The sequence below is a fragment of the Puia sp. genome (assembly GCF_035546395.1).
Taxonomy (GTDB): domain Bacteria; phylum Bacteroidota; class Bacteroidia; order Chitinophagales; family Chitinophagaceae; genus Puia.
This window is the reverse complement of record NZ_DASZXR010000019.1, coordinates 284,943-515,628: the sequence shown is the minus strand read 5'-3', so window position 1 is coordinate 515,628 and position 230,686 is coordinate 284,943. Positions and strand designations below refer to the sequence as shown.

The following is a 230,686-nucleotide window of genomic DNA, read 5'->3' as shown; positions in this document are numbered from 1 at the left end:
GCAGGAGATCGGGATGGTGCGGGTCATGGACAACCTGGAAACGGGTTACCGGGAAAACATCGATGATTTTTTACCGAATAAAAAATTCGAATTTGCGGAATCGGACATCCGGGACTTCAATGCCTGTCTTAAGGCAATGGAAGGAATAGACGTTGTGCTCCATCAGGCAGCCCTTGGTTCCGTCCCCCGCAGCGTTCAGAACCCGATAAACACGAACGAGTTCAATATTACGGGAACGTTGAATATCTTCACGGCCGCAAAAGAAAGCAGGGTGCGGAAGATCGCTTTTGCCTCGTCTTCTTCTACATACGGCACCAATCAGGATCTTCCCAAACTGGAGGACAAGATTGGCGATCCGTTGTCTCCTTACGCCGTAACGAAGCTGGTCAGCGAGCTATACGCCAAGGTATTCTCGAATCTCTACGATTTCCGGTATATCGGATTCCGCTATTTCAATGTATTCGGGCCGAGGCAAAGTCCGCGAGGGGCATATGCGGCGGTGATCCCGTTATTTTTCAAGGAAATGCTGGAGGGCCGGTCCCCCGTGATCAATGGCGACGGGACGCAGAGCCGGGATTTCACCTATGTAGATAATGTAGTCGATATCAATGTAGGCACTATCTTCAATGATAATCCCGAGAGCTGGAACAACGTCTATAACGTAGCCTGCGGGTACAAGACCTCACTCAACGAACTCTACCAATATATTGCCGAGCTTACGGGTTACACCGGCAAATCCGTTCACGGTCCCGACAGAAAAGGAGATATCCGCGACAGTTTGGCCGACATCTCGAAGTCCGTTCGATTGTTGAATTATCAACCGAGAGTATCGATCCGTGATGGGTTGAAAAAAACCTTTGACTGGTATCGGCAGCATCGTGATTTTCTCGCGAGTGCTCCGGCCGGCAAAACAGCGATGGCGAAATAATTCGCAGGGGAACGTTTAAAAAAATAACAAATAATTATGATAAATTGCGCTTCATAGAAACCCCTGTAATCTGATTGTTTTTATGAAGAAAGCGCTTCAGGCTGGCCGCTGGCTACGTAATATTAATGTTCCGCTGCTTGTCTTTCTTATCCTGTTCCTAAATGTCAAATTTGTCATAAAGGTCTTTGCCATCGTATTTCTGCTTCTGTACGAGCGAAACTTTCATTTTGGACTTTCCTTCAAGCGATCGAGACTACCGTTGTTCTACTTTGGCATCCTTGTCCTCGAAGCGGTGAAATATCTTGTCGTGGTCAGGAACTACAGCCTGAACTATCTTCTGGTGTTTGGGATGGGGATGTTGCAATGGCTGTTTTGTCTTCTGGCCATACATCATCTGAAGCTGTTTGTGGATCGCGATAGCACGGAAAAGATCCACAATACGATAAGGGCCTTCTACCTGGCTAATTTTGCCGTCTCGCTTCTCTTTGTTCTGATCCTGATCCTTCATCCGGCCTGGCTCACGACCTATTGGGGAGCGGGCGCCGATATTTCGATCAATCACCCTTCGGCCGGCGATACGATCCTGGGTATCAGCTTCGACTCGTCGACGGCGAATGCCACGATCAACTGCCTGGGACTTATCTATTTTCTGTATAAGCGGGATCTCCGTTTTTCCATACTCTGCCTGCTGGTGATCATCTCGTGTACGAGCAATACGACCTTTATCTTCATGGAGATCACCCTTTTGCTGATGGTATTGACGGTACGGTCAAAAGCGCTGCGGGTCCGCTCCCTCGTTGCGATGGTTTCCATGGTCGTGCTCTATCTCCTGGCTTCGGCGCATAACCGGGAATATATCCGAAATTATTTCGTCCAGCTCTATATCGTGAACAAGGACACTTCATTGGCGATCCACCAGGATGATTCGGTGCTGGTCAGGAATGGTAACGACAGCCTGGTCAAGGCGCCGGTGAGGATCGGTGCCGACGCATACAAGGTGAATAAGAAGGGGCTGGCAAAGGCGCTCGACAACCTGTTGTCGATCGAAGAACGGCCGCCGGCGAAAGAGCGGTCATCCGAGGTCGATAGTATTGAAAAAGGAAAGCTCGCCGACTCCACCATCTATCCCGTCATCTCGGAAACGGCCTATAAAAGCAAGCCGGGAAAGCTGATCTCCTTTGCACAAACGTATTTTTTTCTGAAGATGAACGCCCGGCATTTGCTGTTCGGCGCGGGCGTCGGCAATTTCTCCTCCAAACTCGCCTTTCGCGTTTCGGGAATCGGAGTATCGGGAACCTATCCGCAGAGATTCGGGTATGTATCCCCCGAATTCCGGTACAATCATCTCAAGACCTATCAATTCTACGCGGGCCAGGATGCCTCCCGCCACTCGGTGCTGAACTTTCCGTTCTCCGTCTATAACCAGATCAGTGGGGAATATGGACTGCTGGGTATCGCGCTTTTTGTCTTTGGCTATCTGTGGTATTTTGTCTCGCGGTTCCGCCGTCTCTCCTATGGCCGGTACATGCTCTGTGCGCTGCTCGCCTTTTCCCTGATGGAATATTGGTTCGAACTTTTTACCCTCGTTATCGTCTTCGAGCTTTTCCTGTTGCTGAACATCAGGGAAGGGAGAGACTTTCCCGCCAGGACCGAAGGATCGTCTCCCGATCGAAATCCTTTACCCGCCGGTAGCCATTTTCGATAAGAGATTGCCGGAGGGCCGCATCGTCCAACACGGTAAAGAGGGCGGTCAGCCATTCCCGGATGATCCCGGGATCGATACCGTCCCGCATCTCCGCGGTCGGCAATGTCGGGCAGAGAACGCCGTAAGGGGTATATTCTGCCTTGGGCGTACTTTTCGCCAGGTCGGAGTCGGGCGCCATGATCTCCCTTGGGCCGGACTGGCAATCCGCGGAGATTACGGGCAAACCGCTCTGCATGGCTTCCAACAGGGTGTTGGGAAAGCCTTCGAATACGGAAGGAAACAACAAGACCTGGCTATGTCGCATGAACTTGTAGGGATTGGGCTGAAAGCCCAGCAGGAAAATATCGTTGTCGAGGGACCGCGGGTGACTCGCCGCCTGATCGTACACTTTAAGACCGAGTTCAGCCGCCCGGGCCAGCAGTTCGTCCTTTAACATCGCGCCTTTTTCCGCCTCCCCGATGATCACGAGCCGGAAGTCCGGATATCGTTCTTTTATCGCCGGCATCATCTCCAGCAGCAGCCATTGACCTTTGGCAGCTGTGATCCTGCCCACATTGAGCAACACAGGCAGCCCGAACAGTTGCTTCAAAAATTGATCATCGAGGCTTTCTACCGCGAATCGGTCGATCCTTTGGGGATCGAGGTAATTATAGATCACCTTTATCTTTTCCGGCGGAACGCTGAAATTGCCGGACAGGTCCTGGCCTGCAACGCGGGAGGGAACGATGATATGATCGCCACGGGTATAAAGGGTCTTTACGAAGTTGCGAAGGACGCGCATATTCGGAGCGGTGCGCATCTCTGTCGAGAGGAGAGTGCGGACACTCAGAACCGTTCTGCCGCCGCTAAGGACGTTGATGATGTTGGCCTGTTCGCCAAAGCTGACGGTCGTATCGATCTTGTGAATGCGTTTGATCTTCCGGAGTCTTCGGACGAGCAGCCAGAGGCGGATGGCCCTTACCGCTTTGTTGTTGGTAGCCGGGTCGCCCGAGAAGGGGACGTTGATCCGGATGAGCTCGCCTTTATGAGGGTATACTTTATCTATCTTATCGAATACCGCGATCCGGATGGTATAATCTTGTTCGAGATCCATGCTGAGATTGGAAACGACCCTTTCAGCGCCGCCGCCATGCAAGCGAAAAATAAAAAAAAGAACATTTTGCCGGTCCATAGATCCTTGCGTTGATATCGGGTAAATGTACTAACTTAACCCCATGACACCAACAAGGTTCAAAGTCCTCAGGCATTTTTTGCGCCATCGTAATGGCGTGACCCTTCGTCAGATGATGCAATTCTTTTTTGGACCTTCCTATGCGAGCAAGGCGGCCGGTTATATCGAGAAAATCGAGAAGGAAGATCCTTACCTGAAAGTGCAAGTCCGGGGAATACCCGATGTGCTGTACTACCCGATGGATATTCCCGAGCATTCGCTGCATATGTCGGTCGTAGAATGTTTCGATCCACAAAACTGGCATTTTTACGAGATCCCCGAGACAAAGGTCCGGCCGGATGATGTCGTGGTCGATTGCGGCGCCGCCGAAGGCATCTTCGGGCTAAAGGTCTACCGGCATTGCAAGGAGCTGTACCTGATCGAACCTTTGCCAAAGTTCGTCCGGTCGCTCGGGAAGACGTTTGGCGCCGGCGAACATGCGCATATCCTGCCCTACGCTATTTCCGATCGCGCCTTTTCCGCAACCATTTCCGATGCAGATATCTCCTCCGCTATCTCGGAGACCGGCCAGGGAGACAAGATCACCGTCACTACCCTCGACGCCTTGTTCATGGAAAAGAACATTCCCGTCAGCTACATAAAGGCGGACCTGGAAGGACATGACGTCAAGGCTCTTATCGGCGGAGAGCAGCTGATCCGGCGGTTTCGTCCGCGTATCGCGATCACGACTTATCATAACAAGGAGCATGCGGATGAGATCAGGGATTTTCTCCAAAGGATCGTCCCGGCGTACAAGATCTACTCCAAGGGAATTTATCAGCACACCGGTTCGCCGGTGATGTTGCATGCCTGGGTGTAATGACTTCCCGCTGTCGTTGGTATGCCGGTCCTCGCGAAAACAAACGATCTGATGTCCCGAATGATAGATCACCGGCACCTGTGAGTGATTGCTTTTCAAGGGATGCAGGATATAGATCACGCTGGTGAATCCGTGCCGGAGATGAACGGTCAGCTTGTCCGCCGACCGGAGATGCGGTATTTCGATATATTCTTTTTTGAGGTTGGTCTGTCCAAAGGACAATACCGGATCGGCCTGCTGGTCGAGGGTCAAGACGGGGACGCCGCCGTAAAATTCCTTGACCTGTACACCTCGAAAGAATAAGAAAAGCGTATTTTTGAAGATGGACACAAAAGGCAAGACGACCTATCTTCATTATCTCTTTTTGCTGTTCTTCCTCTTTCTGCTATTCCCCGGCTGGTTCTACCAGATGCCGCAGCCCGGTCAGTCGGCGTCCGGAGACCTCGCCGTTCATTTGGCGCGCAAATACCACCTTTTTTTTGGAAGTGATGTCCGGCTTCCGTATGGTCCGCTGGGTGTCCTGCATTCCCGGCTGCCGATCGCTGTAAATATCCTGACCTATCTTTTTTTCGACATCTATTTCCTGCTTACTCTGTTCTTTATCCTGCGGAAGATACTGGCCGAGCATTTTCATTATGCGGTGATCGGTTTCGGGGTTCTGGCCATCGGGTTTACCATGCGCCAGGGGATGGACGACTGGTTCTTTTTCTTCGAGCTGTTCTTCCTCTTTACCTTCCTTCGTGAACCTTTTCGGTGGAGATACCTGGGACTGGCTGCTTTTCCCGCCGTGGCAGGACTGTTCTTCCGGGTCGATATCGGTTTGTTCGGCGCCTTCCTCTTCCTGGTCACGCTCTGTTATGCGTGGCTACGACAGCTAATGCCCACCGGTATCTGGGCGTTTGGATCGCTGTTGTTTGTATTGGTGCTCCTGGTGACGGGATGGATGCTGCACGTCGACTGGAAGGGCTATGTCCTGACCCGGCTGCATTCTTCCGGTATCATTGAAAGCCGGTACGTGCCTTCGTCGGTAAAAGACGGGCTTCTTTTTCATTTTGCGCTCGAGATCGCGCTCTGCATGTTCTATTGGACGGCCTGCCTCATGGTGGTGGCGGGTGTCCGTAAGGATTGGCGGAAGCGGTCGGATGAGATCTTTGTTTGCATCATCGCTACCCTGTCGTTGTTCTTCTATTTCAAGACGGGCTTTCTGCGGATGGATGATGCTTTATGGCGGTTCTTCGGGTTCTCGGTCCTGCTTGCGGCCCTGCTCTATTTGTTTGGTCCGACCGATGGCTGGCGAAAAGTACCGGTCCTTTGTTGCTGGATCATTCTTGTACTTTGCGGGTTGGCCGTCTTTCTTGGAAAGAAACCCGAACTGCCCTTCGACGGTATTTCCAATGGTTCTTTTTTCAAGAACCGGGCGAAAGAGATCAAACGTTACCTGGCGGGTATCGGCCGCTATGAGGAGGCTGTCACCGCTCTTGAAACTCAAACCGGCGGATCCAACCCGCTGAAGAAGCTCGCCGGCTCACAACCCGCCGATATCCTTTCCTGGGAGGTATCCACTCTTTATTTTAATGGGCTCAATTATCTGCCCCGGCCGACGGTGCAGTCTTTTTACACCTATAATACCTGGCTGGACAGTATCAACTATAGCCGTTATCTTTCATCGATGGCGCCGGGTAATGTGCTGTTATCTTTCCATGCCGTCGAGAATCACTCGGCCTTCTTCGATGAACCCCGAACCAAGCTTGCGCTGCTGGACAGCTATGAACCAGTAACCGAGGCCGACAATGACCTTCTGCTGAAGAATGTGCGGCGGCGCCGGCTGATCCCGGCCGGTCAGTCCGTTGTAAACGTCCGGCTGGATGAGGATATCAACATCGCGGCGTCCGATACGCTTCAATATTCCCGGTTCTTTATCCGGTATGATCCCAGAGGGAAATGGGGCCGGCTATTCGATCAGCCTCCGGGTTTGCAAATAGTGCTGACGCTTGGAGACGAAAGTACCCGCACCTATCGCATCACGAAGCCGATGCTGGAAGATGGGATCATCGTCAATAAGTTCGTCGATGAAACAGAGGAATTTCAACTGTTGATACAGGGCGAGGGCCGGCTGACTCCGAACGTCCGGAAGATCCGTATCCGAACGGATTCCGCGGGTGTAGGATTCGTCCCGGAGGTAAGGATGGTGAACATCTATTACCGATGGAGAGAACGGACGGCCGGTGAACAAATAGCTGACAGTCTCGGCATTGCCGCATTGTTACAACGCGACCGTCCCGAACCTGCCGATCCGCGTGCCTACGCATCCGACGATGTGCATGCCTGGCTTGAGCAACTCGATACAAGCTCGCAGCTGATCAAGCTGAAGGGATGGGCGTATAAAGATAAAGCCGACAACAGGGGATTGGTGGTCAGCCCGGTCCTCCGGTCGAGGGATCATTTCCTGGCTTTGCCGGCGCGGGTGCTCTCACGAGCGGATCTTGTGGCCGCGATCGGGCGGGGCGATCTTGCCGGTGCGGGCTTCACTTCCATAACCGCCAAAACGCTGGTGCCGCCAGGTGATTATGAGGTGGGCCTGTCCGTTGGCCGGAAAGAAGACCCGGTGAGATCGATCGCCTTTACCGGCCGTCATCTGCTGATCCGAAGCGCATATACGATCAGTGAATCGCGGCCGATCAAACCGTTCTCCAATGGGAATGTCATGTTGAAGCTGAATCTCGAACGAGCGGTAACCTGGAAGGGCCAGGTTTATTTCGACGGATGGACGTATCTTCTCACCCCGGACACCGCCAAAAGAATAACGACGATCATCCTCAGCAGCAAGACCCGGACCTATCGGATCAGTACCGACCCTGTGGCACGTGCAGATGTAGCCGCCAGCCTGAATACCCCATTGGCAAACTATGCGGGCTTTACCGCCTCGATCCCCGAGAATAAGCTGGAGAAAGGAACCTACAGGGTGGGTGTCGAACAACGTACCGCCGATGGAAAGTACTGGTCGGTACTATACAGTGATCTGCTCAATATCGGGAACGACCATGTGATCGAGCCTACACCGGCGCGCTATCTGCCGGGTATGCACGATTTTCTTTCGGGTGTCGACCATTTCGATGATCAAAAAGAATTCTTCACTATATCGGGCTGGGCTATCCGGGACATGAAAGAGGTGGGCAACAGCCAGATCGATCTTGTTCTTTATAAAGACCAGGCAATGTACCTCGCGCGACCGGACCCCGAGAAGCGGGAAGACATAACGGAACACTATCATAATGGGCTGAATCTCGACAACAGCGGCTTTACCGCAAAGGTTTCAAAGACGCCGCTGCCGGCCGGCAAATACCAGGTCGGGGTATGGGTGCATTCAAAAGATAACGAAGGGTCATTCAAGCTGCTTTCCGTATTTTTCGTCAAGTAGTTTTCAACAACCGGCGATAAAGAGAAAGATAGCGTTGGGCGACGACGTTCATGCCGATCTGCCCGGCTGCGCTGATCCAGGCTTTCCGTCCCATCTCTTCGGCTTCCGCGGGATGCGCCAGCATGTAGCTGAGTCCTTTCGCCAGTTCGGCCACATCGGCGGGCGGAACGATCAGCCCGGTCTCCCCTGACAGGATGAGGTCCTGGCTGCCGGAAATATCCGTGACTACACAAGGCAGTGCCTGTGCCATGGCTTCCATCAGCGCGTTGGACATTCCCTCCCGGCGGGAAGGCAGGACGAAGACCGCTGACTGCCTGTAGAAGGCTGGAAGATCGGATCGTTTGCCATGAAACCGGACCGAATGGCCAATGCCAAGCTTCGCCGTATAGTCTTCATAAGCGGGAAGGTCGCCGTCGCCTACGATGTCCAACAGGGCCGCAGGATGGTCGCGGCTTACGGATACCCAGGCCTTCAGCAGGATGTCGATCCCCTTGGCCGGCTGCTGGTAAAGATTCCCGACGAAAAGAACGCGGGACGGGGACGCCGGCCCCCGCTGAGGTTGGTCTTTTGCGATGGACAGTCCATTGGGAATATAATTAATCTTTCCCGCCGGGATGCCGGCCTTTTCCATGTTCTCGCCGATGATCCGCGTCATGGCGACGAACTCTGACTGTTGAATGATCTTCTGCTGCCATCGGATGCCATGGGGGAACCGGGTAAGGCTGGAGAAGCCGTTCATTGTCGAATCCTTTATCAGCACCGGTTTGCGCAGGACCTTACCAAGCCGGGCGGCCACGATCGCAGACCATTCCATCGTATGTGCATGCAGGATATCGAAGGAATGGCGCCGCCGCCAGAGAAAGAAGAGGCTATGATAAAAAAAGATATTGTAGTAGATGATGGTGGGCCAGCCGACCCGCGAATTGATCCGGTTGGTCGTTTCGGTGGTGTCGTCGTATTCGATGCGGGTGGCGGCAATCGCCGTCTTCTTTTTCTTCCAGCCCGAGAGACGGCCAAAGAGCCGGTTGGCGAGGGAGTTCAGGCGATAGACCGGCATGCCGTTTATCGTGGTCTCCCCGCCGATATCGCCTTTTCCGGGAGTGATGAACCGAATGACAACGCCATCGGCGGTCAGCGCCTCGCCGAGGCGAAGAGCCTGGGTCTCTGCTCCGCCGGCGGGCAACGGCGGAAGCGAGGCAGCGATCATCACCACGCTCAGTGGCCGGTTATTTTCGGAAGACGTCATAGAGCTTGCTTAGTGCGATCCCCTGGATACCTTCTGTATTGCAAAATTCAAAAAAGGTCCGGAGCTGTTGAAGATAGAGCCGGCAGTCCTCTTCCGTCGCCGTATAAGGGCTGAGGCCAGGCAATACTTCCACGTTGTGAAACATCATATTGAGGACGACGGTGTCTTTATGGGAATAGGTCTGCAGATACTGCCGGGCGATACCGATCAGCTGTTCGGCCGGGCTATACCAGGGGCGGAGCCAGATCGCTTTGTTCCGGCGAATGGGATGGCGGAGGCCCGCGCCCGAAACGAGCCACTCTTTCCAGGGATTTCGTTTTTTCAGGGCGATGGAGATCGGCACCTGGAGCAGGTCGCCGGCGGGATATTCCCGGGTGATTGCGTCTTTCGACATGAAATAAGGCTGCTCCGGTGCATCGGTAAAGTCGACGGCCTGCTGACGCGACCGATCGGCCCAGCAGACGTGCGGTGTTACACTGGTGTCGACGAGATAGCCGTTGTTCCGCAGACTTTCCATTGTATTGAGCCCGGCGCTGTACCGGCCTGCTCTGAAGGAAACAGGCCGGTAGCCAAAGTCCTTTTCGAACAGCGCGGTAATATTCCTGATCTTTTCCGCCTCGATTGCGGGAGGATAGAAGCAACAGTTGGCTTCGCCTTTCTTACCCGCATATTCGGTGAACTGCTTATCGGGTTCAATGAACTCCGGGTGAAGATGGGTGCCCAGCTCGAAGGGGCCGGGAAGTCCGCGCAAAACATCCACGCTGGCGGGATCTTCGAGCACAACGTTGTTGAGCAGATAAGTAGGGACTATGCCGGATTCACAGAACAGCGGGTGAAGCCGTTGTGCGATCCCGATATCCACTCCACGAAAGGTCAGGGGATTGGAATAATGCCAGTCAGGGGTGCAGTCCGGTTCGACATCGATCGTTATCGTCAGGTATTTGTTCATGCCGGTTGCTGCGGGATTATGTCCTTGTATTTGCGGTACCAGAGCGCGAGGTTGAGCAGGTACCAAACGGGGATGCAGTTGTTTTTATCGCCGGCGTAATAGCGCTTAACGATATCCAGGTAGGGTTTTGCTTCCAACCCCAGGGCGGTCAGCGTGTCTTTATCGATCAGCTGCCGGGTCTTGTCACACCAATGGTTGCGAAGCCAGCTATCCAGGGGGAAATTGAACCCTTTTTTCGGCCGGTCGACCGGGTAATGGGGAGCAAGCCGGGTGAGCAATTTCTTGAGGATGGCCTTATGCCGGTAGACAGCATCCGACTTTTCGGACAGGGGGAGGGAAAGCGAATAGTCGATAACGGTATTATCGAGATAGGGTACCCGTACTTCCAGGCTTGCTGCCATGCTGGCCCGGTCCACTTTATGCAGCATCGCATCGGCAAGGTAGGTTTTGACGTCAAGCAGGGATACCAGGTCGTCCCGGTGACGGATGCGGTCGATGCCGGCGAGGGCCCAGATGGGATATTGCCAAACCGCCTTTTCCTCCAGTTGGGTCATCACAGGGGATGCGAACAGGTTGAAATGTCTTTTGACGGGGTCCTTTTCCAACTGAAGGGCGGCGCTTGACCGCCAGTAGCCGGAGGGAAGGAAGGGTCTCAGGAAAGAGCCCATCTGCCGGCTCACCGAGCGGTTTCCGGGGAGTGTCAGGGAGGCATCCCGCCATTGGCCGTAGCGGCCGTATCCCCAAAACAGCTCGTCGGCGCCGTCGCCGGAAAGAGCCACGGTGACGAATTCTTTTGCCTTTATGGAAATGACCCAGTTGAGCAGCGAGGTTTGATCGCCGAAGGGTTCGTCGAAATAGTCATACATCCGGTCGAGATGACCGCCGATCACGCTGGGGTCGATAACGAGCCGGTGGGGGTGGAGATGGGGGTTGTTGAAGCCTTTGATAAATTCCCCCGCATCCCTGCTTTCATCGGAAACGGTATCCTCGGTGAAGGCGACCGTAAACAGGTTGACATCCCCGGAAGCGGCAAAGTGTTTGTTCACCAGCGCGGTCAGCAGGGAGGAGTCGACACCCGAGCTGAGAAAGAGTCCCAGGGGAACATCGGCTACCATTTGCCGGGAGAGCGTATCGACGAGGATGCGTTCGAGATCGGCCGGATCGCTCCTGGAGCCTGGATCGGGCGGGATGATTGCCTGGTCATAGGCGTCCCAGTAGGCCTGGGGCGCGAGAGGCTTTGCCTGTTCCAACTGGTCCCAGGAACCTTGCAGGTAATGACCGGGAGGCAGCTTGAAAACGCCGCGGATGATCGTGAATGGCGTTGGGATGAACTGGGTTTGCAGAAACTGGTGGATGGCGGCAGGCTGGATTCCCGGCCGGTCGGGCGAAAGGCGGAGGACAGAATCCAGCTCCGATGAAAAGATCAGCGACTTTCCGTGCTGGCGATAATACAGGGGTTTGATACCGACCCGGTCCCTGCTCAGGATGAACCGCCGTTCAGTCCTGTCCAGCCAGCAAAAGGCAAACATGCCATTGATACGTTTCAGCGCGTCGGCGCCCCAGCGCTGCAAGGCATAGAACAATACCTCCGTATCCGAAGTGGTTCGGAACGAAAAGCCCTGCGCTTTAAGCTCGTCCTTCAATGAACGGTAGTTGTAGATCTCACCGTTGAAGACGAGGGTATACCGATCGTCCTCGAAGGGTTGGTTCGACCGCGCGTCGAGATCGATAATGGCAAGCCGGTTGAAAAAGACGGCGGTGTTGCCCCGGTCGGCCGGATGAAGCCCTTTATCATACAGCCGTTGCCGGCTGCTGTCCGGTCCGCGGAAAGACACTTTCCGGCAGATGGCGGCCAACTGACCCGCTTCTACAGGAAACTCATTATTCAGGACACCCGCTAAGCCACACATATTTTATCTGTTTATGATCCATATCCGGCGATCCCGCTCATAGGTCCCCAGGTCACTTACCGTAGCGCCAAGGCCTTCGGTGAGATATCCGATATCGTGATTGTATTTATATTCCGGATCGCCTACGGTATCGATGATGATACAGCCGCCGGCGGTAAGCGCGTCCGAAAAATATTCCCTGATCTTTGCTTTTAAGACCTCCGGTGGAACATGATGGATCCAATTGACCATCAGCAGGACATCATACTGCCCGGGCAACGGCGATTCGGGAAAATGAAAAGTGGCGAACCGCACATGGCGCCGGCCACGTATCCCTGACAGGAGCCGGGCCGCTTTCAGCACCCGTTCGTCCAGGTCATATCCTTCGCGTACACGATAATGCACCTTTCGCACGATGTCTCCCATGCCACAGCCAATCTCCGCGAACGCATTCCGCTGCTGCCGCCGGTTACACCAAACGATGATATCCTTTGCATATTGTTTTTCCGTGAGCGTATAGACATGCCACCGGTCGAAGCCGAAGACGGTGCGCAGAAAGAGCTTTACGATCTTCCCGCTGTAGACCCTGGCCTTCCAGATGACCTTGCTCATGACGGTTGCCCTTTTTCGGCGACACAGATGATATAGGGAGAAAAGGCCTTTGAAGGAAGGTTGATCCGAAACAGCCTGAACAGCTTCGAACAAACCTTGTCGATCAGGGAGAACAGGGCCATTCCGGTCCGGCCCAGCCGGGTGTCCTGCCGTAGCAGCCAGTGTTTGCTGTGCACAAGCGGCATTACAGCAAGGGTAAAGGTGCCGGCATACCCGGCTTTCAACGTCTTCAGGGAGTTCACCTCGTGGAACTGCCGGAGCTGCTCACGGGTCATCACTTTGTGGATCTTATAGATATCCGGGATATAGCGCCGGGACATCCTTCCCATAAGACCGTTGAGATTCGGGACCAGGGTGATCATCAATCCTCCGGGGTTCAGAAAGGAGGAGAAGATGCGGATAATATCTTCGGGATGATCGAAGTGTTCGATCACACCGTAGCTGAAGACGATATCATAGGTCCTGCCGCCGGTGCAATTCTTTTCAAAAAGGTCTTTACAAATGATCTCGTCATGGGGGATGTTCAGAATGCGCAGGTTCTCCTCTGCCAGGCGGCAACCCACCTCGGAATAATCGATGCCGGATACGGTAAGCCCGTAGGTGTGCGCGAAGTAGGGCAGCCAGCCGGAAGAGCCGCAGCCCACCTCGAAAAAGGTGGAATATTTCTTTCGGCGGATCTCCGCATCCACATAGGACATCGTTACGCTGTAGTGGTAGGATGCAGGTGTATTCACCCTTGGCAGTTGGGCTTTTTCCAGCACCTGATCCCAATAGAGCTGGGAAGAAAGTTTTTCATCGGTTTTTAACTCTTCCATAAAGACTTGTTCCTTTTTTCCAGGAGTTATGAATAAAAGAATTGAAGTAATCGTTGAGCCCAAACCTGAGCCCGATGACGGCGATCAGTCCGCAATACAGCGCACCGCCGGCGGCCAGGTTGAGTATCGGGGAAGAAAAATGAGCGTACCGGATCAGGTAGTAGACGCCGGTCCCTATCGCCGCGTTGATCATCGCCAGCAGAAAGAACTGTTTCGAAACGCTGCCGTAGTCGATCATCTTAAAATACCATTTCGCCAGGAGATGACAGCCCAGCACATTGAGAACGTGTACGGATGCCAGGGTGATGGGGTAGGCCATGAAGCCGTAGCGGTGAACGGTGAAGTATAATACACCGATCAATATTACATTAAAACAGATCTGGTACCAGAAGGACTCCATGATCTTATGGCTGGCCATGAACAGGCGCGAGATGAGTGTGTTGATCACCATCATCGGCAACAGCAGTCCGAGGTATTGCAGGAACCCGGAGGTATAGACGACGCCCGTATGGCCGAATGCGCCCCGTTCCAGCAGCACGGAGACGATATCCCGTGAGAAAAAGAAAAAGATGCCGGAGACCGGCAGCAGGATGAACAGCAGGAATTCCGCCGTGGACCGGAAGGTCTCGTTGATCGCGCGGTCGTCGCGGGCGGAATAGGATTCGTTGAACTTGATGCCGGCCACGGCCGAGAACTGGTTGGTTACGAGGGCTGTCGGGAGCGTTGATATCTGCTGGGCGAAATTGAGCGAGGTGATGATCCCATTGCCAAAGCTGCTGAGCAGGTAGAGCGGGGCATAGGAGCTGAGAGAGCTGGTGATATTTCCCGCCTGGGCAAAGATGATATTGCGCCAGACCCGTCGTCCGGCACGGAAGAGACGGGGCCGGAAATTCCATTTCAGTCGCCGGCGCATCAGCGACACGAGCAGAACGAAATTGAGGCTGTAGGACAGGAGGAGCCCGGTGAGAAGGCTCAGCACGTCGAGCATCTTGTGAAATAACGCGACAAAGAGGATCGAGAAAAGACCGTTCACGATACCCGCGATCATCGGGACGGTAAAGAACTTATAGGAGGTGAGGATATCCGTTAGCAGGTTGATCACGGGCATCAGGAAGATCAGCGGGATCGAGAGGGTTAGTATCTGCGCCTGTTGCTGCAGGGCTTCTTTGTTGAAGCCGGACACCATATTGAACGTCTTTACGGGATCCATCAGAAAGACCAGGCAGATCAGCGCCGTCAGACCCATGTACAGGTACATGAAGAAATTGAGGAAACGGATCGCGCTCTCTTCGCCCTCCTGCGTCCGGAGACGCATGGACTCGGGGATCAGGACGGAGGCGTTGAGGCTGGTAATAAAGGTGGAAAGGATGACGATGGTGTTATACGCGTAAAAGTATATGTCCATTTTTAACTGTGCCCCAAAAAAATATGCGATGAGAAGACTATTGCAGAAGACCAACCCCTTATTGACTATGTTGAAAACCGTGGATAGAACAATACCTCTTTTATAGGACTCGGCCTTTATAAACATATATGATTTTGGGCGCATTGACGTGCGGCAATCCGCAAAAATAAGGAAATCAGTTATATTTGCGGATTCAAGACATTATTCAATTGAATATGAGACCTGTCAGTCCCCTCCGGTTGTTTGTCGACGCCCACGTGTTTGATGGAAAGTTCCAGGGGACCAGGCCCTTTATCCAGGGTATTTATACGAGGCTCGCCACGATGCCGGAGCTGGAGCTGTACCTGGGGGCGGTAGACGTAGAGAACCTGAAGAAATATTTCCCAAACGATAGCGGCAGGGTACATTATGTACCCTACAGGAGTCATCGGGCGGCGTCCCGGCTCTTATATGAGATCCCCAGGATCATTCGCCGGCACGGCATACACTGGGCTCATTTTCAATACATATGCCCGCCTATCAAGAATTGCCGCCACGTCGTGACCACCCATGATATCCTTTTCAAGGATTTTCCGCAGGACTTCCCTTTTATGTACCGGGTGGTAAAAGGCTTCCTCTTCCGGGTATCTGCGAGGCGCTCGGACCTTGTAACGACGGTATCGCGCTATTCCAAGCACGCGCTGGAAAAGCATTTCCATCTGCCCCCCGAGAAGGTACGGGTGATCCCTTCGGGAGTGATCGATCCTTTCTTTCGGCCTTATGACCGGGATGCGGTGAGGAAAAGCGTTGCCGACCGGTTCGGGATGCGTAAGTATATTCTTTATGTCAGCCGGATCGAGCCGAGAAAGAATCATGCCCTGCTGCTGAAGGCCTTCCTGGACCTTGAGCTATACCGGAAAGGGCACTCGCTTGTCCTTTTGGGCCATAAGGATATCGCGGCGCCGGAGTTTGATGGGTATATCGCACAGATGCCGGAAGAAGCCCGGCCATTCGTCATTCAGCGTTCGGGGATCGCCGATGCGGATATGCAGGATATCTTTCGGGCTGCCGAGCTCTTTGTCTATCCTTCGCGGGCCGAAGGCTTTGGGCTGCCGCCGCTGGAAGCTGCCGCGGCGAGGGTACCCGTGCTTTGCTCGAATGCGACTGCGATGAGCGACTATACTTTTTTTGGCGACGCAAGCATCGATCCGTCGAACTATGATCAGTTCCGGAACAAGCTGGCGGAGATGCTGGAACATCCTGCGGATGCCGCGGAGCTGAACCGGATCGCCGAAGCCGTCCGTGAACGTTACAGTTGGCCGGGTACTGCCCGTAAATTTTATGAAATCCTGACTCAATGAAGATCGCGATCATTGGAACAAGAGGTATCCCCAACCGGTATGGCGGATTTGAGCAACTGGCGGAATATCTTTCCATCGGGCTTGCGGACCGTGGCCATGAAGTCTATGTGTATAATTCACATGATCATGACTGGCAGGAGAAGATGTGGAAGAACGTACATATTGTCCATTGTTATGACCCGGAAGAGAAGATGGGGACGGCGGGACAGTTCATCTATGATCTCAACTGTGTAAGAGACGCCCGCAGGCGTTCATTCGACGTCATCCTGATGTTGGGTTATACCAGCATCAGCGTCTGGGGCCGCTGGTTTGACCGGAAGCCGGTCACCGTCATCAATATGGATGGGCTGGAGTGGAAGCGGACCAAGTATTCGAAGCCGGTGCGGCGGTTCCTGCAGTATGCCGAACGGCTGGCCGTCCGGTTCTGCGATTTCTTTATAGCGGATTCCCCGGCCATTCAAAAATACCTGAAGGACAAATACGATATCCCCAGCGAATATATCGCCTATGGCGCCGAGGTCTTTGACTACGAGGATGAGCGGCTGCTGGAGCCTTTTGGGATCAGGCCGGACGGGTATTATATGCTCATGGCGCGGATGGAACCCGAGAATAATATTGAGACCGTGCTGAATGGGTTCCATGCTAGCGCGTCTTCCAAAAAGCTGCTCATTGTCGGCAACACGAGCAACCGCTTCGGTCAATACCTCGTAAAGAAGTTCGAGGGGGATGAGCGGATCCGGTTCGTGGGGGCTATCTATGATGCAAAAGTAGTACATACGCTAAAGGTCTATTCGGCGTTATACTTTCACGGTCATAGTGTCGGGGGGACGAATCCTTCGCTGTTGGAAGCCATGGCGAGCCGGGCGTTGATCGCTGCACACGACAATATGTTCAACCGCGCGATCCTGGGTGAGGATGCCTTCTATTTCGGGAATGCCGTGGAGGTGTGCGAGCTGGTGGATGGAGTGGTCGAAGCGGAAACGAAACGGACCATGGTAGCCCGCAATCTCCGAAAGATCAGGGAGGACTTCACATGGGAAAAGATAACGGACCGGTATGAGCGATTCCTGAAAGCCTGTTTTGTATCATCCAAAAATTCGGCTGAAATATATGAGAGATAGCAGCGGAGAGTCTGCGACCCGCACGTTTCTGCACCGTCCATTTAATTTCCTGGTCACGCTTGCGGTGATCGGGACGACGGTGTTCTCCCAATACCAGGAGAACAGCTGGTGTATCATCCTGTTCGTTCTTTGTCGGATGGTGGATGGCGGACCGGTAAAGGCGATCCGCGCAGCCTTCCGGAATCCCTTCTTTCTCGCCATCCTTGCTCTGGTGGTGCTGGACACTATCGGGTTGCTGTTTACTCATAACCGGGATGCCGGGAGCCGGCTTGTCGAGAAAGAGGCCACGCTGGTGGCGATCGCCCTGGTCCTCTGCGGAGGGAAGTTTGCCGACGGGGGGGACTACCGGCGGCTGATGACCGGCTTCTGCGTGATCCTGCTGGCGGCCTGCTTCTATTGCTTCACGATGGCCTGGAACCATTATCACCGGATGCCGGACAAGGATATCTCAGTCTTTTTTTATCATTCGCTGACCCGCTATATCGGTCAGAATGCGGTCTTCTTCACCGTTTATATGATCTTCGGTCTACTGTACCTGCTGTATCATCCATTGGCGACCGGTCCATTTCCCCGCTGGTTGCGTCAGTCGTTGCAGGTGCTGATGGTGATCCTTTTTGTTGTCTTTATCCTGCTGCTGTCGTCCAAGCTGCTGCTGGTGGTAACGGCCCTGCTGTTGGCCAATTTTATTCTCCAGCGGTATATCCGGCTGCAGCGATATGTCAATATCGCGCTGATGGGTCTGCTGGGCATGATGCTTTGTTTGTGGCTGGTGGTCTCGGATAATCCTATCCGCGACCGGTATCTTGACCTGGAACGGGGTGAGATCAGCATAGTCAGGCAGAGCACCTTCGATAACAACACGATGTTCAACGGTGCTTCCATCCGGCTGCTGCAATGGAAATATGCCAATGAGATCCTTCGGGAGCATCATGCCTGGGTTTTTGGCGTTACGGGCGGTGACAGCCAGGACCTGCTGAACGATAAGTACCGGCAGGCGAAGCTGTTCATGGGCGTCCCGCATACCCGGCAACGGGGCTTCACGGATTATAACTTTCACAACCAGTACATAGAGACGACGGTACGTTCGGGCCTGCTCGGCCTGGCCATCTTCCTGTACTGTTGCTGGCTGATGATCGTGCTGGCGGAACGGCGGCGGACGGCGGAAGCCGCCTTCACGGTCCTGACCCTTCTGTCCATCTGTACGACCCAGTCCTTTCTTACCCTTCAGCACGGAGTCTTTGCTTTTGCATTTATGCCGCTCATCCTGCTGTACAGTCCACGGGGGCGGCAGTAATTTTGGCGTTTTTTGTACGTTTTATCGAACTTGTCCGTTGTTATTTCTGTTTTCATCGCTATGAGAATTTTACTATTTTATCTCAAGCCATATAAATGGCTGATAATGTTGGCGTTGTTCCTGGCGGCCATAAACCAGAGCTTCTCGATGCTGGACCCCTATTTCTTTGGAAAGCTGGGTCTCGACACGCTGGCGAATCACCCCTTCGAAAAAGGCTTTTTCGACAAGCATAAAGTATTTCATGCGACAGGCGTCCGCACCCAATCGGAGTTTGTCTGGAGTGTGATCGGGTTTCTCGGTATCCTGATCGGTGTCGCTATGGTTTCGAGGATCGCGAAGGCCTTCCAGGATTATTTTGGGCAGATCATTGTCCAGAAATTCGGAGCAACCATCTTCACCGACGGGTTACGGCATTCCATGGGGCTTCCCTTCAGTGATTTCGAGGATCAGCGGAGTGGCGAGACCCTGTCGGTGCTGACCAAGGTGCGAACCGATACGGAAAAATTCATCATCTCATTTATCAACGTCCTCTTTGGTATTTTGGTGGGGGTCATCTTCGTAGCCATTTATTCATTTTCGCTGCACTGGTCGATCATGCCCATCTATGTACTGGGGATGATCCTGCTGTCCGTGCTAACCAGTCTGCTCAGCCGGAAGATCAAGCGGATCCAGAAGACCATTGTCGCCGAGACGAACTCCCTGGCGGGCAGTACGACGGAATCATTGCGGAATATCGAGCTGGTGAAGAGCCTGGGTCTGAAGGACCAGGAGGTAGAACGGCTGAACAAGAACACGTTCAAGATACTCGGTCTCGAGCTTCGAAAGGTCAAGAGCATCCGGGCGCTGAGCTTTGTGCAAGGCACGTTCGTCAACTTCCTCCGCCAGTGTATCATGTTCCTGCTGCTCTGGCTGGTCTTCCGGCAACGGCTGACGGCAGGTGAAGTAACGACGATGCTGTTCTACTCCTTCTTTATCTTCGGCCCTTTGCAGGAGCTGGGAAATATCATCCTGTCCTATCGCGAAGCCGAAGCGTCCCTGATCAATTTCGACAAGCTGATGAAGAAGACGCCGGAGATGCCGCCTGCACTTCCGAGCCCGCTGGGTCCCGTGCAGCGGCTGGCATTTCAGGAAGTATTGTTCAAGCACCAGACGGCGCAACATAATGCCATCGATCATATCAGCTTCACGGCGGAGCGGGGCGAGACCATCGCCTTCGTGGGCCCTTCGGGCAGCGGCAAGACGACGTTGATGAAGCTGCTGGTGGGGCTTTACCGCCCGCAGGAAGGCAGCATCCTCTACAATGGGCTGGATGAGAACTCCATCAATTTCGACGATCTGCGCCGCCAGATCGGATTTGTGACGCAGGACACGCAGCTGTTCGCCGGTACGATCCGCGAAAACCTTTTGTTCGTAAATCCGGGAGCAAGCGAGCCCGATTTGAATGAGGCGTTGAGAAAAGCTTCCTGCATGAGCATCATCGCGCGGGCCGAAAAGGGTATCGACACGATGATCGGAGAAGGGGGGCTGAAATTATCGGGAGGTGAAAAACAGCGGCTATCCATTGCCAGGGCTTTGTTGCGCAGGCCGACGCTGCTGATATTCGACGAGGCGACCTCGGCTCTGGATTCGCTGACGGAGGAGGATATTACCCGGACGATCCGCGAGATCTCTGCCGACGGCGAGCAGATCACGATCCTGATCGCTCACCGGCTGTCGACGATAATGCACGCGGACCGGATCTATGTGCTGGAAAAAGGGGTTGTCGCGGAGATGGGTACGCATGATGCGCTGCTGGCTGAAAAAGGACTATACTACGCCATGTGGCGGCAGCAGATCGGGGAGCGGAAATATGCCGATCTCATCCCGCCGGCTGCCCGGGCTTCGGCCTGATCATCCCGGACCTTTCACCCTAAAGCATCCCTATAACAATGAACTGGCTATCCAATATTTTCGGCGGAAGCAGTATTATCCGGCAGGCTCTGCTGGACGGGGCGATTGTGATCGATCTGCGTACCGCATATGAGTACGATCAGGGCCATGTTCCGCGCAGCCTGAACATTCCCATCGACCGGATCAAGGCCGACATCGACCGGATCAGGGATTTGAAGAAGCCGGTGATCCTCTGCTGCGCCACGGGCAGCCATTGCTGGGAAGCCGCCGAGATCCTCCGGGGGGTAGGTATTTCCCGGGTGGTCAATGGCGGCGGCTGGCAGTCTTTGCTCAGAAAGATGGGAAGGTAAAGACACCGGCTCTCCTTATATTTGCAGCCATGAATGAAAAGATAAAAGAGATCATCAGCGAGTCACTTGCAGTAAAAACCAAGGTGTTGCAGGATGAGCGCCTCATCGGGATCGTGGGCGGTATCGTCTCCCTGATCGTCGACCGGTTCCGCGAGGGGAAACACTTATACTTCTGCGGCAACGGGGGCAGCGCCGCCGATGCGCAACACCTGGCTGCCGAATTCTCGGGTCGTTTCTATATCAACCGGGATGCTCTGCCATCGGAAGCTTTGCATTGCAACACTTCCTATCTGACTGCGGTGGCCAACGACTTCAGCTATGATCTTATCTATTCACGGCTGATCAAGGGCATCGGCAAACCACGGGATATCCTTGTCGGCATGTCCACCTCCGGCAATTCGGTCAATATCATCAAAGCCCTGGAGACCGCGAAGGAGAAGGGGATCACGACGATCGGGATGACGGGAGAAGGCGGCGGAAAGATGAAAGAGCTGTGTGATTACCTGATCGATATCCCCTCGCGGAACACTCCGCGCATCCAGGAGGGGCATATGCTGCTGGGGCATATCATCTGCCAGTTGGTGGAAGCCAAATATTTTGGTGCATGATGATCCGGGAAGCCATCATCCTGGCCGGCGGCCTAGGCACCCGGTTACGTTCGGCGGTACCCGATCTGCCCAAATGCATGGCGCCGGTGGGTGACCGGCCTTTTATCGCTTATCTTACCGATCACTTCCGGCGGATGGGCATTCAGCGCTTCATCTTTGCGCTGGGTTACAAACACGATGCTTTTGAGGAATTCTTGCGGAACCAATTCCCAGATGGCGGTTACACCATATCGCTTGAGGAGGAGCCGCTGGGAACCGGCGGAGCGATCCGGCAAGCCTGCTTGCTTGCCATGGAAGAGACAGTATTGATCCTCAACGGGGACACTTTTTATGATGTGGAGCTCGACGCGCTTTCGGCCTTTCATCGGGAAAAAAATGCCGACTGCAGTCTCTGTCTTAAGTATATGAAAGACTTCGACCGGTTTGGCGTCGTCGAGCTTGACGACGATCAGCGGGTGCGGCTTTTCCGGGAGAAGCAATATTATCCAGAAGGGCTGATCAATGGCGGCGTGTATGCCCTGGATCGCAACCGTTTTATGCGGGAGGATCTGCCGGTAAAGTTCTCCTTCGAGAAAGACTATCTCGAGAAGGTGCTGGAAAAGCGGCGGATCTTTGGGATCCGGCAGGATCATTATTTTATCGATATCGGCATCCCGCAGGATTACCGGCGGATACAAAACGAGATCAACCATTTACTATGATATATCGAAGCAAAGCGCCGTTGCGGATCGGATTGGCGGGAGGCGGAACGGATGTGAGCCCCTATTGCGATCTGTATGGAGGGGCGATCCTCAATGCGACCCTTTCCCTCTATGCTCATGCGACGATCGAACCGCTGGAAGGCAAGACCATCGTCCTGCAGGGGATGGATCGCAAGGAGGAGCAGCGATGGGAGGATGGGACTGACCTCGGGTCGTTGCCGATCGATGGCAAGCTCGATCTGCTGAAGGGGGTGTATAACCGCATCCGGAAGGACTATGGCTGGCGGGGAGGAGGGTTTCGGTTGTCCACCTTCGTGGATGCGCCTGCGGGTTCGGGTCTGGGCACCTCTTCCACGCTGGTGGTAGCCATCATCGGAGCATTTGCCGAGATGTTGCGACTTCCTCTTGGTGAATACGATATGGCCCACCTGGCCTACGATATCGAGCGGCAGGACCTGAAAATGGCCGGCGGCAGGCAGGACCAGTATGCGGCGACATTCGGCGGGGTGAATTACATGGAATTCTACAGGGATGACAAGGTCATTGTCAACCCGCTTCGGGTAAAGCAACAATACCTCTTCGAGCTGGAGAACAATCTCGTGCTTTATTATACCGCCACCAGCCGCGAGTCGGCGCGGATCATCGAGGTCCAGAGCCGCAACGTCACCGATAAGAAAGAGAAGTCCATTGAAGCCATGCATCAGCTGAAGCACCAGGCGCAGCTGATGAAGGAAGCGCTGTTGATGGGGAGGATCCATGAGATCGGTGAGATCCTGGATTTTGGTTTCCGTCAAAAGCAAAAAATGGCCGAGGGCATTTCGAATGCGCTTATCGACGAGATCTATGAGCGGGCCCGGAGCGCGGGCGCCACCGGCGGGAAGATCTCGGGTGCAGGCGGCGGCGGATTCATGACCTTTTATTGTCCGGGCATCGCGAAGTACCGGGTAATGGAAGTCCTGGCCGGGCTTGGCGGTCATTGTCAGCCCTACCAGTTCACGGGTCATGGATTGACGACGTGGACCGTTTAGGCCCCGCGAGGCATATGCCGCGGGTTGCCGCGAAAGTCGGTACCTTTGCCTATGCCTACGTTGGAAAAACCCAATTATCTCTGGAGCCTTCTCACCCTGAAATGCCCGCGTTGCCGCCGGGGCCCTATGTTCAGCCAGCCGAACCCGTGGAAGTTGAAAGAGACCCTCAAAATGCCGCCGAAATGTCCCGAATGTGGCCAGCGATTTGAATTGGAGGTGGGTTTCTGGTATGGTACGGGCTATGTGAGCTACGCGCTGTCCTTTGCTTTGTCGGTGGCCAGTTTTATCGCGTGGTGGGTATTGATCGGCATCTCCACGGAAGACTCCCGCTTCTTTTACTGGTTGGGGCTCAACGCCATCTTCCTGGTCATCCTTCAGCCCTGGCTGATGCGGTTGAGCCGGGTGGTGTACCTGTATTTCTTCGTGCATTACGATCCCAATTACCGGAATACACAGGGGAAAGAGTTCGACTACGAGACGGGAAGCTATTATATGAAAGATGAGGAGGAGTCGCCTCAAAAGTGAAAGCCATCCTTATTGAATTGAGGATGGCTTTCGGGCTATGTGATTGGGTTAGTACTTATACTAACGAACAATTCATCCTATTATTATCAATCGGCGTCCTTCTTATCTCACTTGAGGCTGACATCGAGGGGAAAATCCGGTGATCATAGCAGGCGACGTCGAAGACGTTATTCCCCATGAGGTAGACGTTTACGGCGGAACTTGCTATACAGACGTTATTTTTTCAAGACCACGGTAAAAACGGAGCCTATTCCAGGCGCGCTTTCGCAGGATATCTGACCGTTCAGCTCCTCGCAGATGCGCTTTACGATGGCCAGCCCGAGGCCGGTGGACGATTCTCCGCCGGTGGGCCGGGAGGATATCTTACTGTACTTTGAGAAGAGGTGGGGTAGTTCCTCCGGCTGGATACCGACCCCTTCGTCCCGCACCTTGATGCTGACTGCGTCTTTTTCTTCGCTGACGCTAAGGAATACGTTCCTTCCCCTGGAAGTGTACTTGATGGCGTTAGACAGGAGGTTGTCGAGCATCCGTCCCAACAGCCGCCGGTCGCTGAGAAAATAAACGGCACGGTCGGGGCAGTCGAGGTGCAAGCCGATCTCTTTTTTTGCGGCTGCCGCTCCGAACTCATCGACGATGTTCTCCGCGAAGATGCGCAGGTCGACGTTCTCCAGCTGCATCTTATGCTGGTTGGTCTGCGCCTTCTCGACGTCGAGGATGTGCCGGATCAGGTTCTCGCCATATTTTGTCGCCTGCCCAATGCGGTCAAGCGCTTTTTTCTGGCTGACGCTGAGGTTATCCTGCTCGTTCTGCAGCAGCTGCTGCCACATGCTGATACTTGCAAAAGGCGTACTGAGGTCGTGTGAAACGATGCTGATGAGCGAATTCTTTTCATGGTTGAGCTCCGAGAGGCGCTCGTTCTGACGGACGATCAGCTCGTTGGTTGCCTTCAACTGCCTGTTCGCCCGGCGTTTGACGACGAACAGGATTGCAGCCGCGATGGCGATCATCAGCAGGAAGCCGGCCAGGATAGTCATGATCTGATTGTGAAATTTCTGCTGATCGAGGTCGGCCTTCAGAAGCAGCTTCTCGTTCTCCTTTTTGCGGGCTTCGTATTTCTGTTCCAGCTCGGCGATGGATTTATAGGTCTCGGCATTCACCAGGGCGGTGTCGAGCGTGTACCAGCTGCGTTGATATTCCCAGGCCTTCTTGTAATCCCCGCGGCGTTGAGCGAGGGCGGCGAGGATCTGGTAGCTGTCGGACTGTTTACTGCGGGATTCCTGCTGGCGGGCGAGTTGCAGAGATAGTTCCGCATACTTGGCGGCGGAGTCGAAGCTGGCCTTTTGTGTGTAGGAATCGGCCATGTTCAGTGCATCGAACCAGAGATTGACCAGCCGGTCGGGGCCCCGGTTTTTCAGATCGTTTTCGTAATTGGTGCGGAACCAGACGATGGACTCATCGTATTGCTTCAGGAAGTAGTAGCTGTTACCCAGGTTATTATATATCTCGAAGAGATTTTCCTTGCCCTGCTCTTCGAGCGGCTTACCGATGCGAAGACCTTCCTTTAAAAAGTAAAGGGCGCTGTCATAGAGTTTTAGATTGTTATAGATGGCGCCGAGATTGGCATAGTTGGCGATCAGGGAGTGAGCATCGCCCAACTGGGTATTCAGGCGGACGCATTCCTGGTAGATCTCTTTTGCTTTATAAGGCTGCTTCATGTCCGAAGTATAGACCGCGGCGAGATCGGTCAGTAGTTCGGTCTGGCGGCTTACGAGACCATGTTTGCGGGCGGAGTCCAATGCTCGGTAGTAGTAGTTGAGCGCATTCGTGAAATCCCCTTTATTCTCATAGTGCCAGCCATATAGCCGCAAAACCATGATATTGACATCGTCGTTGCCACCATGGGGGTAGCAATTTTTGATGGAGTCGGCGTAATATTTTACCGAATCGGCATCGCTCAGGTGAGCGGCGCGATAGTAAGTCCGGGTGAGTGCGGCAGTATCAATCTGTGCGGACAGGGCCGGGCCGATTAACAGCAGGAACAGGAAGGATAGAAGCTTCACGTAATGAGATCATTCATTCGATGACAAGATACTTATCTTTCTGTGGTAGTGCAACGACCGGCGTTTCTGCCGATCAGGCGGGTAAGCGTTAGTCGATCAGGTTGTTCCGGAGGGCGAACTTTACCAGGCCGACGGTATTGTTGACCCCCAGCTTGGCGATAAGGTTCTTGCGATGGGTCTCCACCGTGCTGACGCTGAGGAAAAGCTTGTCGGCGATCTCCGCGTTGCTGTATTCCTTGCAGATGAGTCGAAGGACCTCGAGTTCCCGGCGGGAGAGGATCTCATCGATCTGTTTGTCTTCGATGGTTATGGTGTTGCGAAAATCTTCATCGCGGTCGCCGATGTGGATGTCTTTGCTGAAATAACTCCCGCCGTCCTGCACGGTCTTCATCGCCAGCAGCAGTTCATCCAGGGAGGCGTTCTTGAGCACATAGCCCTGGATATTGTATTTCGACAGTTTGTGGATATAACGCGTGCCGCGGAGCAGGGTGAGATAGATGATCCGAAGCTCAGGCCGGGAAGCCCTTATCTGCTGAAGGATCTCTTCTTCTCCCAGGTCGGGTAAATACACGTCCAGCAAAAGGACGTCAGCCTGCAGATCGCGTACCTGATCAAGGAGTTCTTTACCCGATGTTGCGGTGCCAATCACTTCGATGCCTTCTTGCTTACCCAATAACAGGGCTAATCCTTCCAGGTAGATTTCATGATCATCGGTAATAAAAACTCGAATCATTGTATTTTAGTAGATTCCGTAAGTATTTCAACTACAAAGCAAGTTAAAACTATTTATGATATGAGTAAATTAAAAAGCCTTCTGTTCGAAGGCTTTCCAAAAAATGAGTGGGTTTACGACCCCTAAATCGGTGTTTTAACCCGGATTCGATCGGTTTTTGTCGGGTTTTTTGTCGTTACCCGGCTATTAATTAAGATTTTCTATAATACCTGCAATCCCCTGGCCACCCCCGACGCAAGCCGTCACAATACCGTATTTCTTGTTTAGTCTTTTCATTTCATAGATGAGCTGGACCGTGAGCTTGCACCCCGTGCAGCCCAGCGGATGACCGAGGGCGATGGCTCCGCCGTTGATGTTGACAATTTTCGGGTCGATACCCAATTCCCTGATGACTGCAATCGATTGGGACGCGAATGCTTCATTCAGTTCGACCAGGTCGATCTTGCTGAGAGACATTCCGGCCTGGCGAAGTACTTTAGGTACGGCTTCGACCGGTCCGATGCCCATGATGCGGGGATGTACGCCGGCGCTGGCGCAGGCGACCAGCCGGGCAAGGGGTTTCAGGCCCAGTTCGGTCATCATCTTTTCTCCCATTACGACGACGAATGCTGCGCCGTCGCTGGTCTGCGAGGAGTTGCCGGCAGTAATACAGCCGCCGGCGGCGAAGACGGGCTTCAACTTTGCCAGCGCGTCCAGGGAGGTGTCTGCGCGGGGGCCTTCGTCGGTGTCGACGGTGAAGCTGCGTTTCTGGCGTTTGCCTTTTTCGTCGACGTATATTTCTTCGACCGTCATCGGGAGAATGCCGGGTTTGAAGTAGCCCTTTTCGATGGCGTTTATTGCTTTTTGATGGGATTCATAAGAGAATTTATCCTGGTCTTCCCGGCTGACCTTGAATTCCTTTGCGACGGCTTCTGCAGTGAGGCCCATATTCAGGTAATAGTCGGGTTCTTCGGAGGCGATGGAATAGGCGGGTACCGTTTTCCAACCGGCCTGTGGGACCATGGTCATGCTTTCGGTGCCGCCAGCGATGATGCAGTCGGCCATGCCGGAGCGGATCTTGGCGGTGGCCATGGCGATGGTCTCGAGGCCGCTGGCGCAGTAGCGGTTGACGGTGACGCCCGGGGCGTGGATCCCTACGGCGCGGGCGGCGATGATGCGGCCCACCTGGAGTCCCTGTTCCGCCTCGGGGACGGCGTTGCCGACGATAACGTCGTCGACGCGTTTGGGATCGAGGGCCGGTACGGAGGCCAGGAGGCCTTTGATGACGTCGATGGCGAGGTCATCGGGGCGATAGAAGCGGAATTTCCCTCTTTTCGATTTGCCGACTGCGGTACGGTAGCCGGCGACGATATAGGCGTCCTGCATACGATGGATTTTTTTGCGGCCGGTTGTTGCTGGCTTTTCCGGGTAGCTTTCTGGCATTTGCCGGCTGGCCGGGCCGCTGGTTTAGTTGTTTATGCAACTTTCTTGTTCAAAGATAAGAAATTTTTGCGGATGCGTATCTTCGCGGGCATGTATAAGATGCTGCGCACATTGTTGTTCTTTTTTCCTGCGGAGGGGGTCCATCATTTTTCGATGAAAGCGCTCAAGGTATTGTGTAGTTGGGGGGTGATGCGGAGGTTGGTGGCGTGGAGTTGCCGGCCGGAGGGGGTGGGGGCGGCACCCGTCGGGGGTAGTGTGGCGGCTGTGGAGACCGGCGTCCTGGCGAGAACGGTTTGGGGTCTACCCTTCTGCAACCCGGTCGGCCTGGGGGCGGGCTTTGACAAAAATGCACTCTACCTGCGGGAGTTGGAGGCGTTGGGGTTTGGTTTTGTGGAGATCGGGACGGTGACGCCGAAGCCTCAGGCGGGCAATGAAAAGCCCAGGTTGTTCCGGTTGCCGCAGGACCAGGCGTTGATCAACAGGATGGGTTTTAATAATGAGGGGGTGGAGGTGATTGCCGGGCGGCTTCGCGCCTGGCGTAGCGCCTCCGGTGGCGCCGGCAGGACGGGTGCGAGGTTGATCATCGGCGGCAATATCGGGAAGAATAAGGTGACGCCGAATGAGGAGGCCTGGAAGGATTATGACATCTGTTTTCGCGCATTATATGACTATGTCGATTATTTCGTGGTGAATGTGAGCTCGCCGAATACTCCCGGGCTTCGGGCCTTGCAGGAAAAAGAGGCGCTGAGGCGAATCCTGACGCAGCTGCAGGGGGTAAGGGCGGAGTTGGTTGCGGCTGGCGCGCCGCGGCGGCCCTTGCTGTTGAAGATCGCCCCGGACCTGAATGACGCGCAGCTGGACGATGTGGTTGCGCTGGCGCTGGAGATCGGGCTGGACGGGCTGGTGGCTACCAATACCACCGTCAACCGCGAAGGGTTGCTGACGCCGGCCGACCGGCTGGAGGCCATTGGCGCCGGCGGACTCAGCGGCGCGCCGCTGCGCGAGCGGGCGACGGAGGTGTTACAGTATGTGGCCGAACGGTCCGGCGGGCGGATTCCGGTGATTGCTTCGGGGGGTATTTTTACGGCGGCGGATGCGCGGGAGAAGCTAATGGCCGGGGCGGTGCTGGTGCAGGTGTGGACGGGTTTTATTTATGAGGGGCCGTTTATTGTGAATAGGATTTGCCGGGGGTTGTAAATATGCCCAAACGAAAAGACTTCAAAGCCAAATCGATATCGTGCTCAAAATAAAAGCTGAAAAGAAACAATTTTTGAAAAGCAATAATATCGTTCGGATGAAGCTCTACCTATTTCGTTAACCATCGATGCATTTCGTTTATAACTGTTTCATCGGTCGACTGAGACCTAGGCAGGTTGAGAAATCCGTTCAATTTTTGCTCGAAATCCATAGACTTACTTTTGAAGCGATAAAATATTCTGAACATTCCCCTGAAGCAACCTATTTGAAATGCCACCCCAAATATCACCACCTACGACCGTTCCGTTGTGAACAAAGGCGGTTATCGTTACAGTCGGGCTGTTGGGCACGGGAATCCTGTCCCCAGAGGGGTATCTCTCATAATAGCGATAGTGATTAATGGTTAGGGAAAATCGAAACAGGCAGGATTAAAATGACGCATGAAGTAAACAAGAAACGCGTAAAAGAAAAATAGGGGTTACTCTTTATCAAAGAAAATAAAACACGAATAGCGCCTGAGTATGAGTTCGCGGTCGTGCAGAAGCGCAACTTTGCATCACATTCGTTTCAAATCCCTATTTTCGTGGCCTCATAACCGACCTTGAATGCATGCTCTATTCAGTTTCGACTCGCTGATCAGTCTTTTCACCCTATGCCTGCTGGAAATTGTACTGGGCATTGACAATGTGATCTTCGTATCTATTCTGATCGGCCGGCTGCCGGCCAACCGGCACCTGGCCGCGCGACGGATCTGGATGATCGCCGGTATCCTTGTGCGGAGCGGACTCCTGCTGGGCCTGGGCTGGCTGGTGACCAATGGGAACAAAGTGCTGTTTTCCATCGGGCATTGGGGTTTCAGCATCCGGCACCTGATCCTGATCGCCGGCGGTCTTTTCCTGCTGTTCAAGACCGTGCAGGAGATCCATGAGAAGCTGGAGGGCGGTCATGAAGAGGCTGCGGTCAAAGAAGGCGCGGGGCAGAGCTTTGGCGCGATCATGACCCAGCTGATCCTTGTGGATACGGTGTTCTCCTTTGATAGCGTCATCACGGCCGTAGGGCTGGCGCAGCAGGTGATCGTGATGATCACGGCGGTGATCCTGGCGATGATCATCATGTTCTTTTTCTCCCAGACCATCGCCAATTTCATCAACCGCCGCCCTACGCTGAAGATACTGGCGTTGTCTTTTTTGATCATGGTGGGCTTCAGCCTGCTGTTCGAAGGACTGGAGCCTATCCACCACTCCCATATCGACAAGGGATACATCTATTTTTCGATGGTCTTTGCTTTTGGGGTCGAGCTGCTGAATACGCGGGCCCGTAAGAAGGCGCAATCGAAAAAGTCCGGGAAATAAGATATATTAGGAGGAAATAACTCCTTTATGCCCGCCACCGACAAGCGCATCGATGCCTATATCGCGAAATCAGCCGATTTCGCCAAACCCATCCTGAGCCATTTACGCGAGCTGGTGCACAAAGCCTGCCCGGACGCGACCGAAACGATAAAGTGGGGGATGCCCTTCTTCGAATACAACGCTAAACCGCTTTGCAATATGGCCGCCTTCAAGGCCCATTGCAGCTTTGGATTCTGGAATGCGTCGCAGATGAAGGATGCGAACGACAAGCTGCAGGTGAAAGAACGGGGTGCTATGGGAAATTTCGACCGGATCACTACCCTTAAGGACCTCCCCGCCGACAAGGCCATGACCGCGTACATCAAGGAGGCGGCCGCGCTTATCGAGAAGGGGGTCAGGAAGCCGGTCGCAAAAAAGGCGCCGAAGCCGGAGCTGCCGGTGCCGCCGGAACTGGCGGCGGCCCTAAAGAAGAATAAGAAGGCGCAGGCCACATTCGAGGGCTTCTCCCCTTCCCATCGCCGGGAATATATCGAGTGGATCACGGAGGCGAAAACGGACGCCACACGGGAGAAGCGCATAGCCACCACCGTGGAATGGCTGTTGGAAGGGAAGTCGAGGATGTGGAAATATCAAAAATAGTCCTACATTTACGGCGCTATATACAATTTAGTAAGCCCAGACGGCCAACAGACTGGTCATGCAGTCTGTTGCCGCCTGGCACTAGATGAGTACCGCAGGCTATCAGCCGATGCAAAGCAAGGTGGCCGCCACTACTCCGGCGGTTTCAGTCCGCAGCCTGTTGGTTCCCAGGGTTACCGGTATAAATCCTTCGGCAAGTGCTAATTCCACTTCTTTTTGAGAGAAATCCCCTTCCGGTCCGATGAGGATCAATGTGGATGTCGCCGGCTGCGTCCGCACGAGTTCTGCAAGGCTTTGGGTTGGCCGGGGCGCTTCGAGGCAATGGGCGATCAGGCGCTGCTGCGCGCTTGCCGAGGCGATAAGGGAGGGGAAAGAAACGGGTTCCGGCAGATCGGGTAGCCAGGTCTGTTGGGATTGGAGAAGGGCGCTGACGAGGATATTCTGCCAGCGGTCGGGCCGGGTGTGCTGGCGTTCGGTCCGATCGGATAGAAGGGGAACGATGCCGGTCACGCCGATCTCCGTGGCCTTTTCGAGGAACCACTCCAGCCTCGAAGCATTTTTCAGCGGCGATATTGCGATGGTGACGTTCTTTTCCCGTGGTGGGGTATGTTCGATAGAATCGATCCGGACCCGGCATTTCTTCTTATGATCGTCCAGGATCGCCGCGGTGAGGAGGGCGCCTTTTCCGTCGGTGAGGCGGAGCTTTTCCCCCGGCTTCATCCGCAGCACCTGGACGATGTGGCGGGAATTGTCTTCATCGAGAACCAGTTCATCGCCGGCGGAACCGGCCGAGGAGTCGAAAAAATAGGGGAGCATAATGATATGGGGGTAAAGATAAAACAAAAAGGGCCACAGGCCTTTTGGCCGAAGGCCCATCATTAGCCGTTTTCGCGGCGAAGGGATATTTCCGATAACCCCGTAGCCGCGAAAAATAAAAGCCCCTTTGGAGGGGCTGTTTATTTTGCTATTGAATTAGCGAACCTCAGACTCATTTAAGACCGCGGCGGGCGGCGCAAATTCAGAATGGTGTATCATCGTCGTCCATCGGCACGTCCTTCATACGGCTGCCTGCCTGGATATACAGTTTTGCGCCATTATCGTCTCCGCCCTGCACGGGTTTCCAGCTGCCGCCGGGAGGCATACCGATACCGCCGAAATCGTCTTCGCCGTATTCGGTGAACTTCTGGATATGGAGCAGCGCCCGGAGCTTTACCGTATCGAGGGAACCGTTACGGTGCTTTGCAATTTTGACGTGGGTCTCGCCTTTGTTGCTTTCTCCCATCTCATTGGCGGTGATACCATAGTATTCGGGGCGATAGAGGAACATGACCATGTCCGCATCCTGTTCGATGGCGCCGGACTCCCGAAGGTCGCTCAGCTGGGGTATCTTCTCCCCTTCTTTGCGGGATTCTACCGCACGGGATAGCTGGGACAGGGCGATGATAGGTACCTGCAGCTCCTTGGCGAGGCCCTTCAGGGCGCGGGAGATCTGGCTGATCTCCTGTTCGCGGTTGCCGTTCTTGTTATCTCCGCCGCCGCTCATCAGCTGTAGGTAGTCGATGATGATAAACCCGACATTATGCTTGTTTTTGAGCCGGCGGCATTTTGCGCGAAGCTCGAAGATGTTCAGGGCCGGCGTATCGTCGATGAAGATCGGGGCCTTTGCCAGCCGGTCGATCCCTTTCTTATACAGTTGTTTCATCTCATGCTCTTCCAGCCGGCCACGGGCGATCTTTTCCATAAAAATCTCCGATTCGGCACTTAAGATCCGCTGGACAAGCTGGGCCGAGCTCATTTCAAGGCTGAAAAAGGCTACCGGCGTCGGTTTGGTGGGATTCAGGGCCGCATTCCGTGCCAGGTTGAGGGCAAAAGCGGTCTTACCGACGGCAGGCCTGGCCGCAAGAATGATCAGATCCGTTGTCTGCCAGCCATAGGTGATCTTGTCCAGCGATGCAAACCCACTGGGTACCCCGGTGATCTCATCCTGTTTGTGGCGAAGGTCCTCGATCCGCTGGATGGTCTTCACCAGCACGCTATCGATGCTGTCGAAGTTCTTGCGGAGGTGATTGTTGGTGATCTCGAACAGCTTGCTTTCGGCATCATCGAGCAGGTCGAACACGTCGGTGCTGTCCTCGTAAGCGTCCCCGATGATCTCACCGCTGATGCGGATCAGTTCGCGCTGGATGAATTTCTGGAGGATGATCCGGGCGTGGGTCTCGATGTTGGCGGACGAGACGACAGCATTGGTCAGCTTGGTCACGAAATAAGGGCCACCCACCATTTCCAGCTCCTGCCGGGTCTTCAGTTCTTCGACGACGGTGAGGATATCGATCGGCTGGCTTTTCTGGGCCAGGCCCTGCATTGCGCGATAGATGCGCTGATGGCCTTCCAGGTAAAAGCATTCCGGTTTAAGGATCTCCACCACTGTATCGAACGCGCTCTTTTCCAGCATAATAGCGCCAAGTACGGCCTCCTCCAATTCTTTGGCCTGGGGAGGCACCTTGCCATAGACCATGGTGCTAAGGTCCACGGGAGGCTTGCGCCTCATTTTGCTGCGGTCCTTATTGAGATTAAGGTTAGTAAGATCCATAGAAACCGTCCAGAATAAAAATTTTTAAGAAATAGGGTGTCCAGCCGCTATTGCCCTTTTCTTGCGAGGTCTGTTCTTCGCGCTCTTGATCATTAAGGAATTGTTACGACAAGATGAACAGAATGTTACCCGGCGAGTCAGGAGGGCGAATATAGAACTCCTGAATTCGTTGGAAGCATTTTTTCTTTTTCTTTCTTTATCCCTTCAAAATTCACAGGGATATCCACATGGTTCCACAGCTTATACACAGGAGTTCGCGGTCTTTCCACAATTTAAAAAAGTTTTCATTCCCGACGGAGTTAAAATTCACACGCTGTGTGCAGAAAGATTTACGGGGAAATATTTTGTCAGTAGGGTGAAACCACAGAATGTCCTTTGAGGGAATTTTGGATGGCCGGCAGATGGTTCGTCTGCCGGCCAATCCAGATATGGTGCGGGTTATAGCGATAGGGCTCAGGGCCGGTTGTCCCTGTGTTGATCGTCCCTTCGTTGCTGGGGCGGCGTATTATGCCCTGGCGGCGCAGGTTTGGGCGAATTGGCTGCCGGTTTCGGGGCGGGGATCGTGTTCGCGTTCCTGTTATTATTCTGCTGGAAACCTGCAGGTCTGGCCTGAGTTTGCTGGGACTGGGCCGGGTTGTTCCCGCCGCGGTTAAAGCCCGGGTTTCTTGCCGGAGGGTTATTGGCCGGCGGATTGTTCGCAGGCTGACCGGTGGCTGGGGTGTTGTTTACCGGAGTATTATTCGCCGGTTGATTAAACACCGGGCGACCGGCCGGCGGGTTGTTCACCGGCGGGTTATTGGCCGGTTGGGCGCCCGGGCGGACAATGGGGTTCGGATTATTGTTCGCGGGGGAATTTCCGTTGGGCATATTCCAGTTGGGGCGGTTGTGCGCAGGCGGGTTATTGACCGGCTGATTGTTTACCGGGGTATTATTTACCGGTGTATTGTTGGCCGGGAGATTGTTCGGTTGATCCCAATTCGGGCGGCTGCCCGGCTGGTTGTTCACAGGCTGCTGGTTGCCGGGCCGGTTATAGGGATTGTTATTGACCGGCTGGTTATTGGGGTTGTTGGAATAGCCGGGGGTGGTACGGTTCGGTTGATTGTTCCAGCCATTGTGGTTTCCGTTGTTGCCGTTGTTCCCATTGTTGTTATCCCAGCCATTGTGATTGCCGTTGTTCCCGTTATTGTTGTCCCTTCCGTTGTTGTTGCCATAGCTGTTCCGGTTCACGGGCCGGGCGTTGTCCAAAGACTGGAAACGGGAGGGAGCGGGTCGGCCCGCGCCCGGACGGTTATCGCCGCCTCCGGCGGCATTTATGCGGGGGCGATAGACGGCGAAGTCGTTGCCGTTACCGCGGTCGCCGGGGTTGCGGGTATCCCTGATGACGATGGGGCGGACGGGGCGACCGCTGAAGCGGCCCACATCGTTGGGATCGGGACCGCCAAAGTGATGGTTCCGGCCGTTGTTGTTGATCACCGTCGTATTGTTGATGATGGTGGTCCGGTTGATGATCGTGACGTTGTTCGTCTCGCGAACATAATAGTTGTTGATCTGCGGGCTGCCGACATACTGGTGAGGCACAAAACACCAATAGTGTGGGGGTGGGGTGTAGCCGCCGCCGACCGCTACGCTATAGCTGATATTGGGACCCAGAGGAGCCCAGCCGTAGTATTCATCGCTGTTGCGCCATTCCACCCAGGCGGGAGCCCATTCATTGCCGGGCATCCACATCCAGCCATAGCCGTCCTGGAAGAACCAGCGGCCGTAGTGGAAGGTAGCCCAACCCCAGGGGTAGCCGGAATCCCAGGCCCAGCCTTCATCGGTATACACCCAGTGACCGTTCGTCGAGTACGGTTTAAAATCGGGGCCGGCGTCCGGCAACCATACATAACCGTAATCGGGCATTTCGACCCACTGGCCGTAAGGGCTCAGCTGGTCATAAAAGGCCTGGTAAGTGACGTCTTCCGGCGCCGGAGCGGCGACGGGTGCCGGAGGAGGGGGTGGAGGGTCCTGGTGCACCACATAAACCGGTCCGCAGGCGCAAAGGCTAAGGGCAATAGCCCCCAGGAGGAGAAGATGCTTATTCATAGATCAACATTTAGGTTGTTTATAGGACTTTGACATCCCTGCAAAGTTAATGGTATATAAGAGTATTAACATTTGATTATCATATCAAACGAAAAACTTTGCCAAATATTCTACCTTTGGGGCCATTATGACTATCAGTTACAATTGGCTTTGTGATTACCTGCCGGTAGCGATCGAACCGGAGCGATTATCGAAGATTTTGACCTCTATCGGACTTGAAGTCGAGCACCTGGAGGCCTACGAATCGGTAAAAGGAGGCTTAAAGGGGTTGGTCATTGGCGAAGTCCTTGAGTGTCACCCGCACCCCAATGCAGACAAGCTTAAGCTTACAAAGGTCACTATTGGGGGAGCTGAGCCTCTTTCGATCGTCTGCGGGGCATCAAATGTCGCCGCCGGGCAGAAGGTCATCGTTGCCGTTCCGGGTACGACCATCTACCCGGTCAAGGGGGAGCCGCTCACGCTGAAGGTCGCCAAGATCCGCGGGGTGGAAAGCCATGGGATGATCTGCGCCGAGGACGAGATCGGACTGGGTTCAAGCCATGACGGTATCCTTGTTCTACCGGGCGAGGCAAAGCCGGGGACTCCGGCGGCCGACTGGTTCCATCCATATTCGGACTACCTGATAGAGATCGGGCTTACACCCAATCATATGGATGCGATGAGCCATTGGGGTGTCGCGCGGGATGTCTGTGCCTGGCTTTCTCATCATGAGAACAAGGAATACCGGCCCAAAAGGCCATCGGTCAATGCCTTTAAAGCCGACAATAACAGCAGCCCTGTGGCCGTCAGCATCCTGAATACACAAGCCTGCGGCCGCTATTCCGGATTGACGATGAAGGGCATCACGATCCGTGAGGCGCCGCAGTGGATGAAGGACCGGCTGAAAGCGATCGGCATCCGGAGCATCAACAATATCGTGGATATCACCAATTTCATCCTTCACGAGCTGGGGCAGCCTCTTCATGCCTTTGATCTCGACGCCGTCAAGGGCCGCCAGATCGTCGTAAAGAATCTGCCGGAGGGTACTCCCTTTGTGACGCTCGATGAAAAAGAGCGGAAGTTGTCGGCGGAAGACCTCGTCATCTGCAATGCGGAGGATGGGATGGCCATCGCGGGGGTCTTTGGCGGTCTGCACAGCGGCATCAATGACAAAACCAGGGACATCTTCCTGGAAAGCGCCTGGTTCAACCCGACGGATATCCGCAAGACCTCGTTCCGGCATGGGCTGCGCACGGACGCTGCGACGCATTTCGAGAAAGGCATGGATATTTCCGGCACGGTAAATGCGCTTAAAAGAGCGGCCCTGCTGATCAAAGACCTGGCAGGCGGCGAGATCGCCTCCGAGATCGTCGACGTCTATCCGAACCCTGCAGAGAAAGAGCAGGTCAGCCTGAAGTACCACTATCTGAAAAAACTGAGCGGAAAGAGCTATCATCCCGATACCGTGAAAGGCATCCTGCTGTCGCTGGGTTTCGAAATTATAAAGGAAGGGATCGATGATATCGTCGTAGCGGTACCCTGGCACAAGCCGGATATCCACCTGCCGGCCGACCTGGTGGAGGAGATCATGCGGATCGACGGGCTGGACAACATCGATATACCCGCTGCGATAACGACCTCCCCTTCCGTAGAAGCAGATGGTTCGCAGGCCGGCTGGCGGGGAGCGGTGGCACATTACCTGGTGGGGCAGGGGTTCAACGAGATCCTGACCAACTCGATAACGAACAGCGCGTATTTCAGCGAACAGGAGTTAGCCACGACTGTCAGGATGATCAATAATCTCACCGCGGAGCTGAATGTGCTGCGGCCGTCTTTGCTGGAGACCGGGTTGGAATCCATTGGTTTCAACCTCAACCGCAAGAATGGACAATTACGCTTTTTTGAATTCGGCAAGACCTATCATACGGCCAGGGTTGGTGAGTACAGGGAGACCAACCATCTCTGCCTGTATCTGACCGGGATGCTGGAGGAGGGTTCCTGGAAAGGAAAAGGAAAGGAGATCGACTTTTATTATGTGAAGGGGCTTTGCGAAAGCATCTTCCCGATGCTGGGGTTGCAAATCCCCCGCTGGGAGGCGCTGGAACACCCAAAGTTAAGGTCGGGTCTGACCCTTGTCGTGGAGGGAAAGACCTTGTTGGAACTGGGTGCGGTCGATCCCGCACTGCTGAAGCGGTTTGACTGCAAACAAGCGGTGTTCTTTGCCGACTTCCGCTGGGATAGCCTGCTTGAGCTGGCCCTGAAGCGAAAGATCGAGTTCAGGGAACTGCCGCGGCAGCTACCGGTATATCGCGACCTGGCGATGATCGTCGACCAGGCCCTGCCTTATGAGCGGGTGGAAAAAGCCATCCGGGGTATAAAACTGGATAAATTGCGCGAAGTAAAGCTTTTCGATATATTTGAAAGTGAGAAGCTCGGAAAGGGCAAGAAATCGCTGGCTGTCAGCTTTACCTTCCTCGATGAGGAAAAGACGCTGACCGATACCGAGATCGACGGGATGGTGGGACGCATCATGGGTGCGCTGGAAAAAGAGGTTCAGGCCGAGATACGCAAGTAATGAATGAAGATATCAACAGTGAGGGCAGGCTGGGTCCCCCGGCAGGAGAAGCGGAGCTTCGGGTGAGACGGATCCAGGAGAAACTGCAGCAATTGCTGCGGCAACGGGACCTCTTGTTGAAGGAGAACGGAAAGCTTAGGGAGGAGTTGCGCCAGACCCAACAGGATCATACGGACCAGGCGGCGAGGCTGGAACAATTGCAACAACAGGTTGAGATACTAAAAGCGACCAAGGCGGCTATGAGTGAAGGGGAAAAAAGGGCGTTAGAGAAAAGGCTGGGCCAGTACATCCGGGAGATCGACCGGTGTATTGCAATGTTGGGCGAATGATGACCGGTCAGACCCTTTTTACCAATCGCATTTTCATCTCATCCTTTCCACGCGATACTTCGAGGGTGTAGACGCCGTACGGCAGGTCGTTGAGGCCATTCCAATCCAACTCCTGCTGGTCGTTCTCTACCTCTGTTTCCAGATCCCGGCAGACCAGGCCGGCGTCATCCTTTAAGACGGCCCTTAGTAAACATTTTTCTGATTGATCGACCTGGATGGTTAAATGGTCGATGAAGACGGGAGACTTGACTTTTAAAAACATGGCTCTTAGTTTTTAGATAGGGTATTGGTGTTCGACTTTTTTTATAAGGTTGGTTTGTTGTCAATCGTCAGGAAAACCGGTAACCTTTCTCTTTGTCATGCCCCCCTGTGCATAAGGTGTGAATAAATATAAAACAAGTATTTCAACAATGCAAGAGTTAATCCCAATAAATGTGGTCATAGGTGATCGCACTTACCGGATCAAGATCGAACCGCAGGATGAGGAGATTGTCCGGAAGACCTTAAAGTTGATCAACGACAAGGTGATCGAGTACAAGACCCAGTTTGCAGGCCGGGATATGCAGGACTATATTGCCATGGTTGTCCTCTGGTACGCCACTCAGCCGGCCACCGAAGGGGTTCCGGGACTGGACCGGACGGTACTGGACGCGCTTGCCCGCATGGAACAGCAGCTGGACAAGGTTTTATGAGTATGCGTTTGTAGTTTGTTTGCGTGGAACATCCCTTTATTTGGCGTTGATTCATTATCTTCGCCAGCAAACGTCATGGGCGGACCGGTTGTCCGCCAATTGATTTTGAACGATTTAAATATAAAATTCAATGACAGAAACAGTTATTGTCGTCATAGTGGGAGTCCTCGCGCTCGCGGTGGGGTTCGTTCTGGGTAAGGTACTATCGAAGAAAGACGTGCAGGGAAAGATAGACGAGGCCGAAGCCCGGGCGAAAAAGATCGTCAGCGACGCCCAGACGACCGCCACAAGTCTCATAAGAGAGAAACAGTTGGAAGCCAAGGAGAAATTTGTACAACTGAAGGCCGAACACGACAAGGAGATCCTTGAAAAGAACCGGAAGATCAACGATGCTGAGTCCCGGATCAAGCAGAAGGAGCAGAGTATCAATCAGAAAATAGATAATCTGGACAAGCAGGCCAAGGACAATGAGGCCATCAAAGAGAACCTCAATCGCCAGATCGAGGTCGTCAATCATAAGCGTACGGAGCTGGAAAAGCACCAGGAAGAGCATATTCGCAGGCTGGAGAAGATCGCCGGGCTGACCGCCGAGGAGGCCAAATCGCAGTTGGTGGAAAGTCTTCGCCAGGAAGCCCAGAGCCGGGCATTGGCGTTACAGCAGGAGATCATCGACGATGCCAAACAAAAGGCGAACAAGGAGGCCCGGAAGATCATCATCCAGAGCATCCAGCGGACTGCCGCGGAGCAGGCGATCGAGAATTCCATTACCGTTTTCAACCTGGAAAGCGATGAAATAAAGGGGCAGATCATTGGCAGGGAGGGTCGTAATATCCGGGCGATCGAAGCCGCCACGGGTGTCGATCTGATCGTGGACGATACCCCGGAAGCCATTGTTCTTTCCTCCTTCGATCCCCTTCGCAGGGAGATCGCCCGTCTTTCGCTTCAACGGCTGGTCTCCGATGGCCGTATCCACCCGGCGCGGATCGAAGAGATCGTCGAAAAGACCCGGAAGCAGATAGAAGAGCAGGTGATGGAGATTGGTGAGCGCACCGTTATCGAATTGGGTATCCATGGTTTACATAAAGAGCTGGTGCGGATTGTCGGGAAGATGCGGTTCCGTTCTTCCTATGGTCAGAACCTGCTGATGCACAGCCGGGAGGTCGCCAATCTCTGCGGGATCATGGCTGCGGAGCTGGGAATGAACCCCAAGCTGGCAAAGCGGGCGGGGTTATTGCATGATATCGGCAAGGTTCCGGATGAAGAAACGGAACTGAGCCATGCCCTGTTGGGGATGAAACTGGCCGAGAAATATGGTGAGAACCCGGCAGTGGTCAATGCCATCGGCGCCCACCACGACGAGGTCGAGATGCAGTATGTCATCGCCCCCATCATCCAGGCCTGTGACGCCATCAGCGGCGCCCGTCCGGGAGCCCGGCGCGAGATCATGCAGCAGTATCTGCAGAGGATCAAGGACCTGGAAAACCTGGCCCTCTCCTACCCCGGGGTTGAAAAAGCCTATGCCATCCAGGCCGGACGCGAGCTCCGGGTCATCGTGGAGGCCGATAAGGTGACTGATGTGGATAGTGACAAGCTGAGCTTTGAGATCGCCCAGAAGATCCAGACGGAAATGACCTATCCGGGGCAGATCAAGGTGACGGTGATCCGGGAGAAGCGTGCGGTCAATGTCGCCCGGTAAAAAACTTTGTTTTTTACCAGAAAGCTTATTACCTTTGCCATCCTTAAAAAAATGAAGTTATGAACGCTGCTGTAGCTTTTGTACACGAGCAACTGACGGGAAAAAGAGAGTTTCCGAAGTTCAAAGCCGGTGATAATATCACCGTCAACTATAAGATCATCGAAGGAAACAAGGAGCGTATCCAGAGCTTCAAAGGCGACGTGATCAAGCGTCAGGGTACGGGTCACACGGCCACGTTTACCGTGCGGAAGATCTCCGACGGCGTGGGTGTCGAAAGGACCTTCCCCCTGTTCTCCCCCAATATCGATTCGGTTGAGCTGAACAAGGTCGGCCGGGTTCGCCGGGCAAAGCTGTACTTCCAGCGTTCCCGCAGTGGCAAGAGCGCACGTATCAAGGAAAAGAGAATGGTTACCGAATAATCCCGGTACATCAAAACTTTATATTAACAAAAAGGACCGCCGTTGGCGGTCCTTTTCTGTATTTTAATGTTAACTTTACAGCTCAACACCAGCGGACCACGGGTCCGCTGGCCGAAGGCCCATCATTAAACGTGCGAGGGGGGTGGGTTACATTCGGCAGAAAGCGAACCCCCGGGCACATAAAAGAATTCAGATTATGACAACTTTTTTGATCTCGATGCCCGGTGGCTCTGAGTGGGTGCTGATCATCCTGGCCGTTCTCGTATTGTTTGGCGGACGTAAGATCCCCGAATTCATGCGTGGGCTGGGTAAGGGTATCCGTGAGTTCAACGATGCCAAGAACAATGTGAAGAAGGAATTGGAAGAGGGGATGAATGAACCCAACAGGCCCGCCAACAGCGCTCCTGCCAACAGCGCGCCCAGCACTCCTTCTCAGAACTAATCGTTGACGGCTGTTTACTTTTCATTCCATACAAGACTATCATAAAGCCTTATTGGATGGGACCGCTTCTTGTGAAGAGGCGGTCCTTTCCTATTTAACGGCTATCGAGCAACAAAAGGACCTCAACGCCTATATCCACGTATATGGCGAAGAAGCACTTGCCAGGGCACGCGAGCTCGACCGGCAGCGTCGGTCGGGCAAACCGATGGCCCGGCTGCACGGGGTCGTCATCGGGCTGAAAGACGTCATTGCCTACAAGGACCATCCCCTCACCGCCGCCTCCCGCATCCTGGGCGGCTATACCTCGCTTTACAATGCCACGGTCGTCGACAGGATGCTGGCCGAAGAAGCGATCCTCATCGGGCATCTCAACTGCGACGAATTCGCCATGGGATCCAGCAACGAGAACTCGGCCTATGGCAATGTCCTGAACGCCCGTGACAAGAGCCGGGTGCCCGGTGGATCTTCGGGCGGCAGCGCAGTGGCCGTACAGGCCGGTCTCTGCATGCTCAGCCTGGGGAGCGACACCGGTGGGTCGATCCGGCAGCCCGCCGATTTCTGCGGCATTATCGGGCTAAAACCTACCTATGGCAGGGTTTCCCGGTACGGGCTTATCGCCTATGCCTCCTCCTTCGACCAGATCGGCATCTTTGGCCGGTCGGTTCGGGACGTCGCCCTCCTACTGGAGGTGATCGCGGGCGAGGACGAATACGACAGCACCATCAAGCGGCAGGCTCCCCCGGTGTGGAAGGACGCTCCCAGCCAAAAATACCGGATCGCTTATTTCAAAGAGGCCCTGGACCATCCCGGGCTCGACCCGGAGATTCGGGAGACCATTCTTCAGCGGACCGAAGAATGGCGCGAGGCCGGTCATACCGTCGAGGCGATCGATTTCGAGCTGCTGGATTATATCGTCCCGGCCTATTATGTGCTGACCACGGCGGAGGCCTCCTCCAACCTGGCCCGGTTTGACGGCGTCCGCTATGGCTATCGCACCGGCGATCGCCAGCTTGAATTAACAGAGTTTTACAAGCGCACCCGAAGCGAGGGCTTCGGGCGGGAGGTAAAACGACGTATCTTATTGGGAACCTTTGTATTAAGCGCAGGGTTCTACGATGCCTACTTTACCAAGGCACAACAGGTGCGGCGGTTGCTGGTTGAGCGCACCAATCTGATATTCAAAGACTTCGATGTAATTATCCTTCCAACGGCCCCATCTACGGCCTGGCATACCGGTGAGAAAATGGATGATCCCATTTCGATGTATCTCGCTGATATCTATACGGTTTATGCCAATCTAACCGGCATTCCCGGAATCTCCTTACCACTATTCGGCCATACAAATGGCATGCCTTTTGGTGTGCAGGCTATGACAAGTAGATTTAATGAGCTATATTTGCTTCAGTTCTCGCATCAGATGATGCAACAATAAAGTCCTACGAAGATCCTACTCTATGTGACTGAGGGATGTGAAGCGGTTGACTTTCTACTCTCTTGTGTTTTTCCGTTACCTATGAAAGATTGTAGATGCCGATAATGGCTTTCTACCAATCTTGCCGCGGAGCGGCCGTCCGCAAGGACAGGCCTCAGTGCTTTGCCGGGAACATGCCAGTTTCCGGGTGAGCGTGTTCCGGGCACATAAAAACGTTGGACAATGTACAACAAAAGGCTTTTATTGTTGGGAATCACCATCATTGGCTCTGCCTGGATGTCTCCCAGAAAGGTGAACTACCCTCTTCCAAATGAATGTTTTACGGACACCGAGCGGATCGCCTCCAACAACAACTCCCTTCCTCATGTTGCCAATTCCTCCCAGGAGAACACCCTTTCCCAGGAACTTTTCATGGCCGCTTATGTGGGCAGCAGCAACGGCGTTCGCCTCAACCCGAAGGCGCTAAGCTTTATCCAGGACTACCTGGAGGAGGACTGGGATGAGCTCCAGCAGGTGCGCACCTATGGTCGCCCTTATTTCAACCTTATCGAATCGATCCTGGTCCAATATGATCTCCCCAAGGAGCTCAAATACCTGGCGGTGATCGAGTCGAACCTGAAATCCTCCGCCGTCTCCAGGGTGGGCGCCAAAGGCCCCTGGCAGCTGATGCCCCAGACGGCCCGCGAGTTGGGGCTGAAGGTGAACCGCAATATCGACGAGCGGAAGAACTATTACAAGAGCACCCGCGCGGCGGCCGCCTATCTGCGCGATCTGTATAACGAGCTGGGCGACTGGCTGCTCGTCATCGCCGCTTATAATACCGGAACGGTCAATGTCTACCGCGCCATCCACCGCAGCGGCAGCCGTAGCTTCTGGGACCTGGAGAAATACCTGCCCGCGGAGTCCCGTGCCCACGTCAAGAAATTCATCGGTACCCAATATATGTTCGAGGGTCAGGGCAGTGTTACGACACTTACCCGCGAAGAGGCCCGGCAACAGCTTACAGGCTCGGCCATGTATGTCTTCCATCGCGATCTCTCCGCGCAGGAGCTGACCCAATCCAGGTCGGTCGTGGTCACGGGGAAATATCAATCCTCGGCGATAGTAAAATACACGTTGATGGACCAAGCCACCTTCGACCGGTACAATCCTTCCTTTGACAAGGTCATGGCCAGCGCCAACAACAGCTATGATCTGAAGCTGCCCGCGGACAAAATGCAGCTTTTTGCGGCAAACAAGTATGATATTCTCCGGGAATCGGCCGAAGCGATGAGTAACGATTCGGCTGACAGTGCGGGACAAGGGGTGGCTTTGAACAAATGATCTTTTGATACCAGACCGATACCAACGGGGGCCTTTTCGAGGCCCCTTTTTTATTGCCCAAGCGCCTTGAGGATGCCTTCCGCCTTGACCAGGCATTCCTCGTATTCCGCCTGGGGGTCACTGTACCAGGTGATCCCCGAGCCTACCTGGTAGGAAAGATACCGGCTCTGCTGGTTGTAGAGAAGGCTGCGGATGACGACGTTCATGTCCAGATCGCCACCGGGGGTGACATACCCCACCGCGCCGGAGAAGAGCCCGCGGCGGGAGCGCTCGTACCGGGCGATCAGCTGGGTGACCCGGTGCTTGGGGGCGCCCGTCATCGAACCCATAGGGAAGCAATGCCGCAGGGTATCCGTCCAATCCAATCCCGGGAGCAGGGTCCCCGTGACGGTGGAGATCATCTGGTACACCTGCGGGAAGGGATAGATGCCAAAGAGTTCGGATACCTGTACCGAACCGGGCCGACAGATGCGGGAAAGATCGTTCCGGACGAGGTCCACGACCATGACGTTTTCGGCGCGGTCTTTGGCGCTGTTGTACAGCTCGAGCCGTCCCTGGCTGTCGGCCTGGGCATCCTGTCGCTGCCGGGGGGCCGTGCCCTTTATCGGCTGTGAAAACAGTGTGTCGCCGGCTTTCTTCAGGAATCGCTCGGGGCTCGCGCAAAGCAGGTAGCGGTGATCGAGCCGGTAAAACGCCGAAAACGGGTTCGGCGACGCCTGGCCCAATGCCCACCAGGTGGCCAGGGGGTCGATGGTCGCAGGTTGGGTGAAGAACTCCTGGCAGAAATTGATCTCGTAACAGTCGCCGCGCAGGATATGGCGGCGAAGCGCTTCCACGGCAGAGAGATATTCCCCACGGGTAAATCGTGGGGTAAACGAGATGGGCGGGAATGCTTGCGGCGGTGTGGTTTGTACGGGCGTGGTTTGTGGCGGGGTCGGCTGGGCGGCGCAGATCTGCTGCCACAGGGCCGCGGGATCTTCCTGTACACTGCCGATAAGGATGCTGTCCTTTTGCAACAGGATCAGATGGGCGGGCTGGAAGAAGAACATATCGGGAAAACCGATAGGGTCGGCGAAATCGCCGGAGACCCCTTCCGTTTCTGCGGTGAGGTCATAGGCCAGATGTCCCAGCAGCCAGTCCTGGCGACCGGCGGCCCATTGTTTCAACTCAGGAAATGCGTTGCCTGCGGGCGCGGTAAAGCTATCTATTGCGCCTACAGCCAATAAGCATTCGAAAGAAGATTCGTAGGAGTGACTGTCCAAAAAACAACAAATGTTGAATGGGAGGGCCCATGTCAACATTTGTCGTTTACTATATTCGTGATCCGTGAGGGGAAATGAAAGGTAGGTCCTTTTCACTTCTTAAAAATCATCTTCTTCTTCCTCAAAACCGCTGTCGTTGAAAAGGTCGAGATCCTTGAAATCGTCGTCGAGGCCAAGGTCTTCATCGTCGCCCTTTGTCGACTTTTTGGAGGTGTTGCCTCCTGTGCTCTTTTTGGTCTTGGATTTAGGAATATCGAACTCGTCGAAATCGGGGTCCCATTCTTCCTCTTCCTCTACCTTTTCCCATTCGTCTACTTCTTCATAATCTTCTCCGTCGTCGTCGTCATCGTCGTCATCCTCTTTCTTTGATTTTGACGTGGCTTTGGACGCAGGTTTCTTCGACGCCTTTGGTGCATCATCATCATCGACAATATCGTCGTCATCGTCATCGTCGTCGGCCGGTTTCCTGGCTTTCGGTGATGGTTTTTCCGTTTCCTTTGGTTGAGGCGCGGATTTCTTTGAACCCTTTCCCTCCTTATCAGATTTTGGTGCCATGTCCAATAAGATTGTTATGTAAATTTTCAGCGAAGTTTTTAATCCGCCAAATTTTTTTAAAATTAATTTTTATCCCAAAAACCCGATGAAAATTACAACGGGAAGCAGCGCTGCCGCTTGTTATTTGTCCTTTGATGATCATCCTTTGTCCAGATTCTCAATAAGCTGATCCCGGCCGGGGCCGTTGGAAATATAGGCGATCCTGACTCCCAGGTATTTATTGATAAATTGCACATATTCGCACATTTTTCCGGGCAGCTGATCATATTTTTTGAGTGCGGTGATATCCGTTTTCCAGCCTTCGAAAGACTGCAACTGGGGTTCGATCTTTACCTTGTTCATCTGGAAGGGGATCTCGTTGGTGGTCTCGCCGTTGACCTTGTAGGCCGTACATATCTTCAGTTCGCCAAAGGTGTCCAGCACGTCGGCTTTGGTCATGACGATCTTTGTCACTCCATTGATCATGCAGGCGAATTTCAGGGCGACCCCGTCGATCCAGCCGCAACGGCGCGGACGGCCGGTGGTGGCGCCGAACTCATTGCCGACACGGCGGAGCTCTTCGCCTGTGGCGTCTTCGAGTTCCGTAGGGAAGGGGCCGCTGCCGACGCGGGTACAATAGGCTTTGCTGACACCGATCACATCGCGGATCTTTTGCGGCGCTACGCCGAGACCGGTGCAGACGCCGGCGGAGATGGTGTTGGAGGAGGTGACAAAGGGGAAGGTACCGAAATCCACATCCAGCATGCTTCCCTGGGCGCCTTCGGCGAGGACCTTCTTTCCTTCGGCGATCCTGTCATTGACGAAGTATTCGCCGTTGACGATCTTGAATTGCCGCATGAACTCCAGCGCTTCGAAGAATTCCTCTTCCCATTCGGAGATATCCTCATGGAAGTTGAGGCTGTCGAGCAGCTTTTGGTGTTTGAGGCGGAGCTTTATATATTGGGTGGTGAAGCTTTTGTCCAGCAGATCGCCTACCCGCAGGCCATTACGCCCGGTCTTATCCATATAGGCGGGGCCGATGCCCTTGAGGGTGCTGCCGATCTTTTCCTGTCCCTTTGACATTTCTGAGGCCTTGTCCAGCGCCCGGTGGGTCGGCAGGATCAGGTGGGTCCGTTGAGAGATATACAGGTTCTTCCGGTAGTCTACCCCGAAGGATGCGACGGACTCGCATTCCCGTTTGAGCGTTACGGGGTCGAGAACGACGCCGTTGCCGATCAGGTTCATAGTCTTCTCGTGGAAGATACCGGAGGGTATTTGGTGCAGTACGATCTTTTTGTCGTTTACGTAGAGCGTATGGCCGGCGTTCGGGCCACCCTGGAAGCGGGCGATCAGGTCGTAGCGGGGCGCAAAATAGTCTACTATCTTTCCTTTTCCTTCATCGCCCCACTGGAGGCCTAAGATTACGTCTACCATTCGATGATTAATTGAGGCGGCAAAAATAGGTGATGTGCGGGTTTTTATGAAAGATAAATTAGGAGGCGGTCTCGGTATCATATCTGACCACCGTATTGATCCCGTTCAGCTGTTTGAGCCGGATAACCAGTTCGTCGAGCTCTTCCTTGTCGTGGACATAGATGCGGATATTCCCTTCGAAGAGGCCGTCCTTTGCCTCGATGGTCAGCGCGGCGATGTTGAGCTTCAGCTCGCCGGAGATGAGGTTGGTGATCTTATTGATGACCCCCACGTCGTCCATTCCGACGATGCGGATACCGGTGAGGAAGGAGATCTCTTTATTCTTGGCCCATTTTGTCTTTACGACCCGGTGACCGTAGTTGGCCATCAGTTTGGCGGCGTTGGGACAATTGGTGCGGTGGATGGTCAGGCCCTTTCCGACGGAAACGAACCCGAAGACGTCGTCGCCGGGGATGGGTTTACAGCAGTTGGCGAGGGTGTAGACGATGCGGTCGCTGCTTTCGCCGAAGATGATCAGTTCGGTATCCTTGCGGGGGACGGATGGCGCCGCGTTGTCCGCCGGGCGTTGTTCCGCCGGCCGGACGGGTTTGGGTGGCTCGAGCCTGTCGCCCAATACCTGGAATTCCTTAAGCTCCTTCAGGTCGATATTGCGGACCGATACCTGGTAAAAGAAGTCCAGGGAGGATGACAGCTTGTAAAAAGCGGTGAGGATGTCGATATTATGCTGGTTGTAGGCGGCGCCGAAATTCTCGAGCCGGCGCTGAACGATATATTTCCCTTCGTCGGCGATCTTTCGTTTCTCTTCTTTGAGGGCGTCCTTGATCTTGCTTTTCGCCTTGGCCGTGACGACGATACCCAGCCAGTCTTCGTTCGGTTTCTGCTTACCGGAGGTGATGATCTCGACCTGGTCACCGCTGCGCAGCTTATGGCTGATCGGCACCAGCTTGTGATTCACCTTTGCGCCGATACACTGCACCCCGATGGCGCTGTGGATCGAAAAGGCGAAGTCCAGCGCCGTCGAGCCGACGGGCAGCATCTTGACGTCGCCTTTTGGCGTATAGACATAGATCTCCTCGGCAAGGAAACTGGTCTTGAAGTCCTGCAGGAAGTCGATGGAGTCGTTATCCTGGTTGTTCAGCACCTCCCGGATCTGTTGGAACCATTTGTCGAAACGGCTTTCGTCGGCGGCGCCTTCCTTGTATTTCCAGTGGGCCGCCAAGCCTTTTTCGGCGATCTCGTTCATCCGTTTGGACCGGATCTGAACCTCGACCCATTTCCCCTGGGGCCCCATCACGGTGGTATGCAGGGCCTCATAGCCGTTGGACTTGGGATTGCTGAGCCAGTCCCGAAGCCGTTCGGGTGAGGGATTGTATTCGTCGGTGATCATGGAATACACTTTCCAGCAATCTTCCTTTTCCTTTTCCGGTGGGGAGTTGAGGATGACGCGGATCGCGAACAGATCGTACACCTCTTCAAAGGCGACACCTTTCTTCCGCATCTTGTTCCAGATGGAATGGATGCTTTTGGGCCGGCCGTAGATATCGAAGTCGAAACCGCCGGCCTTATCCAGTTTGTCTTTTAAGGGCTTGATGAATTCGTTGATATAGCGGGAGCGTTCGCGTTTGGTCTCGGCCAGCTTGCGGGCTATCTCGCGGTATTCTTCCGGCTCGAGGTATTTCATTGCGAGGTCTTCCAGCTCGGTCTTTATCGTATAGAGGCCCATCCGGTGGGCCAGGGGGGCGTACACGTACACCGTTTCGGAGGCGATCTTCAGCTGTTTCTCCCGTTTCATGCTATCCAGGGTCCGCATGTTATGCAGGCGATCGGCCAGCTTGATGAGAATGACCCGGGGATCGTCCGTCAGGGTGAGCAGGATCTTCTTGAAATTTTCGGCCTGGCGGGAGGCGTTGACATCCACCACATTGGATATCTTCGTCAACCCGTCGACAATCCTCGCGATCTCGCCGCTGAACTCGCGTTCGATGTCTTCCAGGGTGATATCGGTGTCTTCGACCGTATCGTGAAGCAGGGCGCAGATGGTGGACCGGACGCCGAGGCCGATCTCTTCCGAGCAGATCCTGGCCACGGCCAGGGGGTGGAGGATGTAGGGTTCGCCACTTTTGCGGCGCATGGTCTTATGCGCTTCGGCGGCCATTTCGAAGGCGGTGCGTAAAAGTTCTTTGTCGCCCAGCTTCAGCTTGGGCTTCAGGGAACGAAGGAGGGCACGGTACTCACGTAGAATTAATTTTTTCTCCTGGTCTTCCGTAAGATTGTATTTCGGTATCGCTGCTACTGTATCCATTCTACTTCACAATTTACAAAAAAAAGACCTAGTTTTGCGGGCCTTCTTAAAGCGAGACAATGTGACGCGGGCGTGGCGAAATTGGCAGACGCACCAGACTTAGGATCTGGCGCCGCAAGGCATGTAGGTTCGACTCCTATCGCCCGCACTCATTAAAAATCAACGGCTTACTGCCGTGTGGACCACTTCTCCCCTTTCATTCAGCATTTCGATAACGGGTTCATTCTTTTTACTGACATAATAGATGCGCAGGCGGGGGGATGCCTTTGTGCTGGTTACTTGCCTGATTTGAGAACATTCGTAACAAACTTAAATATTCTGTAGCTGATTTTTACTATTGCTCTAGTTTCCCCATATGAAAAGTCCATTTAGTCCCCGGCAGCGGATCCTGTTGTGGCTGGCCTGTTCGGCCATCTTCTTCGAGGCCTTCGACGTATCGATCGTCAATCTGTCGCTTCCGCTGATGGCGTCCAGCCTGGGGCTTTCGCTCGCGGCCGCGCAGTGGGTGCAGACCCTGTACCTGCTGAGCTTTGGCGGTTTCCTGCTGCTGGGGGGCAGGCTCTGCGACTATGCAGGGAGCCGGCTGATCTTTCTGGCCGGGATGGGCTTGTTCGGGGCGGCATCGGCGTTGGGGTATGCGAGTCATCATCTTTGGTCCCTGTTGCCGGCGAGGGCCGGCCAGGGGATCGGTGCGGCGCTGGCGATGCCTGCGGGGATCTCGCTGCTGTCCCGCTATTTCCCGGCCGGTGAGCGGCAGCAGACCGCTTTCGGCATCTTTGGGGCTTTTGCCGCGGTTGGCTTTGCCGGCGGGCTGGCGCTGGGCGGGATGATCGCCACCCTTTTCGACTGGCATTGGATCTTTGGCATCAATATCCCCGTGATCGCGATCGTGCTGTGGGGTGGTAGCCGGTTCATTCCCCGGGATGGGACTGTGTCCGGGGGAGTGGAGGGCCGGTCGGCGGCTGTGTCCGGGGGCGGGGTAGCTGCGCGTTCGGTGGCTGCACCCAATGGTTGGATGGCGGCCTGGCTGACGGTTACGCTGGTGTTGTTCAGCTATGCTATCCATGAGGCGGCGGGGCTGGGTTGGCTGGTGTTGCCCGGTCTGGGGTTGGCGGTGGGTTCGGGCATCGTTCTGTTACGGGTGGACCGGCGAAAGACCCGCCCCTTTTTTGGGTCGGGGGTGTATCCGGACCGGGAGGCGTACCGGGGGCTGACGGGCTTTATCCTGCTTGGGGCGGCGTTCCTGCCCTTTGTCTTCACATGTACGTTGAGTCTTTATACGCTGCTGGGCCGAAGCATCCTGGCCATCGGTCTGCTCCTTTTTCCGTACAGTATTGGATCGGCACTGGTTTCCAAATATTTGCTGCCGGTACTGTTCCGGCGACTTAGTCCCAGGGGTGTGGGCATTCTGTCCATAGCGCTGCTGCTGGCGGGCGATGTACTTCTGATGGCCGGCATTTCCAGCCATTGGAAGGGATGGTGGCTGGCGGCGTTGCTGCTGGTGAACACCTTTTCCATTTCGATTGGTTACCCGGCTTTTACGGTCCTTTCCCTGACAGGGGTGCCGCCCGAAAGGCAGGGTATCGCGGCGGGTATCCAGTCTACCCTCAATACTATCGGATCGGGGCTGGGGGTGTCGTTGATCGGGCTTTGCCTGGCGGCCGGGGTGACGGGTGCTTCTCTTTTTGCCTGTTGTTTGATCGTTGGGGTCCTGTGCTTGCTAGCGCTTTTTGGGCTGGCGTGGCGCTTCGCGCCTAAAAAAGCCGTACCTTTGCCCCCCGATTTAAACTTATAGCAATTATGGCAACAGTAACAAGGGAGAATATCGGACTGCTGACGGACAAAATCACCGTCAACGTCTCAAAGGGCGATTACCTGCCTTCTTTCGAGAAATCTCTGAAACAATATGGCAAGCAGGCGAACATTCCCGGCTTTCGCAAGGGGATGGTTCCCGCCGGTCTCATCAAGAAGATGTATGGCAACTCCGTCTTTACCGACGAAGTGCTGAGGACGGTAGAAAAAGAGCTTACCACCTATATGTCGAACGAAAAGCTGGAGATCTTTGCCCAGCCGTTGCCCCTGCCGGACAATGATTCCCGGCAGATCGACATCAACAACCCCGCCGACTATTCCTTTGCGTTCGAGATCGGTCTGAAGCCTGCTTTTGCGCTGGCCGATCTGGGTTCGGCCCGGCTGACCCGGTTGAAGGTGGAGGTTACCCCCGCCTTGATCGACGAAGAGGTCGAGCGCCAGCGCACCCGCAACGGCAAAATGGCCGACCAGGAGGCTGTGAACAGCGATGAGAACGTGCTCAACCTGTTATTCACGGAATCGGACGCCGAGGGACAACCGATCGAAGGCGGTATCCAAAAGGACAATTCGCTGCTGGTAAAATATTTTAACGAGGCTACCCGGCCGAAGTGGATGGGCCTGAAGAAGGACGACTTCCTCGTTCTCCAGCTTTCGCAGGCTTTTGAGGCGAAGGAACGGGAGTGGGTGCTGGGCGATCTCGGCATCGACAAGAATGATGCAGCAGGCGCCGACAAATATTTCAAGGCCACCATCACGCGGGTTGGGCTGATCGAAAAGCCCGAGCTGAACGAAGAGTTCTTCAAGACCGCCTATCCGGGCAGGGAGATCGCTACGGAAGACGCGTTCCGCGATGCGGTGAAGGGCGATATCCAGGCTTACTGGGACGGACAGAGCCGCAACCAGCTGCAACATACGCTTTATCATGTACTGCTGGACCAGACGAAGATCGACTTCCCCGAGGACTTCCTCAAGCGCTGGATGCAAACGGGTGGTGAGCAGCCCAAGAGCCAGGCCGAGGTGGAGCAGGAGTTTCCTTCTTTTGTGAACCAGCTGAAATGGACACTGATCGTGGATAAGGTTACCCGCGAGAATAATATCGAGGTAAGCGCCGAGGATATCCGGGCCTTTGCAAAGCAGCAGCTGTTTGGATACATGGGAATGCCGGTCGGGGGGGAAGAACAGCCCTGGGTAGCCGACTATGTCCAGCGGATGATGCAGGACCGGAAGTTCGTGGAGGACACGATGCACCGGATTCAGACCGAGAAGGTGTTTGGCTGGGCGGAGACGCAGATCCATCCGACAGACAAGCCGGTGAGTGTGGATGAGTTCAAGCAGCTGCTGGAAGAGCATGAGCACCATCATCATCACTAATGAATTAAAAAGGCCCGCTCCCTGAGCGGGCTTTTTTATGCCGGAATGTCAGTTTTTTGGCAATTTGAAAGTTTGGACGGAGATTTGAACGGGATTTTACCGATCATCTAGAAAAATACGATTATGAATCAGGCAAATGAATTTGAGAAATATGCTGTGAAGCACCGTGGTATTTCCAGCAACACGTTAAACGACTACAATAAGTACACTGTCACGAATCTTACTCCGAACATTATTGAAGAGCGGCCGATGAATGTGGCCGTCATGGATGTTTACAGCCGGCTGATGATGGACCGGATCATCTTCCTTGGCTATCCGATCAACGAGGAAGTGGCCAATATCGTCACGGCGCAGCTGCTTTTCCTGGACAGTACGGACAGGCACCGGGATATCCAGATGTACATCAACTGTCCCGGCGGCAGCGTCTACTCCGGGTTGGGTGTCTATGACACGATGCAGTATGTGACTCCCGATGTGGCTACGATCTGTATCGGGATGGCTGCTTCGATGGGACAAGTGCTGATGTGCGCCGGCACGAAGGGCAAGCGTACAGCGCTTAAGCACGCCCGGGTCATGATGCATCAGCCCAGCGGAGCCATCGGCGGGCAGACCAGCGACATCGAGATCACGGTCAACGAGATCAAGAAGCTGCGCAAGGAGCTGTATGAGATCACGGCGTTTCATACCGGCAAGACGGCAAAACAGGTGGAGAAGGATAGCGATCGCGATTACTGGCTGACGGCGCAGGAAGCGAAGGAATATGGGCTGGTGGATGAAGTATTGTTGCTGAACCCCAGAAAAGAGAACAGAGAATAGGCTATCACACAATAGAAAATTTCAATTACAAAAAACATGATCATGAACTATTCAAAATATTTGTTGAACCCTACCCGGCTGGAGGATGAACCCGATGAAAAGGAGAAGCCCGATGAGAAAGGGCCCGAGCAGGGTATCCTGGCGAAGAAGATGGAGAAGTATTTTTTCGAGAGCCGGAGCGTAGAGCTTTGGGGACCCGTCGACGACAAATCGGCAAAAGAGGTGGTTACCAAACTGAAGCTTCTGGATGCCGACAAGCCCGGTGAGGAGATCAAGTTCTTTATCAACAGCCCCGGCGGCGTGGTGACCTCCGGGTTTATCATCTATGACACCATGAAGATGCTGAAAAGCCCGGTCAGTACGATCTGTATGGGCCTGGCGGCGTCCATGGGGTCAATCCTGCTTAGCGGTGGGGAAAAAGGTCGCCGATATGTGTATCCGTTGTCGGAGATCATGATCCATCAGCCCAGCCTTGGCGGTTATATGCAGGGAGTCAGCGTCGACCTGGAGATCACGGCAAAACAGACCCGGCGGGTGAAGGATATCAGCGCGCGGATACTGGCTGAGAATTGCGGCAAGAAGTTTGAACAGGTGATGAAGGACTTTGACAGGGATTACTGGATGGATGCCAAAGAAGCGATCGAATATGGGATCGTTGATGCGGTATTTGATAAATTATAACACAACTATTTGATTTACAACGGGGTCCCGGCGACGCCGGGACCCCGTTTCTTTTTTCCACGCTACTGGGAGAATCCAATAAGTTGGGTAACTTTGTAGTTCAAACCCGGATAAATAGCTATAATGGCAAAAAATACTCTGCATTGCTCTTTTTGCGGACGGAATCGAGACGAGGTAAAGATCCTGATTGCAGGTCAGGAGGGACATATCTGTGAAAATTGTGTGGAACATGCTCAGGAGATCATCCAGCAGGAGCTGATGATCCGGGAGGATTCGACGGGCAGCAGTTCGTTCAAGCTGACGGTCAAGAAGCCCATCGAGATCAAGCGGATCCTGGACGAATATGTGATCGGGCAGGAAGATGCGAAGAAAGTGCTCTCCGTCGCTGTTTACAATCACTACAAGCGGCTACAACAGAAAGTGGTCGAGAATGAGGTAGAGATCGAGAAGAGCAATATCATCATGGTCGGTGAGACGGGTACGGGGAAGACGTTGCTGGCCAAGACCATCGCGCGCCTGCTGAATGTTCCCTTTGCGATCGTGGATGCGACGGTGTTTACGGAGGCGGGTTATGTCGGGGAAGACGTCGAGAGCATTCTTACCCGGCTTTTACAGGTATGTAACTACGACGTTGCCGCTGCGGAGCGGGGCATCGTTTATATCGACGAGATCGACAAGATCGCCCGGAAGGGTGACAATCCCTCCATCACCCGCGACGTCAGTGGGGAAGGCGTTCAGCAGGGTTTGCTGAAGCTGCTGGAGGGTACGGATGTGCTGGTTCCGCCGCAAGGCGGGCGGAAGCATCCGGAGCAGAAGCTGATCAAGATCAACACTCAGAATATCCTCTTCATTTGCGGTGGTGCGTTTGACGGCGTCGACAAGATCATTGCCCGGCGGATCAATACGAATGCCATCGGCTTCAATGTCAACAAGGAGCAGCAGGAAGCCGCGAAGAAGAACTTGTTGCAATATGTCAACGCGCCCGACCTGAAGTCCTTTGGGCTCATCCCCGAGCTGCTGGGCCGGTTGCCGGTCGTCACGCATCTCGATCCTTTGGACAAGACGACCCTCCGGTCGATTCTTACAGAGCCGAAGAACTCGTTGATCCGCCAGTACAAGAAATTGTTCGAGTTGGAGGGTATCCAGCTGAGCTTTGACACAGAGGTGCTCGATTTCATGGTGGACAAAGCGGTCGAATACAAACTGGGCGCGCGCGGGCTCCGCAGCATCTGCGAGAGTATCCTCACCGACGCGATGTTCGAGTTGCCTTCTGCCAAGGAGGACAAGTTCCATCTCGACCTCGAGTATGCGCAGAAGAAATTCGACAAGAGCAAGATGAATCTCCTGAAAGTAGCTTAATATGGATGAACTGATCCAGCGTTTGATGGCGCAGGGCCTTAGTGAAGAGCAGGCCTATAAGGCGATCGAGGTCATCAAAAATTTTACGAAAGAGAAGTTCCCCATCTTTGGCGGCGCTATCGACAAACTGTTCGATAAGTATGGGCCGAAGGAAGAAGAGGATTTTATGCCATGACGCCAGAGGCGGTTTTGCCTTCCCCAGCCGGCCGGGAGGCCGGCTTCACGGCGCCCACGCGGCCATTCAATCTTTCAATACTTCGCGGGCGATGACGATCTTCTGGATCTCGCTGGTGCCTTCCCCGATGGTGCAGAGTTTACTGTCCCGGTAGAATTTTTCGACGGGGAAATCCTTTGTATATCCATAGCCGCCAAAGATCTGGACGGCTTCCGTAGCGGCGCGTACCGCGACTTCGCTGGCGTAATATTTGGCCATGGCGGATTCGCGGGTGACGGGCAGGTGTTTGTTTTTCCGGTCGGCGGCCTGGAAGGTGAGGAGCTCGGCGGCGGCGATCTCGGTTGCCATATCGGCCAGTTTGAAGGAGATACCCTGGAAATTGGCGATGGGCTGGTCGAATTGATGGCGTTCCTTACTGTATTTTAAGGCGGCTTCGTAGGCGCCTTTGGCGATGCCGAGGGAAAGTGCGGCAATGGAGATGCGCCCGCCATCGAGAACGGCGAGGGCCTGTCGATAGCCATCCCCTATTTCCCCGAGGCGGTTGGTATCGGGGATGCGGCAATTGTCGAAGATCATCTCGGCCGTTTCACTCGCGCGCATTCCCAATTTATTTTCCTTTTTACCGCCGGTGAAGCCGGGAGTACCTCTTTCGACGATAAAGGCGGTGGCGTTGTTGCGGGAACGGGGTTCGCCTGTGCGGGTCACGACGACGGCTATGTCGCCGCTGATGCCGTGGGTGATCCAGTTCTTGGTCCCGTTGATGACCCATTCCTTGCCGTCTTTGACAGCGGTACACCGCATGTTCCCGGCGTCGCTGCCGGTATTGGCTTCGGTGAGCCCCCAGGCGCCCAGGGCCTGGCCGGAGGCCAGCAGGGGCAGATATTTCTTTTTCTGGATTTCGTTGCCAAAGGCGAGGATATGCCCGGTGCAGAGGGAGTTATGGGCTGCGAGGCTAAGCCCGATGGCGCCGCATACCGAGGAGATCTCCCGGATGATGGTTACGTACTCGAGGTAGGACAGGCCGGAACCGCCATATTCTTCGGGAACGACGACTCCCATCATTCCGAGGCGGCCCAATTCCTTGAATACCTCGTGCGGGAAGGTCTGTTTTTCGTCCCAATCCATTACATAGGGTCTGATATATTGTTCCGCAAAATTCCGGGCCGTGTGGCCCACTTGCTGGGTGAGTTCATCTGTTGCAAATTCCATCTGGCGTCGTTTATGTTTGCAGTACTTGCGGCTGGCCGGTCTTTTTAAAAGAACCCGGCAACAACTTGTGGTTATTGCCGGGCAGCACTGGCAAACAATCATTATTGGGCAGGGCCCATTCGGTAAGCGTCAAAAGACTTACTGTGAAGATAAAACTAATTTTCCAGAAAAACTAACATTTGTTAGTTTTTCTAGTAATAATAGCGGTACCGGGGTCTTGGTCGCCGGCCATAGGGACGATAGGTTTCTTTGGGAAGCACCCGGCCCAGGCCAATGATCAGCCCGCCGCCGAGAGTGAACTGATAGATCGATGAATAAGTATCGATGCCGGCTCCGCTGCCGTAATTGCTCAGGAAAATGCTGCCGCCCGCGCCATCCACCGGTGATAGGATCTGTGCCTTCAGTTGGATGCCCACCCGGGGGTTTACATAGATGTTGGTCCCCAGCTGGAAGCCTACGGCAAATTTGGTATCGCTGTTATAGCCGGAGTTGACGCCCGGTGTCAGGACGGCTGCACCGAGCATGGCGCCGATAAAAGGGTGAACGGTGGAATTAGGGATCGAGAAGGATTCTACGGGACCGGCCATGATATAGTCGAGCTGGAGGTTGCTAAGCCCGTAAATGGGGCTTTGGTCGGTGCCGTAATAATAGAGTCCCGTGGTCGTATTCATGTGACTATAAAGGACTTCGATGCCAAAGCTGCGGGTGACGTTGAATTTTATCGATCCGCCGTAGCTGACGCCGTCGGCGATGCGGCCGTAGGTGTTGTAAAAGTCGTTATGGCTGGCGAAGGTGTATCCTACGCTTGGGAGCAGCTCTACGGAGGATTGGGCAAAGGCGCCGGCCGACAGGAGCAGCATCGCCGGCAGGACCAGGAATATCTTTCTCATACTTCGAGTTTATGCCAGCTATAGACGTGAAACCGGCTGGAAGGTTTAACGCCGTCGGTGCGCGCATCGTAAAGCAAATGTTAATGAGTGGTGATCGTCAGGCCGTCATAGGCGAGCCGCATTCCTTCGGGCAGCGTTGGGGCGATATCGGCATGCTTTCCCAGCTGGTGGCTTACGTGTGTGAACCAGGCCTGGGGGACGCCGAGTTCGCGGACCTCGTCGATGGCTTCGGCAAGCGTGAAGTGGGAGACGTGTTTTTCATGGCGGAGGGCATTGAGGACGATCTGTTCGCTGCCCCTGATCTTCTCGCGTTCGATCTCGTCGATCCGGTTGGCGTCGGTGATATAGGTGAAATTGCCGAAGCGAAAGGCCAGCACGGGCATTTTGAGATGCCAGACCTGTATGGGGGTGACGGTGATATCGCCGATGGTAAAGGGATCTTTGTCGATCCTTACGAGGCGGAGATCCGGGATGCCCGGATATTTCATGTCGGCAAAGGCATAAGGGAATTCCCGTACGATGGATTCCTGGGTCATCTCATTTGCATAGAGAGGCATTGCCTTTCCCTGGAAGAAGTTATAGGCGCGGACGTCGTCCAATCCCGCGAGGTGATCCTTATGCGGGTGAGTGAAGATGACGGCGTCGAGGCGGCGTACCTTTTCCCGCAGCATCTGGTAGCGAAAATCGGGGGTCGTGTCAACGACGATGGTCGTGGTGGGAGATTGAACAAGAATGCTGGAGCGAAGGCGTTTGTCTTTAGGATCGGTGGAGGCGCATACTTCACAGGGGCAGGCCACCATGGGTACGCCCGTACTTGTGCCCGTACCCAGGAACGTGATTTTTAATGAGGGGATACTCACGCGGCAAAATTACGGAATTCTATCCTTCGTTAACCGCGTGGGCGGCGGCTACCACTTCCTCATAGATGCGGCGTACCTCGGGGCTGAGGGTCTCCGGCACGATCCTAAGTTGGGGGACAATATCGATCAGCGTGCTGATGCGGCCTTCCAGCTGAAGGAATTTATTCAGCACCACTACCTTCTTCTGTTCGAGGATACAATAGCCGCTTTGGAAGTTGCCTCTTTCATAGCGTACGATGTATTCTGCCTCGTCCAGGATCCGCTCGATCTTATCGAGTGTCGTTTGTGTATACTTCATACTGTACGGTAGTAAAGTTACAACTTAATAATGTCTTGGGGGCGGGCATGGGGAATGGCTTGTCTCGAATTTATCCACGGATGTGGATAGAATATTACCCTTTTGTGGTCATCCGGATCACCGGGATGATCATTTCTTCCAGGCTGACGCCACCGTGCTGGAAGGTATTGCGGTAATAGTTCACATAATAGTTGTAGTTGTTGGGATAGCAGAGGAATCCGTCGCCGCGGGCGAAGATGAAGGAGGAATTCACCGTCGGCACCGGCAGTCCGGCCTCTTTTGGATCGCGGAATGCAAGGACCTCTTTGGCCTCATAGTTCAGGTTGCGTCCATGCTTATACCGCAGGTTGGTGGTCGTCTGCTTGTCGCCGATGACCTTATAGGGGGTTTTTACCCGGACGCTGCCATGATCGGTGGCCAGGATGAGATTGATCTTTTTGTCGGCGACCTTTTTCAATGCGGCGTGCAGGGGCGAATGTTCGAACCAGGAGGTCGTAATGCTGCGATAGCTGATCTCGTCGCTGGCCAGCTCTTTCAGTACTTCCATTTCGGTCCGGGCATGGCTGAGCATGTCCACGAAATTGTAGACGATGACATTGAGATCGTTGTTCAGCAGGTTGTGGATGTTGGCAACCAAATCCTGGCCGGCCTGGTAGTTAAGCACTTTTGTATAGGAGACTTTCAGGTTGTCCTTTTTCAAGCGTTTGAGCTGGGCCCGGAAGAACTCTTCCTCGTGCAGGTTCTTGCCTCCTTCTTCGTCATCGTTCTTCCATTGGGAGGGGAACTGCTTTTCGATATCGAGGGGCATCAGGCCCGCGAAGATCGCGTTACGGCTGTACTGGGTAGCCGTGGGCAGAATGCTGTAAAAGCTGTCCTCTTCCAAAATGCGAAAGCTCTCGGCGAAGATGGGCTGGATGGCTTTCCATTGATCGATGCGCAGGTTGTCCAGCAGGATGAAGAAGGTAGGTGTGCCTTTTTCAACGTGCGGCAGCACCTTGAACTGAAGAAGGCTGTGCGACATGATGGGGCCTTCGGGTGATTTCGGGTGGACCCATTGAGCATAGTTCTTCGAAACGAATTTGAAGAATTCGGTGTTAGCCTCCTGTTTCTGCGTTTGCAGCACTTCCCGCATTTCCGGGCTGTCCGATTTCTCCATTTCGAGCTCCCAGTAGACCAGTTTTTTATAGATGTCCATCCATTCGTTGTAGTCCGGGTTGCTGTTCAGCGCCATGAAGAGGTTACGGAATTGCTGCTGATAGGCGGTGGTGGTCTTTTCCGCAACGAGCCGTTTGTTGTCGATGATCTTTTTCAGGCTGAGCAGCACCTGGTTGGGATTGACGGGTTTGATCAGGTAATCCGTTATCTGGCTGCCGATGGCGTCGTCCATCAGGTTTTCGGTCTCGTTCTTGGTGATGAGCACGACGGGGGTCTGCTGGTTAGCCTCTTTTATCTTGGCGAGGGTTTCGAGACCGGTGATGCCGGGCATGGTCTCGTCGAGCAGGACGACATCGATAGGGTTTTCCTTTACGAAATCAATGGCGTCGAGACCGTTGGTCAGCGCTTTTACCTCGTATCCCTTATTTTCAAGGAAGAGGATCTGGGAATGAAGGCTTTCAATTTCATCGTCGACCCAGAGTATTTTGGCTAGTGGCATATTCCTCCAAACTACAATTTCCCGGCCAATTTTAGTTACATTTGACAATTGTTTCCTCCCGTTTTAACAAAACCATAAGCCGCAGGAGGCGCAAAAAACTCTAGGAATGGCCCAATCTTCGCGTAAGATCATCAACGACCCGGTGTATGGCTTTATTACGTTGGATCATCCGGTATTGCTGAACATCGTCGCCCACCCCTGGTACCAGCGGCTGCGGCGGATCAATCAAATGGCCTTTGCGCACCTGGTCTATCCGGGCGCGGTCCATACGCGGCTGCATCATTCGCTGGGTGCGTATCACCTGATGTGTTCTGCGGTGAGCGAGCTGCAGCGAAAGGGATTTCCCATCAGTGAAGAAGAGGCGCTGGGTGTCAAGATCGCCATCCTTCTCCACGATGTCGGTCACGGGCCTTTTTCGCATGCGTTGGAGAATGTGCTGATCCGTGGCGTCCATCATGAGACCCTGTCGCTGGAGATCATGAAGGTGCTGAACGAGGACCTGGAAGGACAGCTTGGCCTGGCCATCGAGATCTTTACCGGCGCCTATCCCAAGCGGTTCCTGCATCAGCTGGTGTCGGGACAGCTGGATATGGACCGGATGGACTATCTCACGCGGGACAGTTTTTTCACCGGCGTATCGGAAGGTGTTATCGGCTATGACCGTATCCTGAAGATGCTGATGGTGAAGGATGGCGAGCTGATGGTGGAGGAGAAGGCGATCTATTCGATCGAGAAATTCCTCGTCGCGCGGCGGCTGATGTACTGGCAGGTCTACCTGCATAAAACGGTGGTCAGCGCCGAGAAGATGCTGGTCCGCATCCTGGAGAGGGCGAGGCAGCTGGTGATGCTTGGCGCAGACGTACCTGCCTGTTCGCCGGTGCTCGATTTCTTCCTGCAGTATCGGGATCCGGTACTGAATATCGAGGTGAACCTGGACAAGTTCTGTTTGCTGGACGACTATGACGTGATGGGGACGATCAAGACCTGGATGTTCCATTCCGACACGGTGCTGTCCTTGCTATCCCGGAGCCTGATCGACCGTCGCCTGTTAAAAGTCAGGTTCCAGGCAACGCCCTTTGATGAACGATACGTAAAGGGGGAGCAGGAGCGGGTGGCTGAAAGGCTGGACATCCCTGTCGAAGACGCCCGTTATTTCGTATTTACGGGTGAGGCGGTGAACACCACCTATAACCCGATGGATGAGAGGATCAATATCCTTTTCCGGGACGGGTCGGTAAGGGATATTTCCGAGGTCGACAACGCGCTTATCCGGCAAACGCTGGCAAGCACTGTGAAAAAATTTTATATTTGCTATTTGAATACGGCCATCTAAAGACGAACAGCCGAAAAACCACTAATATGCAATTCTCCGCTGCGCAAATAGCCCTGCTGATAAACGGTAAGACCGAGGGGGACGCCAATGTCACCGTTGGTTCTTTTGGCAAGATCGAAGAGGCCGGCGCGGGGCAGCTGGCCTTTCTGGCCAATCCCAAATACGAGGAGTATCTGTATACGACGGGTGCGTCGATCGTCATCGTGAATGAGTCGTTGGAATTGAAGCAGCCGGTAGCCGCCACGGTGATCCGGGTGGCGGATGCTTATACGGCTTTTGCCAGCCTGCTGACGAAATACCAGGAGATCGAGGCGCAACAGCTGACGGGCATTCAGGAGCCGGCCTATATCGCATCTACGGCGAAGGTCGGCGAGAAGGTATTCATAGGTGCTTTTGCTTATCTCGCCGAGGGTGTTATCCTCGGCAACAATGTCAAGATCCATCCGCAGGTCTATCTCGGAAAGAATGTGCGGATCGGGGACAATTCCGTTTTGCATCCGGGCGTCAAGATCTATCACGACTGCGTGGTCGGCAAGAATGTGACCATTCATGCCGGTACCGTCATCGGCGGGGATGGATTTGGATTTGCGCCGCAGGCCGATGGGACGTTCAAGAAGGTGCCGCAGATCGGGAATGTGGAGATCGAGGACTTTGTGGAGATCGGTTCCAATGCCACCATCGACCGGGCTACCATGGGCTCTACGATCATCCGCAGGGGCGCCAAGCTGGACAACCTGATCCAGATCGCGCATAATGTGGAAGTCGGTCATCACACGGTTATTGCCGCACAGGCCGGCATCAGCGGCAGCACGAAGATAGGCAGTGGGGTGATGATCGGTGGGCAGGCGGGTCTTGTCGGGCATTTGCAGATAGCAGATGGCGCCCGGATCAATGCCCAGAGCGGGGTTACGAAGAGTATCAAATCCGCGGGCGGCGCCGTTACGGGCACTCCTGCCTACGATTATACCAGTGCATTGCGCAGCCAGGCGATAGCCCGGAGCCTGCCGGAAATGGAAAGGCGGCTGAAGGAGCTGGAGGAGCAGATGCGCCAGTTGCTGGCGGAGAAAGTCTGATCGTCACGGTCTTCGCGGACGGGATGACGGCACCGGCGTGCGGGAAGGGCCGGTTGGCGCCGTCGGACGTGAGGGACCGGCAGGTGGCGCAGACCCCGAGCGACGCCGCAGGCAGTTGTCGCAGATGCCACAATCCTGGTTCTCTTTATCCCCGAAATAATTCGCGATGTACCGGCTGCGGCATTCCTCGGCAAGCCCGATATACCGCAACATGGCCCGGATACGGGTCGCATATTGATCCTTTCTTTGTCTATAGCTTACCGGGTTGATGTATAGCTCTTCGGCGGCGGGGCGGTCGCGGAGAAAATAGATCTGCGGCGACTCTTTGGCCGGCGTATAGTCGATGATCCCAAAGGCCTGCAGCTTCACCAGGTCTGCCGTTACCTGTGCGGCATCCTTGTGGATGTTCCAGGCCAGCTGCCGTTGGCGAATGGAGGCGGGGGTGTCAAAGATACCTTCATATCCGCGCAGCAGTGCGTGGATGAGCGGCACCAGTTCGGGCTGCTGGTCCTCAAAATCATAGAGACTTTCTTTTCCTGCGACGAACTGGACTCTTGCCGCCAGGAAGATCTGCTGGTGAAAGCTGAGCAGGTCTTCCTGTTCCAGCACTTTCAGGACATTGACGACGGTGGGTGTCGGCAGTTCGAATCGCGTGGTGAAGGCGGTGAGATCGAAATCAAAGTACTGTCCTTCGCCGGCGCCGACCGGCAGCTGGAGGTAGTTCATTATGTCCTGGTAAATGGGACGGATCTGGTCGATCGATGGGAAGCGGTTGTCGGGCTGTTTTTCCAGGCGGGCGGCCTCTCCGTCGTCGGCGAGCAGGATGGCGTAGGCTTTCTCCCCGTCGCGGCCTGCGCGGCCGGCTTCCTGGTAATAGCTCTCCACGGATTCAGGAACGTCGGCATGGATGACAGTGCGTACAGCGGCTTTGTCGATGCCCATCCCGAAGGCATTGGTGCTGACGATGACGCGGACTTTGTCTTTGAGCCAGTCTTCCTGGCGCTGTGTCCGTTCGTCCTGTGAGAGGCCGGCATGATACGCGGCGGAGGAGATGCCCTGTCGGGTCAGCCAGTCGCTGATCTCGCGCGTCGACTGGCGGGTCCGGCAATAGACGATGCTGCTTCCGGCGACCCGGTTCAGTATCTCCGTGATCTTGCTGACCTTATTCCCGACCTTGAAAAAGCTATAGGACAGGTTGGGCCTTGTGAAGGGTTGGCGGAAGATCGCCGGCGTTTTGAGCTTTAGCTTGTCGGCTAAATCTCCCATCACTTCAGTGGTTGCGGAGGCCGTAAGGGCGATGACCGGAACGGCGGGCAGGTGGTCGCGGAGCGCGGCGATGCGCAGGTAAGGGGGCCGAAAGTCATAGCCCCACTGGGATACGCAATGGGCTTCGTCGACGGCGATCAGGCTTATGTTCAATGCAGGAAGCCATTCGATGAGAAGGTGGCTCTCCAGCCGTTCGGGAGAGACATAGAGCAGCTTGCAGTTGCTGCCTGCGGCCAGCTTCAGGGTGGCGACGACGTCTTTACGGTTGAGCCCCGCATGGAGGGCAAAGGCCGTTATCCCCCGCCGGCGAAGACTGTCCGTCTGGTCCTTCATAAGGGCGACGAGTGGGCTTACCACCAGGCAGAGGCCGGGCTTCGCCAGGGCCGGCAGCTGGTAGCAGAGGGATTTGCCGCCGCCCGTAGGAAGGAGGGCAATGGTGTCCCTGCCATCGAGGATGGAGCGGATGATCTCTTCCTGTTGCGGCCGGAAGGCCTTATGGGGCCAGTACTGGCGAAGAAGGGCGAGCAGATCGGCGGTGGCGGGTTGATTGTGGGTATCCATTAGCGTTAATTCAGCTTTTTTGTATACAACCGCAAGGAGTTGGCGGCGAGGACGACATCGCTGAAGCCCATGGCCAGCGCCGCAACGGCGGGTGTCAGCCCGCCGATGGCGGCCACCGGTATGGCGATGATGTTATAGGCAAAGGCCCAGAAGAGATTGCCTTTTATGGTTGCGTACGTTTTACGACCCAGCGCCAGTGCGGCGGGAAGCTGTTTAAGCCCCTGGCTCATGAGCACTACATCGGCCGTTTGTATCGCCAGCTGTGACGCGTCGCTGATCGAAATACCGACGGTGGCGCGGGCGAGGGCCGGGGCATCGTTGATGCCGTCCCCTACCATGGCGACGGGCATTTCGGCATTGAGACGGGTCACCTGTTGCAATTTTTGTTCCGGTGATTGTTCGGCCAGCACGTTTGCTATGCCAAGGGTATTGGCGAGGCGACGGCAGGCGGCCAACCGGTCGCCGCTGAGCAGGACGGTATCGATGCCCTGTTCCTGCAGTTGCTTCACGACGGCGGCGGCTTCGGGGCGGATGGCGTCTGCGACGTCGATGGTGCCGAGCAGGCGATCGCCGCCCACGATATATACATTGTGACTGTCATCATGGGTGAGGTGTGCGGCTATTTTGTAGCTGCCGGCCCAATAGGTTTCCCCTTCCTTCGTCTCGCCGCGCATCCCGCGGCCTTTTACCTCTTCCACTTTTGTCCAGCGGATGGTTTGTGTAACCTTCCATTCTTTCGTTATCGCCTTTGCAATGGGATGATTGGAATATTTCTCGAGCGAGAAGGCGATTTCTTTCAGCGTTTCGGGTAAGGTGTCTTTTGCTGCCTGCCAGTTGCTGATCGTGAACTCGCCGGTGGTCAGGGTGCCTGTCTTGTCGAATACGACCCGCCGGATGGTCCGGAAGGCTTCGAGATGTTTTGCGTTGCGGACGAGGATACCTTTGCGGGCGCCGCGGCCTAGTCCCACGGCGATGGCGGCGGGAGTCGCGAGCCCCATGGCGCAGGGGCACGCGATGACCAGGACGGCGATGCTGCGCATCAGCGCGGGTGCGGCCTCGTGGAGGAATACATAATTACCGATGAAGGTGAGCAGCGCCAGTCCGATGACGACCGGGACGAAGATCGCGCTGATACGATCTGCCAGCTGCTGTACCGGTGGCTTTTCACCTTGCGCCTGTTTGACCAGCCGGACGATGCCGGCCAGGACGGATGCGTCGCCGGCGGCGGTTACCTGCGCCTTTACCGTACCGGAGACCAACAAGCTGCCGCCGATGAGTTTATCCCTGGTCTTTTTTTCGATGGGGAGGCTTTCGCCGGTGAGGATGGATTCGTCTACGCCCGCGTCGCCCCAGAGGATCTTGCAGTCGGCGGGTACCTGTTCGCCGGTGCGGACCAGGATCAGATCGCCGCTGCGAAGTTGGGTGCTGTCCACCGGGAACAGGACCTCCTGGTGCTGGTCGTCGAAGGCGATCATATTGGCCATGGTCTTCTGCGTTGAGGCCAGGCTTTTCAGACTTTGCTGCGTGGCCTTGACGGAAGCATCTTCGACGTAGTAGCCGAAAAAGACGACGGTGATGATAGAGGCTGCGGTCTCATAGAATAGGTAGTCCGGGCCCAGTCCCAGCACCGTGCCGGCGAGGCTGTAGACGAAAGCGGCCGTAGCGCCCAGCGCGATGAGGACGTTCATGTTGGGCAGTCCGTTGAGCAGGCTTTTGACGGCGCTGCGGCCGAAGAACCGCATACCGGCGATGAATACGGGGAGGCAGAGTCCCAGCTGTATCCAGGGGTTCATCAACCAATGCGGGGCGTTGTGACCGAGCATATGCCCGAGGAGGACGAGTGTGAAGGGCAGGCAGAACGCGAAATAGCGCAGATGCTTGTTGAGCGGGGTCTTTTTAGCGGGTGCATTGCCGGCGGCTTGCGGATGGGTGACGGTGTAGCCCAGATCGTGAATGCCTTTTTCGAGCTGAGCGGGATCGATGTCGGCATCGGCATTGAAGCTGACGTCGCCACTTGCCAGACTAACCTTTATATTTTGAAGGCCTTTTTTCTCCAGGTATTTGTTGATGGTGAGGGCGCAGGTAGAGCAAGTCATCCCTTCGACCTTCCAGTTAATGGTTTCCATATAATTCTGTCGGCCGGCATTTGCCGGCCACCGCAAAGTTAACCTATCTTTGCCGTCCTACTATGGAGCTGGTTTTTCAATTACCCGATATCGAAAAGGCTGCCGACACTTTCTGGCATGCCTTTCCCCTGCAACGGATCTTTGCCTTTCACGGGAGCATGGGAGCCGGCAAAACGACCTTTATCCACGCCCTCTGTGCGATCCGGGGGGTTACCGACACCGTGGGCAGTCCCACCTTTTCCATCATTAACGAATATCGCTATGCCGGCGGCAAGATCTATCATCTCGATCTGTACCGGTTGAAGGATGAGGAAGAGGCGCTTCGCGCCGGTGTGGAGGATGTCCTGTACAGTGGGGAATTCTGCCTGGTGGAGTGGCCGGACCGGGCGCCGGGTCTGTTCCCGGAAGACACGGTCCACTGCTGGCTGGAGATGGTGGACCCGGAGACCCGTAAAATTACGAGTGGGCAGGATTTCCGATGATCAAAATCAATTTTAAATTGTAATTTAACCGGACATACATTATCGAAATTTTCCCAGGCATCTATGTCTCAGCAGCAAAAACCCGTAATCAGCACCTCCTTCAGCTATGAAACCCTGGAAGAAACCCTGGATATCAAGCCCAAGGGAGTTCCCCTCCATATCGGCATACCCAGAGAGACGGCATTCCAGGAGAACCGTATCGCGCTGACGCCGGATGCGGTCGGGGTATTGGTCAGCAATGGGCATGAGGTGGTGATCGAGCACAATGCCGGGGAGGCTTCGCATTACCGGGACAAGGACTATAGCGAGGCAGGGGCGAGGATCATCCATGACAAGGCGGAGGTGCTGAAGGCGCCCATCCTGGTAAAAAGCGCCCCCGTCATCGAGGAAGACCTGCCGATGCTGCAGATGAACCAGATCATCATCTCGCCCATCCATCTTTCGGCGATGAAGGCCGAGTTGCTGCAGAAGATGATGGACAAGCGGATCACGGGCATTTCTTTTGAAAACCTGAAGGACGACAGCGGGACCTATCCGATCGTGCGCAGCATGAGCGAGATTGCGGGCAGCGCCGTCATGCTGATCGCGGGGCAGTACCTGAGCAGTGCCAATCGCGGCAAGGGGGTTCTGCTGGGGGGCATCTCGGGTATCCCGCCGACCAAGGTCATTATCCTTGGGGCAGGCATCGTAGGGGAGTTCGCGGCCCGCGCGGCCCTGGCACTTGGGGCCTCCGTAAAAGTATTCGACAACAGCGTTTACCGGCTGAAACGCCTGCAGAACAATATCGGCCAGCGCATGTGGACCTCCGTGATGGAGCCCCGCATCCTCGCCAAACAGCTCAAGACCTGCGAGATCGCCGTCGGCGCCTTATCCTCGCAAACCGGCAGGACGCCCGTGGTGGTCACCGATGAGATGGTCAGCAATATGCGGCCCGGGTCTGTGATCATCGACGTCAGCATCGACCGGGGCGGCTGTTTCGAGACCTCGAGGATCACCACCCACGAACTTCCCGTCTTTACCAAGTATGGCGTCATCCACTATTGCGTTCCGAATATTCCTTCCGGCTTTGCCCGTACGGCTTCGCATGCGATCAGCAACGTGCTGATGCCGCTGCTGCTGGAGGCAGGGGAAGAAGGGGGATTCGAGAACCTCGTCTGGCACAAGATCCATTTGCGCAGCGGGATCTATCTTTTCAAGGGAGCGCTGACGAATTTCCACCTCAGTCAGCGATTTGATCTGAAGTATACGGATCTGAACCTGCTCATTGCGAGTCAGCGGTAGTTATTTATAGTCCCTGATATCGATCTTTTCCTCGCAGAAATCATACTCATCCAAATCGTTGCTGCTGACGATGAGCAGCCGGTTGGCGGCGTGACCGGCGACCAGGCGGCGGTAGAGGGCAATGCCATCCGAATCGAGATTGGTGCAGGGTTCGTCGAGGAGCAGGACGGGGGTGTCGGAGAAGAGAGCCTGGGCGAGGCGGACGCGTTGTTTCATTCCCGAGGAATAATAACGGATCTGTTTGTGGGCGGCGGCGGCGAGCCCGACCTTTTCGATGATCGCCGGAACCGGAAGGATCAGGGGCTTGAACGAACCGTGGAAATGCAGGAATTCGGTGACGGTCATTTCCTCCACCACTTCGAGATAGGGGGCGCAGAGGGAAAGGCGCTTGTAAGCCTGGTCGGGGGCTATGGCAGCGCTGCCTTCATAGTGGATGGAACCTTCGCTTATGGCGATAGCGCCGGCGATGGCCTGTAATAAGGTGGATTTGCCGGACCCGTTGGGGCCGATGATAGCGTAGCTGTGAGCGGGAGAAAAATGGTACTGGAGGTGACGGAAGATCCAGTCGCGGTTGAACCGTTTGCCGGCATCAATCAGCGTAATCTTCATCAAAGCTCGATTTGCTGTAGCGTTTGATAATACCGCGACCGCTCTCCCGGATAAAGGCGACGATCTCGTCGCGTTCGTCGCTGGCGGGGAACTCCTCTTCGAGGAATTCGAGGGCCTGGCTGGTATTCATGCCTTTGTTGTAGATCACCCGGTAGATGTCGAGGATGTGGTTGATCTTGTCGATGGTGAAGCCGCGGCGTTTGAGGCCGACGGAGTTGACGCCGGAATAGCTTAAGGGCAGCCGGGCCGCCTTGATATAGGGAGGGATATCCTTGCCAACGAGCGAGCCGCCGCCGATGAAGACGTGCGAACCAACCTTTACGAACTGATGGATCGCGCACATGCCGCCGAGGATGACCCAGTCGCCGAGGATCACATGGCCCGCCACCTGGGAATTATTGCTGAGGATACAGTTGTCGCCGATGATACAGTCATGGGCAATATGGCTGTAGGCCAGGATCATACAGTTACGGCCTACCCTGGTGGTCCAGCGATCGCGGGTACCCCGGTGGATGGTGACGAACTCGCGGATGGTGGTATTGTCGCCTATCTGAACGGTAGTCTCTTCGCCGTCGAACTTAAGATCTTGAGGATCAGCTGATACTACGGCTCCAGGGAAGATCCTGCAATTCTTTCCGATCCTTGCGCCTTCCATAATCGTGACATTGCTGCCGATCCAGGTCCCTGCTCCTATTTCAACATTTTTATGGATCATCGTGAAGGGGTCCACTCTTACATCCGGCGCCAGGCGGGCATCCGGGTGAATGGAGGTGAGAGAATGGATCATTCGACGATCAATTGATTGATTTTCAGTTTCTTGGATCATTATGGTTTCTTCCTTGCGGATTGCTGATTTCTTCATAGAAAAATGCTGAGAAGCCCAGGCATCTCACAAAAATAAACTTATTTGCCACAAATACCCGAAATAAACTTCTGTTCACTACCCCTTAACGACCATTGGTAAGCGGCAAATTGCCTACGCCGCAAGTTTTAACTCCGTTTTACGAGTTGCGCCATCAGGTCGGCTTCTGTAGCAATTTTGTTGCCAACATATACGGTCCCGCGCATCTCGCAGATGCCCCGGCGTATGGGATTCAGCAGTTCCATTTTCAGGAGCATGGTGTCTCCAGGGACGACCTTGCTCTTGAACTTACAGTTGTCGATCTTGATGAAGTAGGTGTCATACTGACCTTCGGGCATCAGGTTGATGCAGAGGATGCCACCGGTCTGGGCCAGCGCCTCGATCTGCAATACCCCGGGCATTACGGGGTTGCCGGGGAAATGGCCGACGAAGAAGGGCTCATTGAAGGTGACGTTCTTTACACCGACGATATGTTTGTCGGTGAGCTCGATGATCTTGTCGACCAGGAGGAAGGGAAAACGGTGCGGTAAGGTTTTTTCTATCTGTGTCGTAGTAAAAACGGGAGCCTGGTTAGGGTCGTATATCGGGGCGTTCTTGAGGTGCTTGTTCTTTTTGATGTATTGCTTGATCTTCCGGGCGAAGTCCACGTTGGTGGAATGGCCGGGGCGGTTGGCGATGACATGGCCTTTTATCGGGAATCCGATGAGGGCGAGGTCGCCGACGATATCCAGCAGCTTGTGCCGGGCGGGCTCATTGGGGAAGCGTAGCTCGAGATTGTTGAGATAACCTTCGCTCTTGATCTCGATCTTCTCGCGGCGGAAGGCCTTGGCGAGGCGAGCCATCTCTTCGGCGGTGACGGGCTTATCGACGACGACGATGGCGTTGTTGATGTCGCCGCCTTTTACCAGGTTGTGCTCGAGCAGCATCTCCAGCTCATGGAGGAAGCAGAAGGTGCGGCAGGGGGATATCTCATCCTTGAAGTCCCGCATGGTCTTCAGGCTGGCATGCTGGGTGCCGAGAACGGGGCTGTTGAAATCGATCAGCGTGGTGATCTTGTATTCCATGGCAGGGAGAAGCTGCATTTCCACTCTTTTCTTCTCGTCATAATGAGAGATGTTGGAGTCGATGCTGTACCAGACCTTGGTCGCGTCCTGCTCTAAAACGCCGGCCTCTTCCATGATCTCCACAAAAGGCTGTGAACTGCCGTCGATGATGGGAACTTCGGGGCCATTGATCTCGATCAGGCAGTTGTCTATCCCCATTCCCACGAGCGCCGCCAGGATATGTTCCACGGTGCTGACCTTTGCGCCATTCTCTTCCAGGGTAGTCCCGCGGGAGGTATCGGTCACCAGATCACAATCGGCTTTTATAACGGGCTGACCGGGCAGATCTATCCGTTGAAACTGGAAGCCGAAACCAGGCGTTGCCGGCTTCAGCGTCATATCCACCTTTATCCCGGTATGGAGGCCGGTGCCGGAAATACTTGTTACAGAAGCTAATGTGTGTTGTTTGTCTGGATTGAAATTTGCGTCCATGCTTTTTTTTGAAACTTGTGATCCGGGGCGGCCGGCGCTTTGGCCGACAAAGATAGGGGAATCTCTATTTTTTCATATCTCTTCTTCCCGTTCCAGCATGAGGATGGCGCTTTGTGGGACGATAAAATATTTTTCCCCTTCATAAAGCACTTCGGTGGCGCCGCTGAGAAGAAAGATCGCGATATCGCCTTCCCGGGCCTGCAGCGGGACATATCTCACCTGTTCGTCCTGGTGCTTCCAGGGCTCTTCGTCCACGGGCATGGGGATGGCGTAGCCTGGTCCGGTTTTTATTACGTATCCTTGTTGGACCTTTTCCTTTTCGTGAACGCCGGGAGGGAGATAAAGACCTGATTCCGTGCGTTCATGGGGGCGGGAGGGACGAATAAGCACCCGATCGCCAATTACGACGAGTTTCTTAAATTTATTGTCGGAAGTAAGATGCATACGTTGGCAAAATTAGGTGGTTTAACAAAATATTATTCCGATTCGTTGATTATCAGGGAATGATTTAATTTTATTTGTACTCAAAATTATCAATTATGGAAGGAAAGAAGCCCAAAATATTGTTGTGCGAAGACGATCCCAATCTTGGCATGGTCCTGAAGAACTATCTCGAGCTTAGCGATTTCGACGTTACCCTCGAGAGGGATGGCCGGCTGGGTCTGGCGGCCTTTCAGCGGGAGAGCTTCGATCTTTGCCTGCTGGACATCATGATGCCGCATATGGACGGTTTTACCCTGGCCGAAGAGATCAGGGACGTGGATCCGGACATTCCCCTTTTCTTCCTCAGCGCCAAGACGATGAAAGAAGATATCATCCAGGGGTATAAGCTTGGCGCCGACGACTATATCACCAAGCCATTCGACAGCGAGGTGCTGTTGATGAAGATAAAGGCCATTCTGAAGCGTAATGACGACCTGAACAAGGAGTCCGACAACAAGGTCTTTGAGATGGGGTCCTATCATTTCAATCCCAAGTTGCGGGAGTTAAGCCATAAGGGGCAGACGCAGACGCTTTCACCGAAGGAGAACGAGCTGCTGAAGATGCTGGCCGAGCATATGAACGATCTGCTGCCGCGGGAGCAGGCGTTGAAGAAGATCTGGGGCAGTGATACGTATTTTAACGGACGGAGTATGGATGTGTATATTGCGAAATTGCGGAAGTACCTCAAGGATGATTCCAACATCGAGATCGTGAACATTCACGGAAATGGGTTCCGGCTCGTGGTGCCTGTCAATGCTTAGCTTTTAGAATAGTTCGCCTTCCCTGCCGGGGCGGGTTTTTCCCAGGTGTTCATACGCCTTGTGGGTGACCTCGCGGCCGCGGGGAGTGCGTTGGAGGAAGCCTTCCTGGATCAGGAACGGCTCATACACTTCTTCGAGCGTGCCTGTCTCTTCGCCGACCGCCGTGGCGATGGTGGAGATGCCGACGGGGCCGCCTTTGAATTTCCCGATGATGGTCGACAGGATGCGGTTGTCCATTTCGTCGAGCCCATGCTCGTCGACGTTGAGGGCACGGAGTGCGTGCTGGGTGATGCCGAGATCGATGACCCCGTTGCTCAATACCTGGGCGAAGTCCCGCACGCGGCGAAGCAGGCCGTTGGCGATACGGGGCGTGCCGCGGCTGCGCCGGGCAATTTCTCCGGAGGCGTCCGAGGTGATCTTTGTCTGCAAGATCGAGGCGCTGCGCAGGATAATTTTTTGAAGGGTCTCGGCGGTGTAATATTCCAATCTTGCTTTGATACCGAAGCGGGAAAGCAGGGGCGCAGTGAGCAGGCCGCTACGTGTGGTGGCGCCAACAAGGGTAAATGGATGAATAGAGAGCTGGATGCTGCGGGCGTTGGGTCCGCTGTCGATCATGATGTCGATGCGATAGTCTTCCATTGCCGCGTAGAGGTATTCTTCGACGACGGTGCTCAGCCGGTGGATCTCGTCGATGAAAAGAACGTCGTTCGGGCTAAGGTTGGTGAGCAGGCCGGCCAGGTCGCCGGGCTTTTCGATGACGGGTCCCGAGGTCTCCTTGATATTCACGCCCATCTCATTGGCAACGATGCGGGAAAGCGTCGTTTTGCCCAGGCCGGGGGGGCCGTGAAAAAGGACATGGTCCAATGCTTCGCCGCGCATCTTTGCGGCCTTGATAAACACCCGCAAGTTCTCGATCAGCTGCGGCTGGCCGGAGAAGTCTTCGATGGCCGCCGGGCGGATATTATTCTCAAACTCCTTCTCCGAGGGGCTTAAGCCTTGCTTATCGCTGTTGAGGTTGAGATTGGCCATGAGGCAAATATACCGATCTTTGCACTGAAAATTCTTCTGTTATGCCTACGGTAGAAGCCGCTTACCTGCAAAAAGCTATTTCCTACGAAGCCTATATCGCCCTGATCGACCAGCTTGTCATCAACGGTGAGACGACCGGACCCGATCAGTCGGAGGCGTTTGTCCATTATACCGCGCTGAACCAGCAACGCATGCACCGGTGGGAGAAGACGATACAGCTGGTGCCATCGGTGGAGAGCGCCCTCCGCGGCATCATGGCGCCGCAGACCTGGCTGGTGCTGACGGAGGCCTGGTGCGGGGACGCGGCGCACAGTATACCCGTCCTGCATGCGCTGGCGGCGCTGAACCCGCTGATCACGCTTCGCTTTATCTTCCGGGATGAGAACCTGGAGCTGATGGATCGCTACCTGACCAATGGGGTGAGCCGCAGCATTCCCAAGTTGATCGCGCTGGATACGGCTACCCATGAGGAATTGTTCACCTGGGGACCCCGGCCGGCGCCGCTGCAGGCGACCTTTATGAAGATGAGAGAAGAGGGGATGGCGTATGCGGCGATAAAAGAGGAGCTGCAGCGCTGGTATAATAAAGACAAATCCGTCACTATTCAGCAGGAGATGGCTGCATTGGCCGCGGCCGCCAATACGGATATGGGGATGACTGCCTGATTACGGCAATCTCCGCCACAACACGTCGGCAAACCATTTCTTGCTGTCATAGAAAGTCTCCACCGGCTCGAAGCCGGACTGTGCCGCCATGGACTCGCTCTCGGCGAGGGTGTATTTCTGGGAGATCTCCATATAGATCGCCTCGTTCTCCGCAAAGTGGATCTTCTTGTCGGCAAGATGTACGTCCTGTTCCTGTTTGCTGATCAGGTAGCTCCGGCATGCTCCTGTACCCGGATCGTAGACGGGATAGTGTTCGAATTTTTCGATATCGAAGTCGGCGCCAAGTTCGCGGTTGATGCGTGTCAGCAGATTGAGATTAAAGGCGCGCGTGATCCCCTGCCGGTCGTTGTAGGCATCGAGAATGGTTCGCGGATGTTTTTTGAGATCGAAGCCGATGAGCAGGAGATCGCCGGGGTGCAGCTGGGAATGGATCTGGCGGCAGAATTGTGTCGCCTGCTGGACGCTCATGTTCCCGATGTTTGCGCCCATGAACAGGACGATCTTGCGTTTGCTGGAAAACGTGCTCACCTGGTGAAGCTTCTCCAGGTATTCCCCGTTCAGGCCCTGTAGCCGGATACCCGGGAGGGTAACGGGTAATCTGTCTTCGAGCCAGCCGATGACGTTGGATGAGATGTCAATCGGGTAGTAGGTGAAATGAGCGTGCTCTTTTTGAAGCTGTTTTAGCAGGAACCAGGATTTGGTGGCATCGCCGGGTCCCAGCTCGACAAGATGGAAATCGGCACTGTCTTCCATAAAGAATTGCGCCATTTTCCCCGACTGATGCTGCATGATCTCCATTTCGCAGCGGGTCGGATAATATTCGGGGCAGGCCATGATCTGCTGGAAGAGCTTGTCCCCGGTCTCATCATAAAAATACTTGGACGACAGGTATTTGTGCTCGGCCCGCAATCCGTTGAGTACGTCGGTGAAGAAGGTGGTCGACCGGCGTGCGGTCAGCGTGGCGGTGCTGGGTGGAAACATGAGACGTATTTTTGTGATTTTTTGGATTCTTGCTGTGCTGGTCCCGACACGCCTTTGGCGTGGGATGCCGGCCGGGGATAATGATGGGCCTTCCGCCGACAGGCTTCCAGCCTGTCAGGTTGCAACTCGTATGCCAGTAAACTGCCAACGTAGACCGGGATGGAAGAAATTACGGTAGCTGGGCCGGCTATGTCCCTCCGGCGTCGCCACAGACGCTCCTCTCAGCACCATCTGGCTGACCATGAATTTTCCGTTATATTCCCCGATCGCGCCGGCTGCTTTCTTAAACCCGGGGTATGGGAGATAGGCGGACTCGGTCCATTCCCATCTTTTTCCCCATCGGAACCGCTCCGCGGCGGCTTCCCATTCGAACTCGGTCGGCAGGCGGCATCCCTTCCAGGCGGCAAAGGCCACTGCCTCATAATAACTGATATGTGACAGCAATTGTTTACCGTCCAGTGGCCGCAGGCCGGCCAGCGTATATTGATGCCAGCGGCCGTCGATGAGATGCCAGTAAAGCGGAGCGGATACCGCATTTTTCTTTACCCAGTCCCAACCCTCCGCATGCCACCAGACGAAATTCTTATATCCGCCATCGGTGATGAACTCCAGGTATTCTTCGTTTGTCACCGGCCTTGTGGCCAGCCGGTACTCGTCGAGATAGACCTTATGGCGGCTGAGCTCGTTATCGAAGCAAAAGCCGTCGCCCGTATGACCGATCTCGTAGAGACCTGCGGGCATGGTGATGAAGCCTTCGGGTGCGACCTCCCGGGGCGCCGCCCCCCCGGACGTGCTCTCCGCCGGGGTATCGATATCCTGGTCGGACCAGGCCGGGAACAGGGGGTTATGGCCCAGGATATATTTTATATCGGTGAACAACAGCTCCTGGTGTTGCTGTTCATGATTGAGCCCGAGGACGATGAGGGGCGCCAGGCTTTCTTCCAGACCCGCGGCGATGAATCGTTCCATTGCATCATCTACATATTTCCGGTAGGCATAGATCTCATCCACCGAGGGGCGGCTCAGGTTGCCGCGGTCGGTACGCACGACCCGCGCCCCGATGGTCTCGTAATAACTGTTGAAGACATAATTGTAATCGGGATTGCAGGGCCGATAGCCCGGATTGTGGGGAATAAGCACGAAGGCTTCCCAAAACCAGGTGGTATGTCCGAGGTGCCATTTGGGTGGGCTCACGTCAACGACGGGCTGAACCACATAATCCTCTTTTTGGAGGGGGCGGCAGATGGCTTCGCTGGCGTTGCGGACGGCGTGGTATTGTTCGAGTAAATTCATTTTTTCAGGTAATTGGTAAGATCAGTGATGGTATGGATCCCCAGCTGCTGCGACTGGCTTCGCCGCATCATCAGGGCATAGGCATTATTGAATCCAATGGGTTCCAGCCAAGTAAGATCGTAATCCTTGCTGAAACGGCCGGCGACATACCGGTACACGCTGTCCCTGTCGGGGGTAAGCCGGGCGGTCAGGGCGGCAGGCGGCTGAAGGATGGCCAAAAGTGCAGTTCCGGTGTATTCGGGATACATGTCTATCTGATCGTGAGTTAACGCTTCAAAGCAGATTTTTGTTCCGCCGAGACCCGTTTTACTCTCCACATCCAGGTCCGTATAGCCGCGGACGAGCATGGCGTACATATCCGTCAGAATATATTGTTCGGGGAAGATCTTTGAGCCCAGCCGGACGATGCCTTTATGGCCGTTGCGGGGAGGCTGGTAGAGACCCTGGGCCTGCAGGAAATCCCGGGCGATGCGGTCGGGCGGCTGGTTGAGATATTCCGCGCGGTAGTTGAGCAGCGTCATTATCGAGTCGTTGATTCGGCCCGATAATTTATTCAACACGGGTGCGAGCTCGGGATATTGCTTCAAGACCCTATTGCGGATCACGGGGGCGGCATAGTAGGGCGGGAAGATGCTTCTATCGTCCTCCAGCGTGACCAGGTCGTAGGCTTTCAGGCGGCCGTCGGTGCTATAGCCGCTGATGATATCCAGCTTGTGATCATAGATAGCTTTGTACATCACCGCGTCGCTGATGACCACGGTCCGGACCTTTAGTCCATAGACCTCCCGCAGACCGATATCGCCGTCGCGACGGCCCATGAACTCCGGGGTGAACCCCGCGAGCAGCCGGCTGTTGCCGATGGGCAGCACGTAGAAGGAGGAGAGTAGCAACAGTCCCAGCGGGAGACAGGCCAGTACCGTCCGGCGGCGTCTGCGACCGGTGCGCTGGACGAGGGAGAGCAGGAAATCCAGTAAGATCGCGAGAAGGGCGGCGGGGATAGCGCCGGCGAGGATCATATTAGTGTTGTTGAGAGCGATGCCGCCGAAGATGAACTCGCCGAGCCCGCCGGCGGCGATATACGCGGCCAGCGTTCCCACGCCGACATTGATGACGGTGGCCGTGCGGATACCGGCCATGATCACGGGAAAGGCCAGCACGAGATCGACGCGGAACAGGCGCTGTGTCGCTGTCATCCCCATGGCGAGGGCCGCCTCCTTCACTCCAGGATCGACCCCGTCGATGCCGGTATAGGTGTTGCGGATGACGGGCAGCAGGGCATAGAGGAACAGGGCGGCGATGGCGGGAATGGGACCGATGCCCAGCACGGGGATCAGGAAACCCAGCAGGGCGATGCTGGGAATAGTCTGGAGCACGCCCGCTGTGCCCAGCACGATGCCGGCCGCCTTTTTGTTGCGGGAGATAAAGATGCCCAGCGGAACGCCGATGAGAATGGCGATCAGTAACGAGATAAAGGTCAGGCCGATATGCTGGATCGTCTGCTGCAGCAGCTTGGCCGATTGCTGATGCATAAAATCCCAGAGGCCCTGGTGTTGGTCCATCAGCTTTTGTTGTTCTTGAAATGATCGAAAATATAGCGCTGGCCTTCGAAGAAATCCTTTACATATTGTGTCGCCGGGCGGTCAAACAGATCGTCGGCTGAGCCTTCCTGTATGATCCGGCCGCCATCCATCAGGAAGATGCGATCGGCCAGCTCGAAGGCTTCGGGAATGTCGTGGGTGACGAGGATGATCGTCTTTGACCTCAGCTCGTCCAGTTCCTTGAAGTCCTTTTTCACCCGCGCGCGGGTGATGGGGTCGAGGGCTCCAAACGGTTCATCCATGAGAAGGATGGGTGGGTCGGCTGCGAGGGCCCTGGCGATGCCGACGCGCTGTTGCTGGCCGCCGCTCAGCTCGTTGGGATAAGCGCCCCGGTATTGGGCGGGAGAAAGGCGCAGCTTTTCCATCAGGGTAGTGACCCGTTGGGCGATCCGGTCCCGCTCCCACCCCAGCAGCCGCGGGACGATGCCGATGTTCTCTTCAATGGTATAGTGGGGGAACAGACCGTTGTTCTGAAAGACGTAACCGATGCCCCGGCGGAGCTGTTCCGGCCGTTGCTCGGTGACGAGCCGGCCTTCGATGCGGATCTCCCCGGAGTCGGGTTCGATCAGCCGGTTAATCATTTTCAGCAGGGTCGTCTTGCCGGAGCCGCTGGTGCCGAGGAAGACGACGTTCTCTCCTTTTTCTACGGCAAAGGAGACATTGTCGACGGCTTTGTGCGCGCCGTAGGTGCGGGTGATATTGTTTACCGCGATCATTTCAGTCGTGCGAATAGGTTATTCAGCGATTCGGCAAAGGTAGGATGTGCGAAGACGCCATCCCGGATCTTGTCGACCGTGATGCCGCCCATCATGGCCATCTGCAGGAGGCTCATCAGCTCCCCACCATTGACCGACAGCATGGCCGCGCCAAGGATCGTGTTGTCATCGGCATTGACGATGGCCTTCAGCATGCCCCTCGACTCATCATTCTCCCAGGCCCTGGCGATGTAGGTTACCGGCATTGTGGCCACTTTTATATTCATTCCTTTTGCTCTTGCCTCCTCTTCGGTGAGCCCGACCCTTCCCAATTCCGGGTCGGTAAACAGGCAATAGACCGGCGGGCGGCCCTTCGTGCTGCAATCCGCCTTTTCGACCAGGTTCTTATAGACGATGAGATGGTCGTTATAGGAGATATGCGTGAATTGCGGACCTCCGTTGACATCGCCCAGGGCATAGATATCTGCGGCGCTGGTTTCCAGCTTGTCGTTGACGACGATGAATCCATGTTTGTCGACGGTGATGCCTGCTCCGGCTACGTTGAGTCCGGCGGTGTCGGGGGCGCGGCCGGTGGCGACCAACACATGAGAGGCAGTGATCGGACCGGAGGATAGCTGAAGCCGGATGCCCTTCGCGTCCTTTGTCACGCTTTCCACTTTTGTGCCGGTATGGATCTGAACGCGATCTTCCCGGAGGATCTTCTTTATCTCCCCGGCGATGTCCTCATCTTCTTTGCGAAGAAAGCGGTCACTTGTCTCGATAATCGTGACCTCGCTGCCCAGGCGGCGATACAGCTGGCCGAATTCCAGGGCGATATAGCTGCCGCCGATGATGGCGAGATGGGAGGGGACCTCCAGCAGATCGAGGATCGTGTCGGAGGTGAGAAAGGGGATATCGGCGAGTCCGGGTATCGGCGGAATGACCGGGCGGGTGCCGGTGTTAATGAATATCTTTCCGGCCGTCATCGTGCCGATGGACCCGTCGTCTCTCATAAGGGATATCTCTTTTGGCCCGGTGAACTTTGCATATCCGAATTGGACGTCGAGATTTTTCGTCTCGAGGAGGCGTTTTGTCGAGGATTCCCGCGCCTGGAGCACATGGGCGTTCTTGCGTTTGATGACCTCTTCGATGTTGACGGAATAGCCGCTGGTATGGATGCCGAAGTCGGCGCTGCGTCCTACCAGGTAGGCGATGCGACCGGAGGCGATAAGGGTCTTTGTAGGTGTACAACCTACGTTGATACAGGTGCCACCGATGAATTTCTTTTCAAAAAGCGCGGTCTTCCAGCCGGCGTCGGCGAGTTTTTTTGCCAGGGGGTTGCCGGCCTGACCGGAGCCGATAACGATCGCATCGTACTTGACCATGTTCGTGGAGTTAAGCTACTCCAAATTTAGGCAATTTTCGGACCACCCTGGCGAAGCGGCTTGCGTCGTTTCAAATACCAAATTAAAAACCCCGTTACCGGCAGGCTTGCACAGATGAGGCTGACGATGAAGGCGATGATCTTTCCCGTTAGCCCGGCGATGGCGCCGACATGGAGGTCATAGTTGGTTTCGACCAGCCGTTGCATTTTCGTCTTTTTTTCATTATGCAAATGATCCAGCGTCCGGCCGGAATAGCGATCGAATTGCAGCACGTCAAACCCGAAGTAGGTTTCGTGATCGCGGTAGGCATAGACATGAATCGGGCCTTCTTTTCCAAAGGCAGGCGAGACTCCGAAGCGGACGGCGGCGGGCAGGGAGTCGAGACTGTTGTGCAGGGCCAGGTCCAGCGGGTGTGTTGTGACCGGGGGCACGATGGACCGGGTCGCGGTCGACGGCGGGGTTGACCGGGTAACAGGGGGCGGCGGAGTTGGCGGCGGCCAGACGAAGATGAGCCCGGTGACGGCGATGATCAGCGCCGGGATCAGGCTATAAAACCCCGGAACGTTGTGCAGATCGTAGTTGACCCGACGGAAGGAGGTCTTCCATTTTATTTTGAAGCTGCGGTCGCGCATCGCCTTTGTCCACTTTTTCGGCCACCAGAGGACCAGACCGGTGATCAGCCCGATGGCAAAGACGACCGTGCTCCCCGCAACGATGGGCTGGCCATAGGGCGTATTCAACAGCAGGCTCCAGTGGAGGTACTTGACGATGGAGAAGAAATCATATTTGTAGTCCCGGAAGCCGGTGACCCGGCCGGTATGCGGGTCGAGGAAGACGGACTGATAGTATTCCATTCCGCCAAAGATCGTCAGGGCGGTATCGTTCTCGCGGTAGGACATGAATTCCCAGCTGTGGGCGGGGTCGCGCCACGCGACGATATAGGACAGGGGATGCGCGGTTCCCAGGGCTGCCTGCGCGGTTTGCCGGAGCGAGTCGAGCTGCAGGGTGCGGCCGGCAGGGGTCACGAAGTACCATTCCGGGTGGCGGGCCTCGGTGATCTCTTTCTGAAAAACGAAGATGCAGCCCGTGAGACTCACGATCAAAACCACCCCCCCGGACGCGAGTCCGAGCCAGAGGTGGATCTGACGGATGTAATATTTAGCTGTTCGCCTTTTTTGCATCTGCAACTAGAATTTAAAGGCGATACCGGCCTTTACGCTCCGCAGGGGCTGAGGGTTTACCGTCGTATACCCTACCCAAGAATGCTGATCGGTGAGATTATCGGCTTTTACCGTGAATCGGAACTTTGCATAGTCATAGAACAGGGAGGCACTGAGGATCGTATAGGCGGGCAGGATGAATGCTCCCTGGCTGACGCTGTTGACGATCTTGTTGTCGCTGGCATAGTTGCCGCCAAATCCGATGCCGAGTCCTTTGAGGCTGCCGGCGGGAATCTTATAGCTGAGCCACCAGTTGGCCGTATAGGGGGAGGCGGCGGTGGAGGGCCGGCGGCCTTCGACATCCTTGTCGGTCCGTTGGTATTTTGAATCATTGTACGAGAAGCCGGCGACGATATTGAGGCCGGTGAAGGGGTTGGCGATGACCTCTGCTTCGACGCCCGTGCTACGCTGGGCGCCGTCCTGGATCTGCGGGAAGGCGGGAAGACCCGAGTCGGGAGCCGAGGGAATATACGCCCGGACGATATTGCTGACCCGGATGTCATAGACGCTGACCGTACCGGTCAGGCATCGATCGAAGAGATCGACCTTTACGCCGGCCTCGGTCTGCCAGGCCTGCTCGGGCCGGAACGCCCTACCCTTGTAGTCGGCGCCGGTCTCGTTGGTGAATCCATTCTGATAGTTGGCAAAGAGGGAGACCTGGTCGTGGACCGGCTGGAAGACGATCCCGAATTTCGGTGAGAGGGCGGTTTGGTTGTATCCGCCGGTGGTGGTTCCGCCGGTGACGTCATAGCTGCCGTTGTTGACAAAATGATCGAGGCGAAGCGCGGCGAGCACCATCAGGTTGTCGGTGAGATTCAGCACATCGGAGGCATAGGCGCTGTAGGTGTTGGTAATGTTGGTGACCGGATAGTAGAAATCGACCCCCTTTGTCGCATACAGCTTTTGGAGGTTTGTGCGGTTGAAGTCCCGGTATGCCGGAATATTTCCCTGCGAGGCGATGGTGTCATAGGTTCCGCCGCTAAAAAGCTGGTTGGGGGTGTGATTGAAATAGTCGAGCCCGGCGACGAAACGGTTTCTCAGCGTTCCAATATTGAAGTCGCCGTTGAGATTTTGTTGGATCTCCACCATGCGATCGCGGCTGTTGGCCGTGAATTGGTCATTGCGGGAGATAAATCCGTTCGGCAACAGGTAGAAATAAGGGCCGGGGCCATCGGAGTAGCTGTTGGTGATGGTCACGTTGGTCTGGGTGGTCCAGCTGTCGTTGAACCGATAGTGCATCTGAGCAAAGAAGTTGGTGCTGGCCGATTGCTGGGAAAGGTCGTCGCTATAGTAGCTCCGCCGGTAGTCGAGGGGCAGCTTGTCGGCACGGTTGACGCCGAGCTGTGCGATGGTCAGGCCGTAGGGGAAGAAGAAGATCGGCGGTGTAATGTTCCGGCCTCTGTAGATCTCGGCATCGAAGAGGAAGCTGAGCCGGTCGCCGGCTTTGTAAGAAAGCGAAGGAGCGAACACAAAACTCTTGTTGAACCCGTTGTCCTGCCAGCTGCCTTCGTTGGTATAGGCGGTGTTTACGCGGAGGAGCACTTTATGGTCGGAGCTCAGCGGTGTGTTAATGTCTGCGCCGATGCGGTTGTAGCCACAGTTCCCGCCGGTGAAGTTCAGCTCGCCGCCCAGGCGATCGTAGGGCTTCTTCGTGACGCGGTTGATCAATCCGCCATAGGAACCGAGGGTGCTGCCGAAGAGGGTGGCGGAGGGGCCTTTGAGCACCTCGATCTTTTCCAGGTTGGCCGCGTCGATCTTACTGGTGACGTTGCCGGCGACACCGTTTCGCAGCTGGCTCTGGAGGATAAATCCGCGGGCGTTGTAATAACCGCCGCCGTCGCCGCTGCGGCCGGTGGCGTCCCACATTTTTTGCAGACCGGTGGCATTGCGAAGACCGTCGTCGACCGATTGGACGAGCTGATCGACCAGCAGATCTTTTGTGATCGTCGTGTATACTTGTGGATTTTCCGTATTCTTCAACGGCATCCTGGCGAGGTCGTCGCTCGAGCGCCGTGCAAGGCGGTTGACGCCGCCGGTGACGACCACTTCCTGCAGCTGTTGTTCGGATACCTGCAGGCGGATCGAGAGATTTGTCGTGCGGCGGGGTTCGACGATGACGTGCTGGGTGGTGGTGGCAAAGCCGGTGAGGGATACCTCGAGATCGTATTCGCCTGCGGGCAGATTGGAGAGAGTAAAGACCCCATCGTCATCGGTAAGGGTGGTACGGCCATTGCTCTTTACGCGGATGGTGACGGATGCGGCGGGTTGTCCGTCGGCGGTCAACACCTTACCTTTGATGGGTGGGGCGGGGTCGCCAGGGTTGGCGAATGCAAAGACTGAAAAAAGAATTATTGATAAAGAAAGTAGAAGACATTTCATATCGGGTCGATTTAGAGTCGCAAAATTGCGTTCGACAAACGGCAATGCCCCCCGCTATCGGGAAAAACGGTTACGCAAAACGGAACAAGATGAAACTCGAAGCATTCAAATCAAGTATGAGTGGTGATATACCGCCGATGGATATCCCATCTACCCTGGCGGCGCTATGGTATGCCGGTAAGGGCGACTGGGAACGAGCGCACAATATTGCGCAGGATATTCCTACCCGGGAGGGTTCCTGGGTGCATGCTTACCTTCATCGGGTGGAGGGGGATCGGGGGAATGCCAACTATTGGTACAACAGGGCGGGAAGGTCGATGCCGGCTTCGACGTTGGAGGAGGAATGGGAAGCGATCGTAAAGGCTATGCTTGCATCTGCAGGATGAGATCGGGGTCGGGACAGTTGGCCAGCCACTGCTGCCGTTCGGAGAACCGGCAGACGCCGGGGTAGTCGCCCTTCCAATCCTGCATGTCTTTTATCAATTGGAAGTGCAGATGGGGTGGCCAGTTGCCGTTCTCGAAGCGCATGCCGAATTCGGCGATGACCTCGCCTTTGGAGACGCGTTGGTGTTCGTATAGATTCTTTATAGAGTTGAGACTTAGATGGCCATATAGCGTATGGAAGGCTTCGCCTTCGAGGTGATGAGTAAGGATGAGTGTTGCGCCGTAGTCGCTGTCGTTGTTATTAAAGGCGAAGCTATGAACGAAGCCGTCGAGCGGGGCCATCACTTTTGTGCCGGCGGGCCCCCAGATATCGATGCCGAGATGGAGGCGGCGGGGCTCTTCGCCCTGATCAAAGTGCTTGCTGCGGGCATAGAGAGTTCGGTGTTCGCCATAGCCGCCGATGCCGTAGCGGGCCTGGTGGGCTTTTAGTGTGCTGGTGATGTATGCGGCGAGACGTTCGGTATCGGCGATCTCGTCGGGCGAGAGGGCCGTGTTGTTCCCGGTAAAATCGAAGGGGTACAGCTTGTCCCTGCCGGGGTCAAAGGGCACTACCCGGTGGAAATCCGCCCGGTGTCGTTGCAATATCTCTTTACACGACGACATTGATCATCTTGTTCTTTACATACACCACCTTCTTCGGCTTATTGCCTTCGAGCCATTTCTGGACGATCTCGTCGGCCAGCACGATGTCCTCGACCTGCTGCTGGGTAGCGTCGAGGGCGATATTGAGCTCGTGGCGGGTCTTGCCGTTGATCGCGATCGGGTAGTTCTTTGTCGATTCGACGAGGTACTTTTCTTCGACCGCGGGATAGAGCGCATCGAGGACGGAGCCGGCGTTGCCGAGCAGGTGCCAAATCTCTTCGGCGAAGTGTGGGGCATAGGGGGTGATCGCAATCACCAGCTTTTCCAGCACTTCTTTTTTATGGCATTTCAGATCGGTGAGCTCGTTGACGCCGATCATCAGGGCACTGACGCCGGTGTTGAAGGAGAAGCGATCGGTCGCTTCTTCCACCTTTTTGATCGTCCGGTACAGCACCTTCCATTCCGCATCGGTGGCTTTTTGCGTCGTCCAGACCTTGCCTTTCACTTCATCGAAGAAGAGGCGCCAGAATTTGCGGATGAACCGGTGTACCCCTTCGATGCCTTTGATGTCCCAGGGTTTGCTTTGTTCGACGGGGCCGAGGAACATCTCGTACATACGGAAGGTGTCCGCGCCGTATTTACTGACGAGGTCGTTGGGGTTGACGGTGTTATATAGCCGCTTGCTCATCTTTTCCACTTCCTGGCCGCAGATGTATTTTCCTTCTTCGAGGATGAATTCTGCGTCGGCATATTCCGACCGCCATTTGCGGAAGGCCTCGGTATCGAGCTCGAGACCGTCGACGATGTTGACGTCGACGTGCAGGGGGGTGACGGCTACTTCGCCGAGGGCGATATTGGGATCTTCGAAAATGTCTTTTACCGCCGATTCGACCAGGTCATGAAATTCCGGGGTTCCCTGCATGGCGGCGATGCCGCCGGAGACGAAAACGGGGGTCTTTCGCGCGAGTTGTTCGAGGAGGTCGGAACCCTTGACTTCGAGCCGGTAGACAAAGCGGCTGCTGCCCTGGATCATCCCCTGGTTGACGAGGCGTTTGAAGGGTTCGTCGTGGCTGATCCAGCCGCGGTCGAACAGGAATTTGGTCCACATCCGGCTATAGAGGAGGTGGCCGACGGCATGTTCGGTTCCACCGATGTACAGGTCCACCTGGCCCCAGTAGTCGGAAGCGGCGCGGCTGCAGAAGGTCTCGGTATTGTGCGGGTCCATATACCGCAGGAAATACCAGCTGCTGCCGGCATAGCCGGGCATGGTGTTGGTCTCGAGGCGCCGGGCCGTCCAGGCGGGGACATTGGCGAGCGGACCTTCGCCCTCGGGGCCGGGTCCGTATTTCTCGACATGTGGCAGCTCGAGCGGCAGTGCCGATTCCGGCAGGGCTTCGGCGATACCGTCCTTCCAGGTGATGGGGAAGGGCTCGCCCCAATACCGCTGGCGGCTGAAGGCGGCGTCCCGCATCCGGAAATTGACCTTGCGGGTACCGATGCCTTTGTCTTCCAGTTTCTTTATCGCGATGACGATCGCATCCTTCATGACGAGGCCGTCGAGGAAATCACTGTTTTGCAACACCGCTTCCTTTGTCGGGTTGGCTTCTTCCCCATTGAAGGCGTCGCCGATGATATTCGTAATCGGCAGGTCGAAATGACGGGCGAATTTAAAGTCGCGTTCATCGCCGCAGGGCACGGCCATGATGGCGCCGGTGCCATAGCCGGCCAGCACGTATTCGGATGTCCAGATGGGGATCTGCAAGCCGCTGAAGGGGTGGATGGCGTAGGCCCCGGTAAAGCAGCCGGTGATCTTCTTCTCGGCCATCCGTTCGCGTTCACTGCGGCTTTTCACATAGGTTAGATATTCCTCTACGGGAGCGCGCTGTCCGTCACTCGTGACGGCTTCGACGAGCTCGTGCTCCGGGGCGATGACCATGAAGTCGACGCCGAAGAGCGTATCGGGACGGGTGGTATAGACGCGAAGCTTCTTGCCGGGATGATTGAGAATCTCGAAATCGATCTCGGCGCCGAAGCTTTTGCCGATCCAGTTGGACTGCATCTCCTTCATGGCGTCGCTGAAGTCCACGGTTGCGAGGCCTTCGAGCAGGCGGTCGGCGTAGTCGGTGATCCGGAGATACCATTGCCGCAGCTTTTTCTTGACGACGGGATGTCCCCCGCGTTCGCTGACGCCATTGATGACCTCGTCATTGGCGAGGACGGTGCCGAGAGCCTCGCACCAGTTGACCTCGCCATAGCCGCAATAGGCGAGGCGATAGTTCATAAGGATGTCCTGTTGACGGCGACGGTCGAAGCCGTTCCATTCCGCCGCGGTGAACCGGATGGTCGCGTCGCCGGGACATTGATGACGGGCGTTGCCATCCTTCTCAAAGTATCTCACCAACCATTCGATAGGAACCGCTTTTCCCTGGTGCCTGTCGTACCAACTATCGAACAGCTGCAAGAAGATCCATTGGGTCCATTTATAATATTCCGGGTCAGAGGTCTTTACCTCGCGGGACCAGTCGAAGCTAAAGGCGATGTTGTCCATCTGCCGGCGGAAATTGGCGATATTGTCGGCGGTGGAGACGGCGGGGTGGATGCCATGTTCGATGGCATATTGTTCGGCGGGCAGGCCAAACGCATCATAGCCCATGGGGTGAAGGACATTGTATCCTTTGAGGCGCTTGTACCGGGCAAAGATATCGCTGGCGATATAGCCGAGGGGATGGCCGACGTGGAGGCCGGCGCCGCTGGGGTATGGGAACATGTCCAGCACGTAATATTTCGGCTTTATGGATTCGTTGGAAACTTTATAAGCGCCTTGCTCCGTCCATATCCGCTGCCATTTCTTTTCAATATCGCTGAAGTTGTATTCCATGCTGCTTTGTTGGGAAAACGTTAAAAGAGTGATTTCTATCGAAATAATACTGGCCAACAATCGTTAATCTATTTTACCCCATCGGCCCTGTGGGCCGTTATCGCTAATGATTTGAACGGCCTCCGGCCGTTCGGGGGGGTACCAAAAATACAAAATCGGCCGCGAAAAACCGTTATTTTTGCTGTCAGGCTGACATTGTACTAACCCAATTAAAACTAAGATATCCATGGCTCAACTCGGAAAAGGATCTGCCAAACGCTCGACTCCTTCTTATTTCATGGCAATCGTAGGCGTCAGCCTGGTCTTGTTCCTGTTGGGTTTATTAGGCTGGATCGTCATCAATGCCAACAGGCTGGGTGAGAATATCCGGGAAAATGTGGAAGTACAGATCTATGTCAGGCAGAATCTTTCGCCGAAGGACAGCGCCGCCCTGGTGCAGTTTGTATCCGCCCAGCCTTATGTCCGGAGCTACGAATATATCACCAAGGAGATGGCCCGGAAGCAGTTCGTGGGTACGGGCAATGATGACTTTATGTCGGTGCTGGAGCAGAATCCCCTGCCGGCCTCGGTGGATTTCCGGGTCCGGAGCGAGTATGCGAATGCCGACTCCCTCAATAAGATCAAGGCCGATTTCGCCCAGAATATCGCTGTGGATGAGGTCAAGTACAATAAGAAGCTGGTGAGCAATGTGGACGACTGGATCCGTAAGACCAGCCTGATCCTGCTTATCGTCACGCTGGTGATCTCGATAGCGGTGATCATTCTCATCGACAATACGATCCGGCTGGCGATGTTCAGCAACCGTTTCCTGATCAAGACCATGCAGATGGTCGGCGCCACGCGTTGGTTCATTGCCCGGCCGATGGATCGCCGGGCCATCATCAACGGCGCCATCAGCGGGGTGATCGCTACGGCGGCGATCATCGGGATCATCTTTGCCTCCGAGACGTGGCTACCCGAGATCAAGGCGCTTCGGGACAATATGCTGCTGGCGGCGATGTTTGCGGTGATGATCCTGCTGGGCATCTGCATCTCCTTTATCAGCACGCACCGGAGTGTGGTAAAGTACCTTAAAATGAAGTTAGACGATCTGTACTAGCGCTCGGCCGGGCCACCAGGGAAATATGGCCCGCTCGCGCTAGTGCGCTAATTATTGGCCTTCGGCCAGCCGAACCGTGTTCGGCTTCGGATTTTTCCTATATTGCAGGCCCAAAATCGTCCGTTTTCATGGCAACGACCAAAAAAGAAGCTCCAACGACTCCCAAGTCTACTGCCGCCCGGCCTGCGGCCTCTGCACCGGCGGCCCGCCAGCAAGCTCCCCTGTTCGGGAAGGAGAATTACCGCTGGATGCTGATCGGCCTCGTTCTTATCGCCCTGGGCCTGATCCTAATGGGCGGCGGCAAGAGCAAGGACCCTAATGTATTCAATCCCAAGGAAATATATAGTTTCACCCGGATAACGCTCGCCCCCATCCTGATCCTGGGCGGCTTTGTAGTAGAGATCTTCGCCATTTTCCGAAAGAACACGAAGGAAGGTCAATAAGCGCCAATGACTATTATACAGGCCATTATTCTCGCAGTAGTAGAAGGACTGACGGAGTTTTTACCCATATCCTCTACCGCGCATATGAAGTTTACCAACCCGATCATCGGGGTTGCTGACGACCCGTTCTCGAAGTTTTTCGAGATCGTGATCCAGCTGGCGGCTATCCTGGCTGTGGTCGTGATTTATTATCGGAAATTCTTCGACTTCTCCCGAATCTCCTTTTATATCAAGCTGATCATTGCGCTGATCCCGGCGGTGGTGGTGGGTGTGCTTCTGAAGAAGCATATCGAAGCCGCGCTTGGCAACCTGTATTTCATCGCGGGGGTAATGATCGGCGGCGGTGTTCTTTTTCTCTTCGCCGACAACTGGTTCAGGAATCCCCGGATCGACGACGAGCGGCAGGTGTCCAACAAAAACGCTTTTGTTATCGGGTGCTACCAGATATTGTCGATAGTGCTGCCGGGGTTTAGCCGCAGTGCCGCCACCATCCTGGGCGGTATGAGCCAGAGGCTGACCCGTAAGGCGGCGGCCGAGTTCTCGTTCTTTCTCGCGGTGCCGACGATGCTGGCGGCGTCGGTCAAAGAATTCTGGGATATGCACAAAGAGCATCCCGAAGTCCTGAACCGGGAGCATGCCACGCTGTTGGGACTCAGCAGTCTCGTTTGTTTCTTTGTCGCGATCATCGTCATCCGGTTTTTCATCGGGTTCCTCAAAAAATATGGCTTCAAGCCCTGGGGCTATTACCGGATCATCGTCGGCCTCGTGATGCTGGTGTTACTTTGGAGGGGGATGCTATGACCCGAACGGCGTCCAAACGGGTTATCAACGGTTGGGCCATGTATGACTGGGCCAATTCAGTGTATAACCTGGTGATCACGACGACCTTCTTCCCGATCTATTTCACCAAGGCGACAGCCCATCACTTCCGCAGCGACAGCATTCCCTTTCTCGGTCTGCACATCAACAGCTCTTCCCTGTATAGTTTTGCCCTGGCGGCGGCCTATCTCGTGATCGCGTTGCTGTATCCCGTGCTCACGTCGATCGCGGATACCCGGGGGAACAAGAAGCGGTTCATGCAGTTCTTCTGTTACATGGGCGCGATGGGTTGTAGCGCACTGTTCCTTTTCGACGGCGGTAACGTCGGTCTTGGCGTCCTCTGTTTCATCCTCGCCTCGATGGGCTATGTGGGCAGCCAGGTGTTTTATAACGCTTATCTGCCGGAGATCGCCGCGCCCGAAGACCAGGACCGGGTCAGCGCCAGGGGGTTCTCGTACGGTTATATCGGGAGTGTCTTGATGCAGCTGATCGGGTTTGCGATCGTGATGCTGATGCCCGAGCAACCTTTTCTGAGCCTGCGTCTGAACTTCCTGCTGGTAGGGCTCTGGTGGGCCGGGTTTGCTCAATTCACCTTCGCCGTGTTGCCGAAGGCGGGCCGGGAGATAACGGCAGCAACCAGTGTATTCAAGGTCGGATTTGCCGAGGTCCGTAAGGTCTATGCGGAAGTAAAAAAACTGGCTGTATTGAAGCGCTATCTGCGGGGCTTCTTCTTTTATAGTATTGGGGTTCAAACGGTGATGACCGTAGCCACCCTGTTCGGCAGCGTTCTGCTGAAACTGGATGACACCAAGCTGATCGTCACGATCGTATTGGTCCAGCTCGTGGCCATTCTCGGCGCCACCTGGATGGGCAAGCTTTCGGCCCGGTTTGGAAATATCCGCGTGTTGATGGGCGTTGTCGCCTTTTGGATCCTGATCTGTGTATCGGCCTTTATTACTGCCGGCCAGGCCGAGCATCTGAAGCCGTTTCACGATACCATCGCCGGGCTTCAACAGCAAAAGGAAGACCTGGAGGCGCGCAAGGGACAAATGACAGCCGAGGCTTTCGACTCCGCCGATGCCAATGTGCTGGCGGAATTATCCCGCTGGCGTCATGATCTCGAGCCGCATCAGCAGCCCATTGAATATTCCTTTTACATGCTGGCACTGGGCGTTGGGCTGGTCATGGGCGGCATCCAGTCCCTCAGCCGCAGCACCTATTCCAAGCTGATGCCGCCGACGAAGGACACTGCGTCCTATTTCAGCTATTACGATCTTACCGAAAAGATCGCCATTGTGATCGGGATGTTTACCTTTGGCTTTGTAAGCCAGATGACCGGGACCATGAAGAATGCCATTGTCTTCCTGATCGTCTTTTTTATACTGGGGCTGGTGTTCTTATTCTCGGCGCAAGCCCGGCAGAACCGGGAACCGGCGCCGGCAGTTTAAATTATCTCCATGCAACTTCATACCATTAACACCGGGTTTTTCAAATTGGATGGCGGGGCGATGTTCGGCGTCGTGCCCAAGACCCTTTGGAACAAGGTCAACCCGGCCGATGAGAACAATCTTTGCACCTGGGCCATGCGCTGCCTGCTGATCGAAGAAGGGGGAAAGCTGATATTGGTGGATAACGGGATCGGCGACAAGCAGGATGCGAAATTCTTCAGCCATTATTATCTGCATGGGGAGGACACGCTCGACAAGTCGTTGGCGGCGCTGGGTTATCACCGCAACGATATCACGGATGTTCTCCTTACTCATCTTCATTTCGATCATTGCGGGGGAAGCATTGTGCGGGAAGGTGATCAACTGGTGCCGGCGTTTAAGAATGCGACGTACTGGAGTCATTCGCGGCATTGGAAGTGGGCGACGGAGCCGAACGAGAGGGAAAAGGCTTCTTTCCTGAGGGAGAATATCCTGCCGATCGAGGCGAGTGGGCAACTGCGGTTTGTCGATGCGGGGCGACCGGCGGGACCGGGGGCGCAGCTCGAGACATTGACCGATGTGATCCTTCCCGGGCTTTCCGTCCGCATGGTCAATGGGCACACTGACGCGATGATGTTGCCGCAGCTGAGGTATAAGGGTAAGACGCTTGTATTCGTAGCCGACCTGCTGCCTTCGACGGGTCATTTCCCAACGGCCTGGATCATGGCCTATGACATGTTCCCTCTGACGAGCCTGCAGGAAAAGCGGTCGTTCCTGGAGGAGGCCGCCGCCGGGGGCTATGTGCTGTTTTTCGAGCATGATCCGCGTGTCGAGTGCTGCATTCCGCAGGCGACCGAAAAGGGCATCCGACCGGGGTCAGGCTTTTTACTTAAAGACCTGTAATTCGGCTTAGTCGGCCGACCCTTTCGACTTCGCGCAGGTCAGGCTAGAACGTACCTGCTGCGATCCTTTTCCAGCCGACAGATGTCTTATAGTAAAAATAGTTATCGTCCCACGAGAAGTCGCCGACGTTGCCATTGGTGTCGGAGGTCGAGGTCGGGGTATAGCTGGTCCGCATGCGGAACTGGGAGTAGCCAGTGTTGCCTCTGACATCGATAGCGGAGGTGGCGGTGTCGTGGTTGGCGAGGTAGCCTGTGCCGCCGCCGATCCACCAGCGATTGGTCATCGTATGGACGGTCATTCCCGATGCCTGGCTGTTGCCGGTGGCGAAGATGATATTGCCGGGTGTGCCGGCGCCGGTGCCGCGGCCGCCGTTGATCTGGAAGTTCCAGGCAGATCTGTCCGGGACTAAGCCGACAGCCCCACCCACTCCGATGCCGTTGTAGCCTCCGTTGATCGATGCGACGCCTTGCCCGTTGACGACGAAGACCGGGTTGTAGCTCCCATCGGTCACCGACGCGAGTTTATTCGGCGAAGTACCGCCTAAGCTGATCGACCCCGCGGGAACATTTCCCATGTCCGTTTTGTTTACCCCGACCGCTCCATAAACGTCACCCAATGCAAGATAAGCAGCGGCCGTATTATTCGAATTGGGGCCATATGTGCCATTGACATACAGGCTTAAGTCATGTCCGTCCGTACTGGCTACCCGGCAAGCGGTGGCGATCCATGCCGTGCCCCCTACATCCAAGGTGACGGGAAATGGATGATTCACGTTCCCGATGTGAAAGACCCCAAATGTGTCGAGAACCATCGTTTTGCCACGATTGACGTAGAATTCGACATTATTTTTATCGGAAGTCCCGAAGGTCCCGGTTGTACCGAAGCTATTGAGGCCTTGTACCCAGGCGTTCTTATTCAGCTTCGGGGAGCCGACTTTCAGGGTGTCTAATCCGATCAGGTAGGTGCTATCGTTGACGCTGGTCACGGGTCGTTTGAAGATGGTGCGGCCGCGGCCGGTGTTATATAAGAAGCCGCCGGTGACGGTCTGGGTGTGGTTCTCTATTATTAGTTCATTGCTGTCGCAGCCGGTGAGCTTGGTGCTGTCGGCGGGGATGGTGTAGACCTTTGGGGGCGTTTGGGCGTTAGCGGTGAGCGTGACGCAAGCCAGCAGAGAGAGGACATAAAGGAATTTCATGTTATGATTTTGAAGGGGGTCTAGAATGTAGTTAAGGCCGATCGCTTCCATCCATCGGGCGTTTTGATGTAGAAATAGTTTCCGTCCCAGGAAAAGTCACCGACGTTTCCGTGCGTATCAGATGAAGTGGTCGGCGTGTAGGTTATGCGCATGCGGAACTGCGAGTAGCCGTTGGGGCCGGTCAGATCTATCGCCGAAGTTGGTGCAGAGCTGTTGGTAAAAAACCCGGAGCCGCCCTTGATCCGCCAACGTTCATACATGGAATGGACGCTGGTGCCGGACGATGCAGAATCGCCGGTTTGCAATACAATATCGCCTGGAACTCCGTTTCCGGTTCCGCGACAGCCATTGATATCAAAGTCGAACGCGTTGGAATTGGTCCCCCCAACGGAGCCTCCCTGTGAAATTCCGGAATAGCCGCCGTTGATAACGGCAGCGCCATAGCCTTTTACGACGAACACGGGGTTGGCCGCGTAGTCCACAAGCGTCGTCTGCATATTCGGGCTCGAGCCGCCGATCAGGAACGAGCCGGCAGGGATGGTACCTACCTGGCCCATGTTGACGGTGGCATAGGCGTAGACGGAACCGATAATGAGTCCCGAAGCGCCGACGGTATTTCCATATAGGAAGTTATAGGTCGACAACCTGTTGTCGAAGCCGTTGTTCAGTGTTACGACAAGCTGGTCGGATGTGATCCGGGTTTCGCCGACGACGTCCAGTTTGTAGCGGCTGCTGACGTTGGTGCCGAGCAGGAAATTGCCGAGATTGTCCAGGCGGGCGACGGGTTGATTGTTTGTATAAAAATCGAGATGATTATTATCCAGTGTTCCCAGGACGCCCGTCGTGCCGAAGCGGTTGCCGCCCTGCAGCCAGGCGTTGGGGTAGCGTACTTTCAGGGTGTCCTGGCCGACGAGGTAGAAGGTGTCGCTGATCTTTGTCAGCGGGCGTTTGAAAATGGTGCGGCCGCGGCCGGTGTTCCAGAGGAAGCCGGGGATAGCTTGGGTGTGGTTCTCTATTATTAATTCGTTGCTGTCGCAGCCGGTGAGCTTGGTGCTGTCGGCGGGGATGGTGTAGACTTTGGGCGGGGATTGGGCGAAGGCGGAGAGCGCGAGGAATAGTACTGGAATCAGGATAAAGGGGAGTTTCATGTTATAGTTTTTTGGCAGTTGTTAAAAAGTTGACACTATCTCTCGTACTTGGGGCCCATTTTTTACCTTGGAGTTTATCCCGTTCTCACACAGTACATCGGATCGAAAGTATACGGCTCCGCCGATTCGTTTTAACTTGAGGAAACTGGTCTCGCGCCTGGATAAAATACTGAAATTCATATATTTTTCTAAATTTGTACTTTCCTGAGTCCGCCCCACTAAAATTAACTTGCAGCATGACCAAAGCAGAAATTATAAGTCAATTAACTTCCAATAAATCATCAGACAGACGTAGAGCCGCCAAGGAAATCGGCAAACAAAAACTAATAGACGTCGCCGAACAGCTTTTTGACGCTTTCATTGAGGAAATAAAGGATTTAAGGACATGGGAAACACAGTATCATATGATTTTATCTCTCGGGTTAATTGACTACAAACTTGCTTCAAAATATATCGATCCGATTGTGTATAAAAATAAGTCGCATGATATGATTACTTATGCCGCAGCACAAACGCATGTCAGATTAAAACGAATATCGCCAAGCGACGCCAAACCCATAATCGAGTTACTCCGATTTGGTGGGCTATCCCTAGTAGATGGTGCCCTGACTCCTCTAGCCTATGACAAAATGCAGCCATGCGATGACGAAATATTGGAATTAATTACGTTAAGCTGGAATCTCCATCAACACAGGGATAGGCTTGGTAATGAGCAAGCATATTGCGATCCAAGGTATGGCCTAGTTGCCGCTTGCGCCGGCTGGAATATCGAGTTAACGTCCAAATTCCTTCGTCACTGTATTGACACATCCGAAACTGATAAAGCAATTAGGAGTATTGCCGAAAATTCACTCCGCTCAAAATATAGCAAACTACGCTAGTTCTTTGATATCAAATTCCATGGTCGGCTAATGTCGTCACGGACCGCAGCAAACTGCAATGGCAAATCCGCAACTTCCAAGACGCTTGGATCGATTGCTATGATTTGCTGCAATGAAACGACTCTCACATCCGATTCAGATATCGTCTCTTTGCTCCAAAATTCCCACGAGCCGTCTTCATGATGTGCAATATATACAATGGGAGAAGACCCGCTTAATACATAGTCACTTGTAAATACCGCAGTATTTAGATTTTCTTTGAATTTTTTACTCATTTTTGACTTTTCTACGTTGTGTTTCTTTTTCTAAATTTTGCTTTTTTGAAATCACTCTTTGATTGCTATTACTATTTGATCCGCCATTTACGCGCTCTGTTTTATGGTCGACCTCAGCCTGATTCATATTGGCTTTTTGTCCCTTTGCAACGTTTGTCGGAGGATCCAAAATCGTTCCATCAATATCACTTCTCAAGTAGCCTCCATTCATTTTTCTATTATAGTCCAGAATTCTCTGCCTCTGAGCTACAGTCGTCTCCAGTCCCGGTCCTACTTTCCGAGGTTCCGGTAATTTTGAATAATCAACAGGACCATTCCAAGCAGGAATATCGCTTTTCGATACCGTAGCTGTGTTGGCCTTGTCGGCCTCGGATAATCCGCCATGTACAGCTTTCGTAGCCTTATTAGTCACTTCCTCCGTGGGTGAAGTTGTCTTTGGAGTCTTCGCACGACCCGTTCCGGCTGGTTCGATTTGCTCTCTCAAGCTCCTATGGGCTGCGAATCCAGACGCCAAACCTTGCCTAAACTCGTTAACAGCCGTATGGGTATCGATTGCATCTTGCACCGCATCTACGACATCGTCTAAACTAAGTTTAGTTGGATCACTGTTAACTTCAACAGTTACGTGTTCTTTTGCCGGGAATGCAAAAACCTCTGTAGTAACGTAGGTATCCCAAGAGTAAGTGACATCATATTCCTGGTACGGATTCTTAACATTCGCATATTCGGAATAAATATTTCCCTGTCCATCCCAATACTGACGTACTACCATCCTGGCAGTGATATCTTCCATGCTGGATAGGGAGAGGGCTGGTTTTCCTTTATCAAATGTTAAGGTGTAGTGATATTTTTCCAATCCATCCCGATCAATGTGGGAAATCGGGCTATTGCTACCAAATTGATAAGGCGTTAATTCTGGATATTGGGCTTGCAGCGGATCAATACTTTGAAATTTCGCTATTCTCGGATCATAGACTCTCATTCCATAGTCAATCTGATTCCCCGCCCCCTTCACATCATTATCGTTCTCCTTTCCGTTAAACCCAAATCGATAATTTCTCGCACTCGGGTCCGGCCATGACCTGGCATACTGCATCATCCCAAAGGGATAGTAATCACTTGCGCTGACAACTGTTGAATTATAATACGCCACCGTACTATCATCCACAGAGACTCCATATCGCTTGTCGGAGATCGTCGCGAGTACATTGCCGAGGTGGTTGGTCAATTCAAAGAGCTTGCTACCCCGAGTAAAGATAAGGCTATCCCCCGATTTAGGGAAGGAACTGTGCACTGTCGAGTCGAGGTTGACAACGTTGACGGTGCGGTTCCAGACACCCAGCCGGCTGCCGCCGTACACGTCGAGCTCGGTCTGTGCCAGGCCGCCGCCGTTGACGGCAGCGTCACCGCTCGTGTAAACGCTTAGGATATTACCCTGCCCATCGCGAACATACCAGGTGGTGGTGCTGTCACCGCCGTGCGATACGGTTTTGCTGATCCGATTGCCGGCGGGGTCGTAAGTATATCTTATTGTCGTATCGACCGGCTTGGTGATCATGGCGATCTTGCCATAGACCGTCCAGGTGATATTGGAGATGTTCGATGCGGCATCGCCGATCAATTCGCCGATGGAGTCGTATTTATAGTTACCTGAACTTTGGCTCGCGAGGTCCCCTATACCTGTGGCACCTGCGGTGTCATAGATATGATCCAGCTGATTGGTCCCGGGGATGTAGTTGTACTGCAACTTATCCATCTGGTTGCCGCCGCCGCCCGCAGGCGTCTCGCGATTTCGGTGATAAGTCAGGATATTCCCATTGGCGTCATAGCTGACATTCTCGTGGAAATCGGTTGTCGCGGTGAGGGCGTTCCAGGCTGTGGATGTCCGGTTCCATGCGTCCATATTGGTCAACCGGTTCAGCTGATCGTACTGGTAATTATAGAGCAGGGGCGCGTTCAGCTTCTTGATGTTGACGCCCATGCTGCTGATATTGCCATTGTAGAGGGGGGCATAGGCTGCGCCCAGCGTGGTGCTGACGCCATTGTCGGGCCCGGCCACATTGCTGATGGGCTTGAAGTCGCCATCGAAGTAGTTCAAGAGCAGACTATAGGCATTGTTGGCGACCACGTTTCCGGCACTGTCGGGACGGAGGGTGAAGCTGCCGCCGGTATAAGGATCCGGGTTGATGGCTTTCAGCCAACCCTGCAGGGTATAGGCATAGTTGACGCCTTGTACCTGCTGCTGGCCGAGGACGGTCCGGGCCAGGGGACCATGCTTGTAATATTGGTAGAACGCATCGTTCTCCCAATTGACGCTGTCCGTACTGCTCTGCACATTGGTGATGCGATTTTCCGCATCATACTGGTAGCTGTGATAGAAGGCATCGGCATAACCGCCCTGGTAGCTCACCTGGTTGACCTTCCCACTCACCAGATCGAAGTCATAGACGATCTTCTTAAAGCGGTTGCCGGTGGTATTCATCACATTGGCGACGTCGGAATAGAGGTGCCCGTTGCCATAGTCCTGAACCAGGGTGTCGACATTGCCCAGGATATCATAAGTGAAATAAGACGAAGCCGTAGCATTGGGGCTACCATTTGCCAGATCGGCAGCCGTATTGTACAGGCTCGTCCAGGAAACGCGGTTGCGGGTATTGCGTTGACCCAGCTCATTCGAGATCAGGGCATTTGCGACGTCGTAGGTCGTTGTGGTGATCTGGTTGGCGCTCGAAGCGGCGCCGGTCAGCCAGGATGCCAGCGAGCTTTGGCTGCGGGTGATCGCATCGCTGATGGCGGTGCTGCTGGACAACTGGCCAACCTGCACGATCCGGCCGATAGTATCATACTCCGTATAACTGTACTGATTGTTCGGATTCTGCCGCGCATTCTGCGAGACTGCCAGGCGGCCGAGCCGATCATACCAGAACCGGCTGCCACCGCCATCGGGCGTACGCTGGGTGACGACCTGGTTGAGCGTATTATACCGGTAATTGGTCACCAGGGTGTGGTGGGGCACGACGGTCGTACCGGCAGCGCGGGCAGCCGCAACGGATTTAAGCCATACTGTATCCGTCATCTGCTGCACACCTGCCGGCGGCACCGTTTTAAGCAGATTACCGGCCTGGTCATAATAATAGAGGGTATAGTGATATTCCGCCGTACCATGGGTCACCGTAAAGGTCTCATGCCGGTAAGCATTCATACACTTCGCGAGGTAACGCTGCTCGAAGTCGCCGGTGAGCGAATCAGAGTAGTTGCGGAACAGCGAGGTGGCCGTGCTGACGCTGAAGAAGGTGCTGTCGGAGCAGGTAGTTATCTGCGGGATGGCCGGCGCAAGTGCGGGCTGCGACTTGCCGCAAAGCAGCGGGCCGTTGTACACCGTAAAACAGTTGCTGGTGCCCGCGCAGGTTGTGCTGTCGGTGGAATTATTCTGTGGCGTCTCCGTCAACGCAGGCATGGAGTCCAATTGCGAGAGCGAGCTGGCTGTCTCCGGCTGTGTATCGATAACGATATTGGCGGTGTCGAAACCTATACTGGCTGCCGCATCTTTGCAACCGGCTGCACCCACGGTGTCCAGGTTCAGCACCATCGCAGCCCCGCTATTGATGCCAAGGACCGTATAGGTCTTGTTGGCATTTTCAACCACCGAGCCAAGATCCTGCGATCCGTCGATATTGGTTTCCCGGCTCCAGAGCTGATTTCCCAAAGAATCGAATCTCGTCCAGAAGATATGCGGCGTAGTAGCGGTCGCCTGGCCATTCAGCCAGCCACCATCCGGAGTGGGAACTATATTGCCGGAACGGGGAGTCTCAGTACTGCCATTGCCGGGAGGCAGGTGGATCCTGACGGCACGCTGCACAGAGCCATCGTATCCAACTTTCATGTACCCATACCGGGCATATCTGCCACCACCATCATAACTAACATAGTCGCTGATCCGATAGCCGTTGCTGTCGACGGCGATTCCATATATCTGCATGCCATAATCTCCGCCATTCGGGGCAACGGTGCTATCCGTATAACCGAGTTGGCTGAGTACAGCACCCGTTGATCTGCTTAGCTTCACCAGCACTCCATGTACATCACCAAAACCGCTTCTCCACTGACGACCCAGAAAGACAAGCGTATCCTTGTTCTGTGCAACTGCATAGCCATCACCGCTTGAACCTCCATTGATGGATTCTGCCCACTGCAGGGTTCCAAGCGAATCGATCTTCATGCATAACATGGCAGCCGGCCCGGTAAAGGATACTGCGGTCAGATTGTGATCACCCACCAGCGCATATCCGCCGTCGCTTGTTTGAATAATGTCAAAGGCCTGTTCTCCCTGTGAGTCAAACCCATAGGTATTCTGCCAAAGGGTATTCCCTGCGGCATCCGTCTTGACGACCAATACGCGGCCATTGCTGCTCCCTGCAGTGGCTACTGCCGCGCCGGCGGCAATAAACCCGCCATCCGAAGTGACCCTGACCTTCCAGAAATTGGAACCGCCCGGGGAGCTATAGGTTTTCGCCCATTGGACCTGCCCGGTGCTGTTATAGCGCATCAGGTAAGCATTCTGCACTCCGCTGATAGTCTTATAGCCGGCAAGCGCATAACCCCCATCCGCAGTTGCACGGATATCGATCATATTGTCATTGCCGCCGGAAGTAAAGGTCTGCGCGATTACTGTCGGCGCACAGCTGCTGCTCGTCGCCGTATCCGCCGCATGCGCCTTACAGGTATCCATGAACTGCAGATATTCCCAGAATTGCAAGCTGTACCCCAGGCGATTGTTCATGTAATTCTGAAAGAGCCTGTTCTTTGTAGCCTGAGCCGTATCCGTGTCCGAGCTGTCGGAAGGCACGATACCGGGATAGGCGACCTGGAAGGACGCATACAGCGCGTTGATCTGCTGGCAACTCGAACAGGTCTGCCCGGTGTGACATTGCATCATAGGCGGCAGATAGATCGGTTTCGGGTTATTCAGGCAGGAGAGGGTATTGGTCGTATTGCTGCACATGGCCATCAGGGTATTCAGATCGGAATCCGCCATATTTATCATTTGCGTACGGCTGAGGAAGGCGGAGAAGCTGGCATCCCGGTTGGCAGCAAGAAACTGATCATGCAGACCGGTGATGATCGAGCATTCACAATTCGAAGGCCGGCCATATTCCGGCTTGACACTGTATACGGGCTGGTTGTCGTAGGGAAGGGGCGAATTGATCAGTTCGGCATTGCAATGTACCTGGTCGGTTATGCTCTTGCTCAGATTGTATTGGTTGATGATCTGGGTGAAGCTGGTGCAGGACACGCCTTCGAAAGTATAGGTCATGCCGCTGGGCAAGGTGCTGGCGCCATAGGGATGGTCGCCATCGCAGGCCATCCGGCAAAGCGCTTTCAGCGCAGGGATCAGGGTAGCCTTGACATCGTTGGTGTCATAGACCGTACAGGAAGAGGTCAGCTGACTATACCATTGCTGGCCATAGGCATTGACATTGGCGTCATAGAAGAAGTTCAGCGAATCCGTCACCTTTGCCTGGGCATTGCTGGCATCGGTAGGCGAACTGACGCCATTCAGATATTTCAATGGACCATCCGTCTGACCCATCAGGGTTCCCATCTGTGTAAAGGAAGAGGTATGGTTGGCTTGCAGCAGGGTCGACGTCGACGGTTCGGAATTGTATACCCGGGTATTGAATACCGTACAGGGTGACGGCTTGGTAAGCAGGTCGTTGTACACGATATCCTGTTTTGCCTGCAGATACATCTGCCGGAAATTCCGCCAGGCCATGTCCTTGTCGCCATCGCAGAGCGACGTGTTGTCAAAGCCGTATTTATAGGTCCCGTGCACGCGATCGGTCGAGTAGCTTAAAAAGCAGGCCTCATCCGTGCCGCATTTCACCATGGCGACGGCCACTCCCCACATGTTCATGTTCGCAGGATACTTCTGTAAGGTCATATAGGACCCTATCTTCTTTTTCAGGTCGTCGTAGACATGGGGATTATTCGTCGGCAGCGGATCGGCAGGCCCATAGGAGATACCCGTGGCTGCATTGAAATCGGAAAGATTCAACGGATTGACGTACCCCGCCGCGACGGCTGCATCATAGGTATCCACCGACTGCATCTTCCGGTCATAGGAATATCCGCCACTGTCGGTGATCATCACCTGCAGCCGGCAGTAATCCGGGTGATAGGGCAACAGCGCTTCGGCCCAGGACGGTCGGAAATCTGCCACGAACTGCTCCTTTGTCAGGCTGTTTGGAGACAGCATCAACCCGGACTGAACGTCATAGACGCTGTCGGGTTTGCCATTGGCATCCAGATAGCGCACCGCCGGCAATTTGAACACCGGTACATACCCGGTATCGGTTGCCGACGAGCTGCTGGGTTTCAGGTAGAAAATGGAATATTGGTCCTCCGCAGGCCCCCTCGAAGAGTCGGCATATTGACCAAAGGGCGGCGTCATGTCCTGCAGCATCGCCGTGCGGATATCATCGACATCGGTGGAAGTCTGACATACTGCCGAACAGGCCGACAACGCACTGTTGTATGCCGCCGTGGCTTCGGTTTTATAGGTGGTATCCGTTGGCGAAAGGCCAAGTGCGGCATTGTAGCTGGCCAGGAAGGCTGCAAAAGTTCCGACATTGGCCAGGCAGGTCGAACAATCCGCCGTACAGGAGGTCAGCTTGGAGGCGATAACCGACTTCTGCTGGGTCAGCAATTGGCTGAAGCTGGTGCAGGTGTTGTTGGGCATGTAGATGCTGTCCCGGTAATAATTATAGGCATCGGAGTTGACGGTCAATTTCTTGGTCACTACATAACTGCCCTCCGGCAAAAGGACCGTAAACTGGAAGCTCATCGACGGGTTGTCGCAGGAATTAGCCAGGGTTGCCGGTGTAAAATTGTGTTGGCTGACGGTGTATGGCGCTCCGCCCAACAACTGGTTGTTGCAGTTATCGGTGATCGTAATATCCAGGTCGTACCGGCAGGTATAGCAGATATTAGCGTTCTGGCAGTTGGCCTGCTGCAGGCTGTCCGGAAGAAGGCTATAGCTGAAACGGAACGAATCGGCCTGCGAAACCACCAGGGTCTTCTGGCTGATCATGCTCAGTCCACGGACGGAAGCGGTGCCGGAATCTGCAAGCGTTTCGGTGATCGTCTTGACATTCTTCGAGGGCAATGCGGCCATCCCCTGGGGCTGAGCACCGGATAAAGCCGTCGCGATGGTCCGCCCGTGCATATCCACATAGCTGACACTGTACTGTCCGTTTGCATCCCTGACCATGTTCTTGAAGTAATGCGACTTGTCGCCTACCTCGGTACCGAACAAGGCATCCAGCTCGTACTGGTCCGGTGTCCCATAGAAATATTTGGTCTCATGACCGGATCCCAATTGATGATTCCGGCCGACCCCACCCTGCCGGTTGATCCGGCCGGTGTTATCGGGCGTATATTCCGTCTCGGTGAAAGGATAGTTCTCCGCATTGGGGATAAATTGGTTCAACCCCAGGTTGGCCTGCGGATTATTCGGCGAATAATATTGACTCGCCCCGGCAGTGGAGTTCATCGAGTCGGCATGAACCTCACAATAGGGTACCAGTGCCGAGAGGGTATCGAAATTGGACTGGGAATACTCCGGCGAATTGAAGCTGACGTTAAAGCCGGCAGTGTATTTGATGACATTGCTGAGGGTTGGCGCGGGCATGACCTGGATCGAAGGCCGTCCCTGGTAGTCGTAGTACGTTTCTCCGACAATGGTCGTATTCGTCGTATTATCCTTTGTTACCGTCTGCCGGCTTCGCAGGCTGCCGTCATAATATTGCAACACCACCTTCCGCTTTCCTTCTTCGGCAAAACTGATATTGGATTGCCAGTTGAGGGGTCGTTCATGACCGTTAAAGGCGTAGGATCCCATCACCACCGGTGAAGCATCCGAACTCCAGATGGCGGAGGTGACCGATCCGGCCGATCCCATTTTAACAGGCCGGACGCGGATGAACAGGGTCCCATAGTCATCATAGATCAGCGGAATATTATAGGATGTCCCGGAGATGGTTACGCGGGTGGCATTATTGCGGAAGATCAAACCCGGATTATAGTTCGGCGCGGCGCCATAGCGTCCGTCCTTAAGGGCGCTGTCATACACATAGGTCCATTCCAGATCGTACACATCTGCGCCGAGAACGGCATTCCAGCTCACCGGCAACTCATCGGCCGTGTCGGCGATGGTTCCAACCGTGATCGTCCCGATGGTCGATCGGCAGTTGAAGATGAAGTCCGGCCGGGTGCTCAGTTGATTCTCCACCAGCAATACCGACATCGGGTCCCACCCCGTAGCATCCGTCGAATCCGAAATGACTTTCACCGTCACGCGGTGACCCCCCTGGAAAGTATAGGTGTTACGGCTATTATAAGTGCCGATGGAATCGTAGCCGACGGTAAAGCTATGCGTGACCGAATCCGTTGCGCCCGTAGAATCGGTCCAGCTGATGAGCAATTTCACGGTAGCGGTCCAGTGAGTGTGCAAATACCGGGGCAGGGCCTCGTTGATGCTCACCGTGACCGCGTTTTGGACAACATATCCCTTATTCAGCATTCCACTGAGCGATGGGTCGAAGAACGAGGAGTCCACAACCGTAGCCGAGGAGTCCGGCTTTATCTGGTGAAGACTGCCGTCCAGCACCGCGAGTGCCTTTACCTGGCCACCGCCATCCCCGTCGCCGTTACCGGCCTGTACAGTGGCCATGCCCAGGAACAAAAGTGTGCATCCAAAGACTAACCGGGTAATATAGGTCCGCAAAACTTGCATAACTCAGGATTAGAGGTTTGAAGAAGCTAGATAAATATGATAATCCTTGTAACGGCCGGCCGGTTCGAAACGGCCGGGACCGATACGGGTGATGAAATTGTCTTCCCGAAACAGGTTGTCGTCGAATTTGCCCTGCCGGTAGTCCGAGAACAAGATGTCCATATTCCCGCGGGCCTGATAAGGACTGGCATTCCCCGGCCGGTTGATCATTTCCGCCGAAACCAGCTTCGAGGTGTTGAGGGCGTAGCTGATCTTTTGCAGCAGACCGGTTTTCGCGTCGATCCGGATCGTGATCCGGCTATAGGCCTGGTCCGGCGGAAACCCGATCGATAGCACTTCGGCATGCGATTCCTTTGTCACCGACACCTGCACCCCCTGCATATGGGCCAGGATGCTGTCCACCATTCCAATGGGATTCGTGCCTCCGGCGCGCCGGGCCGTCAGGTAGATCGTCTTTTCCGCCGCATCGATCTGGATGGCATATTTACCCGTCACGATCGTCTCGATCCCGTCCAGGACCAACCGGGAATTCTCCTTCTCCATCTGGATCTCGCCCGCCAGGGAATCCAGGTAAACCTGGGGTTCGTCGGCGTTGGCATAGTAATACCGGACATGAAAATCCATAAAATGGTTCGTCGCATAGGCTTTCCGGATCCTGGTCATAAAGGCCCGGAGAGCCGCGCTATCCGCACCTCCTCCGGCAACGGCCGTAAGCCTTGTGAGCAGGGAGAGAGTCAGCAGAAGACCGAGTAACCTGATTTTTTGGCACATATCGTCAAACAGTTTTATTAGTTCTTTATTAAGCTACTGCGCGTTTCCTTGATGGTCATTACTCCTCGTTCCGTCTCCTTCTTTACCCGCACGAGAGTTCCGTCGTCGTCGTATTCATAGAAGGTGGCGTAGTTGTTCTCATCGAGTTCGGCCATCAGGCGCAGGTTCACCGAATTGTAGACATAGGATTTCATCTCCCCGTTGAAGGGATGGATGCGGATGTCGTCGAAATAGGTCGTCGAAGTGGTCGAGGCCTGCATCGTAAAGCTCATCGCCGTTGCGTTGGCCGGTATCGTAACGACACCTTCATATCGTTGCCATCCTTCGATCATATTTCCGGAGGTGCTGAGCGTAATGCTGGAGGTTCCGCCGCCCGAGAGGGTGAAGCTGACCACCAGATGATTGTTGGTATAGCTGTGGCAATTGCAACTATCCTGTTCCTTCACCCAGGCGCCTACCAACATCTTCTTTCCCGCAAAGGGTTTGAAGGGCGGAAGCAGGGTATTGGCGGAAGCCTTTTGACCTGCCAGCCGGCCGGAGGAGAGAGTATCCGTCAGAACGGGGTTGTCCGCATCCGGTGCCGCAGCCACGGGGAGGTTGACCAGGCTGATGGAGCCACCCGGCGGGATGCGCAGACTGTAGAGCCCGGTATGGGCGGCAGAGTCGCTGATATTCGCAGCATAGCCGGAGAAGTCGAAGGGACGCGTCTCCGCACAGGTATTGTCGCAGGAATTGGATACGAAACCATAGTCTTCGAATCCTTCAAAGGCCGATTCCTGGTACCGGCTGTTCTGGGTCACGGCCGTCGGTACGGTCAGGCCATACCCATACAGACCCGAGTTGTAGCGGCCCAGCGGATCCTTGTTCTCCAATTCGAAGCCCTTTCGGTTAAAGAGCGTGGTCTGGCTATTCCATACCCAGCGGCTGCTGTCATAGCTCGGCACCCAGCGGCTACTATCGGTATTATAGGCCCAAAAGGGTTCGAAATTGGGAATGGTTCCTGCCTTTCGGATGCTTACCGTCGTATCGAGCGGATCGATCTCCTTGCGCTGGCCATAGTATACGTAGGAGCGCAGCGGCCGGTAGTCGCCCATGATCCCATATTGATACACGTTGACGGTGGTATCGGTCACCGCGCTATAACACGACCTGCCGGTGACGGAGGTACAGTTCAGGGTGGAGTTGTATTCCAGCACTGCACCGGACGTATCGCCGCTGTGATAATTGAGATATTTCACCTGCAGTATTGGCCGCTTGGTCGAATCCGCATATTTCGGTGAGTAGAAGGTTGCGTAGTAATTGCTATAGCCAACCGTCAGATACGGGGGTACCGAATTGGCGGCTACCAGATTGGAATCGTAATTGGAAGAAGACAACGGTCCCGATCCCTTTGTCAGTGCCAAGGTACTGGACCCGAAATTCCCTTTCAGGTAATTTACCACGAAATCCGTCGCATCGACATTGACGTCCTCGAAGACGGTACTATCCTTTTGGGCCCTGTACCAGGGCGTATAGTAGGCCTGGTAAAGAATGCTGTCCAGTTCCGAGTGCAGGAACCACCCGGCAGGAGCCGTCAGCGAGATGCCCAGGGAATCGATGGGGCGGGTGGAATTGGCGCTATCCAGGGTACCCGGGATATGTCCCCGGGCGTCGGCATGCAGGATAAGATTGGCCGAGAGAATGTTTTGATAGAGTGGGAGCTTCCGGTCAAGCCGGCCGAAGTTGAGAATGGAAACGGCATTCCTTTCCACGCCGCCGACCAGCAGGCTGTTCTCTACCATCAGGTGGTCGGACAGGGAGTCCTCCGTCGTCAGGGAATCCCTGTTATCGGTAGCGCAGCTGGGCCCATTGGAGATCAGGTTGACAAAGGAGGGTGTAATATTCACCGTCACCGTATCCGGCGGTGGAATGGTCAGACCCGGCGTTTTATAAAGCACCTGGTTCGCATTGCAGGAGCTGACCATATTCCGGAGATTGAAGGGTCTGCCGGAAACACCATGGATCGTAAAGATCACCTTACCCAGTTTCGCCTGGTACCTCGTCGTATTGGCGGGGGTCGTCAGCGGTTTGAATGCGCTGTCGGCATTGCTTTGCAGCAAAGGACAGCTGCTGAGCGAGATGCCTGCACTTTGGGCGATCTGCCGCACGGTCATCCGTGGGAATGTTCCATAGTAAAGTTTGTTGTTGGCATTCAACCAATCGAAGAAGGGCTTGATACAGGGGCACATCTCGGCGACGGCCTCCGCGCTGTCCTGGGCGGTATAGGCGCAGGAGTTCTGAACATCCGTCCGCCGTTTATCGGCTACCCGCCAAAGCTGGTTCATCTCTGCCGCACCGCCGCCCACCACCTGGCGGGTGGAGTCCAGCATGAGGTGATAGTTGCCCGAACCATCGACGACAAGGGGATTGGCGAGGGTAGAGACCGATCCGATGCTGTTGGCCATGTTCCGGTACCCCGAACGAACCACTTTCAGACTGACATCGTTGGATGAAAAAGGCGTTCCATTCTGATCGACGATGTACGGCACGGGAGTCCCGGTATTGTTGGGAATGGAATCCACGACCCATAGATGGTAGAAATTTGGGAAGGATTCCGCGACGTTCTTTCGTGGATCGGGGTTCGATGCGATGGTTACTCTTCCGGTAACGTAAAGCTCATCTCCCGGCGAGAGGTAGGTGTTGGCCGCAATAGGCGCGCCGGTAATATCGATAAGGTGACCATGGTCGACGATAATATGGCTGAGTTGCGCATCGATGTTCTGATAGGCGGGACCGATCCTTTTATAGGCCCAATGCGCCGGATAAGAAAAGGAGAAGATGGAATCATTGAACTCATTTTGGGTCCGGGTCAGGATGGCATCGCCGGTCTCGGCATCGTAAAGCAGGTTCTTTGTGTAGATGGTACTGCCCTTGTCGATCTTGACGACACTGTCCAGTATCCCATAGCGTTGGATGACCTTGGCAAAGGCAACCGTCCGGAATTGGTTGGTCTCGTGCTGATAGAGGTTGATCAGCGAGGGGAGTACCAGTGGCCAGACACCCGCTGCGAAAATATCAACGTTCAGGTTGACATTGGCGCCGAGCATCGTGGAGGTCTCATCGCGCATATCGGTCATCAGTTCCGCATCCTTGCCGATAAGCCCATTGGCATCGATATTCCCCTGCGGGTCGATGGTCGGCACGGTATTGTTCAGATGCTTGACCTGTACGTTTTGATTGTCGACCTTATAGAAATAGCCGGTATAGGAGATCAAATTGTTGCTGTCGGTTTCGGCATATGTAGCCTCCGATCTGGGCTTACCGTTCATATCATTGAGCTCGACCTTGAAGCCCTGGGATAAGGTGAGATAGTCCCGGTAATTGATACGCAGCAGATTGCTGAGGATCGGCTTATACCGCTTCTTGGTATCGGGGTCCAGCCGGGTATAATCCCAGGAGGTAGGAAAGTCATAGGAGGTATAGAACGTAGACTCCGACCAGCCATTGGAGCTGCGGGTATTGGCGGTGTGGATGGAGCGGACTCTTACCTTGCTATACCCCACCGAAGGCCCGGGATAGAAGGATTCACCCAGCGGAGCTTCCGAGTATTGCATGGAAGCAGGTGCCAGCATCGATACCTGGTCGGTGTATTCTATCGGCATATGGAAGGGATTCTCTTCACCGCCGACAGCCGGCTCCCAGGAGGCCACCCCGCTGCTGATGCGGGTATCGATGCCATTGACCACCTGGTCCGTGGCATAATCATATTGCTGGCCATAGACCGTCTCTTTCTTACCCGTCATCTTGTTCCAGTTGTCATAGATCAGAATGCTCTTTACCCGCAAGCCACCACCGTATTTTTTCAAGGTGGGGTCATCGAGGCGAACGAAGGACCTGCTGGTCGTATCCACGACACTGGCCCAGCCGTTGCTTCTTGCCGTATTCGTAAATCCGTTCAGGATGCCGGTAATATTCGTTACCAGGCTGACAAGCGCCTTGATGCCATCCGCGATGCCACGGGTGTCATCCAACTCGGAGCCGGGATAGGCCTTCGAGCCAAGGTTCATCCGCAGGAAGTTGATCGCCGTCAACGCCAGGGGGCTATTGTTGCCATCCCCATTTCCACTGGAATTGACGCCTTTAATCTTGATCCAGATGGTATGATCGTCGACCCGGCCATACCAATGGGCGGCGGATCGATCCAGCCGCGCATAGCAGGGGACGAATTCGCCGCCACTGCCGAACTCATCCTTCGGCATATTGACAAAGAGGCGGAAGTGAATGGTGTCGAGGCCATCCAGGTAGCGGGAATAGAGATCGGAGCCCCAGCCCACGGCATAAGGGACTTTTACATAGACATATAAATTATCCCCGGTCAGGAATTTATACAGCCGGTTGGTACAATGTCCGCTCGTATCGATCCCCAGACCGACGATGCCGCACATCAGGCTGGCCCGTTTGTTCTGCACATAGGCATAGTCGTCGCTCTCAAAGTTCACCTTGATCCTCCCACCCGAGGGTAGCTGAATGGAGTCGAGCATCCATGCACTTGCATTGTAAGCCGCCTGAGCGCTGTCCTGCAAGGCATAGGGATAGTCCGTGTTCGGCAGGGGATTGCCGGTGGTAGCACCTGGGTTCTGGGTGGCAGGTTTATAGGTTCCCCATTTGTCCGATTGGTTAAACTGGTAATTGGGATTGTTGGGGTGATAGTTGAATACATAAGGATTCAACTGACCGCGATTGTTCCCGTTGTAGGTAAACCAGATCTTCTTCAGGGTCAGCTTTCCCGAGTCGTTCACCGGTTGATTGACGCCCCGGCACAGTTCGTAACTGTATTCGAAGTGAACGGTCTTGATTGGAGTGGCATTCGTGCCGCTGGTCATGAAATCGGCCTTCGAGTACAGGTTGATCTCCTTTAGACACATCGCCTTCCCCGTATTGGTCTTGTTACCATATTCATCGATATCGAGCATGTCCCCCCTGGGCTGAAGAGTGAACGTAGCGATCATCGTCTTCGACTCGATAGTGTGGAGATACCAGAGCTCTTTGGCGCCATAAGTATAATGTCCTTTGTCATCCCGGTTATAGGTGCGCAGTCCTTCGCTGTATGAAGCCTTGCCCGTCGCATAGGGCGCCCGCCAGCCGAAAGGATTACCGATCCCGGCCGTTTTGGAATAGTTGAATCGTACCGCGTCCCCGATATCATCGTCGCTGATCCCATCGCCCGTCACATCCACGTAGTCGGGTGACAGGATACCCGTCAACAAAAAGCTATGGGCATAGGCCGGCATTTTCTCCCGGTTGTAATAACCACTCTGGCCATTTTGATTTCGGGTAGTATTGTCGGTTCCATACTGGAAGCCCGTCAGTCCGGATTGCACATCCCCGCTGTCCTTGTTCACATTGAAGCTGACCTCGTCCTGGTCGGTGTTATAGACAGGTATGCCATATACATAGCGTTTTCCGTCGCCGTTGAGCACATCGATCTCCGAAATATGACTGGCTTTCCGGAAGTCATTGACCCGGTCTTCCCTTGTCAGGTATTGATTCACCGGAACGGTGTCGGTGGCTACCGGCGGGTAGAAGAACTGGGGCTCGACGCTATCGACGTCCAAATGATGTGTTATATCGAAGGGAATATTGGGCAGGTCCGGCCTCCGCCAGAACCATTGCATATAGGCCCGTTTCGTCTCCTGGAAATATTCGACGCGGAAATTATAGAGTCGTCCGGCCACCAGGTTGACATGCACGCTGTCGAAGGTTGCGGCGTGGATCTTCCAGTCGTTGACGAGTACCGTATCGTTCATCCAGATCCGGAACCCATCGTCCATATAAAATCCGAGGGCGTAGTTCCCCGTCACAGGCGCCTTCAGGCGGCCGAGCCAGCGGATGGAATAGTGCTCGCGCGGGAAATTGTGATCGGAGTGATCCTTATAGTTGGCATGATCGTACCAGAAAGGGCTGCCCTGGTCATCCTCGCTTGGGCCGTCGAAATAGGTGAAATAGATCTTGCGGTCCTGCCGGGTGGTATAGGGTGCTCCGTTCAGGGCATTATTGGTAAAATAATTCCCAGGCACTCCCGTCCCGATACCCGCATCGGTCGGCATCGGATCGCTGACGCAGGTGTTGCCGAACTGGTTGACGTTATACCGGTTGATATATTTGTCCAGGCCGGCGACAGAAGCCTCCTGCGCCGTGAGATAACTGATCACCTGGCTTCTTTTATCGCGGGTCGTCTTGATCGCGTTGGTCGCCGTCAGCGTATCCGTACCCATTCGCTGGGCGCCGTTGTACAGACCAAGGAGATTGGACGCCATGATCGTTGATCCTCCACCGGGCTGGGACAGCAAGGGGGTCACCGTGTAATCGCCGCCAAGCGCCGCATAATAGGCCTTGGTATTGCTGGTCTTTTCACCTGGGTTCCGGAAATAGGCGGCTTCGAACAGCCCGTTACTTTTTTGGAAGTCGACGACATTCCGCAGCGGATTGTCCACGAGCCAGGGGCCGTCGGTAGTCGTTGAAAAATTGCCGTTCAGATCCGTCCCTCCATGAACGAGATTCCCGCCTCCAAGATCGACGCTAAGGGCGCCGGACTTGGACTTGCTGGAGATCAGCGGATCGGCCATAAAACCGATATCTCCCCGATATGCCCTGAACTGTCCGCCGTTGCCTTCCCCGTTAATGCTGAAAATATCGTAGGTGTAGGAGGGTATGGCGATATGCGGCACCGCCGGTGTTTCCCGGTAGACCATTTCCTTTTCCCGATTGAGATCGGTCAAACCCGACCAACCGCTACCCCGGTTTTGCGTATTTAGATAGCCAAAGACGGGCAACTGCCGCGAGGTATCGTCATCGGCGATGTATTCCTGGCCATAATATCCCTGAAAATAAAGATTGGGGTGTTGTGCGGAAAAGGCGATCCCCGGCTTCATGGTCAGGGTGACATTATAGTTGGTACGAGCCATCTGCATCTCCGGCGTATAGGACGGAATGGCGAAAGAGATGCCCACATGGGGGCCTGCCCAGGACTCCTTCCGCGCTGCCATGGCTTTTGATTGGATGGTCGAGGTCATGTTAAGCTGGATGTCTTTCAGCCCCGTCCGGCTATTGTACGCTGCCGATGCGGACAAGCCCAGGGCTCCGCCCGCATTATCATTCAATTTTGCATACTTGGTTTGGTAGCCGATGCCGGGGGTAATGGTAATCCCGCTTTGCGAGTTGTCGGAGATGCCCAGCTTTCCGGTAAAGGTTCCCAATGATTTGGACGCCACGCTCAGGGAAGGGTTAAAACCCAATTCCGTTCCCCATCCGGTGTAGGTAGTGTGGAACACTCCGAGCGAAGCACCGAGATCCAGGGACGTACTTGCAGGCAATCCCACTACTTCCCAATCCGCGCCTGCTGTCAGCCCCCAGCTGGTATTGGTCTTGATGTGCATCGTCTTCGTCACCGTATCGGCGCCGCCGTTGAAATCATCCGGGACCCCTCGCATATCACGGGTGATGCTGCCGGGATTGACATTCCAACCCAACCCTACCCAGCTGGCGTCCTCATCCATCGACCGGCCGCTGTGATAGGCGATGTTGACGGGATAGCCGCCGACGTCGAGGAGCGGGATATTGTAGGAGAAATCACCGGAAAAGAGATCGACCATATTATTGGCGCCTACAGGGGTGAAGGACTGCATCTCCGGCTGATTGGGGCCGCCGATGGAGGCAGTCTTCCAATCAGCGCCTCTACCGGCCAGAGGCGCTTCGGGCCTTTTGAACGATGGGGAAGAGGCAAGACCGGCGTAGGGCGCATTCGACCGGCCGGGTACGACGCCGGAATCCGGCTCGATCGGCATCGGCTCCCATTGCCCGCTTTCCTGGGCTGACCGGGGACCGCTCTCCGCGTACTGGGAAAGTCCGCTCTCCTGCGGAACCTGCAAGAGAGGAAGACGTACATCGGCTTTGCTCATAGGAGGCCGCGTCCGGCTTCCCACCGAGTCATAACGATGCTCCACAGCTGCTAACCCCAGCTGAGCGTACAACACAAAAAACAAGAACCAGGCAATATGTCGTTTAAGCCGTAACGATAAGACTGCTAACATGATGAGGGGTCGTTTTGTAGTTAGTTATTTGGAAGCCGGCGTGAATTTGATATTCCAGGATTCGTTGCGGCCGTTGGTAAATTGAAACAGGTAGAGTTTGTTTTGGCTATAGGCGCCCTTGTTCAACGGGATCGTCAGCCAGTTCCGGCCGCGCCTCAGCGATAGCGAACCCTGCTGTACCACCGGGTTACCCGCGTCCTGGATGCCGGTGATGGTATAATGCACCAGGCTGTCGGCCGCGGCATTGTCATAGGCGATGTTCAGCGACTTGCCGGCGGTAGCCAGCGAGGCGTCGAGGCCGCGTCGCAACTCCAGATAAGTCGAATAGTCGACGGACAACGACGACTTCGGCGGAGTGGTTACCTTAAAGGTCCAGATCTCGCTCATTGCTGCGGGAAGGCCATTATTCATCGCCACGATCCGCCAGGCGTAAAGGCGGCCGGTATCCAGACCCGCAAATGAAGAAGCATAGTTGAGATACAGGTTGCGGATCAGCCCTCCGCTATAGATTGGGATATTCTGTTCGACCGCATCGGCCTTCCCTTGTCCCGGCAATACTTCCACGAGCACGAGACTGTAGCTGAGATCGCTGAAAATGCCTGCGGGTGTGGGCGGCAGCCATGTGAACTGCGGGTTGGTCGTATAGATCCGGGCTTCATCGGCGGGCGTATTCAGGAGAGGAGGGCTCATGGGGTCGACCACCAATTGGATACAATTCTCCACGACGGGTCTGTCCGCTCCCTGATCGACGGTATAACAGGCCTGGTAGCTGCCGATGGGCAAAAGGCCGTTGGGGTCATGGTCGCCAAGGACGGCGGCGCCGCTGTAGGAATACTGGATCGGGCCGAGGTCTTTGGCCTGGATCTGTTTGGCCCCCTTGTCGATCATAATGGTCAGGGTCGTCCCGGTAAGCACCGGCTGGTTCGTCTTCTGATCCAGCAGGACAAGGTTGATCCGGACCGGCAAGCTTCGGCTGGCGGTGTTCACCAGCATCATGTTCCACAACTGGTTCTTCACCAACACTCCCACAGGGGGCACCTGTAAGGTCATACTGATCTGTGCATGGGACATCATCCCAATCAGGATCAGCACGGCAGAAAGAAATCTTTTTTTATCCATAGAAAATCGATTCAAAAAGTTTTTAAATAGGTGAGCCGGCCGATGTTGTCCGGCACCAGCTGTTTGTTCATGCCGGGGATAAATCCTTTGTCGGCAGAAAATTGTATTTGTCCGAGCCTGTCGAGGCGGAGGGTTGCCTCCGCGGAATAGCCTATTTGGTCGATATTATAAACAGTCTGACGGTTGTATTTCACCCCGGCGCCCAGAGCCAGCCATTTATTCACCGACTGTTGTCCCTTCCCTTCGAGAGTGTAGAGCTGGTAGTCCTGGTTCGTCGCACCGGTTGCCGTCAGCTGCAGGGTGAACCGATTCAAGAAAAGCGTTTGGCTGACCATGAGGTTTCTGGTGTTGAAATAGGTGAACCCCGAATCCGCCGCCCGGTTATAGAACTGGGTATACATTACCGTGGTATTCATCAGCAGTTGGCGCCATTTGTAGGAGTCCGTGATGTTTCCCATCAGGGTATAGAACAGGTTCTCGATATATTGGCTGTTGCCCAGCTTGGTGATCTGGCTGCTGGGGAAATAGCCGACCGTAACCGTAGGCCAGTTTCGGCGGCGGAACGTGGCCTGGATGCTCTTGAATACCGTGGTGCTCCGGTATTCCTGGCCGATAAAGGGATTGGTGAAATCGTTGGTGTTGGCCCCAAGCATGATGTCCAGCTGTTTTTTGAAGAAGAGCTGGTCGATATTGGCGCTCCAGGCGCTTTGGGAAGAGCCGTCGGTGAAAATGCTGAAGGATTGATAGTTGGCGGCCAGGTGTTTATAGGCGGCCTTGAACCTCGTCTGCGTGGCGGGAAAGAAGGCCGCGACTTTTGCCGACCAGGCCTCGTTGCTGTGGTCGCCCATGCTGAAGAGGCCACCCTGTTTGTCACCCTTTGTCGTGTCACCGCGATAGGATGGAGACGTGGATTTCGCCACCTCCCCGGTAAATACGATATTCTTTGTCAGATGATAGTTTCCTTCCAGCGTAAATCCCATCAGCGAGGATGAAGGCACCTGTGTCGCACTGTCGGTCGTGGCGCTGTTGAACAGTTGTCGTTTGCCCATAAACCAAGTCAGGATCACACTATTGCTATCTTTTAATCCTTTTCCAACGCGGAAGATGTTGAGATACTGGCGGGGTTGGTTCGGTTGCTGGACGATAAAGTCCCGGAAACGGTAGTCCACCGTCCCGGTTGCCAAGGCATAATAATTGGAGGGATTGTATTCGGCCTGGAAACCGTTGACGGAAATATTCTTTGCCGACAATTCGGAATAGTTGACGACGGTACGTCCAATGTTGAACGATCGCACGGCCATCAGGGTCTTGTACCCTTTTGGAAGGGAGGAATCTGTGAGCCCCAGTTTTGGCAGTTGCTTTTCCAGGGCCGCGGGATTGTCGATCCGTTGGATGTCGGCCAGGCCGTTTGACATATCGGCGTGTGAATGTGCGTGCAGAGACTGGAGCAACTCCTGGATCCTGGCGACCTCCCGGTGCAGGGAATCGATGTTCCGGCGCATCTTTGCAAAGACCGAGTCCAAGGCGTTGCCATTTTGTTGGGTCGAGTCGGGCTTCTTGCGGGCGGCTGCAGCTTCCTTGTCTTCAACGGCTTTTTGGATCAGGGAAGGATTCTTACCATATCCTTCGAGACCCTTGAGTTTTTGCATATCGGTGTTCAATACCCTTTGCAGGCTGTCGATCAACTTTTGCGAGGGAAGGTTTTGGAGGAAGACACGGCGCAACTGGTCGCGGATCTGCTGGCTAAAACCGCTGTTGTTGTAGGAGAGATTGAGATCGTTATAGTTGCGGAACAGGGATGAATTGCTGAAATGATTGGTAAGGAAGATGCGGAAGGGGTATTGGCCCTTTATCAGGATGTCCAGCCAGGTCTGAATCGTATGCTGGTAGATATTTTTCTCGTTGTACGGCGTATCGATGCGGGAATAGTAGTTGAGGTTGTAAAGAACGTTGCCATGCACCTGCAGGAGCGGAACGCTGGGTGGGAGGGACTTGACTACCGGCGCTGGCGGTGGTGTTTTGGGCGCCTGGAAATCGCCGGAATCGGGTGAGAGCGGGATGAAGGTCACGCCTTTGCAGGAACCACGGTCAAGCGATGGGAGGAATTTTAGCGGGTCTGGTTTCGAAGAGCTGTCGACGGCTGCCAGGCGCGGAGCGTTCTTTATTGCCGGAGTGATCGTATCTTTTGCCATTGCGGATTTTGGCTTTCCCGCATGGAAATATTTGTCGGCGGTTGATTGCGCCGAGTCCTGCCGGGCCTTGAGCTTACGCTGGTAGCCGGACAGTTGGTTGGCCGGCGAAGCCTGGCCCACGGCTGCGAAACAGCCAAGAAGGAGAAGGGATAATATTGTAAATGTCTTACCCATTAGAAAGTTCCAAGTGTGGATCGTTTCCAGCCTGATGCCGTTTTTACATAGATATAGTTCTCGTCCCAGGCCATGTCGCCTACACTGCCGTTCGTATCGGAAGAAGAGGAAGGTGTATATGGCGTCCGCATTCTGAGTTGTGAATAGCCTTTGAATCCGACGATATCCAGCTGGGAGGCCGGCGTAGAGGTGCCGATGCCTACCGTACCGTTGCCTTTGACATGGAAGCGTCGTCCGCCGGACAGTGTATAGTTGGCGTTACTGTCCGCATTCGTGATCGGGGTCGTAGTCATCCGGGTGTCCGATGTGACCGAAGTGATGGTGACTGTTTGGCCTGCGATGGTTATGCTGTCTCCGACCTTGAAAGTGTTGGTAAACTGGGTGCTCGTACCTCTTACGGTCGTCCCGCCGGCATCGTTGGCTACGACCCCGGTACCCGAAGTACCCTGGTCGACTTCAAAATTGGAAACCGGCGCGCCCGTTTGGACACCAACGTTGCCATACACCTGGTTTCCGAGGAGGATGTTGCCTTTTCGCCCGATCGCGCCCTGCTCGCCGGGATTGATCGAAACACTGCCTCCATTATATGGGCCGTTCGTGAAGCTTCCACCGGGTCCCGCGTTTATTGCAATCTGGACGCCGTTCTCGTTCAAATAAGCCATCGAAGTGGTGCCAAAATAGATGACCCTGTTATTGGGAGCACTCGGTTCTGTGCCAACAACAAAGCCGACGTCGTTGGTAAAATTTGTGCTTCTGACCTGTATCTTTCCTCCCTGTAAAAAAACGGTGCCGGCCTGGTCGGCGACCTCTATTCCCTGGTTGGCCAAATTATTGAAGATCCATGGCGCATTTCCCCCGTTTCCCGGTATCAAGATGCTTCGCCCAAGTGTCCCCTGCCCGGTGATGTAGGAATTATGGCCGTTATTGTCAAAGTTCAGGTTGCCGCGAATCGTGTTATATCCATCATACTTCCCGATAAAGGCTGTTCCTTTTACATCCAGCTTATAGCCGCTGTCTAAGCTGCTGCCGATGAGCAGGTCACCGCTGGTGGTGAGCCGGACTTTTTGCGTGTTGTTTGTGTACAAGTCCAACGCATTGGAATCGAGGGTACCGAGCACACCCGTTGTTCCGAAGCGATTGCCTCCCTGCACCCAGGGTTTCGAAGCGATCTTTACGGTGTCCGCACCGATGAGATATAAACTGTCGTTCAGCTTCTGTGCACCGCGTTTGAAGATGGTGCGTCCCTGCCCGTTGTTGAACAGGAAACCGGGAACGTTCTGCGTGTGATTCATGATGATCAACTCAGTCGAATCACAGTAATTGAGAAGAACGCTGTCTGCCGGGATCGCGTAGATCACCGGCGATTTTTGGGCAAGGAGATTGGCGCATGACAAGGTCAATACGCAAATGAGCAAAACAGTGCGCATATCGATTAAATTGATGGGACAAAGAATGACTACTTCGGTCCGTCTGACGACAGCCGAAAATGCAGAGCCTTATCGCATCGCTTCAACGCGATGCGATCATGCGGGTCCTGATGATCAGGACAAGAAAACGAGCCTTAAAAATTGCGGATAAAAAACGGAAACGGGCAGATGTGGGAAGGGCAAAGAAATCCTTCCCCGGATAATAGGCAGTAAAGGTCTCATGGTCTTTCTTTTACGGTTTAACTGGTAATGATAGGTTGTGCGGGCAGGATTAAGTAACAAAGGCAAGCTAAAACATTCTTTCAAAAAAGGGAAGGGGCGCAAATGGGCCGATGGATGGGAATGCGCGTGCTAAAAACAGTTGGGGGCGTGTCAAATTTTGGATTGGCGTGTAGGCTTGGGCGTGCGTGGTGTGCATTTCCTTGTATTAGCGTGTCGGACCGTTTAGCATTTTTACGAAGAAAATTTCCGATATCTTTTGTTAAGATCGAGGGTTTTTACTCGGGATTTATGTGGTTTTCCGAAAGGTTTCCGTTACAGATCGATCAATGAGCTCAGCGGGTAACGGAGGTTGTGGTAGTAGCTCATATCGACGGACACCTTACCGACGGTGATCGGGCTCTCGATGCGGACCGCGATGTGGTTGGGGTCGTCGGAGACCCAGACCGTCATTTTCTCGCCGCCTTCGAACATGGTGCCTTTTACGAGCAGCGGTTTGAACTTGATGGTGCGGAACTTGCCGTAGCTGGTGCGGATGGTCTCTTTACCAAGGTAGCGGACATAGAGGTGATAGACCTGCCTGTCGAGGAACATATCGAAAGGGATCTTGTCGTCCACCTTGTGCTGGCTGAAGTTGATGTTTCGGGCATAGAAGATGGCGCTGAGGACATCCTGGATGCAATCGGGGACGGTATACACTCCGGTGTTGGTGACGGCGGTGTGGGCGGCCTTTATAAAGGAGACGTTTTCGTAGGTCTTGTAACCGCCTTCGTTGACGTCGCGGAGGAATTTGTAGGGTTGGAGCGTGGCGGTGTCGATATAGGACTCGTATTTATCCCGCACCTTGAAGAACTTATCATAGAAAGAGTTGGTCTTTCCTTCGCCGACCAGATGATAGACGTCCTTTCCCTGGAACTTTTCGAGCGTGGTGGTAAAGGAGGCTTCGCCGCCGCTGGTGAGATGGATGCCCGCCACTCCATAGTTGACCCGGTATTTGAGGACTTCGCCGGCCTGGAAAGCGTGGTTGCGGATGCCGTTGCAGAATTCGCTGCCGGGTTGCGGTTGTTCGGATTGCGGAGTCTGCGAGGTCAACGTTAGCAACAAGATACAGACCGTAAAAAATACTCTCATCGACTTTTGAATAATTTGATTCTTACAATTAACAGGCTTCCTATCAAGGCCGGTATGATCAGGTTGATCAGCCAGATCGCAAAGCTGGCGGCAAAGATTCCCACTACATTGGAGCTGTACAGTTCCAGCACCTGGATGCTTGCCTCCCATCGTAGTCCCAATTCCGTCAGAAAAGTAAGGGTTGGGATGATCGCCATCACCAAAAACACAACGCTCATTCCGTTCCATGCCTGCCAAAAACCGAGTGCTACTCCAAAAACGGGAAACACGAGACTATATTGAATAATAAATACAATATACCTGCCAAAAGATAAGAACAAAATCCTCAATAAGATCGCTGCATCAAAATTTTCTAAAACTTTTATAAATGCGCTGTATTTGCCGATCCCGGGTATTTTCAGCAGCACCGACGCTACGAGAGAAAGACGGCAATAAATAAATGTTAATAATATCAGCAAGGTTGCTACGGTGTACCCAAGGATCGTCAATGCGAGTTGCCAATGCCGGAGGCCGGCGGGAGCGGATCGCGTCGTGGCATATAGATAGCAAATACCCAGCAAGCCGATGAAGAGAGTGACCATCAGCTGTGCGATACTGCAAGCCATGGTCAGCGAGATGGCCCGGATGCGTTGTCCTTCTTTTATGTACAGGATGCGACCGAGGTACTCCCCCATCCGATTGGGAGTAAAGCAAGCCATCGTCGTACCCGTGAAGACGGCCATGAAGGCATTTCGGTAAGGAATCCCGCCGATGGGGCGAAGGGCGAGCTGCCATTTCCGGGCTTCGATGCCCCAGTTCAACGGCATCAGGAGCAGGACCAGCCAGAGTTTCCATTGCTGCGGCCCGGTGACGGCTGCCTTTATTTGCCCGAGAGAATCCTGCCATCCGGGTTGGTGGGTCACCTGCCGGTAGATCAGCCACAACAGGAGCAGGAAGACCAGCGGGCCGAGGATGTACAGTTTCCCTATTATTTTGATACCTTTATCTATCAACCTATATCAAATTTTTTTATCAACCTGCACCAAAAATAGTCCTCCTCTTGCAAAAGCGCCCCAAAATAATTTTAGGTATCGATCCGGGAACGGTGGTCATGGGTTATGGGCTGATCCAATGTTCGGGGCATGAAATTTCGCTGATAGATATGGGTGTTTTGCGGCTTCCCACCCGGGAAGACAGCTATGAGCGGCTGAAGCTGATCCACCTGAAGATGCTGGAGCTGATCCGCCGTCATGGACCGGCCGATTTTGCCATCGAAGCACCCTTCTTTGGAAAGAATGTCCAGAGTATGCTGAAGCTGGGCCGGGCCCAGGGCGTGGCGATAGCTACGGCCATGCATGCTGGCATTCCCGTCACCGAATACTCGCCCAAAAAGGTGAAGCAGTCCATCACCGGCAACGGCAATTCGGACAAGGAACAGGTCTGGAGGATGCTGCAACGCATCCTCAAGCTGGAAGTGGAATTGCCGGCCTATGATGCTTCGGATGCCCTTGCCGTCGCCATCTGTCATTTCTTCCAGTACCGGACGGCGGACCTGCTGGCCGAAGACAAGGGCGCGGCCAAGGGTACTGCAAAAGGTAAAAAAGCCGGTAGCTGGGAAGCGTTCATCCGGCAAAATCCCGGCAAGGTGCGTAAATAGGTTATAGATGCTGGAGTATCTTCTGCTGGGCAGCCTTTAATTCTTCGGGGCTTAGCTTTAGTTTGTGGCGGGTGAAGTTGAGATCGTCGCTGCTGTCGATGGGAACCAGGTGCAGATGGGCATGCGGCACTTCCAATCCGACGACGGAAAGGCCGCAACGGTTGCAATCGAAGGCTTTTTCGATCGCCCGCGCAACAGGCTGGGCAAAGACCAGCATTTTGGAGAGATAATCCTCCGGCATATCGAAGAATTTATCGACCTCTATTTTTGGAACGACCAGCGTATGGCCTTCCCGGAGGGGAAAGATATCCAGGAAGGCATAGAACCGGTCGTCTTCGGCGATCTTGTAGGAAGGGATCTGCCCTGCGATGATCTTTGAGAAGATGGTCACACGGTGATATTTTCGATCTTAAATTGGAGGTTACCGGCGGGAACCTGCACGCTGGCTACGTCTCCGATGTGCTTTCCCAGGAGTCCCTTTCCGATGGGGGACGTAACGGAGATCTTACCGACCTTGAGGTCGGCTTCTTTCTCCGACACGAGATGATAGGTCATCTGCTTCTTGTTGGTGAGGTTGGTGACGGTGACCTTTGTGAGGATCGACACCTTGCTTGTATCGATGGACCCTTCGTCGATGATCCTGGCGTTGGCCAGCTCGCCTTCCAGCTTCTGGATCTTTGCTTCCAGCAGTCCCTGCGCTTCTTTTGCGGCATCGTATTCGGCGTTCTCTCTTAGGTCTCCTTTCTCACGGGCTTCGGCGATGGCCTTCGAAGCGGCCTGTCTTTCCACCGTCTTGAGTTTTTGCAGATCGGCCTTCAGCTGATCCAATGCATCTTTTGTGAAGTAAGTAAATCCACTCATAACTCCTCCTTCTTATTAAATAGAGAAAAAAAATACAACGCCTCGGAGAGATCCAAGGCATTGCACTAAAAAGGTTCCTGGCCGCCAAGGTGATCAACGGGCACCCTGGGGTCCATTACTTCCACAAAAATAGGGAAAAAGGCCTAAATCCCGAGTTTTTCCAGCGTCACCTGGGCCATTTTAAGAAAAGCTTCATGGGTATACCCGGCGATATGGGGGGTGATCAGGACGTCCGGGCGGGCGAGCAGCCAATCGAGCTGCCGGCGCTGCTCGCCGGTATAAGTGTCCAGTTTTTCATTTTCCAGCACGTCGAGGGCGGCCCCGGCGATGCGCCCGTTTTCGAGCGCCCGGATCAGCGCCGCGGTATCATGGACCTTCCCCCGGCTGGCGTTGATGAACCAGGGTTTCTTTTCCAATGAGTTAAAGAAGGCGTCCCCGGCCATATGAAGCGTCTCATCCGTCAGGGGCACGTGGAAGCTGATGACGTCCGCATAGCGGGCCAGCTGTTCGAGGGAGGCTTCGCGGATGTTCCCCCGGGCAAATCCGAACTTATATTTATCATAGGCCAGGACGGTCACGTCAAAACCACCCAGGACCCGCGCAAAGGCGGCCCCGGCGTTGCCAAAGCCAACGATGCCGACCGTTTTGCCGCTCAGCTCCGTTCCCCGGTTTGCGTCCCTGATCCATTTCCCCTCCTTTACTTCCGAGGCGGCGATGAACAGCTTATTCATCAATCCAAGCAGCATCCCCAGGGCTTGCTCGCCGACGGCGTTTCGATTGCCTTCGGGGCTGCTTACACAAAGGATACCCCGGGCTTCGGCATATTCGGTGTCTATTAGCTCCATTCCGCTACCCAGGCGGCCGATGAACCGGAGGGCAGGGGCCGCTTCGATGACGGCTTTATCGATCTTCAGGCGGGTGGTGACGATCAAACCCTCGACCCCATCGAGGGACGAAAGCAGTTCTTCGTAGGTGATCTGAGGGGAGTATTGGACGGTGTAGCCTTTTTCGGTGAGCCGGTTGAGAAGATACTCGTGGACCTTGGCTGTGACGATTACTTTCTTCATTATCGATTACAAGTGCATTTTAAAGGTCAATTGTGCGAAATCATTGATTGATAGTTGCTCGGCCCGTTTGTTGAAGATGGGGTCCGGCAGGGCTGCCTCGCCGAAAAGGGGCTTCACCGCATTTCGCAGGGTCTTTCTTCGTTGGTTAAACGCCGTTTTCACCAGCAGGGTGAAGCTTTTCTCGTCGCGGAAGGCAGGAGCGGGCCGGGGGGTCAGCCGGATCACCGCGCTTTTTACTTTTGGCGGCGGATTAAAGCATTGCTCGTGCACTTCGAACAGGTATTCTACGGCGAAGAAGGCCTGGATCAGCACGCTGAGGACCCCATAGGTCTTGTTCCCCTCTTTTGCCGCTACCCGCTGGGCCACCTCCTTCTGGAACATACCGATCATCGTTTGCAGGTCGTCCTTCCAGTCCAGCATCTTAAAAAGTATCTGCGAGGAGATGTTATACGGGAAGTTGCCGATCACGGTGAATTTGCCCTCGAAGGGCTTTTCGATATCGAGGATGCTGGCGTGAATGAGTTTTTCTTTTATGGGGGGCAGGGTTTCTTCCAGATGGCTGATCTTTTCTTTGTCCAGCTCAACTGCCTTGAATCGAATGCCCTCGAGCTCCAGCAGGTATTTTGTCAGTGCACCTGCACCGGGCCCCACCTCGAGCAATTGGGTGAAGGGGCGCTGACGAAGCGCGGCTACGATTTTCCGGGAGATATTTTCGTCCCGCAGGAAATGCTGGCCGAGCGACTTTTTGAGGGTGTACATGACCGGCAAAATTACGTATATTTGGCCGGGTGCGCAATCAAGTAGCCCCTGAAAATCATAGCGTATGAGCCAACCACAGCAAAAACCGGTGATCGGGGTGTCCGTAGGGGATGTGAATGGGATCGGAATGGAACTGATCATCAAGACCTTTTCGGATACCCGGCTCCTGGAGATGTGCACGCCGCTTATCTTCGGTTCGAATAAGCTTGTCAATTTCTACCGGAAGCAAAGCCCGGAGACGAATTTTAGTTACCAGACCACCAAGGAATTCTCCCGGATCGCCCATAAGCAGGTCAATCTTTTCAACTGCTGGGAGGAGGATATCTCCATCGTCCCGGGGCAGCTGACGGATGTCGGCGGCACCTATGCCGTCAAGTCCCTGACGATGGCCGTGGAGGCGCTTCGCGACAAGAAGATCCAGGGTCTTGTAACGGCCCCGCTGCACAAGAAGAATACCCAGTCGGCGACCTTCAATTTCACGGGGCATACCCCGTATCTGAAGGACGCCTTTAAGGTGAACGATGTCCTGATGCTGATGGTGTCGGATAACTTCCGGGTCGGGCTGGTGACCGAGCATGTTCCCGTCAAAGACATCGCCAGATATATCACCCGGGAAGCGATCCTTTCGAAGCTGAACATCCTGCGGGACAGCCTGGTCCGGGATTTCGGCATCGACAAGCCGCGGATCGCGGTTCTTGGGCTGAACCCCCATGCCGGTGACGAGGGGCTTATCGGAAAAGAGGAAGAGGAGATCATCAAGCCGGCGATCAAGGACGCCAAACATCAGATGCTGGTGTTTGGTCCGTATAGCGCCGACGCCTTCTTCGCCCGCGGCTATCATAACCGGTTCGACGCCGTGCTGGCGATGTACCATGACCAGGGGTTGATCCCGTTCAAATCCCTGGCCAGTGGCGAAGGGGTCAACTTTACGGCCGGCCTGCCGATGGTGCGGACCTCGCCGGACCATGGTACCGCCTTCGATATCGCCGGGAAGAACAAGGCAGACAACACGTCCTTTATTGCATCGATCTATACCTGTCTGGATATTATCCGCAACCGGCAGGAATATGATGAGAACCGCCAGAACCCGCTCAAGAAGATGGGCGCGGTGGTGCTTGCCAATGCGGCTGACGAGAAGATCGACGAATCCGGACGCACCACGCGCCGCGACCTTACTTTTTAAACATCGATCCTATCCTCTTTCAAACATCGATCCCATCGGCGGGGTGTTCCGCCGTATGGTCCAGGCCGGTCGGGCCGCCGGAAGCGGCTCATACTGAACGGGTATGGAGGGGGAAAGGTTTTTTTCCGGAGGGCCTTGCAAAAACAGGATTTGCGCACTATCTTTGACCTATCACCCATATGGGTATCTCTCTCCCGATCTCCATTTCCCCGAAAAACAAGCCGAAGTAGATTTTGAGTTCCTTCCTTTGAATAGCCCCTGTTTTTCCAACAGCCTATTTATTCATTAATCACCTTCTGAAAATTACAAAGATGAAAAGGAACTTTTTATCCCTCTTCTTCACTGCTCTCTCCGCGCTTTTGTTCCAAGGGCTGTTCGCCGCTCCTACTGCGAGCTCTACTATTGATAACTTCAATTCCCGGCCTGGGGTCCGGTTGACCGAGGTCAAGGGTTATTTGCAGGGCAAATGCTGGTTCTTCTCCGATTTCGATATCAACCGTGCCGGTTGGACCCCGAATATCGAGGGTGATGGGGCGATGGTGTCCGGTACGGGCGCAAGTGCGACTGAGCGGACGGGTATCTATACTCCGCTGCTGGACCTTAGCGGCGGTGCGGTGGTTTCTTTCACTTACAGCTTTAATCAGCCGGTCAAGGACCGTCGCTGGATCCGGCTTGTGGCCATCGACGGGAACAACAATCCCGTGGCTGTTCTCGACAGCCTGGAGGTGACGGGGGATGAGGCCGGTCATGTCTACAACTACAAGCATACGCTGGACCTAAGCGGCAACTATATTCTCTGCATCAACTACCGGGGTATCGGCGGCGCGACCCGTATCGCGATCGACGAGCTGAACATCGGCGCGGCGCCGCATTATGCGGCGGCCTGCAATGTGGCCCCGGTATCGCTGAAGGACAAATTCTCCGGTACGGCTTCGCATACGGCTGCCGGCAATGTGCTGAGCAATGATTACGATCCCAACCACGAGACGATGACGGCCTACCTGATGACCGAGTCGCCTGACGGCCGCATCGAATTGCAAAAGGACGGTTCCTTTGTTTTTACGCCGAGGGACGGGTTTACGGGGGGTACGACGCAGTTCACTTATAAAGTGTGCGACAACGGTACGCCGGCGCTTTGTTCGATCAATACGACGGCAACGATCCGTTTCCCGGGCAAGAGCACGCTGACGAGTTTCGAGGCGCTGTACAGCCGGAAGGAAGTAGCCATCAACTGGAATACGGCTACCGACAATCATAGCCGGTTGTTTGAGGTGGAGCGCAGTCTCGATGGCGAATACTTCAAGAAGGTAGGTGAGGTAAAGGCGGAAGAGGCTGTTGCAGCGGGTCAATACACGTTCAACGACAAGATGCATGAGCAGGAGCGGAAGAACGATCTCTATTACCGGCTTCGCCAGGTGGACGGCAATAACCGGGTCACGTATTCAAAGGTCCTGATCCTTCGTTCGTATGGCAGCCGGAGCGTGACCGCGGTGAGTGTGACGCCCGATCCCAACGTCAACGATATCCAGGTGAATGTTCAGTTGAAGGAGAAATCCTTTGTGATGGTGCGGGTGATGGATGACAGGGGCAGCGAGCTTATCAAGCAGTCGGCGATGGGCGATTTTGGTCCGAATGTATACAATATCGAAGGCACTTCACAGCTGCAGCCGGGGATGTATCAGTTGGAGGTGATCATCAACAGCAATGAGCGGTTGACGATGAAATTGGCGAAGAGCTAGTGAGTACAACATCAAAAAATAAAGGGACCAGAAGGTCCCTTTATTTTTTGATGTTAAGGTAAGCTTGCAGGTCGCGGACATATTCTTCGAAGGCTTGTATTCCCTGGGGGGTGATCTTGCAGATGGTCTGCGGGTAGTTATCCTTAAAGGTCTTTGTGACATCGATATAGCCGGCCTCTTTCAGCTTGTTGATCTGCACGCTAAGGTTACCGGCCGTAGCGTCCGTCTTCTCGCGCAGGTAGGTGAATTCCGCTTCCTTCACCGAGATGAGGATGGAGACGACCGCGAGGCGGAGCTGTGAATGCAATATCGGGTTGAGGTCTTTAAACATGGGTTCTTTTGGCTTTCAGGTAGCGTTTTCTAAGGATCAGCCCGGGGATGAACCAGGCGACCAGGGCGGCGGCGGTGATGCAGAGGAGGGTATAGGGATAGCCGCAGAACAGGCTCACCCCGGCAAGAGCCCAGCAGGCCAGGCCGCCGAATACCATCGGGGGGAACCGCCGGGAGTAGCCTGTGGCAAAGGTGGGCACGCCATAGAGCATCAGGTAGATGGCAGGCTCGCCCGTATATTCATAGCGCCAGAAGATTAAATTGAGCAGAAAGACGGCGATGGCAAAACTGATCCAGATGCCGCCCATATGATCCTCCTCATAGGTCTTGTATTTCCGGGATCGCTTTTCGCGAATGGCGATCAGGATCTGCGGCACGACGGCGATAAAGGTGAGGACCCAAACGATGTCGATGGCGGGTATTTTCACGGTCACCTGGTTGATAAAGGACGCCAGGCTGCAAAAAGAGATAACGCTGCCCCAGAGGAGCGCGCTTAATCCGCTGTCCAGATAGTCCCGTTTGGCTTTATGGATCATCCTGGCGATCAACTCCAGGCTTTCCTGCCCTGTCATTTCGTTTTCCTGTTGCATTTATTTTGGTTGCTTTTGTAATTGCTCTTTATACCCGGTCCTGAGCAGATGGCCCGGGATTATGTAGCTTATCAGAATAGCCGCGGCCATCATCAGCATGTTTGTCTGAACATCGACGAACATGGTCAGGACCGCCAGGCCCCAGCAGGCGATCGCGCCCCAGACCAGCGGGGGAAACTTCAGCAGGCGGCCGGTGAGAAAGCAGCCGATCGAGTAAAGCAGGATAAAAGCCGTATAACAGTAGGCCCAGCCACCCGTTTTTGCAAATACGAAAACGATGAGTGTCTGCACGACGAACAGACAGATCCAGATGTTTGTCAGGCCTTCGTCGACATAGGTTTTTACGGGGGTGCTCTTTTCCTTTGCGCCGCGGATGACGGAGACGATGACTCCGACGAACATAATGCACCAGGCGGCTCCGTGCCGGGGAGTTTGGATGATGACGTATAAAAAGTACTGGAGCAGGGCGCCGATCAGCACCAACCAGCCCCAGAGGAGGAAGTAAAAGCTCTTATCGGCCACGGAAGTCTTTGTTTTGTCGATCATCGTCTGGATGACCTTGAGACTTTCTTCCGGTGAAAGATTTTCCATTTGCAAAATCTAAAGTTAAAGGTCCCGCACGACTTGGGCCGTGCGGGACTTCACAATTTATTGACACTGTGCGAGCATCTGTTCGGCCTGCTGCTGGCCCCAGGTGGGAGAGAGGGGCTTTGGTTGAGCGCTTTTGAACAGGGCTACCGACTTTTCGAACAGGGGTTTTGCCTTGTCTTTGCCGCCGCCGAACTGGGGCGGCGTTCCGAAGAGGCTCATGCCCTGCAGGTAATAGAGCCGGGGATTATTCGGGTCTGCGGCCATCCCTTTCTGTAAGGCCGTTGCGGCATCCTTACCGTTGGTAGCCCAACGGGATTGGGGATCGACCAGCATTTGCTGGGTTGCGGACATGTTCTCCACGGCGTAGAGTTCGGCGTTGGTTTCGAGGGCTTCGGCCTTTGCCAGGTAGGCGTTGATCTTTGCGGAATTGGCGTCCTTGTCTTTGGTGGCGGGGTTCCAGCCGATCCAGGTCTGGGCCAGGGCGGCGTAGTAGTAAGGCAGCCATTTGTTCTTCTCGGCGTCGCCGATCCGGTCGAAGGTGGCGGCGAGGCTTGTCAGCTCGTCGATGGTCTTGGCCGAATCGAGGAGGGAGATGTTCTTCTGCATCACCTGGGTGTACTTGTCGTTCTGGGCGCCGGCGGACAGGGAGACCAGCAGGGCCAGAAAAAGGAAGGATTTACGCATAGTTGTAGTTTTATTGATTGATGGTAGTTTACAAATTGTTGTTGATCGCATCCTGCGAGCGGTCGACGCCCCAGCTCAGGAAGCAGCCGATGAAATAGAACCGTTTGGCCGGGGGCGTGATCGGTTGCTTATACTGCCCGCTGTAAGAGAAATTATAGCCATAGACCGAGTTATACCCCAGTACATTGCTTACGCTTGCAAAGAGCACCACGAAGGTCTTCGACTTTGTGTTGCCCAGGCTGGGCACCCATTCGGCGCTGAGGTTAAGGCTGTTGTAGTCCTTTGTCTTACCCTGTTCGGCCAGGTTGTACTTCACCCCGTTGAGGATAAAGTTGTAATAGGGCCGGCCCGTCGCGTAGCTGTAGGTCACGTTGACGCCGGACTTGATCTTTGTGAAGAAACGTTTCATGACGATGGAGGCCGTGTGCGTCGCCGCGAAGTTTGGGGTCAGTTGTTCGGTATAGTTGAGGTAATTGCGCTTGGTGTCCAGGTAAGAATAGCTGATCCAATAGTCGAAGTCCTTGATGGACTTCTTGTCGCGCCAGAACAGCTCGAAACCTTTGGCATAGCCGCTGCCGGTGTTGTTGAAGGTGGAATAAAAATAGTTGACCGGGACCGTTTTGATCAGATCTTCATATTTCTTGTAATAGGCCTCGATGCGGAAAATGCGATCCTTCGACATCTTCTGGTAGTTGATGATATAGTGCGTTGCCTTTGTGAAGCCGACATTTGTCGTATAAAAAAGCTGGTTGTTCTCGGGTTTCTGGTAGAAGACGCCATAGGCCAGCGACACCTGGGCTTCGCGCCCGGTCCGGTAAGCGAGGGACAGGCGGGGAGCGAGGTCCGAGCGATGGATGATCGAGGAATGTTCGTAGCGGACGCCGACCTTGGCCGCGAGCGCGTTGGTCAGGTAGATATCCGACTCCGCGAAGAGGGAGTTGAAGTTATCCCGGAATTTGAACAGCGTATCGGTATTGTAGGGCGGGTTGCGGTATCTCTGGTAATTGTAGGCGTACCAGTATTCGGAGCCAAAGCGGATAGCGCTCAGTGTCCCCAGCTTCTTATCGAATACGGCGCGCACCTGCGAGAGATCCTGCCGCTGATCGATGTTAAAAATTTTATAGTTCATCCAAAAGGCGCCAGGGTCGAAATGTTGGGGCTGGTTGGCCGAGCTCTGCACCTGCTGCCCCAGGTTGTCGAGGTTGGTGCTGTAGCTGGCGCCGAGGTCCATTTTCCAGCCGTTGTTCAGGTACTCGCGATAGCTGAGGTTATTGTACCAGTTGTGGTTGGTGAGGCCAAAGGCGTCCTTCCGGTCGAGGCTGTCCCAGTCCTGGCGGCGGAGGCCCAGGTCGTTATAGGCGAACGTCGTATAATATTTGATCATCCCGCCGCCTTTTGTCCGGATGCGGAAGTTGGCGTCCCCGTTGTGGAACTGCGGCATGCGGAAGTAGTCCACGTCCTGCGGTACCGCGTGGAAATAGGCGTAGGCGTTGACGTAGTTATAGCTGAAGCCATAGCTGGACTGTTTGTTCTTTGCCAGTTGCTGGGTGCCCAGGCCTACCACCAGCGGGGAGATCGTTGCGTCGATCTCGGATTTCTCGGGCAGGTCGATGGATTCCAGCAGGACGACGGAGGACAGCGCTTCGCCGTATAGGGCCGAGTAGCCGCCGGTGCTGAAAACGGTGCCTTTGAAAAGGAAGGGTGAGAAGCGGCCGCGTTGGGCGATATCGGGCACGCTGGTATAATAGGGGTTATTGACGAGGGTCCCGTCGATATATTGTTTGGCTTCATAGCCGGCGCCGCCGCGGACGAAGAGGCCTTCCTGCTCCCCTACCTGCTGGGCGCCGGGGAGGGTCTTTAGGGCGGCGGTGATGTCGGCGTTGGAGCCGGCCGTGGTGGCGACGTCGAGGGAGCTGAGTACGGCCCCGCGTTTAGCATCGCCGGCGGTAAAGGAGCCGGCGGTGATGGTTACGGCTTTCAGCTCGCTGAGCTGCTCTTTAAGGACGATATGGAGCTCGATGGCGGCGCCGTTGAGGGTGACGGGCTGCTCGACGGGGTTGTAGCCGATATTGGTTGTAATGAGGGTAAAATTGCCTTTATCGGCCGCGGTGAAGTGGAAGTTGCCGAGGCTGTCAGTGGTTGCTCCGTCATAGGAGTCCTTTATGGTGATGCTTGCGCCGCGGATGGGGTGGCCTTTGGGGTCTTTGACTGTTCCGCTCAGGCGTGTTTGGGCCTTAAGGCTAAAGGTGAGTAGGAATAAGGCTATGGAGAGAGCAGCTTGGTTCATTTCTCATAATTTTCAGCTAAGATAAACTGGTTTATTTTATAAACCAAACTATTTTGTAGAATTGTTTATGTTATCCGGTGAGCGGGGGATTATGCCGGTGGGTGGGGGTCTTTTTGGGGTTGTTAGGTGGGGTTGTTGGGTGGGTTCTTGGGTGGGTTCTTGGGTGGGTTCTTGGGTGGGGTTCTTGGGTGGGTCTTGGGTGGGGTTCTTGGGTGGGTTCTTGGGTGGGTTCTTGGGTGGGTTCTTGGGTGGGTTCTTGGGTGGGCCGGGTCGGGACGTCCTCGTCTGGCGCGCGGATTATCTTGGTTTTGCTTTTTGGATCGCTGAGGAGACCATCCGATGCGCCAGCCAAGGCATCCCGACGCCGGCCGGCCGTGGACAGCGGCGGGTTTTTGGGGGGTGGCTGATTAGGTATTTCTGGCTTTGTGGTGGCGGGGCTTTGTGGTGGCGGGGCTTTGTGGCGGTTGGCTTTGTGGCGGTTGGCTTTGTGACGGTTGGCTAAAAAAAGCCAGGCTTAGAAAAGCCCGGCGGTTGTTGATCGTACCCTTTAAAACTAAAATCTTACAAAATATTCTAAATTCTAATATTATTCTTTCGATATATCCCGGATAGCTATCCGATCCATTGGCCTGGGGCCGAGGACAGGTGTTGCTACTATGAGAATCAGATGAATACGGGATTAACCGCAATAGAGGAGTACTTGTTCGGTACGGATTCCCCGGCGATACAAAACCCGGTCATTTTTTCGTGCGTGAACGGATGAACTGCAATAAAGGATTGGAAATAAAAAAGAGAATTGTTTTTCGGGAGCTTGGAGAGGTTGTCGGTGACGACGCTGTAAAGATTGTAAAAGGTTTCGAATTCTGCAAGCTTTTTTTCAAATAAAAAACCGCCCGGTGGGCGGCTTTTTATTTGTTATCTATTTGTATTGTGGTATGAGACCGTTAGCAAGGTCTACCATCTTTTTCATCCCGTCATCGGGGAGATTGCCCTTCTTGAACTCAGCGAGTACATCTGGCAGTTTGTTCTCCATCTCGAGGAGGAAGTGGTCTTCGAACTCACGCACCTTGCTGACCTTCACCTGGCGTAGGAGGCCCTGTGTACCGAGATAGATGATCGCGACCTGCTTTTCAACGGGGAAGGGCGAATATTGCGGCTGCTTGAGGATCTCCACGTTACGCGCACCCTTGTCGATAACCAGCTTGGTGGCTGCATCGAGGTCGCCGCCGAACTTGGAGAAGGCTTCCATCTCGCGGTAGAGCGCCTGGTCGAGTTTGAGGGTACCGGCAACCTTTTTCATCGACTTGATCTGGGCATTACCCCCTACGCGGCTTACAGAGATCCCTACGTTGATAGCCGGGCGGATACCGGAGTTGAACAGGTTACCTTCAAGGAAGATCTGTCCGTCGGTTATCGAGATCACGTTGGTCGGGATGTACGCGGAGACGTCGCCGGCCTGGGTCTCGATGATGGGCAGGGCCGTCAGCGAGCCGCCGCCTTTCACCAGGTGACGGATGGACTCGGGGAGGTCGTTCATGTTCTTTGCTACGCTATCATCGGAGATGATCTTTGCGGCGCGTTCGAGCAGACGGCTGTGGAGATAGAATACGTCACCGGGGTAGGCTTCACGGCCGGGCGGGCGGCGGAGCAGGAGGGAGACCTCACGGTAAGCAACAGCCTGTTTGGAAAGGTCGTCATAGATGATCAGCGCAGGCTTACCGCAGTCGCGGAAATATTCCCCGATAGCGGCCCCGGCGAAGGGCGCATAGAACTGGATCGGCGCCGGATCGGAAGCCGAGGCGGCCACGATGACGGTATAGTCGAGGGCTCCGTTGTCGGCGAGGGTCTTCATCACCCCGGCAACGGTGGAGGCTTTCTGCCCAATGGCTACGTAGATACAGTAGACGGGCTTACCGGCCTTAAAGAACTCTTTCTGATTGATGATCGTATCGATGGCAATGGCAGTCTTTCCGGTCTGACGGTCGCCGATGATCAGCTCGCGCTGGCCACGGCCGATGGGGATCATGGCGTCGATGGCCTTGATACCCGTCTGCAGAGGTTCCTTTACCGGTTCGCGGAAGATGACACCCGGAGCCTTGCGCTCGAGGGGCATTTCATATCTTTCGCCGGCAATGGGACCTTTTCCGTCGATGGGTTCGCCGAGGGTGTTGACGACCCGGCCCAGCATCCCGTCACCTACGCGGATAGAGGCGATCTTCCCCGTACGGCGAACGGTTGCACCTTCTTTGATGTCCCCGCTCTCCCCCATCAATACCACACCGACATTATCTTCTTCCAGGTTGAGGGCGATGGCTCGGACGCCATTCTCGAATTCCACCAGTTCACCGGCGCCGACATTGCTAAGCCCATATACACGGGCAATACCATCCCCTACCTGCAGGACGGTGCCGACCTCTTCCAGCTGGGCGGATACATTGGAATTGCTCAATTGCTCGCGCAATATCGCTGAAATTTCATCCGGTTTGATCTCTGCCATAATTGTATTCAGTTTGAAGTTTGTTTGTTGTTGTGTCTAGCCTTTTTTGTGTCTACCTTATTTTGTATACGAAGTCGTTATTCTGGAATTGCTTTCTGACGTTGTTCAATTCAAAGGCAACGCTGCTGTCCATGCGGAGGTCGCCGATCTCGAGGATGAACCCGCCGATCAGTTCTTTCCTTATTTCCGTGTCGAGTTCCACCTGTTGAAGGTTGCGTTCGGTCTTCAGCTTTTGCAGGATCGCCTGACGCAGCTCGTCGCTCACGGGAACGGCCGTCGTGAGCTTCGCGGTGGAAATGCCCCTGTATATCTTGTATTGCCCGACGAAGGAGGATGCGATCTCGGGGAGATTGCCTTCGCGTTCCTTGCGTAGCAACAGGGTGATAAATGCGCTGGTCAGCGGGCTGATCTTGCCGGTGAAGATCGCGCTGAGGATCTTGCCTTTTTTATCGGCTTTGACGATCGGGCTACGGAGCAGGTTGACCAGGTCACGACTTTCCCGGCAGGTGGCCTGCAGCAACAGCATATCCTTGTGTACGGCTTCCACCTGGTCCTTTTCGAGGGACAGGTCGAGGATCGATTTGGCGTAACGGGCCGCTAAACGGGGATTCGGCGTCATAGTTAGTTGAGTTTCGCTTCTTTCGTCAATTCACGTATATAATTCTCCTGTTCGCTTTTGTTCTCCAGCTGACGGCGCAGGATTTTCTCCGCCACTTCCACCACTAGTGTTCCCACCTGGTTCTTCACCTCGGTGATCGCGGCCATCTTCTGCGTTTCGATCGCGGCCTGTGCATCGGCGATGATCTTGCCCGCCTCCTGTTTGGCCATTTCCTTGGCCTCATTGATCATCTTGTCCTTTGTTTCGCGGGCTTCTTTGAGCAGCTGGGCTCTTTCTTCACGGGCCTTGGCCAGCAGGGCCTCGTTCTCGTTCTTCATCTGGGCCATTTCGGCCTTGATGCGCTCAGCGGAGGCCAACGAGTCGGAGATACCTTTTTCCCGTTCGTTGAGGGATTTCAGGATCGGCTTCCAGGCCAGCTTACGCAGGACGATCAGCAGCAGCAGGAAAATAATAACGTTCCAAACGAATAAGCCTAAGTCGGGAGTTAAGAGATCCATGGGAGATATTTATGCGGACCTGCGGTCCGGTGATTGTCTAATGATTGTCCTTCGGACGATTCGCCTCCGGCGAATCAAGTACTGCACCCTCGGCCCTGTGCGTCGGATGCAGTACATTTTTTTTACGTGCCTTACTTCTGGAAAACAGCGAGCAGACCGGCAACGGCAGCCAGAAGGGCAACACCTTCTACGAGGGCCGCAGCCAGGATCATGTTTGCACGAATGTCGTTCGAAGCTTCGGGCTGACGGGCAATGGAGTCAACTGCTCCTTTACCAATCTGGCCGATACCGATACCAGCACCAATAGCAGCGAGGCCTGCGCCGAGCGCGCCATAACCGGGCTGAACCACATCAGCCAGCAAAGTTGTCATCAACGTCATCTTATTTTGGTTTTATAATTAAAAAGAAATTGTGTTTGTGTTTTTTATGCGACTACGGCTTCTGCACTGTGCCCATGTCCATCTCCTTCCTCATGGCCGCCTTCGAAGGCCTGCGCGATAAACACGGCCGTCAGGTTGGCGAAAATGAAGGCTTGTATAAAAGCCACCAATACTTCGATCAGGTAAATGAACAGCGAAAGCGCGACAAAGAAGGGGGACGTACCCCAGCCCAGCCCGGTATTCATGGCGCCGAAGATAAAGATCAGGCAGATAAAGCTCAGGATGATGATGTGTCCCGAGATCATGTTGGCGAAAAGACGAATGATCAGAGCGAAGGGCTTTGTAAAGATGCCCATCAGCTCCACCGGCCACATGATCACCTTTATGGGACCGGGAACGGGCGGGTTGACGATATGTCCCCAGTAGTGTTTGCCCGTGCTGAACATGATCGCGATAAAGGCCAGGATGCCAAGGGCGCCGGTGAAGGCGATATTCCCTGTGACGTTGGCGGTACCGGGGATCAGCCCGATCAGGGCGTTGATGAGGATAAAGAAGAAGATGGTCAACAGGAAGGGCATGTATTTTTCATACCTGTTCCCCAGGTTGCTCTTTCCTACTTCGTCGCGGACGAAAGTGACGATGGGTTCGATGAGATTCTGGAACCCGGTCGGAGCCGTCTTCACTCCCTGCCCTTTCTTATACTTGGCGGCGATACCCGGCATAAGCCAGATAAGGATCAGTGCCGAGATAATGGCCTGGACAGCATTCCGGCCCAACGAAAGATCGTATACTTTAACGGAAGGATCAACATCGCCTGCTTCATTGACCGCCCAGATCTTTCCAACCTTATAAATCTTCTCATCCAGCTTCTTGTCCTGGATATATTCTTCGGTCAGCAGGCGATAGCCGTTGTAGGTAGCGTCGCCATGCTCGAATTTCGAGGACATAAAGACCGACCAGCCTTTTGCGGGAGAATAAAGGATCACCGGCAGCGGGATGGAAACAGGCTTTTTATTAAAAGTGTAGAAGTGGAATTCGTGGGCGTCTGCAACGTGTTCCAGGATGATCCTGGAGGGGTTCATCTTGGGCGCTTCCTCCTTTTCGGTCTTTCCTGCCTCGGGACCGGAGTCCTGGGCCATGGACACATTAAAAAAAAACAGTAAAACCACGCTGAAAACCGCCACCACTATAGATTTGAAGCATTTCAATGCCATACCGTCCTGAAATTTGCCGCAAAGATACGGGGGGAGGGTCAGATATGAAAATAAGATTAAAGAAAAAGGGCTTTGGCGACCAAAACCGAAGCGGCTGCGCGAGAGGGTTGATAATCAGGGGGAGCCATGGCAGTCCGATGCGTTTGTTCCTAGGATGCCCGTCTTTCTGCGGCGGGTGCAGCGGCCGCCCTGTGGTCCGGCCGGAACTGCATCTCGTGCAATTTTGCATAGAATCCGCCCTTTGCCAGCAACTGTTCGTGGGTGCCGATCTCGCGGATCTCGCCCTTATCGAGGACGATGATCTGGCTGGCCTTGCGGATCGTCGAAAGGCGGTGGGCGATGATGATCGAGCTGCGGCCGGCGATGAGCTTGTCGATGGCTTCCTGGATCAGCTGTTCGGATTCGGTATCTACGGAGGAGGTGGCTTCGTCGAGGATGAGAATGGAGGGGTCGTACAGCAGTGCGCGGATAAAAGAGAGCAGCTGGCGCTGGCCCAGCGAGAGGGAGCCGCCGCGTTCCATGACATTGTAGTGATACCCGCCGGGCAGGCGCATGATGAAGTCGTGCATCCCGATGAGCTTTGCGGCCGCGATGACCCGCTCCATGGATATCTCGCCGTTCCGCAGGGTAATGTTGTCCACCACCGAGCCGGAAAAAAGGAAGACGTCCTGTAACACGACCCCGATGCTTTTGCGCAAGGCGTCCAGCTCGAAGTCTTCGATGCGGACATCGTCGATGCGGATCTCGCCCTGCTGGATATGATAGAGCCGGTTCATCAGGCTAATGATCGACGTTTTCCCGCTGCCGGTGTGGCCGACGATGGCGACGGTCTGGCCGGGCTGCATGGTAAACGATATATTCCTGAGCACGTACCGGTGATCCGTATAGGCAAACGACACTTTGTCGAACTCCACTTTGCCCTTCAGGCGTGCCGGGGCGAAATTGCCCTGGGTCTTGATGTAGTCGTCATTGTCCAACACGCGAAAGACGCGCTCGCTGGCGACCATTCCCATCTGCAACACATTGAATTTGTCGGCGATGACCCGCAGGGGACGGAAAAGCAGGTTGAGATAGAGGTAAAATGCGATGATCTTGCCGCCCAGCTCCAGGGCTTCCGCACCGGGCAGGTGCATGACCCGGGTGGCTCCCCACCACACCAGCAAACCGGTGGAAACGGCCAGGATGACCTCGACGACGGGGAAGAAAACGGAATAGGCGAAGATGGCGTTGATGTTGGCATTGCGGTGTTCGCGGTTGATCTTCCGGAACTTCGCCTCTTCGCGTTTCTCGGCGGAAAAGGCCTGGACGATCGCCATGCCGGTGATATGTTCCTGGACGAAGGCGTTCAGTGCAGCCACGGCATTGCGAACGCGGATGAAACTCTTATTGACCGACTCCTTGAAGACATAGGTGGCCAGGATGAGAAAAGGAAAGGGCGCCAGGCAGACGAGGGTGAGCCGCCAATCCGACCCAAACATGAACACCAGGACCGAGAGAATGGAGAGCAGGTCGGCGATGATGGGGATCAGGCCGTCGGAGAAGATGTCGTTGATGGACTCGATATCGTTGATCGTACGGGTCGTCAGGACCCCGATGGGCGTCTTGTCAAACTGTGAAAGGTTGAGCCCCAACACTTTTTTATAGACGTCGACGCGAAGGTCACGGACGACGGTCTGCCCGAGCCAGGCAGTGATGAAGGCAAAATAAAACCGGGCCAGGGTCTCGCCGATGAGCAGGACGATCTGAAGGACCGTCATCCAGATGACGTCATTGGCCAGACCCTTCCGGATCAATACGTTGACAGTGTACTGGATCAGCCAGGGACGCAACGGGGAGAGGACCGCCAGCAGGATCGCAAGCGCTACCGACCAATAGAGTCTTTTTTTGTAGGGAGCTGCGTAGTGGAAGACCCGCCGCAGCAAGCTAAAATCGAAAATTTTCTTCTTTTTCTTGATCTCCTCTGCCATTTGATTGCGCGCGCCCATTGCCGCGGGTGGCAAAGATACAATCTTTGCCACCAACAGCTATTCCGTTCATCCTATTCGTCCGCTTCCATGGCCTTGCGGTAGGCCTTTATAAAGATGGCGCCGAGGTTCTTATACGGCGGGATATAGTCATCGAATCGTTCCCGGGCTACCGGATCCTTGCGGAAGCCGGCCTCGAGGTCCCGCCACATCGGCAGCCATTCGATGTTCTTCCCGGCGACGAGGGTATTGTTCATGGCCTGGAGGATCGGTTCGTTCACGGCCTTCGTGCCCACCTGCTTGGAGGAGATGATATGTGCGTCCTCGCTGATCTTCAACACTTCGCTGAGATTGTTGTAACCGCCGCAGGAACCCAGTACGACGATGCGGGCCGTGGCGGGCATCCTTTCGATGGTATACTTGACGTGGTAGCTATGGCCGCGGTGAATGACGATCGTCGGTTTCAGATGATGGTCATAAAGATAATCGCTAAGCGCTTTTTGCGCCTTGTCATCGGGGTCGTCTTCGCCGAACAGCGGCTTATTGGCGTAGATAATAACCGGTTTCCCGCGGATCGAGCTGATGGTAGTCCATTGGGGATTCTCCTGGATCCGCCATTCGGGCTTCGTTCCCGGCCGGGTCTGGAAGATGCGCATGAAGTCGGCATAGGAGAGCTGGCCGTCCTTATCCTTGTCGCCATAGAAGAATACCTGTTGGATAACCCGGCCGCTGTCATCCGCCAGCGACTGACGATCAACGGTATAGATGGGTGGTATACCCAGCTTTGCGGAGACGTCCACCTTGTTGGCGGTATCGGCGGATTCGAACAGGGTCTGCAAGAGGCGGTAAATGACGATGCCTTTCTTGTCCCCGGCAGCGACGTTCTTGTCGTAGTTCCATTTTACCTCGTTGAGAATGAACCGGGCCAGGGCAGGGCTCTTCTCAACGATGCTGCTGTAGGAGTCGGCAACGTCGACGGCCTCTTCTTCGCCCGCGTTCTCGAGGTGAATGACAAAGGACTTCATGACGGTCCCGGCGTTTTGTTTGTCCATGGTGCCGAGGAAATGCTCCAGCTTGTTATAAGCGGCGGCCATTTTGATGAACTTCCGGAAATAGTCGCCATGCACCTGCATCAGGAGGCTGTCCCCATAGGGCGCTTTCATGCGCTGGAAGATGCGGTCATAGACGCCCAGGTAGCTGGAGGTGTAGATCTCGTCCTCGCTTAGTACGACGAGGTAGTAGAGCTCCTCGGGCGTCAAGGGATCGAGTATCTTGAAGCGGACGGCGGGATTTTCAGCGGTGTGGAGGGCGTTGATCTCGCTGACGAACACCTGCTTTCCCTTCTTTTCGAGCATCTGGGTCAGTGCGTTCATTTCCAGCGGGGTGTCCTGGAGCGGCGGGAGCAGCCGTTCGGCGTAGTCGAGGCGGGTCTTTACCAACAGCTTATAGTAGGCGAGATCATCATCCTTTACCTTGTCGATGTCTTCCTTCGTGAGCCGGCCTTTGACCAGGTTGTCCAGGAAGGGAAAGTAAAGCCGGCCGCTTCTGCTGGTCGCCAGGGAGGCTACGGTACGCAGGAGGGAGTCCTTGCTGTTACGGATGTGATAGCCGAGGTCATTCCCTGCCGCGGCGAAGTCATAGAGCTGGCCGATATCGTGGTGACCGGCGATGATGATCAGGCTGTCTTCGAACGGCGCGCCGGGATGTGTTGATAAATAGTTGAAGATGAGTGATGGGTGAGCCTCGTAAAAGCGCCGCGTCAGCAAGATCCGGGCCGGCTTTGCACCCTTGTTCTCCGAGGGATAGTTAAAGCATTCGACGACGATCTTTCCCGTTTCATAGGGGCTGGCGGCAATGACCGGTTCGATACTTTCCCCCTTTTGGTCCAGCTCCATCGCCTGCATGAAGGCATCGATGAGGCCCGGCGCCAGGCTGGGCGACAGCTCTTTTGACTGAACGGCCCGGTCGAACTTTTGCAGGACATCGGAGAGCCCGCGCAGGTACCGCTTCTTATTATTGGTATTGAGGGTGGAGTCCAGCTCGATCTGCTCCTGCAGCCCGTCCACCTTGCGGATCAGCGCATCGGTGATCTGCAGATTGACGGCCTCGTCCTTTGACAGCCGGATCACACTGTCGTTCTTGCTACCGCCCAGTTGGAGCAGCCGTTGCTGCTCTTTATCGACGTAATCATGCCAGAGCATGCGATCCTGGGCCACCTTGAACGGGTAGGAATTGGGCTGCGCCATGGCCTTGTTTGGACCGGTGAAGAGCAGGACGCAGACGAAAGCAAAGAAGGCAAAGGATCGTACCCGTCGATTCATAGGCAACCATTTGGTAGTATTCTTGTGTTGGCAAAAATACTACCAAAATGGCTTGGGTGCTAATGCGGTTTGACGACGGTTTGCAGATAGATCGTCGTATCGCCTTTGGCATTTACGGAACCGATCACAACAGTCAGGTCTTCTTCCGCCGGAGCGGGTGGAGCGGTTACCTTCTTTGTACAGGAAGTAGATGCTAATACCATGGTTATCAACGCACATAGTACCGATGAAAAAAGGATCGTCTTTTTCATGCTCAATAAATTTGAATCGTTTCAGTAATGGTTTGGCTGGTCTTGCTCGCCTCGGGAATGATCACTTTCACCGATTTGGTGTTCCCGGCCTTGTCTTTGACCCAGATAAAGAATTGCTTTTCGGTATTGCCGTCGAGGACGTTAAAGGAGACGGTAATATGGGTGTCGTCGATGCGTTTCACGCTAATTTTTCCAATCTTGAGCGGCAGGTTACCTATGGGAATGAGATTGGCCGACAGCACAGCCTGGTACAGGAATGCATGACCGTCCTCGTTCAGGTGGATGTCATCGCCCTGGCCGTATTGGGGCAAGGCGCCCAGGTAGTTAGGATTGGGTACCCCTGGAGAAAGCTCCGGATTATTGTCCACTACCGACGTGTAGAAGTCGATTGCATGACTGCCGAATTCCATCATGATGCTGTCGCGCAATTCCTTCAGTTTTGCCCTTTGAACCGGATCGCTGAACTCCGGGTCGTTGCTTCGAGGCTGGGTGGTTGTAATGTAGGCCTGGGTATGGCCATTCTCCGTCGCCACGGCATAGATGTCCCTGTAACGGGCCATTACCTCCGTCACCGTGTAGAGGTTGTACTCATTGCTCGGAAAATTGACGATGACGATGTCGGGGTTGAAGTCGAGCGCCTTGACGATATTGGCGCTCGGATTCGGCCAGGGGCGACCAACCACGTGGGGATAGTCAAGCCGGTCCTGCGGCATGGCCTGGTAGATGTCCTCTCCCATTACGGCCAAATTGACGAGGGTATCCAACACGCCCACGCCTTTCAGATACCGCCGCAGGCGATTTGGCCAGGAGTTGACGGGGTCGTCATTTGTCATGTTCCATCCCGTGTTGATCGTTCCGCCAGCGTCCGGCAGGCCATAGCCGGCGGCGGTGGAGCTGCCGATCACGGCAATTGTTTTCTTTTGGGCGTACGCGGATAAGCATAATCCGGCCCATAGCAAAATGCAAATGCATTTTTTTGCCATAAAAGTCTGATTTTGTTTTGTTTAATGAGAGACCGCGATTTAACCAGGAAAAGGATCAGTTAGGATACCGGCCCGGGTCCGGGCAGGCTGATTTAGATTGGAGTGTGGTAAAGGTATATCGCGGCCCTGAGATTTGCAAGTGATCTGCGTCAATAAAACAAAATGTCTGCAGAAAGATCGGCTTGTGTTATTTATGTATTAAGAAATTGTAAACTGATTTGGCGGAATCCCCCCCGCAAGTTTATTTCGAGTAGGTTTGCGTAAATTTTCGATTAAATGGAATCCAAAGGCAAGAAGATCCTGATAGCCGACGACGAGCCCGATATCCTGGAAATCATTCAATACAACCTCACCAAAGAGGGATACGAGGTGATCACGGCCAGGGATGGGGATGAAGCCATCGGGAAGGCGAAGATCGTCCGCCCGGACCTCATCATCCTGGATATCATGATGCCGAAGAAGAATGGGGTGGAAGTGTGCGAGATACTGCGTTCCCAGCCATCTTTTAAGGAGACCCTCATCCTTTTCCTCACTGCGCTCAGTGACGAAGGTTCCCATGTCCGCGGGCTGGAGACGGGCGCCGACGACTATGTGACGAAGCCGATCAGTCCCAAGGTGCTGATCAGCCGGGTGAATGCACTGTTCCGCCGGGTGAACAAGGAGCCGGAGGATAAAGTCCTGAAGATAGAGAACCTGTCCATCGACCCTGCCAAGTTCGAGGTGATGGTGGAAGGGAAGGACGTGACGCTGGCCAAGAAAGAATTCGAATTGCTTTATTTACTCGCCTCCCGCCCGGGACGGGTCTTTCTCCGCAACGAGATCCTGAACCAGGTGTGGGGTAACGAAGTCATCGTTGGAGACAGGACGATCGACGTACATATCCGGAAGATCCGTCAGAAGCTGGGGCTGGATTGTATAACCACGGTCAAAGGCGTCGGGTATAAGTTCAATTTGTAGTGGATTCATTAAATTCGTGGACCCATGCCTTCCACCAAGAACCTATCTCCCCGGCAGCTTTCTGCGCTGACGGCCGGTCTTCTCGCTTTTCCCATTTCGGTCGGCATCTACATCCTCACCGGTAATGGTATTGTAGGCGCGGCTTCGCTGCTGCTCATCTTTGGGGGCAGCTACGGGTTGATCCTGTTCACGCTCGAAAAGTTCATCTATCGCAAGATCAAGCTGATCTATAAGCTTATTCACCAGACCAAGGCCACGAAGAAGGAGGAGGTGTACTTTAAGTATATCCTTCCCCAGAAGAGTATTGACGAGGTCCGTGAGGATGTCGAAAAATGGGGGGAAAAGCGGAATGAGGAGATCGAGCTGTTGAAAAAGAATGAGGCTTACCGCAAAGAATTCCTTCAAAACCTCGCGCACGAGTTCAAAACGCCCATTTTTGCGATCCAGGGGTATGTGGATACCCTGCTGAACGGCGCCATGGAAGACATGGCGATCCGCAAGAAGTTCCTGGAGAACGCCGCCAAGAATGTCGACCGGCTTGTCAACCTGATGAATGACCTGGACGAGATCTCGACGCTGGAGCGCGGCGAGCAGCTGTTGTACAAGCAGAATTTCATCATCCAGGACCTGATCCGCGAGATCTTCGAATCTTTATCGATCAAGACCCACAATAAGAACATCCGTACCGGCATCAAGAAGGGCTGCGAGTCGCCGATCACGGTCTTTGCCGACAAGGAGAAGATCCGGATGGTGTTGATCAACCTGGTCGAAAATGCGACGAAGTATGGGAAGCCGAACGGCAGTATCGTCGCGAGTGTCTATAAGATAGACGAGAAGAATGTACTTATCGAGATCAGCGACGATGGGATCGGGATCGAAGAGGACCATCTGGGCCGCATCTTCGAGCGGTTCTACCGGACGGATGCCGCGCGGAGCAGGGATAAGGGCGGGACGGGTCTGGGGCTGGCTATTTGCAAGCATATTGTCGAGGCGCATGGACAGTCTATCCATGTGCGGAGCACGCCGGATGTAGGGACGACGATCGGGTTTACGCTGGAGTCGCGGCGGGATTAGCGGACTTAACGAACCGTTTTGGGCAAAAATCCTACCTTTGCGGCAAAATCCAGATAGTGAGCACAACCACCGCCACCCAAATATTCGACTACGAAAAGTGGACCGCCCAGCTGCCCGAGCTGAGCAAAAAATACCAGGGCGCGAAGCCTTATCCTCATATAGTGCTGGAAAACTTCCTGAACCCGGCTGTCCTCGACGAATGCATCAAGGAATTCAACCGGCTCAATGAGACCGACGGCTGGATCAACTATAAACACTACAACGAAGATAAACGGGGGTTGAACAAGATCGACCTGCTCCCCGATACTATCCGGGGAACCATCAACGAGCTGAACTCGCCCGAGTTCCTGAAGTGGCTGAGCCAGATCACCGGCATCAAGGATCTGCAGAAGGACGACGGTCTCGAGGGCGGTGGCATCCACCAGAGCACGCGCGGCGGTTTCTTGAACATCCACGCCGATTTTACGGTCCACCCGCATCACCGGAACTGGCAACGCCGGGTGAACGTGCTGGTCTATCTCAATAAAGATTGGAAAGAAGAATGGGGCGGCAAGCTGGAGCTTTGGGACAAGAAGATGAAAGCCTGCGAAGAAAGCGTGCTGCCCGTCTACAATCGTTGTGTCATCTTCAACACCGATGCCGACTCCTATCATGGTCACCCGCTACCGATGGAATGCCCGGAGGGCAGTTTCCGCCGCAGCATCGCCCTGTATTATTATACCGTGGAAGAGAACCCCTATCGCAGGGCCACCTATTACCAGGCCAGGCCCGGTGATGGCAGCAACAAGCTGTTGGTGAAGATCGACAATGCCCTGGTTTCGGCATATACGGCCGTGAAGGGGAAGCTGGGCGCCAACGATAAGGTAGTGAGCAGCATCCTGCGGTTTTTTTCCGGCGGCAAGAAAAAATAGGGGTATCCCTCTTTTCAACAATTTTTTCGCCATGCTGTTAGGCCTTGCATGGACTTACAACTTAACGGCAAGACGGCTTTTGTCAGCGGTTCGACCGCGGGCATTGGATTCGCTATCGCGAAGCGGCTCCTCGAAGAAGGGGCGACCGTGATCATTAATGGACGCAGTCAGCGGGGCGTCGACAAAGCAATAAAAGAACTTAAGGAGATCACGGGCCGGTCGTCCGACGTGATCGGATACCCGGCGGATTTCGCAAAGGCCGACGACGTCAACCGGCTGATCGCGGAACTGCCGGCGATCGACATCCTGATCAATAATGCCGGCATATTCGAACCCAAACCTTTTTCGGCGATCCCGGACGAGGACTGGTTCCGGCTTTTCGAGGTCAACGTCATGAGTGGGGTCCGGCTTTCGCGGCATGTCCTGCCGCGGATGTTGGCAGAGAACTGGGGCCGTATCCTCTTTATCTCCAGCGAATCTGCGGTGTATATCCCCACGGAAATGATCCATTATGGAATGACCAAGACCGCACAGCTGGCGATCAGCAGGGGTCTTGCCCAGCTTACCAGGGGCACCAACGTTACCGTCAATACGATCATGCCCGGCCCAACGAAATCGAGGGGGGTGGGTGATTTCCTCGAGCAGCTGGCGAAGGGCGGTGGCGCTTCGACGGAAGATGTGGAGAAGGGGTTCTTCCGGGACGGCAGGCCCAGCTCGCTGCTACAGCGTTTTGCCACTGTGGATGAGATCGCCACAACCGTGGCCTACTTCGCGAGTCCGCTGTCTTCTGCGACAAACGGGGCGGCGATCCGGGCAGACGGCGGCATCGTCAATTCGATCATTTAGTTGGGGGCGGAACTGGCGCAGGCGCCGGGGGCGGGGGAATGTCCCGCTTCAGGAACACGAATCCATTTTTCCGATACAACTCTTTCAGATCGGGAAACTGCCCGTTCTCCCAGTGCTGGACCCGGTCGACTTTTGTGACGAAGTAGACGGGTTTATCGATCGGCCCGGTGAGTAGCCAGTTCTGATCATAAGAATTGAGATTGGTGGGCTTTTCCTTCATCGTATAAAAGAGATCGCCATAGCTCTTGAAGCCAAGGGTATGCACATAGCAGTCCTCCCCCTGCCGGGCGATGAAGAAGTCGATATCGGCTCCCTGGCTGTAGCGTTCGACCTTGGGGACGATGATCGCGGAGGCGAAGAAGATGACGATGGCGGTTCCTGCGAAGAGGGTGACAGCGGCACGCTTGTAGCGCCGCTGTGACAGGTAGAGGATGCCGGCGATGAGCGCTGCAACCATCAGCAGCCCAATGGCGCCTTCGAATCCCGACCAATGGACATCGGCTTCCATATTTCCCCGGGCGAAGGTATCATCCACATAGGGCGCCAACCGGTGTACATTCAGCCCGATGACAGCCACACCAAGGATTGCGAGGGAGATGAGCCCGCCCAGCACACCGAGTAAAATATTCACATATTTCTTAAACACGAGCTCTTTCCGGTCCCATTTATATAATGAGTAGGCGGCCAGGAAGGTCACGGGGAACCAGGCCAGCGAAGAGTAGTGGATGATCCGGGACTGAACGATGGTAAAGAGGACGGTGACCACCCAGAAGAGCATTTGCATCCATTTTGTGAAATCGCGGTCCCAGCGGCCGGTGTATTTTGACCGGAAAAAGGATGGGATGGCCAGGATGGAGGCTGGGAAACAGCCGATCAGCAGCACGATATAGTGATAGCCGAAGAAGCCGGCCTGATCGGCGTCATGGGTCGTAAACAACCGCCATTGATATTTGAGGAACTCGTTGATAAACCAGGGGCCGCGGGTGTAGGTCTCATAGCCATACCAGGTAGCCGTCACCAGCGTGGCGACGACGAGGAAGAGCAAGGCATGCCACCAACTGAAGAAAAAGCGAAACCGGTTGTAGACAAAATATACCCCCAACGCCAGCATGAACACCATCAGGGCTACCTGTCCCTTTGTCAACACGGCCAGTCCCATGAAGATCCCCGACCAGACAACATAATACAGCTGGCTTTTTTGGGCGCCCGGCTTATCGAAGCCATTGCGCCGCCAGTGATAGAGGATGAAATTGTACAGGGAGAGGAAGGTAAAGAGATTGAACCAGGGGTCAATGATGCCCGACTTGAAATACATGTTCGGGAACAGGGAGCCGCCATAGGCCAGGGCCCATAGGACGCCGAACTTTGTGTCATAGATGCGGCTGCCGCAGAGGAAGACGACGAGAAGGGTCACGATGCCGCAGATGGCATTGGGAAAGCGGGCGGCAAACTCGGTGACGCCGAACAGGTGCATGGCAGAGCTTTGCATCCAGAAGAACATGGGGGGCTTTTCCCAGAAGGGTTTGTAGTCGACGTAGACCCGGGTATAGTCGTGCAGTTTCATCATCTCCCGGGAACATTCGGCAAAATTGATCTCATCCCAGTCGAAGAGATGGACGCGGCCCAGGAACGGCAGGAAGAGCAGGGCGGCGAATACGGTGATCAACAGGATGATGCTGGGTTTGCTGAGACGCATTCGAAGATGATTTAATTCCGTGGTTTGTACATTTCTTTTTTCATCAATCCCCACTTACAAAAGCGGTGTACGAGGGATACGCGTAATACGCCGAGTCCATAGGTCACGCTGCGGCTGAAGTTGATACTCGATGCCTCCTCGAAGTATTTGGTCGGGCAGGTGATCTCGGCGATCTCGTACCCGAGATAGATGATCTGGGAAAGCATCTCGTTGTCGAAGACGAAGTCTTCCGAATCGATCTCGTAGTTGACGCGCTGGAGGATCTCGCGGGAGAAGGCGCGGTAGCCGGTATGATATTCGGCCAGCTTCTGGCGCAGCATGACATTCTCGAAGAAGGTCAGGCCGCGGTTGAAGATATATTTGTACAGGGGCATGCCGCCGCGAAGCGCGCCCTTGCCGAGGGTACGGGCGCCCAGGACGACCTGGTAGACGTCGTTGGCAATGAGCCAGGCCATCGAGGGGATGAGCTTGGGGGTATATTGGTAGTCGGGGTGGAGCATGATCACGATATCGGCGCCCAGCTCCAGGGCTTTGTTGTAGCAGGTCTTCTGGTTGCCACCATAGCCGCGGTTCTTATCGTGTTTGATGATGTGGCGGATACCCAGCTCATTACCTACGGCCACGGTACGGTCGCTGCTGTTGTCGTCCACGAGCACTACTTCGTCCACGATGTCAAAGGGGATTTCCGCATAGGTTTTCCGGAGGGTTAGTTCCGCGTTGTAGGCGGGGAGGACAATCACCAGTTTTTTGCCTAGGATCATGAATTTGCACGATTAATTTGCTCCTGCCACCGGGTGGGCGGGGCTACCGTTTGAAAAATTAGGGGCAAACCTACGTTTTTTTGAGCTAATTCCGGCCGGAAGGGCGCTTAAATGACTCAGCCCCTGGCAAAAACGGGCAGGGATTGGAGTTTTTCAAGGAAGATCCAGTGGACGAGCACCGCGACGATCATCCCGATACAGGACCCCATGAGGACGTCGTTGAGAAAATGCTGGCCGAGATAGATGCGGGAGTAGCCGACCAGCACCCCTGCGAACAGGTAGGCGACTTTGACCCGCTGGTTCGGCGTAAAGAAGGCCAGCATGGTGACAAGGGCAAATATCGAGGTCGTATGACCCGAAGGAAAGCTGGCGAAGCCGAGATGGGTCACATTCTTTATAAAATAGGCATAGGCTCCCGGAGGGAAGAATTGCATGGGCCGGGGCATCGAGAAGGTGTTCTTGAATATCTGCGCCAACAGCGCCGAAAGCAGGAAGGCGGCTGTGACCTGGGTGGCTGCCGACCAGCGGCGCTTCACCAGGAACAGCAGGATGACGATGACGGAGAAGAGACCGTCGCCCATAAAAGTCACCCACATAAAAACCGTGTCGAGGGGGGTCCGGTGATAGGGATTGAGGTCGAGAAAGGAATCCGCCTTTCCCAGAAGGAAGAGGAGGGCCAGCCCGATGATAAAAAACAATGCCCAGCTTCCGAAAAAGAGGCGATTGCCGGTGATGATCGCCTTGAGCGTCTTCATCCGGCGAAATTACATATTTCTGGCTTTACAATCCTGCTACGAGCTCTTCGGCCAGTCCAAAGGACAGGGTCATCCCTGCCCCGCCGACGCCATTGATGACATAGACATAGGGTTCGGGAGAGAAGAAGAGGTCGGCTTCGCCGTCGGTGAGTTTTGCGTAGACGCCGTTCCAGGTCTCGGCGACGGACCAGTCCCGGAAGCAGGCGAACCGGCGGAGGTAGTCGAGGATCATCCGGTTGATGAAATCCTTGTCGAAGGGATCATGGGTGAGGCCATATTCATGGCTGTCGCCGATGGTCAGTTCGCCGCGGCCGTTTTGCGAGACCATGACATGGATGCCCCATTGGAGGTAGTCGCCCATTTCGGCGGCATAGCGGCTGCGGAGGGCGGCGAGGGAAGGCGCGGCTTTGAAGCTGTTGTAGTGAATGAGGGACAGGCCGCCGCAGAGGGCCGGGCCGATGCGCCATTCGTCGGGTTGGGCCACGAGGCGCATCATCTGCAGCTTGCATTTGGTGACCGGCTGTTCGGCGAACTGTTCGGGATAGAGGGTCTCGAAGTCCGCGCCGTTGCAGATGAAGACGAGGTCGGCCTCATACTCTTCGTCGTTGCCGATATAGACGATCTGATCGGAAATGTAGGAGACGCATTTGCCCCAGAAGAATTCCACTTTATATTGTTCCGTGAGCCAGCCGGGGAGGCTGGCGATGGCTTCACGGGGATCGACGATCAGCTCGTCCGAACTATGAAGGCCGCCGAGCAGGCCCTCCGTTTTGACCGCGCCGGAGGATGCCGCGATGGCGGTCTTATCCAGCAGACGTACCGGGCGTCCCTCTTTGTGGAATATTTCGTATAGTTCCTGCAGCACCCGCCATTCGTCGGGATGATAGGCGAGGTGGAGGCTGCCGGCGGGTTCATGCCAGAAGCCGGCGCGTGGAGCGGTCTCCTTCCAGATGTCACGGCTGCGGAGGGCCCGGTCGTACATTTTGCCGGCGGGCTGGCCGATGGGCCAGACCATCCCGAAATTGCGGATCGACGCGCCCACGGCCCGATCCGTGCGTTCGAAGACCTTTACCGAAAATCCCTGAACGGCCAGTGCTCTTGCCGTAGCCAGTCCGACAATGCCGGCGCCAATAACGATAGCTGATCGCGATGCCATAACGTCCAATATTAGTTGTTGATCCTGTAAATTTTTGCGAAAAGGACAGCGCCCCATACCACCACGAGAATTCCGGCAAACGCCGAGATATAGAACATTCCTGTGAAGAAATCGACCCAGTTGTACCGGACATGGACGAATTCCTTTACCAGCAGCACGACTACCGTGCCGAGGTAGCCGAAGGCGTCGGCGATATAGATCAGGAACCCGACGTTTCCCGGGACACGGTAGGCGGCCAGCATCCGTTCGAAGTAAAAGCAGTTATAGGGGACATAGCCCAGGTAGAGACCGGCCGAGGCGGTGACGATCCAGATGACGGGCGAGATAAGATGGAGATGAAAGGCAGCCGTGGAACCCGCCGCGAGCAGGAAACCGCCGATGATGACGACGTTGTTGAGCTGGAAGGCGCGATAGTTGTTGCGGATCAGGAAGAATCCGCCGATGACGGCCAGCACGATCAGCGACACGATGGTGCTGGTGCCTGCAAAAACGTCGGCATTGTTTTTAAAGCCGGTCTCCGTCCAAAGCTCGTTGGCAAAGTCTTCGGTAAAATCCCTCAGGATGGTCAGCATGACATAGGCGCTGACCACGGGGATGAGTGCCGCGCCGAATTTTCGCAGGAAATCGCGGCGTTGGTCCTTTCCCATGGGTAAGCGGACGGTGCGTTGGGCGATGTCCTCCGGCGTGGGAGGCGGCGTCTGGTTCAGCAGCCAGGTGCTGAGCAGGGCAGGGCCGATAAAAACGGCGCCTGCGATAAAGGGCATCCAGAATTCGCTGATCCCGTGGAGAAGCAAACTCTTGCCGACGGTTTTGGCGAGTCCCGAGGCAAAGACAAAGCTTGTCGCCAGCACGGCGCCCATCAGCTCGGTCACGCGCCGGCCTTCGACATAGCTGAACACGAGGCCCCAGACCATCCCCAGCGGGAGGCCATTAACGAACATGAAGATGAAGTTGTAGGGGACCGGGACGAGGGCAAACAAAAGCAGGGAGAGCCAACCGGTAGCGATGAGTCCAACGATGAAGCCGGCCCGCCGTTCGGGCCGCATGCCGGCGATGAACCGGATGCCGTAGAATTTGCTCAGGCAATAACCCAGCACCTGTGCGATCACCAGGACTACTTTATAAGAGATACCCAGGAATCTGACCCCCTCGTAGGATCCCGCCGTAAAGGGCTTCCGGAAACCATACATGGAGGCGTATACGGTGAAGGAAGTGAGCGAGACGAAGAGGACGAAGACCCAGGCGGGGCTGCGTTGCAGCCGGGCTTTGAGGGTCAGCCGGCCAGGAAGTACTGCCGCGGAGATCGGTGTGGGTGTGGCCGGTGAGGATGACATAAAGCGGGTTTAAGCCTTTTCGATGATGGGAAGCAGTTCCTGCAGGTCATCGATGATATGGTCGGGATGATAGGGTTCCAGCTGTTCGCGGGTGTAGGCCCCGGTTGTGACGCTGACCACTTTCCCACAGGCGGCGTTACGGCCTTCTTCGACATCCACCTCGGTGTCGCCGACCTTGAGGACGCCGGCCGGGGAGGCGATGTCCAGGTCGCTGATGAGGGATTCGATCATATCCGAGTGAGGCCGGCCATGGGGCACTTCGTCGCTGCAGATGACCTTGTCGATAAGGGGATTGCGATCGTCCCAGCGCAGGCGGTGGAGAATGGTGTCGGTGATGCTGCGGGTAAACCCGGTATTGAGAGCTATCTTGATCCCCTGTTCCTTGAGCGCCGAGAATACCTGTTCTGCATGGGGAAACGGCGCGAGCTCCTCGTCGTCGCGGTAGAAGGCGATCATCTTGTCGATGAACCGGGTGTGGATGCGATCGATGAGCTGTTCATCGTCCTTGCGTGCGGGGGCAAACTTTTCGAGCAGCAGGGCGATGGCATCCATCTTCCGGAAACCCATGACCTTTTTTACCTGCGCAACGGGGATCTCGAACCCGAAGTCGCGAAAGGCGGCGATAAAGGCTTCTGCGACGCTGCCGTTGTCCTTTACGGTAGTGCCGGCAATGTCAAAAACAACCAGTTGGATCGAGCTCATATAAAAAATGTTTACAAACTGTTGGAAAGGTGGCGAAAGATCATCTGACGGTAATGGTCAAGGTCGGGTAATGGTTTCTGTTGGATCTTGGCCTGTTCGTCCCATTTCCGCATCTGGATAATGAGACTGAAGAGGGGATATTGCTCGAATGCCTCGGCCTCTTCGATCGTCATCGGGCCGCCCTGGTATTCAAGGGTCTTCTTGCTTGCTTCCGACAGCTGGTCGTAGTAGGCAGGGTCTTTTACCGTGAGGTATCTTTTTGCTTCGACGTGGGATTCGACGAGACGGGCAATCTTTTTGGAGAAACCTTTCTCCCGGAGGAACTCGGCGCCCAGGGATTCGTGGTCTTTAATCCCGAATCCGTCCATCTCATTATCGCCTTTGGCGGCTTCGCTGATGTGACCAATATCATGCAGGAAGGCGGCGAGGATCACTTCTTCGTCATAGCCCTGTTCTTCGGCCAGCTGAGCTGCCTGGACCATGTGTTCCAGCTGGGATACTTTTTCTCCCGCATATTCGGCCCCGCCGTATCCAGCATAAAGGTCCATTATCTCGTTTGTGATCTTTTCGGCTTGCGCAGTGGTCATAAGGATGAAATTATATTAATATCCTACAAAGTATCGAAATTGAGGGTAGTCTCCATCGACCGCTCATTAAATTATTTTTAAAAGATTGCCAAAAATAGACGCTTTCAGCGTCTTAGATTTTTTTCTTTTAACCATGTGATCAACTGGCCGGGACGATCGGTCTGCAAGGCCCGGATGCCTTTTTGTATGGCTTTTCCCCATTTTTCCGGTCCTTCCCCTGCGCCCTGGATATCGGGGAGTACGGTATAACCCATTTTCGTTGCGAGGCTGACCATTTCCGGTGTGTATTGCTCATAACCGCCGTCCAGGATCTCGGGATGGTATTTGTCGAGAAAATCCTTCAGCGCAGCGGTATCGCGGATCGATCCCGGGAGACTAACCATCAGGGGCATCGCCGGCGCCACTTCGCGCCAGCGTGTGAATTGTTGCGGGGCGTTGATGTAGACCACCACCTGCTTCTCCATGCCCTCCCTCACGATCGCCTGCCAGGCCGTGGCCGGATCGGCATTCTTAAAGTCCAGGTAGATATAGATCCTGTTCCTGCAGAGCTGAAGCACCTCGCGGAAGGTCGGGATGGCGGATTCACCCCATTCGGGATGCATTCTATCTTTTACTTTCAGCAATCGCAGGGAATCCAGGCGCATATCCTTCACCAGCCCTTTGCCGTTGGTCATCCGGTCGACCGAGGCGTCGTGCAGGATAACGAGCTGGCTGTCGGCGGTGGTGCGGAGGTCGATCTCGACGTAGTCGGCGCCGGCGGCGATAGCGTTGGTATAGGCCTGCAGCGTATTCTCGGGCGCCTGGGTATGGTCGCCCCGGTGCGCGACCACGATGAAAGGGTGTTTTCTGGCCGGAAGCGGAGCCAGCTGCTGGGCGGATGCGCTGTCTATTTGAAAGATACAGGCTGCTATTGCTAGCAGCCTGTAGAACGAACCAGTTAACATATAAACGATCTTTTTATTTCAAAAGCCACATCTTTTGGTTCAGGTCGTCGGCCGTAAAACCCTGGTTGGTGAGCGCGGTCTGCCAGTTAGCAGCATTGACGGACTGTTCCGATACCGGGTAGGCCCAGCGGACGGGAATGACGCCATTGTTACCGACTCCGCTGCCGCCGAGGAAGGTGGGGGTACCGGTCCTTCGCCAGTTGTAGTAGCTCTCATAACCCGAGTTCTCAAACGAAGCGATATACTTCTGGAGGACGATCTGGTTGACGGCCGTCGCGGCTGTAGTCGACAGCGTCACCGTCGGCTGCGCGTAGTAGGCGTTAAAGTCGAAGTTGAAGGTATAGGGCGCCACCTGGTTGATCGAGCTCTTACCGGGAGGCAGGAAATAGGCGGTGAAACTCGTCTTGGTCACGTCGAGGCCATAGAAGGCAAAGGATTCGGTGATCCCCTTCTTGTACCATGTCTCGGCGGCCGCTGTACCTCCCGGAGCCCAGCCGCGGACGATGCCTTCGGCGATATTGAAACAAAGCTCCTTGTAGCCGACGAGCACGTCGGGTTCTCCGGTGAAGTTGGAGTAGTAGCGTTTGCGGCCGATGAAAGAATAGAGGTTGTTATTGGCATTGTTGTACATCGTTGCGACGGATTCACCGGTGCTGGCGCCGGCGAAGTATTTGTACTGTGCGGGGTTGAGGGTATCGTTTCCGACGAGGGCCCAGGCGGGGTCGCAGGTGATGAACACGCGGGCATCGTTCAGCCCCGTACAGGCGTCGACATAGGTCTTGGCCATATTGAAGCGGCCCGCAATGGAACCGAAGTTGCTGGGATTAAAGGGATAGGTGCTAAAAGTGTTGTTACCGCCCGGGTTGTAGCGGAAGGCCAGATCATCGTCCTGGCTGCCGAATAGCGGATACTTACCGGGGTTGCCGAGGATGGTCGCAAACTGCGCCGGTACATTCAGCAGGGCATCGCCGGCTTTATTGCTGAGCGCTACCAGCACGCGAATTTTGAAAGAGTTGACCAGCTTCTGCCATTTGGTGAGATCGCCTGCATAATAGATGTCCTGGGTCGTGGACAGGGTGTTGTCCAGCGATGAGATAAGACTGGCAAAGTCCGAATTGGCGCTGTCGAGTTCATCCAGCACATATTTAAACACCGTCTCCTGGGATGAGTACTTCGGCGTGAAGATCTTGGGCGACTGCAACGCCTCCGTCAGGGGAATATCGCCGAACATTGATGTCATGTTGTAGAAGTAATAGGCGCGGACAAAACGACCGATCGCTTCATAAGGATTGACCTTGTTCCCGCCGCGCGAGACCGCTTCGTTTTCCATCTGTACGACATCCGTCAGGATGAGGTAGGGATCGAAGTTGCCATTCGTCCAGGAATAAATATTGTTGTCATAGTAATCATAGTTCGAGCAGTGATACTGGTTCCACCGATGGGCGCCGTCCCAGGAATTGATCCCTTCGCCGGAGCCGGTTCCGCTAAGTGCACCCGGTGTCGTCGTGCCGGACATGGCCGTAAGGACCGTTCCCAACACGAGATTGGGAGGAACCGCCGCCGGCTTATTGGGGTTGGTTTGTCTTTCCGAGATCTGCTTGTTACAGGAAACGATCCCCAAACCGCCCACAAGAATAAGAATTAAAGTCTTTACCTGTTTCATATAGTTTCTTTATGGGATTTAAAAAGAGAAATTTACGTTGAACCCAAAGCTGCGGGTAGTCGGTGTTTGCAGGCCCGATCCGGAATCCTGGGTGTACTGGTCGACGTCGAGATCTTTGTATTTGTTCGGGAAGAAATACAACAGGTTGCGGCCTACCAGGGATACGCTGGCATTGCTGATGATCGCCTTCTTGCCAAACACCCGTTGCGGAACCTTGTAAGTGAAGGCCACTTCGCGGAGCTTGGCGCTGGTCTTTTTAACGATGTCCAGGTCGGGGATAGAAGCCTCCCGGGTTACGAATGGCTGAACCTGGCTCTTTACCGTATTGGTGGTCGACGTCAGGTCCTTCGTATTGGTGATCTTTCCATTGATGGGATCGAGTTGAATGCCGTTAGGGCCCGTGAGGATCACACCATGCGCCGTGTAGGCGGCGATATTGGCTTCGTCCGAAGGTCGGGCAGCGCCGAGTTCGCCCGTGGCGCTTTCTATATGGCGGCCACCCTGAAGGGTTTTCTTCCGGACATAGTCTTCCAGCACGCCACCTACGAGACCATCGAACTGGAAACGCAGGGCAAATTCTTTATAGCTGATCGTATTAACCAGGCCCCATTGCCAGTCGGGGTTCGAATGGCCATATATCTTTTTTGCAGATGTACCCAGGTCCGAATACCGGAGATAAACTCCCGAACCCGGATCGATGACCATCTTGCCATCCGGAGTACGGACGAAGGCATCGCCATAGACCAGGTCGGTCCGGGCGCCATTCTTTTCATAGTTGTCGGGGTTCGAAACAAAATTAACCCACTTCTTGGTATAAGTGGAGAAGTTGGCGACTACATTCCAGCTAATGCCCCCGGGATTCGAAACCGGTGTGCCGCTGACGGTGGCTTCCCATCCGTCATTGGTGTATGTGTCCCCGTTGGTCAGGTAGCTGGAAAATCCGGAAGCCTGCGAAGTCAACTGGTTGACGATCCCTTTATTCTTATAATGATAGTGAGTAACATCCAACCCGATGCGATTGCGCAGGAAGCGGATGTCCAGGCCCTCTTCGGTGGCTTTTCGGTCGGCCGTCTGGATGTTCGGATCTACCTTTTGAGTGGAGTAGCTGGCGCTGCTTTGGTTCGAATACGTGGGTCCGAGCGTGTAAGGCGTAGCAAACTGGTAGCTGGGGCCGTTGTACGGAGAGGTCCAGGTGTAGCCATATCCGGCGGCTGGGGTGGAACTTACGTCAGGCGAGAAGAAAGCATAGGTACCGCCGCTTTTCGTAGCTGCGTAGGAAGCTCTCAGCTTCAGGAATGAGATGGCCTCCGGGAGATGCACATAGTCCGAGATCGCCGTAGCCAGGTTGAACGAGGGATAGTAGTAACTGTTCGTGTTACTGGGCAGGGCAGAGGATTTATCCACGCGGCCGGTGATACCCGCCGTCACGTACGATTTGTATCCAAAGTCAACCGAGTAGTAAGCACTCAACACCAGCATACTGGAATGGAAAGAAGAACCTGTAAGCGCCCCCTGGGAGTTCGAGAAAGAGTAGATGCCGGGAACATTCAGATAGTTGGTCGACGTAAAGTCGGAGTTGAAGCTGAAATTCCTGGCTGTAACCCCGCCGACGGCCGAGACGTCGAGGAAGCCGGCGATCTCGTTGCGATGATACCGGACCTGGGCGTCTTCGATGGATTCCCACATCTGTCTTCTGTCTTCGCGATAGTCACCCTGGCGCAGTTCACGGCCGTACACGTCGGCGGAATAGGGCAGCTTTTCGGAGTTGAACATGTCATAGCTGGAGATGCTGGGACGCAGCTGGAACTCAAGGCTGGGCGTCGGTTTGTAATTGAGCGACAGGTAGCCGTATTCATTGTTCTGATAGTGACCGCGAAGCCACTCGTAGGACATGAACCAGGGGTTGTTGTACCGGTAGTATTCCTCGTAGTTCTGTTGAACACCTACCTTGCCGGGCTGCCAGTAGTTGCGGATATTGGGGCTATTGACACTCCAGTCAGCCCCGCCCCAGAGGATCATGTTATAGATGATGCTGTTCGGTCCATAATTGACATCGGGTACATTGGGCGTAGATTGACGGCTGTAATTGAAATAAGCGGTCAGGCTTAGTTTCTGATTGAAGCGATGGCTGATGTTGGCCGTGAAGTTGGCATTGTTCAACTGAGTATTCGGTACGATCCCCTTCTGGTAAATATCGCCGACCGAAAGCCGCATATCCGTCTTTTCCGAAGACTGGCTTACCGAGATGCTGTTGGAAGACAGCAGGCCGGTTTGGATGAACTTCTTGAGATTGTCCTTACCGCGGGCGACCCAGGGGGTGGGTTGGACGTTGCCCAGGAATTTCGTCCCATCGGCAAAGGTGGTGGTATACTGCGTGGTCGGTGTATAGGCTCCATCGTATTGCGGGATGAGCTGGCCGCGGAATTGGGGGCCCCACACGTCATAGTCATAGTCATTCAAGCCGGAGCCTACGGCGCCGCTGCCAAAATACGAGGAGGGACTGGAGCCTCCGCCGGCGAAAGCGTATTTACCGTTGTCGCCGGGTCCGTACTCGTCATTGTATTTGGGCAGAGCGATGAAGCCATTGTTCATCTGGACGCTGGAGTTGACCGTCACGATCGCCTTTCCTTTGGCCTTGGCGCCCCGCTTCGTAGAAATGATGATAGCGCCATTGCGGCCCTGGAAGCCATATAACGCGGCGGCATTCGGCCCCTTCAGGATCGTAAATGTCTCAATATCATCCGGGTTTATATTATATGTGTCGGAGTTGACCGGAACCCCATCGATAACGAAGATAGGACGGTCGTTGGGATCGTTCTCGCCGCGGATGATCACATCGGGCGAGTGACCGATCTCGGAGTTGATGTTGACCTCGAGGCCGGCCGCGTTGCCGCGCAGGGAATTGATGGGGTCCGGTTCGCGGGCGGTCGTCAGGTTGGCTGCGTCGATGGTTTGGATGGCGTAGCCGAGACGTTTGGCTTCCTTCCTGATACCGGTTGCAGTCACCACCACCTGGTTCAGCTCTTTGGCATTGGCGGCGATGAGGACCGTAAGTTCGCCCGCGCCGACGGTCTGTTCGGTGCGTTCGACACCTACGCCGGAAATGACGAGGACATCGCCTTCTTTCGCTTTCAGTGCGAAGGCGCCGTCAACCCCGGTGGAGGTGCCGATCCTGGTTCCTTTGATGACTACTGAAACACCGGGCACCGGTGTTTGATCGTTCTTTGAGAGAACGTGGCCGGTGACGGCCTTCTGTGCGAGAGAGAAAAGCGGTAAAAAGAGTACCGCCAGCAAGAAACCCAAGCCATGGGTAATTTTCCTACTCATAATACAGTATGTTTTTAGTGAAAATGATGCGTGCGAAACTTTGGCGAAGGTATCCGGCCTATATGACGGAAGTGTTAGGCGCGCTTTAAGTAAATGTTAACAGTTTACAAATACTAAACCAATGTTAAGTATTTGTAAATAATGGGAAAGACCCGTTTGGTTGATCCTTTTCGTGGACTAATGGGACTGCTGATTGTTTACCGGGAGCCTTTTAAAAGAGATAGAACACGAGGATGAGGGCCTCGGTATTGCCGATGTTCTTCAGCCGGTGTTTTGCGCGGCCGTCGAAGAAAAGGGTATCGCCTTCATGGAGTTCGAAGACTTCGTTGTCCACCTGGTACTCGACATCGCCTTTGAGCAGGTATTTGCATTCGTAGGCGTCGGTGCGGATGAACTGTTTGCGGCCGGCGTTCTTTTTCAGTTCGAGCAGCACGACGTCGGTGGCCTGCGAGCCGATGCTGCGGGTGAGGATGCGTTTGTAGGAGAAGCCTTTTACGGGCTCCTTTGTGAAGCCCTTCTCCTGGCCCTTACGGACGATGAGGACATGATTGCCATTGATGCTATCGTGCATGTCCTCGAAGAAACTGCGGAGATCGTCCTCGAGCGAGTGGATAATATTGAACAATACGGGGAGGGAAGGTACGGTACGGTTGTTCTCGATCTGCGAGATCAGACCTTTGCTGACGCCGGCTTTGGTGGCCAGCTGTTCGAGTGTGATATTCTTTTGAGTTCTTTTTGTTTTGATCTTGTCGCCGATGAGGAGAAGGAGTTCTTCGTGCATGGTACTGCGCGTGGTTTGACGGGAAGGTACGACAAATTAGTGCGAGTTCAGGTAGGCGGCGAGATCAGCGATGCGGTCGGTGTTGAGGTAATCCACCTTGAGCTGCATCAGCTGGCGCCAGGCCGCGGGGAAGTCCGGGGCGTCCCAGAGGCGGACGGGGAGGTGGAGTGCATGGCTGTGGTCGATGGCGTGGCGGAGACTGTCGAGGCCGCCGGCGGGGATGCCGGTGTGGGAGTCCCAGCGGATGTAATGTTGGAGATCGTCACTCATCATGGCGATGCGGGAGAGTTCCCCAGGCGTGTATTGCCGGTGAAGGATGCCGTCAAAGGATATGAAGGAAGGATAGGAGTTGTATCGGGAAGGATCGGGGCGGTTGCCACTGATGACCCATGTCAGCGAACGGCAGTGTTCGAGGGTCGGATATTTGTCGAGCAGGGCGATCATTGCGGCGAGGGTGGCCACGGAATCGGCTTTGACGTCGATAAGGATCTGCAGGCGCCTCGCTGTGTCTGCATAGGGGTAGCCGTGGTTCTTCCTGATGCAGGCCAGCAGCGGTCTTACATAATAGTCTTCCAGCGTCCGGCCGGATCTGATCTCCGTGGTGTCGTGCCCGATGATCACCTTTCCGCCGACGAGCCAGATATCCGCTTCTATGGAGCCGAACCGTTGCTGCCAGGCAGCCCAGAAGGGTGCGGCCTGTTCATAATCATTATGGGAGTGGGTGTTGGCTACGGTATAATGCAGGGGCTGTGCGTTGGAGAAGATAGGCCTTACGGTTAGGAACAGGACTGCGGCTGCAAGGAGGATGAAGGGCCGATTTTTCATGGGCGCAAAGGTAATTTATTGGTGAATGGTAACGCTGGATTAACACAAGGCTTACAATTTGTTAACGCTGGCTTAAAATAGCAATAATATCTTATTTGGAACTTTGGGAAACCACAATAATGGAAAAACGTCCCGTAGATGTAGTTGTTCTTTCCGATGTTCATCTCGGAACATACGGATGCCGGGCAAAGGAGCTTGTCAACTACTTAAGAAGCGTCACACCTAACATTCTGATCCTCAATGGAGATATTATTGATGGATGGCAGTTTACCAAGCGCTATTTCCCCGTTTCGCACATGATGGTGATCAAGGAGATCATCCAGTTGATCACCAACGGGACCAGGGTGTTCTACATTACCGGCAATCACGACGAGATGATGCGCCGATATACGGATATCCAGATGGGCAATTTCACGTTGACCGACAAGCTGGTGCTGGAGATAGACAACAAGATGACCTGGATCTTTCACGGCGACGTTTTCGACAATACTACCAAAGGAGGCGCCAAAGTCCTCGCGAAGCTGGGCAGCAGCGGGTACAATCTGCTGATCCGTTTCAACCGGTTCATCAATTTCATCTTAAAGGCGATGGGCCGGGAGCGGGTTTCGATTTCGAAGCGGGTCATGGCGGAAGTGAACAAGGCCGTCAGCAAGATCAACGATTTCGAGCTGATCGCCGCCGAACTGGCGATCGAGAAGAAATACGACTATGTCATCTGCGGGCATATCCATCAGCCCCAGAAGAAGGTGGTGGAGACCAAGGATGGAAAGGTGACCTATCTGAACTCCGGGGACTGGGTCGAGCATTGTACGGCGCTGGAATATCATCAGAACGAATGGACCATCTTCGAGTACAATGAGAAAGATTTCCCCGTGACGCAAACGATCGAGATGAAGCCGTCCGTCAGCGTGCTGACCGACGAGATCAATTTTTATATCAATTCCCTGGCAGTTATATAAGCACTTATGAAGATATTCTATGCAGTACAGGCAACGGGCAACGGCCATATCAGCCGTGCGATGGAACTACTCCCCTATTTCCAGCGCTATGGCGAGGTGGATATCTTTCTCAGCGGTGCGAACAACAGTCTTCAGCTGGATGCCGCTGTCAAGTACCGCAGCCGGGGGCTGAGCCTTTTCTATACCAATAGCGGTGGCCTGAACTACTGGGAGATCGCCCGGCAGGTAGCTCCGATGCGAGTTTGGAAAGAGGTGCGCGATCTGCCGGTCGAAAGATATGACCTTGTCATCAATGACTTCGAGTCGATCACTTCCCTGGCCTGCCTGTTCAAGAAAGTTCCTTCCGTCAATTTCGGTCACCAGGCGAGCTTTATATCGCCAAAGGTCCCGCGCCCCGAGCACAAAGACAGGATGGGCGAATGGATCCTGCGGAACTATGCCCGGGCAACGCAGTATGTGGGGCTTCATTTCAAACAATACGACGATTTTATCCTCCCGCCGGTGATCAAACGCGAGATCCTGCAGGCCGAACCGCAGGACATTGGACATATTACGGTCTATCTTTCTTCCTATAGCGATGCCCAGGTGCGCAAATATCTTCAGCCGCTGCAGGAGTTCCGGTTCCAGGTGTTCTCCAGGGAGGTCAAAAAGCCCACATCCGACGGGAATATCCTTTTCCTGCCGGTCAGCAAGCTGGCGTTCAACAAGAGCCTGATCACCTGTACCGCCATTCTTACGGGCGCCGGCTTCGAGACCCCGGCGGAGGCACTTTATCTCGGGAAGAAGTTGATGGTGATCCCCATTCGCGGCCAATATGAGCAATTCTGCAATGCGGCCGCGTTACAGAAGATGGGGGTTCCGGTCCTGAAGGCGCTGGATGCGAATTTTGCCGCGTTCTTTCGTCCCTGGATGGAGCGGAAGCGGAAGCCTTGTCTGCATCTGGACTATTCTACGGAGGCTATTGTGAGCTACCTGATGCATCACTGCCACCGGGAGAAGCAGGGTTCGTTGGATATGCTGTATCCGGATGCGATCTTCAACTAGGCAGGCCCATTTGCCATTTATGAAAAAAGCGGCGAGCCACAGGCCTGCCGGATTGAAAATCATTAACCCCGGCATAGCCGTCGCCCGACGGCGCAGCGGCGCGGGGGATCAATAACAAAAAGTCCTTTTATAGACATAAAAGGACTTCTGCATGAGAAAATTCAACTCTACATATATAAACCATCGATTAAGCCAGATCGCGGTGTAAAAGTAAACTCCCCGTATTACGGGGAGTTTACTGAATCATTATCGAAATATTATTGATTTGATGCCTTTCGGGGCCTATGCAAATTTCCCTTTGTGTTTCAGCACTTTAGCTTCCAGGTAGAAGATGATCTCTTCGGCGATGTTCTTGGCCTGGTCGCCGACCCGTTCGAGCTTGCGGATCGTGGACAGGATCCAAAGGGCCTGGGAGGTCTCTTCGGGATGGTTCCTGATGTATTCCTCCAACACCTTGTGCGAGCTGCGGTTCACGTTGTCGAGGAAGTCATCTTTCTTGAAGACGCTACGGGCGAGGATGGTATCCTCCTTTTCGAAGGCGTCCTGGGTATCGGCCAGCATATTGACGGATTCTTCGTACATCGGCAGGATGCGGGACACTTTCAGGAGCTCCTCGGAGAACGGGGATTCGGTGTCGATGATGTATTTTGCGATGCCTTCGGCGATGTCGCCGATGCGTTCGAGGTTGGAATTGATCTTCAGCACGGCCAGCAGGAAGCGCAGGTCGATGGCCACGGGGCAGAAGAGGGCGAAGATGTTCTCGCAGTCGCGATCGATCTTCAGCTCGCTGCCGTTGACCCTTTTTTCCTTCAATACCACTTCCCGGGCCAGGTCCTTATCAAAGGTGACGAAGGCCTGGCGGGCCTTGCTCAGCTGCGAATTGACGAGGGACCACATATTGACGGCCTCGGTTTTCAGCAGCTGTAATTCGGTTTCTATTTGTGCCATGGTTTACTTATAAATGAAAATGTAGGTTATAAAGATAATAAATACACGCCGTTGCCGGCATTGGGGCCGGGATCAGCTGAAGCGGCCCGTGATATAGTTTTGCGTTCGCTGATCTTTGGGATTGGTGAACATCGTCTTTGTCTCGTCGTATTCCACCAGCTCGCCGAGGAAGAAGAACGCCGTCTTGTCGCTGACGCGGGCCGCCTGCTGCATATTGTGGGTCACGATGATGAGCGTGTAGTTCGTCTTCAGCTCATGGAACAGCTCTTCCACGGTCGAAGTGGAGATGGGGTCCAGTGCGGAGGTGGGCTCGTCGAAGAGGATCACTTCCGGTTCCATGGCGACGGTGCGGGCGATGCAAAGGCGTTGCTGCTGACCGCCGGAGAGGAAGGAGCCTTTTTTATTCAGGGAGTCTTTTACTTCTTTCCAAAGGGCGACTTTGGTGAGCGAGCGTTCGACGATCTCGTCGCGTTCGGCTTTTGGCAATTTGATGCCATTGAGTTTGTAGCCGGCGATGACGTTGTCGTAGATGCTCAGGTTGGGGAAGGGGTTTGGGCGCTGGAATACCATACCGATCTTGAGCCGGACGAAGATGGGATGCATCTGGTAGACGTCCTCGTCGTTGAGCTTCATTTCCCCGTTGCTGGTTGCGCCGGGGATCAGTTCGTGCATGCGATTGACACATCGCAGGTAGGTTGTCTTACCGCACCCGGAGGGACCCATGACAGCGATGATATGGTTCCGCGGGATGTCGATATTGACATTTTTAACGACGTGATTGGTACCAAACGAGGCGTTGAAGTTCCTGCTCTTTATAATTGTACTTTCCATTTTCTTGTTATAACCTTGGTAAAGATGTTTAGGAATAAGACCCAGCACAACAAGATCAACGATGCCCCCCAGGCGAGGTTCAACCAGTCCTGGTAGGGGCTGGTGGCGTAGTTGAAGATCAGCAGGGGCAGGCTTTGCATGGGTTTGCCAATATTGACCGAAAGATAGGGATTCCCGAATGCGGTGAACAGGAGGGGCGCCGTCTCGCCGGTGATGCGCGCCACCGAGAGCATAACGCCGGAGAGGATACCGCTGATACCTACCGGTACGATGACCTTGAAGATCACCCGATGGAAGGGCATGCCCAGCGCCAGCGCGGCCTCTTTCAGGGAATCGGGCAGCAGCTTGAGCGTCTCTTCTGTCGACCGGACGATAATGGGCAGCATCATGATGGCCAGGGCGAAGCTGCCGGACAGGGCGGAGAATCCGCCTTTGTGGTGGATGGGCCCCAGGTCCCAGGGCCGCACCAGCCAGAAATAGGCGACGATGCCGACTACGATCGAAGGAACGCCCTGGAGAATATCCGTGCACAGGCGGACCCAGTAGGCGAGGCGGCTCCGGCGGTTCTCGCTAAGATATACCCCCGCCATGATGCCGATGGGGATCGCGATGACGGCGGCGACCAGGATGATGATGATGCTTCCGACCAGTGCGTTAGCGATACCGCCGCCCGACTCGCCGACGGGCTTCGGGACATTCACCAGGAAGTGCCAGTTGATCTTGGTGATACCGGCCTTGACGATGTAAAAAAGGATCGCCAGCAGGGGGACGAGACAGGCGAAGGCGAGGACATAGATCAGCCATTGGAAGCCATAGCTCTTGCCAAGCCGCAGTTTTATGTTTTTTCCGTCCATGGTGTTTATTCGTTGGTGAAGCGATCGATTATCTTCTTGCCGATGAGGTTGATCACGACGGTGACCAGGAACAGCACCAGCCCGAGTTCGATCAGGGCCGACAGGTATACCGGTTTATCGGCCTCGGTAAACTCGTTAGCGATGACGCTGGCCATGGTGTTCCCCGGAGCGAAGATGCTTTTCGGGATCAGACTGGTGTTGCCGATGACCATGGTGACGGCCATTGTTTCACCCAGTGCACGACCCAGCGACAGCAGGATGCCCGCAAACAGGCCCGATTTGGTATACGGCAGGATCACGCTGCGGATGACCTCCCAGCGAGTGGCGCCAAGGCCATACGCCGCCTCCTTCAAATGGGAAGGAACGAGGGAGATCATGCTGCGGCCGAGGGAGGCGGCATAGGGAATGATCATGACGGCGAGGATCAGCGAAGAGCTGAAGATGCCTACGCCAACGGGCGTCACCCCGATACCGGACTCGAAGCTGCGGACGATCGGCACCAGCACGGCCAACCCCCAGAAACCATAGATGACGGACGGCACCGCGGCGATCAGTTCGACTGCATTCTTCAGGAAATTGGGCAGCCAGCCTTTGGGATGATATTCCCCCAGGAAGATGGCCACCGAGATCGAGAACGGGATCGAGATGATCAGCGCCAGGAACGAGGTGAGCAGGGTCCCCAGGAGGAAGGGCCAGGCTCCATAAATATCCTGTACGGGATCCCAGACCTTGCTCCAGAGGTATTTTGGGCCAAGGCTCGAGATGGACAGACGGGACTGCCAGGCAAGGGTGAGACAGATGCCCAGTACCAGGACGATCATGAGCAGTCCCATGATCATCAGCGACCGCTTAAAGATGTTTTCCGTGCGTATTTGCCGGAAAGAGCGTCTCGCCCGCGCTTTTGATTTGGCGATGGCTTCGGGCGAAGAATTAATTACCCGCAGCGGTGAGTCGCTGCGGGTAATCATCCCATTCTCTACAGATGTATCCATAACACAATATAAAGTTATTGTAAGATCGGCTTGCCATCATAGGTCACTGACTTCAGAACGGCATCCCCGGCGCTGACGGCGGCGGGAGAGAGCGGAGCGTAGGTCAGTGCGCTGCTGTATTGCTGGCCGTCGTGGATCATCCACTGCAGCAGCTTCACGAGACGGGTAGCACGGTCGAGTGTGCGGTCGCCATATTTCTGCTCCTTGTAGATGATGACCCAGGAAAAGCTGGAGATGGGGTATCCATCGGCAGCATCCGTGTTGGTCAGGGAGACCTTCGTATCGGCGGGGATCTGGATGTTAGCGGCGGCAGTTACACTGGCGATGCTGGGGGTGATAAAGTTACCGGCCTTGTTCTGGACCTTGGCATAGGCCATGTTGTTCTGAACGGCATAGGCCAGCTCGATATAACCGATAGCGCCGGGCGTCTGTTTGACCAGGCCGGCAACGCCTTCGTTACCCTTACCGCCGAGCCCAACGGGCCAGTTGACGGAAGAGCCCTTGCCGACCTTGGTATTCCATTCTTCGCTCACCTTGGAAAGGTAGGTGGTGAAGATGTTGGACGTACCGCTGCCATCGCTGCGATGAGCGACCGTGATGGTCGTAGCCGGTAGCTTAACCCCTTTGTTGTCGGCGGCGATCTTCGGGTCGTTCCATTTGGTGATCTTGCCCAAAAATATATCGGCCAGGACGGCGGGCGTGATCTTCAGGGTATCCTTTACTTCGGGCAAGTTGTAGCTGATCACGACGGCGCCTTCGGTGATCGGAATATGCACGACCGGGGCCGAGAGTGCAGAATCCTGCTTGCCGTTCATCGGGGCGTCGGATGCACCGAATTCCACGGTCTTTGCGGTCAGCTGGGAGATGCCTGCGCCGGAACCAACGGATTGATAGTTGATCTTTTGGTTGTTGGCTTTGTCGTACTCGGAAAACTGCTTCGAGAACAGGGGGTTGTCGAAAGAGCTCCCTGCGCCGGTGATCATGTTGTCGCTGCTGCCGGCGGCTGCGGTGCTATCGGCGCCGCTGGTGCTGCCACCACCGCCGCAGGAGACCAGGCTCATGCTGATGATAGCAAAGAAGGCCCCGGCGGCCAGGGTGCGATGAATTTTGAAAGAATTCTGTTTCATGTTGTAAAATTGGGAGTTAAGAATCAAAAATCGTTAGACTATGCCGTATTTTATTTTCCGAATACGAAATAGAAGGTCATGCGATAGACGATGTCATAGTCGCCATTGTACGCGCCGCTTTTGCCATCCAGCTGGGTCTTGTAGTGGTTGTACCAGATGTTGGGCATCAAGTGGACATTCTTGGCCGGGGTAAAGTCCAGACCGGCGGTGATGAACATTTGTTTATAGGTGATGTCGTTGAGCGATCCGACCGGAGTGCCGTCCACGTAGTTACCGATCGTAGAAACCCCGGCTTTATACCCGGAATACAGACTGTTGTCCACCTTGTTGTTCGGGCTGTAGCCGTCCCAGCGGGCGAAGAAACGGAGAGAGTTCTTGATGATGTCGCCATGAACGTAGGCGGATATTCCCTGGGCGTTGGGGGACAGGTAGGTGGTTTTGCCGTCGGATTTGTTGGTTGCGGCGATGGCATTCTGCAGGTGGTTAACAAAGGCTTCCACGCCGATCGTGAGGGCGGGGGTGTTATAGGCCACATAGGCCTTGGTCATCTGGCGGGAAACGTGTCCATATTGGATGTCGCCGTTTTCGGGCACCCAGCCGATCCTTTCATAGTCGCCATACAGGTCAAAAATGAGCTTTTTGTCCAGGAACATGAAATAAACGTCGCCGTAGAACCATTTGAAGTTATCGGCTTCCGGTTTAGCGCTGCTGCCATTGGCGACCAACAAGTTATAGCCGAAATTCTTGGTTTTCGGATCGAAGTTGCCCTGCAGCCCGACGCCCAGATCATACGAAGGGGTCCGGCGGATATCGGTGATGGTTCTCTCGATCGAACGGTAGGCCCAGATCTTCTCTGTCAGCATGGGGAAGGTGGGTGTAGCCTGTTGACCGACTACCAGATCGGTACCGTTCCAGATATTCTTCCAGCGGATGTTGGCCAACTTGATGTAGAAAGTCTCCTTGTTGTTCAACAGTTCGTCGCCGGAGGTTCCGGAACCGGGAGGGTTATTGGCAGGAAAGTTGTCTTCGGCTGCCAACAGCAATTCTGCCGAGAACTTTTGAGTGATGTTGTAATCATAGCCCAGATAGATACGGCGGAACTGGAAAGCAGAGCGGCCGGCGGGGATACCGGTGTACTGGTTAGCATTGCCCCGGTTGAGCGAATCGCTGTGTCCTTTAGCGTAGTAGTCACCAAACATATAGCCCCAGAGACGACCGGAGTTGGCCCTGCCCGCCTTGAAAGCAGAGTCACTGTTCCAAAGGTATTGCGCCTGGGAGGCGATGGTTAAAAGTGAAAAAGCTACGATAAATAGGAGTTGTTTTGCTGTAAAGCGTTTCATAAAAGTCTTGGTTCGTTAAGATTTAAGTTAACTGGTTCGACGTTCGTTAATTCGCTGCAAAACAATGTTTATGCGATGACCCGAATGTTACCGGAATGTTACCTTAACGTTAACAGTTAACAAATGAGCGCAACGTTGTTAAAATCTGAGCCATTTAATGTTTGTTTATGAATAAGTTATGAAGGCGGATAATTTGCAATCCGATAACTTGCCCTGAAATTTTGTTAATGGCCGCCTGCCCCCTTGGAGACTAATGTTAAGAAATCATTACCAACAGTTCTCTTCTCCGCTCACCGCCGATAATCGGATTAACTTGTCTTCTTTTTAATCGACATGAAGGGTTTCAATGCATTTGTTCAGCTGTTCCTGCCCAAGGACAAGGTCTTTTATTCTCTTTTCGAGGAGGTAGCGGACGGTGTGGGCAGAATGGGAGAATTATTAAAGAAGGTGGTCAACGAGCCCGACTATGACAAGCGGGCGGCGTTGATCTTGCAGCTGGAGACGCAGGAGCATGTCAATGACGATCTCACCCATCGTATCTTTACGGAATTGGGCCGTAATTTCATCACTCCCTTCGACCGCGAGGATATTCACTACCTGGCCAGCGCCCTCGACGATATCTGTGACTATATCTATGCGGCGGCGAAGAAGATCAATTTTTATAAGGTGAATCCGAACGATCCCGGCATTTTAAAGATGGCGGACCTGATCGAGTCCGGGGCCAAACAGATCCGGGGGGCGGTGAAGGAGCTGCGGAATATGCGGGATATGCGGACCATCACCGATGCCCTGGTGCGGGTGAACAGCATCGAGAACCAGGCGGACGATATTTTCGATAGGAGCATCGAGCGGCTTTTCGAGACCGAGCCGGATGCGAAGGAGGTGATCAAGAAGCGGGATATCTACCAGGTTATGGAGATCGTCACCGACAAATGCGAGGATGCGACCAATGTGATCGAATCTATTATTATTAAATACGCCTAAACCGGCCGGAGTTGATCCTTTTGTTTACCATCATCGCGCTGGCCCTGATCTTCGACTATATCAACGGCTTTCACGATGCTGCCCTTACCATTACCACGATCGTTTCCACCAAGGTCCTTACCCCATTCCAGGCAGTACTTTGGGCGGCCATCTTCAATTTTGCGGCTTTTTTCATCTTCAGCCAGTATATCGGGCATTACCGGATCGGGAGCACGGTGGCGCATCTTGTCAACCGGGAATTCATCACGTTGCCGGTGATCGGGTCGGGGCTGGTCGCCGCGCTGGCGTGGAACCTGTTTACCTGGTGGTTCGGCATTCCGTCCAGCTCTTCGCATACCCTGCTCGGAGGATTCGTGGGTGCGGCGCTGGCGCATGCCGGTGGTTGGGTCGTGCATGGCCGCGCGGTGATCGAATACAGTAATGTCATTCCCGCTTTCCTTTTTATTGCCCTGGCGCCGTTGATCGCGCTGATCGCTGCGCTGGTGATCACCGTCCTCGTGATCAATCTTTTCCAGCGAAGCAATCCTTATAAGGCCGAAGGCTGGTTCCGGCGGCTGCAGTTGGTGTCCTCGGCGCTGCTTAGTCTCGGACACGGCAGTAACGACGCTCAAAAGGTGCTGGGGATCGTCGCCGCCGCCCTGATGGCTCACGGCGACCTCGACGATATCAACCATGTCCCACACTGGGTGCCGCTGGCCTGCTTTTCAGCCATTGCCCTTGGTACGGTGAGTGGTGGTTGGCGGATCGCCAAGACCATGGGCAAGCGGGTGACGAAGGTCAGCCCGATGGAAGGGTTCTGTGCGGAGATGGCCGGCGCGTTGACCCTTTTCCTCACCCAGTGGCTGGGCATCCCGGTCAGCACCACCCACATTATCACCAGCAGCATTATCGGCGTCGGAAGCACCAAGCGGATGTCGGCCGTGCGTTGGGGCGTGACTATCAATCTTCTTTGGGCGTGGATCCTGACCATCCCGTTGAGTGGCGGGCTGGCTGCCCTCATCTACTGGGCAGCGGGGCCTTTGTTTTAGGCAGTCTTACCGTTGGTCCGTTTTTAGTCATTCTTTTTGAGATGCAGGTATGCCAAGCTGGATTTTATCGTTAAATTCGCGGATCGATGGGGAAAAACTTACATAAGTTTTCTTTTTATGCGCTGATCCTGGCGGTTTATGGGGTGTTCTTCTCCGTCGAATCTTTTTATAATTTCGAAGGGCATTCCGAGGCGCGGGAGATCATCCGATATTCGGCCTTTCTTCATGCCCGGTCGGGCGAGCCGGGTCTTAACGCCCCGCGGGTGCATTATCCCGGTTCGCATAGGACCAAGCTACGGCTCAACAAACGGTATCATGGGGAGGAATTTGCGCCCTGTACCGTCTATGAGGCGCCGGCGCCGGCGGTGATCGTCACGCCCCGTGAATTGGGCGTCTTTTGCCTGCGTCCCCTGCCGTCGGTATCCCTCATCCGTCCGCAGCTTCGTGGCCCGCCCCTTGCCGTCTGAGCGTTCACTGCCTGACTGTCCTCTATTTTTTTTAATCCATTTTACATTTGTATGGTCACTTTCTGCATCAGAAAGTTTGGTAGGGCTATCGGCATATTCCTGCTGATGCCTTCGCTTTCGGTATTTGCACAACAAAAATATTCGCTCAAAGATTATGTCGACAGCGCTCAGCGCCATTTGCCGGTATTGCTGCAGAAGCAGGCGCTGGTCGAAGCGGCCAGCGCCGGGGTCACCGACGCACGGCATGCCTTCCTGCCCACTTCCTATATCGGGGACGAGGTAACGGCGGGTACGGATAACTCGATCCCCGGATCGTATATCTCCTTTGGGATCATCCCTTCCAGTTCAAGCGGGGTCAGGAGTTCGAACCTTTACCAGGCCGCAATTGGCAATATCGGTTTCTTTTACAACCAATTTGAATTATTGGATTTTGGCCTGAAGAAGGCCACGGTGCGCAATGCGCAGGCCTATCTGGGTCTCACACAGGCGGACCGGGACCGGGAGGCCTACCTGATCAAGTGGCAGGTGGCCAAGTTGTATCTCGACATTCTGAAAAGCCGGTTCCAACTGGCCATCGATCAGCAGAATGTCAGCCGGTATGACACCCTCTTCACGGTGATCCGTGCGGTGACCGAGAGTGGGATCAAGCCCGGGGCGGATTCCTCGCTGGCCAAGGCGGAGCTGTCGAAAGCCCGGACAACCTATAACCAGACGCTCGGCGACATCCGGCAGCTGCAGCAACAGCTCTCCTATCTTTCGGGGATCCCGGTGGACAATGTCGCGATCGACACATCGAAGACCGGCATGTACCTGTCGACGCTCACCGGCATCGGTAATTTGCAGCCAGGAGCGGCTAATCCGCTGATCGATTTTTTCACGAAGGAGAAAGAGCTGTACCTGCAACGGGAAGAGCTTGTGAAGAAGAGCTTTTTGCCACGAGTGTTGCTCAATGGCGTTGGCTGGGCCCGGGGTTCGAGTATCGATTACACCAATAATTACAAGTCTTCGGCGGTCAGCGGGCTGGGCTATCAGCGGTTCAACTACCTCGCGGGGCTGACGCTGGAATACGATCTGTTCAATATTGTTCATCGTCGCGACAAGGAGCGAATTGCAAGGAACAATGCCATTGCCAGCGATTATGGCCTTCAGCAACAACAGCTGGAACTGCAAAATGTGGGGAACAAGGCCGACGAGGCGATCCGGACGGCGACGAAGAACCTGGCGGAGGTGCCGATCCAGATCGGTTCGGCCACCGATGCGTTCAACCAGAAGACAGCGCAATATAAGGCGGGGATCATCAATGTCGTCGATCTGACCAATGCGTCCTTTGTTCTTTACCGTTCGCAGTCGGATTATATCCAGACGCTGAGCGACTGGCTGTTGGCCAACCTGGACAAGTATTCCTCGACCGGGTCCCTGGACCAATTCATTCAATCTATCAAATAACATTCTTTATAATGGTAAGAGTAGCTTTAAAAAGGCCGATCACAATCATCGTTCTGTTCGCCGGGATCCTGTTGTTCTCGGTCATGGCGGTCCGGACGATCCCGATCGATATCTTTCCCAAGTTGAATGCGCCGACGATCTATGTCATCGAGCAGTACGGCGGCATGTCGGCGCAGCAGATGGAAGGTTTTTTTGCGACCCGGATGCAGGATCAATTCCTTTATGTCAACGGCATCAAGAACATCGAGAGCCGCAATATCCAGGGTCTGTCCCTGATCAAACTCACGTTCTATGAGAACACCGATATGGCCGAAGCCTCGGCGCAGGTGGCGTTGCAGGTGAACCGGACTGCTGCGTTCTTCCCGCCTGGCGCCCTGCCGCCGCAGGTAGTGCGTTTCGACGCTTCCTCCCTGCCGGTGGGTGAGTTGGTGTTCAGCAGTAAGACCCGGCAGTTGAAGGACATCTTCGACCTGGCCTTGACGCGCGTCCGGCCGCTTTTCGCGACGGTGCCCGGGCTTTCGGCTCCGCCCCCTTTCGGCTCCAATGCCCGATCGGTGCTGATCAACGTCAACCCGGAGAAGCTCCGGATGTACAATCTGTCGGCGGACGAAGTAGTGCAGTCGATAGCAAAGAACAATGCCATCACGCCTTCGGGCAACCTGCGGGTGGACAGCATGATGTATGTTACCTCGATCAATTCGCTGGAGGGCAAGGTGCAGCATTTCGAGGAGATCCCGGTCCGGAGCAATGGGAACGGGATTATTTATGTGCGGGACGTGGCGACGGTTGCCGACGGCGCCGATATCACGGTCGACTATGCATTGGTGAATGGGAAGCGAAGCGTCTATATCCCGGTTGTGAAAACGGCCGACGCCTCGACCTGGGAGGTGGTGCAGACCTTGCGCAAACGCATTCCCGAGATGAAGAGCCTGCTGCCCGACGACGTGGACATCAGTTATGAATTCGATCAATCGGTGTTCGTGATCAACTCGGCCAAGAGCCTGATGACGGAAGGCATCCTTGGCGCGGTGCTTACCGGCCTGATGGTGTTGCTGTTCCTGCGGGACTGGCGAAGCAGTCTCGTGGTGATCATCACGATCCCGGTTGCGGTGCTGGGGGCCGTGTTCTTCCTCAAGCTGGCGGGCCAGACCGTCAATATCATGACGCTTAGCGGTCTCGCGCTGGCGATCGGCATCCTGGTGGACCAGGCGACGGTGACGATCGAGAATATCCACCAGCACCTGGAGATGGGCAATACGAAGAAAAAGGCGATCCTCGACGCCTGTTCGGAGATCAGTTTTCCGTTGCTGCTGATCCTTCTCTGTATCCTGGCCGTCTTTGCACCCGCCTTTGTGATGTCCGGAGTGCCGAAGGCGATGTTCCTCCCGCTTTCGCTGTCCATCGCCTTTGCGATGATCGTCAGTTTCGTTGCCGCGCAGACGCTCGTGCCGGTGATCAGCGTATGGATCCTCGACGAGAAAAAATTCCAGTATCACCATCGTGGGCCTCATGCGCATGCAGGCCTGGCGCTCGACAGCGGCGAGTGCGAACAGGTGTCGATGCATGGCCAACAGGAACACGAGCACCGGGAAGACAACGGTTTCTTTCAACGGATCAAGAACGGGCTGGCTTCCCGGCTGACAAAATGGATGCCGCACCGCCTGCTGCTGGTCATGGTCTACCTTATCCTGGCCTTTGGCGCGGCCGGGCTTTGCTTTGTCATTATTGGGAAGGACCTGCTGCCCAAAAGCAATACGGGCCAGCTGCAGCTGCGGGTACGGGAGCCCGACGGAACAAGGTTGGAAGTGACGGAAAAAGTGACCCAGGGTGTGCTTGGGATCATCGACAATACGGTAAATCACCATATCGCCATCTCGTCGGCATATGTAGGGCTGGTGCCGAGCAATTTCGGGACCAGTAACCTGTATATCTTCAACAGCGGGACGCACGAGTCGGTGATCCAGGTGAACCTCGACGAGGACTACAAGGTGAAGATCGAGGACCTGAAAGAGACGCTCCGGAAGAATATCCTTGCCGCCTATCCCGGCGTGAAGCTTTCGTTCGAGCCGATCGAACTGACGGAGAAGATCATGGCGCAGGGCGCTTCGACGCCGATCGAAGTACGGGTCGCGGGTAAGAACATGGACAATATCGAGTCCTATTCGGATCGACTGCTTACCGCGCTAAAAAAAGTCCCTTTTCTTCGGGATGTGCAGATCGCACAGCCGCTAAAGTTGCCTACGGTGCAGATAAGCGTCGACAGGAATAAGCTTGCGCTGATGGGGCTGTCCATCGATAACGTCTCGAAGAGCATTACGGATGTCACTTCCTCCAGCCGGTATACCAATAAGAATCTGTGGCTGGACGAGCAGAAGGCCTACACCTATCAAAGCCAGGTCCAGGTGCCGGAATATATCATGAACTCGATGCAGCAGTTGCAGTCGGTGTCGTTGGTGCCGGGACAGAACCGGCCGGTGCTTTCCGACGTGGCCACGCTTCGTGTCGATACCCTGCCCGGGGAATACGATCGCTCGGGACCGCGTCGCTACGTCACTGTCAGCGCCAACATCTACAAGAAAGACCTTGGATCGGCTACGGCGGCCGTTCAGAAGGCCATCGACCGGCTGGGCGCTCCGCCCACGGGCCTGGTGGCGGAGATCAAGGGGATGTCCTCGTTGCTGGTGGAGACGCTGGACTCGCTGCAAACGGGCCTCATGGCGGCGATCGTGGTGATCCTGTTGTTGCTGGCAGCCAACTATCAGTCCTTTGGCGTCTCCGTTGCCGTGCTGGCGACGGTGCCGGCGGTGTTGCTGGGTTCGATGCTCCTGTTGCTGGCTACCGGCGCGACGCTCAATCTTCAATCGTATATGGGTATCATCATGTCCACCGGGGTGTCGGTGGCCAATGCGATCCTGATCGTGACGAATGCCGAGAAATTAAGAACGGAATACCGCGATCCGTTCAAGGCGGCGATTGCGGCGGCCAGCATCCGGTTAAGGCCGATCCTGATGACCTCGCTGGCGATGATCGCCGGGATGATCCCGATGGCCAGCGGTCTTGGCGAAGCGGGGGACCAGTCGGCGCCGTTGGGGCGTGCGGTTATCGGCGGACTGGCGGCTTCGACATTTGCGGCCTTATTCATTGTGCCGCTGGTATACGCCTGGATCCGGCAAGGATCGTCCTTTGATGATGTTTCCCTTTTACCTGAAGATGATGTTTCCCTTTCACCTGAAAATTCAAAAACCACTATATGAACAAGAATATCTTTATAATTCTCGTATCGGCTTCGGCGTTGATCTACGGCTGTTCCGACGACAAGGCCGCCGATAAAACGCCGGCGACGCCGGCGGCGGCGCCCCAATATACGCTGGCCACCGCCGAAAAGCGATCCGTCGAGCAGGTGTACAAACTGCCCGCACAGCTTGCCGCTTACCAGGAGGTGAGCATCTTCCCTAAAGTGAACGGATATGTGAAGAGTGTGCTGGTGGACATCGGCTCGCATGTCGCCGCCGGTCAGTTGCTGATGGTGCTGGAAGACCCCGAATTGGAACAAGCCGCGGCGCAGGCGCGGGAGAAGTACTACCAGACCGTATCTTCCTATACCATCAGCCGCGAGAACTATGAGCGGCTCAGGCAGGCGTCAAAGACCCCGGGCGCGATCTCTCCCATGGACCTGGCGACGGCCAGGTCGAAGACGGAGGCCGACAGCGCCCTGTGCAACGCCGAAAAGGCTGCCTGGCAGCAACAGCAGGTGATGCTGGCCTATCTGAAAGTGACTGCGCCGTTCAAGGGCGTCATCACGCAACGCAACGTCCATCCCGGCGCCCTGGTCAGTGCGGAAGGCAAGGATGGCAAGCCGATGTTGGAACTGAAGGACGTGGACCGCCTTCGACTGCAAGTGTCCATTCCCGAGAGCATGGCGGGCACCCTCCGCGGCAACGACACGATCTCCTTCTACCTCAGCTCCTTCCCCGGGAAGCGGTTCGTGGGCCATATTGCCCGGAAATCGATGAACATCAACCAGCAGTACCGGTCAGAACCCGTCGAACTCGACGTTTATAATCAAGACGAGAAGCTGTCGCCCGGGATGTACGCGGATGTTCTCTTCGACAGCAAGGGAAATCCCAATGCGCTGGCGGTGCCGAAGACGGCTGTCGTGACCTCTACCGAGCGGAAGTATGTCATCGTCATCCGCGACGGCAAAACGGCGAGGGTGGATGTTTCGACGGGTAATGAAGGCAGCAGCCTTATCGAAGTGCTGGGCGATCTGCGACCCGGCGACCAGGTCGTCGCCAGTGCCAACGATGAGATAAAGGAGGGAGTTGCCCTAAAATAAGACGCCTTTAAAAGACCGGTGCTAAGCACCGGTCTTTTTTATTATTACACCATTGCGGTCGAAGTAGAGGAGGACCTCCTTTTTGAATGCGTCATAGTGCCAGGAGTCCAGTTGGGTCCCGTTATCGATATCGAGCCTATAGCGCAGGGGCTCGTCGGGGGATGAGACCTCGCTGATGTCGTCGATCTTCCAATCGGCGTAGCCGCTGTGCCGAAAGCCGTGTTTCACGGCAGCGGGCAGATCTTTTGTCAGGCCCAGGTGCTTTTCCGTCCGCAGCCATTTCCCGTCGGTGGAGAACCAGGTCACTTCCTTACTCCTGTCGGCGGTGATTTTTATCTTGTACCGATCATTCACGATTTCCCAGCCTTTGATCTTTGCGCCGGGATATTTTGCATTGACGCCTGCCGCGATAGTGGCCGGCAAGAGCTTTTTCCCGGTAAACGAGAATGCGAGTGCGATCCCCAACAGGGGCAGCAATATCTTTTTCATAAAAATGTATGTTGAGTGAAAAAAGTTGTTGTGGGATTCAACCGGCGGGAGGCGGGCCACGCAAGACGACGGGCGCCTGACGTCGCCCGGCAATGGCAAGGGGCTTGGAAAGTAGAGGGGTCGGGATGACGGGCGTGCCGGCAAATGCATTCCGTACGGGTTGGATCAGCAAGGCGATGGATCTTTGCGCCTTGTAGCGTTTGTCGAGCGAAAGAATGCGGGGATCCGTGCTATGGATGGCGGATTTTATCGCTTTATGGGCCGGGGCGAAAACGACCTGGCTGGAACAGGCATAAAATCTACCGGAGAGCTGGACGGTGAGGAAGATGAGACCGATCAGGGCAAAGGCGCATCGGAGTGCGGCCCGGGAGCTTCTATGTTTCCTGCGAAACATCGCTGATATAAATTTACGCAATTATTTTTACAACAAATCATTATGCCCCTATATTTACACCACCATGACCATTCTTGTTTTTAGTGTCATTCTTTTCCTTGGGGCTCTGATCGCCGGTCTGTTGGGCTCGCTCACGGGGCTTGGCGGCGGCGTTGTTCTGATCCCGCTGTTAACCCTTGTCTTCAAGGTGGATATCCACTACGCGATCGGCACCTCGCTGATCAGTGTAATCGCCACTTCGTCGGGTGCGGCGGCGGCCTATGTAAAAGAGGGCATCACCAATATCCGGCTGGGGATGTTCCTGGAGCTGGCGACGACCGCGGGTGCGATCGGCGGCGCTTTCCTGGCCACCTATCTGCCTACCTCGGTGATCGCCATTCTGTTCGGGTTTATCCTGATCGTTTCGGCCTTGTTGTCCTTTGCGCGGCCGGCCGACCCGGTGACGGAGGGAAGGCCCAGTTCATTGTCGCAAAAACTGCGTCTCAACAGCAGTTTTCCGACACCGGAAGGCGAAAGGCATTATCTCGTAAAGAACGTGGTGGGCGGGTTTATCATGATGAACATTGCCGGGATGATCTCGGGATTGCTGGGCATCGGCTCGGGAGCGCTCAAGGTCATCGCCATGGATAATATCATGCGTATTCCCTTCAAGGTATCGACGACCACCAGTAATTTCATGATCGGTGTGACGGCGGCTGCCAGCGTGGGCATCTACCTGAAACGCGGATATATCGATCCGGGACTGTCCATGCCTGTTATGCTGGGTGTGCTGGCCGGGGCTTTCCTCGGATCCAGAATGCTGACGAAGGCCAAAACGAAGAGCCTGAAGATGCTCTTTGCGCTGGTGATCCTGGTTCTGGCGGCGGAAATGATCTATAACGGAATCAAACATACCATCTGACATGACAACATCCAATGGAGCCCGGCGTTTGGGAAGGAAGTTCCGCGATGCCGATCTGGAGCAGATCATCGGGTCGCTTTTGCGTAATGGCGTGCTTGCTTCTTCGGTGGTGGTGCTGGCCGGCGGCATTGTCTACCTTGTGCGTCATGGAGGAAGGTACCCGGAATACCATCACTTCCAGGGGGAGCCGGACAAGATGCGAAAACCATTGCTGATGTGGGAGGCGGTGTGGCGGGGCGAAGGGAGGCCACTGATACAACTGGGTCTGCTGATACTTGTTGCTACGCCTATTGCGCGGATCCTCTTTTCCTTTATCGGTTACCTTTTGGAAAAAGATTACCTGTATGCCGTGTTGACGGCCATCGTGCTGCTGGTGATCCTGTGCAACTTTTGAGGGTTATTCTTCCTCGCTTTCTTCGTAAAGTTCTTCTGTCTCTACCGTCTGCTGCTGATAGAGGCTTTCGAGTTGTCCGGCTGTTTCTTCATCGACCTCTTCCACCAATTTGAAAATGGGCTCGTCCTGGTATTTGAAAAAATCCTCCGCCTGCGGCAGGTAACTGCGCAGCAGGACCGTCTCTTTTGTCTGGAGGATCACCGACACTAATTCGATGTCGGATTCGGCATCTACCTGTATCAGGTAATAGGTGTTGAGCTTTAATTCTCCGAAGCTGGCCATAGTGATTTCGTTTGTATTCACTAACAAAAAAAGCGAACGGTTGTTGGCCAACAACGTTCGCTTTTTTTCCCTACCCGGTGCTATTTTTTTGCAGCAGCTTTCGCGGTGTTCCTAGCCGGTTTGGCCACTTTCTTCTTGTCATGCTTTTGCTTTTTGCTGATCTTCAGCAGATCCCGGCTGATCAGCTTGCTCACCTTTTTTACGTGGGTCGCCAGCTTCTTTTCACCGAGCTCTTGTTTGTATTCAGCCAGGGCGCCCGTCAGTTTCTCCCCGATCTCTTTCCGAACCTGTTTCTTATGCGAGATCGCAGGATTCGCCGTTTCTTGTTGAGTCATACGAATGGTGTTTTGATAATAATATGATAATATAAATTTAATACTGAATGGGTTAAAACCAATGTTAAGTTTTTCCGGGAATTCCTGACATCTGCTGACATAGGGCTGACAGGAGCTGGTGTTTACTTTGATCCAACAAACGGATCATTTGTCTTTTACCACTTTTAAAACCTACGACTCATGTCAACGATCAGCCCACTACTGAAAGAAATGGATCAGGAAGCCCAGACCACCCGCAAAATGCTGGAGCGTGTCCCCACAGCCTATTTTACCTGGCAACCGCATCAAAAGAGTATGACTATTAAACAATTAGCCACCCACATAGCGGAATTGCCCGGCTGGGTGACCATGGCACTTACCACCGATGAGCTGGATTTCGCCAATAATCCCTACCAGCAGGAGGAGGTGAGCAATACCGCCGATCTGCTGAGCTATTTCGAGAGGTCGCTGGAAGACGGGCGGAGCCACCTGGCCGCTGCGCGGGAAGAGACGCTGGGGGAGCCCTGGACGCTTAGAAACGGGGAAGAGATCTATCATGTCGCCACCAAGGGCGAGATCATCCGGATGGCCTATTGCCAGATCGTCCATCACCGGGCGCAGTTGGGTGTCTTTCTCCGGCTGCTGGATATCCCGATTCCCGGCAGTTATGGCCCCAGTGCGGATGAGCAGGCAGTGGAGGAACAGGCGATTGCCGGATGATTTCCTTCCCGCAGGACGTCGTTAGGAAAGCGTGCGTTTGGGATTAAATTTTCACGCCGGCGTCCTGCGACCTTGAATAAAGGCTAAATTTATGAATGTTCCATTTGAAGCATCGGGTTCTTCTTTGGATGACGAAGATCATTCTTGCGGCCATTTGCATATCGCTGTTCACGGAACAGTCTTCCGATAAATTTTACCGGCTCTCCAGTTCTTATCCTTTCGGCAGCATACACGGGATTGTTGCGAAGCGCATATCGATTGTCGGGCCGGGGGCCGGGCTCGGGCCCCGTCGCAACGAATGCCGGTTGCAATCCCTGGACAAGCGGTTCGATGTAACCCAGTTTTTCCTTTTGCCTTCCTTCACGACCGGCCTGATCCCGCCCGAAACGGAAGCCGGAAGATATTCCCGACTCTTGCCGGTCGGTTTTCTTGAAAGAGCAGCGCCCACCTCACCCCTGAGGGGTCCTCCCTATTCGTTGCTGTCCTTTGCAGCCCCGGCAGTTTGATGCCATACGGGGCCCTTTCAATTTTCGATTAATGATGCTCTTCCCAACCAGTTTGCGCCGGTTTGCGCGGAGCTATAAGAAATTCATATGAAAATGCATTTTAGCAGCCTTGTATGGCTGACGGCAGCACTTGTTTCCGTACACCGCGCGGCTGCCCAGGAGGAATGGCCGAAAACGATCACCACCAACTCGGGTGCGGTGATAGATCTGTACCAGCCACAGGTGGAAAATTTTGCCGGCAACACGCTGAGATCGAGGTCGGCTTTTTCCGTAAAGGAGAATGGCGTGGCCGAGCCGGTCTTCGGGGTATTTTGGGCCACGTCTACCGTAGAGGTGGACCGGGACACCCGGCAGGTCACCGTGGAATCCGTCCGGGTGAACAATATCAAAGCGCCTGCCGACAGTACCCTGATCGAACGCGATCATATCCGGCAGAGCCTGGAGTCCTTTATACCGAAAGCCGCAGGGGTCTTGCCGCTGGACGAAGTTCTCTCCTCCCTGGATGAACAACGGCAGGAGGCACAGCTTTCCAAAAACCTGAATAACACTCTACCGAAGTTGTATTTCCGGACGCGATCTTCGATGCTGGTGCTGACCGACGGCCAGCCGATCCTAAAGCGGGATAAGCGCTGGAGAGTGGACCTGGTAACCAACAGTCCGTTCATCATCATCCGGCCGAAGGATGGGAAGTTCTATTTATTCGGCGGAGGGCATTGGTATGTCGCGCCGGCGGCGACGGGTCCTTATGTGTACAATAACGATAAGGTGAAGCATAAGTTGAAAAGAATGGCCAGATCGCTGAAGAAGGCCGCCGTCCGCAATGATGATCTTCCTACGGATGAAACCTCCGACAAACCGGTTTATGACATCATTGTCAGCGCGACGCCCGCCGAACTGATCCAGACAGAAGGAAGTCCTGACCTGGCGCCGATATCGGGCACTTCCCTGTTGTACGTAAAGAATTCGGACAACGACCTATTCGTGGATACCCGGGATCAACATTACTATCTCTTATTGTCCGGCCGGTGGTACACTTCGGCGTCCCTGAATGAAAACAGCAGCTGGCAATTTATAGAGTCGGACCGGTTGCCGGCCGACTTCAGCAGGATACCGGAAGGCTCTCCCAAGGACGGAGTGCTGGCAAGCGTTGCAGGGACCCAGGCGGCGAAGGAAGCGGTCATGGATGCGCAGATCCCGCAGACGGCGAAAGTGGACAGGCGGTCGGCTGTCACGCAGGTCGTATATGACGGTACGCCACAGTTCAAACCGATCGCCGGAACAGACCTGCAATATGCGATCAATACAAGCTCCACCGTATTGGAAGAGCATGGGCGTTATTTTTCCGTGGACAACGGGGTCTGGTTCACCGCGGAGAGCCCGATGGGTCCCTGGGCGGTCAGCAGCGACCGGCCGGAGGAGATGGACCAGGTACCACCGGATTACCCCGTTTATAACGCTAAATATGTCTATGTCTACGATTCCGGCCCGGACTATGTATATGATGGCTATACGCCCGGATACCTGAACAGTTTTGTAGATGGTCCGACTGTGGTTTATGGAACGGGGTATGCCTATGATCCCTGGGTGGGCGCAGACTATTACCCCCGGCCGTGGACCTGGGGATTCGGTATGTGTTATAATCCCTGGTCGGGCTGGGGCTTTGGCGCCGGGTATGATTACGACTGGTTCGACGACGGGTTTGGCTGGGGGACGGGTTGGGACGGGGGCCTTGGCTTTGGTTGGGGCGGATGGGATGGCGGTGGTTGGTGGGGCGGGGCTTCGGCATACCGTCCCTGTTACCGGAACTGGCATGGGGGGCGCTTCCGGTCGGATACCCGGGGTGGCTATTACGGAAGGGATGCGGTGATCAATCCCGGCACTCATATGCACATGCGGTACAACAACAACGTCTACCGGAGCAGACAGGGAATTGTGCGGCCGTCGCGGCCGGGAGGGTTCGATGCGGGCCGCGAACCGGTGTATGGGAGGCCGGGAACAACGGTGTTCACCGACAGGGAAGGAAACATCTACCGGCCGGGTGCGCAGGGAGAGTGGCAACAGCGGGTTAACCGCGGGTGGACGGCCCCTGTGAACCGGTCTTATACAGGTGGTATGTCGCAGCAGCGACAAATGATTTCCCGGGGCCAGGTAAGGACCATGAATTTTCAAAGGGCGTCTCAATTCGGCGGGATGCGTTTCGGCGGCGGGTCCTTTGGAGGAGCGAGGCCTTCCGGCGGCGGGTCCTTTGGCGGAGCGAGGCCTTCCGGCGGCGGAGCGCGTTTCGGCGGCGGTCATTTCGGAGGGCGGCGGTGAGGCGCAACAATATTTATCAATCTTATCGAGCATCCCCCGTCGGCTGTTTGCCAGATGCAACCTGTTTCCTTCCCGGGAATGAGTCAGGCCGGCGGCATTCCATGCCGGCGACGGGATGCTCACCAATAATTTTTTGCATGAACATGGAGCATATAGAAACGCTCTTGGAAAAAAAGGAGTTTCACTGCCCCGTATGCGGCAATCGGCGATACGTCACGGACCACGGCCACCATGAATGGACGGTACACTGTTCTTCCGCCGAAGCCCGATTCTGGGATTTTGAAAGGGGAACGATGGCGCAAAGGATGGCCATGCAGCATTGGGACCAATCCAGGCTGGAGTTGTTCTTCACGGTCGAAGACGTGCTCCGGAAATTAGAATGAAAAATTTTGAAATCAGAATATGACATCAAAACCACTCACAAAGACCGAAATAGAAACGGCGAGAGGCGGGATCTTCCATATGGTCCTGTTTTCGATGGCCTGGGTTATGATCGGCGAATATGCGCTGGATTTCCGCGACCATATAATAGCAGCAGGGACCGTGCTGGCCGCCGCCGTGATATTGGGATTCTACTCCATAAGCCTCTACTATCTCGAAGACTGTGTCGGGAACGACAAATCGGCGAACGCCCCGCTTTCGAAAAATGAAAGCAGGACGGCTTCCCGGTATGCCATCATTTTCATCCTGGAAGGGATCGCGGTGATGGCCACATGGACCATCCTGATCCGCACCGGACATGAGAAATGGCTGGTATCCTGTTTTGCACTGATCGCCGGTTTGCATTTCTTCCCGCTGGCGCGGGCGATCCGGGTTCACAGCTACTATTTCCTTGGGGCCTGGATAATCCTCGTTTGCGCAGGCGGCTATTGGCTGGTTTCCTCGGGGAGTATGGCTCAATATGTCTGCGACGCGTCCATCGCTTATGGGTGTGCAGCAGGGGCCATTGCGGATGGGACATGGATCGCCACGAGGACGGAACGGCGCGTTAAATAAACGGGAGAACTGCCTTTTTTAGGTATATTAGGTGGCCATGCATAAAACAAAATGGTTCCTGGCGCCCGTCGCCGTATTGATCGGTGGGGTGCTGATCGCAAATTCGGCTCATCTCGTGCCCCATACCTGGCGCAAGCCTTTTTTGATCGTTGGGGCTCTTGCGGGTTCGCTGCCACTGCTGGAGAATATCACCCGGTCTTTGAAACAAAAAAAGGTGGATTTGGGGATTCCCGTAGTGTTGACCCTCTTTATTTTGCTTTACACCGGCGAGTTGCTGATCGCAAATATCTTTGCGTTACTGATAGTGATGGGGAATGTATTCAAGGAATACATCCTCTGGCGGGTGGAACGGTCGGTGAAGGACATCTCCAGGGTCCTTCCGGACATCGCCTTCCGGAAGACGGACGAGATCCGCGAGGTACGCCTGAAAGATATAAGGACCGGTGATACCCTTGTCGTAAAAGCCGGGGAACGAGTCCCCGTGGATGGGATACTGCTCGGAGAAGAGGCGGTGCTGGACGAATCGGTCATTACCGGAGAGTCGAGGCTGATAACAAAGGAAAAGGGAGTGCACCTGGTGGCGGGATCCATCAACCAGGGCAGTTCCTTTGAGATGCAGGTCACCAGCACGAGCGAAAATTCAACCCTGTCGCAGATACATAAGATGGTTGAGGAGGCTCAGCGCCATAATTCCCCCCTTAGCCGGTTTACGGACAAATTTGCGCTTTCCAATGCGCTAATAGCCTTTGCAGGGACTTTGATCATTTACCTTGCCACCCATGACCTGATGCGCTCGCTTGCGTTTTGGGTCGCGTTGGTGCCGGTGGTATTCGCCATCATTGTGCCGGTGGCCACGACGATCGGCATCAGTATCCTGGCGAAAAGGGGCATCCTTGTGAAGACGGGGGAAGCGCTGGAAGATCTGACGAGGATCGATTCCATTGCGTTTGACAAGACGGGGACCCTGACAAAGGGGAGCCCGGAGATAAGCAAGGTAGTCGTTTTGGCCGACGGATTCGACGAGTCGATACTGATCGGGTTGGCAGCCAGCGTCGAAAAGTATTCGGAACATCCGTTGTCGAAGGCGTTCCTTCAAAAGGCCGGGGCCCTGCATCTCGTGATCCGGCCGGTCACCGACCTGCAGATCATCAAGGGGAAGGGCTTGCAAGGTATCTGCCAGGGGAAAAAAGTCCTGATCGGCAGCAGGAAGCTTTTTGCCGAATTGGGGCTGACCGTCCCTCCGTCCACGGGTGGCATTTTAAAAGCAAACGAGGATGAAGGCCGTTCGGCTGTCTTTATCGCTGTCGATGGCATTGCCGCGGGGATCGCTATTCTTTCGGACGAGCTGAGGGAGGGTATCGGCCGGACGATCGCTACCTTGACGAAGATGGGCATCCGGCTGACGATGATCACGGGGGATAGCCGGGCGGTGGCGGAAAAGGTTGCCGCCGAGCTGGGCCTGACGCGTTTTTTCGCCGAGACGCTTCCCCAAGATAAGATCGGCCTTATCCGGGACTTCAAGGCCAGGGGGGAGCGGGTGATCATGATCGGCGACGGCATCAACGATGCTCCTGCCATTTCCGAGTCCAATGTGGGCGTTGCGATGGGACTGAAGGGAACCGATATCACGTTGAATTCCGCGAAAGTTGTATTGGTGAACGATGATATCGGAGCGCTTCCTTATATCCTGACAATGAGCAAAAGGGTCCTGAAGATCATCCGGTTGGACCTATACCTGGCGACATCTATCCATGTACTCGCCGCCGTTCTGTCGGTAGCCGGCGTGATATCGCTGCTGGGTAGCGCCGTAATGCACCAGGTCAGCAGCACGCTGGTCCTGTTGAATACGATCAGGCTGTACCGGGTGCCGAAAACCGGATAAAGCCGGGCGGGTATGCCGTCTCAGGGCAGTTGTGCGTATCCGCGGCGCATCTTCCAGAGAAAATATTTTTCGAGCGACAGCTTCATAACATCATAGAAGACATTCGGTAACATCAGTGCGAAGACCCGGGGTTTGAAAAGGTGATTGGAAACGATCAGCACTTCTTTTTTGCCTGCGTCGAGGATACAGAGTCCGGGTATCTTTCCCCATGTCTTCTCTTTCAGGTCCTGTCTTCCGTTCACGGTCCGGACGATATTCTCCGCCACGATCTTACCCGTCTCGTCGCTTGGGAAACCGGTCTTCGGCACCCCGAACGGGACGGGGCCGGCGGCGAAAGGCGGTTTGACATTCACGGTCAGCCCGGCCACCCAGATATCCGGGTAGTGTGGATGCCGGTAGGATGGCAAGACCTCGAGGAATCCGTTGGCTTCGGCCCCCAATTGCGGCGAGTTGCGGATCATGTCGACCCCGACAAAGGGCGGCATCAGCATCGTGAACCGGGAGGCGATCCGTTCGCCATTTGTCAGCACGACCTCGTCCGGCCGGACCTCGGTGACGCCGACGCCGGTATGATAGTGGATGTGAAATATTTTCATAAAGGTTTTCAGCATGGTCTCTCCGAGGGGCATGCCGTCGATGCCGAAGTGGCCCAGATAGGTCTCCGGGGTGATCCAGTGAAGGTCCACCTTCCGGCGGATCTTATTGTCCCGGAGCCATTTTTCCACGTTGAAAAGGAATTCGTATGCGGCACCCATGCAGCCGGCCTGCTGGGTGGCGCCGATGACGATCGGGCCGGGATTGCTTTTAAATGCTTCCAGCTTTTCCCGGGTCTTCATTGCGCCGTCGGGTGTCCCGATATAACAGGCATATTCACGGACGCCCGGCGCGACATCGTAGTTGACCTTTGGTCCGGTGGCTATGACCAGTTGATCGTAATTGAAATCGCCGGCGGAGGTGTGGACGGTATGCCTTTCCGGATCAACGGCTGTCGCGGTGGCCTGTAGAAACCGAACGCCTTTTTTTTCCAGAACCTGCTTGCGGGGAACGAGGATGTCCTTTACCTCTCTTCTTCCGGTGGGCACCCAGATGAGTGAAGGGACGAAGAGCATGTCCGGGTTGCGGTCGATAACCAAAACATCGGCTTTCTCTTTCAGTTTTCGCTTTAGTTGAATGGAGGCGGTAAACCCGGCAAAATTGCCTCCGATGACGATGATCTTCATAAAAAATATTTTAAACCGTGAGGACCTTATTTCCGTTTCCGGAAATATGTTCTTTCCATTCGGGATCATAGTGCACGAACCAGCTTATCCAAAGGCTACGGGACAGCCGCATCAGCAGCGGCTGGAGGATGACCAGCAATGCCGCGTTAATGCCGATCCACCAAAAGAACCGGGCATCGTGAAGGGAAAACCCGACGAGGACCCACCATGCGACAAACGTGGCGGTGGAGAGGGCGACGGAAAGTGCGTAGCTGACATAACCCGTGCCGTAGTAGAATCCGCGTTCGATCTCGGTCGGCTGACCGCAGACCGGACAGGCGGCATGCATTCGTGTACCCTTCTTCAGATGGTAGGGATTGGGGTCCGCAAAAAGGTCCCCTTCGCGGCAGCGCGGGCATTTGTTGTGCAGCACGGCGGACAGATATCCTTTTTTTGATGATGATGGCTGATTCATAGTAACGGTCCCGATGGTTATTGAACTGAGTTGACGATGATCTCCGGCCGGAAATCGATCCTGGCGCGGACGGAGTTGGAGATGAGGCAGGCGGCCTCCGATTTTTCCAGCACTTTCAGCGCTTTTTCGCGGTCTCCTTCCGTTCGGATCGTCAGACGGGGTGTCAGCAGAACTTCGCTGATCAGGTATTTCCCATCGACCTTTTCCAATTTGCCGAGAGCACGGCTTTCGAAGCTTTCGAATTCCAACTTCGAGTTCTCCGCCACGGCGAGGAAGGTTGTCATCAGGCAACTGTCGACGGCGGCGACGAGCAGGTGTTCCGGCGACCAGATGCCGGGGATCCCATTCGGGAATTCGGGCGGCGTGGCCACTTCGATGGCCGTGTCCAATACGGGAGAGGTCATCAGCCCTTTGCGGCCGTTCTCCCAGTTGAGTCTTACTTCGTAGAAATGCGCGGTATCCATTTTTGTACATTTACGGATACAAAGATGGGTATCGGCGGCAAAGATTTCCGTGACTATAGTCACGGCGGCGAGTGAGGTGGGTCAGGTCAATCGACCGGCTTGAAGTCCAATCGGATGATCTCCAGGATATTCTTGTCCATCCGAATATAGCCCCTGTCGCTGAGCTTTTTTAAGAGGCGGGAGATGACCTCGCGGGAGGAATTGAGATCGCCGGCTATATCCGTGATAGAGATGGAGAGGAGATTGCTCTTCGACGTCTCCTGCTGTTTCTTCAGGTAGAAAAGAAGCCGCTCGTCCATGTTACGAAAGGCGATGTGATCGATGGTGACCAGGAGTTCTTCGAAGCGGGCCCGGTAGCTCTCCAGAACGAAATGATACCATGTCTTGTATTGGGTCATCCACTTATCCATCCATTCGAGCGGGATGGAGAGGATCACGGTGTCGGTGACGGCCCGGGCCATGATCTGGCTGGTCTGCTGCCGGGTGGCACAGATCATCGAAAGGGCGCAGGCCTGGCCTGGCTGCAGATAGTACATGAAGAATTCGTTCCCCTCTTCGTCTTCCCGGTAGACCTTTATCAGCCCTTCGAGGATGAGCATGGTGCTGCGGAAGTGCTGGCCGGTACGCATCATCATTTGTCCCTCCCGGTATTCCCGGGTTTCCGCCTTTTCGACCATGACATTCACCAGGTCGGGTTCAAAGGAAGGGAACAGTTGGCGGATGCGATGTTCATCTGTCATATGGAGAATTGTCGGGTAAAAATACCAAAATATCCTTACCCCGCTACTCCTCTGAAAACAAGTTGCCTCCCTCTTAGAAAAGAGCGAGGCAAAACTATTAATAACTCGTTCTACAGTAAATTTACGTTGCCGGTACTTGTATCCGGCATGCCGGCCCGGGCTTAACAAAAGTGAATTTTTGATTAAAAATCCCTTTGGGAAAATACGGGCATAAAGGCACGAATTTTGCTGCAAATCAGGGTGTTTGCAACCCGACTGAAATTCTTCTCCGTCATTGCCCATTTCCTGCTCGGTACGGCCCAACTCATCGTAGCCGGTTTACCCTTGCGTTGCGAATATTACCAGTTTTCGAGTGTACAGCGAATAGTGGCGAAGCACCCTGCGTCCAGCCCAATGCTCGCGCAAACGTTTCAGGGCCGGCGGTACGCTTTGAACCGTGAGACCCGGAGACATCTGTTGCTCGACAGGCGATATTCAGCCGGGCAGTTGTATTGTCATCCCTCGCCCTTTTTTGCCCTTCCCATAACCGTCGATGCCCCGAAACGGGTCCTTCTCTTCACTCCCATCCATGCGCGGAGGCCGGGCCGAAACGACCGCCTGCGTGGCCCTCCAGTGTGCTGAATGCCCAACGGCTTTTTGAAAAAAAATTCCCGACTGAACCGATGAACCTATTGGATGAATACTTTTTATTTCTTCTGCAACTATGAAGGAAGAAGCTGGGGTATGCGGGCGACGGTCTATTCCAACAATTACCTGTTCCTGTATGAGATCGAACCGGAGGACAGGATGTTGAATGAACGCTTTGGAGTGAAATTCTTCACCCGACCGAGAGACAGCTTTTTCGAATTTCGATGCACCAATGCCGTAAAAGATCAGTTCCACTATGAGCTGGCCATCCTGGCCGGGCTCAGGCAATACTTACATCAACGGGCAACGTGACTAAAGTCACGAAACGGCGGGCGGAGACAGAATAGTTTTGCGCTATCAAAATCGATAGCACATGTCAATTCTGTTCAACCGTCTTTTCGGCAAGTCCGACGATCTGAGAGACGTCTATGAAAGGGGCGCCATCATCCTCGATGTCCGGACGCCCGAAGAATTTCGCAGCGGGCACGTGAAGGGAGCCGTGAATATTCCCCTTAACCTGCTCGAAAAGAACATTTCCCACCTTAGGAAGGAGAACAAGCCGGTGATCACCTGCTGCCGTAGTGGCGCGCGGAGTGATGCGGCCCGGACTATGCTGGAGGCTGCCGGCATCGAAGTGTACAACGGAGGCCCCTGGGATTTTCTGAATCAAAAGATCCAAAAATAGTAAGTCATGTGCAAACCACCGATCGCTTTTGTTTTGAGGTTGCTCGCGGTATTGGTTCTGCCTTTGTCGTTTGGCCGTGCGGTCGCTCAGGAGCGTGGCAGTAACCCGCGTATGGGTGACAGTGCGACCTTGTTAACGCAGGAAGAGGCTGTCCGTGCCGCCCTGGCAGGCAACCGGCAGTTGAGCCAGGCAGTCCTCGAAGAAAAGACCGCCGGGGCGCGATACCGCGAAACGGAGGCTATTTTCCTGCCGCAGGTTGCCGTCTCCTATTCGGCGATGAGCACCAACAATCCCTTGAATGCGTTTGGTTTCAAGCTGCAGGAAAGCTCGATAACGGCCGCGGATTTCGATCCTTCCCATTTGAATCATCCCGGTGGGACGCCAAATTTCCTCACCAGCCTGGATGTGAGGCAGCCGATCTTCAATGCCGATCTGCTATATCAGCGTAAGAGTGCGGAAGCTGCTATTGAAGTATACCGGTTCCGAACACAGCGGACCAGGGAGGGGCTCGAGTTCCAGGTGCGGCAGGCTTATATGGGATTGCAGTTGGCGGAGGCGGCGGTGCGTGTCCTTGAATCCTCGTTGTCCATAGCCGATAGTTTCCACCGATTCATTTCCGACCGGGTGACGCAGGGGATGCTTAGCCGTGCCGACGAATCCAATGCGGCAGTGCGGGTCGCGGCGATCCGCAGCAGGCTGGCGGAGGCCCGGAGCGGCGTCCGGAATGCGTCCGATATGCTGGCGTTGCTGATGGGTCAGCCGGCCGGACAGCGGTACCGCGTACCTGAAGAGCTGCGGCCGTCGGGCATCCCGGAGAGTGAGGATGTAAGCGCGGGCGTCGCGGGAGGAATGGCGTTTAGTGGCGGGAGGGACAGCGTGCCCACCGGCCGCGCCGATCTTGCCGCGATGCAAAAGGCCATCGAGGCTGCCGACAAGGGAATCGAAAGTACCCGCATGTCTTCCCTTCCACGGCTGAACGCCTTCGGGTCCTGGCAATATAATGACAGCCGGATGCTGGGGTTCGGCGCCCATGCCTACCTGGCCGGAGTGCAGCTCTCCTGGGATATTTTCAAAGGCAACAGTGTCCGCAACAAAGTGGCTACCCAGCGATTGGTGCGGGATAAGATGGTATCCGAGCTTGCCGGCCAGCGGGAAGAGGCCGACCTGCAACTTCGGAGAGCGTTGCGCCAGCAGGACGACGCCCGATATGCCATGAAGGAATCTTCCACGGCCATCGAGGCTGCAAAAGAGTCCCTTCGCATTCTTCGGGACCGGTACGAACAGGGGATGACCGGCAATACCGATGTCCTCCTTGCCCAGGATCAGCTGGAAACCCAGCAACTGGCCCTGGTCCGTGCCGTCTACGCGTACAATACGGCAGTCGCCTATATCCGATTCCTCACCGTCGCCGGCACCGGCGTCAAAGATTAAAAACAATCACATGAAAGCAATAGTCAAATTTTTTATCCTCCCTGCGCTGGTCCTGACCTTGTTGCTGGAGAGTTGTTCATCGCCGGCCCCATCAGACGACAGAGGGGTGTCGCAGTCTCCGGTGCCGGTGACGGTAGGGATGGCTTCCGGGAACCGCATTGGCGGCATTGCCGCCGCCGGCCGGGTGGAGGCGTTGCGATCGGCAACGATGGCCACCCGGGTGATGGGGACGATCACCCGCGTTTTTGTCAAGGTCGGCGATAAGGTGCGGCAGGGACAGCTGCTTGCTACGATCAGCGGACAGGACCTGGACGCCAGAAAGGCACAGGCGGATGCACAGATCGCTGCCGCGACGGCGGCGGCCGATAATGCTCAGAAAGATCTTGCCCGGTATACCAGTCTTTATTCCAGGGGCAGCGCTACAGCCAGCGAGCTGGACAATGCCACGCTTCGCTATAAGGGAGCGGCCGCCAATCTTGCCGCCGCCCGGGAGGCCCGCAAGGAAGCAGACGCCTCGATGGCGTATACGAGGCTGACGGCGCCGTTCGACGGTGTCGTCACCGCGAAGGCCGCCGACGAAGGAAGCCTGGCTTCGCCCGGCGCACCCTTGCTGACGGTAGAGCAGGCCGGCGTCCTGCAGGTGACGGCGACGGTGGCCGAAGATGAAGTGGCCGCCATCCGGCGGGGCCAGAAGGTCCGCATCACGGTAAATGCGGCGGACCTGGCCACGGAGGGTGTCGTTTCGGAGGTAGGCGCCAGTTCGATCGCCACGGGAGGGCAGTACCCGGTAAAGATCAGCCTGCCGCCTGCGGCGCAAAAAAATTTGTATGCGGGCATGTATGTCAATCTCGTCTTCCCGGCCCCGGGGAAGAGTCCGGCCGGGGTCTCCGTCCTGGTCCCTTCTTCTGCTCTTGTTCACAACGATCAGCTGACGGGCCTGTTTGTCCCGAGCAATGCGAATACCGCTCTTCTTCGATGGATACGTACCGGCAGGACCTATGGCGACGAGGTGGAGGTGCTTTCGGGCCTTGCCGCGAACGAACCTTTCGTGCTTCAGGCGGACGGGAAGCTTTACAACGGCGCACCGATACGGAAAAAATAATTTATCGATCAAACGAAATACCCTTTTATCATGCAAGACGGAATTTCCGGCAAAATAGCCAGGGCCTTTCTGCAATCCAAGCTCACCATCCTGTTGATGATAGCCTTCCTGTTGATCGGCGCATACAGTACGATGCTGATCCCCAGGGAAGAAGAGCCACAGATACAGGTGCCGATGGCCGACGTCTTTGTCGGTTACCCGGGCGCCGCGCCAACTGAAGTGGAAGCACGTGTCAGCCGGCCGCTGGAGAAAATGATCTCGAACATCAAGGGTGTGGAATATGTGTATTCCACCTCGATGCAGGGGCAGGCCATGCTTATCGTCCAGTTCTATGTCGGGGAGGATGTCGAGCGGTCGATGGTCAAGCTGTATAACGAATTGATGAAGAATATGGACCGGATGCCGCCAGGCGCCACGATGCCGCTTGTGAAGACCCGGGCCATCGACGATGTTCCCGTGCTTGCCCTGACGTTTTGGAGCGACAAGGAAAGCGACTATTCCCTGCGGCAGACCGCGGAGGTTGTTGCGGGGCAGATCAAGACCATCGGTGATGTCGCGGACGTCGGGATAACGGGAGGCCGGAGCCGGGAGTTGACGGTGATTCCCAACAGGAATAAATTGGCGGATTATCGTCTCGATCTTGCGGCGATCGTCCGCCAGCTGCAGGCTGCCAATGTCCGGTCGGAGTCCGGGACCCTTATCAACCAGGATACGGCGTATGCCGTGGAGACGGGAAAATTCCTCGGCGAAGCCTCCGAGGTCGGCAACCTGGTAGTGGGGATGAGCGGTCAGCAACCTGTCTATCTGCGACAGGTGGCCAGCATCGCCGATGGGCCTTCGACGCCCTCGCAATATGTTTTCTTCGGTTATGGGTCCGCCGATACGGCGCGGAGGTTGGCATCGGGCGTCTATCCGGCCGTCACGCTCTCGATCGCGAAGCGCAAGGGGGCCGACGCCATGCAGCTCGCCGATGCGATCCTTCGTAAGACGGACAACCTTAAAAAGCAGGTCATTCCTTCCGACGTGCAGCTTACCATTACCCGCAACTATGGTCAGACCGCCTCGGAAAAAGTGTCCGAACTGCTGCTGCATCTTTTCATCGCTATCGTGGCGGTAACCTTATTCGTCATGCTGGCCATGGGCTGGCGGGGTGGCCTGGTGGTCTTTCTCTCGGTGCCCGTCACATTTGCGCTGACGCTGTTCAGCTATTACCTGTTGCATTATACCCTGAATCGGATCACCCTTTTCGCCCTGGTCTTCATCACAGGCATCGTGGTTGACGATTCCATCATTATCGCCGAGAATATGCACCGGCATTTCCGGATGAAGCGGCTGCCGCCGTTACAGGCAGCGATCTATGCGATCAACGAGGTGGGCAATCCTACGATCCTGGCAACCTTTACCGTCATTGCAGCCGTTCTGCCGATGGCCTTTGTAAGCGGCCTGATGGGCCCGTACATGAGCCCGATGCCGATCGGCGCATCGATCGCGATGCTTCTTTCTCTCGTGGTGGCGCTGACCCTGACGCCCTACCTGGGATATATCTTTTTGCGGGAAAAGGAGAAGGGGAGCCCCGGTTCGACCGGTCATGCTCATGGTTCGGAGCCTACCCGCATCCATCGTCTTTATCTCGCCTTTATGAAACCCCTGCTCGACAGACGCTGGAAGCGGTATGCATTTATTTTTGGGACGGTGGTGCTTTTGCTGGGATCCCTGAGTCTGTTCTACACGAAAACGGTGGCCGTCAAGATGCTGCCGTTCGACAATAAGAACGAGTTCCAGGTGGTGATCGACATGCCCGAAGGCACCCCGCTGGAGCGCACTGAAGCTGTTACGCAGGACATCGCCGCTTATATTGCCGGGCGGCCCTTTGTACGGAATTATGAAGGATATATCGGCACTGCGGGTCCCATCAGCTTCAACGGGCTGGTCCGGCATTACGACCTCCGCCGGGGAAACAATGTCGCCGATATACAGGTAAATCTTGTCGGGAAGGAGGACAGGCATGAACAAAGTCATGCCATAGCCAAAGCGATGCGGCCGGGAATACAGGCCATTGCCGCCCGGTACAATGCGAATGCGAAGATCGTGGAAGTGCCGCCGGGTCCTCCGGTGCTATCGACGATGGTGGCCGAGGTCTACGGCCCCGACTACGATCAGCAGATCGCGGTCGCCCGACAGGTAAAAGAGATCATCCGGCATACATCCGACGTCGTGGACGTCGACTGGATGGTAGAAGATGACGAGCCTCAATATCATTTCGAAGTGGACAGGGAAAAGGCGATGCGGTACGGGGTGGCGCCGGCGCAGGTGACGGAGATGATCTCCGGAGCGTTACGCGGCACCACGGCGGGGATCCTGCATCTGCCCCGGTCGGTGGAGCCTGTTCCGATAGTTCTGCATCTCAGCGACGCCGAACGCGCTACGGTGGAGGATCTGCGCAACCTCCGCGTCATCAACCGGCAAGGCAATGCCATTCCGGTCAGCGATCTCGTCAACGTCACGCGGACCGTCTCTCCGAAGAGTATCTACCGGAAGAACCAGAAGCGGGTGGTATATGTGCTTGCCGATATGGCCGGTCAACTGGAGAGTCCGTCCTATGCCATGATGAAGATATCCGACAGCCTGAAGACCCTTCACCTGCCGGCCGGCTACAGCCTGAAGGAGGAATACACCCATCAGCCGGACGAGACCGATAATTTTTCGCTCAAATGGGATGGCGAGTGGCAGATAACCTTTGAAGTGTTCCGCGACCTGGGGATCGCTTTTGCCGCGGTCATCGTGATCATCTACATGCTGATCGTCGGCTGGTTCCAGAATTTCACGGTGCCGCTTATCATGCTGGCCGCAATCCCCCTGTCGCTGATCGGCATCGTGGCAGGCCACTGGCTGCTGGGCGCCTTCTTTACCGCCACATCGATGATCGGCTTTATCGCCCTGGCGGGTGTAATGGTGCGCAATTCCGTGTTGCTCATCGACTTCATCGATATCCGGTTACGGGAAGGAATTCCTCTCGACCAGGCGGTGGTCGAAGCCGGGGCCGTCCGGACGATGCCGATATTGCTCACGGCCGGGGCCGTCGTGCTGGGTGCGGTCATCATTCTTTTCGACCCGATCTTCCAGGGGCTGGCTATCTCGCTGATGGGTGGTACGATAACCTCCACTTTCCTGACGTTGCTGGTCGTACCCCTGCTGTATCACAAAATGCTCAAGAAGAAATACGCCAAAAAATAAATCATTCGCATATGAACATGCTTTTCATCACCGGTCTCAAAGAGTATCTTCCCGACATTGCCGCTCTGCTCAGGCGGGCCGCGATACCCGTCTACAGCGTCACCGGGACCACCGGGTTCAAAACAGACCAGCCCGCCGATCTCTCGGCGGACTGGTTTGCTGCGGGGTCCGGCGTGTTCGATTCCGTGTGCGTTTTCAGCTTTACGGGTCAACAGGAGGCCGATACCGCCATGGCCCTTATCCGGGATTACAATCAACAACATTCCACCGGCTTTCCCCTCAGGGCTTTTATCCTGCCGGTGGCCGATCACTCACATTAAACTCAATACACCATGAAAGAAAGGATCATCCGGGCCGTTGCCGGCACACTCGTACTGACCGGGACCATCCTCGCACTGACCGTCAATTCCAATTGGATCTGGCTTGCCGTTTTCGTGGGCGCCAATCTGCTGCAGTCGTCCATTACGAAGTGGTGCCTGCTGGAGAAGATCCTCGACCGGTGGATGTGATCCCTCTCCTATGACTGTAGCTGCCGCCGCGCGCGGAAGATGATGGCGATGCCGTCCAGCACCGATCCGGCGGCGCAGCCATACGCGATGACTGTATTGGCCAGCCGGTCGTCTATCCGCCCGGACATGAAGAGCCAATAGCAGACTACGGCAAGCAGGGATATCCAAACCCCGAGATAGTAGTAGGAGGTCTGGCGGATCAGGCGTGCGAGCGGGATGAAATGCAGACCGGCGATGAGGGCAAAAGCGGGTATGACCCAGTTGTCATGGCCATATTTCAGGAGGATCGACCAGGATACCAGCACTGCTATGCCTTCGAAGAGGAGGATCAGGGCATAGGAGCGGTCGCGCCTTTTTTCTCCCTGGTCGCTATAGAAACTGATCCGGCCCAGTTCCTCGAGCTCTCCTTCGAGGTCGTAGAGGCGGATGGAATACAGCGCCAAAAAGACTACACAGATCAGCGTCAGGATCACGCCCATGGCAAAGTCGGTGAAGTCGATGATGTATTCGCCCATCATCGCCCAGGCCATCGAGAACAGGATCATGTGAAAAAGCTCGCCGCGGATGCCTTCGATGTCGTTTACAGTCGAGATCTTCATTTTTTGTTTTATCGTTTTTTGTCTATTCATTATTGTCTACCATTAAATATCCCCGCCGGGAAACCGTATATATCCCGGAGCTGTCATAGGCGCCCTTGGCAAGCTTACCCCGAAGGTTGTTCATGTGAACCGGGAGTCGCCTCGCTCCGTCGGGCTTGCGCGTTCCCCAGATCACATCGGCAAGCTCTTCGCGGGACACGATCCGGTTCTTATGTTCCATCATGAACTGAAGGATGCGGAATTCGCTGGCGGTGACATTGATAGGTTTGCCCCGGAGATTGACCTCTTTGCTATCGAGGTCCATGACGAGGTCTCCGGCCGTAATGCGGCTGCCGGGGCGGGGCTGGCCATCGGATCGCCTGGCCAGGGCGTTGACCCGGGCAACGATCTCCCGGCTTTCGGCGGGAAGCGCGAGATAACAGTCGGCCCCTGCCGAATAGGCTTCGAATACGCTGCACTCACCGGGACTGGCCAGCATCAGTAAGAGGGCCGATCCGCCGGAGGCCCGGACCATGCGGCACAATTCACGGCTGTCGGGTGTCGGACAGCCATGATATACGATGATCAAATGGTATGCACCTTTTTCGAACAGATATTTTCCGGTGGATGTCTCAAAGGCAAGATCGACAGGATACCGGTGTTGCCTGAGATCTTTGGCGAGCAGACCGACTTTTTCCCGGTCGGCCCCGATGACAAGGATTCGCATTAACTGACAGTTTGTTGTTGGTCCAAATTGACGCCCTGCCGCGTGGCGATGCAGCGGCGCCGATGATCTAAACAGCAGGAGAAAGTGTGGACCATGCAGGCGGGCCCCTGAGGCGGTGGGCAACCAGCAGGGGGTCGGATGACCCCAGTGGGCGGGGCAGCACCGGGCTTACCGAAGGTAAAGGTTGTTCGGTCAGAGCGAACGCGATGGATGGCAAAGCGAACAAATGCTTGGCGGTGTATCGCTTGTCGATGCTTAGACGGTGGTGCCGCTCGTGGGCCAGCCGGCTGCCGCTGCCGGCGTCACGGACCTGGGCCACATGTGGCGCCCGGTGATGCGCCTTAAAGGCGCCGGCGGGCAGATTGGCGCAGAGGAAGAATTTGTAGGAGATCTGCGGGGTGACGGCCAGCAATCCGGCCAGGGCAATGATGGCCTTTACCATAAATCGCTGGCATTGCTGTATCAACGGTGTCTTCATAAATTGAAGGGCCTGCCCGCAGCAGACCCTACAAGATACGATTATTTCCGAACACGCAATAGCGACCATTGCGTGAGTACGGAGGTGCGGGTGCGATAGTCGGCGAATCTTCCTGTCAGCTGGCTGATGTGGAAATTGGGGAAGGAGTGCAGGGGCGTTGCGCGATAACCGTGTCGTTCCAGTGTGTCGGCAAAGCTTGTGGGTGCAAAGACGAGGGCGGGCTGTGGGGCAGCGCCGGTTTGCCTGAGGCGGGTGGCAAGGCTGTCGATGGGGATACGTTCCACGGGATGAGGGCAGTCGAATTCGAAGGAATAATCCACGGGCGCTTCCTGTAACAGGTAGACGGGTTGTGCCGGCGGCGGCATATCGCGCAGGTAGTGACCGGCGACCGTTCCGGCCTGGTACTGCAGGATCGCCGGGTAGAGGATGAAATTCACAAAGCAGAAGACCAGCAGCGCCATCCAGAAGCTGTGAACAATGGATGCCGGCAACGGCGGGCGGCGGAAAAGAAGGAAGGGTGCGATGGCCAGCAAGCCGATCGCCGTCATGATCGAGACCCAACCGTTGAAGTGGAAGAGCCAGCACAAGGCCAGCAGCAGGATGGGCAGCAGGATGGCGATGGCGTTCTGGGCGATGCGGATCGCCTGTTGCGACCCACGGCGGCGGACACTATACAGCCAGGCTGCGGTCAGGATGGAAAAGAAGGGGAACAGAATATTCAGATAGTGCGGCAGCTGGAACCTCGACAGCGAGAAGACGATAAAACTGGCGAGCGCGGCCCCCAGACAGAGGAGATCGCCGGGGAAGGCCCGGCGGCGTCTGCATTTCTGGACGATGGCCGCGTAGAGCAGCAGGCTCCAGGGTAGAAAAGCCCAGAGTACGGTATGAAAATAAAAGAAGGGATCGCCGCTGCCCTTGATGGGACCGGTGTTGAAGAAGCGGCCGAACTGGCTGTCCCAGAAAAAGAAGCGGATGCCCGATACGCCGGTCCTGCCGAAAACCAATTTTTCGGGGTGAAGATCGAATTGCAGGTAGAGACAATAGATCTCGGGAAGCGTAAAGAGGGCGGTCAGTGCAATGGCGATCCACCAGCGTGGGTTGCGGAACTGCTCCCATTCTTTCCCCGAGGACCAATCGAGGACGAAACCGGCGCCGATGGTGATCAGTACAAAGGGGCCCTTTGTCATGCAGGCGCAACCTGCGAGCAGGGATCCGGCAACGAGATGGATACCAGGCCGGGTTCGGGAAGCGCGATAGAAATGATATACCGAGCCGATGATGAGCCCGGTGAGATACGGTTCGGCGCGGACGTCGTTGTTGGAGATGACGAGATGGGCAGCCGACACATAGATAAGGACGGACAATTGGGCGACCGTCTTTCCGTACAGGGAGAGCGCCAGGCGCCAGGTATACCAGCCGCCGGCGGCCCAGAAGAGGAGGGCGGGGAATTTGTAGGCGAAGGCGTTGACGCCCAGGAGGCGAAAGCTCAGCGCGGCCATCCAGAACGGGAAATGAGGTTTATCGAGCCAGTCTTTTCCGTCGACGCGGAGATTGACGAAGTCGCCCGTCCGGGCGATGCTTTTGGCGATGGTGGCGTACAGGGAGCCGTCGGGTTCGAGAATGGGAATGAGGAGGCCGCCGGCATTTACCAGGATGGCAGGGATCAACAGCGGGAGGAACCATTTTTGAAGCCAGGTCTCCCAGTTGGATGGGTTGGGTTCGATGATCAAGTGAAGTTCACCTTTGCGTCAAATATAGGATGTTTTCCGCTTGCGGAGGGACAGGCGCTGGGCCTGGCGGTGTTCCCAATACACGAAGAGGCGGGAGATACCCCATCCCGTTAGTGTCCCAACGATCGCCCCAACGAGGATGTCGCCGGGGTAATGTTTCCCCACGTAGACCTGTGCATAGCAGACCAGCGCGGCCCATAGCCAGAGCCAGGGCCATGTGCGGCCGTTGATGGCACGGATGGAGAAATACCAGAAGGTGGCGAGGGCAAAATGATTGGCCGCGTGGTTGGAGGGCATCGAATACAGTCCGCCGCAGTCGACAAGCCCGTGCAGGTAGTTCTGCATTTCGGGGTCATGACAAGGGCGGGGCCGTTCGAACAGCGGTTTGAGTATCTGGGCCGTGAGGCTGTCGGTGATGGCGAAGGCGACGATGCTGAGCAGAATGAAGGCCCAGGCCTTTTGCCTGCCCGCACGGAAGGCATAGTAGAGCATGAACGCATAAAAGGGCACCCACGTGAGCGGCTCCCGGACGATCGGCATAATGGTATCGAGTACGGCACTATCCGAATCGCGCTGTATGAGCACGAACAGGATCCTATCCCAATTTTCCAACCAATGTAAGAAGGGCATATACACAAATATATACGATGACCGAGATGCAAAACAGGGGCCGGCAGAGGGGTAACCATAAGTTAATCTTTCCATAAACATGGGGTCATACCGGCGCGCTAATTTTGACAAACCCATTAAAATGAAGTGTATCCTATTGTTACTTGCGGGAGCATTGTGTCTCTCCGCGACGGCTCAACCTGCTGCCCGGACGAAACACCTCTTCATCATTACTATCGACGGCTTTCGCTGGCAGGAAGTCTTCACCGGAGCCGACCCCCTGCTGGTCGGCAACCCCGAATATGTACGCGATACGGCGCTTGCCCGGGAAATGTATTGGGATAGCTCGGCCGAAGTACGCCGCAAGAAGCTGCTTCCCTTCTTCTGGGGAACGCTGGCGGAACGCGGCAGGCTTTATGGCAACCGCCTTTACGGGAACAAGATGAATGTGCGCAACTGGATGAGAATCTCGTACCCGGGATACAATGAGATCTTCACGGGGCATACCGATGCGATCACCAGTCCCAATCTCCGCGTCAACAACAAGCATGTCAACGTACTGGAATATCTCAACAAGTCCTCCGACTATCATGGGAAGGTGGCGGTCTTTACCTCCTGGAGCGTGTTCCCTTATATCTTAAATGAACAACGGAGTGGCTTGCCGGTGAACAGCGGGTATGAGGCGTTGGGGGAGAGTGGTAACGAGGAAGCCGGGCTTATCGACAGTGTAATGGCGACCATGCATCCAACCAAGACCCGCCATGACTACCTTACGTTTTGCACCGCCAGGGAGTATATGCGGCAGCACCATCCTTCCGTTCTTTACCTGGGGTTTGGGGAAACCGATGAGTGTGCGCATGGCGGGCGGTACGACCTCTATCTGCAGCAGGCGGCCGACATTGACCGGATGATCGCCGATCTCTGGTACGAAGTGCAGACCGATCCATATTATAAGGACAGCACTACCTTTCTTATCACGACCGATCATGGTCGCGGATGGAAGCCCAATAAATGGACTACCCATGGGCTTTGGGCCCAGGGGTCGAGCGAGATCTGGATGGCGGTATTAGGTCCTGGGATACAGGCGGAAGGAGAGATCCGCAGCAGGGGGCAGGTGTATCAAAAGCAGCTTGCTGCGACCATGGCTACCTTGCTTGGCGATCCGCCGGCCCCGGGTCATCCGCCCGGGAAGGCGATCCGATTGCCGGTTGCGAGGCCGGTGGATGAGCTGGCCGTCAAATAAGGAGCCGCGGAATGCGGCCCGGCCGAAGGCCCGACATTAACGGGTGGGCGCAAAAGGCCTACCTCGGCCAACTGGCCTTTTGTGCCTACATTGGCCTAAAAGGACTATTTTTGCGCAAATTTTTTGCATGGCCTTTCAGTCCTTTCTCCGGCTATTCACCCCTAAAGACCGGGTTTTCTATTCCTTGTTCGAAGAAGTAGCCGATGGCGTGGCCCGGATGGGCAAGCTGATGAAGGAGGCGGTGGCCGAGCCCGACTTCGATAAGCGGGGTGTCATTACGTCCCGGGTGGAAGACCAGGAGCATGTCAATGACGATCTTACCCACCGGGTCTTCACGGAGCTGGGCCGTAATTTCATCACCCCGTTCGACCGCGAGGATATCCATTACCTGGCCAGCAGCCTGGACGATATCTGCGATTATATCTACGCGGCTGTAAAGAAGATCAACTTTTATAAGGTCAATCCGCAGGATACGGGTATCCAGAAACTGGCTGACCTTATCGAGCAGGGGACGGCGCAGATCCAATGTGCCGTGAAGGAGCTGCGGAACATGCGGGATATGAGGAAGATAACCGATGCCCTTGTCAAGGTGAACAGTATTGAAAATCAGGCGGATGATATATTCGATCTCAGCATCGAACGCCTTTTCGAGTCCGAGCCGGACGCTAAAGAGGTGATCAAGAAGCGGGAGATCTACCAGGTGATGGAGATCGTAACCGACAAGTGTGAAGATGCTGCGAACGTCATCGAATCGATCATCATCAAATACGCCTGAGCCCTATGTCCTTCCTGGTTGTCATCATCGTACTGGCCCTCGTCTTCGACTATATCAACGGTTTTCACGATGCGGCCAATTCCATTGCCACCATCGTTTCGACCAAGGTGCTGACGCCGTTCCAGGCTGTGTTGTGGGCGGCGTTGTTCAATTTTGCGGCATTCTTTATTGCCCGCTACGTTCTTAAGGAGTTCAAGATCGGCAATACCATTGCGAGCAGCGTCAACAGGGATTTCATCAACCTGGAGGTCATCTTTTCGGGACTTATCGCGGCTATTTGCTGGAATCTTCTTACCTGGTGGTTCGGCATTCCGTCCAGTTCGTCCCATACCCTGCTCGGCGGGTTTATGGGGGCGGCCCTTGCGCATGCGGGGGCCTTTCACCGCAATGGGGTGGATGTCATCAACTATGCGAAGGTGGTCCCGACATTCCTGTTCATTTTCGTCGCGCCGTTTATCGGGATGGTGGTGGCGTTCGTTATTACGTTGCTGATATTGAATATCTGCCGCCGGGCCAATCCCTACCGGGCCGACAATTGGTTCCGCCGGTTGCAGCTGCTTTCCTCGGGGCTGCTCAGCCTGGGCCATGGCAGCAACGATGCCCAGAAGGTGATGGGCATCATCGGTGCGGCGATGATCTGGTATAATAAGTCGCTGGGTCATGAAATGTCATTCAGACAATTTATTGACGCCAATATGTGGGTACCCCTGGCGAGTTTTAGCGCGATTGCATTGGGTACGCTGAGCGGGGGTTGGAAGATAGTGAAGACGATGGGAACGCGGATCACGAAAGTTACGCCGTTGGAAGGGGTCAGTGCGGAAACGGCCGGCGCCGTAACCCTGTTCCTTTCCGACAAGCTCGGGATCCCGGTCAGCACGACCCATACCATCACCGGATCGATCATCGGCGTCGGCGCCACCAAGCGGCTTTCTGCGGTGCGATGGGGGGTGACGATCAACCTGCTTTGGGCCTGGGTACTGACGATCCCGGTAAGCGCCGTGTTGGCCGCGGTTGTTTATTTTATCGTTAGTTTGTTCCGGTAGTTGCCCAAAACTTCCTATCTTTCGAGGATTTTCAAAACCTGTCTTCGAAATATGAAAGGAATTATTCTCGCAGGAGGATCCGGTACGCGTCTGCATCCGATAACCTATGCCATCAGCAAACAGATCATGCCGGTGTATGACAAGCCGATGATCTATTACCCGCTGTCCACCCTGATGCTGGCAGGGATAAAAGAGATCCTGATCATTTCCACTCCGCATGATCTGCCCCTGTTCCGAAAATTATTCGGTGACGGGTCGCAGCTTGGGCTTAGCTTTTCGTATGCCGAGCAGCCGTTGCCCAATGGGCTGGCGCAGGCCTTTGTCATCGGCAAGGATTTTATCGGCAAGGATCCGGTGGCCCTTGTGCTGGGTGACAATATCTTCTATGGCGCGGGGCTTGGCAAGCAGCTGGAGAAGAATACCCGGCCCAACGGCGGCATCGTGTATGCCTACCAGGTCAGCGATCCGGAGCGGTATGGGGTTGTTGAGTTCGATGCCAGCAACAAGGCTATCTCCATAGAAGAGAAGCCGGCCAAACCCAAGAGTAACTATGCGGTTCCGGGGCTATACTTCTATGACAATTCCGTTGTTGAGATCGCGGCGCGGCTGAAGCCGTCGCCCCGCGGCGAATATGAAATAACCGACGTCAACAGGGAATACCTGCGCCGGGGGCAGCTGACGGTATCGATCCTCGACCGCGGAACGGCCTGGCTGGACACGGGCACCTTCGATTCGCTGATGCAGGCCTCGCAATTCGTCCAGGTGATCGAGCAGCGGCAGGGCATCAAGATCGCCTGTATCGAAGAGATCGCGTACCGCAAAGGCTTTATCGATAAGGCGCAGGTGGAGAAGATCGCGCAGCCCTTGTTGAAAAGCGGATATGGTCAATATCTTATCAATCTGATCAATTCATAAAAAATAAATTGCCTTTTGCTACTATGGAGAAGATCCTTGTCACCGGCGGATGCGGTTTTATCGGTTCACACACCCTCGTCGACCTTATAGCCAGTGGATTTGAAGTAATTTGCGTCGACAACAATGTCCGTTCCTCCCCGCGTATCCTCGAGGGAGTGGAGAAGATAACGGGAAAGAAGATCAAGAATTACAAGGTTGATCTCTGCAATTATGATGACACCTGCGCGATCTTCCAGGAGAATGAGAACATCGCCGGCATCATTCACTTCGCCGCTTATAAGGCCGTTGGGGAATCGGTCGAACATCCCCTGATGTATTTCGAGAACAATCTCGTTTCCCTGATCAACCTGTTGAAGGTGGCGCAGGAATTCGAGGTCCCGCATTTCGTCTTCTCCTCGTCCTGTACGGTATACGGCAACCCCGATGTCATCCCGGTAACGGAGCAGACGCCGCCAAAGCCGGCCGAGTCGCCCTATGGTTATACCAAACAAATGGGCGAGCAGATGATCAACGAGTTCTGCAAATCGGCGACGCGGACCAAGAGTATCCTGCTGCGTTATTTCAACCCGGTCGGCGCCCATCCGAGCATCCTGATCGGCGAGATGCCTATCGGGAAGCCGGCCAATCTTGTTCCGGCCATCACGCAGACGGCGATCGGCAAGCTGCCGATGATGACCGTGTTCGGCGATGACTATCCCACCCGGGACGGTTCCTGTATCCGCGACTTTATACATGTCAGCGATATCGCCCATGCCCATACCCTGGCGCTGCAGTACATGATCGATAAAAAGAACACGAAAAGTGCGGAGGTGTACAATCTCGGCACCGGTAACGGGGTGACGGTGCTGGAGGCGATCAAGGCCTTCGAGAAGGTCAGCGGCGTAAAGCTGAACTACCAGATCGGGCCCCGTCGTCCGGGTGATGTGATCGCGATCTATGCGAATAACGACCTCGCCCGGCGGCAGTTGGGATGGACCACTGAGTTCAGTCTCGAAGATATGATGTCCACGGCCTGGAAATGGGAGCAGAAGCTGAAAGCGGACGAGAAATTCTACAATGGAAAGTTTTCCAAGTTCAACTAGTATAGCCTTGGAAAATGGCGATTTTGCCTTTACTTTGTAAGGATTAAAACCAACGACAATGTTAAAAGATATTCAGGTAACAGGACAGAAGGACACACGCAGCGGATTTGGAGACGGTATTGTAGAAGCAGCACGGAAGAACGCTAACATTGTAGCCCTCACCGCCGATCTGGCCGGCTCGATGAAGCTGCAGGCTTTCATCAAGGAATTCCCCGAACGCTTTGTGCAGGTTGGGATCGCGGAAGCCAACATGATCGGCATTGCCGCAGGTCTCACCATTGGCGGACATATCCCTTTCACGACCACTTTTGCCAACTTCTCCACCGGCCGGGTCTATGACCAGATCCGCCAGTCTGTTGCCTACTCGGGGAAGAATGTCAAGATATGCGCATCGCATGCCGGTGTGACGCTCGGCGAAGACGGCGCGACCCACCAGATCCTGGAAGACATCGGCCTTATGAAGATGTTGCCGGGCATGACGGTGATCGTTCCCTGCGACTATGCGCAGACCAAGGCCGCTACGATGGCCGTCGCCGACTACCAGGGTCCCGTTTACCTGCGTTTTGGCCGTCCCGTATGGCCGATCTTTACCAGCGGCATGCCGTTCGAGATCGGCAAGGCGCAGGTGCTCAACGAAGGCACCGATGTTTCGATCTTCGCCTGTGGTCATCTCGTCTGGAAGGCGATCGAAGCGGCAAAGGTCCTCGAGCAAAAGGGTATCTCTGCCGAAGTGATCAACCTGCATACGATCAAGCCGCTCGACACTGCCGCGATCCTGAAGTCCGTGGCAAAGACGAAATGCGTGGTCACTGCCGAAGAGCATAATATCATCGGTGGTATGGGTGATGCCGTCGCACAAACCCTGGCCCGGAATACCCCGATGCCCATCGAATATGTCGGCACTATGGATACGTTTGGAGAAAGCGGCACCCCGGATGAGCTTTTGAAGAAGTATGGCCTGGATTCCCCCAATATCGTTGCCGCCGCAGAAAAGGTAATCGCAAGAAAAAACAAATAGTATAGTGACCATCCAAGATACCGAGCTGCTTCTGCAATTCCGGAATCCTGAGACCAAAGAGCGCGCGTTTACCGCCATCATCAGGAAGTACCAGGAAAAGCTGTATTGGCATATCCGGCGGATGGTAGTGGAACATGAAGACGCCAACGACGTATTGCAAAATGTGTTTATACGTGTTTGGAACGGATTGGAGAATTTCCGGGAGGACAGTCAGTTGTATACCTGGCTTTACCGGATCGCTACCAACGAGTGCCTGAGCTATCTCGAGCAGCAGAAGCGGAAGTCCGCCCTTTCCCTTGATGAAATGGAGTCGGGGCTGAGCAACAAGGTGATCGCCGACAAGCATTTCGACCCGAACAAACTGGAGTGGAAGCTGCAGCTGGCTATCCAGCAACTGCCGGAGAAACAGCGAATTGTGTTTACCTTACGCTATTATGACGAGATGCCCTACGAGGAGATGAGCCGGGTGCTGGACACCTCGGAAGGTGCGCTCAAGGCCTCCTATCATCATGCCGTCAAAAAAATAGAGGATTACATCCTCAATCATTAAACTTCGGTTAATGGATTGGGTCTGAAAATAGATGAACGTGAAGAATGACATATTGGAAGAATTGAGGTCGGTGAGTGAGTTTGTCGCCACGATCAGCCGCGAAACCACTTACCGGGTCGCGGATGACTATTTTACGGATTTATGCGAGCGAGTGCTGATCCGGGTCAAAACCAATCATAAGCCATTGGTTTTCAATGTGCCAGATGGTTTTTTCGAGAGTTTTGCCGCGGGTGTGCTGGCGAAGATCAAAGCGGAGGCCGGCGTTCCCGTGGGATTTGCGCCCTCAAATCCGCTTCCAGAGACGGCAGGGCAGGAATTGAGTGGGCTTTCGCCCCTCTTGGCGCAATTGCGGTCAAAGGAAACGTACCGGATGCCGGAAGGATATCTGGAGGAGGTTTCGCCGATCCTGGCCATTGCCAAAGAATTGAACCCCTATACTGTTCCGGAAGAATATTTTCATCAGTTGCCGGTCGGGATAGAAGAGAAGGTGGCCGAGAGCCGGGAAGAAGAGGCCGGGCTCGTGAAGAAGCCGGCGAAGGTTGTCGCCTTTGGCGGCAGAAGGACGCGGCTGTGGCAATACTCGGCGGCCGCCGTTGTGGCCGGGCTGATCCTGACGATCGGCTGGCTTCGGTTGCAGGTAACCGGTGGCACCCATCCCGTGAAGCCTGCCGAAAATGTGGTGGTTAGTCTTCCCAAGGTGAGCGACCAGGAGCTGCAAAGCTTTCTGGCGGATACCCATGTAGACGATGACACTCCTGTAGAACAGTCGGCGGCCAATATCGCGGCGCTGGACTTTAACGACGGCGAAGTAAATTCATTACTCGCGGATATACCCGATGGAGATCTGAAGCAATATATGGATGAACATGGAGGGGCAGTTGATATTGCAACGAATTAGCAGCAACAATGAAAAAGATATTTTCCGTATTGGTGATCCTCTGCTGGCTGACCCCATCCGCATTCCCCCAAGGACAGCCCGGGCAGCCGGGACAACAACCTGGAGCCGGGCTTCTTGAAAGCTATAAGATCGGCTTCATCACCCGCCGGCTTAACCTGACGCCGGAGGAAGCGCAAAAATTCTGGCCTATTTACAGATATTACACCAACGAAAAAAGGCAGGTGTACAATCAATACCGGGTCGACCGGAATGAGCTTGGATTGCACGAGGGTCTTGTGGCCGTCCAGAAAAAATACAGTGTTGAATTTCTAAAGGCCATCTCACCGGGGAAGATCAACGACTTTTTCCGCGCCGAGGAGGATTTCAACAGATTGATCCAACGTGAAGCCGACAGAAGAAGGATGCAGGGCCGCCGTTTCCCTCCGGGCAACTGACCTATGAGCAATTGAATTGCTTACCCCAACATTTGCCCAATTCGCCGAAAAATTTTATGAGACGTTTCCTGAAATACGATATTTGAACCTGGTGTTTTTCATAGGTTAGCAACGGCCGGCTCTTTCCAGGGCAGGCCTTTTTTAATGGGGCCTATGGCCCCATGTCCGACAAGGACAGTCTTTAGCGTCAATCCCATTCTAATCTCATTTTAATGTGGCCCGCGCGGGGCGCGGATCTCAGCGGGCGCTGAAAGTCGGCGTTTTCACATCATGATAGAACAAGAAGGTCCATCCTTCGCGTTGTCCCTGCTCCGACCATTGCTGCCGAAGCTCCATTGCTTTCTTTCCATCATAATCATACTTTGCGACGAATCGGCTTTTCATTTGTTGCAACTGCGGTGCTACGTCGCCGCCGAAGAAGACGGTCTCGCCGCCATCGACGATCCAGAATGCCTGGTGAAAGGGACAGTGCGCTCCCGTTACGGCATATTTTATATAGCCATCGATCACGCCGTCGCCATCGAGAAACATCACCTGGCTGGAAGTTTTGAGACACCCGAGCTCGCCGGTGATGTAGGAGGAGGGTCCCTTCTCAAAGGCATATTCCAGCTCGCGCCTTTGTATATAGTACATTGCGTTGGGGAACGAGAGTGTGCTTTTTGCCGTCCCATCGCCGCAGTCGCCGGCGATTCCGCCGGCATGATCCTTATGCAGATGGCTCATCAGAACTTTGGTGACGGCCGCGGGATCGATACCGGCATTCCGGAGGTTGCGATGGATCTGCAGTTCGCCATTCTGTTCGAATCCCAGCCCGGTATCCAGGACGAGGATATCTTCCGTGGTGACGATGGCGAAAGGTTGCACTTCGACGAGCAGGCTGCCGGTGGGACGCTGCTGAAGATCGTCGGAATCGAGGTCAAAGGGAATGAACTTTTTTGTTTTGTCTATCGTAAAGGCCCCTTCTGACAGTGGAATGACTTGCATTTGATTCGGAATTTGCTGCGGTGCAAAGGTACTAACGAAGCACCATTTGCCGGTCGGCGTCCAGGCGGACCAGGATAAACAGCATCACGCTGAAGGTGAGCAGGGACGTGCCTCCATAGCTGATGAAGGGCAGCGGGATGCCGATCACGGGCGCCAACCCTACGGTCATACAGACATTGATGACGATATGGAAGAAGAGAACGCTGGCTACACCATAGGCATAACACCGGCTGAAGACGCTTCGCTGTCGCTCCGCAATGGACACGATGCGCATCAGCAGAACGATATAGATGCCGAGGAAGAGGACGCTTCCAAAAAAGCCGAAGCCCTCGCCAATCGTACAAAATATGAAGTCCGTCTTTTGTTGTGGCACGAAGTCATAGCGGGTCTGGGTGCCTTTGAGCAGGCCTTTGCCGATAAAGCCGCCGCTGCCGATGGCGATCTTGCTCTGCTTGACATTGTAGTTATCATCCGACTTCTTTCCGCTTCTTCGCTGTTCGCTCTCCAATGCGGCCTCTTCCGCCTGGCTTTCCGGCACATAATCCTTGCCGATGGCATCGTAGATCCGTTTGACCTGATAAGGCTTGAACACATGCTTGAAGGCGAAAGGAACGACAAATCGCTGAACGCCGACGCAGACGAACCAGATACCGGCGATAAGGAACAGGACGCTGCGATTGCGCTTGATGAGCTTGCGCAGGAAGTAGATAGCCGTCAATGCGACGCCGGTAAGGATCAATGCCAGGGTATTCGGCTCGAGCAGGAGGGTAGCGACGACCAGTACGGAGAAGGAGAAGCCGATGATCAGCACCGAAGGCGGCAAACCTTCGCGGAACATGACCAGGAAAAAGGAAAAGTAGACCAGCGACAGACCCATCTCGTGCTGCATGATGCTGAACATGGCCGGGACCAGCGCGATCACCGCGGCGATAAGCTGCGAGCGCGGGCGGGTAAAATTCGTCTCTACCCTGGAAAGGTATTTTGCGAGAGCAAGATTTACAAAGAGCTTACAGAGATCGGCGGGTTGCAAGCTGAAGGCGCTGCCGAATTTGATGATGGACTCCGTCCCTCTCACGCGCGAGTGGAAGGGGAAGACCAGCAGCAGCAGGAAGATGCCGAGGGCATACCCGAGGTTGGCCGTGGCGGTGAAGAATTTGCTGTCGGTGAGGAGGATAAAGGTGCCTACGATGCCCGACAACACGAAGAACAGCGATTGACGGCTATAGTCATTCTTCAGAGAGATAAAGCCCTGGATAACGTTGTCCCCGTCGTGATAGGAGGCGGCAAAGATGCTGGTGATCCCGATGGCGCAAAGGATAAACCAGATCCAGACCAGGGACCAGTCGACACCTTTTGATATGGAGGGATTTCTCTGGCTCATCTTGCGGGGGTTGAATCTTTTTGTTTGTTGGAGAATGAATCGGCCTTTGGCTGGGGCCTGTGCACGGGTGGGGTGGCGCCGGAGTCCGGGCGTTGTGGTCTGGGCGTTCGTTGCCGGTTGGTGTCGCCCGGCGACTTACCTGCACTTGCCTTAATTGCCGTATCCAGGCCGATCGTCGCGGCGGCGGCCTGCGCCTTTTGTTTGGCCAGGCGTTCAGCGAGGGCGCTCTTATATGGAGAGGGCTTGTGCAGGGCCTGATACAACGGGCTCTTCGAACCGTAGGTGGAGTCGAGCATCATGTTCCGGAAAGCGGGTGTCTGGTATTTCAACCACCGGGTGCTGTCGCCGGACTGCGCGGCCCACAAGGCAGCGCGGGTGGAGTCGTCCTTAAACTGCGCCCGGACGAGATAGCCCGGCATCAGGTTACGATTGGTCATTTCATCTTCCAGGGCAAGCCGCGCTGTGGAGATGGTGTCATTGAGGTATTTTTCGACGAGAAGGGAGGCGATCTGTCCGGCCTGGGCGGCGCCATAGCCGCCATTCTCAACTACGACGGCGACGGCGATCTTCGGGCTTTCGCGGGGTGCGAAACAAACGAACACCGAGTGGTTGTTGAGCTTGACGATGCGGCCGTCAATGAGCCGTTTGTTCTCGGCTGTACCCGTTTTGGCGCACATATCGATTCCCGGGACACGGGCCGTCTTGGCGGTACCGATCTCCACCACATCCTGCATCCCGCTGTGGACCACTTCAAAAGCCGCATCGGAGATATGGCTTACCGGCTCGTGCTTCACATGAAAGCGGCTGAGAAGCGTGTCGTCTTCGGGTGCGCCTTCGATGCTTTTTACGAAGTGAGGGGTATAGTAGAACCCTTTGTTGGCGACGATGCACATCGCGTTGGCCATCTGCAGCGGCGTGACGAGCATCTTATCCTGACCGATGCCCATGGTGACCATCGAGCAGGAATTCCAGGACCGTTTGTAATCTTTGTCATACGCCGCAGTGTCGGGGATATTTCCGCCGTCTTCGCTCGGAAGATCCACGCCGAGGCGGTGTCCGAGGCCGAAGGCGTTACAGTATTCCTTCCACTTCATCAGCCCGATGCGGTGGCTGTGGAATTGGGGATTATCGACCTCGAGGCGGAAGGCGTTGCAAAAAAAAGAATTGCACGAGTGAGCGATGGACAGACGAAGGTTGGCGGAATGGCCGGCCCAGGTCTCCAGGCATTTAACGATCTTGGGGGAGCAGGCGTCGTAATGGCCCACGCAATAAATGCCGCTTTGGGGGGTGATGACGTTCTCGTCCAGGCCGATAAGCGCCCCCAGGGGCTTGTATGTGGAACCGGGTTGATATTGTCCTTTGATGGCGCGGTTGAGCAAGGGGCCTGAAGCGTCGAGCACCAGCCGGGCATAGTTGGCTTGTTTGTCCGGGCCTGTCAATGAGTTGGGGTCGAAGCTGGGACCGGAGGCCATGGTGAGGATGCCGCCTGAAGAAGGCTCGATGGCCACGACGGCGCCCGTCTTCCCAAAGAGGAGGCGTTCGGCCAGCTGCTGCAGTTCGATATCCAGGTAGGTGTGGAGGTTCTTTCCGGCAATGGCGGGGGTATCGAGGCTCTTGTCCTGGTATCGGCCCACAAGCCGGTTCTTGTTGTCCTTGATCCAGAATTCGATCCCGCGTTGTCCCATCAGCACTTTCTCATAGGACTGTTCGAGACCGGTGCGGCCGACATAGTCCCCCAGTTGATAGAAGTTGTTGCTGCGGCGCAGGATTGCGGAGTCGACCTCGCCGACGTAGCCCATGATATGGGCGGCTGCATTATAGGGATAGACGCGGACGGGACGTTCCTGCAGGTTGAAGCCGGGGAATTTCCAGATATTTTCCTCCATTCGGGCATACATCTCCGGGGGCAGGAGGTCTTCGAAAGTAGTGGGGCGGAAGGGGCCGTTCTTGACCCGGGCGTCGAGGACGCGGCGGCGGAATTCGGCGGTGTCGATGCCGACCAGCTGGCAGAAATAGCCGGTGTCGATATTCTTTACCTGGGCCGGGGTGACCATCAGGTCGTATAATATGGTATTGTTGAGGATGGCCTTGCCCTTGCGATCGTAGATGATGCCGCGGGTAGGGTAAACGCTTTTTCGGAAAAGTGCATTCTCCTGGGCCTGCTGTTTGTATTTCTTGGAAACGATCTGAAGATGAAATAGCTGGGCGATGATGATCAGGAACATTCCGGCGAATATGAGCCGGATTATATTGCTGCGCGATTGATTAAATACAGGCATATTGGTTTGCTCCCCGAAGTTACACAAAAACGCTAAACTTCGATTAGATCGTATTGGTCCTGAACTTTTGTTTCCGGAAGAAAAGGAGCTCGGTCAACAGGATCAGCACAAGGCTGACGGCGGAGGAGGCGATCACCGTTCCGAGGAAGAACATGAGACTGCCGAACTGGAGCCATTGCAGCAGGACGAGGTAGGAATGGTGCAGGAGGGTCAGTACGAGCACATAGGTGGCGTAAGGCGCCCAGCCCATGCTGACGATGGAAGGAGAGATATAGTTCTTGTCGGCGCCTTCCTGGGAGATCAGCAACCCAATAACGAAGGGGCGGACGTAGGCGATGAGTGTGCAGGCGGCGGCGTGGAGGCCGGGGGTCTTGGTAAAATAGTCGAGGCAGAGTCCGAAAAAGAAGCCGATGAAGGTGAGGGAGGTCCTTGACAGGCTGAACGGCAGCCAGAGAATAAAGAGGTAGTACAGGTAGGGGGCGATGAAACGGTGCAGGGGCGGCATCTTGAAAAGGATGAACACCTGTACCAGGATGAAGAGGATAAACCGGATCGTATTTTTCAGCAGCTCGCTCATTGGTTCTTTTTGCGGGTCGAATCCTCCAGCATTTTTTGTTCGTCGGCCTGAAGGTTATCAATCACATATACATATTCGATATTGCTGAAATTGGTGGCCGTTTTTACTTTCAGCGTGTAAAAAGAGGAGGAGTTGTCGGGGATGATCTCGGCGATGGTGCCTACCATCAGGTTTGCGGGAAAGATCTTGGAAAGCTGCGTTGTCAGGACCGTATCGCCTTTTTCGACCTTCGCGCTCTTTGGAATATTTTTTAGCGTTACGTACAGGGGGCTTACGCCGTCCCATTCTATGGTACCTGTCTCATTGCTGCGCTTTAGCTTGGCCACGTGTCTGAACTGGTAGTGGAGCATGCTTTGGACGGTGGCGAAGTTCTTGCTGACGTTGACGACGGAACCGACGATACCCTGGGGTCCGGTGACCCCCATATTGGGTCGGACGCCCTGGTCGAAGCCACGGTGGATGGTGAGGTAGTTGGCCTGCAGGGTCGTGGAATTGTTGACCACTTTCGCCTCCATGAGCATGTATTTGATCACGGTATGGGAATCCACCTTGAGGGTGTCATGGATCAGGCGGCGGGCGGAGTCGGGGGCTTCGAAATTCTCCTTGAGCTGCTGGCGAAGGCGGAGGTTTTCCTGAACGAGGGATTCGTTGGTCTTCTTTAGCTGGAAATAGTATTCGATGTTATTGTACCGTTGGTAAAAACGGCCGGTGATCTCCGTACTGACATTGAGAAAGGCTGCTTCATGGAACTTGTTAAAGCGAAAAAGAAAGGACAGGGCGATTATCTGCAACACCAGGAAGAAGAGGAAGTTGAAATGCCTTCTGATGAAGAGAAATACGTTACGCATCGGCTCAGATGATTTATCGCATTACCTCATAACAAAAGGATACCGGTCGTAATTCTTCAGGGCGATGCCGGTACCGCGGACCACGCTTTTCAGGGGATCATCGGCTATATGCACGGGTAACTTTATCTTCTGGCTGAGGCGTTTGTCGAGGCCGCGCAGCAAGGCGCCTCCGCCGGTTAGATAAAGACCGCGGCGGTAGATATCGCCGGCCAGCTCAGGCGGCGTCGTTTCCAGGGCCTTGAGGATGGCTTCCTCTATCTTGAAGATGCTCTTATCGAGGGCTTCGGCGATCTCCTGGTAGGAGACCATGATCTGTTTGGGGATACCGGTGACCAGGTCACGGCCGTTGACGGGGATGTCATCCGGGGGGTTGTCGAGGTCTTTGAGGGCGGCGCCGATCTGGATCTTGATCTGTTCGGCGGTACGTTCGCCGATCAACAGGGAGTGATAGCGGCGGAGGGCTTCCATGATGTCGGCGGTGAATTCGTCGCCGGCGATCCGGATGGACTGGTCGCAGACGATACCGGCGAGGGCGATGACGGTGATACCGGTGGTTCCGCCACCGATGTCGATGATCATGTTGCCGACGGGTTCTTCTACGTCGATGCCGATACCCAGGGCGGCGGCCATCGGTTCGTGGATGAGGTATACTTCCTTCGCCCCGGCCTGCTCGGCGCTGTCGCGGACGGCTCTTTTCTCCACTTCGGTGATGCTGGAGGGGATGCAGATCATCATCCGCCAGCTGGGGGGGAACAGCGGTTTTTTGGGATAGATCATCTTGATCATCTCCCGTATCATGAGTTCGGCCGCGTTGAAGTCGGCGATAACGCCGTCTTTCAGGGGGCGAACGGTGCGAATGCTCTCGTGGGTTTTTTCGTGCATCATCAGGGCGCGTTTGCCGACGGCCAGCACGTTCTTGGGGTTATTGCGATCCAGAGCAACGATACTCGGTTCATTCACCACAATTTCATCGTTATGTATGATCAGGGTATTGGCGGTACCCAAGTCCATGGCTATTTCTTGCGTAAGGAAATTGAATAAGCCCATTTTAAAAGGTCGAGATTTGGCATACCGGTGATGGTTTCTACCAAAAGTACCCCATCCCCGGTGTGCGTTTTATGATGGGCCTTCGGCCAGCGAGCCTGCGGCTCGCCTGGATTTGCGGATATTGCCAGCAAAATTGAAGGAAATAATCTGAATTAACAAGGCGAAACGCTTGATTCGATGGATTATTTTCCCCATATAATGCGGTTAATCCAGAAACGACAAAACATTTGCTATCGTATCCGGCGGGTGTAATTATTATGTTTTCGCGGTCGCCTTTGACGTCTCAACTTGAAGCGCTGATGATCAGGCTCCGGTGTTTCCGGGGGCAAAGCCCAGCCGACGCTCCATCTCCGGCGGAAGTTCCGGTAGTCTTTTCCGTTGCAGCACGAAGCTGGTCAGCGCCGCGATCTCCCGGAAGAGATGATGGCGTTCGAGAGCGGAGGCGAGATAGTCCTTGCCGGTGCTGCCTCCCGTTCCGATGCGGCTGCCGATGGTCCGATGGACCATGCTCATATGGCGATAGCGCCAGGTGCTGAGCTGCTCGTCGATCTCCAGCAGCTGGTGCAGCACCTGGAACGGCAGCTGCAGCAATGGATAGCCGCGGTAGAGCATGATGAACAGTGCGGAGCGGCAGGCCGCGGACGACAGGCTTCTGTTGCCCTCGTTGCCGGAGAAGACCTCGTCAAAACCGTTGAGGTTTCCCTTCTCCCCTTCTGCCAGGCTGGCGGCATAGCGTCGGCGATAGTCGGTCCAGAAGGTGTCGGCGGCCGGTGGGTCGAAGAAAGGCATTCGCTCCAGCCAGGCATTCAGCAGCTGCAGGAGGGAAGGCGACTCTTCGGCGGCTTTTATCCGGTCGGCCTCTTCGGGCCGTAATTGGGAGAGATAGTATCCCTGTCCGAACCGGTTCTCATAGCGCAGTCCCAACCGCGCTTCCAGCAGCTTGAACTGAACGCTTTGGAAGCCCGAGGCGGGGCGCAGCAGGTCCCGGAAGTCCTGGAAGTCCATCGGGGTCATGGTCTCCATGATATCGATCTGGTGGACGAGCACTTTCAGGATCGTTGCGCAACGGGAAAGCCGGTGGACGATCGTTTGCAGCTCGGGGGAATTGTCGTTCAGCGCGGGCCGTCCAAAGATGGAGATCACTGAATCGACCTCATAGAGCAGCTGCCGGAACCATAGTTCATAGGCCTGGTGGATGACGATAAAGAGCATTTCGTCATGCGCGTGCATGCCCAGCCGGTCGCTCTCCAGATACTGGGCATTGAGGAGGGTGTCAAGGTGCAGGTAATCGCTGTAATGTACGTTGCTCATAGCTCATAGGAATTCGTAGCCGATGTCCCGCCGGTAATAGATGCCTTCGTAATAGATCTTTTCCAGTACCTCCCTTGAGTCATCCACGGCCTCATAGACGGTCTCGGCGAAGGAGGTTACGCAGAGGACCCGGCCGCCATTGGTGACGATGCTATCTCCTTCGGTCCGGGTGCCGGCGTGGAACACGATGCTGCCGCTGCGGGCGGGTGGCTGATCGAGTCCGGTGATAGGCAATCCTTTTTCATAGGCGCCCGGATAGCCGCCGCTAACCGCCACCACGGTACAGGCGATGCGATCGTCCGACACGATCTGCAGCTTGTCCAGCGTCTGATCGCGGACGGCCAAGAATAGTTCCACCAGATCGTTCTTCAGCCGGGGCATGACCACTTCGGTTTCCGGGTCGCCCATCCGGCAGTTGTATTCGATGACATAGGGGTCGTCGCCGACCTTGATAACCCCGATGAAAATAAAGCCTTTATAATCGATGTCCTCCGCCTCCAACCCCTTTACGGTGGGGATGATGATCCGGTCGGTCACTTTTTTCATGAAAGCAGCGTCGGCAAAGGGTACCGGGCTGACAGCGCCCATGCCGCCGGTATTGGGGCCGGTGTCGCCTTCCCCAATGCGTTTATAGTCTTTGGCCTCGGGAAGCGTCAGGAAATGTCTTCCATCGGTCAGGACGAACACCGACAGCTCGATGCCGGTCAGGAATTCTTCCACTACCACTTTGTTACCGGCCTCCCCGAACTTATTGCCCTGCAGCATCAACTCGAACTCGGCCACGGCCTCGATGGGGCTTTGGCAAATGATCACTCCCTTACCCGCGGCCAGGCCGTCGGCCTTGAGCACCACCGGAAGGGAATGTTGTTGCAGGTAACCGATCCCTTCCGCCAGCTCGGCCGCGCTGAATTCCCGATAGGTGGCGGTCGGGATGCTATGCCGAGCCATGAATTTCTTGGAAAAGGCCTTGCTACCCTCCAGCCTGGCCCCGCTGGCGGAGGGGCCGATGACCAGTATCTTCTTCAGGACAGGGTCGGCAGCAAAAAAGTCGGCGATGCCGCGGACCAGCGGTTCTTCGGGTCCAACCACCACCATCCCGATATCTTCCCGGGTACAAAACGTCTTCAAGCCTTCGAAATCCAGGGGATTCAGATCGACATTCTGGCCGCAGCGGGAGGTGCCGGCATTGCCCGGGGCGATGAACAGGCGGGTGCAATGGCTGCTTTGGGCCAGTTTCCACGCCAGCGCGTGTTCGCGACCGCCAGAGCCTAATAATAATATATGCATAGCGGCCCCGAAATTATGATTTCTCCGTACTTTACGTGCTAATTTTTTAGATGCATGAGTGAGATCAACGCCGGCAGACCCAGACACCCGAAAGCCCTTTACGTACTTGCGATGACCGAAATGTGGGAAAGATTTGCCTATTACCTGCTGGCGGGGATCCTGCTCCTTTACCTGAAAGACGACCAGACAGGGGGCAAGGGGATACGGCCGGATACGGCCGCCGATATCACCGGTACCTTCCTGGCCCTGATCTGGCTCCCGCTCTTCGTGGGCGGGATGATCGCCGACCGCTACCTGGGCTATATCAAATCCATCTTTATCGGGGGCATCCTGCTGGCGGCGGGTTATTTTGGACTCATGCTGCCGGGGAACACGGCCATGTATATTTCGCTTGGCCTGATCATCTGCGGCAATGGCTTCTTCAAGCCCAATATCAGTACTCTCCTGGGAAACATTTATAATAAGGAGGAGCTGAAACCGCTAAAGGACACCGCCTATAACATCTTCTATATGGGGATCAACACCGGCGCCCTCCTTTGCAACGTCGCCGCGGCCTATCTCCGTAACAAGTACAGCTGGGGCTATGCATTTGGCGCGGCAGGCGTCGGCATGATCATTGGGTTGATCCTCTTTGGGCTGAACCTGAAACATATCCGCCAGGGCGATATCCGCAAGCCGCCGCAGAAAGAGGATATGGGCCTGGGCAGCATCGCCGGTTATGTATTCCTTCCGGCCGCCATCGCTGCGGTGATCGGCTTTAAGGCGCCGACGGCCATCTTTGGCCATACCCTCATGGGAACTCAGTCGAGCGATGCCTTTATTTTCGCCTGCGTCCCGATCATCGGTTTTTTTATCTCCATCTGGATGAAGGCCAACAAGGAAGACAAACGCGGCATCGGCGCGCTGCTTTATATCTTTGCCGTCTCGGTCATCTTCTGGGCGCTGTATTACCAGATCTTTACAGGTTACACGCTTTGGACCGACAGATATACGGACCGGACGATCAACTCCCCCATCGTACGGAAAACTGCCGATTTTATGGGGCTGTTGCAGGAGGTGAATACCAGCCCCCGGAAGGTGGACTCCGTCAACGCCCGGCTGATGCCGGTGTCCGACGCCAGCGGGCGCGTCATCCAGACCCTGGGACCCGATCCTTACTTCCAAAATCTCCCAAAGGATAAGTGGCCGCCGGATGGGACAAGCCTGAAGATCGCCAACCCCGAGCTCTATACCTCTATCGTGCCTTTTTTTATCGTCACCCTGACGCCGTTATTGGTGGGCCTCCTCGCCTGGCTGCGAAAGCGCAAGCGGGAACCGACCACACCCGCCAAGTTCGGCATTGCGCTGTTCCTGTCGGGTATCTCTTCGTTGGTGATGTTCTTTGCGGTGCTGTCGATCGCTTCGATCTACCAGGATAAAGTGTCCCCGGCCTGGCTCTGGGGAACCTATTTCGTCATTTGCACCGCCGAGATCTTCCTCAGCCCGATGGGCCTGTCCATGGTCTCCAAACTGGCGCCGGCCCGTCTCACCTCCCTGCTAATGGGCGGCTGGTTCCTGACTATGTCCCTCGGCAGCAAATTTGCCGGGCTGATGGCCAGCAGCTGGGATAAGTTCCCCGACAAACGGACCTATTTCATCGTTTATTTCGTCGCCGGTATTCTTGGCTCGGCTATATTATTCAGCCGGATCAGAAGCCTGAACCGGGTCGTAAAGGAAAGAACAGGCGAAGCGTAATAACCAACCCTCTAAATCGTCTCCGCATGCCGGAAAAGAAATTTCAACCGTTCGTCAGCCCGGAAACCCAGATGAAGGAGTTTACGTTCAAGGCCGTGGCCATGGGCAGCATCTTTGGTATCGCCTTTGGCGCGGCCACCGTGTATCTCGCGTTGAACGCGGGGCTTACCGTCTCGGCCTCTATTCCCATCGCGGTGATGGCCATCACCATCGGCCGGAGGTTGTTCAAAACGACGGTGCTGGAGAACAATATCATCCAAACGACGGGCAGCGCGAGCGAGAGCATTGCGGCGGGGGTGGTGTTTACCCTGCCGGGTTTCCTTTTCCTGTCGACGGCAGACGCGGGGAACTATTTTAATTACGGGATCATCTTTATATTGTCCATTTTCGGCGGCATGCTGGGCACCCTGTTGATGATCCCCCTGCGCCGAAGTCTTATCGTAAAGGAACACGAGACCCTTCCCTATCCCGAGGGTACCGCCTGTGCCTCGGTGCTGAAGGCGGGAGAGAAGGGAGGAGACTTTGCCAGGGCGGCCTTCCAGGGGCTGGGCTTTGCCTTCGTGTATGCCATTTTGCAGAAGATGTTCCGCGTTATCGCCGGAACCCCGGTTTTCGACACGGTAAAGAGCAAGGTATATAATAAGATCTACCCATCGGCCCAGGTCTCGGCCGATATAACGCCCGAATATATGGGCGTTGGCTACATCATCGGTCCGAAGATCGCGGGAGTATTGTTTGCCGGGAGCGTGCTGAGCTGGCTGGTGTTCCATCCGCTGCTGGCTTCCCTTATCGATCCCGCGACCGTCGCCCAACAGCAGGTGAAGCTGGGTTTTTTGAAGGATCTCGGTACGAAGGGCGGCTTTGGCGGATGGGACCCGGTGACGCATAGTTTTGCCGATCCCGCATCGGCCATCTACCGGGCTTATATCCGGTTGATCGGCGCGGGTGCGGTCGCCATGGGCGGACTTATCACCCTGATCAAGACGATCCCGACGATAGTCACCTCGTTCAAGGAAAGTATCGGATCGGTCAAGGAAGCCGGATCGGAGAGCCGGATACGGACCGAGCGCGATCTTAGTCTGAAGGTGGTGGGCCTGGGGAGCCTGGCCCTCGTCATCCTCATCGGGTGTCTGCCGATCATTCCCGGCGACAACTTTTTCAGCCGCCTGCTGATCGGGTTGCTCATTTTGGTATTCGGCGCTTTCTTCGTGACGGTTGCTTCCCGCATCGTAGGCCTGATCGGCAGTTCCAACAGCCCCGTTTCAGGAATGACGATCGCCACGGTCATGGGCACCTGCCTGATCTTCCTGGCGGTAGGCTGGGGAGGTAAGGCTTATGAGGCGATGGCGCTGGTCGTCGGCGGAATGGTTTGCATCGCCGCATCCAATGCCGGCGGGACTTCCCAGGACCTGAAAACCGGTTACCTGGTGGGCGCCACCCCCCGCTACCAGCAGTTGGCCCTCTTTATCGGGGTCATCGTTTCGGCGCTTGCCGTCGGGGTTACGATCAAGATCCTCGATATCCCCAGCGCAGAGCTTGCGGCAAAGGGGATCCGGCATAATATCGGCACGGTCTATAATGCGCCGCAAGCCACGCTGATGGCCACGCTGATCAGGGGTATCCAGTCCAGGAGCCTCGACTGGAATTTCGTGTTGGCCGGGGCGGCCCTGGCCCTTGTAATGGAACTTTGCGGCGTCCGGTCCCTCAGTTTTGCTATCGGCGTCTACCTTCCGTTCTCTACCACGTTCCCCATTTTCCTTGGCGGTATGATCCGCGGAGGGGTGGACCGGGTGAAAAAGAAGCGGGGGGAACTCGTTCATGGCGCCGGGGAAGACCTCGAAAAGGGGAATCTGTTTGCCACCGGGCTTGTAGGAGGGGGCGCGCTGATGGGGGTGGTCTTCGCCTTCCTGCAGGTGCCGCAGTCGACCGTGAATTTTATGAAACGGATCAGCGTCGAAAAATGGCTGACCGAAGCGCTCAGCGAGAATGGGTATTACCTGCTTGGATTTGCCTTTTTTGCGGTGATGGGCTATGCGCTGTACCGGGCGGGCGTGGCTAAAGATGCGGGTCTGCCGGAGACCGAGTAAGAACCTTATAGCTTCCGGATCGTAGCGATATAGACACCGCGAAGGCCCATGGAATTGGGCTCGGTGTATCCGAGGTGGAATCGTTTGCCGACGTCGATCAGCCTCACGGCAACGGAGTCATTGACATCGGTATGTCTATAGGTGGAGGGGAGGTTGATCGGGATGACCACTTCCGAAGAGTTCAACCGGATATAGTAACCGAAGCCGTCTGCGGCCGGTTCGCCGCCATAACGGACATTAGCGGTCACTTCGGCAACGGTATCGTTGTTCCTTTTGCAACCCGGCTGGAAAGCGATGATCAGGAGCAGCAGGAGGCCTGGCAATTTTTTACTCACCCTCACAATTGATATTTCAAGGAGTTCGTGAATCTTCGATTTCATGGTAAGTCGTTCTTCTCCAATGACACGGAAAAGAAGCCAACCGTTGCGTAGGAAACGTTAAATCGGCGCCGGCCGGGCAGCCGGCCTTTTGGGCTAGTTCATCTTGAAGGGAACGATCATTTCGAAAATGGGAATATTTACCTCGAATGTTTTCTTGTTGTTTAGGTTCTCCATGGTATAGGAGCCATACATTTTGCCCATTTCGGTGCGTAGATTACAGCCACTAACATATTGGTAGCGTTCGCCGGGCTGCAGGATGGGCTGGACGCCGACGACCCCTTCGCCTTCCACTTCCCGGTAGCTGCCATTGCTGTCGAAGATGTGCCAGTGTCGTCGGTGCAGCTTAACCGAAAAATTGTTATGGTTTTCGATGGTGATGCGGTAGGCAAACATGTATTCGCCGGATATCGGGTTGGAATAATCCGGTTGGTAGAAGGTCTCGACGCTGACTTCCATGCCTTCTGAGATCTTGTTTGCCATCCGCTTTTTTTTCGTTTTTTTTTTATTACAAACAGGGCTTCGCCCTGTTTGCGACGCTCATGTCTGTGCCCAGGGGCACTAACCGACCTCCGGTCGGTTAAAGTTAATAAAAATCGGGCTAATTTTGGGAAATTATGAAGATAGCAGTAGCAAAAGGAGACGGTATTGGTCCGGAAATAATGGATGCAGTATTGACAATTTTCAACGCCGGCAAAGTGCCGTTGGAGTACACGTTCGTGGATATGGGCAAATGGGTGTTCGACAAAGGATTTTCCAATGGGATGACGCCGGAAGCCAAGCAAACGATCGAGGAGCTGGGCATCCTGTTCAAAGGGCCGATGGAGACGCCCAAGGGAAAAGGAGTCAAGAGTGTGAACGTCACAGCGCGCAAGACCTGGAATACCTATGCCAACAAGCGGGTCTTCCAGTCCCTGCACGGAGTGGACACCGTCTTTTCGAAGGCGGGCATTCCCATCGATATCACCATCGTCCGGGAGAATATCGAGGATACTTATGGCGGCATCGAGCACATGCTGACCCAGGATGTGGCGTTGAGCCGAAGATTTATCACCCGGCCGGGGAGCCTGCAGGTGATCAAGTATGCCTTCGAGATGGCGAAGAAGAACGGCGCGCGCCGGATCACCTGTGGTCATAAGGCGAATATCATGAAACTGACGGACGGGCTGTTCCTCGAATGTTTCCAGCAGGTGGCAAAAGAGTATCCCGAATTGAAGGCAGACGACATTATTGTCGACGACCTGGCGATGAAGCTGGTCGTTCGGCCGCAGGACTTCGACGTGGTGGTCCTCACCAATCTGCAGGGGGATATCATCTCAGATCTTTGTGCGGGGCTGGTGGGGGGTCTTGGGTTTGCGCCATCCGCCAATATCGGCGATCATATCGCGATCTTCGAGGCCGTACATGGAACGGCGCCGGACATTGCGGGAAAGAATATTGCCAATCCCACGGCCCTGTTGTTAAGCGGGATCGCGATGCTGCGGCACCTGGGACTGATGGAGAATGCCGCCGTCATCGAGAACGCGTTGCTGTATACACTGGAGCAGGGTGTGCATACGGGCGACTTTGGGGACAAGAGCACGCCGGCCCTGAACACTACGGCTTTTGCCGAAGCCATCATCGGCGCCTTTGGGAAGACGCCGGCGCATATGGCCCGGCCGTTGTTGCCCAATGCACCCGTTACGCAGACGGCGTTCAAGCTGAACCGTAATGAGATGATGGTTTCCGAGGAAACACAGGAGGAGATCATCGTCGGGGTGGACCTGTTCATCGAGAGCTCCGGGCAGCCCGAGTTCATCGCCAAGAAATGTCAGCGGCATGCGGGGGTGAAGTTCAATCTCATCAATATCAGCAACCGGGGAACGCAGGTGTGGCCGACGGGTTCTGTGTATACCAACCTGGTGAATCAGTACAATGTGCGGTTCGAGAGCATCGACGGCAGTCCGCTGACGCAGCAGGATGTGCTGGGGCTATATGTGAGTCTGAGCGGGGACTTTAAGATATGCTCTTCCGAGTTGTTGAATTCCTGGGGGGATAAGAAGGGGTATTCCCTGGCGCAGGGGCAGTAAGGCCCCTGTTGGACCCTGCCAGGCGCCGAAGGCGCCGGCACGGGGCAGCGGGCCTACAACTGGTGTTGGTTGTTCAACACATTTGACAAATGGACGAGCACGAGGACGCCGAAGAGGACAAAGAGGGCGAGCGTGATGAAATGGATGGTCAGCCATTTTTTTTCCGGTTCGGGTTGTTCTTTTGCCCGGCACCGCACGTATTGGAAGAAGGCGGCGATGGAGATGATGACGCTGATGATACCCGCGGCGATATAAAGGGGGAACAGCAACTCAGATGCGTTTTGTGGCGGTGAATCCCTTTGCGATGAGCCATTGAGTCATCTTATCGCGTTGGTCGCCCTGGACGAGGATCTCACCGTCCTTGACCGATCCGCCGGTGCCGCAATGGGTTTTCAGCTGGCGGCCCAGATCCTCCAGCTGGCCGGCGGGACCGATGAATCCTTCGACGAGGGTAACCGCCTTGCCTGCGCGCTGGCGGGTGTCGAGACGAACCTTCAGTCTTTGTTGTTTGGGCGGCAGGCTTTCCTGCGGAGTGCTTTCTTCCTCTATTTTGAAGTCGGGGTTGGTGGAGTAGACGATGCCGCTGCTGTTTGCTTTTTTCTTGCTCATGGCATTTGCAATTTTGATTTGGCCTTCGGTTTAAAGAATGACTGCTTTCAGGCTGAGATCGAGGCTTCTGGCCTGGTGGATCAACGCGCCGACGCTGACATAGTCCACCCCGGTACGGGCGAAGTCTTCGATGTTGTTCAGGTTGATGCCGCCGCTGGCCTCCGTTTCGAAGCGTTCGCCGATGAGGGAAAGCGCTTCGGCCAGCTGCCTGGGGGTAAAATTGTCGAGCATGATCCGATCTACCTTGCCGACCGCCAGCACCCGCTTTACTTCGTCGAGGTTTCGGGTCTCCACTTCGATCTTAAGGTGCAGCTTATGCGCCTGGCGATAGGCGCTGGCTTTTTCGATGGCGGCTTCGATGCCGCCGGCATAGTCGATATGATTGTCCTTCAAAAGGATCATGTCATAAAGACCGAAACGGTTATTGATGCCGCCGCCGATCCGGACCGCCTCTTTTTCCAGGAGCCGGAAGTTGGGGGTGGTTTTCCGGGTGTCGATGACGCGGGTCTTGTAGCGCTGGAGGCGATCGACATATTGGCGGGTGAGGGTGGCGATCCCGCTCATCCGCTGCATGCAGTTGAGGATGAGCCGTTCGCATTGCAGGATGGTATGTACGGTTGCTTCGGCGATGAAGGCCTCTTCGCCGTCCCGCATTCCGTCGCCGTCCTGTTTATAGGGGGTGAATTTGGCGCCCGGTTCTTTGATCTTCAGGATCTTCTCGGCTATTTCCATGCCGGCGAGGATGCCGTCCTGCTTGATATGGAGGACGGCCTTGCCCCGGGCATCGGGGGGGATACAGGATAGGGTGGTATGGTCGCCGCTGCCGATATCTTCTTTGAGGGCATTGGTTACCAGGAATTGCAGCTGCTCGTCGAATAGATTGGGCATGGGGCAAAAATACAAAAAAGGCCCACAGGGCCTTGCCCGAAGGGCCATCATTATCTGTTTTGCGCCATGACCGAGCGAAGCGAAGGTTACGACCGAGGAGGACCGTGGCGAAGCAGGTCCGACGAAGGCCTCTATATTTGGCTGGAGCCGAGGTGCAGAACAAAGGCCACGGCATTTGCGCCGCGGCCTTCCCTTGTTTACCGTCGAAAATATATTACCAGGCCTGGAATCGGATCTCCTGCAGGAGCTGTCTTTCGCCTTTTTGCTTGAGAAATAAGGTGGTGCGATAGTCGCCATTGCGGGTTTGCAGGACGCCTACACAAAATTCCGAACCGCTGCCATTGGGGGTCCGATGCTTGACCGTGAAGTTCTGCACTCCGTTGGTGGAGAAGAAGTCCCGAATGATCATTTCCGCCTGTATCTTGCTATAGCTGTCACTTTTTTCCGGAAGGGAGATGTCGACCCGGCTGTCCAGGTAGCGGGAGAGTTCGCCGGCATTACCGACCTTAAAAGCAGCAGTTATTTCGTCGAGCGTATACGTGGGGCGGAACGAAACCAGGACAAGCGAGATCGAGAGCACCGCCAACCCAAATATCCGTTTCATGTTAATAGAATATTAGTCGCCCTGCTTAATTCCAAAAACATGCCAAACTGCCAGAAGTGCGATAAAATGCCGCAAATAGGGTATTGTCACCGGCGAATGAATTAGATTTGCGGCACCGGCGAAACGCCGGTTTGGCCGAAGGCCGGACATTAACGGGGCTTGCGCAAGGGCCTATATTTCCCAATGGCCTGAACGCGGAAGCCCACAAAACAAACGAATTTATGCCAGCTAAGAAGAAAGTCATCCTTGTCATAATGGACGGGTGGGGTCTCGGCCGGACGGCTGCCGCCGACGCCATCCGCAACGCCAACACCCCTTTTGTCAGCAGTCTTTATCAGCAATATCCCAACACGACGCTGGTTACTTACGGCGAGGAAGTGGGTTTACCGGAGGGGCAGATGGGCAATTCCGAGGTAGGCCATCTGAACCTGGGGGCCGGGCGGATCGTCAACCAGGAGCTGCAACGGATCAACGTTGCGATCCGGGACGGGTCTTTTGCCAAAAACCCGGTATTGCTGGAGGCGGTACGGGGGGCAAAGGAGGCGGGCAAGGCGCTGCATCTGATGGGCCTGGTCAGCGACGGCGGGGTCCACAGCCATACCCGGCACCTCAAGGCCATCGTCGACGTCTGCTTCCGGGAGGGACTGAAGCAGGTGTTTGTCCATGCCTTCACCGATGGGCGGGACACCGACCCCAAGAGCGGGCTTGGGTTTGTCCGCGATCTCCAGGCTCATCTGGACAAAACAACGGGCAGGATCGCCTCGGTGAGCGGCCGGTATTATGCGATGGACCGGGACAAGCGCTGGGAGCGGGTCCAGCTGGCCTATAATGCGATGGTGCGGGGGGTAGGCGAAAAAGGTACGGATGCGCTGGCGGCTATCGAGCAATCCTATCATGCCGGGATCACCGATGAGTTTATCAAGCCCACGGTGATCGTCGGTGAGGACCAGCAGCCGCTGGCCCTGATCAAGGACGGGGACTATGCCCTTTGCTTCAATTTCCGGACGGACCGTTGCCGCGAGATCACCGAGGTGCTTACCCAGCGGGACTACCCGGATCCGGGGATGAAAAAGCTGTCGCTGAACTATACCACGATGACCCAATATGATGCCAGGTTCAAGGGGGTCCGGGTGATCTTCGAGAATGACGATCTTTCCAATACGCTTGGGGAGGTCATTGTGGCCCATGGTTTGAAGCAGATCCGGATCGCGGAGACGGAGAAATACCCGCATGTCAGCTTTTTCTTCAGTGGCGGCCGGGAGGTTCCCTTTGACGGAGAGAAGCGGATCATGATCCCTTCGCCGAAGGTCGCGACCTATGATCTGAAGCCTGAGATGAGCGCCAATGAGCTGACTGATGCAATTGTGCCGGAGATAAATGGAAAGACGGCCGATTTTATCTGTCTCAATTTCGCCAACGCGGATATGGTGGGTCATACGGGGGTCTGGGCGGCGGCGATCAAGGCGGTGGAAACGGTGGACCGATGCGTGGAGCGGGTCGTGTCGGCGGCGCTGGACAACGGCTATACGGTGTTCCTGACGGCCGATCATGGGAATGCGGACTTTATGATCAACGATGATGGAAGTCCCAACACTGCGCATACGATGAACCCCGTGCCTTTCTTCATCATCGACAAGGAATGGAAGGGTAAGCTCCGGCCGGGGAAGCTGGGTGATCTTGCGCCTACTATTCTGACAATGATGGGTTTACCGATTCCTGCGGAAATGACGGGCGAAATATTGATCTGACGCGGCCTGCGGCTGCTTCGGACGTGAGCTGCGCGCCTTTGGTGCGCAGCTTCTTTTTTTATTAGTGCGCAGCTTTACCTCACAAAAATTGTCTAAATTACAGGGCAACCAACTGCGGTTAGTATGACCGAAGAAGCCATCTTACAAGGCTGTTTAAAAAATGAGGCTGCTGCCCAACGGGAACTGTACAATCGTTACAGCCCGAAGATGCTGGCCGTCTGCTACCGGTTCGCCCACAACAGGGAAGATGCGGAGGATATGTTACAGGAGGGGTTTATAAAAGTATTTTCCCAGATGCACACCTTTCAGAACAAGGGTGCATTTGAGGGTTGGATCAGGCGCATCATTGTTCATACCTGTATCAACAACCTGAAAAAGAACAAGCGGTTCAACGAAAGCCTGGACATCGTGCACGCAAGCGGCGTGCAGGTGAGGGAGGAGACGGTCCCGTCGATCGTACAGGCCAAACAGATAGTAGAATGCATCCGCATTTTACCGATCGGTTACCGCACTGTTCTCAATCTCTACGCGATAGAAGGTTATTCGCATAAGGAGATTGCCGATATGTTGGATATCGAAGAAAGCACAAGTCGCTCACAATATACAAGGGCAAAGCAGATGTTGGAAGAGATCCTCATCCGGAAGAAGATCCTTACGAAACCAAGAGAGAAGGCCGAATGGTTGGTAGCTGTCCGTTAGTCTAAAATCCTGTTCCTATGAAAACATGCCTAAAACTGATTGACAAATGAAGGAGAGCAACTTCTATAGTGATGAATTTGAGCAACTGATCCGGGACAAGACAGAACAATACAAGATGTACCCTTCGGAACGCGTATGGAAAGGAGTTCATAATTCATTACATACAAGGAGAAGGTGGTTTATCGGAAGTATGTCTTTACTGGTTACGG

The 230,686-nt window shown here is 54.9% G+C and carries 201 protein-coding genes and 1 tRNA gene (2 of these 202 only partly in view); 89 read left to right on the top strand and 113 right to left on the bottom strand.

Going from position 1 to position 230,686, the window contains the following annotated elements; translation table 11 throughout:
* Both VHE34_RS28550 and VHE34_RS28545 read left to right on the top strand, forming a co-directional pair.
* A protein-coding gene (locus VHE34_RS28550; RefSeq protein ID WP_325594475.1) for an SDR family oxidoreductase crosses the window boundary here: on the top strand, nt 1–928 show its 3' portion. Its footprint begins 74 nt before the window's first position; only the last 928 of its 1,002 coding nucleotides appear in the window; its start codon lies beyond the left edge, outside the window; its stop codon occupies nt 926–928.
* A gap of 82 nt (nt 929–1,010) precedes the next feature.
* Complete coding sequence (locus VHE34_RS28545) at nt 1,011–2,633, top strand: hypothetical protein (protein ID WP_325594473.1); 1,623 nt, start codon at nt 1,011–1,013, stop codon at nt 2,631–2,633.
* On the opposite strand, the gene VHE34_RS28540 is transcribed toward VHE34_RS28545, so the two are convergent.
* Nucleotides 2,548–3,804 (bottom strand): glycosyltransferase, encoded by a 1,257-nt coding sequence (locus VHE34_RS28540; protein WP_325594471.1) that lies wholly within the window; start codon nt 3,802–3,804, stop codon nt 2,548–2,550. The genes VHE34_RS28545 and VHE34_RS28540 overlap by 86 nt on opposite strands.
* Before the next feature lie 43 nt (nt 3,805–3,847).
* Between VHE34_RS28540 and VHE34_RS28535 the strand changes: the two genes are divergently transcribed.
* The 3 genes from VHE34_RS28535 to VHE34_RS28525 all read left to right on the top strand — a co-directional run bounded on the left by VHE34_RS28535 (nt 3,848) and on the right by VHE34_RS28525 (nt 8,081).
* Nucleotides 3,848–4,663 (top strand): FkbM family methyltransferase, encoded by an 816-nt coding sequence (locus tag VHE34_RS28535; RefSeq protein ID WP_325594469.1) that lies wholly within the window; start codon nt 3,848–3,850, stop codon nt 4,661–4,663.
* Between the two features lie 141 nt (nt 4,664–4,804).
* Entirely contained in the window at nt 4,805–4,966 is a 162-nt protein-coding gene (locus tag VHE34_RS28530) for a hypothetical protein (protein WP_325594467.1), read from the top strand.
* A 13-nt stretch (nt 4,967–4,979) separates the two neighbouring features.
* Nucleotides 4,980–8,081, top strand: a complete 3,102-nt coding sequence (locus VHE34_RS28525) for a hypothetical protein (protein WP_325594465.1) — start codon at nt 4,980–4,982, stop codon at nt 8,079–8,081.
* On the opposite strand, the gene VHE34_RS28520 is transcribed toward VHE34_RS28525, so the two are convergent.
* Genes VHE34_RS28520 through murJ form a run of 6 tightly spaced genes read right to left on the bottom strand, consistent with a single transcriptional unit; the run spans nt 8,074 to nt 15,123 of the window.
* The gene (locus VHE34_RS28520) at nt 8,074–9,327 is read right to left on the bottom strand and encodes a glycosyltransferase family 4 protein (RefSeq protein WP_325594463.1); all 1,254 of its coding nucleotides are present in this window, start codon (nt 9,325–9,327) and stop codon (nt 8,074–8,076) included. The genes VHE34_RS28525 and VHE34_RS28520 overlap by 8 nt on opposite strands.
* Nucleotides 9,308–10,276 carry a hypothetical protein gene (locus VHE34_RS28515; protein ID WP_325594461.1) on the bottom strand — a complete coding sequence of 323 codons (969 nt, stop codon included), beginning with the start codon at nt 10,274–10,276 and terminating at the stop codon, nt 9,308–9,310. Before VHE34_RS28515 ends, VHE34_RS28520 begins: the two co-directional genes overlap by 20 nt.
* Entirely contained in the window at nt 10,273–12,186 is a 1,914-nt protein-coding gene (gene asnB / locus VHE34_RS28510) for an asparagine synthase (glutamine-hydrolyzing) (RefSeq protein ID WP_325594459.1), read from the bottom strand. The genes VHE34_RS28515 and asnB overlap by 4 nt, the downstream gene beginning before the upstream one ends.
* Before the next feature lie 3 nt (nt 12,187–12,189).
* The gene (locus VHE34_RS28505) at nt 12,190–12,777 is read right to left on the bottom strand and encodes a class I SAM-dependent methyltransferase (protein WP_325594457.1); all 588 of its coding nucleotides are present in this window, start codon (nt 12,775–12,777) and stop codon (nt 12,190–12,192) included.
* Complete coding sequence (locus VHE34_RS28500; RefSeq protein WP_325594455.1) at nt 12,774–13,592, bottom strand: class I SAM-dependent methyltransferase; 819 nt, start codon at nt 13,590–13,592, stop codon at nt 12,774–12,776. The genes VHE34_RS28505 and VHE34_RS28500 overlap by 4 nt, the downstream gene beginning before the upstream one ends.
* Nucleotides 13,570–15,123, bottom strand: a complete 1,554-nt coding sequence (gene murJ / locus VHE34_RS28495) for a murein biosynthesis integral membrane protein MurJ (protein ID WP_325594453.1) — start codon at nt 15,121–15,123, stop codon at nt 13,570–13,572. The genes VHE34_RS28500 and murJ overlap by 23 nt, the downstream gene beginning before the upstream one ends.
* Nucleotides 15,124–15,212: 89 nt before the next feature.
* Between murJ and VHE34_RS28490 the strand changes: the two genes are divergently transcribed.
* From VHE34_RS28490 to VHE34_RS28450, 9 genes are read left to right on the top strand one after another with little or no spacing between them, the layout of a single operon-like run.
* Complete coding sequence (locus VHE34_RS28490; RefSeq protein ID WP_325594452.1) at nt 15,213–16,337, top strand: glycosyltransferase family 1 protein; 1,125 nt, start codon at nt 15,213–15,215, stop codon at nt 16,335–16,337.
* Nucleotides 16,334–17,458, top strand: coding sequence for a DUF1972 domain-containing protein (locus VHE34_RS28485; RefSeq protein ID WP_325594450.1), 1,125 nt, complete (start codon nt 16,334–16,336; stop codon nt 17,456–17,458). Before VHE34_RS28490 ends, VHE34_RS28485 begins: the two co-directional genes overlap by 4 nt.
* Nucleotides 17,448–18,752, top strand: a complete 1,305-nt coding sequence (locus VHE34_RS28480) for an O-antigen ligase family protein (protein ID WP_325594448.1) — start codon at nt 17,448–17,450, stop codon at nt 18,750–18,752. Before VHE34_RS28485 ends, VHE34_RS28480 begins: the two co-directional genes overlap by 11 nt.
* A gap of 60 nt (nt 18,753–18,812) precedes the next feature.
* Nucleotides 18,813–20,642 (top strand): ABC transporter ATP-binding protein, encoded by a 1,830-nt coding sequence (locus tag VHE34_RS28475; RefSeq protein WP_325594446.1) that lies wholly within the window; start codon nt 18,813–18,815, stop codon nt 20,640–20,642.
* 38 nt (nt 20,643–20,680) lie between these two features.
* On the top strand, nt 20,681–20,992 hold the full coding sequence (locus tag VHE34_RS28470) for a rhodanese-like domain-containing protein (protein ID WP_325594444.1): 312 nt from the start codon (nt 20,681–20,683) through the stop codon (nt 20,990–20,992).
* A gap of 29 nt (nt 20,993–21,021) precedes the next feature.
* Nucleotides 21,022–21,600, top strand: coding sequence for a D-sedoheptulose 7-phosphate isomerase (locus VHE34_RS28465; RefSeq protein WP_325594442.1), 579 nt, complete (start codon nt 21,022–21,024; stop codon nt 21,598–21,600).
* Nucleotides 21,597–22,301, top strand: a complete 705-nt coding sequence (locus VHE34_RS28460; RefSeq protein WP_325594440.1) for a nucleotidyltransferase family protein — start codon at nt 21,597–21,599, stop codon at nt 22,299–22,301. Before VHE34_RS28465 ends, VHE34_RS28460 begins: the two co-directional genes overlap by 4 nt.
* Entirely contained in the window at nt 22,298–23,329 is a 1,032-nt protein-coding gene (locus VHE34_RS28455; protein ID WP_325594438.1) for a dehydrogenase, read from the top strand. The genes VHE34_RS28460 and VHE34_RS28455 overlap by 4 nt, the downstream gene beginning before the upstream one ends.
* A gap of 51 nt (nt 23,330–23,380) precedes the next feature.
* The gene (locus VHE34_RS28450) at nt 23,381–23,854 is read left to right on the top strand and encodes a DUF983 domain-containing protein (RefSeq protein WP_325594435.1); all 474 of its coding nucleotides are present in this window, start codon (nt 23,381–23,383) and stop codon (nt 23,852–23,854) included.
* 215 nt (nt 23,855–24,069) lie between these two features.
* Here VHE34_RS28450 and VHE34_RS28445 read toward each other — a convergent pair whose 3' ends face one another.
* The 3 genes from VHE34_RS28445 to VHE34_RS28435 all read right to left on the bottom strand — a co-directional run bounded on the left by VHE34_RS28445 (nt 24,070) and on the right by VHE34_RS28435 (nt 28,012).
* Nucleotides 24,070–25,914 carry a tetratricopeptide repeat-containing sensor histidine kinase gene (locus VHE34_RS28445; protein WP_325594433.1) on the bottom strand — a complete coding sequence of 615 codons (1,845 nt, stop codon included), beginning with the start codon at nt 25,912–25,914 and terminating at the stop codon, nt 24,070–24,072.
* 88 nt (nt 25,915–26,002) lie between these two features.
* A complete protein-coding gene (locus tag VHE34_RS28440) occupies nt 26,003–26,647 on the bottom strand; it encodes a response regulator transcription factor (protein WP_325594431.1) in 645 nt (214 codons plus the stop codon).
* Between the two features lie 186 nt (nt 26,648–26,833).
* Nucleotides 26,834–28,012, bottom strand: a complete 1,179-nt coding sequence (locus VHE34_RS28435) for an acetyl-CoA C-acyltransferase (RefSeq protein WP_325594429.1) — start codon at nt 28,010–28,012, stop codon at nt 26,834–26,836.
* Nucleotides 28,013–28,141: 129 nt separating this feature from the next.
* Here VHE34_RS28435 and VHE34_RS28430 point away from each other — a divergent pair, with 129 nt between their 5' ends.
* The 3 genes from VHE34_RS28430 to VHE34_RS28420 all read left to right on the top strand — a co-directional run bounded on the left by VHE34_RS28430 (nt 28,142) and on the right by VHE34_RS28420 (nt 31,257).
* Nucleotides 28,142–29,266, top strand: a complete 1,125-nt coding sequence (locus tag VHE34_RS28430; RefSeq protein ID WP_325594427.1) for a quinone-dependent dihydroorotate dehydrogenase — start codon at nt 28,142–28,144, stop codon at nt 29,264–29,266.
* Between the two features lie 605 nt (nt 29,267–29,871).
* A complete protein-coding gene (locus VHE34_RS28425; RefSeq protein ID WP_325594425.1) occupies nt 29,872–30,618 on the top strand; it encodes a TerC family protein in 747 nt (248 codons plus the stop codon).
* Nucleotides 30,619–30,645: 27 nt separating this feature from the next.
* Entirely contained in the window at nt 30,646–31,257 is a 612-nt protein-coding gene (locus VHE34_RS28420; protein ID WP_325594423.1) for a YdeI/OmpD-associated family protein, read from the top strand.
* Nucleotides 31,258–31,359: 102 nt separating this feature from the next.
* Here VHE34_RS28420 and VHE34_RS28415 read toward each other — a convergent pair whose 3' ends face one another.
* From VHE34_RS28415 to VHE34_RS28405, 3 genes are all read right to left on the bottom strand, one after another.
* On the bottom strand, nt 31,360–32,073 hold the full coding sequence (locus VHE34_RS28415) for an RsmE family RNA methyltransferase (RefSeq protein WP_325594421.1): 714 nt from the start codon (nt 32,071–32,073) through the stop codon (nt 31,360–31,362).
* 202 nt (nt 32,074–32,275) lie between these two features.
* Nucleotides 32,276–33,847, bottom strand: coding sequence for a replicative DNA helicase (dnaB, locus tag VHE34_RS28410; RefSeq protein WP_325594419.1), 1,572 nt, complete (start codon nt 33,845–33,847; stop codon nt 32,276–32,278).
* 453 nt (nt 33,848–34,300) lie between these two features.
* Nucleotides 34,301–35,932 (bottom strand): DUF6600 domain-containing protein, encoded by a 1,632-nt coding sequence (locus tag VHE34_RS28405; RefSeq protein ID WP_325594417.1) that lies wholly within the window; start codon nt 35,930–35,932, stop codon nt 34,301–34,303.
* A gap of 127 nt (nt 35,933–36,059) precedes the next feature.
* Between VHE34_RS28405 and pheT the strand changes: the two genes are divergently transcribed.
* Both pheT and VHE34_RS28395 read left to right on the top strand, forming a co-directional pair.
* Nucleotides 36,060–38,486 carry a phenylalanine--tRNA ligase subunit beta gene (gene pheT / locus VHE34_RS28400; RefSeq protein WP_325594415.1) on the top strand — a complete coding sequence of 809 codons (2,427 nt, stop codon included), beginning with the start codon at nt 36,060–36,062 and terminating at the stop codon, nt 38,484–38,486.
* Entirely contained in the window at nt 38,486–38,815 is a 330-nt protein-coding gene (locus VHE34_RS28395; protein WP_325594413.1) for a hypothetical protein, read from the top strand. Before pheT ends, VHE34_RS28395 begins: the two co-directional genes overlap by 1 nt.
* Before the next feature lie 7 nt (nt 38,816–38,822).
* Here VHE34_RS28395 and VHE34_RS28390 read toward each other — a convergent pair whose 3' ends face one another.
* On the bottom strand, nt 38,823–39,077 hold the full coding sequence (locus tag VHE34_RS28390; RefSeq protein ID WP_325594411.1) for a hypothetical protein: 255 nt from the start codon (nt 39,075–39,077) through the stop codon (nt 38,823–38,825).
* A gap of 148 nt (nt 39,078–39,225) precedes the next feature.
* Here VHE34_RS28390 and VHE34_RS28385 point away from each other — a divergent pair, with 148 nt between their 5' ends.
* The 6 genes from VHE34_RS28385 (at nt 39,226) to VHE34_RS28360 (ending at nt 44,819) form a co-directional block, all read left to right on the top strand.
* Complete coding sequence (locus tag VHE34_RS28385) at nt 39,226–39,507, top strand: cell division protein ZapA (RefSeq protein ID WP_325594409.1); 282 nt, start codon at nt 39,226–39,228, stop codon at nt 39,505–39,507.
* A 130-nt stretch (nt 39,508–39,637) separates the two neighbouring features.
* Nucleotides 39,638–41,203 carry a ribonuclease Y gene (gene rny / locus VHE34_RS28380; protein ID WP_325594407.1) on the top strand — a complete coding sequence of 522 codons (1,566 nt, stop codon included), beginning with the start codon at nt 39,638–39,640 and terminating at the stop codon, nt 41,201–41,203.
* Nucleotides 41,204–41,262: 59 nt separating this feature from the next.
* Nucleotides 41,263–41,622 carry a 50S ribosomal protein L19 gene (gene rplS / locus VHE34_RS28375; protein ID WP_325594405.1) on the top strand — a complete coding sequence of 120 codons (360 nt, stop codon included), beginning with the start codon at nt 41,263–41,265 and terminating at the stop codon, nt 41,620–41,622.
* Between the two features lie 196 nt (nt 41,623–41,818).
* Nucleotides 41,819–42,064, top strand: coding sequence for a twin-arginine translocase TatA/TatE family subunit (locus VHE34_RS28370; RefSeq protein ID WP_325594401.1), 246 nt, complete (start codon nt 41,819–41,821; stop codon nt 42,062–42,064).
* Nucleotides 42,065–42,116: 52 nt separating this feature from the next.
* Nucleotides 42,117–43,496, top strand: a complete 1,380-nt coding sequence (gatA, locus tag VHE34_RS28365) for an Asp-tRNA(Asn)/Glu-tRNA(Gln) amidotransferase subunit GatA (RefSeq protein ID WP_325594399.1) — start codon at nt 42,117–42,119, stop codon at nt 43,494–43,496.
* 222 nt (nt 43,497–43,718) lie between these two features.
* Complete coding sequence (locus VHE34_RS28360; RefSeq protein WP_325594397.1) at nt 43,719–44,819, top strand: lytic transglycosylase domain-containing protein; 1,101 nt, start codon at nt 43,719–43,721, stop codon at nt 44,817–44,819.
* 50 nt (nt 44,820–44,869) lie between these two features.
* On the opposite strand, the gene VHE34_RS28355 is transcribed toward VHE34_RS28360, so the two are convergent.
* The 4 genes from VHE34_RS28355 to VHE34_RS28340 form a co-directional block, all read right to left on the bottom strand.
* Nucleotides 44,870–46,081: an anthranilate synthase component I family protein gene (locus tag VHE34_RS28355; protein ID WP_325594395.1), complete on the bottom strand. Its 1,212-nt coding sequence runs from the start codon at nt 46,079–46,081 to the stop codon at nt 44,870–44,872.
* Between the two features lie 99 nt (nt 46,082–46,180).
* Nucleotides 46,181–46,636, bottom strand: coding sequence for a hypothetical protein (locus VHE34_RS28350; RefSeq protein ID WP_325594393.1), 456 nt, complete (start codon nt 46,634–46,636; stop codon nt 46,181–46,183).
* Between the two features lie 138 nt (nt 46,637–46,774).
* Nucleotides 46,775–48,049, bottom strand: a complete 1,275-nt coding sequence (locus VHE34_RS28345) for an adenylosuccinate synthase (RefSeq protein WP_325594391.1) — start codon at nt 48,047–48,049, stop codon at nt 46,775–46,777.
* A gap of 58 nt (nt 48,050–48,107) precedes the next feature.
* Nucleotides 48,108–50,351, bottom strand: coding sequence for a bifunctional (p)ppGpp synthetase/guanosine-3',5'-bis(diphosphate) 3'-pyrophosphohydrolase (locus tag VHE34_RS28340; RefSeq protein WP_325594389.1), 2,244 nt, complete (start codon nt 50,349–50,351; stop codon nt 48,108–48,110).
* A gap of 66 nt (nt 50,352–50,417) precedes the next feature.
* Here VHE34_RS28340 and VHE34_RS28335 point away from each other — a divergent pair.
* The 7 genes from VHE34_RS28335 to VHE34_RS28305 all read left to right on the top strand — a co-directional run bounded on the left by VHE34_RS28335 (nt 50,418) and on the right by VHE34_RS28305 (nt 56,565).
* Nucleotides 50,418–50,499, top strand: a tRNA-Leu gene (locus VHE34_RS28335).
* A gap of 207 nt (nt 50,500–50,706) precedes the next feature.
* Entirely contained in the window at nt 50,707–52,146 is a 1,440-nt protein-coding gene (locus VHE34_RS28330; RefSeq protein WP_325594387.1) for an MFS transporter, read from the top strand.
* A gap of 5 nt (nt 52,147–52,151) precedes the next feature.
* Nucleotides 52,152–53,534, top strand: coding sequence for a trigger factor (gene tig / locus VHE34_RS28325; RefSeq protein ID WP_325594384.1), 1,383 nt, complete (start codon nt 52,152–52,154; stop codon nt 53,532–53,534).
* Nucleotides 53,535–53,657: 123 nt separating this feature from the next.
* Nucleotides 53,658–54,350, top strand: coding sequence for an ATP-dependent Clp protease proteolytic subunit (locus tag VHE34_RS28320; RefSeq protein WP_325594382.1), 693 nt, complete (start codon nt 53,658–53,660; stop codon nt 54,348–54,350).
* Between the two features lie 42 nt (nt 54,351–54,392).
* Entirely contained in the window at nt 54,393–55,031 is a 639-nt protein-coding gene (locus VHE34_RS28315) for an ATP-dependent Clp protease proteolytic subunit (RefSeq protein WP_325594379.1), read from the top strand.
* A gap of 123 nt (nt 55,032–55,154) precedes the next feature.
* Nucleotides 55,155–56,390 (top strand): ATP-dependent Clp protease ATP-binding subunit ClpX, encoded by a 1,236-nt coding sequence (gene clpX / locus VHE34_RS28310; RefSeq protein WP_325594377.1) that lies wholly within the window; start codon nt 55,155–55,157, stop codon nt 56,388–56,390.
* A gap of 1 nt (nt 56,391) precedes the next feature.
* Nucleotides 56,392–56,565: a hypothetical protein gene (locus VHE34_RS28305; protein ID WP_325594375.1), complete on the top strand. Its 174-nt coding sequence runs from the start codon at nt 56,392–56,394 to the stop codon at nt 56,563–56,565.
* Nucleotides 56,566–56,631: 66 nt separating this feature from the next.
* Here VHE34_RS28305 and VHE34_RS28300 read toward each other — a convergent pair whose 3' ends face one another.
* The 5 genes from VHE34_RS28300 to VHE34_RS28280 all read right to left on the bottom strand — a co-directional run bounded on the left by VHE34_RS28300 (nt 56,632) and on the right by VHE34_RS28280 (nt 61,476).
* On the bottom strand, nt 56,632–57,774 hold the full coding sequence (locus VHE34_RS28300; protein WP_325594373.1) for an acyl-CoA dehydrogenase family protein: 1,143 nt from the start codon (nt 57,772–57,774) through the stop codon (nt 56,632–56,634).
* A 191-nt stretch (nt 57,775–57,965) separates the two neighbouring features.
* Entirely contained in the window at nt 57,966–58,664 is a 699-nt protein-coding gene (locus tag VHE34_RS28295) for a hypothetical protein (protein ID WP_325594371.1), read from the bottom strand.
* An 80-nt stretch (nt 58,665–58,744) separates the two neighbouring features.
* The gene (locus VHE34_RS28290) at nt 58,745–59,524 is read right to left on the bottom strand and encodes an MBL fold metallo-hydrolase (protein ID WP_325594369.1); all 780 of its coding nucleotides are present in this window, start codon (nt 59,522–59,524) and stop codon (nt 58,745–58,747) included.
* A 19-nt stretch (nt 59,525–59,543) separates the two neighbouring features.
* Nucleotides 59,544–59,822: a hypothetical protein gene (locus VHE34_RS28285; protein WP_325594367.1), complete on the bottom strand. Its 279-nt coding sequence runs from the start codon at nt 59,820–59,822 to the stop codon at nt 59,544–59,546.
* 94 nt (nt 59,823–59,916) lie between these two features.
* A complete protein-coding gene (locus tag VHE34_RS28280) occupies nt 59,917–61,476 on the bottom strand; it encodes a bifunctional response regulator/alkaline phosphatase family protein (protein WP_325594365.1) in 1,560 nt (519 codons plus the stop codon).
* Between the two features lie 106 nt (nt 61,477–61,582).
* Here VHE34_RS28280 and VHE34_RS28275 point away from each other — a divergent pair, with 106 nt between their 5' ends.
* On the top strand, nt 61,583–62,809 hold the full coding sequence (locus VHE34_RS28275; protein WP_325594361.1) for an HD domain-containing protein: 1,227 nt from the start codon (nt 61,583–61,585) through the stop codon (nt 62,807–62,809).
* Between the two features lie 26 nt (nt 62,810–62,835).
* Nucleotides 62,836–63,882: a UDP-3-O-(3-hydroxymyristoyl)glucosamine N-acyltransferase gene (gene lpxD / locus VHE34_RS28270; protein ID WP_325594359.1), complete on the top strand. Its 1,047-nt coding sequence runs from the start codon at nt 62,836–62,838 to the stop codon at nt 63,880–63,882.
* A gap of 3 nt (nt 63,883–63,885) precedes the next feature.
* On the opposite strand, the gene VHE34_RS28265 is transcribed toward lpxD, so the two are convergent.
* On the bottom strand, nt 63,886–65,709 hold the full coding sequence (locus VHE34_RS28265; RefSeq protein ID WP_325594357.1) for an ATP-dependent DNA helicase RecQ: 1,824 nt from the start codon (nt 65,707–65,709) through the stop codon (nt 63,886–63,888).
* A gap of 5 nt (nt 65,710–65,714) precedes the next feature.
* Nucleotides 65,715–67,835 carry a cation-translocating P-type ATPase gene (locus VHE34_RS28260; protein ID WP_325594355.1) on the bottom strand — a complete coding sequence of 707 codons (2,121 nt, stop codon included), beginning with the start codon at nt 67,833–67,835 and terminating at the stop codon, nt 65,715–65,717.
* A gap of 62 nt (nt 67,836–67,897) precedes the next feature.
* On the opposite strand from VHE34_RS28260, the gene tsaE reads away from it, so the two are divergent.
* Together tsaE and VHE34_RS28250 are read left to right on the top strand one after the other, a co-directional pair.
* The gene (gene tsaE / locus VHE34_RS28255; RefSeq protein WP_325594353.1) at nt 67,898–68,317 is read left to right on the top strand and encodes a tRNA (adenosine(37)-N6)-threonylcarbamoyltransferase complex ATPase subunit type 1 TsaE; all 420 of its coding nucleotides are present in this window, start codon (nt 67,898–67,900) and stop codon (nt 68,315–68,317) included.
* A 63-nt stretch (nt 68,318–68,380) separates the two neighbouring features.
* Nucleotides 68,381–69,598, top strand: a complete 1,218-nt coding sequence (locus VHE34_RS28250; RefSeq protein ID WP_325594351.1) for an alanine dehydrogenase — start codon at nt 68,381–68,383, stop codon at nt 69,596–69,598.
* Here the strand turns inward: VHE34_RS28250 and VHE34_RS28245 are convergent, their stop codons facing one another.
* From VHE34_RS28245 to VHE34_RS28230, 4 genes are all read right to left on the bottom strand, one after another.
* Complete coding sequence (locus VHE34_RS28245) at nt 69,599–70,207, bottom strand: ABC transporter ATP-binding protein (protein WP_325594349.1); 609 nt, start codon at nt 70,205–70,207, stop codon at nt 69,599–69,601.
* Nucleotides 70,188–70,994 (bottom strand): acyl-ACP--UDP-N-acetylglucosamine O-acyltransferase, encoded by an 807-nt coding sequence (gene lpxA / locus VHE34_RS28240; protein WP_325594347.1) that lies wholly within the window; start codon nt 70,992–70,994, stop codon nt 70,188–70,190. The genes VHE34_RS28245 and lpxA overlap by 20 nt, the downstream gene beginning before the upstream one ends.
* A gap of 203 nt (nt 70,995–71,197) precedes the next feature.
* Nucleotides 71,198–72,604 (bottom strand): bifunctional UDP-3-O-[3-hydroxymyristoyl] N-acetylglucosamine deacetylase/3-hydroxyacyl-ACP dehydratase, encoded by a 1,407-nt coding sequence (locus VHE34_RS28235; RefSeq protein WP_325594345.1) that lies wholly within the window; start codon nt 72,602–72,604, stop codon nt 71,198–71,200.
* A gap of 72 nt (nt 72,605–72,676) precedes the next feature.
* Complete coding sequence (locus VHE34_RS28230; protein ID WP_325594343.1) at nt 72,677–73,048, bottom strand: co-chaperone GroES family protein; 372 nt, start codon at nt 73,046–73,048, stop codon at nt 72,677–72,679.
* Between the two features lie 95 nt (nt 73,049–73,143).
* Between VHE34_RS28230 and VHE34_RS28225 the strand changes: the two genes are divergently transcribed.
* Nucleotides 73,144–73,848, top strand: coding sequence for a response regulator transcription factor (locus VHE34_RS28225; protein ID WP_325594341.1), 705 nt, complete (start codon nt 73,144–73,146; stop codon nt 73,846–73,848).
* Between the two features lie 3 nt (nt 73,849–73,851).
* On the opposite strand, the gene ruvB is transcribed toward VHE34_RS28225, so the two are convergent.
* On the bottom strand, nt 73,852–74,877 hold the full coding sequence (gene ruvB / locus VHE34_RS28220) for a Holliday junction branch migration DNA helicase RuvB (RefSeq protein WP_325594339.1): 1,026 nt from the start codon (nt 74,875–74,877) through the stop codon (nt 73,852–73,854).
* 41 nt (nt 74,878–74,918) lie between these two features.
* On the opposite strand from ruvB, the gene VHE34_RS28215 reads away from it, so the two are divergent.
* A complete protein-coding gene (locus tag VHE34_RS28215) occupies nt 74,919–75,542 on the top strand; it encodes a thioredoxin family protein (protein WP_325594337.1) in 624 nt (207 codons plus the stop codon).
* Here the strand turns inward: VHE34_RS28215 and egtD are convergent, their stop codons facing one another.
* The 7 genes from egtD to VHE34_RS28180 form a co-directional block, all read right to left on the bottom strand.
* Entirely contained in the window at nt 75,543–76,523 is a 981-nt protein-coding gene (egtD, locus tag VHE34_RS28210; RefSeq protein ID WP_325594335.1) for an L-histidine N(alpha)-methyltransferase, read from the bottom strand. It lies immediately after the preceding gene.
* Between the two features lie 114 nt (nt 76,524–76,637).
* Nucleotides 76,638–77,816: an ergothioneine biosynthesis protein EgtB gene (gene egtB / locus VHE34_RS28205; RefSeq protein ID WP_325594333.1), complete on the bottom strand. Its 1,179-nt coding sequence runs from the start codon at nt 77,814–77,816 to the stop codon at nt 76,638–76,640.
* A complete protein-coding gene (locus tag VHE34_RS28200; RefSeq protein WP_325594331.1) occupies nt 77,813–79,375 on the bottom strand; it encodes an ABC transporter permease/substrate-binding protein in 1,563 nt (520 codons plus the stop codon). Before VHE34_RS28200 ends, egtB begins: the two co-directional genes overlap by 4 nt.
* The gene (locus VHE34_RS28195) at nt 79,375–80,130 is read right to left on the bottom strand and encodes an ABC transporter ATP-binding protein (protein WP_325594329.1); all 756 of its coding nucleotides are present in this window, start codon (nt 80,128–80,130) and stop codon (nt 79,375–79,377) included. The genes VHE34_RS28200 and VHE34_RS28195 overlap by 1 nt, the downstream gene beginning before the upstream one ends.
* Complete coding sequence (locus VHE34_RS28190; protein WP_325594327.1) at nt 80,127–81,494, bottom strand: mercuric reductase; 1,368 nt, start codon at nt 81,492–81,494, stop codon at nt 80,127–80,129. Before VHE34_RS28190 ends, VHE34_RS28195 begins: the two co-directional genes overlap by 4 nt.
* A gap of 26 nt (nt 81,495–81,520) precedes the next feature.
* A complete protein-coding gene (locus VHE34_RS28185) occupies nt 81,521–82,675 on the bottom strand; it encodes a PepSY-associated TM helix domain-containing protein (RefSeq protein ID WP_325594325.1) in 1,155 nt (384 codons plus the stop codon).
* A gap of 6 nt (nt 82,676–82,681) precedes the next feature.
* Nucleotides 82,682–85,093, bottom strand: a complete 2,412-nt coding sequence (locus VHE34_RS28180; RefSeq protein WP_325594323.1) for a TonB-dependent receptor — start codon at nt 85,091–85,093, stop codon at nt 82,682–82,684.
* 89 nt (nt 85,094–85,182) lie between these two features.
* Here VHE34_RS28180 and VHE34_RS28175 point away from each other — a divergent pair, with 89 nt between their 5' ends.
* Nucleotides 85,183–85,479, top strand: coding sequence for a hypothetical protein (locus tag VHE34_RS28175; RefSeq protein WP_325594321.1), 297 nt, complete (start codon nt 85,183–85,185; stop codon nt 85,477–85,479).
* Here the strand turns inward: VHE34_RS28175 and VHE34_RS28170 are convergent.
* Nucleotides 85,457–86,140, bottom strand: a complete 684-nt coding sequence (locus VHE34_RS28170) for a peptidoglycan DD-metalloendopeptidase family protein (RefSeq protein WP_325594319.1) — start codon at nt 86,138–86,140, stop codon at nt 85,457–85,459. The genes VHE34_RS28175 and VHE34_RS28170 overlap by 23 nt on opposite strands.
* The gene (locus tag VHE34_RS28165; RefSeq protein WP_325594317.1) at nt 86,127–88,997 is read right to left on the bottom strand and encodes a leucine--tRNA ligase; all 2,871 of its coding nucleotides are present in this window, start codon (nt 88,995–88,997) and stop codon (nt 86,127–86,129) included. The genes VHE34_RS28170 and VHE34_RS28165 overlap by 14 nt, the downstream gene beginning before the upstream one ends.
* 226 nt (nt 88,998–89,223) lie before the next feature.
* Here VHE34_RS28165 and VHE34_RS28160 point away from each other — a divergent pair, with 226 nt between their 5' ends.
* From VHE34_RS28160 to VHE34_RS28140, 5 genes are all read left to right on the top strand, one after another.
* The gene (locus VHE34_RS28160; RefSeq protein WP_325594315.1) at nt 89,224–90,096 is read left to right on the top strand and encodes a cell division protein FtsX; all 873 of its coding nucleotides are present in this window, start codon (nt 89,224–89,226) and stop codon (nt 90,094–90,096) included.
* Nucleotides 90,097–90,224: 128 nt separating this feature from the next.
* Nucleotides 90,225–90,539: a DUF3098 domain-containing protein gene (locus VHE34_RS28155; RefSeq protein WP_325594313.1), complete on the top strand. Its 315-nt coding sequence runs from the start codon at nt 90,225–90,227 to the stop codon at nt 90,537–90,539.
* Between the two features lie 6 nt (nt 90,540–90,545).
* The gene (locus VHE34_RS28150) at nt 90,546–91,340 is read left to right on the top strand and encodes an undecaprenyl-diphosphate phosphatase (protein ID WP_325594311.1); all 795 of its coding nucleotides are present in this window, start codon (nt 90,546–90,548) and stop codon (nt 91,338–91,340) included.
* Complete coding sequence (locus VHE34_RS28145; protein ID WP_325594309.1) at nt 91,337–92,806, top strand: MFS transporter; 1,470 nt, start codon at nt 91,337–91,339, stop codon at nt 92,804–92,806. Before VHE34_RS28150 ends, VHE34_RS28145 begins: the two co-directional genes overlap by 4 nt.
* Nucleotides 92,807–92,815: 9 nt before the next feature.
* Nucleotides 92,816–93,688: an MBL fold metallo-hydrolase gene (locus tag VHE34_RS28140; protein WP_325594307.1), complete on the top strand. Its 873-nt coding sequence runs from the start codon at nt 92,816–92,818 to the stop codon at nt 93,686–93,688.
* 43 nt (nt 93,689–93,731) lie between these two features.
* On the opposite strand, the gene VHE34_RS28135 is transcribed toward VHE34_RS28140, so the two are convergent.
* Together VHE34_RS28135 and VHE34_RS28130 are read right to left on the bottom strand one after the other, a co-directional pair.
* Nucleotides 93,732–94,883 (bottom strand): hypothetical protein, encoded by a 1,152-nt coding sequence (locus tag VHE34_RS28135; RefSeq protein ID WP_325594305.1) that lies wholly within the window; start codon nt 94,881–94,883, stop codon nt 93,732–93,734.
* 20 nt (nt 94,884–94,903) lie between these two features.
* Nucleotides 94,904–96,031 carry a hypothetical protein gene (locus VHE34_RS28130; RefSeq protein ID WP_325594303.1) on the bottom strand — a complete coding sequence of 376 codons (1,128 nt, stop codon included), beginning with the start codon at nt 96,029–96,031 and terminating at the stop codon, nt 94,904–94,906.
* A 236-nt stretch (nt 96,032–96,267) separates the two neighbouring features.
* Here VHE34_RS28130 and VHE34_RS28125 point away from each other — a divergent pair, with 236 nt between their 5' ends.
* Nucleotides 96,268–96,912, top strand: coding sequence for a hypothetical protein (locus VHE34_RS28125; protein WP_325594301.1), 645 nt, complete (start codon nt 96,268–96,270; stop codon nt 96,910–96,912).
* On the opposite strand, the gene VHE34_RS28120 is transcribed toward VHE34_RS28125, so the two are convergent.
* From VHE34_RS28120 to VHE34_RS28080, 9 genes are all read right to left on the bottom strand, one after another.
* Nucleotides 96,909–97,187 (bottom strand): hypothetical protein, encoded by a 279-nt coding sequence (locus VHE34_RS28120; protein WP_325594299.1) that lies wholly within the window; start codon nt 97,185–97,187, stop codon nt 96,909–96,911. The two genes, VHE34_RS28125 and VHE34_RS28120, sit on opposite strands and share 4 nt — an antisense overlap.
* On the bottom strand, nt 97,180–105,981 hold the full coding sequence (locus VHE34_RS28115; RefSeq protein ID WP_325594297.1) for an RHS repeat-associated core domain-containing protein: 8,802 nt from the start codon (nt 105,979–105,981) through the stop codon (nt 97,180–97,182). The genes VHE34_RS28120 and VHE34_RS28115 overlap by 8 nt, the downstream gene beginning before the upstream one ends.
* Before the next feature lie 9 nt (nt 105,982–105,990).
* On the bottom strand, nt 105,991–106,752 hold the full coding sequence (locus VHE34_RS28110; RefSeq protein WP_325594293.1) for a hypothetical protein: 762 nt from the start codon (nt 106,750–106,752) through the stop codon (nt 105,991–105,993).
* Nucleotides 106,753–106,769: 17 nt separating this feature from the next.
* Nucleotides 106,770–114,821 carry a PA14 domain-containing protein gene (locus VHE34_RS28105; protein WP_325594291.1) on the bottom strand — a complete coding sequence of 2,684 codons (8,052 nt, stop codon included), beginning with the start codon at nt 114,819–114,821 and terminating at the stop codon, nt 106,770–106,772.
* Between the two features lie 24 nt (nt 114,822–114,845).
* Nucleotides 114,846–115,940, bottom strand: a complete 1,095-nt coding sequence (locus tag VHE34_RS28100; protein WP_325594289.1) for a hypothetical protein — start codon at nt 115,938–115,940, stop codon at nt 114,846–114,848.
* 11 nt (nt 115,941–115,951) lie between these two features.
* A complete protein-coding gene (locus VHE34_RS28095) occupies nt 115,952–118,306 on the bottom strand; it encodes a hypothetical protein (RefSeq protein ID WP_325594287.1) in 2,355 nt (784 codons plus the stop codon).
* A complete protein-coding gene (locus tag VHE34_RS28090; RefSeq protein WP_325594285.1) occupies nt 118,306–119,733 on the bottom strand; it encodes a hypothetical protein in 1,428 nt (475 codons plus the stop codon). The genes VHE34_RS28095 and VHE34_RS28090 overlap by 1 nt, the downstream gene beginning before the upstream one ends.
* A 534-nt stretch (nt 119,734–120,267) precedes the next feature.
* Nucleotides 120,268–121,083: a DUF3108 domain-containing protein gene (locus VHE34_RS28085; protein WP_325594283.1), complete on the bottom strand. Its 816-nt coding sequence runs from the start codon at nt 121,081–121,083 to the stop codon at nt 120,268–120,270.
* Nucleotides 121,080–122,075: a hypothetical protein gene (locus tag VHE34_RS28080; protein ID WP_325594281.1), complete on the bottom strand. Its 996-nt coding sequence runs from the start codon at nt 122,073–122,075 to the stop codon at nt 121,080–121,082. The genes VHE34_RS28085 and VHE34_RS28080 overlap by 4 nt, the downstream gene beginning before the upstream one ends.
* A 47-nt stretch (nt 122,076–122,122) precedes the next feature.
* On the opposite strand from VHE34_RS28080, the gene ruvC reads away from it, so the two are divergent.
* Entirely contained in the window at nt 122,123–122,719 is a 597-nt protein-coding gene (gene ruvC / locus VHE34_RS28075; protein ID WP_325594279.1) for a crossover junction endodeoxyribonuclease RuvC, read from the top strand.
* A gap of 1 nt (nt 122,720) precedes the next feature.
* On the opposite strand, the gene VHE34_RS28070 is transcribed toward ruvC, so the two are convergent.
* The 4 genes from VHE34_RS28070 to rsmA form a co-directional block, all read right to left on the bottom strand.
* Complete coding sequence (locus tag VHE34_RS28070) at nt 122,721–123,110, bottom strand: HIT family protein (protein ID WP_325594277.1); 390 nt, start codon at nt 123,108–123,110, stop codon at nt 122,721–122,723.
* Nucleotides 123,107–123,580, bottom strand: a complete 474-nt coding sequence (gene greA, locus VHE34_RS28065; RefSeq protein ID WP_325594275.1) for a transcription elongation factor GreA — start codon at nt 123,578–123,580, stop codon at nt 123,107–123,109. The genes VHE34_RS28070 and greA overlap by 4 nt, the downstream gene beginning before the upstream one ends.
* A 143-nt stretch (nt 123,581–123,723) precedes the next feature.
* Nucleotides 123,724–124,647: an NAD(P)-dependent oxidoreductase gene (locus tag VHE34_RS28060; protein WP_325594273.1), complete on the bottom strand. Its 924-nt coding sequence runs from the start codon at nt 124,645–124,647 to the stop codon at nt 123,724–123,726.
* A 6-nt stretch (nt 124,648–124,653) separates the two neighbouring features.
* A complete protein-coding gene (gene rsmA / locus VHE34_RS28055) occupies nt 124,654–125,406 on the bottom strand; it encodes a 16S rRNA (adenine(1518)-N(6)/adenine(1519)-N(6))-dimethyltransferase RsmA (RefSeq protein ID WP_325594271.1) in 753 nt (250 codons plus the stop codon).
* Between the two features lie 64 nt (nt 125,407–125,470).
* Here rsmA and pdxA point away from each other — a divergent pair, with 64 nt between their 5' ends.
* Together pdxA and VHE34_RS28045 are read left to right on the top strand one after the other, a co-directional pair.
* Nucleotides 125,471–126,589, top strand: coding sequence for a 4-hydroxythreonine-4-phosphate dehydrogenase PdxA (gene pdxA, locus VHE34_RS28050; RefSeq protein WP_325594269.1), 1,119 nt, complete (start codon nt 125,471–125,473; stop codon nt 126,587–126,589).
* Between the two features lie 311 nt (nt 126,590–126,900).
* Nucleotides 126,901–128,328 (top strand): Ig-like domain-containing protein, encoded by a 1,428-nt coding sequence (locus tag VHE34_RS28045; protein WP_325594267.1) that lies wholly within the window; start codon nt 126,901–126,903, stop codon nt 128,326–128,328.
* Nucleotides 128,329–128,368: 40 nt separating this feature from the next.
* Here the strand turns inward: VHE34_RS28045 and VHE34_RS28040 are convergent, their stop codons facing one another.
* From VHE34_RS28040 to VHE34_RS27975, 14 genes are all read right to left on the bottom strand, one after another.
* On the bottom strand, nt 128,369–128,659 hold the full coding sequence (locus VHE34_RS28040) for a transcriptional regulator (RefSeq protein ID WP_325594265.1): 291 nt from the start codon (nt 128,657–128,659) through the stop codon (nt 128,369–128,371).
* Nucleotides 128,652–129,248, bottom strand: a complete 597-nt coding sequence (locus tag VHE34_RS28035) for a hypothetical protein (RefSeq protein ID WP_325594263.1) — start codon at nt 129,246–129,248, stop codon at nt 128,652–128,654. The genes VHE34_RS28040 and VHE34_RS28035 overlap by 8 nt, the downstream gene beginning before the upstream one ends.
* Entirely contained in the window at nt 129,249–129,839 is a 591-nt protein-coding gene (locus VHE34_RS28030; RefSeq protein ID WP_325594261.1) for a hypothetical protein, read from the bottom strand.
* Nucleotides 129,840–129,896: 57 nt separating this feature from the next.
* On the bottom strand, nt 129,897–130,523 hold the full coding sequence (locus VHE34_RS28025) for a hypothetical protein (RefSeq protein WP_325594259.1): 627 nt from the start codon (nt 130,521–130,523) through the stop codon (nt 129,897–129,899).
* Between the two features lie 28 nt (nt 130,524–130,551).
* Entirely contained in the window at nt 130,552–132,810 is a 2,259-nt protein-coding gene (locus VHE34_RS28020) for a TonB-dependent receptor (RefSeq protein ID WP_325594257.1), read from the bottom strand.
* Nucleotides 132,811–133,729: 919 nt separating this feature from the next.
* Nucleotides 133,730–135,307, bottom strand: coding sequence for a F0F1 ATP synthase subunit alpha (gene atpA, locus VHE34_RS28015; protein ID WP_325594255.1), 1,578 nt, complete (start codon nt 135,305–135,307; stop codon nt 133,730–133,732).
* Nucleotides 135,308–135,359: 52 nt separating this feature from the next.
* Entirely contained in the window at nt 135,360–135,926 is a 567-nt protein-coding gene (gene atpH, locus VHE34_RS28010) for an ATP synthase F1 subunit delta (RefSeq protein WP_325594253.1), read from the bottom strand.
* Between the two features lie 2 nt (nt 135,927–135,928).
* The gene (atpF, locus tag VHE34_RS28005; RefSeq protein WP_325594251.1) at nt 135,929–136,423 is read right to left on the bottom strand and encodes a F0F1 ATP synthase subunit B; all 495 of its coding nucleotides are present in this window, start codon (nt 136,421–136,423) and stop codon (nt 135,929–135,931) included.
* A gap of 131 nt (nt 136,424–136,554) precedes the next feature.
* A complete protein-coding gene (gene atpE / locus VHE34_RS28000) occupies nt 136,555–136,803 on the bottom strand; it encodes an ATP synthase F0 subunit C (RefSeq protein ID WP_188933632.1) in 249 nt (82 codons plus the stop codon).
* A gap of 44 nt (nt 136,804–136,847) precedes the next feature.
* On the bottom strand, nt 136,848–137,942 hold the full coding sequence (gene atpB / locus VHE34_RS27995) for a F0F1 ATP synthase subunit A (RefSeq protein WP_325594247.1): 1,095 nt from the start codon (nt 137,940–137,942) through the stop codon (nt 136,848–136,850).
* Between the two features lie 224 nt (nt 137,943–138,166).
* Complete coding sequence (locus tag VHE34_RS27990; RefSeq protein WP_325594245.1) at nt 138,167–139,984, bottom strand: ABC transporter ATP-binding protein; 1,818 nt, start codon at nt 139,982–139,984, stop codon at nt 138,167–138,169.
* A 71-nt stretch (nt 139,985–140,055) separates the two neighbouring features.
* Nucleotides 140,056–142,302, bottom strand: a complete 2,247-nt coding sequence (locus tag VHE34_RS27985; RefSeq protein ID WP_325594243.1) for a hypothetical protein — start codon at nt 142,300–142,302, stop codon at nt 140,056–140,058.
* Between the two features lie 59 nt (nt 142,303–142,361).
* The gene (locus VHE34_RS27980; RefSeq protein WP_325594241.1) at nt 142,362–142,553 is read right to left on the bottom strand and encodes a hypothetical protein; all 192 of its coding nucleotides are present in this window, start codon (nt 142,551–142,553) and stop codon (nt 142,362–142,364) included.
* Nucleotides 142,554–142,555: 2 nt separating this feature from the next.
* Nucleotides 142,556–143,458: an SGNH/GDSL hydrolase family protein gene (locus VHE34_RS27975; RefSeq protein ID WP_325594239.1), complete on the bottom strand. Its 903-nt coding sequence runs from the start codon at nt 143,456–143,458 to the stop codon at nt 142,556–142,558.
* 354 nt (nt 143,459–143,812) lie between these two features.
* Here VHE34_RS27975 and VHE34_RS27970 point away from each other — a divergent pair, with 354 nt between their 5' ends.
* The 4 genes from VHE34_RS27970 to VHE34_RS27955 are packed head-to-tail and all read left to right on the top strand — an operon-like array spanning nt 143,813 to nt 147,324.
* Entirely contained in the window at nt 143,813–144,493 is a 681-nt protein-coding gene (locus tag VHE34_RS27970; protein WP_325594237.1) for a response regulator transcription factor, read from the top strand.
* 24 nt (nt 144,494–144,517) lie between these two features.
* Nucleotides 144,518–145,567, top strand: coding sequence for a sensor histidine kinase (locus tag VHE34_RS27965; protein WP_325594235.1), 1,050 nt, complete (start codon nt 144,518–144,520; stop codon nt 145,565–145,567).
* Nucleotides 145,568–145,623: 56 nt separating this feature from the next.
* Nucleotides 145,624–146,478: a 2OG-Fe(II) oxygenase gene (locus tag VHE34_RS27960; RefSeq protein ID WP_325594233.1), complete on the top strand. Its 855-nt coding sequence runs from the start codon at nt 145,624–145,626 to the stop codon at nt 146,476–146,478.
* Nucleotides 146,479–146,526: 48 nt separating this feature from the next.
* Nucleotides 146,527–147,324, top strand: a complete 798-nt coding sequence (locus VHE34_RS27955; RefSeq protein WP_325594231.1) for an SDR family oxidoreductase — start codon at nt 146,527–146,529, stop codon at nt 147,322–147,324.
* Here the strand turns inward: VHE34_RS27955 and VHE34_RS27950 are convergent.
* The 12 genes from VHE34_RS27950 to VHE34_RS27895 form a co-directional block, all read right to left on the bottom strand.
* Nucleotides 147,317–149,020, bottom strand: a complete 1,704-nt coding sequence (locus VHE34_RS27950; RefSeq protein ID WP_325594229.1) for an ArnT family glycosyltransferase — start codon at nt 149,018–149,020, stop codon at nt 147,317–147,319. The two genes, VHE34_RS27955 and VHE34_RS27950, sit on opposite strands and share 8 nt — an antisense overlap.
* Nucleotides 149,021–149,031: 11 nt before the next feature.
* Nucleotides 149,032–149,781, bottom strand: a complete 750-nt coding sequence (locus tag VHE34_RS27945; protein ID WP_325594227.1) for a glycosyltransferase family 2 protein — start codon at nt 149,779–149,781, stop codon at nt 149,032–149,034.
* Between the two features lie 116 nt (nt 149,782–149,897).
* Entirely contained in the window at nt 149,898–150,536 is a 639-nt protein-coding gene (locus tag VHE34_RS27940; RefSeq protein ID WP_325594225.1) for a phosphatase PAP2 family protein, read from the bottom strand.
* Between the two features lie 25 nt (nt 150,537–150,561).
* Nucleotides 150,562–151,692 (bottom strand): TIGR03364 family FAD-dependent oxidoreductase, encoded by a 1,131-nt coding sequence (locus tag VHE34_RS27935; protein ID WP_325594223.1) that lies wholly within the window; start codon nt 151,690–151,692, stop codon nt 150,562–150,564.
* A gap of 11 nt (nt 151,693–151,703) precedes the next feature.
* On the bottom strand, nt 151,704–153,026 hold the full coding sequence (locus VHE34_RS27930; RefSeq protein WP_325594221.1) for a DUF5690 family protein: 1,323 nt from the start codon (nt 153,024–153,026) through the stop codon (nt 151,704–151,706).
* Between the two features lie 9 nt (nt 153,027–153,035).
* Nucleotides 153,036–153,728, bottom strand: coding sequence for an HAD family hydrolase (locus tag VHE34_RS27925; protein ID WP_325594219.1), 693 nt, complete (start codon nt 153,726–153,728; stop codon nt 153,036–153,038).
* An 11-nt stretch (nt 153,729–153,739) separates the two neighbouring features.
* Entirely contained in the window at nt 153,740–154,315 is a 576-nt protein-coding gene (locus VHE34_RS27920; RefSeq protein WP_325594217.1) for a phosphonate degradation HD-domain oxygenase, read from the bottom strand.
* A 104-nt stretch (nt 154,316–154,419) separates the two neighbouring features.
* On the bottom strand, nt 154,420–155,259 hold the full coding sequence (locus VHE34_RS27915) for a glycerophosphodiester phosphodiesterase family protein (RefSeq protein WP_325594215.1): 840 nt from the start codon (nt 155,257–155,259) through the stop codon (nt 154,420–154,422).
* A 13-nt stretch (nt 155,260–155,272) separates the two neighbouring features.
* Complete coding sequence (locus VHE34_RS27910) at nt 155,273–156,922, bottom strand: SusD/RagB family nutrient-binding outer membrane lipoprotein (protein ID WP_325594213.1); 1,650 nt, start codon at nt 156,920–156,922, stop codon at nt 155,273–155,275.
* Between the two features lie 18 nt (nt 156,923–156,940).
* The gene (locus VHE34_RS27905) at nt 156,941–160,249 is read right to left on the bottom strand and encodes a SusC/RagA family TonB-linked outer membrane protein (RefSeq protein ID WP_325594211.1); all 3,309 of its coding nucleotides are present in this window, start codon (nt 160,247–160,249) and stop codon (nt 156,941–156,943) included.
* A 211-nt stretch (nt 160,250–160,460) separates the two neighbouring features.
* Entirely contained in the window at nt 160,461–161,030 is a 570-nt protein-coding gene (locus VHE34_RS27900) for an XRE family transcriptional regulator (protein ID WP_325594209.1), read from the bottom strand.
* A gap of 36 nt (nt 161,031–161,066) precedes the next feature.
* Nucleotides 161,067–161,855 carry an alkaline phosphatase gene (locus VHE34_RS27895; protein WP_325594207.1) on the bottom strand — a complete coding sequence of 263 codons (789 nt, stop codon included), beginning with the start codon at nt 161,853–161,855 and terminating at the stop codon, nt 161,067–161,069.
* Nucleotides 161,856–161,974: 119 nt separating this feature from the next.
* Here VHE34_RS27895 and VHE34_RS27890 point away from each other — a divergent pair, with 119 nt between their 5' ends.
* Nucleotides 161,975–162,814, top strand: a complete 840-nt coding sequence (locus tag VHE34_RS27890; protein WP_325594205.1) for a UDP-2,3-diacylglucosamine diphosphatase — start codon at nt 161,975–161,977, stop codon at nt 162,812–162,814.
* Between the two features lie 6 nt (nt 162,815–162,820).
* Nucleotides 162,821–163,858, top strand: a complete 1,038-nt coding sequence (locus VHE34_RS27885) for a glycosyltransferase family protein (RefSeq protein WP_325594203.1) — start codon at nt 162,821–162,823, stop codon at nt 163,856–163,858.
* A 282-nt stretch (nt 163,859–164,140) separates the two neighbouring features.
* Here VHE34_RS27885 and phoU read toward each other — a convergent pair whose 3' ends face one another.
* The 6 genes from phoU to VHE34_RS27855 all read right to left on the bottom strand — a co-directional run bounded on the left by phoU (nt 164,141) and on the right by VHE34_RS27855 (nt 169,950).
* The gene (phoU, locus tag VHE34_RS27880; RefSeq protein WP_325594201.1) at nt 164,141–164,806 is read right to left on the bottom strand and encodes a phosphate signaling complex protein PhoU; all 666 of its coding nucleotides are present in this window, start codon (nt 164,804–164,806) and stop codon (nt 164,141–164,143) included.
* 72 nt (nt 164,807–164,878) lie between these two features.
* Nucleotides 164,879–165,637, bottom strand: a complete 759-nt coding sequence (pstB, locus tag VHE34_RS27875) for a phosphate ABC transporter ATP-binding protein PstB (RefSeq protein ID WP_325594199.1) — start codon at nt 165,635–165,637, stop codon at nt 164,879–164,881.
* On the bottom strand, nt 165,619–166,491 hold the full coding sequence (pstA, locus tag VHE34_RS27870) for a phosphate ABC transporter permease PstA (RefSeq protein ID WP_325594197.1): 873 nt from the start codon (nt 166,489–166,491) through the stop codon (nt 165,619–165,621). Before pstA ends, pstB begins: the two co-directional genes overlap by 19 nt.
* A gap of 5 nt (nt 166,492–166,496) precedes the next feature.
* Complete coding sequence (gene pstC, locus VHE34_RS27865; protein WP_325594195.1) at nt 166,497–167,483, bottom strand: phosphate ABC transporter permease subunit PstC; 987 nt, start codon at nt 167,481–167,483, stop codon at nt 166,497–166,499.
* A 14-nt stretch (nt 167,484–167,497) separates the two neighbouring features.
* Nucleotides 167,498–168,610 (bottom strand): phosphate ABC transporter substrate-binding protein PstS, encoded by a 1,113-nt coding sequence (gene pstS / locus VHE34_RS27860; protein ID WP_325594193.1) that lies wholly within the window; start codon nt 168,608–168,610, stop codon nt 167,498–167,500.
* A gap of 50 nt (nt 168,611–168,660) precedes the next feature.
* Nucleotides 168,661–169,950, bottom strand: coding sequence for a hypothetical protein (locus VHE34_RS27855; RefSeq protein WP_325594191.1), 1,290 nt, complete (start codon nt 169,948–169,950; stop codon nt 168,661–168,663).
* 333 nt (nt 169,951–170,283) lie between these two features.
* Here VHE34_RS27855 and VHE34_RS27850 point away from each other — a divergent pair, with 333 nt between their 5' ends.
* The 6 genes from VHE34_RS27850 to VHE34_RS27825 all read left to right on the top strand — a co-directional run bounded on the left by VHE34_RS27850 (nt 170,284) and on the right by VHE34_RS27825 (nt 178,211).
* On the top strand, nt 170,284–170,934 hold the full coding sequence (locus VHE34_RS27850) for a DUF47 domain-containing protein (RefSeq protein ID WP_325594189.1): 651 nt from the start codon (nt 170,284–170,286) through the stop codon (nt 170,932–170,934).
* Nucleotides 170,935–170,945: 11 nt separating this feature from the next.
* The gene (locus VHE34_RS27845; protein WP_325594187.1) at nt 170,946–171,962 is read left to right on the top strand and encodes an inorganic phosphate transporter; all 1,017 of its coding nucleotides are present in this window, start codon (nt 170,946–170,948) and stop codon (nt 171,960–171,962) included.
* Between the two features lie 86 nt (nt 171,963–172,048).
* Nucleotides 172,049–172,429 carry a hypothetical protein gene (locus VHE34_RS27840; RefSeq protein ID WP_325594185.1) on the top strand — a complete coding sequence of 127 codons (381 nt, stop codon included), beginning with the start codon at nt 172,049–172,051 and terminating at the stop codon, nt 172,427–172,429.
* Nucleotides 172,430–172,480: 51 nt separating this feature from the next.
* A complete protein-coding gene (locus tag VHE34_RS27835; RefSeq protein WP_325594183.1) occupies nt 172,481–173,875 on the top strand; it encodes a TolC family protein in 1,395 nt (464 codons plus the stop codon).
* Between the two features lie 11 nt (nt 173,876–173,886).
* On the top strand, nt 173,887–177,129 hold the full coding sequence (locus VHE34_RS27830; RefSeq protein WP_325594181.1) for an efflux RND transporter permease subunit: 3,243 nt from the start codon (nt 173,887–173,889) through the stop codon (nt 177,127–177,129).
* The gene (locus VHE34_RS27825) at nt 177,126–178,211 is read left to right on the top strand and encodes an efflux RND transporter periplasmic adaptor subunit (RefSeq protein WP_325594179.1); all 1,086 of its coding nucleotides are present in this window, start codon (nt 177,126–177,128) and stop codon (nt 178,209–178,211) included. The genes VHE34_RS27830 and VHE34_RS27825 overlap by 4 nt, the downstream gene beginning before the upstream one ends.
* A gap of 21 nt (nt 178,212–178,232) precedes the next feature.
* On the opposite strand, the gene VHE34_RS27820 is transcribed toward VHE34_RS27825, so the two are convergent.
* Together VHE34_RS27820 and VHE34_RS27815 are read right to left on the bottom strand one after the other, a co-directional pair.
* Nucleotides 178,233–178,700, bottom strand: coding sequence for a PepSY-like domain-containing protein (locus VHE34_RS27820; RefSeq protein WP_325594177.1), 468 nt, complete (start codon nt 178,698–178,700; stop codon nt 178,233–178,235).
* Between the two features lie 37 nt (nt 178,701–178,737).
* The gene (locus VHE34_RS27815) at nt 178,738–179,094 is read right to left on the bottom strand and encodes a hypothetical protein (protein WP_325594175.1); all 357 of its coding nucleotides are present in this window, start codon (nt 179,092–179,094) and stop codon (nt 178,738–178,740) included.
* 64 nt (nt 179,095–179,158) lie between these two features.
* Here VHE34_RS27815 and VHE34_RS27810 point away from each other — a divergent pair, with 64 nt between their 5' ends.
* Nucleotides 179,159–179,995 carry a sulfite exporter TauE/SafE family protein gene (locus tag VHE34_RS27810; protein WP_325594173.1) on the top strand — a complete coding sequence of 279 codons (837 nt, stop codon included), beginning with the start codon at nt 179,159–179,161 and terminating at the stop codon, nt 179,993–179,995.
* Nucleotide 179,996: 1 nt separating this feature from the next.
* Complete coding sequence (locus VHE34_RS27805; protein ID WP_325594171.1) at nt 179,997–180,389, top strand: DUF1634 domain-containing protein; 393 nt, start codon at nt 179,997–179,999, stop codon at nt 180,387–180,389.
* Between the two features lie 3 nt (nt 180,390–180,392).
* Here the strand turns inward: VHE34_RS27805 and VHE34_RS27800 are convergent, their stop codons facing one another.
* Nucleotides 180,393–180,671, bottom strand: a complete 279-nt coding sequence (locus tag VHE34_RS27800) for a hypothetical protein (RefSeq protein ID WP_325594169.1) — start codon at nt 180,669–180,671, stop codon at nt 180,393–180,395.
* A gap of 80 nt (nt 180,672–180,751) precedes the next feature.
* Nucleotides 180,752–181,006 carry a hypothetical protein gene (locus tag VHE34_RS27795; RefSeq protein ID WP_325594167.1) on the bottom strand — a complete coding sequence of 85 codons (255 nt, stop codon included), beginning with the start codon at nt 181,004–181,006 and terminating at the stop codon, nt 180,752–180,754.
* Nucleotides 181,007–181,186: 180 nt separating this feature from the next.
* Between VHE34_RS27795 and VHE34_RS27790 the strand changes: the two genes are divergently transcribed.
* From VHE34_RS27790 to VHE34_RS27770, 5 genes are all read left to right on the top strand, one after another.
* Complete coding sequence (locus VHE34_RS27790; protein ID WP_325594165.1) at nt 181,187–181,705, top strand: DinB family protein; 519 nt, start codon at nt 181,187–181,189, stop codon at nt 181,703–181,705.
* A gap of 593 nt (nt 181,706–182,298) precedes the next feature.
* Nucleotides 182,299–184,524: a hypothetical protein gene (locus tag VHE34_RS27785; RefSeq protein ID WP_325594163.1), complete on the top strand. Its 2,226-nt coding sequence runs from the start codon at nt 182,299–182,301 to the stop codon at nt 184,522–184,524.
* A 137-nt stretch (nt 184,525–184,661) separates the two neighbouring features.
* Nucleotides 184,662–184,907, top strand: coding sequence for a hypothetical protein (locus VHE34_RS27780; protein WP_325594161.1), 246 nt, complete (start codon nt 184,662–184,664; stop codon nt 184,905–184,907).
* A 19-nt stretch (nt 184,908–184,926) separates the two neighbouring features.
* The gene (locus tag VHE34_RS27775) at nt 184,927–185,520 is read left to right on the top strand and encodes a hypothetical protein (protein ID WP_325594160.1); all 594 of its coding nucleotides are present in this window, start codon (nt 184,927–184,929) and stop codon (nt 185,518–185,520) included.
* 37 nt (nt 185,521–185,557) lie between these two features.
* The gene (locus tag VHE34_RS27770; RefSeq protein ID WP_325594158.1) at nt 185,558–187,402 is read left to right on the top strand and encodes a cation-translocating P-type ATPase; all 1,845 of its coding nucleotides are present in this window, start codon (nt 185,558–185,560) and stop codon (nt 187,400–187,402) included.
* 20 nt (nt 187,403–187,422) lie between these two features.
* On the opposite strand, the gene VHE34_RS27765 is transcribed toward VHE34_RS27770, so the two are convergent.
* From VHE34_RS27765 to VHE34_RS27750, 4 genes are all read right to left on the bottom strand, one after another.
* Nucleotides 187,423–188,622, bottom strand: a complete 1,200-nt coding sequence (locus VHE34_RS27765) for an NAD(P)/FAD-dependent oxidoreductase (RefSeq protein ID WP_325594156.1) — start codon at nt 188,620–188,622, stop codon at nt 187,423–187,425.
* Nucleotides 188,623–188,632: 10 nt separating this feature from the next.
* A complete protein-coding gene (locus VHE34_RS27760) occupies nt 188,633–189,076 on the bottom strand; it encodes a DUF983 domain-containing protein (protein ID WP_325594154.1) in 444 nt (147 codons plus the stop codon).
* A gap of 17 nt (nt 189,077–189,093) precedes the next feature.
* A complete protein-coding gene (locus tag VHE34_RS27755) occupies nt 189,094–189,540 on the bottom strand; it encodes an OsmC family protein (RefSeq protein ID WP_325594152.1) in 447 nt (148 codons plus the stop codon).
* A gap of 86 nt (nt 189,541–189,626) precedes the next feature.
* On the bottom strand, nt 189,627–190,280 hold the full coding sequence (locus tag VHE34_RS27750; protein ID WP_325594150.1) for a Crp/Fnr family transcriptional regulator: 654 nt from the start codon (nt 190,278–190,280) through the stop codon (nt 189,627–189,629).
* 675 nt (nt 190,281–190,955) lie between these two features.
* On the opposite strand from VHE34_RS27750, the gene VHE34_RS27745 reads away from it, so the two are divergent.
* The 7 genes from VHE34_RS27745 to VHE34_RS27715 all read left to right on the top strand — a co-directional run bounded on the left by VHE34_RS27745 (nt 190,956) and on the right by VHE34_RS27715 (nt 197,868).
* Entirely contained in the window at nt 190,956–191,219 is a 264-nt protein-coding gene (locus VHE34_RS27745) for a hypothetical protein (protein WP_325594148.1), read from the top strand.
* A 61-nt stretch (nt 191,220–191,280) separates the two neighbouring features.
* On the top strand, nt 191,281–191,592 hold the full coding sequence (locus VHE34_RS27740; RefSeq protein WP_325594146.1) for a rhodanese-like domain-containing protein: 312 nt from the start codon (nt 191,281–191,283) through the stop codon (nt 191,590–191,592).
* 6 nt (nt 191,593–191,598) lie between these two features.
* Nucleotides 191,599–193,023, top strand: a complete 1,425-nt coding sequence (locus tag VHE34_RS27735) for a TolC family protein (protein WP_325594144.1) — start codon at nt 191,599–191,601, stop codon at nt 193,021–193,023.
* Between the two features lie 10 nt (nt 193,024–193,033).
* Nucleotides 193,034–194,125 carry an efflux RND transporter periplasmic adaptor subunit gene (locus VHE34_RS27730; protein WP_325594142.1) on the top strand — a complete coding sequence of 364 codons (1,092 nt, stop codon included), beginning with the start codon at nt 193,034–193,036 and terminating at the stop codon, nt 194,123–194,125.
* 30 nt (nt 194,126–194,155) lie between these two features.
* Nucleotides 194,156–197,359: an efflux RND transporter permease subunit gene (locus VHE34_RS27725; protein ID WP_325594139.1), complete on the top strand. Its 3,204-nt coding sequence runs from the start codon at nt 194,156–194,158 to the stop codon at nt 197,357–197,359.
* An 11-nt stretch (nt 197,360–197,370) separates the two neighbouring features.
* The gene (locus VHE34_RS27720) at nt 197,371–197,679 is read left to right on the top strand and encodes a hypothetical protein (RefSeq protein WP_325594137.1); all 309 of its coding nucleotides are present in this window, start codon (nt 197,371–197,373) and stop codon (nt 197,677–197,679) included.
* Between the two features lie 12 nt (nt 197,680–197,691).
* Complete coding sequence (locus VHE34_RS27715; protein WP_325594135.1) at nt 197,692–197,868, top strand: DUF2892 domain-containing protein; 177 nt, start codon at nt 197,692–197,694, stop codon at nt 197,866–197,868.
* 8 nt (nt 197,869–197,876) lie between these two features.
* On the opposite strand, the gene VHE34_RS27710 is transcribed toward VHE34_RS27715, so the two are convergent.
* From VHE34_RS27710 to VHE34_RS27690, 5 genes are all read right to left on the bottom strand, one after another.
* Nucleotides 197,877–198,467 (bottom strand): DUF7010 family protein, encoded by a 591-nt coding sequence (locus tag VHE34_RS27710; RefSeq protein WP_325594133.1) that lies wholly within the window; start codon nt 198,465–198,467, stop codon nt 197,877–197,879.
* Nucleotides 198,468–198,489: 22 nt separating this feature from the next.
* Nucleotides 198,490–199,173 (bottom strand): response regulator transcription factor, encoded by a 684-nt coding sequence (locus VHE34_RS27705; RefSeq protein WP_325594131.1) that lies wholly within the window; start codon nt 199,171–199,173, stop codon nt 198,490–198,492.
* Nucleotides 199,174–199,240: 67 nt separating this feature from the next.
* A complete protein-coding gene (locus VHE34_RS27700; RefSeq protein WP_325594129.1) occupies nt 199,241–199,651 on the bottom strand; it encodes a hypothetical protein in 411 nt (136 codons plus the stop codon).
* 41 nt (nt 199,652–199,692) lie between these two features.
* Nucleotides 199,693–201,381: an ArnT family glycosyltransferase gene (locus tag VHE34_RS27695; protein WP_325594127.1), complete on the bottom strand. Its 1,689-nt coding sequence runs from the start codon at nt 201,379–201,381 to the stop codon at nt 199,693–199,695.
* Between the two features lie 18 nt (nt 201,382–201,399).
* Nucleotides 201,400–202,011 (bottom strand): phosphatase PAP2 family protein, encoded by a 612-nt coding sequence (locus VHE34_RS27690; protein ID WP_325594125.1) that lies wholly within the window; start codon nt 202,009–202,011, stop codon nt 201,400–201,402.
* 121 nt (nt 202,012–202,132) lie between these two features.
* Here VHE34_RS27690 and VHE34_RS27685 point away from each other — a divergent pair, with 121 nt between their 5' ends.
* The 9 genes from VHE34_RS27685 (at nt 202,133) to VHE34_RS27645 (ending at nt 209,948) form a co-directional block, all read left to right on the top strand.
* The gene (locus VHE34_RS27685) at nt 202,133–203,233 is read left to right on the top strand and encodes a hypothetical protein (RefSeq protein ID WP_325594123.1); all 1,101 of its coding nucleotides are present in this window, start codon (nt 202,133–202,135) and stop codon (nt 203,231–203,233) included.
* A 127-nt stretch (nt 203,234–203,360) separates the two neighbouring features.
* Entirely contained in the window at nt 203,361–204,008 is a 648-nt protein-coding gene (locus VHE34_RS27680; protein ID WP_325594121.1) for a DUF47 domain-containing protein, read from the top strand.
* Nucleotides 204,009–204,013: 5 nt separating this feature from the next.
* Nucleotides 204,014–205,051, top strand: coding sequence for an inorganic phosphate transporter (locus tag VHE34_RS27675; protein ID WP_325594119.1), 1,038 nt, complete (start codon nt 204,014–204,016; stop codon nt 205,049–205,051).
* A gap of 51 nt (nt 205,052–205,102) precedes the next feature.
* On the top strand, nt 205,103–205,966 hold the full coding sequence (gene rfbA / locus VHE34_RS27670) for a glucose-1-phosphate thymidylyltransferase RfbA (RefSeq protein WP_325594117.1): 864 nt from the start codon (nt 205,103–205,105) through the stop codon (nt 205,964–205,966).
* A 23-nt stretch (nt 205,967–205,989) separates the two neighbouring features.
* Complete coding sequence (galE, locus tag VHE34_RS27665; protein WP_325594115.1) at nt 205,990–207,048, top strand: UDP-glucose 4-epimerase GalE; 1,059 nt, start codon at nt 205,990–205,992, stop codon at nt 207,046–207,048.
* A gap of 58 nt (nt 207,049–207,106) precedes the next feature.
* Nucleotides 207,107–208,066 carry a transketolase family protein gene (locus tag VHE34_RS27660; RefSeq protein WP_325594113.1) on the top strand — a complete coding sequence of 320 codons (960 nt, stop codon included), beginning with the start codon at nt 207,107–207,109 and terminating at the stop codon, nt 208,064–208,066.
* A 4-nt stretch (nt 208,067–208,070) separates the two neighbouring features.
* Complete coding sequence (locus VHE34_RS27655; RefSeq protein WP_325594111.1) at nt 208,071–208,616, top strand: sigma-70 family RNA polymerase sigma factor; 546 nt, start codon at nt 208,071–208,073, stop codon at nt 208,614–208,616.
* A 37-nt stretch (nt 208,617–208,653) separates the two neighbouring features.
* Nucleotides 208,654–209,514: a hypothetical protein gene (locus VHE34_RS27650; RefSeq protein WP_325594109.1), complete on the top strand. Its 861-nt coding sequence runs from the start codon at nt 208,654–208,656 to the stop codon at nt 209,512–209,514.
* An 8-nt stretch (nt 209,515–209,522) separates the two neighbouring features.
* Nucleotides 209,523–209,948, top strand: coding sequence for a hypothetical protein (locus VHE34_RS27645; protein WP_325594107.1), 426 nt, complete (start codon nt 209,523–209,525; stop codon nt 209,946–209,948).
* Between the two features lie 237 nt (nt 209,949–210,185).
* Here the strand turns inward: VHE34_RS27645 and VHE34_RS27640 are convergent, their stop codons facing one another.
* The 8 genes from VHE34_RS27640 to purD all read right to left on the bottom strand — a co-directional run bounded on the left by VHE34_RS27640 (nt 210,186) and on the right by purD (nt 219,662).
* Nucleotides 210,186–210,932 (bottom strand): MBL fold metallo-hydrolase, encoded by a 747-nt coding sequence (locus tag VHE34_RS27640; protein WP_325594105.1) that lies wholly within the window; start codon nt 210,930–210,932, stop codon nt 210,186–210,188.
* A 31-nt stretch (nt 210,933–210,963) separates the two neighbouring features.
* Nucleotides 210,964–212,313 carry a rod shape-determining protein RodA gene (gene rodA, locus VHE34_RS27635; RefSeq protein WP_325594103.1) on the bottom strand — a complete coding sequence of 450 codons (1,350 nt, stop codon included), beginning with the start codon at nt 212,311–212,313 and terminating at the stop codon, nt 210,964–210,966.
* Nucleotides 212,310–214,592: a penicillin-binding protein 2 gene (mrdA, locus tag VHE34_RS27630; protein WP_325594101.1), complete on the bottom strand. Its 2,283-nt coding sequence runs from the start codon at nt 214,590–214,592 to the stop codon at nt 212,310–212,312. The genes rodA and mrdA overlap by 4 nt, the downstream gene beginning before the upstream one ends.
* A gap of 43 nt (nt 214,593–214,635) precedes the next feature.
* Nucleotides 214,636–215,169, bottom strand: a complete 534-nt coding sequence (locus VHE34_RS27625) for a rod shape-determining protein MreD (RefSeq protein WP_325594099.1) — start codon at nt 215,167–215,169, stop codon at nt 214,636–214,638.
* A complete protein-coding gene (gene mreC / locus VHE34_RS27620; protein WP_325594097.1) occupies nt 215,166–216,017 on the bottom strand; it encodes a rod shape-determining protein MreC in 852 nt (283 codons plus the stop codon). Before mreC ends, VHE34_RS27625 begins: the two co-directional genes overlap by 4 nt.
* A gap of 21 nt (nt 216,018–216,038) precedes the next feature.
* A complete protein-coding gene (locus tag VHE34_RS27615; protein WP_188933768.1) occupies nt 216,039–217,064 on the bottom strand; it encodes a rod shape-determining protein in 1,026 nt (341 codons plus the stop codon).
* A gap of 303 nt (nt 217,065–217,367) precedes the next feature.
* Nucleotides 217,368–218,375 carry a tryptophan 2,3-dioxygenase gene (locus VHE34_RS27610; protein ID WP_325594092.1) on the bottom strand — a complete coding sequence of 336 codons (1,008 nt, stop codon included), beginning with the start codon at nt 218,373–218,375 and terminating at the stop codon, nt 217,368–217,370.
* 3 nt (nt 218,376–218,378) lie between these two features.
* Nucleotides 218,379–219,662, bottom strand: a complete 1,284-nt coding sequence (gene purD, locus VHE34_RS27605; protein WP_325594090.1) for a phosphoribosylamine--glycine ligase — start codon at nt 219,660–219,662, stop codon at nt 218,379–218,381.
* Nucleotides 219,663–219,716: 54 nt separating this feature from the next.
* Between purD and VHE34_RS27600 the strand changes: the two genes are divergently transcribed.
* Nucleotides 219,717–221,396 carry a peptide MFS transporter gene (locus tag VHE34_RS27600; protein WP_325594088.1) on the top strand — a complete coding sequence of 560 codons (1,680 nt, stop codon included), beginning with the start codon at nt 219,717–219,719 and terminating at the stop codon, nt 221,394–221,396.
* A 26-nt stretch (nt 221,397–221,422) separates the two neighbouring features.
* Nucleotides 221,423–223,483, top strand: coding sequence for an OPT family oligopeptide transporter (locus tag VHE34_RS27595; protein WP_325594086.1), 2,061 nt, complete (start codon nt 221,423–221,425; stop codon nt 223,481–223,483).
* A gap of 5 nt (nt 223,484–223,488) precedes the next feature.
* Here VHE34_RS27595 and VHE34_RS27590 read toward each other — a convergent pair whose 3' ends face one another.
* Both VHE34_RS27590 and apaG read right to left on the bottom strand, forming a co-directional pair.
* Nucleotides 223,489–223,863, bottom strand: coding sequence for a hypothetical protein (locus VHE34_RS27590; protein ID WP_325594084.1), 375 nt, complete (start codon nt 223,861–223,863; stop codon nt 223,489–223,491).
* A 93-nt stretch (nt 223,864–223,956) separates the two neighbouring features.
* Entirely contained in the window at nt 223,957–224,343 is a 387-nt protein-coding gene (apaG, locus tag VHE34_RS27585) for a Co2+/Mg2+ efflux protein ApaG (protein ID WP_325594082.1), read from the bottom strand.
* Between the two features lie 134 nt (nt 224,344–224,477).
* On the opposite strand from apaG, the gene VHE34_RS27580 reads away from it, so the two are divergent.
* Nucleotides 224,478–225,929, top strand: coding sequence for an NADP-dependent isocitrate dehydrogenase (locus tag VHE34_RS27580; RefSeq protein ID WP_325594080.1), 1,452 nt, complete (start codon nt 224,478–224,480; stop codon nt 225,927–225,929).
* 53 nt (nt 225,930–225,982) lie between these two features.
* Here the strand turns inward: VHE34_RS27580 and VHE34_RS27575 are convergent, their stop codons facing one another.
* The 4 genes from VHE34_RS27575 to VHE34_RS27560 form a co-directional block, all read right to left on the bottom strand.
* Nucleotides 225,983–226,198, bottom strand: a complete 216-nt coding sequence (locus VHE34_RS27575; protein ID WP_325594078.1) for a hypothetical protein — start codon at nt 226,196–226,198, stop codon at nt 225,983–225,985.
* A 1-nt stretch (nt 226,199) separates the two neighbouring features.
* Entirely contained in the window at nt 226,200–226,538 is a 339-nt protein-coding gene (locus tag VHE34_RS27570) for a translation initiation factor (RefSeq protein WP_325594076.1), read from the bottom strand.
* A 30-nt stretch (nt 226,539–226,568) separates the two neighbouring features.
* On the bottom strand, nt 226,569–227,426 hold the full coding sequence (gene nadC / locus VHE34_RS27565) for a carboxylating nicotinate-nucleotide diphosphorylase (protein WP_325594074.1): 858 nt from the start codon (nt 227,424–227,426) through the stop codon (nt 226,569–226,571).
* 214 nt (nt 227,427–227,640) lie between these two features.
* Nucleotides 227,641–228,030 (bottom strand): DUF4783 domain-containing protein, encoded by a 390-nt coding sequence (locus tag VHE34_RS27560; protein WP_325594072.1) that lies wholly within the window; start codon nt 228,028–228,030, stop codon nt 227,641–227,643.
* Nucleotides 228,031–228,251: 221 nt separating this feature from the next.
* Here VHE34_RS27560 and gpmI point away from each other — a divergent pair, with 221 nt between their 5' ends.
* From gpmI to VHE34_RS27545, 3 genes are all read left to right on the top strand, one after another.
* The gene (gene gpmI, locus VHE34_RS27555; RefSeq protein ID WP_325594070.1) at nt 228,252–229,778 is read left to right on the top strand and encodes a 2,3-bisphosphoglycerate-independent phosphoglycerate mutase; all 1,527 of its coding nucleotides are present in this window, start codon (nt 228,252–228,254) and stop codon (nt 229,776–229,778) included.
* Between the two features lie 123 nt (nt 229,779–229,901).
* Complete coding sequence (locus VHE34_RS27550; protein WP_325594068.1) at nt 229,902–230,477, top strand: sigma-70 family RNA polymerase sigma factor; 576 nt, start codon at nt 229,902–229,904, stop codon at nt 230,475–230,477.
* Between the two features lie 46 nt (nt 230,478–230,523).
* Nucleotides 230,524–230,686, top strand: the start of a protein-coding gene (locus VHE34_RS27545) for a hypothetical protein (protein WP_325594066.1). It continues 1,451 nt past the right edge of the window; the window shows 163 of its 1,614 coding nt (coding positions 1–163); its start codon is at nt 230,524–230,526; its stop codon lies beyond the right edge, outside the window.

Coding starts and splice junctions, on each gene's coding strand:
- VHE34_RS28165 (WP_325594317.1), bottom strand. CDS start 88,997: ATGGAATACAACTTCAGCGATATTGAAAAGAAATGGCAGCGGATATGG.
- VHE34_RS27920 (WP_325594217.1), bottom strand. CDS start 154,315: ATGACCACTGCGCAAGCCGAAAAGATCACAAACGAGATAATGGACCTT.
- VHE34_RS28470 (WP_325594444.1), top strand. CDS start 20,681: ATGAACTGGCTATCCAATATTTTCGGCGGAAGCAGTATTATCCGGCAG.
- VHE34_RS28455 (WP_325594438.1), top strand. CDS start 22,298: ATGATATATCGAAGCAAAGCGCCGTTGCGGATCGGATTGGCGGGAGGC.
- lpxD (WP_325594359.1), top strand. CDS start 62,836: ATGCAATTCTCCGCTGCGCAAATAGCCCTGCTGATAAACGGTAAGACC.
- VHE34_RS27765 (WP_325594156.1), bottom strand. CDS start 188,622: ATGAAGATCATCGTCATCGGAGGCAATTTTGCCGGGTTTACCGCCTCC.
- VHE34_RS28415 (WP_325594421.1), bottom strand. CDS start 32,073: ATGCTCCCCTATTTTTTCGACTCCTCGGCCGGTTCCGCCGGCGATGAA.
- VHE34_RS27640 (WP_325594105.1), bottom strand. CDS start 210,932: ATGCAAGTCATTCCACTGTCAGAAGGGGCCTTTACGATAGACAAAACA.
- VHE34_RS28215 (WP_325594337.1), top strand. CDS start 74,919: ATGCCTACGGTAGAAGCCGCTTACCTGCAAAAAGCTATTTCCTACGAA.
- egtD (WP_325594335.1), bottom strand. CDS start 76,523: ATGTTTCCACCCAGCACCGCCACGCTGACCGCACGCCGGTCGACCACC.
- VHE34_RS27660 (WP_325594113.1), top strand. CDS start 207,107: ATGTTAAAAGATATTCAGGTAACAGGACAGAAGGACACACGCAGCGGA.
- VHE34_RS27780 (WP_325594161.1), top strand. CDS start 184,662: ATGAACATGGAGCATATAGAAACGCTCTTGGAAAAAAAGGAGTTTCAC.
- VHE34_RS28185 (WP_325594325.1), bottom strand. CDS start 82,675: ATGCAAAAAAGGCGAACAGCTAAATATTACATCCGTCAGATCCACCTC.
- VHE34_RS27850 (WP_325594189.1), top strand. CDS start 170,284: ATGAAGGGTTTCAATGCATTTGTTCAGCTGTTCCTGCCCAAGGACAAG.
- VHE34_RS27795 (WP_325594167.1), bottom strand. CDS start 181,006: ATGACTCAACAAGAAACGGCGAATCCTGCGATCTCGCATAAGAAACAG.
- pdxA (WP_325594269.1), top strand. CDS start 125,471: ATGAGCCAACCACAGCAAAAACCGGTGATCGGGGTGTCCGTAGGGGAT.
- VHE34_RS27690 (WP_325594125.1), bottom strand. CDS start 202,011: ATGCCCTTCTTACATTGGTTGGAAAATTGGGATAGGATCCTGTTCGTG.
- VHE34_RS27940 (WP_325594225.1), bottom strand. CDS start 150,536: ATGAAGACGCTCAAGGCGATCATCACCGGCAATCGCCTCTTTTTCGGA.
- atpE (WP_188933632.1), bottom strand. CDS start 136,803: ATGACGTTGATGACAACTTTGCTGGCTGATGTGGTTCAGCCCGGTTAT.
- VHE34_RS27645 (WP_325594107.1), top strand. CDS start 209,523: ATGAAAAAGATATTTTCCGTATTGGTGATCCTCTGCTGGCTGACCCCA.
- VHE34_RS28160 (WP_325594315.1), top strand. CDS start 89,224: ATGGCTCAACTCGGAAAAGGATCTGCCAAACGCTCGACTCCTTCTTAT.
- VHE34_RS27815 (WP_325594175.1), bottom strand. CDS start 179,094: ATGTTTCGCAGGAAACATAGAAGCTCCCGGGCCGCACTCCGATGCGCC.
- VHE34_RS28350 (WP_325594393.1), bottom strand. CDS start 46,636: ATGGCACCAAAATCTGATAAGGAGGGAAAGGGTTCAAAGAAATCCGCG.
- VHE34_RS27805 (WP_325594171.1), top strand. CDS start 179,997: ATGACAACATCCAATGGAGCCCGGCGTTTGGGAAGGAAGTTCCGCGAT.
- VHE34_RS28285 (WP_325594367.1), bottom strand. CDS start 59,822: ATGAAGTATACACAAACGACACTCGATAAGATCGAGCGGATCCTGGAC.
- VHE34_RS27925 (WP_325594219.1), bottom strand. CDS start 153,728: ATGAGCTCGATCCAACTGGTTGTTTTTGACATTGCCGGCACTACCGTA.
- egtB (WP_325594333.1), bottom strand. CDS start 77,816: ATGAATTTACTCGAACAATACCACGCCGTCCGCAACGCCAGCGAAGCC.
- VHE34_RS28345 (WP_325594391.1), bottom strand. CDS start 48,049: ATGGTAGACGTAATCTTAGGCCTCCAGTGGGGCGATGAAGGAAAAGGA.
- VHE34_RS28130 (WP_325594303.1), bottom strand. CDS start 96,031: ATGAAACTCCCCTTTATCCTGATTCCAGTACTATTCCTCGCGCTCTCC.
- tig (WP_325594384.1), top strand. CDS start 52,152: ATGGCAACAGTAACAAGGGAGAATATCGGACTGCTGACGGACAAAATC.
- VHE34_RS27740 (WP_325594146.1), top strand. CDS start 191,281: ATGTCAATTCTGTTCAACCGTCTTTTCGGCAAGTCCGACGATCTGAGA.
- VHE34_RS28520 (WP_325594463.1), bottom strand. CDS start 9,327: ATGACGTCTTCCGAAAATAACCGGCCACTGAGCGTGGTGATGATCGCT.
- VHE34_RS28315 (WP_325594379.1), top strand. CDS start 54,393: ATGAACTATTCAAAATATTTGTTGAACCCTACCCGGCTGGAGGATGAA.
- tsaE (WP_325594353.1), top strand. CDS start 67,898: ATGGAGCTGGTTTTTCAATTACCCGATATCGAAAAGGCTGCCGACACT.
- VHE34_RS28295 (WP_325594371.1), bottom strand. CDS start 58,664: ATGAGAAAGATATTCCTGGTCCTGCCGGCGATGCTGCTCCTGTCGGCC.
- VHE34_RS28505 (WP_325594457.1), bottom strand. CDS start 12,777: ATGAGCAAGGTCATCTGGAAGGCCAGGGTCTACAGCGGGAAGATCGTA.
- pstS (WP_325594193.1), bottom strand. CDS start 168,610: ATGAAACAGAATTCTTTCAAAATTCATCGCACCCTGGCCGCCGGGGCC.
- VHE34_RS28100 (WP_325594289.1), bottom strand. CDS start 115,940: ATGGATAAAAAAAGATTTCTTTCTGCCGTGCTGATCCTGATTGGGATG.
- VHE34_RS28040 (WP_325594265.1), bottom strand. CDS start 128,659: ATGTTTAAAGACCTCAACCCGATATTGCATTCACAGCTCCGCCTCGCG.
- VHE34_RS27905 (WP_325594211.1), bottom strand. CDS start 160,249: ATGAGTAGGAAAATTACCCATGGCTTGGGTTTCTTGCTGGCGGTACTC.
- VHE34_RS28480 (WP_325594448.1), top strand. CDS start 17,448: ATGAGAGATAGCAGCGGAGAGTCTGCGACCCGCACGTTTCTGCACCGT.
- atpF (WP_325594251.1), bottom strand. CDS start 136,423: ATGGATCTCTTAACTCCCGACTTAGGCTTATTCGTTTGGAACGTTATT.
- VHE34_RS28545 (WP_325594473.1), top strand. CDS start 1,011: ATGAAGAAAGCGCTTCAGGCTGGCCGCTGGCTACGTAATATTAATGTT.
- VHE34_RS28060 (WP_325594273.1), bottom strand. CDS start 124,647: ATGAAGAAAGTAATCGTCACAGCCAAGGTCCACGAGTATCTTCTCAAC.
- VHE34_RS28110 (WP_325594293.1), bottom strand. CDS start 106,752: ATGTGCCAAAAAATCAGGTTACTCGGTCTTCTGCTGACTCTCTCCCTG.
- VHE34_RS27570 (WP_325594076.1), bottom strand. CDS start 226,538: ATGAGCAAGAAAAAAGCAAACAGCAGCGGCATCGTCTACTCCACCAAC.
- VHE34_RS28360 (WP_325594397.1), top strand. CDS start 43,719: ATGTACAACAAAAGGCTTTTATTGTTGGGAATCACCATCATTGGCTCT.
- ruvB (WP_325594339.1), bottom strand. CDS start 74,877: ATGGCCAATCTCAACCTCAACAGCGATAAGCAAGGCTTAAGCCCCTCG.
- VHE34_RS28175 (WP_325594321.1), top strand. CDS start 85,183: ATGAAACTCGAAGCATTCAAATCAAGTATGAGTGGTGATATACCGCCG.
- VHE34_RS27685 (WP_325594123.1), top strand. CDS start 202,133: ATGAAGTGTATCCTATTGTTACTTGCGGGAGCATTGTGTCTCTCCGCG.
- VHE34_RS27610 (WP_325594092.1), bottom strand. CDS start 218,375: ATGAGCAACGTACATTACAGCGATTACCTGCACCTTGACACCCTCCTC.
- VHE34_RS27785 (WP_325594163.1), top strand. CDS start 182,299: ATGAAAATGCATTTTAGCAGCCTTGTATGGCTGACGGCAGCACTTGTT.
- VHE34_RS28260 (WP_325594355.1), bottom strand. CDS start 67,835: ATGGAAACCATTAACTGGAAGGTCGAAGGGATGACTTGCTCTACCTGC.
- VHE34_RS28145 (WP_325594309.1), top strand. CDS start 91,337: ATGACCCGAACGGCGTCCAAACGGGTTATCAACGGTTGGGCCATGTAT.
- apaG (WP_325594082.1), bottom strand. CDS start 224,343: ATGGCAAACAAGATCTCAGAAGGCATGGAAGTCAGCGTCGAGACCTTC.
- VHE34_RS28045 (WP_325594267.1), top strand. CDS start 126,901: ATGAAAAGGAACTTTTTATCCCTCTTCTTCACTGCTCTCTCCGCGCTT.
- VHE34_RS28105 (WP_325594291.1), bottom strand. CDS start 114,821: ATGTTAGCAGTCTTATCGTTACGGCTTAAACGACATATTGCCTGGTTC.
- VHE34_RS28095 (WP_325594287.1), bottom strand. CDS start 118,306: ATGGGTAAGACATTTACAATATTATCCCTTCTCCTTCTTGGCTGTTTC.
- VHE34_RS28225 (WP_325594341.1), top strand. CDS start 73,144: ATGGAAGGAAAGAAGCCCAAAATATTGTTGTGCGAAGACGATCCCAAT.
- VHE34_RS28125 (WP_325594301.1), top strand. CDS start 96,268: ATGACCAAAGCAGAAATTATAAGTCAATTAACTTCCAATAAATCATCA.
- VHE34_RS27900 (WP_325594209.1), bottom strand. CDS start 161,030: ATGCACGAAGAACTCCTTCTCCTCATCGGCGACAAGATCAAAACAAAA.
- atpB (WP_325594247.1), bottom strand. CDS start 137,942: ATGGCCCAGGACTCCGGTCCCGAGGCAGGAAAGACCGAAAAGGAGGAA.
- VHE34_RS27965 (WP_325594235.1), top strand. CDS start 144,518: ATGCCTTCCACCAAGAACCTATCTCCCCGGCAGCTTTCTGCGCTGACG.
- VHE34_RS28305 (WP_325594375.1), top strand. CDS start 56,392: ATGGATGAACTGATCCAGCGTTTGATGGCGCAGGGCCTTAGTGAAGAG.
- VHE34_RS28265 (WP_325594357.1), bottom strand. CDS start 65,709: ATGGATACCCACAATCAACCCGCCACCGCCGATCTGCTCGCCCTTCTT.
- VHE34_RS28405 (WP_325594417.1), bottom strand. CDS start 35,932: ATGAATAAGCATCTTCTCCTCCTGGGGGCTATTGCCCTTAGCCTTTGC.
- VHE34_RS28425 (WP_325594425.1), top strand. CDS start 29,872: ATGCATGCTCTATTCAGTTTCGACTCGCTGATCAGTCTTTTCACCCTA.
- VHE34_RS28085 (WP_325594283.1), bottom strand. CDS start 121,083: ATGAGAGTATTTTTTACGGTCTGTATCTTGTTGCTAACGTTGACCTCG.
- VHE34_RS27935 (WP_325594223.1), bottom strand. CDS start 151,692: ATGGCATCGCGATCAGCTATCGTTATTGGCGCCGGCATTGTCGGACTG.
- VHE34_RS27820 (WP_325594177.1), bottom strand. CDS start 178,700: ATGAAAAAGATATTGCTGCCCCTGTTGGGGATCGCACTCGCATTCTCG.
- VHE34_RS27600 (WP_325594088.1), top strand. CDS start 219,717: ATGAGTGAGATCAACGCCGGCAGACCCAGACACCCGAAAGCCCTTTAC.
- lpxA (WP_325594347.1), bottom strand. CDS start 70,994: ATGATCCATTCTCTCACCTCCATTCACCCGGATGCCCGCCTGGCGCCG.
- VHE34_RS28485 (WP_325594450.1), top strand. CDS start 16,334: ATGAAGATCGCGATCATTGGAACAAGAGGTATCCCCAACCGGTATGGC.
- VHE34_RS28115 (WP_325594297.1), bottom strand. CDS start 105,981: ATGCAAGTTTTGCGGACCTATATTACCCGGTTAGTCTTTGGATGCACA.
- VHE34_RS28535 (WP_325594469.1), top strand. CDS start 3,848: ATGACACCAACAAGGTTCAAAGTCCTCAGGCATTTTTTGCGCCATCGT.
- VHE34_RS28030 (WP_325594261.1), bottom strand. CDS start 129,839: ATGGAAAATCTTTCACCGGAAGAAAGTCTCAAGGTCATCCAGACGATG.
- rodA (WP_325594103.1), bottom strand. CDS start 212,313: ATGAGCCAGAGAAATCCCTCCATATCAAAAGGTGTCGACTGGTCCCTG.
- VHE34_RS28250 (WP_325594351.1), top strand. CDS start 68,381: ATGTCTCAGCAGCAAAAACCCGTAATCAGCACCTCCTTCAGCTATGAA.
- VHE34_RS27590 (WP_325594084.1), bottom strand. CDS start 223,863: ATGAAATCGAAGATTCACGAACTCCTTGAAATATCAATTGTGAGGGTG.
- VHE34_RS28465 (WP_325594442.1), top strand. CDS start 21,022: ATGAATGAAAAGATAAAAGAGATCATCAGCGAGTCACTTGCAGTAAAA.
- pheT (WP_325594415.1), top strand. CDS start 36,060: ATGACTATCAGTTACAATTGGCTTTGTGATTACCTGCCGGTAGCGATC.
- VHE34_RS27990 (WP_325594245.1), bottom strand. CDS start 139,984: ATGGCAGAGGAGATCAAGAAAAAGAAGAAAATTTTCGATTTTAGCTTG.
- nadC (WP_325594074.1), bottom strand. CDS start 227,426: ATGCCCAATCTATTCGACGAGCAGCTGCAATTCCTGGTAACCAATGCC.
- atpA (WP_325594255.1), bottom strand. CDS start 135,307: ATGGCAGAGATCAAACCGGATGAAATTTCAGCGATATTGCGCGAGCAA.
- VHE34_RS27955 (WP_325594231.1), top strand. CDS start 146,527: ATGGACTTACAACTTAACGGCAAGACGGCTTTTGTCAGCGGTTCGACC.
- VHE34_RS27800 (WP_325594169.1), bottom strand. CDS start 180,671: ATGGCCAGCTTCGGAGAATTAAAGCTCAACACCTATTACCTGATACAG.
- VHE34_RS28420 (WP_325594423.1), top strand. CDS start 30,646: ATGCCCGCCACCGACAAGCGCATCGATGCCTATATCGCGAAATCAGCC.
- VHE34_RS27725 (WP_325594139.1), top strand. CDS start 194,156: ATGCAAGACGGAATTTCCGGCAAAATAGCCAGGGCCTTTCTGCAATCC.
- VHE34_RS27580 (WP_325594080.1), top strand. CDS start 224,478: ATGAAGATAGCAGTAGCAAAAGGAGACGGTATTGGTCCGGAAATAATG.
- VHE34_RS28300 (WP_325594373.1), bottom strand. CDS start 57,774: ATGGAATTTGCAACAGATGAACTCACCCAGCAAGTGGGCCACACGGCC.
- VHE34_RS28395 (WP_325594413.1), top strand. CDS start 38,486: ATGAATGAAGATATCAACAGTGAGGGCAGGCTGGGTCCCCCGGCAGGA.
- VHE34_RS27700 (WP_325594129.1), bottom strand. CDS start 199,651: ATGAAGACACCGTTGATACAGCAATGCCAGCGATTTATGGTAAAGGCC.
- VHE34_RS28230 (WP_325594343.1), bottom strand. CDS start 73,048: ATGCATCTTACTTCCGACAATAAATTTAAGAAACTCGTCGTAATTGGC.
- VHE34_RS27980 (WP_325594241.1), bottom strand. CDS start 142,553: ATGAAAAAGACGATCCTTTTTTCATCGGTACTATGTGCGTTGATAACC.
- VHE34_RS28500 (WP_325594455.1), bottom strand. CDS start 13,592: ATGGAAGAGTTAAAAACCGATGAAAAACTTTCTTCCCAGCTCTATTGG.
- VHE34_RS27945 (WP_325594227.1), bottom strand. CDS start 149,781: ATGATCCTAGGCAAAAAACTGGTGATTGTCCTCCCCGCCTACAACGCG.
- clpX (WP_325594377.1), top strand. CDS start 55,155: ATGGCAAAAAATACTCTGCATTGCTCTTTTTGCGGACGGAATCGAGAC.
- VHE34_RS28150 (WP_325594311.1), top strand. CDS start 90,546: ATGACTATTATACAGGCCATTATTCTCGCAGTAGTAGAAGGACTGACG.
- pstC (WP_325594195.1), bottom strand. CDS start 167,483: ATGGATACATCTGTAGAGAATGGGATGATTACCCGCAGCGACTCACCG.
- VHE34_RS28190 (WP_325594327.1), bottom strand. CDS start 81,494: ATGGTCAAGTACGATGCGATCGTTATCGGCTCCGGTCAGGCCGGCAAC.
- VHE34_RS27560 (WP_325594072.1), bottom strand. CDS start 228,030: ATGAAACGGATATTTGGGTTGGCGGTGCTCTCGATCTCGCTTGTCCTG.
- VHE34_RS28180 (WP_325594323.1), bottom strand. CDS start 85,093: ATGAAATGTCTTCTACTTTCTTTATCAATAATTCTTTTTTCAGTCTTT.
- VHE34_RS28370 (WP_325594401.1), top strand. CDS start 41,819: ATGACAACTTTTTTGATCTCGATGCCCGGTGGCTCTGAGTGGGTGCTG.
- mrdA (WP_325594101.1), bottom strand. CDS start 214,592: ATGCCTGTATTTAATCAATCGCGCAGCAATATAATCCGGCTCATATTC.
- VHE34_RS28320 (WP_325594382.1), top strand. CDS start 53,658: ATGAATCAGGCAAATGAATTTGAGAAATATGCTGTGAAGCACCGTGGT.
- VHE34_RS27770 (WP_325594158.1), top strand. CDS start 185,558: ATGCATAAAACAAAATGGTTCCTGGCGCCCGTCGCCGTATTGATCGGT.
- rfbA (WP_325594117.1), top strand. CDS start 205,103: ATGAAAGGAATTATTCTCGCAGGAGGATCCGGTACGCGTCTGCATCCG.
- VHE34_RS28280 (WP_325594365.1), bottom strand. CDS start 61,476: ATGCCACTAGCCAAAATACTCTGGGTCGACGATGAAATTGAAAGCCTT.
- VHE34_RS27890 (WP_325594205.1), top strand. CDS start 161,975: ATGGAAAAACGTCCCGTAGATGTAGTTGTTCTTTCCGATGTTCATCTC.
- rplS (WP_325594405.1), top strand. CDS start 41,263: ATGAACGCTGCTGTAGCTTTTGTACACGAGCAACTGACGGGAAAAAGA.
- gpmI (WP_325594070.1), top strand. CDS start 228,252: ATGCCAGCTAAGAAGAAAGTCATCCTTGTCATAATGGACGGGTGGGGT.
- VHE34_RS28275 (WP_325594361.1), top strand. CDS start 61,583: ATGGCCCAATCTTCGCGTAAGATCATCAACGACCCGGTGTATGGCTTT.
- VHE34_RS27755 (WP_325594152.1), bottom strand. CDS start 189,540: ATGGATACCGCGCATTTCTACGAAGTAAGACTCAACTGGGAGAACGGC.
- VHE34_RS27625 (WP_325594099.1), bottom strand. CDS start 215,169: ATGAGCGAGCTGCTGAAAAATACGATCCGGTTTATCCTCTTCATCCTG.
- VHE34_RS27675 (WP_325594119.1), top strand. CDS start 204,014: ATGTCCTTCCTGGTTGTCATCATCGTACTGGCCCTCGTCTTCGACTAT.
- rny (WP_325594407.1), top strand. CDS start 39,638: ATGACAGAAACAGTTATTGTCGTCATAGTGGGAGTCCTCGCGCTCGCG.
- VHE34_RS27790 (WP_325594165.1), top strand. CDS start 181,187: ATGTCAACGATCAGCCCACTACTGAAAGAAATGGATCAGGAAGCCCAG.
- VHE34_RS27775 (WP_325594160.1), top strand. CDS start 184,927: ATGACATCAAAACCACTCACAAAGACCGAAATAGAAACGGCGAGAGGC.
- VHE34_RS28340 (WP_325594389.1), bottom strand. CDS start 50,351: ATGGATACAGTAGCAGCGATACCGAAATACAATCTTACGGAAGACCAG.
- murJ (WP_325594453.1), bottom strand. CDS start 15,123: ATGTTTATAAAGGCCGAGTCCTATAAAAGAGGTATTGTTCTATCCACG.
- purD (WP_325594090.1), bottom strand. CDS start 219,662: ATGCATATATTATTATTAGGCTCTGGCGGTCGCGAACACGCGCTGGCG.
- VHE34_RS28460 (WP_325594440.1), top strand. CDS start 21,597: ATGATGATCCGGGAAGCCATCATCCTGGCCGGCGGCCTAGGCACCCGG.
- VHE34_RS27710 (WP_325594133.1), bottom strand. CDS start 198,467: ATGAAGATCTCGACTGTAAACGACATCGAAGGCATCCGCGGCGAGCTT.
- VHE34_RS28385 (WP_325594409.1), top strand. CDS start 39,226: ATGCAAGAGTTAATCCCAATAAATGTGGTCATAGGTGATCGCACTTAC.
- VHE34_RS27735 (WP_325594144.1), top strand. CDS start 191,599: ATGTGCAAACCACCGATCGCTTTTGTTTTGAGGTTGCTCGCGGTATTG.
- VHE34_RS28135 (WP_325594305.1), bottom strand. CDS start 94,883: ATGAAATTCCTTTATGTCCTCTCTCTGCTGGCTTGCGTCACGCTCACC.
- VHE34_RS28090 (WP_325594285.1), bottom strand. CDS start 119,733: ATGCGCACTGTTTTGCTCATTTGCGTATTGACCTTGTCATGCGCCAAT.
- VHE34_RS28430 (WP_325594427.1), top strand. CDS start 28,142: ATGCGTATCTTCGCGGGCATGTATAAGATGCTGCGCACATTGTTGTTC.
- pstB (WP_325594199.1), bottom strand. CDS start 165,637: ATGGAAAGTACAATTATAAAGAGCAGGAACTTCAACGCCTCGTTTGGT.
- VHE34_RS27730 (WP_325594142.1), top strand. CDS start 193,034: ATGAAAGCAATAGTCAAATTTTTTATCCTCCCTGCGCTGGTCCTGACC.
- VHE34_RS27760 (WP_325594154.1), bottom strand. CDS start 189,076: ATGAATCAGCCATCATCATCAAAAAAAGGATATCTGTCCGCCGTGCTG.
- galE (WP_325594115.1), top strand. CDS start 205,990: ATGGAGAAGATCCTTGTCACCGGCGGATGCGGTTTTATCGGTTCACAC.
- VHE34_RS28490 (WP_325594452.1), top strand. CDS start 15,213: ATGAGACCTGTCAGTCCCCTCCGGTTGTTTGTCGACGCCCACGTGTTT.
- VHE34_RS27970 (WP_325594237.1), top strand. CDS start 143,813: ATGGAATCCAAAGGCAAGAAGATCCTGATAGCCGACGACGAGCCCGAT.
- VHE34_RS27855 (WP_325594191.1), bottom strand. CDS start 169,950: ATGAAACGCTTTACAGCAAAACAACTCCTATTTATCGTAGCTTTTTCA.
- VHE34_RS28475 (WP_325594446.1), top strand. CDS start 18,813: ATGAGAATTTTACTATTTTATCTCAAGCCATATAAATGGCTGATAATG.
- VHE34_RS27720 (WP_325594137.1), top strand. CDS start 197,371: ATGAACATGCTTTTCATCACCGGTCTCAAAGAGTATCTTCCCGACATT.
- VHE34_RS28530 (WP_325594467.1), top strand. CDS start 4,805: ATGAACGGTCAGCTTGTCCGCCGACCGGAGATGCGGTATTTCGATATA.
- VHE34_RS27745 (WP_325594148.1), top strand. CDS start 190,956: ATGAATACTTTTTATTTCTTCTGCAACTATGAAGGAAGAAGCTGGGGT.
- VHE34_RS28450 (WP_325594435.1), top strand. CDS start 23,381: ATGCCTACGTTGGAAAAACCCAATTATCTCTGGAGCCTTCTCACCCTG.
- VHE34_RS28120 (WP_325594299.1), bottom strand. CDS start 97,187: ATGAGTAAAAAATTCAAAGAAAATCTAAATACTGCGGTATTTACAAGT.
- VHE34_RS28390 (WP_325594411.1), bottom strand. CDS start 39,077: ATGTTTTTAAAAGTCAAGTCTCCCGTCTTCATCGACCATTTAACCATC.
- dnaB (WP_325594419.1), bottom strand. CDS start 33,847: ATGGATCTTACTAACCTTAATCTCAATAAGGACCGCAGCAAAATGAGG.
- VHE34_RS27950 (WP_325594229.1), bottom strand. CDS start 149,020: ATGCGTCTCAGCAAACCCAGCATCATCCTGTTGATCACCGTATTCGCC.
- pstA (WP_325594197.1), bottom strand. CDS start 166,491: ATGGACGGAAAAAACATAAAACTGCGGCTTGGCAAGAGCTATGGCTTC.
- atpH (WP_325594253.1), bottom strand. CDS start 135,926: ATGACGCCGAATCCCCGTTTAGCGGCCCGTTACGCCAAATCGATCCTC.
- VHE34_RS28435 (WP_325594429.1), bottom strand. CDS start 28,012: ATGCAGGACGCCTATATCGTCGCCGGCTACCGTACCGCAGTCGGCAAA.
- VHE34_RS27885 (WP_325594203.1), top strand. CDS start 162,821: ATGAAGATATTCTATGCAGTACAGGCAACGGGCAACGGCCATATCAGC.
- VHE34_RS27825 (WP_325594179.1), top strand. CDS start 177,126: ATGAACAAGAATATCTTTATAATTCTCGTATCGGCTTCGGCGTTGATC.
- VHE34_RS27985 (WP_325594243.1), bottom strand. CDS start 142,302: ATGAATCGACGGGTACGATCCTTTGCCTTCTTTGCTTTCGTCTGCGTC.
- VHE34_RS28330 (WP_325594387.1), top strand. CDS start 50,707: ATGAAAAGTCCATTTAGTCCCCGGCAGCGGATCCTGTTGTGGCTGGCC.
- VHE34_RS27835 (WP_325594183.1), top strand. CDS start 172,481: ATGGTCACTTTCTGCATCAGAAAGTTTGGTAGGGCTATCGGCATATTC.
- rsmA (WP_325594271.1), bottom strand. CDS start 125,406: ATGTACACCCTCAAAAAGTCGCTCGGCCAGCATTTCCTGCGGGACGAA.
- VHE34_RS28020 (WP_325594257.1), bottom strand. CDS start 132,810: ATGAACCAAGCTGCTCTCTCCATAGCCTTATTCCTACTCACCTTTAGC.
- VHE34_RS28025 (WP_325594259.1), bottom strand. CDS start 130,523: ATGCGTAAATCCTTCCTTTTTCTGGCCCTGCTGGTCTCCCTGTCCGCC.
- VHE34_RS27750 (WP_325594150.1), bottom strand. CDS start 190,280: ATGACAGATGAACATCGCATCCGCCAACTGTTCCCTTCCTTTGAACCC.
- VHE34_RS27840 (WP_325594185.1), top strand. CDS start 172,049: ATGGGGAAAAACTTACATAAGTTTTCTTTTTATGCGCTGATCCTGGCG.
- VHE34_RS28540 (WP_325594471.1), bottom strand. CDS start 3,804: ATGGACCGGCAAAATGTTCTTTTTTTTATTTTTCGCTTGCATGGCGGC.
- VHE34_RS27910 (WP_325594213.1), bottom strand. CDS start 156,922: ATGAAACAGGTAAAGACTTTAATTCTTATTCTTGTGGGCGGTTTGGGG.
- VHE34_RS27930 (WP_325594221.1), bottom strand. CDS start 153,026: ATGTCATCCTCACCGGCCACACCCACACCGATCTCCGCGGCAGTACTT.
- VHE34_RS27705 (WP_325594131.1), bottom strand. CDS start 199,173: ATGCGAATCCTTGTCATCGGGGCCGACCGGGAAAAAGTCGGTCTGCTC.
- VHE34_RS27830 (WP_325594181.1), top strand. CDS start 173,887: ATGGTAAGAGTAGCTTTAAAAAGGCCGATCACAATCATCGTTCTGTTC.
- VHE34_RS27550 (WP_325594068.1), top strand. CDS start 229,902: ATGACCGAAGAAGCCATCTTACAAGGCTGTTTAAAAAATGAGGCTGCT.
- VHE34_RS28195 (WP_325594329.1), bottom strand. CDS start 80,130: ATGATCGCGGTAAACAATATCACCCGCACCTACGGCGCGCACAAAGCC.
- VHE34_RS27595 (WP_325594086.1), top strand. CDS start 221,423: ATGCCGGAAAAGAAATTTCAACCGTTCGTCAGCCCGGAAACCCAGATG.
- VHE34_RS27715 (WP_325594135.1), top strand. CDS start 197,692: ATGAAAGAAAGGATCATCCGGGCCGTTGCCGGCACACTCGTACTGACC.
- VHE34_RS27810 (WP_325594173.1), top strand. CDS start 179,159: ATGACCATTCTTGTTTTTAGTGTCATTCTTTTCCTTGGGGCTCTGATC.
- VHE34_RS28035 (WP_325594263.1), bottom strand. CDS start 129,248: ATGCAACAGGAAAACGAAATGACAGGGCAGGAAAGCCTGGAGTTGATC.
- VHE34_RS27680 (WP_325594121.1), top strand. CDS start 203,361: ATGGCCTTTCAGTCCTTTCTCCGGCTATTCACCCCTAAAGACCGGGTT.
- VHE34_RS28515 (WP_325594461.1), bottom strand. CDS start 10,276: ATGAACAAATACCTGACGATAACGATCGATGTCGAACCGGACTGCACC.
- VHE34_RS27615 (WP_188933768.1), bottom strand. CDS start 217,064: ATGGGCTTATTCAATTTCCTTACGCAAGAAATAGCCATGGACTTGGGT.
- asnB (WP_325594459.1), bottom strand. CDS start 12,186: ATGTGTGGCTTAGCGGGTGTCCTGAATAATGAGTTTCCTGTAGAAGCG.
- phoU (WP_325594201.1), bottom strand. CDS start 164,806: ATGGCACAAATAGAAACCGAATTACAGCTGCTGAAAACCGAGGCCGTC.
- mreC (WP_325594097.1), bottom strand. CDS start 216,017: ATGCGTAACGTATTTCTCTTCATCAGAAGGCATTTCAACTTCCTCTTC.
- VHE34_RS28170 (WP_325594319.1), bottom strand. CDS start 86,140: ATGTCGTCGTGTAAAGAGATATTGCAACGACACCGGGCGGATTTCCAC.
- greA (WP_325594275.1), bottom strand. CDS start 123,580: ATGAGTGGATTTACTTACTTCACAAAAGATGCATTGGATCAGCTGAAG.
- VHE34_RS28200 (WP_325594331.1), bottom strand. CDS start 79,375: ATGGACCAACACCAGGGCCTCTGGGATTTTATGCATCAGCAATCGGCC.
- VHE34_RS28235 (WP_325594345.1), bottom strand. CDS start 72,604: ATGGACGCAAATTTCAATCCAGACAAACAACACACATTAGCTTCTGTA.
- VHE34_RS27895 (WP_325594207.1), bottom strand. CDS start 161,855: ATGAAAAATCGGCCCTTCATCCTCCTTGCAGCCGCAGTCCTGTTCCTA.
- VHE34_RS28140 (WP_325594307.1), top strand. CDS start 92,816: ATGCAACTTCATACCATTAACACCGGGTTTTTCAAATTGGATGGCGGG.
- VHE34_RS27915 (WP_325594215.1), bottom strand. CDS start 155,259: ATGTTAACTGGTTCGTTCTACAGGCTGCTAGCAATAGCAGCCTGTATC.
- VHE34_RS28245 (WP_325594349.1), bottom strand. CDS start 70,207: ATGAAGATTACGCTGATTGATGCCGGCAAACGGTTCAACCGCGACTGG.
- VHE34_RS28440 (WP_325594431.1), bottom strand. CDS start 26,647: ATGATTCGAGTTTTTATTACCGATGATCATGAAATCTACCTGGAAGGA.
- VHE34_RS28155 (WP_325594313.1), top strand. CDS start 90,225: ATGGCAACGACCAAAAAAGAAGCTCCAACGACTCCCAAGTCTACTGCC.